We start from the raw sequence: 213,196 nt of genomic DNA, 5'->3' as shown, positions 1-213,196 counted from the left end.
ATTATGCGTCTGGCAATTGCTATCGCAGCTTTCGGTCTGGTGCTTGGGGCGCCGGTCGTTGTACCAACCAGTTTTATGAATCAGGCGGAAGCTCAGTCGACTGCTACGCTGCCTGCGGCAGAGCAGGCAAGCGTTGACGCAGCCATTGATGCAGTGTTGGCAAACACCGCGCTGACCGCAGATCAAATTACGCAGCAGATCGCAACCATTGTGCAGAATTCGTCCAATCCTGCCGCCGCAGCCAAGCGCGTCGCCGCCAAAGTGAGCAGTACGCCTGGGTTGTCAACAGCGACCATACAGGCAACTGGTGCCGGTTTGATGCAGGTTGTTACCAACCTTCAAAGCACGGACCCATCTGCGGCGTCCAATATTCAGGTGACTGTAGCCTTGAGCTCGTCAGCAGACTTCCAGATGGGCTATGTCAACGGGCCAACGACAGTGACGCAACTTGGCGGCAATAATCAACAGACTGGTGGCCAGCAGGCTGGCGGGCAGCAGACTGGCTCCACGCAGACCCCTGTCGTGCGCCGCACCACAACGCGTCGGACAATTGTTCCGCCACGGCCTCGCATCCCGACGACTCCGATCGTGCCGGTCATTGTTGAGCCGAACCCATCGCAGGCGGGCAGCCCAACCTAAGACGGGTTTAACAAACAGAATTCCAGAAGGCCGGGCATGTCCCGGCCTTTTTCGTTGCAAACAGGGTCCATTCTTGAGGCCACTCGTCCTATTTCAGGCTTCGCGCAACTTGAACCTCTGCACCTTGCCGGTTTGGGTTTTGGGAAGTTCATCTATGAACTCAACTGCCCGGGGGTACTTATAAGGGGCGATGGTGTTCTTGACATGCACTTGCAGATCGCCAACCAGGCCGTCTGATGCGGTCATTCCGTCCGCCAGCACCACGAAGGCCTTCACAATCTGGCCACGGTCTGCGTCCGGCACGCCGATCACCGCGCATTCGGCCACCGCGTCGTGTGTCAGCAGCGCGGCTTCCACTTCCGGCCCGCCGATATTGTAGCCCGACGAGATGATCATATCGTCAGACCGGGCAATGAAGGTGAAATAGCCGTCCTCGGATTGCGCATAAGTGTCGCCCGTGACGTTCCAGCCATTCACCACATAGCTTGATTGCCGGTCATCGGCCATATAGCGGCACCCGGTTGGGCCCTTCACGGCCAGCCGCCCTTCGGCGGGCGGGGGCAGGATGTTGCCGCTCTCGTCCAGCAGGCAGGCCTGATAGCCGGGTACTGCCTTGCCGGTTGATCCGGGGCAGATGTCTTCTTGACGGGCGGAAATGAAAATATGGATCATTTCGGTGGCGCCGATGCCGTCCATCAGCTTCAGCCCGGTTCGGGTGAACCATTCGTCCCATGTGGCCTTCGGCAGCGTTTCACCGGCGGAAACGCAAGCCCGCAGGCTCGAGGTGTCAAAATTCTCAAGCTCGCCCAACATGGCGCGGTAAGCCGTAGGGGCGGTGAACATCATGGTCACCTTGTGTTTCTCGACGCACGCCAGCATGGCCTGCGGTGTGGGCGCACCCGGCAGCGCGACCGCCGCGCCAAAGCGCGCGGGGAACACCACCAGGCCGCCTAGCCCAAACGTGAAGGCGATCGGCGGAGAGCCACAGAAGACATCATCCGCGGTGGGCTCCAGAATATGGCGCGCATAGGCGTCGGCCATCGCCAGCACGTCGCGGTGAAAATGCATGCAGGCCTTGGGCTGGCCGGTGGTGCCGGACGTGAAAGCCAACAGTGCCACATCATCCTGTGCAGTCTCGACCGCCTCGAACTGGGCGCTGGCGTGGGCCATCAGGGCTTCCAGTTCAGCGCCTTCGTCGCCGAAACCAACCGTCCGCAGCCGGTTTTGGGTGCTTTTTTGGGCGGCTTTCAACTCGTCCATCAAACCATTTTCGCTGAGCGCCAGGCCGATTTCGGCCTTGTCACAGATGGTCACCAGCTCAGGCGTGCGCAGCATCGGCATGGTGGTTACCGCCACGCCGCCAGCCAGCAGCACGCCGTACCAGGCGGCAATCATCATGGGCGTGTTCCGCCCGCGCAGCAGCACGCGGTTCCCGGGCACCAGGCCCAGGTCGTGGGTCAGCGCGTTGGCGATACGGTTTGCCTTGGCGGTCAGGTCTGCATATGTCCAGGTGCCGCCCGACCAAAGAATGGCGGGGGCGTTCGCGTCGCCGGTCGCCAGCAGCGCCTTTGCGGCATTTAGCCGTTCTGGGTACTGCAGTTCCTTCAGCTCGAACACCAGCTCGGGCCAAAGGGCTTCATCGGGCAGATTGTCCCGGGTAAAATGGTCACTATGGGCACTATCAAACATCATTTTGAGGCCTCCCCAGCCCTCAACAGGTTGCTTCCTATTCTGACAACAGCTGCCGTGCGATCACCAGTTTCTGAACCTCAGACGCGCCCTCATAGATGCGCAAGGCCCTGATTTCCCTGTATAATTCCTCAATCTTGACGCCTTTGGTCACGCCCATGCCGCCGAACATCTGCAGCGCCTTGTCGATCACAAGCTGGGCCTGGTCTGTGGCATGCAGCTTGGCCATTGCGGCTTCCCGGGTCACTCTTGGAGCGCCGCTGTCCTTGGTCCAGGCAGCCCTATATATAAGGAGGGCGCTGGCATCGATATCGAGCGCCATCTCGGCCAGCCGTTCCTGCGTGATCGGAAGGTCAGCGAGCGGGGCGCCAAACAGCTGGCGTTCGCCGGTGCGTGTCAGCGCTTCATGAAGTGCGCGTCGGGCAAATCCAAGCGCGGCTGCCCCAACGGTAGAGCGGAAGATATCCAGCGTTGCCATCGCCAGCTTGAAGCCAGCGCCGCGGGCACCCAGCAGGTTTTCCTGCGGCACATGGCAACCCTGGAAAAAGAGCTTCGCCAGCGGGTGCGGGGCGATCACCTCAATCCGCTCAGCAATCTCAAGGCCAGGCGTATCCGCGTCCACCACCACGGCGGAGAGGCCGCGAGCGCCCGGTGCCTCGCCGGTGCGGGCGAAAACGCAGTAGAAATCGGCGATGCCGCCGTTCGAGATATAGGTCTTTTCCCCGGACAGGCTGAACTCGCCGCCCGCGTCCTTGAGGGTGGAGCCGAGCGCCGCCACATCCGACCCTGCTTCGGGTTCGGTGAGCGCGAAGGCCGCGATCTTTTCACCGGCTGCCACGGCCGGCAGGTAAGCCGATTTGATGGCGTCGGAGCCCGCCAGCGTGATGGCGCCCGAGCCGAGCCCTTGCATGGCGAAGGCGAAATCGGCAAGGCCGGAATGCCGCGCCAGTGTTTCGCGGATGATACACAGCGAGCGCACGTCGAGGGTTTCGAACATGCCGCCAAAGGCCTTCGGCACCGCATACCGGAGCCAACCGCCGTCTCCCAGCGCTTTCACCAGTGTGCGGCAGGTGCCATCCACATTCAGGTGGGCTTCTTCCGTATCTACAATTGCGGGCAGGGTGCTCGCCGCCCAGGCGTCCAGTTCGTCCGCGAGCGTGCGGTGATGGTCGTCAAAGAACGGCCACGCCAGGAAGCTGCGGTCTGTTTTCATGGGTTTCATCAGTCGCCCTCGAATACCGGTTTTTTCTTGGCCACGAACGCATGGTAGGCACGTTCGAAGTCCTTGGTTTGCATGCAGATGGCCTGGGCCTGGGCTTCGGCCTCAATGGCGGTATCCAGGCTCATGTCCCATTCCATGTTCAGCTGATTTTTGGTCATGCCGTTGGCGAAGGTTGGGCCGGAAGCCAGCCTTGCGGCCATGTCCTGGGCGTCCTTCATCAGGTCGGCTTTTGTGCTCAGCTTGTTGAAAAAGCCCCAGCGCTCGCCTTCTTCGGCACCCATGGTGCGCCCGGTGAACAACAGTTCCGACGCGCGGCCCTGGCCGATGATGCGGGGGAGGATGGCGCATGCCCCCATGTCGCAGCCAGCCAGGCCAACCCGGTTAAAGAGGAAGGCTGTCTTGGCTTCAGGTGTGGCGATGCGCAGGTCAGACGCCATGGACATAATTGCCCCCGCGCCGACGCAGATGCCGTCGACAGCTGCAATGATCGGCTGCGGGCAGTTCCGCATGGCCTTGACCAGATCGCCAGTCATCCGCGTGAACTTCAAAAGCCCCGGCATATCCATTTCAACCAGGGGCCCGATGATTTCATGTACGTCGCCGCCGGACGAGAAGTTTCCTGCAGCGCCTGTGACAACAATGGCTTTCACCTCAGGCACATAGACGAGTTCACGGAACATATCGCGCATCTCGGCGTAGCTCTCGAACGTCAATGGGTTCATGCGGTCCGGACGATTCAGCGTCACGGTGCCTACTCCACCATCGAAGTGCCAAAGGAAATGTTGGGGCTTAAAGCTTTCAGGGTTCATGGTCTATCCTCTCAGTCCTGGTTCAGCTTGGTCTGAACAAGCTTGTCCAGCAGATTTGCGACTTGCTTGTGGTCGTCAGGTGACAGATTGGCGAAGATTTCGCCGACCCACGATGCGTGGTCTGTGGCCATTTTTTCAAACAGCGTCCTGCCCTCTTTGGTGAGGCGGGCAGTGGCTGCGCGTGCATCTTGGGCACAGGGCGTACGCTCCACATAGCCTTCCTTGATGAGAGGGGTCATGACCTGGGTGACGTTGCCGTTTGAGACCATCAGCTGTTTCGACAGATCTGACAGCCGCACACCTGTTTCGGGCGCGCGGTAGAGGTTTGCCAGCACGTCGAAGCGCGACAGGGACACGCCGTATCCGGCGCTCAGGCGCGACTGCAGTGTCTTGCGAACCAGGTTGCTGGTGCCCAGAAGTTTCAGCCACGTGCGCAGTGCATCTTGTTCAACAGTAGAAATGGATGGATGATTTGCCATATTACATGATCTCCCCGCAGGCAACGGCGACGGCTTGGCCGTTGATGGCGCTGGCGCGCTCACCCGCGAGCCACAGGACGGTGTCTGCCACTTCTTCTGGCGCAATGAGTCGTTTTTCCGGATTGTGTTTGGTCAGGGCTTCAAGGGCTTCTTTTTCGCTACGGCCTGTTTTTTCGACAATATTCTGGATTGATGATTGTACAATGTCGGTGTCGGTAAACCCTGGGCAAACTGTGTTGGCGGTAACGCCTGTGCCAGCCAGCTCAAGGGCAAGTGACCGGGTCATGCCAATAACTCCGTGCTTGGCCGCCGCGTATGCCGCCGTGTAGGCGTAACCTTTGAGGCCTGCAGTGCTAGCAATGGTGACGACTCGGCCGAAGCCGCGCTTTTTCATGGTCGGCAGGGCTGCGCGGGCACACAGGAATGCACCTGTCAAATTCACGTCCAACATGGCTTGCCATGTCGCGATGTCGGTGCGTTCAAAGGATGCAGTGGCCGCCGCACCGGCGTTGTTGACAAGGATATCCGGCTCATACCCTGCGGTTGTCAGGTGACTGAAGGCATGCTGAACGCTCTCTTCGCAGGTGACATCAAGAGGAACGAAGGCAGCGCCCTCAATATTGGCGGCTGCTGCTTCGAGTCTGGCTTTGGAGCGCCCGGCAAGCACCGGCGTGACACCTGCCAAAGCAAACGCTCGTGCAATGGTGAGGCCAATGCCGCTGCCGCCGCCCGTGATCAGTGCCGTTCGCTTTTCCACGCTAGACTCCCGAATTTGATTGTGAGTGAATTTATTTTAGCACTAAATTAAATAAGCATCAAGATTGCTTCTGATTGTCTTCCCAGCGACATATTTCGCCTTCAAATTGGTTCCGTATCGTAAAGCAGGATGATGGTGACTTTAAGAATGTTGCTTTATGGCAACATGTCGGCCTATTAATTGGGGTAAAGGCTCAATTAACACTTTGTGCCGACAAACCAAACGGTTAGATGTGTATATTAAATCGCGTCTTTAGTGGATTATTCAAGCTGAGTGTATTTGCGCCAGCAATCTACCAACTGGGGTAAGTTAGATGAAAAAAGAGATTTCCTATTTTGTAGCCACGAGCCTCCTGGCGACTACGGCCTTGGCGCCGGCAGCTTTTGGTCAGGACGAAAGCGCTGAGGGCGACCAAGTGATGTCCGTATACGAGCGCTACCGTCCGGATTACGATGCCCCGGGGATTCGTTCCGGTAGCTTCCTGTTCTACCCTTCAATTGAGGCAGGTGGAAAATTTGATTCGAATATCTTCGCCCAAGAAAGCAATGTGACCGATGATTTCATCGCGGTCATCAAGCCGACCTTCGCGCTGGTTTCTGACTGGAACACAGATTACCTGACAGTCTTTGCTGATGCGAACATCGCGCGGTATGCGGACAATGGTTCAGAAGATTACGAAGACTTCAACGTGGGTGTTTCGGGCCGTAAAGATATTTCCCACGGTACGGATATCCATGCCGATATCCTTTACATGGATGGTCATGAAGATCGTGGTTCCCCGGATGCAATCGGCAACCAGGTTGAACCAGCAAGCACTTCGACTTTCAAAGCTTCGGTCGGCTTCAAGCGTGACGTATCCATCCTGTCGGTTGCTGTCGATGCCACGTATGAGAAAAAGAATTTCGACGACGTAGCACTTAACGGTGGTGGCACTCTCAATAATGACGACCGTGACCGTGACCGCAAGACTGCCAAGGCTCGCGTTGGTTATGAACTTGCAGATGGGCGCGAAGCTTTCCTGCAAGGCACCATAGACCGTGTCGAATATGATAATTCCAAGGAAGACGGTGGCCCGCAGCGAAATTCCGATGGTGTGGAAATCGTTGGTGGTGCGGCGTTTGATCTGACCGGGTCAGCGCGCGGTGAAATCTACGGCGGTTACATGAAGCGGTCCTTTGATTCCGACACCCTCGGCGAGATCGACGGTATCAAGTTCGGCGCCGAGCTGCTCTGGAACGTCAGTGGCCTCACTTCTTTCACGGGATCGATTAAGCGGTCTATCGATGAAACCACTGTTGGTGGCGAAGATGCAAACGGTGTCTTTACGAATTCGTCGGGTATCGTCAGCACCCTGTTCTTTGGCCGGGTGGAGCATGAACTGCGCCGGAACGTGCTGTTGAACGCGCAAGCCAGCTATACGAAACAGAATTTCGAGCTGACAACGCGTGAGGATGACCTGATCAACTTCGGCGTGGGTGCGAAATACCTTCTGAACCGGAATGTGAACGTTAACGTTGGCTACGATTATAGCTACCGTGATACCACAGCGCAGGGTCAGGATTACTCCCGTCACGCCTTCATGGTAAATGTGAAGGCGCAGTGGTAGCGCTTGCTATGCTGATTTGCTAGTATTAAGACTTGTTTTTACTGTTAGCAGATCAGGCCTTTAAGTATGCGTAATGTCATGAAAATCATCTTTCTATTAGCGAGCCTCATGGGGCTCGCTTTTTCTGCATCGGCCCAAGAGGCTTCCACCACCTCGGATACAGATGCTACTATTCGCTATGAACTCGGTTCAGGCGATCAGATACGCGTCATCGTTTACGGTGAAGAGGACCTCTCCGGCGAGTTCGAGCTGGATGGCACTGGCATTATTTCCATGCCGCTCATTGGCGCGACAAGGGTCGGTGGCCTTGATCTTGACCGGGCAGAGCAACTGATCGCCGAAAAACTGGCAGACGGCTATCTTATCAATCCGCGCGTAAGTGTTGAGGTGATGAATTATCGCCCCTTCTATATCTTGGGCGAAGTGAAAAAGCCGGGCAGCTATCCTTTCGTCAATGGCATGACGATCCTGAATGCGGTTGCTTTGGCCTCGGGCTTCACTTACCGGGCGGCCAAGAAAAAGATAACGATTACGCGGAAAGTCGACGGGGTTGATACCGACATCGAAGTGACTGATGCGACCTTGGTTTTGCCAGGTGATATAATCACGGTTCCTGAGCGCTTCTTTTAAAAACGCTCTAACGGGTTTCAGACAATGTATGACAATCAGTATGTGAAGCAGCAAGAGCTTAACACTCCCGGCCATCCACCGTTGGGTGCTCAAGAAGATGAAATCGACATCAGGGCACTGGCGCTGGTATTGTGGCGCCGTAAATGGGTGATTGTAAACACAGCCATTTTCCTGATTGTGCTGTCGGCTATTGTCGTGTTTCAGTTGACTCCGCGTTATAAGGCAAGCGCGATGCTGGCCATCGAAAGCCGACAAAACAGCGTTGTTGACCTTGAAGCTGTTATGTCCGGGCTTGGCACTGACCAGGCGGCAATTAAGACCGAGATTGACGTCCTGAAGTCCAGGCGTCTGGTTGGCAAGTTGGTCGATAGCTTGGATTTGACCAATGACCGTGAATTCAATGGCGAGCTGAATACCAATCGGTCCCTGCTATCGTACTTGAATCCACTCAGCTACGTGTCCGACAGCTGGAAAGATGCAATCCTGGGGACCAAGCCGGACGCGCGGTCAGAGGAAGAAATTGCAGAAACCACACGGGCACGCGTGATTGATGCTGTATCCCAGCGCCTCGTCGTTTCCAATCCGCCTCGGTCCTATACTCTCAATCTGTCCTTCGAATCCGTTGATCCGAAAAAGGCTGCCCGGATTGTAAACCGGCTTTCCGATCTTTATCTCACTGACCAGTTGGAAGTGAAGTTCGAAGCAACACAACGGGCTAACGAATGGCTGAACGAACGGGTGGCTCAGCTACGGGATAAAGTGCGCCAGTCTGAACAGGCTGCCCAACAGTTCCGCGAGCGTCACCAGTTGGTTCAGACACAGTCTGCCGGCCTGGTGAACGAGCAGCAACTGGCACAGATCAATACTCAACTTGTTACAGCAAGAACTGAATTGGCCCGCATTGAAGCCCGGCAGCGCCAGATTGAGCAAAATGTGGCGGACGGCAGGATCGAAGAGTCCGGGCTGATCGAGGTGTTACAGTCACCGCTCATTCAGCGCCTCAAGGAACAGGAATCAGGCGTTCAGCGAGAGCGAGCTGAACTCGCGACGCGGTATGGTCCCAAGCACCCGAAGATGCTCAACGTACAGGCGGAGCTCGCTGACATTCAGTCCAAGATTTCCTATGAAATTGATAAGATCGTCGCAGGCATTCGCGGCGAAGCCGAAGTCGCGGCTATTCGCGTCCAGACCTTGCAGCAGAATCTGGACAGCTTGAAAGCTGAAAGTTTTGAGGTCAGCCGTGCACAGGTACAGATGCGCGAACTTGACCGCGAAGCGGAAGCAAACCGATTGCTGTTGCAGACGTTCCTGACGCGTTTCAAGGAAACATCCAGTCAGGACGGGATGCAGCAAGCCGACGCGCGGATCATTGCCAAGGCAGATACGCCGCTGATGGCATCTTTCCCTAAAAAGAAAATGACCTTGGCTCTGGTCGGATTTGTTGGTGTTGCTTTAGGGGTCGGCTTGGCATTTCTGCTTGAGGCACTCGATAATGGCTACCGCAGCTTCGACCATTTGCGGCAGGACCTTCAGTTGCGGTCTTTGGGTATGATTCCACTGGTTGACAAGTCCGCGCTTAAAAACATGAAGCCTGAGGAATATATCGCAGAGAAACCTAATTCCTCCTTCGCAGAGGCCCATCGCAATGTCCACGCGTCGCTTATGTTCAGCGGAAAGGACGGTAGCACACCGAAAGTTCTGGCGGTGACATCGTCTGTACCAGGCGAAGGTAAATCTACAGCGACGCTTTGCCTCGCTCAGATATTGGGCCGGACGGGCCTTAAAGTTCTTGTTGTTGAAGGTGACCTGCGCCGGCCGGTATTCCGGGAGCGGATGGGCGTCTCGAAAGAGAAACACCTGAGCGTGAACGATATCCTGACCGGCTCGGCTCAGGAATCTGGCAAGGATATTTTCAAGGACGAGGTTACTGGCATTCATCTCCTGTGGGCTGAACGCGTGGATGATCCACAGGAGCGCTTCACCTCTGCAGAATTCCGCCATTTCCTTGCGGAAGCGCGCAAGCGCTATGACCTGGTGCTTCTGGACACGCCGCCGATCATGGCCGTGGCCGACGCCATGATTATCGCTCGTCATGCTGAAAGTGTGATGTTTGTGATCCAATGGGAAAATACGCCGAAAGGTATTGTGAAAACTGCTGTCAAGCAGCTGGCGCAAACCCAGATACCGATTGCGGGGGCCGTATTGACCCAAGTGAACATCAAACGTCACCGTGGCTATGGATATGGCGATCAGGGATATTACTACGGCGGCAAGAGCGCCTACTATACCAACTGATGATCTGGGCGCCGCTGGCGCCCTTTTTCATGGCGGTAGGCGAGGTGTCCCGGTTCCCGGTTTTGGCGTGCGCAATACCCATATCGCGACCAAAGCTTGCGCAATCATCTGATGCTGTGTGGGCTGAGGTTTCGGGAAATAAGGGAATGGCGGAGTCGGAGGGATTCGAACCCTCGAGGGCGTTGCCACCCAACACGCTTTCCAGGCGTGCGCCTTAAACCGCTCGGCCACGACTCCGTTTTCCAGTCCAGCAGGAAGGAAAAGCACCCCACATGGGTGGGGTATGCGGGGCGCACTATAGCTATATGAAACATAAAGGCAAGTGGAAATACGACGCTTTACGTCAGCCAGTTTGACATTTTTCTATGGCGCTGAAAACAAAGTGGAGGGGACATTGCTGGAACGCCTGAATCCAGCAGAAATACGCTGAGATTGCAGTCTTTACCTTAACGCGCTATTAACCATAAATCTTATCTTTGTTTTTACCTGCTTTCGCTTATGGTAAGGAGAAAGCAACAGAGTTGAAGGAGGATCGGGATGGTATTTGGGGTGCTCGCCGGGGGGCTTGAGAAGCACATGAAGACGATGCTGGCGCTTTTGTGCGCGGGGCTCTTCATGGCAACAGCGGCGCCAGCCTATGCGGATGATATCAAGGGTTGGCAAAAAGAGATCGTCAAAAAGATTGTGAAGTCCCACATTTATCCACGTTCTGCCATCGCGCGGGAAATTGAAGGACGCGCGAAAGTGAGCGTGACCATCGACCGCACGGGTAAGATCACAGGGTTTGAAATTCTGGAGCCAACGGGTGAAAGCCAGCTTGATAACGTGATCCCGAAGATGATGGAAAAGATGGATCCTCTGCCAGCGCCGCCAGACAGCCTGCCGGACGGAAACCTGACCTTCACGATCCCGATTGCCTGGCGTCTGCAGTAGCCAGCAGACGGAACAGTTTCGTCAGAGGGGCCTTTCAGGGCCCCTTTTTTGTGCCTGCTGCAGGCGAGCCTTACGTAGCAGCAAACTCACTTTTGCAATCTGATATCCTCTTGGTGTCCTTGGTGATCCCGCTTTGTGATGCCTGTCGTACGCACCGGAAGCATCTTCTTTGCCCAGAGCATCGACGCTGGCTAGGAGTGGCTATCTCTCCTTAACCCATTACTCCAATCACCTTTCATGGTGCTGAATCAACGCTGGAGTAGCCAGTCCTATAGATGCGTTACGGCGCACAAAAAAAAGAGCCCCGGCAAGGGGCTCTTTGTCTTTATCTGCTGGGCAGCCGGCCTGCCGGGCTGCCTCCCCGTCTTATTCGGAGCGGATGGTTGCCAGGAAGGATTCCACCTGACCCCGCAGCTCGTCCGACTGTTGGGTCAGTAGCTGTGCGGCCGAAAGAACCTCGGTTGCAGCACTGCCAGTGGATGTTGCACCCTGGTTCACCGCATGGATGTTTGAAGTCACTTCTTCCGTACCGGTAGACACTTCGCCGACATTGCGGGCAATTTCCTGCGTGGAAGCGTCCTGTTCCTCTACGGCGCTTGCGATAGAGACAGAGGTGGATTCGATCTCGCCAATGATGCCTTTGATCTCGTCCATGGCCCGTACAGCGAGGTTGGTGGCCTGCTGCATGCCTTCCACCTGCTCGCTGATTTCCTGAGTCGCCTTGGCGGTCTGGTTGGCAAGCGATTTCACTTCGCTGGCCACAACCGCAAAGCCTTTGCCCGCGTCGCCGGCCCGAGCCGCCTCGATCGTGGCGTTGAGGGCCAGCAGGTTGGTTTGTTCGGCAATATCGTTGATCAGTTTCACAACGTCGCCAATCTTCTGGGCTGCGTCCACCAGTTCGGCCACGTCCTTGCCAGCGTTTTCCGTGCGGGACACGGCATCGCGGGCTGCTGCGGAAGACTGGTTCGTCTGGCCGGTGATTTCGCGTACGGACGCAGAGAGCTCTTCGGCGGCACTTGCCACCATCTGGGCATTGGAGCTGGCCTGTTGCGCTGCATTGGCCACCACTTCGGATTTTTTCGACGTGTCGTCGGCGGTTTCTGCCATGCCGCGGGCCGCATTCTCCATTTCGGTTGCCGAATTGGATACGCCCTGCACAACGGCCATGACCGACGCTTCGAACTTGTCGGCCAGATCCAGCATCGCCTGACGACGTTCCTGACGGGCCGTTTCTTCGCGCTCCAGCTCGCGTTCGCGCTGGGCTTCTTCTTGTTCGCGCTTGCGGCGCTCTTCTTCTTCGGCGCGGGCACGCTCTTGTTCTTCGCGCTCGCGTTGCTCTGCTTCAAGCCGCTGCCGTTCGATAGCATTCTCTTTAAAGATCTGCACCGACCGGGCCATGTCACCCACTTCATCCTGTGCGTCAGCGCTGGGCACTTCCACTTCAAGCTTGCCTTGCGCCAGAACCATCATGGTTTGCGACAGGGCATTTACTGGGCTGACCACCCGATACCGAACAACCCAGAAGGCCAGGGCGCCAATACCTGCGACCAATACAAAGGTGAGGACAGACATCCATTTATTGAGCGTAGCTTGGGAAACCGCATCTTCATTCAGGCTTTTGGAGAGATTGCCTGCATAGATACTCATGCCGTTAACAGGGTTTGTTGCCCCGCGTGCCAGTTCAACCCATTCCGTCGGCGTCATGCCATAGTCGGCATTGATATTGCCTTCCAGGTCCATTTCTGCTGCGTCTGACGCGTCATAAATTGCAAAACGGGTTTCTTCGAATTCAAGGAAAAACTTCTGATCGATTGCGTCGAGAAGCGCCTGAATTTCGCCAGGCTTGGTATCTTCTTCGGCGATGGAAAGCGAATGCGCGATCCCAAGGACCTGGCTCCATGCTTCTTTGCCCTGACCAACATATTGGGCATTAAGGGTCTGCATCGCTGCTCGGATCTGGGACCCGGAAACAATGCTGCCGCCAAGGGCCGCAGATTCGCGGGTAGCATATTCAATCATTGCCCAAAGCTGGTGCTTCAGAAGGATAACCTTGCTGATCCGGTCGTCCCCGAAATCATAGTTATTTTCCAGCATGGTGCGAACGTTTGCAGCTGCTTCGATCACTGCAGTGGTGGTTTTCATCGAATCCCGACCGCGCAATTGGCGATCTGCAGAGATGGTTCTCAGGTCGGCGTCAACTTGTGGGGCTTGTTCTTCATATTCTTTATAGGCAGCAAACAGGGCATCTTTGGCTTTTTTGAAGCGAGCCTCAGTTTGCTTCATCATCGCCTCATTGTCGGCGACATCGTTGAATTCGGGCATGTCCTGCAAACCGTCGCGCACGTTGCCGAAGGCGTCCCTGATGGTGCTGCGCTGTAATTCGATCTGCGTCAGGAAAAAACTGTCAGCTTCGGTCCTGAAACCATATGCGGTGTTTGCAAGGCTTCGCTCTTCTGCCAGCGCCAACTTCATGCTCGAGATATGGTCGATCAATTCATTGACGGACATGGCATTTTCGGCCCGCTCGCTGTTGTCCAGAGCTGAACTGAACCTAAGCCCGGTAAGGATGATGATCATCACCATCAGAATGATAGTCACGAAAGCCAGCAGGTTTCGAATGCTGAACAAGTTGGTTTTCGTTGCGTTGGTATTATCAAGCGCGGCCATTTTTAAACTGCCCCTCTATAAATCAGAGATCCCGACTATGAAAAATTTAAGCTAAACCATTCCGATTCATTGCATATCACGGTTAATGAACCTTAAAGGCCTCACTTGTTTCGGATGAAAAATGATTCCATCCCTCCCCTATGGCGGAGTGTAACGCCAATATTCTTGTGATCAATAGCCGCGTTCTATAAAAGAACGGGGATTTTAAGGATTTAGGCGCTCATGACGCCATTGCGAAGGTTTGAATGACCAAGTTCGATGCGATTATCGTTGGCGGTGGTGCTGCGGGCCTGATGTGTGCCCGTGAAGCGGCCACCCGTGGGCGTCGTGTCCTTTTGATCGAACACAATAAGGGTCTGGGTGCGAAAATCCTGATTTCCGGCGGCGGTCGGTGCAATTTCACCAATGAAGATGCAGGGCCTAATGCCTACATCAGCCATAACCCCCATTTCGCGAAATCGGCGCTTAGCCGTTACACGCAGTGGGATTTTATCAGCCTGATCGCCAGCCACGGCGTGACCTGGCACGAAAAAACGCTGGGGCAGCTGTTTTGCGATCAGGGCGCCGGTCGTATCCTGAAAGTGCTGACAGACGAATGCCAGGAAAATGGTGCCAAAATCCTGACCGGTACAAAGGTGGATAAGGTCTCTTTCGGTGCCGGGGGCTATCGGCTTGAAACCAGCGCCGGTGTCTTTGAGGCGGAAAGCCTGGTGATTGCCACCGGGGGATTGTCGATCCCCAAAATGGGTGCCACAGGCTTTGCCTATGACATTGCCCGTCAGTTCGGGATGAAGATTGAGACGACTGAAGCGGCGCTGGTGCCTTTCACCTTTTCGGATGCAGACCTTGCTTTCATGAAACTGCTGGCCGGCGTTGCGGCAGACGCTGTTGTTTCCTGTGGCCGTACCAGCTTCGCGGAAGCGCTGCTGTTCACCCACCGTGGCCTGTCCGGCCCTGCAATTTTGCAGATTTCCAGCTATTGGCATCCGGGGGAGACGGTAACGGTCAATCTACTGCCCAAGGTGCAGGACAGTTTCGACTGGCTGCGCAAGGCGCGCGATGACCGCCCCAAAGCCGCGCTGAAGACCCTGTTGGGTGACCATTTGCCCTCTCGGCTTGCGGAAGCGATTGCCTCTGAGTGGCCCGGGCCGCTCGGTAGCTTGTCGAACAAGCAGCTTCAAGCCATCAGCGATCGCTGCAGTCGCTGGCAGTTGGTGCCCAGTGGCACTGAGGGTTTCAAGAAAGCTGAAGTGACACGTGGCGGCATCAGCACAGATGGGCTGAGCTCCAAGACCATGGAGTCGAAGAAGCAGCCCGGCCTGTATTTTATCGGGGAATGCGTGGACGTGACCGGCTGGCTGGGGGGCTACAATTTTCAGTGGGCTTGGTCGAGTGGCTGGGCGGCTGCGCAATATATCTGACATTTAAACATCCGAAATTCGACCGTCGAAATTGTCCGAAATCGAACATGCTGTATGTTCGAAAATGGACAGTTTTTATCCTATGCCACCCCTGAAAAACTGTTAAGTATTTATAATATAATGATTTAATTAGTTGGCACGGCCGTTGCTACTATTGAAGCAACAAACAACACAACAACACGACGACAGCAAAATACAGGTTTCTGACAGGATCCGAAAAGGACAACCGACCTAAAGAACTTCAGGCCAAAAGGTTTCAGAAACGACAGCGAGGAGAAAATGATGACTATCTTGAACCATGTGGCAAAGCCCGAGCCAAAAGACAGCAAGAAAGCAGGCGTGGCGGTATTCACCGGTTTTAGCCGTCGGCGCCAACGCCGCTACAAATAATAACGATAACAAAGGAGGTCAGAGAATCCTCCAAAGACACTCAGCGAGGAAGTTTGAGCGGCCCGTATCCAAGCCACGGGACCGCTCATTTTTTTATGTCGTGAAGGCTGGGTACCCGGCTGGCAGCAGGGCTAGCCGCTTTTGAGTGGGTCATCACCCAGTTCAACAGGCCGTTTTGAAATGTTTGCGCCAGAGCCCTCGGCAAATTTCTTCAGGACCAGGTCAGGGCCAGCCAGGATCATCAGCCCCAGTTGCTGTGAGCCTTGCCATTTCACCACTCCGGCAAATTCACCCAAGTCTTCAATATGCAGCATCAGCTCCGTGCCCATGGGAAATTCTTCTTCGCAGGTTACCAGCGTCCCGGCATGTGACACATCACGGATCTCGCAGGGGTAGCTCAACTCCGCCTCGTCAATCAACGTGCCATGCCACAGGACCGGGAGCCTGTCGTCGCGGCGCTTGTCATCATCTGTCATTGCTGTTCCTCTGGCTCTCGGCAGGTCATGGCCTGGAATCAGGCTTTTTGACCAACTTTATCAGCAGGTTACCCGATTTTTTTGCCAAGCGAAAGCCGGTTGGGCTGGCGTTCGGGCGGAGAGGCGGCTAAAAGACTCTGACACCATGCGGCCTGTCGGCTGCTAGCGCACAATGCAGTCAAGCGAATGGAGTGAAAGCGTGAAAGCTCTGATGAACGGGATACGGTCTATTCTTTTCAATCTGACCTTTTATCCATTCACTCTAATTTTCTGCGGCTTGATCCTCGCGCCCATCAGCATGTTCGTATCGGAAGCCAAAACCCGTAAGGGTGTGGATTTCTATTGCCGCGGTTCCCTGTGGATTGCGCGTGTCTTTGGCGGGATCAGGCATGAGTACCGGGGTTTGGAGAAACTGCCCAAAGACGGCGCCCTGATCCTGGCGGCCGCCCACCAGAGCAACATGGACCCGATCATGACGTTCCCTTTGAGGAACGACGTGACGGCGCTTGCGAAAAGGCAGCTTTTTTCAGTGCCCTTCATTGGCAGGATTCTCAAAAAAATGCGGATCGTGCGGATTGACCGAGAATCTCGGAATGCGCACAAGGGCATGGATCAGGTGGCAAAGCATGTGGTGAACCTTGGTCGGCCGTTGATCGTTTATCCTCAGGCTACCCGTGTGCCGCCAGGGCAGACGCGCCGGTTGAAGTCAGGAGCATTCCATCTGCAGGAATCAACCGGCCTGTCGGTCTACACTGTTTCCACCAACACAGGGCTGTTCTGGACCAAGGGTTTTTGGCACAGGGCGGGGACCGCAGTGTTCGAAATTGACGGTCCCTTTGCGCCGGGTCGGACGAAGGAAGAGTTCATGGCGCTTCTGGAAGACAAGGTGGTTGACCGCTCCCATCAGCTGATGGTGGAAGCCGGTTATGAGCATTTAATTCCAAAAAAGGCCAAATAGCCCCGGCTTTTCCCCGGCTGCACAAAAGCTTTCCTCTCGGCTTTGTGAAGAATTTCTAGCGCGCTTTGGTCTTGTAGATGGCTGCCGCCCTCCTAAACTGTTATAAAGAGAAAAACGCGAGGGCATCCAATGACGGTGACGCCAAAGAACCAGCCGAGTGCGACGAGCAGTTTCGACGATATTGCCGCGCGGCTGAAAAGCCATCATGAGAAGTACGGCGACCTGTCAGGCATGTCGCTTGGCAAGATCGGGAACTTGTTAAAGAAAACGGCGGCGGTCATGTTCCCGCATTATGCCGTTGCGGAAGATGACGATCTCTCGCTCGAGGAACGCCTGCGTGTTCTCGAGGATTCATTTTACGACCTGGTTGACCCACTGTGCCGTGATGAGGACGTTGGGTGCGCGCGTCTTCTGGTGCATGGGTTCCTGTCGGACCTGCCGGAAATTGCCGATCTTTGCTACCAGGACGCCCAGGCGCTGGTGGCCGGTGATCCAGCGGCCCAGTCCATCGAGGAAGTTATCCTTTGTTACCCAGGCTTTTTTGCCGTTGTGGCTTATCGGCTGGCCCACGCGCTTCACAAGCGCAGCGTGCCGCTGTTGCCGCGAATGATCACGGAATATGCCCACCAGAAAACCGGTGCGGACATTCACCCGGGCGCTCATATCGGCCATTCGCTGGCCATCGACCACGCGACGGGCGTGGTGATTGGCGAGACGGCTATCATTGGCAATAACGTGAAGATTTACCAGGGCGTGACGCTGGGTGGCCTTCGGGTTGACCCGGACCAACGGTCGAAAAAGCGGCATCCCACCATTGGTGACAATGTGGTGATCTATGCCGGTGCCACCATTCTTGGCGGCGAGACCGTGGTGGGGCATAATTCGGTGATCGGGGGCAATGTATGGATTACCCGGTCGGTACCCGCTTGGTCGCGCGTCATGTTCCGCCCGGCAGATACCGACGAGATCGTGCCCATGCGCAGCCGCAAGGCGGCGGAACGCTAGGCCTCGCACCATATTCGGAATTTAAACAGACCCAAAGAGGGGGACCACGATGAAAGCTGCATCCATTCTTGATGCAATTGGCGGTACGCCGCATGTGCGCGTTTCGCGCCTTTTCCCGGACCATGAAGTCTGGATCAAGCAGGAACGATCCAACCCGGGCGGATCAATCAAGGACCGCATCGCCCTGTCGATGGTTGAGGAAGCCGAAAAAGACGGGTCGCTGAAGCCTGGTGGTGTGATTATTGAGCCCACGTCCGGCAATACGGGCATTGGCCTTGCCATGGTGGCAGCTGTGAAAGGCTACCGCTTGATTTTGGTGATGCCCGAGAGCATGTCCATCGAGCGCCGCCGCCTGATGCTGGCCTACGGTGCCGAATTTGTCCTGACGCCAAAAGAACTGGGTATGAAAGGCGCGCTTGCGAAGGCGACTGAGCTGGTTGAAGAAACCGATGGTGCCTGGATGCCGCAACAATTCCAGAACCCGGCCAACGTGAAAGTGCACCGCGAGACCACAGGCCCTGAAATCCTCGCGGATTTCCCGGAAGGCCTTGATTATATGATCACCGGTGTTGGCACGGGCGGCCATATCACGGGCTGTGCTGAAGTCCTCAAAGACAAGTGGGCAGACCTCAAGGTGTTGGCCGTTGAGCCGACGCTGTCGCCTGTCATGTCCGGCGGCGAGCCAGGGCCACACCCAATTCAGGGCATCGGCGCGGGCTTTATCCCGGAAGTCATGAACATGGACCTGATGGACGGCGTGGTGAAGGTGGACCCAGCCGACGCCAAGGAAATGGCCCGTCAGGCTGCGCGCAAGGAAGCCATGCTGGTGGGGATTTCCTCGGGCGCGACGCTCGCAGCTATCGCCCAGACCATTAAGGAAAAGGACCTGCCCAAGGGCACGCGTATCCTCGGCTTCTGCTACGACACCGGCGAACGCTATCTGTCCGTGCCGGACTTCCTTCCTGAAGAGTAGGCAAAAGACCAAATTCTGTTTGGTATCAAAAAGAAGGGCTGCCAGTCGGCAGCCCTTCTTTTGTCGCAACGTAGATGTCTGCCTTATTCTTCGTCTTCGTCGATGCCGGAACTGATCTTGCCGCTTTCAAGCCTTACAATCAGGGCCACGTGATCTCCCCGGATAGCGAGCTCCTTGTATGACCCCCGCGGCAGCGGCACGCCTTGGTCAATACAGTGATTGAGGACAGCGGCGCCGACTTCACGGCTGTTGAACATGATGGTGTCCGATCCATCAGACAGAACCATCTGCACTGAAACCTCACCCTCTTCATCCAGTTCAGAAATGATGTTCTTAAGCGGTGGGTTGGTGGATTGCCCCCGTCCTTCAAGAACAGGACGAAGTGCGAGAACGAGCTCTTCGTCTGAGAAGATGATACTGCGAGACTCCAGAATCATAAAATCTACATGCCTGTGTTTGGTTGCGCTGCTCTAATTTAGGCAGAATTGCACCCACTTGAAAAGTTTTTTTAAAATCAGGCCTTAGCCGGACTGTTGTTGCCACTTGAGCGTTCGCGCCATGCCCGGATTATGGCATTCGCCACAGTCGCAAGCGGAATGGCAAAGAAAACGCCCCAGAAGCCCCAGATGCCGCCAAACACCAGGATGCCGATGATGATGGCATTGGGGTGCAGTTTCACGGCTTCAGAGAACAGAAGGGGCACCAGAAGGTTGCCGTCCAGCGCCTGCAAAACCAGATAGGCAATGACCGCGGTGGCCATCTCGCCGCCCAGGCCCCACTGGAAATATGCGACCAGGGCCACCGGGAAGGTAACAACGGCCGCGCCGAAATAGGGGATGATGACGCTCAGGCCAGTCGCAACCGCGAGCAGCGTGGCGTAAGGCAAGCCCAGCACACTGTAGGTGATGAAGGCCGCGATGCCGACGATCAGGATTTCATATACCTTGCCGCGGGCATAGTCGCCCGCGCGCTCCAGCACTTCGCCCCAAACCTGTTCCAGTACCGGCTTGTCACTTGGCAGGAAGCTACCGAACCAACTCAGGATCTGGGTCTTGTCCTTGAGGAAGAAGAAGACCATCACCGGCACCAGCACCACGTAAACCACGAAGGCCACAGCGCCCGTCAGGCCAGACAGGGAATATTGCAGCAGCTTGGGCCCAAGATTGGCGATCTCATTGCCAAGACCGGTGAGCCAAGTGTTGACCTGCGTTTCCGAAATCAGGTCAGGGAAGCGTTGCTGCAGCGACAGAAGCGCGTTGCGCATGCTGCCTACCATGGCTGGGCTGTCGTTGATAAACTGGCTGACCTGTTGGATCAGAAGCGGTACCACCGTGAGCATGGCGATGACCGATAAAAGGATGAAGCCCAGATAAACCGACAGGAAAGCAACCCAGCGCCGCGCGCCACGCCGGATCAGCCATTCGGTTGGCCCGTCCAACAGGAAAGCGATAACGACCGCAGCGATGGCGGGGGCCAGCATATGGCCAAACAGCGAAATGGCGAGGACAGCCGCCAGCGCAAACAGCACAAGAAGCACCATCTGTGGGTCGGAAAAAGTCCGGCGATACCATTCGCTTAGCATATTCATTTGCATGTGCTCCCGGGCTGAGCCTTAACAGTATTTTTGGTGTTCGGCTATCAGTTTCAAGCCAAACTGTGGCATTTTCATGCGTGCTGGCCCGACGAGGTACCACCGTCCACAATGACATTGGCGCCGTTCATGTATCCGGCTTCTTCGCTTGCCAGATAAAGCACTGTTTTGGCCACGTCGTTCGGGTTCGCCGGGCCGCCTTTCGGCAGGCCACCTGCGAACTTGCTCATGTCGCCGCCAATATCGGCCAGCGCGCGTTCGAACATAGGCGTCAGCATGGGGCCGGGCGAGACTGCATTGATGCGGATGCCGTGGTCGGCATAATCAAGCGCAGCGCTTTTCGTGAGGCCGACAACCGCATGCTTGCTGGTACCGTAGGCGGCCATCCATTCAGCGCCCGAGCGCGACAGGATTGAGGCCGTGTTGACAATGGCGCCCGTGCCAGATTTCAGCATGACCGGAATTTCATGGCGCATGGCAAACCAGATGCCCATCACGTTGGTGCGGAACACATCTTCCACCATGGCCATATCCTGGTCGGCGAAGCGCGCCGCCGTGTGGCTGATACCGGCGTTATTGACGGCAATATCCAGTCGCGTGCCATCATCTGTCGCCTTGTGGATAAAGGCTGCGACGGAAGATTCCTCACGCACGTCGGCATGATGATACTGGACTGTGCCTGAAAGCCCTTCGGCGTCCGCCATCACACGCTTGCCTTCGGTGTCGATCAGGCCGCAGAAATGCACATCGGCGCCTTCAGCGGCAAACGCTTTCACGATCGCCTCGCCAAAGCCGGACGTACCGCCGGTCACTATCACTCGTTTCGCCTCGAAGCGCATGGACTGTTCCTGTTTTTTGCGTGCGCCATGGCTACCGCCAAAAAGGCAGCGGTGCAAGCAAAACTAAGGTCGGGGGATGCCTTCTAGTGGCTATGGCCGTGACTGTGCCGGTGTGGCTTGCCGCCTGGCAGCAACTGGGAGAAAAAGATCCGCGCACCGGTGTGAACCAGCACGACACAGATAATACCGAGCCAAAGGCCGAACATGATATAGCCGTCGTTCGGCGCGGGAATTTCATAGGGCGAAAGCTCTGCGGCAACCGTTAGCGTGAACCACAGCACCAGCGTCCAGGGCGCGACGCGCTGAAGGCTGGTGTATGCGGCCTGCAGCGAACCACCATAGATTTTGGTGTAAGTGGCAGCGGCCAATAGTGCGAGCAGCATAAGCGGCGCTGCAAGGCGCCCGATTGTCCCCATCAGGTCAACCACATGGTGGGCCTCGTGGGCCGACATCATGGTTACGTCGCTTGGTGCATGGTGCAGATAATGGGCGCCGATCAGGGCTACAAGAAACACGATCCCGGCAACTGTTCCCAGACGATGCGCCCAGATGTTTCCAGCATTCGGTGCGGTGTTATGGTCATCAAGCGGGTGCAGTACCACATGCAAGAGCGACCCGGCGGCAAAGGCCTGCCAGTAGCCTACAAGCGGGATATGGTACCAGTCGCCCGCATAAACCACCATGACATAGCCGATGATGGTCATGACGCCGAGGGCTGCCAGCACAGCAACGCCTGCCCAGGTGGTCAGCACGGGCCTGAGCAGCCACCAGACCGCAACTGCCACACCGATACGGTGCAACAGCACGCCTGTCGCCACAAAGGAGCCATGGTCGCTTTGGCCTGCAAACGCCAGAATGGCGCCGTCAGACGCCGCGTGCACCACAAGCGCGAGAGCAGCCACCAGCATGACAACGCGGTGGGTCATTTCCTCGGCGCGGTGGAACAGGAATTCAGCAATCCAGGGCAGGCAGAATCCGAAGGCGGCGACCAGAATTGCCAGCACACCGCTGTGCGCCAGGGCTTCAGGCAGCAGGGTCAGCGTCACCAGCCCCAGGACGGTGACAAGCACAAATCCATCCAGCCCGCCCTTCAGGGCAGGCAGGCGCGCAACAAGCTGTGCCAACAGCGGCGCAGCCAGCAGCAACAAGACAGATAGGATCAGTGCCAGTTCCAAACTCAAACCTCATACATACCGGTTATGTACAGTTATAATATCACAATATGGAAAGCCAGCCAAAAACATCAAGAGATGGCAGTTATTTTGTTTGACCAGAAGAGAGGGCCCGCAGCATCGCATCCGCGGCGGGCCCTTTTATGGGCCGAGAAGCTGAATTAAGGCTGGACGGGCCGCGGTGGGCGTCCGTCCAGAACCGCAGCGATACCGTCAGCAATGAAAAATGGCTCAACTGATCGGTCATGCGTGGCAATGAAAATCCCTATCCCGGAATCCGGGAAGCGCCAGAATTCGGCCCGGCTGAAATAGCTTCCCCCATTGTGCCACACCAGCTTGTGGCCGTGAAAATTGGGTACAATCGACCAGCCATAACCGTAATGATAGATATTGCTGTCATCCTCCGGTACATGGGGCTTCATCAGGAAGTCTTTGGAACCGGCCGACAGGATGCGGCCACTTATAAGCGCACGGTGCCATTTCAGCATGTCGTTGGCGCTGCTCAGGATTCCGCCGTTGCCGAACAGGTGCCACGTCTTGCCCGCTGTCTGGTCCAGCAGGTCTTTTGCAGAAGTGAGGCCGTTATGGGGCTCGCTGAGTGCAGGAAAGCTGCGGCCGTGCCAGTCGGGCCGATAGTAGCCGGTGGTGAACATGGCTGCGGGTTGCCAGAGGTTGTCGAACAGATAGGTCTCATAAGGCTGACCACTGGCCACCTCGATCACTGCCGCCAGAAGGGAATATCCTGTGTTGGAGTATGCATGCCGTGTACCGGGTTCGGTGATTAAGGGGGTGCCGAAAACACGCGCGAGGTAGGTATCGCGGTCAATGGCTTCTTCGTCCGGTCCGACCGTGTCGGGCAGGTCGGCTGTGTGGGTTAACAGGTGATGCAGGGTGATGGCCTTTTTGTCCTCAGGCAGTATCTTGAAGAAACGATCCAGCCGGTCATGAAGGTTTAGCTTGCCCTGTTCCATCAGCTTCAGGATTGCTGCCCCGGTAAATTGTTTGGTGATGGACGCAATGTCATTGACCGTTTCAAGACTATAGACTTGGGCACCGTTACCGGTTGTGCCAAAACCGCGACCATAAATCGTGCCGTCAGGCCCTGAGATGCCAACTATGCCGACGAAGCCTTTGGCTTCAGCATCATTCAGGAAGGCATCCAGGGCTTGTTTGCTTATGAGCGTGTCGGGACCATCGGCGCGCAGACCGGTGGTGGCTAGATGCAGGCCATAGCACAGCAGCAGAATGTATTTGATTAAACGCATGGGTATCCTCGCATATTGCAGATTTGACATCGCGGCGATGTTCGCCGTAACTGTTTGAACGCTGCAGCCAAGGGGCCGCATTTGTCCTGACGAAAAGGTTGAGAAACATTGACGAAAGCTGACGAAACCCTTGGCGCCAGTGGCCTTGCTCGGAAAATTCGTATTGGCGATGTGGTGCTGGACCGGATGCATCATCAGCTGTGTGTCGGCATTGAGGTGCGAACCATTGAACCGCGCCTGGTACGTTTACTGGATGAACTCTGTGCCGTGCCCAGGGACCCGGTTTCCCGCGACACTTTACTCTCGGCGGTGTCCAATCTTCCTTATGCCGGGGACGAGGCGCTAACCCAGGCCATATCGAAGCTCAGGCAGGCCCTGGGGGATGACCCGAAGGCGCCACGCTACATCAAGACCATTCCACGCCGGGGCTATGCGCTGATCGCGCCGGTCACGCCTTTCGAGGAAGCTCAGCTGGAAATGGCGCCCCAACGAAACAAAGGGCTGTTTTGGATGGTGGGTGGGGCACTGTTGGTCGGACTTCTGACCTGGGCCTATTTTGAATTTGTCGCGCTCCGGGAGATTGAGATCGAATTTACCGAACAGGGCGACCAGGAGTTTATCGAGAAGAAGGATATGGAGCCGACGCCCTAAAGCCAGGTGCCCGCAAGCGTCACCGGGTCAGTGCCAAGCCCCAGCTTGAAGCGGGCGATGCCTGCGCCGTCAGCTGTGTTCAGCCCACCCAGATCCAGAAAGCGGATGCCGCGTTCCTTGAGCGCCACAATGCCGTCCCACAAGACCTTGTTCTGGGCATTCAGATTCCGGCCCTCGTCGCCAGACCAGCCGACATGATAGGTGGCACTGTTGCCGTGCAGCATGAAAATGGCGCCAGCCACTTTCTTGCGGCCCGCCAGCGCCGTCACGCTCATCACACCCACACTGTCGTCACCCTTTGCGAACCTCTCTGCAATGCCGGCATAGATGGGGACAAGCCCGATGGGCACGGCCTGATAGCCCCGCTGGGTTTGCTGGTCGGCCTCGCGGTCCGTCAGCCAGGCATATTGGTGCTGCTTGCGGCCGCCAATGACGGTTTCCAGTTTGCCGGAACTCTCAGCCTTGGTCAGTTGGTTGCGCCATTTGCCGTTCAGGCTGGCGCGCAGGGTGTCTACGCTTGGGCCCAGGTCCGTCCAGATGGTGCTGTAGCCCGTCATGACGCGGCGATAGCCACCAGCTTTCAGCACCGCCCTGTCTTCTGGCGTGTCGGCCAGTTCCGGCTGAAACAGCATGAAGTTCCAGCGCCAGGGGCTATGGTGCTTCCGCAGCGCCTTCAGGCCTGCCGCCTGCTCATCCTTCGTGACGCCCGGCAGCCACAGTGGGCCACGCATCAGGCTGTTCATGCGGATGATGCGGTAAAACCGCCGCTTTCCCACCAGCGCGATGGCGATGGGGGTGCCGCTTTGGGACAGGGTGAGTTGCTGGATGTCAGCGCCGATGGCCTTGAGCGTCTGGCCATAAGCCCAATGCTGCTGCAGCGGCAATGGCTGGTCGTCACTGAGGGATTCCCACAGGTCGGGGTCGATATCGCCAAAGGCCAGTTGGATGTCAGCGGCGCTAGGCAAGGGCATGATCCCCTGTTATGGTCCAGCCATGTTCAGAAAACGGCCAGACGTTCAGGATGTAATGGGGTGGCGCATTGCCCCACCCCGGGTCACTTTGGGGGCCGCCTTTGCGGTGCTCAAATATATCGCCTTGCCGCTCTTTGGGGCGTTGGCGTTGCTGGACGTGATCTTTTATCTCTACTTCCAGCATGTCCTTGGGCGTTGCTATGGCGTCCTTTGTCTTTTGTCCTAGCTGTTCACCGACTTCAGCTCAATGGTGAAGATCAGCGTGGAGTATGGCGGGATAGAGCGGGAACCGCGCTCGCCATAAGCCAGGTCGTAGGGGATGAAGAATTCATACTTGGCGCCTTCTTTCATCAGCTGCACGCCTTCTGTCCAGCCCCTGATCACGCCGTCCAGCGGGAAGGTGGCGGGTTCGCCGCGGTCATAGCTGCTGTCAAACTGGGTGCCGTCAATCATGGTGCCTTTATAGTCTACCGTCACCATGGACGTTTCAGTCGGGCTCTTGCCAGTGCCTTCGGTAATAACGCGGTACTGAAGGCCGCTTTCAAGCGTTACCACGCCCTCTTTCTTGGCGTTTTCTTCAAGCCAGGCCAGTTGCTCATTCTTGTGGGCTGCGGCCATCTCCTCGGCTTTTTGCTGCGCTTCTTCAAGTGTCATCACATCCAGAAGTTCAACATCGAACACCAGTGTGGCATTGCCCGGGATCAGGCCGCCGCCTGCGCCGTGCTCACCGTAACCGATATCTGACGGGATCGTCAGTTCCCACTTGTCGCCCACGCTCATCAGCTGCAGGGCTTCGGTCCAGCCTGGGATCAGGCGACCAGCCGGGAAGGTGGCAGGTTCGCCGCGCTTGTAGCTGCTGTCGAACTCGCTGCCGTCAATCAGTTTGCCAGCATAATGTACGGTGACATAGTCAGCGGCGGTCGGGCTCTTGCCGTCACCACTCTCAACCACGCGGTATTGAAGGCCGCTTTCGGTAACCTGAACACCGTCCTTCTTCATGTTTTCTTCAAGGTATGCCAGGTTCTCTGTGCGGAACGCTTCTCTTTCACTCATTGTATCTGATACTTTCTGTTCATCGGTTTGCGGTGCAGCCGCCGCGTCGGTAGAAGCCTCTGATGAAACCTCTGTTGAAGCTTCAGGGGCTTTTTCGGATTGTGTTTCCGTTAGCTCGGCGCTACTTGTGCCGGTGTCGGATTTTTGCTCTTCGTCGCTTTCGCTGCTGCAGGCTGCTAAGCTTAGTGCGGCAACGGTGGCCGCAACCTTTAAGCCAAGTTTCATGGGAACTCCTCGCCAAGATTTCTGCGGGGACACTAGCCCTTGAGCGCGTGCGGGAAAAGGAAAAATCGGGCTACGGTGCCAGAAACAAGGGGAATTGATATGGCGAAGGCCGATACAGACATCCGGCAGGCGATTTTGGACCATCTGGAGGACACCAGGTCGGTCGCTCCACGGGAAATTGCACAAGTTCTGGCTGAAGAAGAGGAAGACTGGCGCAAGTATTTACCCAGAATTCGCATCGAAGCCGTGAAACTTCATGCAGATGGCTTGCTGGTGTTTATCCGAAAAAAGAAGGTTGTTTCTCCGGAAGGACTGAAGGGGGTCTACCGTTTTTCTAAACCAGCAGCGGATGAGTAGCGTAAGACTACTTGGCAATTGTGTCCTAAAGCCTTAAACTGTTGGCGCACGAGAGGAGTACTCTATGGGGGGTCAGATACCTTTGCTTGACAAGCCTGTCCTTGACCGGCTTGCAGCAGAAGTTGGGGAAGAATCGGCAGCTTTCCTGCTGGATTCGCTGAAAAAAGAAATCCGAGATTCCGGCTGTGAACTGATGCAACATGCGTCCGTTGGCAACCTTGAACAGCTTGAAATCCAGGCTCACGCGCTCAAAAGTGCGGCGCGCAGCTTTGGCGCCATGCGTCTTGGAGAAGCTTGCCAGGCAATCGAATTTGCCGCCAAGGCAGATGGTCGCCCGGAAATCGATGGTCTACTGAGCCAGTTCAAGGTGATTTCAGAAGAAACGCTGGAGGCTTTCAATAAAGCCAACTAGGACGCGCCGCACTATTGTGGGGATGCCGACCGCCTAAAAGGCGGTCAGTTGGCCAATCTCAGCCCGCAGGTCTTCAAGCCCCCAGCCTTTTTCACTGGATGTCGCCATGATAATCGGGTGACAGGCGATGAATTTCTTGGCGTCTTCCTGGGTCTTTTTCAGAATCTTGTCGCGGTCCGCCACTTTCAGCTTGTCCAGCTTTGTCAGCACGATCTGATAATTGACCGCTGCTTCGTCCAGCATATGCATGATCTCGCGGTCATTTTCCTTGAGGCCATGGCGGCTGTCGATCAGCAGCATCACGCGCCTGAGGTTCGGACGGCCACGCAGATAGTCTTTTACCAGACGCGTCCAGGCATTGACTTTCTTGCGCTCGATCTTGGCATAGCCATAGCCGGGCAGGTCAACAAGATAGGCGGGGGTGTTCATCTCCGCGCCCATTTCGAAATAGTTGAGTTCCTGTGTGCGGCCCGGAGTGTTCGACGTGCGGGCCAGCGTCTTGCGGCCAGTCAGCGCGTTCACAAGGCTCGATTTGCCCACGTTCGAGCGTCCGGCGAAGGCTACTTCAGGGCGGTCCGCACCCGGCAGAGTCCCCAGGGACACCGCGCCCATGATGAAGTCGACACGGCCAGCAAACAAAAGCCGGCCGCGTTCCATGTCATGCTGTGTGTAGCGCTCTTCTTCCATTCTACGCTTTGCCCAGGGCTTCACGCCGCGCGTGCTCGCGCTTCATGATGAAGGATTGCTGCGCGATCGAGAGCAGGTTGTTCCAGGTCCAGTACAGTACCAGGCCTGAGCTGAAGCCCGCCATGATAAAGGTGAAGATGATCGGCAGGAAGCTCATGACTTTCTGCTGCGTCGGGTCCATCGAGGTTTGCGGGTTCAGCTTCTGCTGCAGCCACATGGTGATGCCCATCAGGATCGGCAGCACGCCGATGGCGATCATGGCCGGCGGGTCCCACGGGATCAGGCCGAACAGGTTCACTGGTGTCAGCGTATCGCGGGCAGAAAGGTCAGTGATCCAGCCAAAGAAGGGCTGATGGCGCATCTCGATGGTGACATAAAGCGTCTTATAGAGCGCGAAGAAGATAAAGATCTGCGGGATCATCGGCAAACAGCCGGCCATCGGGTTGATCTTTTCCTTCTTGTAGAGCGCCATCATTTCCTGTTGCAGGCGCTGCTTGTCGTCCTTGTAGCGCTCCTGCAGGGCTTTGATCTTGGGCTGGGCGTCCTTCATGTGGCTCATGGAGCGGTAGGATTTGTTCGCCAGCGGGAACAGGATCAGTTTCAGGATCACTGTCATGGCCAGGATTGCGACGCCATAGTTGCCGGTCACGTTAAAGAGCCAATGCAGGCCGGTGAAGATCGGCCGGGTCAGGAAGTCGAACCAGCCCCAGTCGATGGCGCGATCAAACAGGGTGATATTGTAGGTGTCGGCATAATCATCGATGGTGCTGACAATTTTGGCGCCAGCATAGAAGCGGCTTGTGCTTTCAAGGGTGTCACCTGCAGCAAGTGGCTGCCAGTTTTCCACATAGTCAACACGGTAGCCGCCATTGTTTTTCATCATGCGCGCACGGGACAGTTCTGCCTGCTGATCCGGGATCAGGGTGGCCATCCAGTATTTGTCTGTAATGCCCATCCATCCGCCGGTCGACCCTGTGGCCTCAAACTTCCCGTCGTCCTCAAGGTTCGAGTAGGTCTTTTCTGTCAGGGTGCCGTTGAAGACACCAATGGCACCTTCATGGAGGATATAGAGACCATCTGTTTTAGGCTCTCCGCGGCGGCTGATCATGCCATACGGTGCAACCTGCAGCGTCTCGTCAGTGGAATTGATCACCGTTTGGGAAACAGTGAACATGAATTTTTCGTCTACTTCCACCTTCATCAGGAACCGCACACCGTCGCCATTGTCCCATGCCAGTGTCACCGGCTGGTCGGGCGTCAGTATGTCGCTGTCAGCAGTCCAGGCGCTACGGGGTCCTGGTACAAAACCGTTTTCCTGACGGCTGGCTGCCCAGCCGAAGCGCGCATAATAAGCGTCTGCAGAACCAGCTTTGCGAAGGAGGCGTACATCCGCTGCGTCGTCTTCCATGCTGACTTTATGATTGACCAGCAAAAGATCATCAAACCGTGCTCCTCTGAGGGAGAGGCTACCGGATAGCTCAGGCGTGACAATTTTGACGTGGCCGATGTCGCTGTTGTCCTCACTGGACTGGGCCACGGCATTGCTGTCGGGACCATCCATATCGGCGGGCGCTGCTTCTTTGGGCGCAAGGCCGTCTTCCAACTGCGCTGCGGCCTGTTGCTGTACGGCCTCGCGCTGCAGGGCTTCCTGCTGCGGCGAAATGAAAAGCGCGTTATAGCCGAAGAAGACAGCAATCGAGATTGCTGCAAACAGCACAATATTCTTAGTGTCACCCATGAGACGTCATACCCTGATCATCTGGCCGGTCTGGGCCGGCCTCCAAATTCTTGTCACATCCGCAGCCTGAGCCATGCTTGTGTGCATCTGCCGAGGGCGTTTCGCCCGGGCGCACGCTTTGTGGCACAGGATCGTATCCGAATCCACCCCAAGGGTGGCAGCGGGCGATGCGCTTTATTGCCAGCCATCCGCCCTTAAGTCCACCATGAAGACGCAAAGCGTCCACGGCATAGCTGCTGCAGGTGGGCTGGTATCGGCACCGGGGGCCGATCATTGGCGAGATCACAAGCTGGTAGAAGCGCACCGGAATGAGGAACAGGAAGGCCAGCGGGCTCATGCGCTGCCCTGTCTTATGCTCCTTGCTCGCCATCAGGCATTTCCTCGGTTCTTGTAGGATTTCTGCGGTGTTTTCTGCGGTTTACCCGAGTTTAGATCGGCACCCGCATGCAGTTTTGCAAGGGCCCACTTCATATCGGCCTGCATTTTCACGAAATCATATTCGACAGACGAGGGCCTGCCAACCAGCACATAGGTCCAACCAGCCTGGCCATATTGCGGCAAAATGGCACGGCAGGCTTCCTTGAGCCGCCGCCGCGCACGCGAGCGGATAACGGCCTTGCCCACCTTCTTTGAAACAGTAAAACCGGCTCGTGGCGGCGAATCACCCTCACCCGGCATGGCCTGCAGGATAAAGCTGGGCGTCACCCACTTGCGGCGGGTGCCCGCAACCGCCAGATAGTCCGGCCGTTTGGTAATGCGCGCGAGTTTTAAAGCCTGTTCGGTCATGGTGCCGATGTCTGCCCGCCAAATGCCAATAACAACTGGCTCAAAAACAACAAAAGCCGACCGGATATCTCTCGGTCAGCTCTCATCGTGTGTGATAGGGGTGCCCAAAAGGCGCCCAGACCTTTACGCCGAAAGGCGCTTCCGGCCTTTAGCACGGCGTGCCCGAAGCACAGCGCGGCCACCTACAGTAGCTTTGCGCGCACGGAAACCGTGACGGCGTTTACGCACCAGCACACTCGGTTGAAAGGTCCGTTTCACTTGACTTACTCCAGTTAATCGCCTTGCTCTGCGGTGAACCGCGGCCCGGCGTCCAATTTCGAGCGCGCTGTATAACCGTCAGAATTGTCGAAGTCAACAATACATGTCGCGCTTTTTGGTATCCGGTATGCCTTCTACCATATTTTGGTCGGATTTACCCATAAATTAAGGACTTCCGCCGTTCTGGCGCTAGAAGGCGGCGGCCCGATTGTGCCCTTACTGGCGAATCGGCGCTGGACGGATCGGGAAAAGTGCTATTATACGCCAATTAGTTTACTTGCATTTCCATGCCGGATGAGATTCATAACAGGTTATGCCCGAGCATTATAAACCGCTGACGTCCAGCCTCAGGTCGCGCCTGCTGATCCTCACCTTCCTCTTTGTGATGGTGATATCGGCCCTTATTTATCCGACGTCCATCGCGTCGTTCCGGCAGGACTATCTTGAGACCCGGCTGGAGAACGCCCAGATCGCGGCGCTGGCGCTTGAGGCGGCTCCCGGTAATATGGTCAGCCCCGAGCTTGAGCAGCGGCTTCTCAACCAGTCTGGTGTGATTGCCATCATCATGCGGCGCGAGGACAAGAGCCTGCTGCTCGGCTATGACGTGATGCCCGAAGAGGTGGAAGCCACGTTTGACCTCAGGAACCCGTCGCTCGGGACGCTGATCATGGATGCGTTCAACACGCTGGAGCAGGGCGGCAACCGTGCTATCCGGGTGGTCGGCGACCCGATGGTGCCCGGCACCCGCATGCTTGAGATCACAATGGACGAATCGGGCCTGTTTGCTGCGCTCAAGAATTATTCCAACAATGTGCTGGTGCTGTCGCTCATTACGTCTCTGTTCACGGGCATTCTTGTTTATCTGGCGCTGCACTGGCTGCTGGTGCGGCCCATGCGCCGCCTCAAGGACCGCATCGTTTCCTTCCGGCGCAAGCCAGAGGCCGTGCCGGCAAAGATGCGGCAGAACAGGCGCCCCGACGAGATCGGCCTTGTGGAACGCGAACTTGTGCGCATGCAGGAAGAGCTCCGGCTGAACCTGAAGCAGAAGTCGAACCTAGCCGCGCTTGGTGAGGCGGTGGCCAAGATCAATCATGACCTTCGGAATATCCTGGCGACAGCGCAGCTGGCATCCGATTCGCTCCAGCGGGTCGACCATCCAGGGGTCCAGAAGGTCTCGCGCAGGCTGGTAAACAGTGTCAGCCGGGCAGTGGCCTTGTGCGAAAGCACCATCCGGCACGGCAAGGCCGATGACCCAGTGCCGGAAAAGGAGTGGACGCCACTGGGTGAGCTGGTGGCTGATGTGGCGGCGTCGCTTGGCCTTGAAGAAGACAGCAAGTTTGAATTCAACTGTGATGTGGATGACGACATAACGGTCTATGCCGATCCAGAACAGCTGCACCGGGTGCTCCTGAACCTGTGCCGCAATGCCCGCGACGTGCAAGGCGACGAAGGCTCCATTCTGGTCGGCGCCAAGAAGGACAAGGATGGCACAGTCCATATCAAGGTGACAGACAAGGGCCCCGGTATCCCGGAAGCCATCCGGCCGACGCTTTTCAAGGCGTTCCAGTCGTCACGCGCGGGCGGTACTGGCCTAGGCCTTGCGACAGCCCGGGATATTGTCCTGTCCCATGGCGGGCAAATTGGGCTGGCAGAAACCGGCGCTGAGGGCACTACTTTCATGATCTGCCTGCCGGGCGAAGAAAACTGACACAGCCATACCTGTTGAGGTGAGGGGAGAGACCATGCGCATCACAGCCAAAGCGGGCAAATGCGATTCGATCACGGATATCGGCGGCCTGCGGGTCGGCCAGGTGGCATGCGAGAAGGCCCAGACCGGCGTGACGGCAATCATCCCCGACGAGCCCGTGGCCATGGGCGTGGACGTGCGCGGTGGCGGGCCGGGCACGCGCGATACAGACGCGCTTGACCCCACATGCCTTGTCGAACGGGTGCACGGCGTGGTGCTGTCTGGTGGGTCGGTGTTCGGTCTCGCGGCCGCCGACGGCGTGATCGCGGCCCTGTCGGAAAAAGGCATCGGTCTGCCGCTTGGGCCGCGGGCCGTGCCTGTGGTGCCTTCCGCGATCCTGTTCGATCTGATGAACGGTGGCGACAAGGATTGGGGCACCGAAGCGCCTTACCGGACGCTTGGCATGCAGGCTGTCGAGGCCTTGTCCCATGATGTTACCGAAGGGCGGGCAGGCGCAGGCTTTGGCGCCCGGGCAGGGGCAAAAGCGGGCGGTATTGGTACTGCCAGCTTTGAAACGGAAGACGGTTTGAAAGTAGGTGCTATCGTTGCGGTAAACAGTTTCGGTTCCGTAACTGATGGTTCTGATATTGATCTTGGTGATGTCGCCCTACCGAAGCTTGGCTTTGTTGGTGCCAACACCACGATCGCAGTGATTGCCACAAACCTGGCGCTGGACAAGGCAGGCTGCAAACGCCTGGCGATGATGGCGCAGGACGGGTTGGCCCGTTCAATCAGGCCCATCCACACCCCGTTTGACGGCGACACGGTCTTTGCCCTGTCGACAGGCGCAAAGCCGCTGGAGGCGGACCTGGCGCCGACAATGGCGGTCCTGGGTACTTTGGCGGCGGATGCCCTGGTTCGCGCAGTGCAGAAAGCAGTAGCTTAAGGCTTTGATTCGAACAGCTTCTGGCGTTCGCCCACGACGAATCGTTCCATGATCTCGGCTTCGGTGCTGGCTTCTGCCACGATGCGCGGTATTTCAAGCGCCATCAGGGTATCCAGCCGACTGGCCGTACGGCTAAGGCGCGTGAGCGCTAACTGCGCAGAAAACCAGGCGTCCTGCAGGGCGTCGCCCTCTTCCGCCTCAGCAATTTTGGCCTTGGCCTTGCGGTACGCCAGCGTCTCATCCCTCAGGGCTTCCTTGATCGTCAGTAGAAGGTCGGACGCTTCCTCTTCAGACGAAGGCAGCGAATCGGCCACTGGTGCGGGCGAGGCTGCCCCGGTCAGGGCCGGGCGTGTCGGCGGTGTGGGCTTGTTGGTGGGTACAGCGGCGGGGATTTCAGACCGCACGATTTCACGCTCCCTTTCCGACGGATTTGGCACCGGATCAGAAAGATTCGGCCAGCCGCCTTTACTGCTTGAACAAGCAGAAAGAATCACGGCGGCTGTAAAAATAGAGACAATTTTTGCGCTTATTTTCACCATAAAAGCCTTATATTATGGGCGTTTGAGGGCTAAAGCCTATCCCTGAAATGTGGCGGAAACAAGAAAAAGCGATTTCCCTCTTGCAATATAAAAGCAATCTGATTAGGTTCCGCCGCACACCTTGAGGGTAACCCCTTTCAGGTGACAATTTGATGGCATGCACCGGTAGCTCAGCTGGATAGAGCACCAGACTACGAATCTGGGGGCCGGGGGTTCGAATCCTCCCCGGTGCGCCACTCAAAACAACCCGCCTTCTGGCGGGTTTTTTTATGGCGCACCAACTTCTGGCCCATCTGGGCGCCACTCAAAACAACCCGCCTTCTGGCGGGTTTTTTATGGCCTAGCGAGCATCCCGCCACATCAACCACATGGGCGGGCAGCCGGGTGCGGGCACGATTTCTTCTATCACGCGAAAGCCGTGGCGTTCATAAAAGGGCGTGTTACGGGGTTTGGAATTTTCCAGAAACGCGGGCATGTGCGCAGCATCAATGGTGGCAAGCGCTTCTTCCATCAATTGGCTGCCAACACCCCGGCCCTGCAGGCTGGGGTCAACCGCAATGGCGAACAGATAATAGTGTGGCGTCCCGGGGTGCTTACCAAATAGCGCCTTATCCAGCGCCATCCCGCGCCGGAGCGCTGTGATGCCACTGTGGGTCAGGATCGCAGATGCAAGAGCCAGCTTGCCCATCAAGCCATAGTCTTTGCAGTCACCCGGCGATAGCCAGAGCGTGCCGGCAAGTCCGTCCGTGGTGACATGGCCAAAGCCACGCTTCAGATAGCAGTGCCTGGCCATGGCGGTGAAAGCAGGCCGCATCGCAGCGGTACCGTTGAAGGCCCACTGATTTACGGGGTCATCGGCAAAGGAATTCGCAACGATGGATCCGACCAGGCCATGTTCCTGGCGGCCTAGGCGTCGGCAGGCGCTGAGCAAAGCATCTTTCTCCCAAAATGTGAAACAATTTCACTTTATTTGGGTCGGATAGCTGGTTTGGCAAGGACAAAGGCTGCGCTTCAGGGGTGACGCTGCATGTCTTCCATCATTTTGCGGGTATTGCGGTCGCGCACCACCATGATGGCCCAAACCGCCAGGATGACCCACATAATAAAGCCCAGACCCGCAACAATGCTCAAAACCCAGGCCAGAATCCAGATAATGGCGCTAAGGATAGCCTGGAACGGTTTACCTGCAAGCAGAAGCGCGAGGGGTGGAATGAGCAAGGCAACAAGATACAGCATGACGTCTCCCTTAATACTGATGCTGACAAAATAGGTCGGGCGGCTTGGCGATGGCAAGCGCCAAAAGACGCCGCATACAGAAAAGCCGGCCTTTAAGGGGCCGGCTTGGTCAGGCATTTATGGGAGATGCGCCGCCTAGAGCTTTGGCAGGTCTTCTTCAAGAACGCAGACATTCATCGAATAGGATACTTCCCCTTCGTCGTCGTCTTTGTAGATCACACCGATAAATTCTTCGCCCAACATCATCTCGACCGAATCCCCAGCCTTCGGGCGGCGAACCAGCTTGATCATATTGTTGTTGAATTTGCCCTGCAGGTACGCCTGCAGCCGCGCGATCTCGTTCGGTGTCACCCTGATGCTCCTCGGTCCGGAATGGTTGTTGCCTTGGTTTATCGAAGGGCACCCCCCAATTGCAAGGAAAACCATCAATAAAAGCAGTCTCTCGCCCTGCGGGCGTTTTATCGCTTGTTAATGTTTGGGAGTTAGATAGCTTAAAGGGGGTAGAGGACAAGTTAAGGGCGAATACGAGTGACAGACGATCAGTTTTCATATGCCGACGACGAAGAGCTGGTGGGCCAATTTCTGGAATGGACCGGAAATGCCGTGGTGGAAATGCGCGGGATTGTAGACGCAATGCCTGAGCGCGACGCCGCAGAAGGCGAAACCGCCAGCCGCCTTTATGACCTGTCCCACAACATCAAAGGCATGGGCAGCAGCTTCGATTTCAACCTGATGACGACCGTTGGCACCTCCCTGTGCGTGTATATTAAAAAGCTTGAAGGCGAGATGAGCCGCCGTGTGGTGGATGCCCATGTGCGTGCCTTTGAAGTGATTCTCGCCAACAAGATCAAAGGTGATGGCGGTGAAAAAGGCGCGGCACTTGAAAGCCGGTTGACCACCATCATCGCTGAGGAATCCCAGGGCTAAACTGCACCATTGTTCCTCTTTTGTTCTTTTTTCTTGCGCGCAACTGCGCCATTCGCCATGCTGTTCCCCACCTTGACGCGCAAGAGGAACGCCATGGCCAACCAAGCCCCCAACACCTGTTCGAATGACAACGGCCGGCCTGAAGTGACCGAATCGGTCACCCGTGGTGTGGTCCGTTTCCTGATGGATCTCGGCTTCGCCCCCTTGACGGAACTGCCGCTCACCAACGGGCGGCGCGTGGATGTGCTCGGGCTGGACCGGCGGGGCAAGGCGGTGATCGTGGAAGTGAAATCGTCTGTGGCCGATTATCGGGCTGACACCAAATGGCGTGAGTATCTCGATTATTGCGAGGAGTTTTATTTCGCTGTCGATGCAGCCTTCCCGCGCGACATCCTGGACGCCCCCGACAGCCTGCCGGATGTGGCAGGGCTGATTATTGCGGATGCATATGGTGCCGACATCGTTCGACCGGCCGCGGTACGGCCGGTGAATGCGGCCCGGCGCAAGACCCTGACGCTCAAGATGGCGCGGGCCGGGGCCCAGCGCCTTTCTGCCCGGATGATCGGACGCCTTGGGTGATTCGCTCGCTTCAGGCGTCGCTGCCGTCTGCTTCCACCACGGTAGTATAGTTTTCCCAGCGCGCCCGCCCGCCTTTGTTTTCCAGCACATTCTGAAGGGCCGCCACCGTGCGGCGCTCATAGCGCGTACCAGCATCGCTGTTCAGGATATCAAGGGCCTTGTCGAAGCCCAGACCTTCGCGGTGCGCCCGGGCCGACACCATACCAACAAAGGCGTTTGCGACGCTGAGGATGCGCGCGCCGGGTTCAATGGCCTCCCCGGCTATTCCGTCCGGTTCGCCGCTGCCGTCCCAGTGTTCGCGCATCTGGCCGAGAATCGCCGCGACAGGACCCTTGAAATCAAGGCCTGCCACCAGCGTGGCACCCTTCTGCATGCTTTCGCGTACCAGGGCGAGTTCCTCGTCGGTCAGCGGGGTCTGTTTGGTCAGGATCGCCGTAGGCACAAAAATCTTGCCAAGGTTCACCAGCTGTCCGGCAATCCGCACGCTTTCGAGGGCCTCGTCGTCCCAGCCGATCTCCTTGGCCACCGTGTGCGCAACATCTGCCACCCGGTCCGAATGGTGTTTGCTCCATGGGTCGCGGGCATCAATGATTTGCGTCAGTGTGCTGACCAGCTGTTTGAACAGTGTTTCTGATTGTTCCTTCGCGGCAACAAGGTCCGAGATATCCTGCATCACCAAAAGGGCGACGGCTTCGTTATCGCCCTCGGCCTTCAGTGGCAGCAGCTGGGTTTGGAAAATCTGTTCCGCGCCGTCCTTCTCAAGCCGCAAATGCTGACTTGTGGCCTCGCCCGCGACGGCCTTGCCGACAGCAGTGCGCAGTTTGTCTGCGATCTCGCTGGCAAAGGCTGTGTCGAGGCGCCGGTCATTAAGGTCTGCGACCGGCAGGCCGGTGACATTCCCCAGATGCATGTTGGCGAAATGTACTGTCATGTCCGCGCCAAGGGCGGCAATGGCGGTGGGCTGGTTGTCGCTGACAGACTGCAGGAACCGACTGAGTGCTTCGTTTTTGGCAGACAATTCCGCCTGTTCCCGCCAGGCGGTCTCAAGGCGGCGGGACACGCCGTGGCGCCACACCATCACTAGCGCCGCCAGCACAAAGAGGGCTGCCAGCGACAGGGTGATCATAAGGCTGTTGCGGCGTTCGTCGATCTCGGCCATGGCTTCGTCGGCATTGATGGTGCGCACCAGAATCCAAGGAACGGGGGCTGAAAGCTCGCGCCCGGTCACCAGCACTTCGGTATTGGCATAATTGGTCAGTGACGCAAAGCCCCGCGGCTCACGCGCGGCAAAGGCGGCTGCCATATCCACGCGGGCATCACCGATGCGGCCGCCTTTCGCCAGGGGCGTCAGCGGTACGACGATGTCGCCTTCTTGCGGTTGAACCAGATAGGTTTCGCCGGTTTTGCTGGCAGCACCCGGCTGCTCAAGTGTCTTGAGGAAATCATCATTGAGCGGGCGTGCACCGACGACCCAGATGTCCTGTTCCGTCGCTGCTGTCATGCCTTCGCCTGTGATGCGGGCGCCGAACAACACAAGGGGCGTCTTGTCTTCAAGGCGGGGACCCAGTGCGATGAAAGACCCGCGCGCGTCGGCAGGCCATTCGCCGGGTCGCAGGATCGGCATGCCGGTTGAGGCGACAAGCGGTGTGCCGTCTCCCTTGATAATGGCAAGCCCGGCGCGCTGCGGGCGTTTCACATTGGCAGCCACCTGGTCGATTGCGCGCTGTTCGTGGAATCCTTCCCTTTCGGCTGCAGCTGAAAGAAGCGCGAACACATAACCGCGCTGGCCTTCAGCAAATTCACTGTCGCCGCCGATGGCCTGGTTGGCATACAGCTGTACGGTGGCATCTGCGGCCAGCTCTTCAACACTGGCAATGTGCCGGTTCAGCCATGCGGAAACTTCAAGCGCCCGGCTGTCAGCTACCAGGTTCAACCGGTCGTGCCAGCGGGTCAGATTCTGTTCTGCCTGCGACTGGGCAAACTGGAAGATCAAAAAGAAGCCGACAGCCGCGACTGCAAGAATGCCCGCTCCAGCCGCGAGAATGGATTTTCCTGACTCGGATTTGCCTGATTCTTTGGCGCGCGCCATAAGTTTCCCCTGCAGTTTCGGCTGCTTTAAGCGGCCATTGGCTCCCATCCTGGAAAGACGGGTTCGTTAAATTTATGGTGAGACAATGCCATTAGGCTTGGCGTCCCTTACCCCGGACACTATGTTGGAGCAGAATGCGTCTGAGCTCAAATGGTTTTGCGGCAAATGCCCCCAGGCTGGAAGCGTCCGTAACGAAGGCATGAACAAGGTTATATGACTGTAATAATGAGGATATTGGTAATTTGTGCACTTTTGGTGGGGCTTAGCGTCCCAACATTTGGTGCTTCCAAAATCGTCATGAACGGTTTGTTCGGCAGCCGGGAAATTCCGTCCAGCAACATGAAGTCTTTTGACAAATGGACTGAGATGTGGCGCAGGCACAACCTGCCACGCTCTGAAAAAGAGCCAACCGTTGAACCAGTGGATGGGCCGCCATGCCGGGGCCTCGCCCGCATCCAGTGTGGTCGCGACGCCTGGAACCAATTTATTACTGATCACACAGAATCCAGCGGATTTGATCTTTTAGAAGCTGTTAACGAATATATGAATAAATCCCCTTACATCGTGGACCCGGTGAATTGGGGGATACCGGACTATTGGGCTACGCCTGACGAGTTTTTCCTCAAGGATGGTGACTGCGAAGATTACGCGATCAGCAAATATATCACGCTGAAGCGACTGGGAGTGCCAATCGACAGAATGCGGTTGGTGATCTTGCAGGACGAAAATTTACGGACGGCCCATGCTGTGCTAGCGGTGGAAAGCGAGGGGGAGACATATATTCTGGATAATCAGGTGGACGCAGTCTTGCCGCACGGCCAGATTCTGCACTACCGGCCTGTTTATTCGATCAACGAAACCACCTGGTGGTTGCATCAAGTAAAGCGGTTTTCACGCTAAATTAATGTTTTTTCTGTTCAATTGCGTCTTAACTCGACGCACTTTCTGGATTATTGCAAGGTGAGCAAAAGCAACACAATCGAACGGATGGTGGATTATGCCCGTGGCCTTCGGCGGCATGCTGAAGGGCGCCGAGCTGTGCACGTCAAGATGTCGGCGCTCGAGCGAGAGTTCCGGCAGGAACACTACCGTTTGTTCGCGGCCTCGGCCCTCAGAGGTTTGGTTACCAAGTTTGGCGCGACCATTTTCTCGCTGCCAAACGCCGATATCGTTCTGGTTGTGAAAGATGCTTCCGTTGATGATATTGACCCGCCACTGAACAATATTCGGCGTAAGCTGAAGAAATCTGCCGTAGTGGCCAGGCTGGACCCTGTCCAGGGCGTCAGCGACGATTTCGTCACCTGGTTTGATTTGGAAGAGGATTACGACGGCTTCAACACCTATGTAGAACGGCTCTCTACCGCGCTCGAAGCTGGCGCGGCATTTCGGGACGATCTGGAAGCGGCAATCAAGGCGCCACCCGTTAAAAAGCTGGAGATCAAGAAGCCTGCGTCGTCTGAAACGCCGCCTTTGAAGCCACCGGCCCGCCATGTGCGGATGATGCCGATTGACGCGCCAGCCCACACCTTTGAAGACCGGGAACTGGACCCTGAACTTCTGCTGGCGATTACCAAGGCGCTGCACGGCGCTGATATCGCCGGACAGCTTCGGAAACAGCCGGTTATGGCGATCATCGGCGAAGGCGAAATGATGCCTGTGCTGGTGCATAAATGGATTCCGCGGCATCTCTTGTATGAAGTGCTGCTGAAGGGGCGTGTGCTCGGTGCCAATCGGTGGCTGGACGGCTACCTTGAAGACTATATCGCCAAGCGCGTGCTGGCTTCGACACCTTCGATGGCCAATATTGACTCGCTCGCATCCAGCATCCGTGTGACCTCAGCTGCCGTGATGTCTGATTCGTTTGACCTGTTTGACGGGTCCATCGGGGCCGCGCCGCGGTCCAAGATAGTGCTGGAGTTTGGCGCGGTAGATATCATTGCGAATCCGGTTGTCTATAGCGCCGCAAGCGAGAAAGTGCTGAGCCTGGGGTACAGGATTTCCATCGCCGATCTGCATCCGCTGTCGTTCCTGGCCATTGAATATGACAAGCTGAACGGGACGTTTGTGAAGCTGGTGAAGCCGGAAGGCCCGGTGGGCAATTGGCTGACGGAAGAAACCGAAACCGCCATCCACCGCAAAGTCGACCGGGTGGGGCAGGCGCGGGTGATCCTGGATGCCTGCCACGAACCGGCTGACATTGACCTTGGCCACTTGATGGGTATCACGCTTTTCCAGGGCCAGGCCGTTGCGCCGCTTGCGGAACTTTCACCGGAAGAATTCTAGGGCTGCTGCCGCCTATTGGGGGGACCGTTTGGCCAGGATGCGCTGTAGCGTCCGCCTGTGCATATTCAGGCGCCGCGCGGTCTCCGACACATTGCGGTCGCACAGTTCATAAACCCGTTGGATATGTTCCCACTTCACCCGGTCCGCCGACATGGGATTTTCAGGCGGTGGTGGGGTTTGCCCTTCCGGGGTCAGCAGCGTGCCGGCGATCTGGTCTGGATCGGCCGGTTTTGACAGATAATCAACCGCACCGGCTTTCACAGCCGCCACCGCACTCGCGATATTGCCGTAGCCTGTCAGGATCACAACGCGCATATCAGGGTTGATCTGCCGCAGCGTGGGTACAAGATCAAGGCCGTTTCCGTCTTCAAGGCGCATGTCGATCACGGCATATTCAGGTTTGTGTTCGGCGGCCAGTCGGGCACCTTCCTCAATGCCTTCTGCGGCGAAAACATTGAAACCGCGTCGTTCCATCGACAGGGTCAAACGACCACGAAACGCCTTGTCGTCTTCCACTACAAGCAGGCGCATTTCGCCTTCATCGGTTGGTTGCTCCGCCATCGTTTCTATTCCTGTTCTGGGCTGCTCTGTTGCCCCGCTTGTACCCCAAGGGGCGCCGGTTCTTCAAGGGCGCTCCGAGGCCATTCGATAAGAATTTGCGCCCCGCCCATGGCTGCGTTCTCGAAACTGACTTTGGCGCCGGTGCGTTCCAGCAGCGTTTTCGCTATGAAAAGCCCCAGTCCAAGCCCGCCATCCTTGCCGGGCGTGGGTTGGCGCGTGGTGACATAGGGCTCGCCCAACCGTTTCAGGATCTGTGGGTCGAAGCCTGGCCCATCGTCTGAAACGGAAACGGAAACCACCTTTTCATCCCATCCAGCGCTGATCTGCACAGCTGTGCGGGCAAAGCCGGAGGCATTTTCGATGATGTTCCGAAGGGCATGAATAAGTTCCGGCGTGCGCATAACCTTCAGTGCACTGTCGCCGCCTGTCGCATAGCGAATGGCAACGCCGCGGCTTTCATGGGGCGCAGCCGCTTCGCGCAACATGGCTTCCAGATCAACGGTTACAAAATGATTGTCGTCTCCGGCTTGCCGGTGTTTGCGAAGTTCCGACAGGATATCGCGGCAGCGCTTGGTCTCGTCCACAATCAGTTCAAGATCCACACGGGTTTGTTCGTCACCTTCCCAGTGATCCAACAGGTCCTTTGAGGCCAGCATGATGGTGCCAAGCGGTGTTCCCAGTTCGTGTGCAGCAGCGGCGGCCAGTGTACCCAGGGCTGCGAGGCGCTGTTCCCGCTCGAGCGCAATCTGGGTGACGGCAAGTGCCCGGGCGCGGCTACGGCCTTCGCGCCCGACCCGTGCCATATAGAGCGCCAGGAACACGAGCGTGAAACACAGGCTTGCCCAAACGCCGGCCTCCAGCATGATCGGCAGTTTCGGTGGCGGTCCGGACCAGGGCAGAGGAAACGGTGTGACGGCAAGCGCAGAAACAAGAATAAGCGACAGGGCGATCAGGAATTTGGTGCTGTGCTGCCCAAGGATGGAGGCAGAAACGCTGGTCGGTGCCAGCAGCAGGACAGCGAACGGGTTGTTCAGTCCGCCTGTTGTGAACACCAGGGCAAACAGGTGGATCAGGTCAAAGGCCAGGTGGGCGGCCGCCTGCCGGTCACCCAGCCGGATGTTCGGGTCACCCTTCAGGGTGAACCAGAGGTTCATGGCCGCGGATGTTAGCACAATCGGGACGGTTATTTCGGGACGGACGTCATACTTCAGCCCCCAGCCGACGACGGCAAGCGCCAGCAGCTGTCCGGCCACGGCCATCCAGCGGATCAGCACCAGCGTGCCCAGGCGCACGCCGCCATCCAGCGCCAGGTCGGGGTTTACCTGCAGCAGGTCGCTGTTGTTAGTGTAAAGCTGATTGGGCATCGGGCAGGAGTCCTTTGGGGCTTTGGTAAAACGTCGACAACAACCCTATGGGCCGGCAAGCGCAAAGGCCAGTAGCATCAGTGTTGCCAGCAGACCAATCAGTGTTGCCACCAGAAAGACCAATCCGGCTTTTCTGAGGTCAGCGCTGGTCTGCTTGGCGCGCCCTTCCTTTGGCCCAACCCAGGGGTGGCGCTTGCCAGGAGCGAAGCGGAAAGACAGGTTGAGGCCGTGCGCCAGCGCGGACAGTGGCATCAGGCGCGAGGGCAATGCCCCTTTGCGGCCCCTCAGGGGTGCCAGGAAGGCCACAAGGCGGGTGCCGGGAATAAAGATGTGCGCGGCTGCGATCATCAGCGTGGCAAGAATGCTTCCCGGCAGTGCCGCAAGTTCCGCGATCAGCCAGAAGGGACGCAGGAACGGGCTTTCCGGGCGGGCTACATTCAACTCTACTGCCCGGTCAATTGCAGTTCGCAGAAACCGGTAAGGCAGCAGCAGGGAAAAGCCGCCAATGGCAAAAATCACCAGATTGCTGACAACAGTATCCGTAAAGCCGAAGGTTGCCCGTTTGATGTTTTCGCGCGTCAGGTCATGCTGCTCGAATGCCGCGCTTTTGCTGTCCCGGATGATGCCCGCCCACAGCCTGTGCTGCCGCAGCAGTAGGGAAAGTGCAAAAGCAGCAGCCACAAAGCTGAAGGGGCTCAGAAACAGCAGTGGGTCAAGCGCACGGCCGATCCAGAAAAATACCGGCAGAAAAAGCGCCAGTACGATGATCCCTCGCACCAGCCTTTCGCCGTTTGATCTTGTCGTGCGGTCCAGTCGCTCGGTCAGGAAGGCGGCCAATTTGGTCAGATAATCTTCAGGGCCGGGTAACCAGCCCAAGAGGCGTCGGGAGCCAAAGGCCAGGTCCAGAACAAGGGCCAGGCCGAACAGGAATACAAAGTTCGGCCAGGCAGTCCCTGTTATGGCGATCAGGCTGCTAATATGTCGCCCCCGCTTCTTCCAAGATGCGCACCATGTTGCGGTTGCGGCTCAGCTTGGCATATTCAAGGGCTGTCTTGCCGGTAAAATCCTGGACATTGGGGTCTGCGCCAGCGTCAAGAAGAACCCGGGCCACGCGTTGCTTGCGGGCCCGCACAGCCTTGATCAGCGCAGTTTCCTGCCCGATGTCGGCCCGGTTTGGGTCTGCCTTGTAGCTCAGCAACAGTTTTACGCCTGTCACATCGCCTGCAATGGCGCGCCGCATCAAGGCCGTTTCGCCCCGCTCCGGGTCCCCGATATCCGGGTTAGCTTCATAGTCCAGCAGAAGTTTCATAAGAGCCAGATTGGATTTATCCACGGCGATCAGCAGCGCGGGTACCTTGTCTGACCGGCGGCGAGTGTCGGGCGATACGCCCTGGGCCAGCAGGGTGGTCACTTCCTTGATGTCCTGTTCGTCGACGGCTTTCAGCAAATCATATTGTGGTGAAGCTGCTACTTGCCCAGCGGTGCCGGCAACAAGCAGAAGAACAGATGCAATCAGGGATAACTTGCGTTTAAGCGCGAACATGGAAACTCCGTATCAAAATTGTGTCATGATGCCCCAGGCATGCCGTTGGGCCGTGACATGTGCGGCACATATTTCTATAAGACTTGCGCGATCACAACCCCCAAGCCGCTTATTTGAGTACACGGGGCGATCAATTTATGGAGATGTGGCATGAAAGTGATACGGATTGTTGCCTGGTTGGCCGTTGCCATCGTGGGTATTTTCATCCTTGTGAACCGGTACCAGAGCATGCAGGACGCCAATTCTGGTCCTGGTGGCCCGTTCGTACTGACATCCCATACAGGTGAAACCGTCTCCAACAATGATTTCAAGGGCCGCTATATGCTGATTTACTTCGGCTATAGCTTTTGCCCGGATGTCTGCCCGATCGAACTTGGCAAGATGTCTGCGGCCATGACCATGCTTGAAGGCGAAGGGTATGACATCAGCCCGCTGCAACCGATCTTCATTTCGGTAGACCCTGAGCGCGATACAGTTGAGGCACTGGCGGACTATGTCACAGATTTCCATCCCAGCCTGGTAGCTCTGACGGGTAGCCCTGAGGAAATTGCTGCAGTCGCAAAGGAATACCGGGTATATTACAAGAAGCGCGAGCAGGAAGGCCTGGACAGCTATCTGATGGACCACCAGTCGGTGATTTTCGTGATGGACCCGGATGGCAAATATGTCCGCCTGTTCTCAAGCCGCAACACACCAGCTGATATCGCGGACGCGCTGAAGCCGGTGCTTTTGAAAGCCAACTGATGCCTTTCTGGAAAGAAAAATCGCTTGAGGCTATGACTCGCGAAGAGTGGGAAAGCCTGTGTGACGGTTGCGGCAAGTGCTGCCTGCACAAGCTGGAAGACGAAGATACAGGGGAAATCCATTTCACCGACGTGGCCTGCCGGTTTCTCGATCCGGAGACCACCCAATGCGGTAAATATCTGGTGCGCCAGCGCTATGTGGGCAACTGTGTGGTTATGAGCCCGGATCTCCTTGAGACCTTGCCCTGGATGCCTTCCACCTGTGCCTATCGGCTGCTTTATGAAGGCAAGGACCTTTATGATTGGCACCCGCTTGTCTCCGGTGACCGAGACAGCGTGCACAAGGCCGGCCAGTCAGTGAAGGGCCGCACAGTGGATGAGCGCGAGGCAGGCGACTACGAAGACCATCTGGTGGACTGGCCCGCCTGATGATCCTATGATTGTTGCCACAGGGAACATGGGGGCGCATTGAGCAATGGGCAGCGTATTTGGGGCATTATTTTCAGTTGGCATACCTGTCGCGGTAACAGCCTATCTATTGATTGGGTGGCTCATCCATAGTGGCCGACTGCAGAGCTTTTCCAACCGGAAAGAGCTCAATGAGCATATTCGCGGTATCAAGAAAGAAAAGAAAGAGCAGAAGAAAGAGCTCAAAAAGAAGAAAGAAAAGCACGCTAAAGAATCTGACCTGGCCTTCCGGAAATGGCTACAGTTCGGCGGTGGCTTTTATGGCACTGCGGCCCTCTATACTTTTGTGGTCAATGAGATTGCAGATATTTTCCGGTTCCTCGTAAAAATTCTGAACTTTGCTGCCTGGGAGATCGATTGGGCACTTGGAAGCATCATCAATTTCCTCGTGCGCACTTTCATAGATCTCCTGATCAACAGCCTGCAAAATTTCCTCGCCGCCATTCTTTGGTTCATGGAGTGGGGTGCTGACGATGACGGTTTGCGTGTCGGCATGAACTTTGTGATGGCTTATGTGGGATACGGCATTGGCTCCAGGCTTGCCAATGACCATGCAGCCCGTGATGTCGGGCACCCGCGTCTGTGGCGGTGGACACAAAGAATGCGGGCCAAACGGAAGGGCGAAGAAACTGCCGAGGAGAAACAGTGACCGAACCGCTGCAGATCATGCTTGGCGACGAGACGGTGCCCGTGAAGGTGCGGCGCAACGCCCAGGCCAAGCGGATGGTTTTGCGGGTTTGCCCGACGACCGGGGAGGTCAAACTGACCCTGCCGAAGCGGTCAAGCCTCAGGCAGGCGCAAAAATTCCTGGCAGGGCATCTGGACTGGATCGACGGTCAGCGCGACAAGGCAGACAGCGTGGCGCCGCTTGGGCACGGGGACAGCGTCCTCTATCTGGGGCAGCCCCATCAAATTGAGTTTACTGACCAGTCGCCGCGGAAAGTGCTGGCCGTTGGCGGCGTCATCCGCGTCGGCGGGCCAATAGACCTGGCCCCGGGCCGACTGCTGAAGTGGTTCAAGGCGTCGGCGAAAGCGGCCCTGACTGACGCGTCAGAGGCTTATGCAGGCCTTCTGGATGTGCGCTTTAACCGGGTCAGTATCGGTGACATGAAAAGCCGCTGGGGTAGCTGTTCTTCGCGCGGCACGCTGCGCTACAACTGGCGTCTTGTTCTGGCGCCGCATGATGTGCTCAGGTATGTGGCCGCGCATGAGGTGGCGCATCTTCTGGAGATGAATCATTCAGACAGGTTCTGGGCCCACGTGGCGCGGTGCGAACCTGACTATCAGACCCACCGCCGTTGGCTGAAACGCCATGGTAGCGATTTGTTTGCCGTGAAGCTCTGATTGGCTATTCCGCCGCGCTCAGCCGAAAGAACAGGCCCTGGCGCAGGCTGTCGGCGATGCGGCGGGCTTTTTCGCGTGCGATCGCGGCCAACTCTGCGGGCAGCGTGGCAGCCGTTGAGGCGTCAAAATAGGTCAGCCAGATATCGAAATGGTCGGCCTTCATCCGGTGCTGGCCTTCCTTGACCACCTGATGATGGGCGCCGAAGGGGTTGCCTTTATAAGCCGGAATGCCGCCCAGCACGGTCATCCAGAAGTCGGTCAGCTTGTCGAAATGCTCTTCCCAGTGGCCCTCAAGGCGCTCATTGAAGATTGGCCCCAGCGTGTCGTCCAGCCGCACCCGACCATAAAAATCCACAACAAAGGCGTGGATCATGGCGCGATCAATCTTTGGGTCCAATGGCAGTGGCACGGCAGCTTTCCTCGTCGGTGTCTCTTTCACCTAAGGGGCATAGGCGGTATTCACAAGGTGTAAATTGGTCGCACCGAGGGTGCCGGATGCTGGCAGCGTCAGGAACCACCGAACAGACGTTTGAAAAAGCTCTTTTTCTTTTTCGGCTCTTCTGGCTGGTTTTCATCCATCAGCCGGGGGTCTGGCTCGGTGGCGGAATTGGCATAGAGCCCGGCATCAGCCAACAGCGGCCTCACGGGGGAGCCCGCATGGGCCTCAAGCATGAAATCTGACCAGATGCGCGCGGGCAAACCACCACCCGTAACCCCCTTCATCGGGGCACCGTCATCGTTACCGACCCAAACGGTGGCGGTCATGTCGCTGGTGAAGCCGGCAAAGACGGCGTCGCGACTATCCTGGCTGGTGCCCGATTTTCCGGCGGCGGCCCGGTCGATCTTGGCATTCCTGCCAGACCCCCACTCCACAACCGACGTCAGCATGCCAGCCATATCTTCGACAACCGGATAGGCAAGTACCGGACGTGGGCGGTCCGGCAATTTGCGGTAAATCACCTGACCCTCGAGCGTGGTCATCTCAAGAATGCTGTAGGGCTCTACCGAAAACCCGCCATTTGCGATGGACGCATAGGCACCCGTGAGGTCAATCAGCTTCACTTCTTCGGTGCCCAGGGGCAGGCTGGGAAGCGGCGTGACGTTGGTGGAGATCCCCAGCCGTTTGGCCATGGCCGCCACCCTGTCGCGCCCAACCTGTTCCGCCACCTGAACGGCAACAGTGTTGATCGAGCGGGCGAAGGCCTCGCGCACGGTCATTTCACCGTCAAAGGTGCCGCTGTAGTTTTTGGGTGTCCAGCCGTCGATGCTGATCGGGGCATCGACAAACTTGTCTTCGGGCTTGATGCCCGCTTCGAATGCCGCAAGATAGGAGAAGAGCTTGAAGGCAGACCCCGGCTGCCTGAGCGCCTGCACCGCGCGGTTATATTGGCTTTCACCATAGTCGGCCCCACCCACCATGGCCCGTACGGCACCGTCATGCTCAATCGCCACAATGGCGCCCTGGCTGGCGCCGCGGTTTGTCCCTTCCCCTGCCAGGCCGCGGTCAAGCGCCATGGCTGCTGCCCGCTGCACGCCGGGATCAAGCGTGGTGTATATCACCAGTGACCGGCCTCTGACTTCCGGAAGGACACGGGTGGCCTCGGTGGTGACCCAGTCGGTGAAATAGCGCACATCATTGCCAGCGGCCGCGCCTCGAATGGTCGGGGGCTGGGCTTTGATCTTGTCGGCGGCTGCCTCGGTCAGGGCGCCGGCCTCAACCATGGCGCCGAGCACTACTTTGGCCCTGTCCCAGGCACCCTTCGGGTTGATATGTGGCGCCAGGCGGGAGGGGGCTTTGACGAGCCCGGCCAGCATTGCCGATTCGGCGATGGACAGGTTCCTGGCCGTATGGCCGAAAAACTTGCGGGAGGCTGCGTCAACACCGTAGGCACCGCCGCCAAAATACACGCGGTTCAGGTATAGTGTCAGAATCTGTTCCTTGGTGAACTTCTGCTCCAGCCAGAAAGCAAGCAACAGCTCCCGCGCCTTCCTTGTCATGGTGCGGTCGCTCGAGAGGAACAGGTTTTTCGCCAACTGTTGGGTGATGGTGCTGCCGCCCGCGCGGATGCGGCCGCGTTGAACGTTGGTTACCACCGCCCGCGCCAGCCCGCGCCCGTCAACGCCGCTGTGCTCAAAGAAATGTCTGTCTTCAACTGACGTAAAGGCCCGTACCAGCGCGTCGGGTACTTCTGAAAAGTGGATCCAGTCGCCATAGATGGGGCCGTTTCGCACCAGTGTCGCGCCATTCGCAGCCTTGATGATAATGGCCTGGTCCCCCGCGCCGGGGGCTGGCAGGTTATCAAGATCCGGCAAGTCGTGTGCCAGATAGCCAAGGGTGATGATGCCAAGAATGGTGGCCCAGACGCCAGCAACCGCAGTGCTGTAAAGAATACGCCGGGCGAGCGGACGCTTGGGCCCGGTGGTTTCAACCCCAATGGATTGTGCGCGCTGTCGGCCCTTGGTCTTTTTGGGCTTTTTCGGTTTCTGGTTACTCACGGACATGTCCTGCTTGTTTGGCAGTTTTGTACCATGCCAGCCAATTGAGGCAAAGTTGCGAAGTATTCCTCGTTGAAATTTGCATGGCTTCCGGGCATCATATAATTTACCGAACGATTGGTTGGTAACCGCCGCAGGATCGCCCATATGACGCGCCCACCCAAATACAGCAAGGCTGCCATGGCCCAACGGCTTGAGCAGGTGTTCAAGGAAAATGGCTATGAAGGCGCCAGCCTGCAGCTGTTGGCCGCAACCACGGGGCTGTCAAAAGCCAGTCTGTATCACCATTTCCCGTCTGGTAAGTCAGAGATGGCCGCGCACGTATTGGCCTATTCCGGGGCAAGGCTTCAGAAGCTTGTGCTGGGGCCACTCGGGGCCAAAAAACAGGCGGGATTGCTGAAATCGCTCGCAGGCACGGCCAACTATTATGATGGTGACATCCCCATTTGCCTGATGAACAGCCTGCTGCTTGGCGAGGGGCGTGATTTGTTCGGCGACCGAATTCAAGCCGCAGTGGAAGCATGGCAGAGTGGGCTGTCGGGCTGCCTTGTCGGCGAAGGGGCTGCCAAGGCGGAGGCCCAAGCCTGGGCGGCCGACGCCATTGGTCGCATCCAGGGAGCTCTGGTGTTATGTCGTGTGCAGGGAAGCCGGGCCCCACTTGATGACTGTCTGGAAGGGCTTACAGACGACGTGGAAAGCTGGTTGGCTGGTTGAAGCTGTCCTTTTGTCTCCCTATCTGAGTTTATAGAACAACGATGGGGGCGAGAATGATTGAAATTGAGACAACGGCAGACCCGAATCGCCGTAATTTTTTACCGCACCGGATGCTTCACTCAGGTGATGTAGTCAAATTTCCAACAAAGCAATCGGCAGTGGGTTCGCCTTTGCCGGAAGGTCTGTTCGCCGTCAATGGTGTGACAGCAGTGCATATTGGGCGCGACTATGTTGGGGTTTACAAGGATGGTGCCGCAGACTGGGGCGATATCCAGGGGCCGATCAAGGTCTTTCTGGAGGAAGTTTTCCCCGAAGAGCGCAACGAAGAAGGCGGCAACTTCATGGAAGGCCTGCTGGCCGCAGACATATTGGCAAGCATTGGCGTCATTTTCTTTTCCTGACAGCTATGGGGTTTGTGACTTTCCCAATTTAGGTGAGACAAATTCTCTCTTTGGGCTTGACCTTTTGGCGGTGAAGCGCCACATCAGGGTCAAATCAAGAAGGATTTAGTCATGTTTATCGAAACCGAAGTTACACCAAACCCGGAAACCCTCAAGTTCCTGCCGGGCAGGACAATCCTGGAAACCGGGACTGCAAGCTTCAGTGATCCAGAAGGCGCCGATGCGTCGCCCCTGGCTGAAGCCATGTTCGGGCTCGACGGCGTGACCGGTGTGTTTCTGGGGCATGATTTTGTCACCATCACCAAATCCGAATCTGCCGATTGGGGTGATGTGAAGCCGCAAGTGCTTGCGGGGCTGATGCAGTTCTTCGCAAGCGGGGCGCCAATCCTCAATCATGAGGGCGCTGTGGATACGTCAACAGCTGTCGATGAGGACGAGGCTGATGCCGAGATCATCGAGCAGATCAAGACACTTTTGGATGAGAAAATTCGCCCAGCTGTAGCGGGCGATGGCGGCGATATCATTTATCGTGGTTTCAAGGAAGGCGTTGTCTACCTGACCATGCAGGGGGCCTGTGCGGGTTGCCCAAGCTCAACCATCACGCTGAAGCACGGTATCGAGAATCTCCTGAAATACTATGTGCCGGAAGTGGTGGACGTTCGCGCGGTCGATTAATCCAGCGGCCCGCCGGGCACCAGGAAAAATTTCCCATGCCAGTACCAGCGCCCGCCACCGGCGGGCAGCGTGCAATTGATACGGTTCCGCCCTTTGGGGAATGCCTTGTCAAAGCGCACCTCCACGCGGCGACCCAGATGGATCAATTCAGCTGGTTGGCCCAAGTGGCTGGGGTAACATGCAAGCGCAGAAAGTCCCCTGACTGTATCATCGACCGTAAAGCCGTAGACCGGCGGATTGCGGTCGTCCGTCAGCAGGGTTGAGGCCGGCACCACATCAGACACCGGCAGTGCCATCGACTGGCTGATCAGCTTGAAACGCGGCATCTCGCCGTAGCGTTCATTCACCGGAAAACGTGGCAACGCGAATGGATCGCTCCACAACGCCGCGGGGCTGGAAAACTGCGCGAAGGCAGCCGTGAAACCTTCCGCCTTCACGGCATTCTTGATGGCCTCATCATACTCACCGTAAGGGTAGGCAAACAGTGCGGGTATTTCGCCAAGTTCAGCCTCAAACCGTTCGCTGGCGCGTCGGACATCTGCCATCGCGGCCTCAAGACCGGCGTGTGGCATATGCAGGTGGCTGGCCGTGTGGTGGCCAATTTCAACACCTTCGACCTTAAGCTGTCGAACGTCATCCCAGGTCATATAATTGCTGCTGGCCTGGTTGCTGGCGCTATCGACCGGGTCGGTGGAGACGAACAGGGTCATGGGAATGCCGGCGGCCTTCAGTTTTGGCCAGCCATGGGTGACGACAGACTTGTAGGCATCGTCGACTGCAATGGTGACGGTCTTTTCTGGCAGCTGTTCCTTGGCTTTCAGTTTCGCGGCTATGTCGCCAAGTGTCATGAAATGATAGCCGCCTTCCTTCAGCAACGTGATCTGTGCGTCCAGCTGCTCCATCCGGATATTTGTGGTGGGATAGCTGTCCTCACCGAAGCGGTGGTACAGCAAAACAACAGCAGACTGATCCGCGACAGCAGCGCCGAACCCGACAGCCGCCATAACGAGCGAAAAAAGAATGCGCGCCGCTCTTGTCATTCATGACCCCCTTAATTTAGCGTTCCAGGACCGATTCTGGTGTCGATCCTGGAACGCAGTCTTGCCTTGTTTGATGCAAACTGGCAAGAGAGGCAATAAAGTTTCATATGAAACCGAATTGACGCCTATCTCACCTATTATAGAGGAAAGGGAACCAAAATGGCCATTACCCCGACCACCAAACTGGATGATGCAGCGCTTGACCAGCTGTTCCGTGAGGCTCGCACCATCAATGTCTGGACTGACCGCGCCGTCAGCGACGATCAGGTGCGGGAGCTTTTTGATCTTCTCAAGATGGCCCCAACCAGCGCCAACTGTTGCCCGGCCCGCTTCACTTTTGTGAAAAGCAAGGAAGCCAAGGAGCGCCTGGTGCCGCACCTGATGGAAGGCAATCAGGCCAAGGTCATGCAGGCCCCGGTTACAGCCATTATCGCCACCGATACGGCCTTTGCAGAAAAGCTTCCGAAATTGTTCCCGCACGAACCGGACGCGAAAAACTGGTTTGCTGACCCGGCGGTGAGCGAGGAAACCGCGTTCAGGAACGGTACGCTTCAGGGTGCCTACCTGATCATGGCAGCGCGCAGCCTGGGGCTTGACTGCGGGCCGATGTCCGGCTTCGACAAAGAAGGTGTGGACAAGGAATTTTTCTCTGGTACCACCTTTAAGTCCAACTTCCTGTGCTCGTTGGGGTATGGTTCCGATGAGCGTATTTTTCCGCGCAGCCCACGCTTCGACTTTGATGAGGCCGCGCAGATTCTGTAAGGACCTCACCACGTGACCGACATGACCCTGCTGGCAATCGATACCTGCGAAGGCACTTGTTCCGCCGCACTTGTGCGCGAGTCTGAAACACTTACCAGCCGCATGGAGCGGATCGGGCGGGGACACGCGGAACGTTTGCTGCCCATGATCGCAGAGCTGATGGCGGAGGCGGGCATAGGATATGGTGATCTTGACCGCATTGCTGTGTGCACGGGGCCTGGTACTTTCACGGGGCTGCGGATCGGGCTTTCCGTCGCGCGTGGTCTGGCGCTTACCAAGGGCCTGTCGTGCGTTGGTTTGATGAGCCTACCGGTTCTGGCGGCACAAGCAGGTGCGGGTTCAGGCGCCATCGTGCATGCCATTGTGATGGGGCGCGGTGGCCAGGGCTTTTATCAGGCCTATCAGGGCACTAGGCCGGACGGTCTACCTCAGCCGATCTCTGACGCGGAATGCCTGGACGGTGACGTGATTGTCGCAAAGGTCGCTGCACAGCCCGGTGTGGTGGTGGGCAGCGGGGCGTCACTTGTTGGTGCCGAAAGCAGCCATGATGCTGTTGATCCCGTGGTGCTGGCGCGGCTGGCGTGCGGTCTTGACCCCTCAAATTACACACCCGAGCCAGCGTATTTGAGGGATGCCGACGCCAAGAAAGCCAAAGCGCTCCTGACGGTTGAGACATGAGCCCCGTCAGCATAACGCCCTTCCCGAAGGGGTGGGATGCCGGATATGGCCTGCTCGCCGACCTGCATGACGCGGCTTTTTCTCCGCAAGGCGACCGGCCCTGGTCGGCAGGTGAGTTTCGCCAATTGGTAGAGTCATCAACCGTTGAAGTTTTTCTGGCCCACCAGGGTGATCAACCTCTTGGTTTCACGATGGTTCGCACAATCTGTGACGAGGCCGAGCTGATCTCGATTGGGGTCGATCCAGTGTATCACGGTAGGGGTGTGGCTGGCTGCCTGCTTGATGAGGTGACCAAAAACCTGGCCGGCGCTGGGGTGCAAAGCTTCTTCCTGGAGGTTCGCGAAGACAATGTTGCCGCCCTCAAGTTATATGAAAGCAAAGGCTTCAAGCCAAACGGGCGTCGGCCAGAATATTATCAAACTCAAAGTGGTAGTAGGGTGGATGCCCTATGCTTGACTTTGATTTTAGGTGCCTGCCCAAATCAAACCAAATAAAGTGAATGGACTGTTTAAGTCTTTACTTCGATTTCCAGGATGGTTAATTGTACTTCATCGCTTGGGGGAGGGATGTCGGTGACAGTGTCATCATCGGTCAGGAAAGACGCCGCAACAGTCTTTTCAGACAGGATGATGTGCCCCAAGGAGCAGATGGAGCGGACCAGCGGTTCGTTACCTTGAGATTGCTCGAAAACAACGGTTGTTGTTTCTCCAGGCGGGATTTGGTCCAGGTGGAGTTTTGTTTTGACAAAAGCCATGGGGCATGTGGCGCCGCGTAAATCTAGAAACTCTGACAGGTTTAGGCGTTGCATATGGGTGGCCCTTTGATTGCACGAGATGGTTATCTCATCTGCGATCAGCTTTTGTAAAGCCAAACGGAGAATTGGCTCTGTTCAATCCTGGCGAGCTGGAATGAGGGTTATGGAACAAAAAGAAGTAATGAAGGAAGAGCTGTTGGGGCTTACGGCCGAGATTGTCTCGTCGCATGTTGCCAACAACTCCGTGGCAGTAGCTGAGCTGCCGCAATTGATTGAACAAGTATTCAATACGCTCCAAACTTTGGGCAGCGCGAATGGCGGCCAGGAATCCAGGCCGGAACCGGCGGTGCCGATCAAGAAATCTATTACGCCTAACTATATGATTTGTCTTGAGGACGGAAAGAAACTCAAGATGCTCAAGCGGCACCTCAAGACCCAATATGACATGTCTCCCGAAGATTATCGGGAACGCTGGGGCCTGCCTGCCGATTATCCGATGGTCGCGCCAAATTATGCTAAACAGCGGCGTGAGCTGGCAAAAAAAATCGGCCTCGGCCGTAGCCGGAAAAAATAGCCGGTTTCAGGACTTTCGTCCCTGTCCGGCGGTTCTTGCTTACAGAACCATACAAAAGGCGGCATGCATGGCTTGCGTGCGCGCCGTTGCTGTGCCATCTTCCGGACATATTCCAGCAATAATCAGAAGCCATTAGGAGTGTCTCGAGGTCATGACTACGGATCATCCAAATATCGAAGACCTGTGCCTGCAGAAGGGCATGCGGATGACGGATCAGCGGCGTGTGATCGCTCAGGTTCTTACCGAAGCAGATGACCATCCTGACGTCGAAGAGGTTTATCGTCGGTCCACAGCGATTGACGAAGGCATCAGCATCGCAACCGTATACCGGACGGTGCGCCTTTTCGAGGAAGCAGGCATTCTTGAGCGGCATGATTTCCGAGACGGCCGGTCGCGCTATGAGCCGGTCTCCGACGAGCATCATGACCATTTGATCAATGTGGAGTCGGGCGAAGTGCTCGAGTTTCACAATGATGAAATAGAAAAGTTGCAGGAAGAGATTGCGCGCAAGATGGGTTTCCGGTTGGTTGACCACAGGATGGAGCTCTACGGCGTGCCTCTCAAGGACAAGTAAGAGCCGCCCGCTGGGGCGGGCACGGAGCACGACATGGCGGAGGAATACGGCGGGCTGAAAGCCAATCTGGATAGCGAAGGTTGGACCTTCCTTGGATTCATGAGGCTTCTGGCCGTAATTTCCGCATCCGTTTTCCTGTTGCCCCTTCAATATGTCATGGTGAAGTTCTTTCCCCGCGTCTGGTGGCCGGTCGCGGGCATGTGGCACCGCACTATGTGCCGCATCCTTGGCATCACCGTGCGCATCACCAGCCGCAATTTGGACGCGCACCTGACCCACAAGGGGTCCATCCTTTATGCCGCCAACCATATCTCCTGGCTCGACATCATTGTCCTTGGCGGCCATCTGGAAAACGCCAGCTTTATCGCCAAATCCGAAGTGGCGGGCTGGGGGTTTGTGGGGACCATGTGCAACCTTCATAAAACCATCTTCGTCAACCGCGCGCGCCGAAGTGAAAGCCTCAAGCAGCGGGATGCACTGGTGGAGCGGGTGCAGGAAGGCCATAGCCTGATCCTGTTCCCCGAAGGCACCAGCACGGACGGTATGCGCGTGGCGCCCTTCAAGTCCGCGCTGTTCTCGGTGGCCGAGCAGGCCGATGAAGCCTGCGATCATGAGCTTCTGATCCAGCCCGTGACGCTGGCCTACACGGAAGTCAACGGCATGCCGCTGGTGCGCTCGCAGAAGCCGTGGGTGGCGTGGCTTGGTGACGTGGAACTGTTCCAACACCTGAGGCAGGCGCTGGGGCGTGCGCGCATTGAAGCGCTGGTGGAATTCCATGCGCCAGTGACTGTAGCCGAGGCCGGTTCCAGGAAGGCGCTGGCCGCTTACTGCGAACAGGAAGTGCGCCAGGGGCTTGAGCGTGCACACCGCGCAGAGATGCGCCTGGGCCCACGTGAATTCAATGGCGTTTTGCCGCCCTCCGGCGCGCCAGATGAAAGCCTTATTGATAATGGGGCTGAACCCGCTTGATGCGTATCCTTTGAATAGGGGCGCAATCCGTTGGCAAATCTTGACTCTGACAGGGTGTCTGGACTAGGTTCCGGCACCTTTTCACGCTGGGGCCTACGGCCTGGCAGGACAGCAGCTGCGGCAGGAGCAGAGACCTTGAGTAAAAAAGTTTTCATCAAGACCTATGGTTGCCAGATGAATGTCTATGACAGCAAGCGTATGGCTGACGTGCTGAAACCTCACGGCTATGAAGTGGCGGATGAGGCTGACGGCGCCGATCTTGTGATCCTGAACACTTGCCATATCCGCGAAAAAGCGGCGGAAAAGGTTTATTCCGAAATCGGCCGCCTGCGCGCCGAAAAGGAAGCCAAAGCCCTTGAGGGCAAGAATATGTATATCGCGGTTGCGGGCTGTGTGGCGCAGGCCGAAGGGCCTGAGATGATGAAGCGCGCGCCTGCGATTGACATGGTTCTGGGCCCGCAGACTTACCACCGCCTGCCCGATATGCTGAAGTCCGCCGAAGAGCAGCGCTCCGGCGGTCGCCGGTCTGCCCGCGTGCTGGATACAGAATTCCCGATTGACACCAAGTTCGATCATTTGCCGACCGACAGTGATTTTGACGGGCCGGCCGCTTTCCTGACCATTCAGGAAGGGTGCGACAAATTCTGCGCCTTCTGCGTGGTGCCTTATACCCGGGGCGCGGAATACAGCCGCCCGGTGGCGGATGTGCTCAAGGAAGCCCAGTCACTGGTGGACAAGGGCGTGGTGGAAATCACTCTCCTTGGCCAGAATGTGAATGCCTACCACGGCGATGACGGCAAGGGCGACACCATGACGCTGGGTGGCCTGATCAAGGCGCTCGACAAGATCGAAGGCCTGGGCCGCATCCGCTATACCACGTCACACCCGCGCGACATGGATCAGGAACTGATTGATGCACACCGCGATCTGAAGTCCTGCATGCCGTACCTGCACCTGCCGGTGCAAAGTGGCTCTGACGCCATTCTCGACGCCATGAACCGCAAGCACACGCGGGATGAATATTTCGCGGTGATTGATCGGCTGCGTGAAGCACGGCCTGATCTTGCGCTCTCGAGCGACTTTATCGTCGGTTTCCCGGGCGAAACGGATCAGGATTTCGAGGACACGCTCGATCTGGTGCGCCGGGTGAAATACGCCCAGGCCTACAGTTTCAAATACAGTCCGCGCCCCGGTACGCCGGCAAGCGTGAACGAGGACCAGGTGCCGGAAGAGGTAAAGTCTGAACGTTTGGCTCGGCTGCAGGCGCTGATCAACGAGCATCAGCTTGAATTCAACGAAGCCAGTATCGGCAAGGAAATGGACGTCCTGCTGGAGCGCGAAGGCAAGCTTCCGGGCCAACTTCTGGGCCGTAGCCCTTATCTTCAGTCGGTTCATGTTGATCTGACAAAGGGCGACAATGCGCTGGACGTGGCAGGCGATAAGCCATACACTGATTTCATGGGGCAGTTGGTTCGGGTGAAAATCGTTGAAGCCGGCCCTAACAGCCTTAAAGGGGAACTTGTCAGCGCCCTGCACTAAAGGCATGGACGCGGGCACTTAAGGAGCCGCAAACAGCACAATATGTACGCCAAGGCAAGCTCAGCGTCCGCCCGTCCGGGCACCTCATCATCCAACCACAAGAAAGTGGTTGAATTCGAAGACAACCGATTAGCGGCCGTCGTTTTTGGCCAGCATGACAGAAACCTGACCCGCATCGAACAGCGGCTCGGGGTGGTGCTGATCAACCGCGGCAACAGGATCGCTATTGAAGGCACGCCCGAACGCGCTGAAGTCGCGCGTACAGTGCTCGCAGATCTCTACGACATGGCCCGCCGCGGGCAGCCCGTGGATGTGGGCGAAGTGGACGGCGCGATCCGCATGGCGGAAGCCGTGCCGTTGGAGCCCATAGAGCAGTCTATCTCCGCCCGCCCTGACGTGACCAAGCCGAAGGATGCGGACCTCAAGATTACCACCCGGAACCGGGTGATCATGCCACGCTCACCGGGCCAGGCAGACTATATCAAGAATCTCGTCAAGCATGACATGGTCTTCGGGGTTGGCCCTGCTGGTACCGGCAAGACCTATCTGGCCGTTGCCATGGCTGTTGCGCGCATGCTCGCCGGTGAGATCGACCGTATTATCCTCAGTCGCCCGGCGGTGGAAGCAGGTGAAAACCTCGGTTTTCTGCCCGGAGACCTGAAAGACAAGGTAGACCCGTATCTGCGCCCGCTTTATGACGCGCTCTATGACATGATGCCTGCCGAACAGGTGGAAAAACGCATCGCGTCCGGCCAGATCGAAATCGCGCCGCTGGCTTATATGCGCGGCCGTACGCTGGCAAATGCCTTTGTTATTCTGGATGAAGCCCAGAACACATCACCCATGCAGATGAAAATGTTCCTCACCCGCTTTGGCGAGAACAGCCGTATGGCGATCTGCGGTGACGTCACCCAGGTGGACCTGCCGCGCGGCACGCGCTCGGGCCTTCGTGACGCGCTTGATATCCTCAAGGGCGTGGAGGGCATCGCTGTGACCCGCTTCACCAAGAAAGATGTGGTCCGCCATCCGCTCGTGGGCCGCATCGTCGACGCTTACGGCGACGAAGATGGTCGCTAGGAGCAGGTAAGGTAGAGACATGAGCGACGACCCTTCACCTAGTATCCCCGGCCGGGCAGGCCTTGATGCGCTGCCTGGCCTCACCTTCGATCTTGATCTTCTTGATGGAAGCCTTGGTGAGGCAGCCTTCGTGCGCCCCATAGTCGAGGCTGCGGTCAGTGCTGCTTTGCTGGAAACCATCGCACGGGTTCATGTGCCGATGGAACTGTCTGTGCGCATTGTCGGTAACGCAGAAAGCCAGGACCTGAACCGTGATTACCGCGGCAAGGACAAGCCGACAAATGTACTTTCTTTCCCCGGCACTGACCCTGACGACCTGATGGATGCATTCGACATGGCGGAAGCCGGTGGCCCGCCCGTGATGCTTGGTGATCTGGTGATCGCCGGCCCTGTTGTCGTGACTGAGGCAGGCGAGCAAAACAAACAAGTGCATCACCATTTGGCACATTTATCGCTGCATGGGGTTTTACATTTGATGGGTTTCGACCATATCGAAGAAGAAGATGCAGAAGAGATGGAAGCGCTGGAGCGCGAAATACTCGCGGGCCTTGGGATCAGTGACCCTTACGCCCTGCCTGAATAATATGATGGACGACAAAGAGTGACAGACCAATCGGCAAATACACCTTCGGGTGACAGTAGTAGCGCCTCCTCAAAGGGGCAGGGCGGTTTCTGGCGTTCCCTCAAGGACCTTCTTGGGTTCCGGAACGGCGAGGTCAGCCTGCGTGAAAGCCTTGAGGAGGCGATCGAGGAACATGAAGAAGAAACCCGTGGTCAGTCCTTGGGGGACGAAGAGCGCGAGATGCTCTTTAATGTGCTTCGTTATGGGGCCTTGCGTGTCGATGACGTGATGGTGCCGCGCGCTGATATTGTGGGTGTGCCCAGTGATATCGGCTACAGCGGCCTGATCAAGGTGTTTGCGGACGCCAACCATTCACGTATGCCGGTGTACCGCGAAACACTCGATACCGTTTTGGGCATGGTCCATGTGAAAGACGCCCTGCGCGTCGCCGCTGAGGGTGCCGAGCTTGAAGAGTTCAAGCTGTCTACAATCCAGCGCCCTGTGCTTTTCGTGCCGCCGTCGATGAAGGTGATCGACCTTCTGGCCAAGATGCGTCTGTCGCGGACCCACATGGCCATTGTGGTGGATGAATATGGCGGTACTGACGGCCTGTTGACTGTCGAGGATATCGTTGAAGAAATCTTCGGCGAAATCGAAGACGAGCACGATGAAATCGAAGACCCTTACATTACCCCGCTTGAAAATGGTGGCTATGATGTGGATGCCAGGCTTGAGGTTGACGAGCTTGAGGAAATCATAGGGGTGGACCTGCTTCCTGAAGAGCTGGATGAAGGTGTCGACACCGTCGGCGGCCTTGTCTTTTCACTGGCGGGTTGCGTGCCCGAGATCGGTGAGGTTATGGTTCATGAAAGCGGTTACCGGTTTGAAGTGGTTGACGCAGACCCGCGCAGGATACACAAAGTGCGCATTCATGTGGGTGCTGAAGACAGCACCCTGACAGCTGAGGACTAAAGGCGCACCTTAGACGCCCGGCCAAATGATTGGCAAGAACAAGCAGAGCAGCAAATGAGCGATCAAGGTCGGGATCAGTCCATGTTGGGCGCGCAACTTACGCGCCTTTTTGATTGGCTGGATAAGCGCAGCAGTTTTGCTGTGCATGCTTTCGCATTCCTTGTTGGGGTGCTGCTGTCGCGCACGTTCGCGCCCGCCAACTTCTTTCCCCTACTGTTTGTTGCCATCCCACTGATGATCGCGCTCATTGACCGGTCGAAAAACAGCGTACAGGCTTTTGCCCACGGCTGGTGGGTTGGCTTTGGGCTGTTTGCAGTCGGGCTTAGCTGGATCGGGCATTCTTTCACCCAGCAGCAGGCTGTGCCTGTGATTTTGGCGCCTGTGGCCATCCTGGCCTTGTCGGCGATCCTGTCGCTTTACGTCGGCATCGTCTTTGTGGTTTGCCGCATGCTCTGGTGCAGGGGCTGGCTCAGGGTACTTTTGTTCGCAGCAGTCTGGACCCTTTTCGAGGTCGCACGCGGCATGTGGTTTACGGGCTTTCCGTGGCACCTGGTTGGGGCGGCGTGGGCCGAATGGCTGCCCATGGCACAAAGCACCTATTATATCAGCGTCTATGGCCTGTCGTTCCTGACCGTATTTGCGGCAGGCATGTTTGTGTTGCTGCTGGATACGGGGCGCTGGCAGGCAACAATCCTGCCGCCAGTATTGGCTGTGCTGGTTCTGGCAGCCACAGCGACGGCAGGCTATGCGCGGCTGGACGGCAACCAGACGCACTATCACCTGGGCGTTTCCATGCGCCTGGTGCAGGCCAATGTGAAACAACGCGAAAAGTGGCTTTCCTACCTGATTGAGGACCATTTCGACAAACATATGACCTTGTCGCGCGCGGCAGACCCGGACGGCAAGGCCAAGGGCGTGCGGCTTCTGATCTGGCCGGAAACCGCGGTGCAGACCGAAAGCTTCGACCGCGACGGGTCTATCCACCGCTGGCGTATGTCCAAGCTGTTGGATTATGGGTCATTCGCCATTACCGGCGCGCCGCGCTATCAGCGCACGGAAGATGGCTATAATTATTATAACAGCCTGTTTGCCTTGAACTCGAGCGCTGACCTGTACGCGCGCTATGACAAGGTGCATCTGGTGCCGTTTGGCGAATATCTGCCCTATGAAAACCTGTTGAAAAAGCTTGGCCTGGCGCAGTTGACAGGCGGCAGCGCCTGGACAGCGGGGCGGACACGCCAGACCATCGCACTGCCCGGAACGCCCGGATTTTCACCGCTTGTGTGCTATGAGGCCGTTTTCCCAGGGCAGGTGATCGACACTCGTGACCGACCTGAATGGATTTTGAACATTACCAACGATGCGTGGTTTGGGTTCACAGAAGGGCCCTACCAGCATCTGGCACTGGCGCGCCTGAGGGCGATCGAGGAAGGCCTGCCGCTGGTGCGCGCGGCGTCTACGGGGGTGAGTGCGGTGATCGACGGATACGGCCGCACGCTTTCGAGCATGCCGGTGGGGCGCGAAGGCATTCTGGACAGCCCGCTTCCCCAAGCCATCGACACCCCGCCGATCACCACCGGCGCGCGGATTCTGCTGGTGACGCTCTTGTGTGCGCTGATTGCCCTGGCCCGTGTAATCTACTGCTGGCGGCGCGACAGGGCAGCCTGAAAAAGGGCACACCGCGCGTAAAAGGGCACAAAAGGGGCTTTGTCATAGGGCCCGTTTGCGCTATAGGGGCGGCCATGAGCGATACAGACAAAAACACCAAGGACTTCAGGCTGCCGGAGCAGCGCTTTTTCGGGCGCCGCAAGGGACAGAGTTTCTCAAACCGCCAGCAAAGCCTGATGGATGATTTTCTGCCGACCATTTCCGTCGAGATCCCTGAGGGTGAAAACGCGACACTGGATGCGGCAACGGTCTTTGGCAAGCCGGTGGAGGCGCTGTGGCTGGAGATCGGTTTCGGCAAGGGTGAGCATCTGGCCTGGCAGGCGCAGGCGCATCCTGATGTGTCGCTGATCGGCTGCGAGCCCTACCTGAACGGTGTGGTTGGCCTGTTGACCCATATCGAGGAAAACGACATCCAGAATATCCGGGTTTACGGCGACGATGCCCGGCACGTGATCTGGAAGCTGCCGGACGCCAGTGTTGACCGCCTGTTCCTTCTGCACCCGGACCCCTGGCCCAAGACCCGCCATGCCCGCCGCCGGTTTGTCAACCAGATGAACCTGAATGACCTGGCGCGAATCATGAAAGATGGCGCTGAGTTCCGTGTTGGCACGGACCACCCGATCTACCGCGAATGGACCATGCTGCAGATGGCTGAGCGGAATGATTTCGAATGGCTGGCTGAAGGTCCCGAGGACTGGCTGACCCGCCCGGACGACTGGCCGGAAACGCGCTATGAGGTCAAGGCACTCGAGGGTCGCGCCACCTATTTCCGCTTCCGCCGCGTCCCGCGCGCTGACGTGAAGGCCTGAGGCCTGCCAACCCACCTGCAATTGCGCAGTTGAGTAGCTGCACCTTTGGTTATAGCATCTCCTTCTTGGAAACTCTTTCGGGAAGGGGAGTCTTATGTCCATCAAAAACAAATTGTTAATCGCCGGCCTGACGCTGGCGCTGGCCGGTTGCTCTGATCAGGCGGAAGAAGCCGCGCCTGAGCGCAATATGGAGGAAGGCCACGGGGTGGTCTTGTTGAGCGGCCTGCCGACACTTGGCACCAAAGACAGTATCGCCATCATTGATCTGGATCCTGAATCAGAGACATTCGGCGATCTTCTGTATGACTATGACCTGCCAGAGTTCGATGGCCCATTGCACCATCTGTATTACAGCCCCAACGGACGGCTGTACGCCACCGGGCTGAACACCGATTGCAGCCTCGCGGAAATCGGCCTTGCGCGGAACGCGCAGGGTGACCCGGTTATCAACGGCGTCACCTGCATTGATACCCAGGGCCAGGTGATTGCCGAAGACATCATGTGGCACACGGCGAACGGCACGGAATATATGTTCGTGACCTTCATGGGCGGCACGGGGCTGGATCAGGCGGATGGCGGGTCGGTCGGCGTGTTTGATGCCCAGACCAATGCCGTGGTGAAGGTGATCGAACGCCGTAAAAGCAGCGTTGAAGAAGGCGAGCCCTTCATCATGTATCCGCACGGTATTTCGGCCTACGGTGACCGGATGGTCGTTGCTTCCACCGTGCACCCGGACCTCAAGACCGGGGTTGGCAACTCTATCCATGTGATTGACCTCAATAGCATGGAGCCGATCGAGAATATCGTGGTCGAGGACGCCAAGCCTGTCGGCTTCCCGTCTTCTCCGGTGGAGCTGCTGTTTGTGCGCCCAAGCATTGTACCGGACGTGGAGCCGGCTGTGCTGGTCAACACCATGTTCGGGTTTGAAACCTGGAAGGTACCCTATGACGCTGAAAGCAAATCCTTCGGCGCGCCCGAGAAGCTTTACGACGGCGCTTCAAACGGCACCGGGGTTCCGCTCGAGTTTTACGGCAACGAGACAGAGCTGTTTGTCAGCCACGCGATCCCGGGCATTGTGAAGCGCTATGATCTGGCCAAGTTGCCTGACCTGGTATCCACCGGGCCAGACATCAAGGCGGAGCTTGGCGCCCACCATATGATCTTCTACACCACTGCTTCGGGGCGCAAGGTGATGGCGGTACAGAACAACCTTCTGAACCTTGGGAACGCGGCTGACAATGACCCGACCGATGTCGATTTCATCGCCAAGCTCAATGACCATTCCCTGACGGTCCATGACCTGGCGACAGGGGAGCGCCTGGGCACGATCAACATCAAGGAAAGATACAACAAGGGCATCGACAATGTGGAAGCCCTGTTTGGATCGGGATTTGTACACCACCACTAGAAGCCAGTTGGCATGAGTAAGAAGTTTGTCATAGCAGCCTTGTTGCTGGCTGGGGGCGCGGTCTATTTTCTGGCGGGTATGCCACGGAAGGCCACCACACCCCTTGCGGACTTCACAGTGCCATTTGTCTATGGGCACTTTCAGGTGCCGAAAGAAAACCCGCTGACCAAGGAGGGCGTCGCCCTTGGTCGGCGGCTCTTTTATGATCCGCGCCTGTCGGGCAACAATGAGATTTCCTGTGCCACCTGCCACCAGCAGGCGCTTGGGTTTACGGACGGCCTGAAGGCAAGCGTTGGGGCGTCGGGTGTGCCGCTCAGCTTCAACAGCATGGCGCTGACCAACCTCTTGTGGGGGCCGCAGCGCTTTTTCTGGGACGGCAGGAGTGTGTCGCTCGAGGATCAGGCGCTCAACCCCATCCAGCACCCTGACGAAATGGCGCAGGACCTGGACGCGCTTATGGATGAGCTGGCGGAAGATGAAACCTACAAAGCGCTGTTCGATACGGCCTATGGCGGCATCAGCCCAGAGGCAGTTGCCATGGCGCTGGCCAGTTTCCAGCGCACCCTGGTGTCGGCCAACAGCCGCTATGACCAGTATCTGCGGGGCGAGATTTCCCTGACGCCGGAGGAGGAAAAAGGCCGCAAACTTTTTATGGCGCATCCGGATGCCAAGGTGGCGCAGAAGGGCGGTAACTGTATCGACTGTCACAGCCAGTTCCTGACAAGCGGCTTTTCAACAGCCCTGGATGGCTTCTCCAATAATGGCCTGGACGGTGAGGACGGCCTGCTGCCCGGCCTGTCAGCGGTGACCGGCAAGGCAGCACACAGGGGCTTCTTCAAGACGCCGTCCCTGCGAAACATTGCGGTGACGGCGCCCTATATGCACGACGGCCGGTTTGACACACTGGAAGAGGTGCTGGACCATTATGATAGCGGCATCAAGGACAGCAGTACGCTGAGCCCGCTTATCGTCGAGGCCGATAACCAGCCGCTCGACCGGCGCCAGCGTGGGCAAATCAGCCTGAATCTCACAGCAGATGAGAAGAAGGCCATCATCGCGTTCCTGCATACGCTGACGGATGAGGATTTCCTGACAGACCCGCGTTTTTCGAATCCATTTGAAGAGGAGGCCGGAGATGACGCGCGCTAAAACACTTCTTGCCGTTACGATTCTTTCTGCTGCGCTGCTGTGGGTCTTTCTGGAGATGAAGCCGGCCGTGAAGCCCATATCGCTTCGCTTCCACGCCCTTGTGGACGGCGAACCTCTCGTGCTTGATGACATGCGCTATCAAAATCCGGGCGGTGACGGGCAGTTCAAGGTCCGCGACTTCCAGTTCTATCTGAGCAACATCAGACTGACGGGGCCGGGCGGGGATTATGTTTTGCCTGACAGCTATCATCTGCTGCGCTTTGATGGCGACCAGCCGTATACCGAGATCAGGTTGCCAGCGATGGATGCCAGCGCGTTCGATGCCATCCACTGGGGCATCGGGGTGGACCCGGAAGCCAATGGCACCATCAAGATCACAGGCGACCTCGACCCCAACAACCGTATGGCCTGGAACTGGCAGGTTGGATACAAATTCATCCTGTTTGAGGGCGGGCTGGAGGACAGTGAAGGCTTCCTGCCGCTTGTCTATCATGTGGGCTTTGACGAAAACTATACGCCGCAGTCCCTGCCTTTTGCCGCAGCGGCAGAGAGTGGTGAGGAAACCATTGTGCGCTTTACGGTCGATATTGCTGCCCTGTTCAGGGCGGATGGGCCACTTGATATGGTCACTACACCGTCTGTGAAGTTTGACCGGGACGATGCCGCCAGAATAGCCGCAGGCTTCCCGAATATGATTTCCGCCAGCCAATAGCGGCGTGATGGCGTTTGCTGGTTTCTAGAAGCTGACTTCCATGCCAACACTTATCCTGTCCTTGTTGCGAAACTGGCCGAACAGGCCATCGCGCTTGCCGTAGAAAATGTCAGCACCGGCTTTCAGCCTTATGTTGCTGCGCCATTCATAAACCAGCGAGGCCTGCAGCAGGCCGTCGCCGTCATTCAGGCTCTGGATAAGGAGGGCTTCCGCCAGCAGGGCTTCGTTCATGAAACTGCGGCGCGCCAGAAAGGTGGCCCGTGTTTCGGTCCCGGACCGCACAAGGCCAAGGGGTGCCTTGCTCAGATGAGACTGGAAGATCTGGGTGCTCAGGAACCAGTCGGTAAAGCCGGCATAGTCTGCCCCCAGCACGTAGGAAAAATCATTGGCCCGCACCACGCCGTCCTGATCTGTCATGTCATCGGTGCGGAAGTATTTGTTGGTGGCGTATCCGATTTCGCCCCGCACCGTGATGTCACCAAAGACATTGGAAAATGTGCCGCCCAGCAGATGGCTGCGTTCATAGTTTTGGCGGATGGTTATGCCTTGCGCAGATGCAATCCGGCGCACCACAGGCCTGTCGGCATAGTGATAGGCGTAATTCAGGCTGAGGTCCCAGCCGCCTGTGAAGGCCGAAAGCTTAGCGGCAACGTCGCTGTCCGTGAAGGCGTTGCCCGGCTTGTCGGCATCGGCAAAAGTGACGGGCACACCGGGCGGCGCGCTGGGAACAATCAGCGGTGAGGTAAAGGCGAAGGCCGAGCCGGGCTCAGGAATTTCGTCGTATGTGGTGTCGGGAATCCAGATCAGCTGCAGCGTCAGGTCGCCGACAGGAATTTCAGCGTTGGCCGCCCACAGGGGAATGCGGCTGTCTTCAAAATCCGGCAGGATGAATTCGGCAAAGGATTGCGGGTTCAGGACATCAAGCACCTTCAGGCCATCCGCCTGCCCCCAGACAATCTGTTGCTTGCCAAGCCTGAGGAAGGTGGCACCGATTTCCGTGTCCAGGTAGGCCTCTCTCAGTTCCGCCTCAAGATGGCTGCCGATATGCCACCGGTCGCTCAAGGTTGCGCGGGCCTGACCATCTGGCCTGCCGGGCTCCAGCGTGTCTTTCAAGTCGCTGCGCAGGCGACCGATCAGGGTAACGCGTGTCCGGCTGGACAGGTCGAAGTGGACCTCGGGTGTCAGTGTGACAGTGCTTTTCTGCAAGCTGCCGTCGCTGAGGCCCAGGGCCAGGCTGGTTTCAGCGATGCCGGACACCTCCAGGTTTTCAAACATGTCGGCGCTTACAGGGGCAGTGGCAAGAATGAGGGCGCCAATGGTTGTTCTGATACTCGGTACAAGCCGCATGCTCGTCTCCTATCGGCCGCGCTTCAAGCTGCGCTGTTCAAACATGGCTTCATCCACTTCGGTGCCGTAATCCACTTCTGCGAAGGTGAAGATTGTCCGGTGGCCGGTCTTGAGGTTTTCCACGTCAATCCGGTGGGTGGTCCAGATGCCGGACACTTTGCGAATGTCGGAATTATGGACGACCTTGAGCGGGTTGCCGCCCACGTCCCACATCTCGGCCTTGCGCGACATCCATATGGTGGGGTCGATCCGCCACAGCACGCGGCCATAGCCAAGTTCCTTTGCCGTCTCTTCATCTTTTGGAATGCCTTCTATGACGATGGTTTCAAACCCATCCACCGTTTCCAAGCCCATGGTTTTGAAGGCATAATCTTCAGCGGCAACCTTGCCTTCCTTCTTGATGTCCTCATAGCTGAGGTCGGTTCCCAGGAAATAGTCGCCACGGTCTGACGCTGAGATGCGGCGAATTTTCCTGAGCGCAGGCAGGTAAAGCCACTGATCGTCGTCCGTGTCGGCGTCGGGATAGTCGTAGGTCAGGAAGCCTGTGCCCTTCACGCTTGAAGGCGCGGTGTAGAACAACACAGTGCGTTTCTCATCGCCGAAATAGCGCCGATACCCCTCCGTATCCCGGGTTCGTGTTTTGCCGCGCCGATCAATCAGTTCCATTTTGAGCGTGCGGCTGACCCATTCGCCTTCTTCACGGGCGTTGACCTTGGCGATTACCTCGTCTGCGCTGGGCAATGTGTCTGCGTCTGCAGGGGACGTGTGCAGCAACAGCGCCGCGCCAGTTGCGGCGATCAGCAGGGAAGCCGTTACGGATGCCGGCTTTGACAGCCCCGCCTCGTCTGCGTTGCGGAACAGGAAGGCCGGGCGCACCAGCTTGCCCAGGACCGGCAACAGCGTGATACCCGCAAGGAAGGCGGTGGACACAGCGGTGACAACAAGCAGACCGAAGCGCAGCAGCGGCGGCACTTCGCTGGTGGTCAACACCGCAAAACCAAGGGCCAGGGCAGCAAAATTGAAGAACAGGGCCCGACCCGTTGACGGGAACAGGTCCTGCAGGCGTTCGTCATAGCTGCCGCTTCTAGTGGCCAGCAGGTCCTTCATGCGGTCTAGCGTGTGGATGGCAAAGTCAATCCCCAGGCCGATTGCGATGGCGGCAAACATGCTGGTGCCAACGCCCAGCCAGATGCCGCCAAAGCCCATGACGGCATAAACAAGCAACAGGGCCATAACCACCGGCACAAGGGCAAAGAGCCCGGCAATGCTGGACCGGAAAACAAGCACAGTGGCGATGAAAACAAACAGCAGGGAAAGGCCCAGGCTTTTCACATGGTTTTCTTCGATGGTCTGTATCCATTTGTGCGTTACCGCCACGCGGCCGGAAAGGGTGGCTTTTATACTGGCCGTATTGAAGCGAGTGTCCACGTAGGTCTGGATTTCCGGGATCAGCTGTGTCAGCAGCTGATAGTCGGCCACAGGCAGGTTGAAACGGATATTGGCCTTCTGATAGTCATAGTCCACTTCTTCCTCAAAGTCGGTCGGGTCACCTGACGCGGCATAGAGGAAGAAGAGCTGTGCGACGAGGTCCGGGTCATCCGGGATGGTGTAGAATTCCTGGCGGTTCTCGTTCACGGCCTTGTGCATCTGCTTGATATAGTCAACCACCGACGTTGACCCATGAACCGCCGGAAGGCCCTCGACATAGGCCTGCAGGCTTTCCATACGGCGCAGGTTGGCCGGTTGGAACAGGGCTTCTTTTTCATCTGCCTCCACAATGACGTCCAGGAAATAGGTGCCGTCCATGCGGGCGTTGATTTCAGTGTCTGCGATATAGAGCGGCTCGTCGGTTTGGAAGTTTTCAATCTGGGCTTCCTGGATCAGCACACGGCTGGTGCCGGCCACCCCCAGAACAGCCACAAGGATGCCGATTGCCAGGGTGACCTTCGAATGCTTGAGCGCGCGCGCACCAAGGGCCGCCAGCAGGTGACCATAGCGGTCACCAACGTTCGCCCCGGCAAAAAGCCGGCTGGGCTTGATGTTGAAAAGCGTCAGCGCTGCGGGCAGGAAGGTCATGGAATAGAACCAGGCGCCAGCTACGCCAATGGCGGCAAACAGGCCGAAGTATTTCATCGGCGGCATTTCGGCGCCCAGCCATAGCCCCATGAAGCCAGCGATGGTGGTGATGGTTGTCAGGGTTACCGGTTGCCACATCTTGGCCATGGCCCGAACGGTAATCTCGCGCTGCGACGCGTCCGGGGTGCGGACTTTCTCCTCATACACCTGGCTCAGGATATGGATGCTGTCGGCAACCGCGATCCCGATCAGGATGGTCGCAAGCCCGTTGGTGATCACATAGAAGGACACCCCAAAGGCAGCCATCAGTCCAAGCGACGCTGCGACAGTCCCCAGAACGATGACGTTGGGCAGCAGGGCACCCGCGACAGTGCGAAAGGCGACAAACAGCACAATGGTGATAACAACGCCCGCCAGGGGGTTCAGGGTTTTGGCATCATTATCGATATAGGTGGCAAGATAGCCCGAGATTGCGCCCTCACCCGCGACATGAACGGCGTTGCCGTCCGGGATATCCTCGGCAGCCACAACGGCCATGACGTCCTGATAGGTTTGTTCGGCGATTTCCTGGTCAAGCAATTCGGCGATGATAAGGGTAGACTGACCGTTTCTGGCAACCAGGCTGCCCTGGTACAGGGGAAAGTCCTGGACGGCATCGCGGATGGCGTCTGCGTGCGCCTGCGTGGTTGGCAGGGGATCGTAAAAGTCTGTGACCTCCATGCCATCGAATGTGCCGACAATGTTGCTTTCGGTAGCCAGCGACATGATCTTGTCGGGGTCGACGTTTGGCAGGGCGGCAACCTTTTCCGTCAGGGCGCCAACCAGCGCCAGGCTTTCGGAGTTGAACACGCCGTTTTCACCGTCGTTCACCACAGCCACCACAATCGGGTCTTCAAGCCCGAAGGTGCGCCGGACATGTTCCCGGTACAGCAGCACCGGATCATCTTTTTCGATGAAGGCGTCGGAGCTGGTGTCCTTGTGAATTTTTGGCATGAAGCTGGCGGTTGCCGCAATCATCAGGACGCTCAGGATCAGGATGGTCTTTGGCCAGTTCGTCAGCAGGGTGAAAAGACGGGTGGCTTTGGGGGAAGGCGTGTTCATGGCATGTCTCACGTTATGGTGTAATTACACGTTTTTGGGTAAATGACCGGGATGGCAAGGGGGGAGGCACTTGCGGTCACCGGCGCATGGTTTCATATACGTGTATATACACATTATGGTCGGTGGTACGGTGATGCGGGTATTCATTCCGGTATTCCTTGATATCTAGCTGATGGCGTCCAGCCCCTGGTGCACAACCTGCCAGGTCTTGTCCCCCAGGTCGGCTTTCAGTGACGCTTGTGTCTTGCGCCACACGGGAAGGGTCTCTGCAAGTGTGTTCAGCCCCTGGCTGGATATGGTGGCGTGCTTGGCCCGGCGGGACTCTTCGGTGGCGATGGTCACAAGCCCCGCGCGCTCGAGCGGTTTCAGGTTGCGGATCAGGGTTGTGCGTTCCATGCCGATGATTTCCGCAAGCCTGGAAAGGGTTACCTTATCGGCCAGCGAAATGATCGTCAGCATGGTGAACTGGTTGCCTGTCAGGCCGAAAGGCTTGAGCGCGTCATCGTAACGGCGCGTGATGGTTCGGCTTGCCTTGCGTATCTTCTGGCATGCGCACTGGCCGGCGACGTCCTGCCGAAGCTGTTCTATGATGTCTTGATCATTCATAATATGTGTATATGCACTAATATTGATAAATGTCAAGGTGACGATCTGCGCCTGATGCGGTATACCATGACGGAAGAAGACCGAATCGGCACCGCTGTTTCGACAGGCCAGACCAATAAGAGGAAGGCTTCAGATTCGGGGTTGCCCCAAAAGCGTGTTCGCTGTATACAGAGCCCGCTTCTCCTAGAGTATTGGTTGATTATTCCAGGAGTGGGCTTCGGCCCACTGCCCGCGATAACCCATACCTAGAACGTAGTGGGCCAGTGTGTTCGGCCCGGCGTGAAGTGTGAAAGGACAGGACTAGTGAGCGACGCTGCGACTAACATTGCTGCTTTGATCGAACCGACCGTAGAGGCCCTCGGCTTTGAACTTGTTCGCGTAACCTATGGCGGTGGGCGCAAGCCTACGCTGCAGGTGATGGCGGAAAAGCCGGATGGCACCATGGGTGTTGATGATTGCGCGACCTTGTCTCGCGAGCTTTCGCTTATCCTGGATGTTGAAGATCCATTGCCAGGTGAATACCTCCTTGAGGTAAGTTCGCCGGGTGTTGACCGTCCGCTGACCAGGCGCAAGGATTTCGAGCGCTGGGTGGGCTTTGAAGTGAAGGTCGAAATGGAAGAGCAGATGGACGGCCGCCGGCGTTTCCGGGGTCCCATGACGTCCTTCAAGGACAATATGGTGACCATTGAAACTGACGAGGGCGTTGTCGAGCTCGATTTTGACGGCATCTCGAAAGCGAAACTGATCCTGACTGATGAACTTCTTGAGGCTGTGCAGAACGCTGCAAAGGCTCAGGCGAACCCTGACGATGCGCCAGACGGCACAGATGGGGCGGACACTTAAGGTTTTTTGCTGGCTTGGCGCTTCCGGGTGCCACGCTCTGAAAGCGACGGAGTAAAGATGATGGCTGCTGCTGTCAGTGCAAACAGGTTGGAATTGCTGCAGATCGCGGATCTTGTGGCGCGTGAAAAATCGATCGACAAGGACATCGTTCTTGAAGCCATGGAAGAGGCGATCCAGAAAGCGGCTCGTTCCCGCTATGGCGCTGAAAACGAAATCCGGGCCCAGATCGACAAGAACACCGGCGACATTCGCCTGTTCCGCGTTCTCGAGGTTGTCGAGGAAGTAGAAAACCCGGCTGTAGAGATCAGCCTGGAAGACGCCAAGGAAGACAAGCCGGACGCCGAAATCGGTGATTATCTGGCGTCCAGCCTGCCGCCGATGGACTTCGGCCGTATCGCTGCCCAAACCGCCAAGCAGGTGATTGTGCAGAAGGTGCGTGATGCAGAGCGTCAGCGTCAGTACGAAGAATATAAAGACCGCGTGGGTGAAACCATCACCGGCGTCGTCAAGCGCGTTGAATATGGTAACGTGATTGTGGATCTGGGTCGTGCGGAAGCTATCATGCGCCGAGACCAGGTGATCCCGCGTGAACATATCCGCCAGAACGAACGTATCCGTGGGTATATCTATGAAGTGCGCCGTGAAAACCGTGGCCCGCAAATCTTCATGTCCCGCACCAAGCCAGACTTTATGGCCGCCCTGTTTGCACAGGAAGTGCCAGAGATCTATGATGGCATTATCGAGATTCGTTCCGTAGCCCGCGATCCGGGCAGCCGTGCGAAAATCGCCGTGATCTCCAACGATGGCGGTATCGACCCGGTTGGTGCCTGCGTTGGTATGCGCGGTAGCCGCGTGCAGGCCGTTGTGAACGAGCTGCAGGGCGAGAAGATCGACATTATTCCTTGGTCCCCTGATGTGGCGTCCTTCATTGTGAACGCGCTGCAGCCTGCGGAAGTTTCCAAGGTGGTTCTGGACGAAGAGCGTTCCCGTGTTGAAGTGGTTGTGCCTGACGATCAGCTGTCGCTGGCCATTGGCCGCCGCGGCCAGAACGTGCGTCTGGCATCGCAGCTCACGGGCTGGACCATCGATATCATGACCGAGGCGGAAGAAAGCGAACGCCGCCAGGAAGAGTTCATGACCCAATCCAAGCGCTTCGTGGAAGCCCTGGATGTGGACGATACGCTGGCACACCTTCTGGTGGCTGAAGGCTTCACCGAGGTGGAAGAAATTGCTTACGTTGAGCCTGAAGAGCTTCTGGCTGTTGAAGGCTTCGACGACGATCTGGTGGCTGAGCTTCAGCGCCGTGCTGCTGACTTCCTTGAAGCTGAAGCGCGTGCTGCTGACGAAAAGCGCCGTGAGATGGGCGTTTCCGACGACCTCGCGGACGTTGAAGGCCTGACGCCACAGATGCTTGTGAAGCTGGGTGAAGACGAAGTGAAAACGCTTGAAGACTTCGCCGGCTGTGCAGCAGACGAGCTTACGAGCAAGGAAGATGGTATCCTGCGTGACTTCAGCCTGACTGAAGATGAAGCCAGCGATATGATCATGTCGGCGCGTGTGGTTCTGGGCTGGATTTCGGCTGAGGAAGCATTCGGTAATTCCGAGGAAGCTGAAGAAGCATCCGAAGAAGTGGCTGAAGAAGCTGCCGAAGAAGGCGCCGAAGAAGATGCAGCCGAGGCCGCTGAAGGCGACGCGGACGCCGCAGAAAAAGGCGAAGAGGCGTAAGGCCTCTTCCTCACCGCAAGTTGGAGCAGCCAATGCGAGAACGGCGGTGTATACTAACGATGCAGTCTGCGTCGGAGGATGCTCTGATCAGGCTGGTCATGAGCCCCGACGGCACTTTGGTGCCGGACGTGGCAGCCCGGTTGCCCGGGCGCGGCATGTGGGTTACTGCTGACCGGGCAATGATCGACCAGGCGGTTGAAAGCGGCCAGCTTGCAAAAGCGGCCAGCCGGTCCCTCAAGGCGCAGGTGCAGAAAAGCGCGGTGCCCGGGGATCTCGGCGAGACGATCGACCGCTTGCTTGAGCGCCGCTGTCTGGACCGTATGGGTCTGGAGCAACGCGCAGGACACCTGGTAACAGGCTTTGACAAGATCAAGGCCGCGCTTACCAAGAAGGGCACCGGCAAGCCGGCGCTTCTGGTGACTGCGACAGACGGCGCCGAAGACGGTCGGCGGAAGATCAAGGCTGCGGTTGGCGCGAAAGTGCCGGAAGTGGCTGTGTTTGACCGTGAAGCGCTCTCGAATGCGCTCGGTCGGGATAATGTTGTACATGTGCTGCTGATGCAAAGCGGCGGCACTGACAGGCTTAAGGTCGATTTTGGTCGACTTTATGGAATGCGCGGGCTAGGCCCGCTGATCAGTGAAGCGCCCTCTCATGAAGAAGGGCAGAGGAACGAAGATTAGTATGACTGACGAAAAGAAACTGACACTGTCTGGACGCGGCACCCTTGGAGTAGGCAAGGGGGTTGAGACCGGCCAAGTTCGTCAAAGCTTCAGCCATGGGCGCAGCAAGGCAGTCGTTGTAGAGCGCAAGAAGAAGCGCATCCTCAAGAAGGGCGCGACCGATACCGCAGCCCCTGAGGCCGCGCCAACAGCGCCGAAGCCACAAAAGACCTACGTTCCGAAGAAACCGGTTGGTGAAGGCGGAGGCAAGCTCTCAAACACTGAGCATGAAACTCGGCTGAAGGCCCTTGAGGAAGCGCAAAAGCGCGCCGAAGAGGAAGCCAAAGAGAAGGCAGAGCGCGAAGCACGCGAAGCTGCGGAAGCTGCAGAGCGCAAGAAGCGTGAAGCTGCTGAGGCTGCTGCTGCGGAAGCCGCGCACGACGATGAGGCGGAAGCCCGTGCCCGTGCCGAAGACGACGTCAAGAAAAAGAAAGCTGCAGACGCTGCCAAGAAGGCTGAAGTTGAAGCCGTCAAGAAGGCAGAAGAAGAGCTGAAGACCAAAGAAAAAGCGGAAGCGGAAGCGCGCAAGAAAGCTGAGCTTGAAGCGCGCGCTGTGCAGCTCAAGAAAGCCAGCGAAGCCCGCCAGGCGGCTGGCCCTGCTGGTGATGATGAGCGCAAAGGCAAGCCGAAGCGCGGCAAGGAACGCAAGGCAGGCCCGGGCGGCGATGACCGTAACCAGCGTGGCCGCGGCCGCGGCGACGACCGCCGCAAGGGTGGCCGCCTGACGATCTCCAGCGCCATGGGCGACGGTGAGCGTCAGCGTTCGCTCGCAGCCTACAAGCGCGCGCAAGCGAAGAAGCGTCAGGCCGAGATGGGCGGTAGCCAGCAGCAAACGCGCCAGGCCCGCGAAGTAACCATCCCTGAAGCCATTACGGTTCAGGAACTGGCGAACCGGATGGCTGAAAAAGCCGTTGCCGTGATCAAGGTTCTGATGGGTCTTGGCGTGATGGCAACCATCAACCAGGTTCTGGACCAGGATACGGCAGAGCTGGTGGTTCAGGAAATGGGCCACACGCCGAAGCGTGTATCGGACGCAGACGTTGAGATCGGCCTCACCGGCGGCGAGGACCAGGAAGGCGAACTGCTGCCACGTGCGCCAATCGTGACCGTTATGGGCCACGTTGACCACGGCAAGACCTCGCTTCTCGATGCGCTCCGTAAAGCCAACGTTGTGTCGGGCGAAGCCGGTGGCATCACCCAGCATATCGGCGCCTATCAGGTTAGCGTGAACGACAGCAAGATCACCTTCCTCGATACGCCAGGCCACGCCGCCTTTACCCAGATGCGGGCCCGCGGCGCCAGCGCGACGGACATCGTGATCCTGGTTGTGGCTGCTGACGACGGCGTGATGCCGCAAACCATTGAAGCCATCAACCACGCGAAAGCGGCTGAGGTTCCGATCATCGTGGCCATCAACAAGATGGACCGCGAAGGCGCCAACCCGGACCGTGTCAGGAACGAACTGCTGCAGCATGAAGTGGTGACCGAGAGCTTCTCGGGTGACGTTCAGGAAGTTGAAGTCTCCGCCAAAACCGGCGACGGCCTCGACAAACTGAAAGAAGCCATTGCGCTGCAGGCTGAAATTCTTGAGCTGAAGGCCAACCCTGACCGCTCCGCTGAAGGCGTGGTTGTGGAAGCCAAGCTTGATAAAGGCCGCGGTCCTGTTGCCACGGTTCTGGTACAGCGCGGCACCCTGAAAGTTGGTGATATCTTCGTGGCTGGCGCCGAATGGGGCCGGGTACGGGCATTGATCAACGACAAGGGTGATCAGGTACAGGAAGCTGGCCCAAGTGTGCCGGTGGAAGTGCTGGGCCTGAACGGGACGCCAGACGCGGGTGATGAGTTCGCTGTTGTGGACAACGAAAGCCGTGCACGTGAAGTGACGTCTTATCGCCAGGACCAGAACCGCAAGAAACGCCAGGCTGCTGCCGCTGCACCGAAGACGCTGGAGAGCATCTTCACGCAGATGAAGGAAAACGAAGGCCTGCAGACGTTCGAAGTTGTCATCAAGGGCGACGTTCAGGGTTCTGTGGAAGCCATCACCCAGGCGCTTGAAAAAGCGGGTAACGACGACATCCAGTGTCGCGTGATCCACGGCGCTGTGGGCGGTATCACCGAATCCGATATCACGCTTGCCCAGGCCAGCCATGCGCTGGTGATCGGCTTCAACGTACGCCCGAACAAGCAGGCGCGCGAAGCAGCCGAAGCCGAAGGCATCACGATCAAATATTACTCCGTGATCTATGACCTGATCGACGACGTGAAAGCCGCGATGGCTGGTCAACTGGGTCCGGAATACAAAGAGAATGTTATCGGCCAGGCGGAAATCCGCGAAGCCTTCCAGGCTGGCAAGGCCGGCAAGGCAGCAGGCTGTATGGTTGTCGACGGTTCGATCCGTAATGACCTCAAGGCTCGTATTCTGCGCGATGACGTGATCATCTACGAAGGCCAGATCGAGAACCTGCGCCGCTTCAAGGATGACGTGAAGGAAGTGCGCGCGGGCCAGGAATGTGGTCTGACGTTTGAAAACTATCACGACTTCAAGGCCGGCGACGTTCTCGAGGTTTATGAGCTGGAGGAAATGGAGCGCAAGCTTTAAGCCTGCGACGACCAGCCGATCAAGAGTGTTAGGAGGGGTGGTCCATCGGGGCCGCCCTCCGCTGTTTTAAGGATAAAGTCATGTCCAAATCTTCTCAAACTGGCGAACCCAGCCTGCGCCTGTTGCGCGTGGGCGAGAATGTGCGCCACGCCATTTCCGCGATTCTGACGCGCGGCGATGTGCAGGACCCTGACCTGGCCCGCGCGTCGGTAACCGTGTCTGAAGTGCGCATAAGCCCGGACTTGAGGAACGCCACGGTCTTCATCATGCCGCTGGGCGGTGATCCGAAGCTGACGGTGACCAAGGCGCTCAACCGCAACAGCGCCTTCATCCGCGGTGAGATGAGCAAGGTGGTGCATATGAAATATATGCCGCGCCTCAAGTTCAAGCTGGACGAAAGCTTCGACGAGGCCAGTCATATTGATGCCATCCTGCGCGACCCACGCGTGACCCGCGACCTTGAGCACAAGGACGAGGAAGAGTAGGCGTGGCACGGCGCAAGAAGGGCATCAAGGTTGACGGCTGGCTGGTGATCGACAAGCCGCTTGGCATCACCAGTTCCGGCGTGGTCGGCAAGGTGAAGTTCCTCACCAAGGCCCAGAAGGTGGGCCACGGCGGCACGCTTGACCCGCTGGCTTCCGGCATTCTGCCCATCGGGCTTGGCGAAGCCACCAAGACCATGCCTTTCATTGTTGATGCCTCGAAAGAGTATGCTTTTACCGTCAAATTCGGCACTGCGACCGATTCGGACGACCTTGAAGGCGAAATTATCGAATCCGGTGGCCGTATCCCTGAAGAAGCGGAAATTCTTGAGGTCCTGCCGCGCTTTACCGGCTCCATCGAGCAAATCCCGCCTGCCTACAGCGCCATCAAGGTGGACGGCCAGCGTGCCTACAAGCTGGCACGTGACGGCGAGCTGGTGGAACTCAAGGCAAGACGTGTTGAAATTCAAGAACTTAGCCTGACATCCTTCGACGCGGACCAGGGCGAGGCAGCGTTTCACGTGACCTGCGGCAAGGGCACCTATGTGCGCTCGCTGGCGCGCGACATCGCCCGTGCGGTGGATAGCTGCGGCCATGTGGTTCAGCTCAGGCGCCTTCGGGTTGGGCCCTTCAGCCTTAAGGACGCGATTTCACTGGAAAAACTGGAGGAGTTGGGCCATAGTGCGCCCGCTCAGGACTATGTAAGTCCGATTACGACAGCGCTGGACGACATCCCGGCGGTTGCCGTAACGGATGAGGAAGCGAAACGCATCAGATGCGGCATGACCCTCCTCAGGCCTGAGATCAAGCAAGGAACGCTTGTGTTGATGGACGGCGACGTGCCGCTGGCAGTCGCTGAAAACACCCATGGCACCATTCGCTCCTTGCGGGTCTTCAATATGTAACTTTTTTGTAGGAGAAGACGATGTCGATTACTGCTGAACGGAAACAAGAACTGATCAAAGAATACGCCACCAAAGAAGGCGACACCGGCTCCCCTGAGGTGCAGGTAGCAATTCTTTCCTCGCGTATTGCGACTTTGACCGAACACTTCAAAGACCACAAAGGGGATCACCATTCCCGTCGCGGTCTGATCAAGATGGTAAACCAGCGCCGCAAGCTGCTGGACTATCTTAAAGGCCAGGACGTAGAGCGTTACACGACGCTCATCGGTCGTCTGGGTCTGCGGAAGTAATTCAGTTCAGGGAGGCCGGTTCAAGGGAACCGGCCTTCTTCGCTTTTGGGACTTCCGTTTCAAACTTCCCCTGAAAGCGACAAGAAGACACGCCTTGGCTTCTAATCCGGGAGGCCTGGGATTTTTATTTAAGCGGGGCGTCTTCATAGGGAAGGCGCCGAAGTTGTCCGGCAGTGTAGTGCGATACCCGGGCAGCTGCTGAAAGGTTAGAAAATGTTCAATATTCATCGCAAAGAAATCGAATGGGGTGGCCGTACCCTCTCTCTGGAAACCGGTCATGTAGCTAGACAAGCTGATGGGGCCGTAATGGCCAAATATGGCGACACTGAAGTGCTGTGTACCGTTGTTGGTGCCAAGTCTCAGAAGCCAGGTCAGGACTTTTTCCCACTGACCGTAAACTATATCGAGAAATTCTACGCTGCCGGTAAGATCCCTGGCGGCTTCTTCAAGCGGGAAGGCCGCCCAAACGAAAAAGAAACGCTTGTGAGCCGCCTGATCGACCGTCCGATCCGTCCACTGTTCCCATCGGGCTTCAAAAACGAAGTTCAGGTGATCTGTACGGTTCTGAGCCACGACCTGGAAAACGATAGCGATATCGTTGCCATGATCGGCGCTTCTGCGGCCCTCACGCTTTCCGGTCTGCCATTCTTTGGCCCGATCGCCGGCGCGAAAGTTGGTTACAAGGACGGCGAATACATCCTGAACCCGACCCTTGATGAAGTGAAAGAGTCCGAGCTTGAGCTCGTTGTTGCAGGCACCAAAGACGCTGTTCTGATGGTTGAGTCTGAAGCAAAAGAACTTTCCGAAGACATCATGCTGGGCGCTGTGACCTTCGGTCATGACGAGCAGCAAAAAGTAATCGACGCAATCATCGAGCTTGCTGAAGTTGCTGCGAAAGATCCTTGGGAGCTTGAAGAAGGCCCGAACAAGGATGACTTGATCAAGGCGATCGCAGACGCTGGTGAAGCTGACCTGCGTGCCGCTTACGAGATCACTGCCAAGCAAGACCGCGTTCTGAAGATCAACGAAGCGAAAGCGAAGATCAAGGAAGCCGTTGCGCCTGTTCTGGAAGCCAACGAAGAGCTGACTGAACAGATGGTTGGTGACCTGACGAAGAAGCTTGAGAGCAAGATCGTCCGCGGTAACATCCTGGAGACAGGCAAGCGTATCGACGGCCGTAAGCTTGACGAAGTTCGTGACATCATGTCTGAAGTTGGTGTTCTGCCACGCAGCCACGGTTCCGCGCTTTTCACCCGTGGTGAAACGCAGGCCCTTGTTGTTGCAACGCTGGGCACCGGCGAAGATGAGCAGATCATCGACGCGCTCGAAGGCAGCTGGCGCTCCAACTTCATGCTGCACTATAACTTCCCACCCTTCTCTGTGGGCGAGTGTGGCCGCGTTGGCTTCACAGGCCGCCGCGAAGTGGGTCACGGCAAGCTGGCTTACCGCGCTGTTCGCGCTGTTCTGCCAAACGCTGAAGAGTTCCCATACACCATCCGTCTGGTGTCCGAGATCACTGAATCCAACGGCTCATCTTCGATGGCAACCGTGTGTGGTTCGGCTCTCGCCATGATGGACGCAGGTGTTCCAATCAGCCGTCCGGTTTCCGGTATCGCCATGGGCCTGATCAAAGAGGGCGACGATTTCGCAGTTCTCTCTGACATCCTGGGTGACGAAGACCACCTCGGCGACATGGACTTCAAGGTAGCTGGTACCGACAAAGGTGTGACTGCGCTGCAGATGGACATCAAGATCACCGGCATTACCCGCGAGATCATGGAAAAAGCACTGGCACAAGCTGCCGGCGGTCGTGGTTACATCCTTGATGAGATGAACAAAGCTCTGACTGGCGCGCGTACGGAACTTTCCGAGCATGCACCACGCATCGAGACCATGAAGATCCCATCAGACAAGATCCGCGAAGTGATCGGCACGGGCGGTAAAGTGATCCGTGAGATCGTTGAAGTGACCGGCGCCAAAGTGAACATCGAAGACGATGGCACGATCAAGATTGCGTCTTCCGTGGCTTCTGAAATTGAAGCAGCGAAAGCATGGATCAATGGCATCGTGGCTGAGCCAGAAGTAGGCACGATCTACAAAGGCAAGGTTGTCCGCATCATGGACTTCGGTGCGTTCGTGAACTTCATGGGCAGCCGTGACGGCCTCGTACACATCTCCGAGCTCGTTGAAGAGCGCGTGGAAAAAGTGACCGACGTTGTGAACGAAGGTGACGAAGTGTACGTGAAGTGCCTTGAAATCGACGGCCGCGGCAAGGTCCGCCTGTCGATGCGCGTGGTGAACCAGGAAACGGGTGAAGAAAACCCGGATGCTCGTCCACCAAAAGAGTCCCCCAAGAAGGGTGGCGGTCGACGCGACTAAGCAATTTTCCCTGACCGGGGAAGAACTGCTTAATTGATTTGAAACCGGCGTGTGTTACCATCACGCCGGTTTCACCCCTTTTAGGAGGGTCCGTTTTACGCTACGGTTGACTGAAAGACGGGCTAGGGTTTCGGGAGAGTTTGATGAGTTTTAGTTTGAATAGTATCCGCCTTGGCGGCAAAGAGGTCCTTCCCCTGATCGAGGGCGGCAAGGGCGTTGCGATTTCCACCGGTGCCAGTTCCGGCCCGTGGGCCGCAGCCGGCGGTATCGGCACGATTTCCGCTGTGATCGCAGATCAGTATGACGCGCACGGCAATGTGGAGCCCCATGAATATCTGGGCCGCACCCGGAAAGACCGCCATGAGGAAATGGTCGAGTACTCCATCAAGGGTACGATCGACCAGGTTCGCAAGGCGTGGGAGCTTTCCAAGGGCGAAGGCCTGATCAACATCAACATGCTTTGGGAAGTCGGCAGCGCGCAGCGAATCCTGCACGAAGTGCTCGAGAAAACCAAGGGCATGATCCACGGTGTAACCAGTGGTGCAGGCATGCCCTTCAAGCTGGGCGAGCTGACCAGCAAATATGGCGCGCACTATTACCCTATTGTGTCTTCCGGCCGGGCCTTTGGCCTTCTGTGGAAGCGCGCGTACAAGAATTTTGCAGAACGCCTTGGCGGCGTTGTGTATGAGGATCCATGGCTCGCGGGCGGTCACAATGGCCTGTCGAACGCCGAGGACCCCAACAAACCGGGCGATCCATACCCACGGGTTGTCGAGCTGCGCGCCATCATGCGCAAGCTTGGCCTTGACCATGTGCCGATCATCATGGCCGGCGGTGTGTGGAACCTCAAGGAATGGAAAGACTGGATCGACAACAAGGAAGTCGGCCCGATCATGTTCCAGTTCGGCACGCGCCCGCTGGTAACGAAAGAGAGCCCGATTTCCGACAAATGGAAGAAGAAGCTGCTGGGCCTGAAGCCTGGTGATGTGCTTCTCCAGAATTTCAGCCCGACCGGTTTCTTCTCCTCCGCGCTCAAGAACAGCTTCATTGGTGAGCTGGTGCAGCGGAATGATCGTCAGATCGAGTTCCGCACTGAAAAGGACGAAGAGTTCGACACTGAACTGCAGGTCGAGCGCAAGACCTACATCGTGCGCCGCGCCGACGAAGGCAAGGCACGCAAATGGCTGGCTGCCGGCTATGAGCGGGCGATGAAAACGCCTGACGGGTCCTTGATTTTCGTCACGCCTGAGAAATGCGCCGAAATCCGCAAGGACCAGGCCGACTGTGTTGGCTGCCTAAGTCAGTGCCGTTTCTCCTCGTGGGCGACGAACGAGAAGAACTCAACGGGCCGACTGGCGGACCCCAGGAGCTTCTGCATCCAGAAGACGCTCGAAGACGTGGCCCATGACGGCAGCGTTGACGATAACCTCGTGTTCGCAGGGCATAATGCGTTTCGTTTCGGATCCGATCCGTTCTACTCGAACGGCTTTATCCCAAGCGTCAAGCAACTGATGGACCGCATCGTCTCCGGCGACTAAAGCCTGAACAATCAGAATGCAGAAAGCCCGGCCATGTGCCGGGCTTTTTTGTTGTTCGCAGCATTATGTCGGCTGGGGGCGCAGGGCCGCCGGGGGCTTCAATCAAGCCCCTGCATTACCGGGTGCAGTCTTGGCTTTGCCAGACTTGTTTGGCTTCTTCTGCCCAGGCACAAAGGTGCCGTTCCTGATCCGGCGCGCCAGGTCCCGGCAGTATTCCTCGCGCAGTTCGTCGTTACGCTTGTTGGGAAGCCGCTTGATGGTGCGCTCGGCTGGCATTTTCTCCAGCTTTATCCCTGCGACATTGGCAATGGCTTGCAGGTAAGTGTGATGGTCCTCGACACAGTCTTCATACGTGAGCCTGACCGGCTCGATACCCTGTGTGGTGAAGAAATGCTCCCACAGCACCTGTTCCCGGGCGATGTTCTGGACACCCTTGTTTATCGGGAGGAATTTGTAGTCCAGATCGTCGCTGTAGCTTTCGCCCTTCGCCTTCAGGACCGTCTTGCTTTTGCTGTGCCGCCCATCATCAAAATTGTGATAAACGCCGGTCTTGTTCGAGATATAGCGTGAGATGGCCTGGCCCAGGATATCGTTCCGCTTCAGGTAAACCCAGGTGGCATCTTTGAAGACGTCATGAAAATAGGGAAACAGACCTTCCTCTGGTCGGTCTTCCCGAGTGCCCTGAAGGGCTGCCTCCGTGTGGGGCAGATACCGTGACATGACCTTGACGGAGAACACGCCGTTCTCTGTCACTTCCTCTTCAAAGAGCTTTTCCAGCTCCTTGTATTTATCGGCCTTGCCGGGACGCCAGTTCATGAACAATTCTCGGGCGGTGCCCAGCGAACGGGTATTCCGCATGTCCTCGCATATCATCGTCGAGCCAGACCGCATGGTCGAACAAATGACAATGGAAGGCGGTGTCTTGACGGACTTCTTTTTGCCGGACAGGAATTTCAGCATGCAGGACAATCTCTCGTTGGAGTGAAGGGTGCCACTATACTCATCATGGGAAAGGCCGCAAGTACAGGAATGGGCGGGCGTCACATCCCGGTTTCCTGGCCATGCCCAGGGGGCCGTTTATGCGCTGGTATTCAAGAAAGCGTGGGCGGGGGCCTACAGGCGCCGGCGCATGTAAACAACATCGTCTTCCGGGTTGTAGTTGTATGGCGTGGTTTCTTCAAACCCCAGCTTGCCATAAAGCGCGACGGCAGCTTCAAGCCGCCTCAGGCTGTCGAGCAGCATGGTTTTGTATCCAAGCGCCTTGGCGTGCTTCAGCAGGGCTTCACACAGCATGCGTCCGGCGCCTGTGCCCTGGCCTTGCGGCAGCACATACAGCCGTTTCATCTCACACACGTCACTATCGTGCGCCTTCAGGGCGACGGCCCCTATGGGGGTGTCACCCTGTTTGGCGATCAAGAGCAGCACATAGCCGTCCGGAAAGCGGGCCATCTCATCCTCGATGCCCTGGAAATCCAGGTCGATGGGCAGGAATTCGACAAATGCCCGGAAGATCGCCTTCACCGCGGCGATATCCTCCGGGCTTTCTGCTGTCGTCACAAGGGTCTCTGGTTCGTTGTTGGCCATTTTTATAGTGCCGGTCATCATCTGCCTTGCCATTCCATGTAACAGTCGGTCCCCTGATAGTGCGCATCGATGGGCTTTTCCATCAGGGCGAAATTCAGTTTCTCATACAGCCGCATGGCGGGCATGAGCTTGGTGTGGGTTTCAAGATACAGGCGCTTGCCGCCTTTGGCCTGGAAATAATCGATGACCGCCTCGCACAGCAGGCGCCCCAGGCCCAGGCCCTGCGCCGACGGGTCGACCCCAAGTTTGGTCAGCTCATAAATGCCGTTTCCGTCTGCTCGGATGGCGACGGTACCGAGAACATCATCGCCGCGTACGGCGAAGAAGATCTCCCCGCCACCGTCGAGAATTTCGCTTTCCGGGTTTTCAAGCGCGTGTCGGTGCACAGGCTCGACCGTGAAATATTTTTCCAGCCACGCCATATTCAGGTCATGGAATGCCTGCTTGTAGGCGCGCCGGTAGGGCACCACAGCAATGGCGTCCTGTTTATTCTGCGGCTGCGCGCTCATCACGGCCTCCCATCCATTCCATATAGTGGTTGGCACGCTCATAAGGGCTGGGCTCTGATGGTGTCAGCTTCTTGAAATTCAGTTTTTCATACAGGCGAATGGCGGGCGCGAGCTTGGTATTGGTCTCGAGATACAGCGTCTTGCCGCCGCGCGCGCAGAAGCGTTCGATCACCTTTTCACACAGGGCGCGGCCCATGCCGCCTTGCTGTACGGTTGGGTCGACCCCCAGTTTGGTCAGTTCATAGACACCCGGGGACTGCAGCTTCATGGCTACGGTGCCCACCGGTTTGCCGTCGATCAGGGTGAAATAAATCTCGCCACCCTTGGCAAGAATATGGCCCTCAGGGTCCGACAGGACAGTTTCGTCGATGGGTTCCATCTTGAAGTATTTCTCCACCCACCAGGCATTCAGGTCATAGAAGGCTTGCTTGAAGCGGATGTCATAGGGCACCAGCTCAAAATCGGGCGCCGCTTTCTGGCGCGCGGCCTGGCGTTCCTTCACCCGGTCGTACAGGCTCTTTTCGGCATAGGTGGCTTCCATGGCGTCAATGCCGGCGAGCAGTTTCGAGGCCCCGGCTTCGGTGTTTATGGCTTCAAGGTCCCGCCACAGCGGGCGCACCTCATCCACCATGGCCCGCCCGGCGGCCGTCAGTTGCACACATTTCTGGCGGCCGTCATCCATGGCGGTAGTTTCCACCAGGCCTTCCTTGATCATGCGCTTGACAGTCTGGCTGACGGCGGAATGCGAGAAACCGGCAAGACGGGCAATCTCGCCAATCGGCATGCTGCCATGTTCCGACAGGGCATAGACAGCGTAGAAATAACTCACCCGAAACTTGAGGCCAGCTTCCTCATAGATGCGGTCTGCATCGGCCGTCAGTTGTTCCTGCAGGCGGCGCATGCGGGTGCCGACACCTAGCTCAAAAAAGATTTCGTTGGGGATGCTCATGATTCTGTCCTCGCTATACTATAAGAAATTATATAAGTACTTATGTAATTTCGTCAAGAGGGTGAATTTCAGGTGTCTGAGCATAAAAAAGGCCGACCCGAAGGTCGGCCCTCTAACGCTAGGGTGCCGCTTGGATGGCAATGGTTAGAAGTCGAACCAGCTACTGTCGACCGTGTCATTAACACCTGCGAGCAACACACTGCCGCCATCCCAGCTGAGAAGCAGGCCGGCATCTGTCGCTGTGGCCGTGATGTCTTCAAACACGACGCCAGCGCCTGTTAGGTCAAGCACATCGTCATCGCCGTCGAAGCCGTAAATGACATCGTCACCGGCGTTTTCTTCAAAGACAAAGCGTTCGCTGCCGCCCGCCTTGCCGCCATAGAGCGTATCGTTGCCTTCACCGCCGTTTAGGGTGTCGCTGTCTTTGCCGCCAAACAACTGGTCATCACCGGCACCGCCTTCGATATAGTCGTTCTGGTTGCCACCGAACAGCATGTCGTTGCCGTCGCCACCGAAGATGGTGTCTTCGCCCTGGTTGGCAAAGACAGTGTCGTCGCCAACACCGCCGACAACCTTGTCGTTGCCGGTCTGGCCGCTGAACAGCACATCGTCGCCGCCAAGACCATAGAGCGTGTCGTCACCGACGCCGGCGCCCATTATGTCGTTACCATCGCCGCCGAACAGCTTGTCGTCGCCGATGCCCGACCAGAGGCTGTCGCCGCCGGTGTCGCCGTCAACGGTGTCGTCACCACCATCGTCATTGGCACCACCATCGTCATTGGCACCACCATCGTCGTTGGCACCGCCGTCATCGTTGGCACCACCGTCATCGTTGGCACCGCCGTCATCGTTGGCACCACCGTCATCGTTGGCACCGCCGTCGTCGTTGGCACCGCCGTCATCGTTGGCACCGCCGTCATCATTCGCGCCGCTGCCATCAGACGTGAAGTCTTCAATGTCCACAATGCCGTTCTGGTTCAGGTCAACCCATGACCCACCAACCAGCGTGTCGTCGCCAGCGCCGCCGAAGAGGGTGTCATCGCCTTCCAGGTCTTCAAGGTCGTCTCCGTCACCGATCAACAGATCGGCACCGCCGCCACCGCCCAGGAGGTCGTTCCCCTGGCCGCCATAGGCCTTGTCATTGCCGTTGGCGTCAGATCCGGCCCAGATGAAGTCGTCGCCGTCGCCGCCATCAAGGGTGTCATTGCCATTAAAGCCTGCGAGCGTATCGTCACCGTCGCCGCCGGTGAGCGTGTCGTCGTCCTGGCTTCCTTTGACGCGGTCATCGCCCGCATCGCCAACAATTTCTTCCCATTCGGCATCCTGTGCAGCCTCAAGGGCTTCGCGCTCCGCCTCATGGGCTTCTTCCAGGGCCTCATATTCGGCCTCTTTTGCGTCTTCCAGGGTCTCCCACTCAGCGTCCTGTTCTGCCTCGAGTGCGTCGATCAGAGCATGCAGTTCATCTTCGAGTGCATCCCATTCGGTGTCATGCTGCTCTTCAAGGCCCTGCCATTCTTCTGCTTGTGCAGACGCAAGGTCGGCGACCATGGCGTCATAATCCGCTTCAAACTCAGCCAGCTGTGCGGCATGGTCATCTTCAAGAGCCTGGCGTTGGGCATCATGGTTTGCGGCCAATGTGTCGTCCGCAGTGCCTGCGTCTTCTGCTGCGGCCCATTCGTCCGCCAGCTGTGCCTCAAGGGTCTCCCATTCAGCCAGAAGAGCCGCTTCCAAAGTGGCATAAGCCGCATCCAGTTCTTCCTTCAGGGCCAGCATGGCGGTCTCATGTTCTGCCTGAAGTGCTGACGCTTCAGTCTCATGTTCTGCTGAAAGGGCGTCCAGCGCGGCCTGCTTTTCTTCGTAAAGCGCATCCCATTCTGCCTCATGCTCGGCGGTCATGGCTTCAATGGCCGTGGTCCACTGGGCCTCAAGCTCGTCATATTCTGCTTGCTGCTGAGCTTCCAGCTCTTCCCACTGTGCTTCATGTTCGGCCTTCAATGCGTCAATGACCTCGTCACTGACATCTGTTTCGTCGTCATGAGCCTTGGGTGGATTGCCAGCAGCGCTGGCCGCCAACGGTGACGTTGGGGTAATTGATGTGATCACTCTTGCCTCCTACTGTGTGCCTGATTAGGCGGCTATATTAGTTGCCTGAATAGGGCATTTTGTAGGCGGAGAATTAAGAAAACGTCAAATAATACAATGACTTGACGCAAAATTGTCTTAAAATTTTTATAGAATTTTTATGGATTTGGGGATTGGCTTTATCAATCAATGATTTCCCGCTCGTACACACCCCACAGATAGCGCCGTTCAATCCAGCCTTCGGTGCCATCAATGTCAAGCTGGCACCAGATGCCTTCGCAGGATTTGACCTCACCAATCACGCCGGCGTCGGCAAGCAGCCGGGTGGCTGATGCCGGGGATGGGTCGTCATAAAGCTTGCGGGTTGTGCCGATGATCATGGCGGTGCGGCGCGAGGACAGAAGCGATACATGCATCCATCCGGTGGTGCCTTCATGATCGCGTACCTGACGCCAGGCCCGGTGCTCGTCAATCACTTCAAGAGGTAGTTGGGTGCGCTCGTACACCCACAGAATGGGGTACTGCCTGCCGGGTCCCGAGCGCATGAACGCCTTGCTGGCGGCAAGGGAAATCAGTCGGGGCAGTGGCTGACCACTTTCTCCGACACGCGGCTCCTGTGCCCCCGATTGGGCGTGAGTCGGCAGGGATTGCCCCAAAAGCCCACTGAAAAGCATCAAAATCGACAAAAAGCGCAGCATAACACCCCTTTCCCAGTCGCTTGACGTTTGAACTGGCCTCCACCTTCTGGTACTAGAAGCGCATGGTCTGAGGCAAGCACTGTCTCGCGGTTCTGAAAAAGGTATTTGTGGCCCATGGCTCAAAAAGGAAATCGGCAGCGTACCAAGGTTGTTGTCACCCGTAAGCTGCCTGACAATATTGAAACCCGCATGGCGGAGCTTTTTGACGTGCAACTGAACCTGGCGGACAAGCCGCTAGGCAAGGAAGGGCTGATCAAAGCCGTCCAGACAGCTGACGTTCTGGTGCCAACGGTGACCGACCAGGTGGACGCCGAAGTGATCGCGGCCGCTGGCAAGAATCTGAAGATGATCGCCAACTTTGGCGCCGGTGTGAACCATATCGACACCAAGGCCGCGCAGGAAAAGGGCATTGTCATTACCAATACGCCCGGCGTGCTGACGGAAGACACGGCAGACCTCGCCATGGCGCTGCTACTTTCTGTGCCGCGCCGCCTGTTTGAAGGCGAAAAAATCCTGCGTGCCGGGGACTGGACGGGTTGGACACCCACTTTCCTGATGGGGCACCGCATCCAGGGCAAGCGCCTGGGCATTATCGGCATGGGCCGAATCGGCACCGCGATTGCGCGCCGGGCCAAGGCCTTCAACATGGCCGTGCACTATCACAAGCGCTCCCGCCTGCCGGAAGACGTGGAAGCCGAACTTGAGGCAACCTATTGGGATGATCTGGACGAGATGCTCAGCCGGATGGATTTCGTGTCCGTCAACTGCCCGCTCACCGACGAGACGCATCATCTGCTGGACCGGGCGCGCATGAAAAGGCTGCAGCCTCACGCGGTGATCATCAACACCGCGCGCGGTGAGATTATTGACGAGGAAGCGCTGGCTGACCTGATTGAAGTGGGCCGCATCGCCGGCGCCGGCCTTGACGTGTTCGAGCAGGAGCCGGAGATCAATCCGAAGCTGATGGAGCTCGACAATGTGGTGCTGTTGCCGCATATGGGCTCCGCCACCGTTGAAGCGCGCATGGCCATGGGCGAGAAAGTCCTGATCAATATCCGCGCCTATGCCGACGGCCACCGGCCGCCGGACCGCGTAGTGCCCTATTGATCAAACCCAGTAACAGACCTATATCGGCCGCACCTAATGTGCGGTCGTCGCCCATCGAGGCCAACAACTGTCACAGTATGAGTTAGAAACGGTTATGACCGACCAAAAGAACATCCGCAATTTTTCGATCATTGCGCACATTGACCACGGCAAGTCCACGCTGGCTGACCGCCTGATCCAGAATACCGGCGCATTGACCGACCGGGAAATGAAGGCGCAGATCCTCGATTCGATGGATATCGAGCGCGAACGCGGCATTACCATCAAGGCCCAGACCGTGCGTCTGGAATATAAAGCCAAGGATGGCCAGAATTATACGCTGAACCTGATGGACACGCCGGGCCATGTTGACTTTGCCTATGAAGTCAGCCGCTGTCTGGCTGCGTGCGAAGGCTCGATCCTGGTGGTGGATGCCAGCCAGGGCGTGGAAGCCCAGACACTGGCAAACGTCTATCAGGCCATTGAGAACGATCATGAAATCGTGCCGGTGCTGAACAAGATTGACCTGCCGGCTGCGGAACCAGACCGCGTGCGCCAGCAGATCGAAGATGTGATCGGCATCGACGCCACCGAAGCGGTGGAATGTTCTGCGAAATCAGGCATCGGCATCGATGACGTGCTTGAAGCCATTGTCGAGCGCCTGCCGGCACCTGAAGGTGATCCGGACGCGCCACTGAAGGCCATGCTGGTGGATAGCTGGTACGATGCTTATTTGGGCGTGATGGTTCTGGTGCGGGTGATCGACGGCAAGATCAAGAAAGGCCAGACCATCAAGATGATGGCGGCTGACGCCGAGCACCAGATCGAACGTGTGGGCGTGTTCACGCCGAAGGGCGTGATCGTGCCTGAACTCGGGCCCGGCGAAGTGGGCTTTATTACGGCATCGATCAAGGAAGTGGCCGACACCCACGTGGGTGACACCATCACCGAGGTGAAGCGGCCGTGTGCCAAGGCGCTGCCGGGCTTCCAGCCCAGCCGGTCCGTGGTTTTCTGTGGCCTGTTCCCGGCGGACACGAGCGAGTTCGAGCGCCTGCGCGACGCCTTGCAGAAGCTGCGCCTGAATGACGCCAGCTTCGAGTATGAGATGGAATCGTCCGCGGCTCTGGGCTTTGGTTTCCGCTGTGGCTTCCTCGGCATGCTGCACCTGGAGATCATCCAGGAGCGCCTGCTGCGCGAATTTGACCTCGAGCTGATCACCACCAGCCCAAGCGTGATCTACAAGATCCACATGACGGATGGGTCGATGATTGAGCTTCACAACCCGGCGGACATGCCGGACGCGGTGAAGATCGACCACATCGAAGAGCCATGGATCAACGCCACGATCCTGGTGCCGGATGAGCATCTGGGTGCAGTGCTGAAGCTGTGCGAAGACAAGCGCGGCATTCAGGAAGACCTGACGTACGCAGGCACGCGCGCCATGTTGAAGTACCGCCTGCCGCTCAACGAAGTGGTATATGACTTCTATGACCGCTTGAAATCTGTCAGCCGCGGCTACGCAAGCTTCGACTATGACCTATACGGCTACGAAGAATCAGACCTGGTGAAAATGTCGATCCTGGTGAACGCCGAGCCTGTGGACGCGCTCTCCATGCTGGTGCACCGCAGCCAGGCGGAAGGCCGGGGCCGGGCGCTGTGTGAGCGCCTCAAGGACCTGATCCCACGCCAGCTGTTCAAGATTCCGATCCAGGCAGCCATCGGTGGCCGGGTCATCGCCCGCGAAACCATTTCGGCCATGCGCAAGGACGTGACGGCAAAATGTTACGGCGGCGACGTGACGCGGAAGAAGAAGCTTCTGGAAAAGCAGAAGAAGGGTAAGGCCAAGATGCGCATGTACGGGAAAGTGGAAATCCCGCACAACGCCTTTATCGCTGCGCTCAAGATGCGGGAAAACTAAGTGGCTGAAAGCGTCGACATCAACCAACTGGCAGTGGCGGCAAAGGCCGGGGACGCCGACGCCCAATATAAGATGGCAGCTTACCTGTCTGGTGAAGGCCAGAAGGATGCGGCCATTAAAATGCTCAAGGCCGCGGCCACCGCAGGCCACCTTGATGCGCGTTTCACGCTCGCAAACTTCATGCTGTCCGGCCATATGGTCGACCGCGATGTCAGCCACGCCGTGCAGGTTCTTGCACAGGCTGCTGCCAAGGGGCATGAAGCCGCGACGCGGCTACTGGCTGTCCTCAAGGCCATGGGGCATGGCTGTGAGGCGGATTGGCCCGCGGCTGTGGCGCTTCTGGTTACCGGCGCCCGCCAGGGCCACATTCTGGCGCTGGCTGAACTGGCGCTCCTGCGGGAGCTTTACGGCTTTAATGATGACCTGAATACCGCGCTTCTCTTGGCGGCAGCCACCCGCGGCAACATTATTGCCGCCATGCAGCTTGTCAGTCGCCACCTGAAGGGCGACCGGACGATCGAAGCGGGCCTGGCCAAGCAATGGACTCAGCAGGGCCGTCAACTGGGGCATCCGTTGGCGGGTAACCTGCTGCCAGCTTTTGAAGCTGTTGAAGCGGCACCACTGCCTGACCCAACGGCAATACCCGATATTCCGGAAGACCTGCTCTCGGATTTGGCGACAGCGCCCGAATCGCTTGCCCGCCCGCAAGCGCGGGTGGAGCTGGATCGCCCGCATGTAGAAACAATTGAAGGGCTGATCAGCCACGCCTTGTGCGAACATATCATCGCAGCCTCCGCACCGAGCCTCGCGCCTGCGCGGGTGGTGGACCCCAAGAGCGGTGAGTTGCGTGCGGACCCCTACCGCCATTCCTATAACATGGCCTTCTGGCCTGCCGACCTTGACCTGGTTCTCTATGCCATTGGCGCGCGCATGTGTGCAGCGGCTGGCGTTACGCCGGATCACGGCGAAATGCTGAGCGTGCTCTATTATCAGCCCGGTATGTATTATGGGCCGCACTATGATTGCCTGGTACCGGGCGCGGACGGCCAGAATGCCGAACTTGAGCGCAGCGGCCAGCGGCCCAAAACCGTGCTGATTTATCTGAATGACGGCTATGAGGGCGGCAGCACCAGCTTTGTCCGTGCTGGATTCGCGCATAAAGGCGGCATAGGGGACGCCATCGTGTTTCAGAATGTGCTAGCAGATGGTGAAATCGATGAACAATCGCTGCATGAAAGCACGCCTGTGACAGGCGGCGTGAAGTGGATTGCGTCCAAATGGATCCGGGAAAAAAGCTATCAATTTTAATGGCTTTGCCCTTTTCCTCGATAGGGCTGATGTGGGACCAACGAAAAATTTTTTCGCCAGATTCCTGATTTGTGATTTTTCGAGACTCTGTTTACCGGTTGTTAACAGGCTTCATTCTATAAAGAGGATGCTGATACAGCCTAATAGCTCCCTTGATCTGACTGTGTCGCGCGGAACCGCATGTCCTCCCCCGATTGCGGTTCCGCTTTTTTATGTGCTCCTCTTTTTCGATGCTCTTTTGCCCCTTCCTCTTGCATGCTGTGCCAAGATGACTTTGAATGTAGCTTCAATTGAAACGGCAAGGTCTGGTATGCAGTTGATCCGGTTGATCATTTTGACACTCTCAATGGTAAGCACCCTTGTGCTGGCTCAGCCCGCCCTTGCCCAGTTGCAGGGTGACGGTGAAGACCCGCGCCAGCTGGCACATGACATATATGTCGGCGTCAACCGGGGATCGCCTCCGGCTGCAGTGGCATTGAAGCTGGCTGACGTGATCAGGGTGTACCGCTTCCGTTGCACCCGGGTGACGGATTATCAGGTTTACGTATCGCGTCCCAATCTTCTGGACATCAAGGTCAAATGCAGCGGCGACCCGCTTTACGGTGTCACTGTGGCCTCGAACGGCTATGTGGCCGTCTATGGCGGTAACGGCATTCTGGGCGCGCTCGACCGCCGGGACGGGCTGATCTACAGCTTCTCGGCATCAGGCGATGTGGAATCCGATTCGCGCCTTACCGCGGATCAGGCGCTGGACGAAACCGTTGATCGGCTGCAGCTGGATGACGGCATGAACCTCTGGTACGTGATGGCGATGTTTGCCGTGCTGCTGGCCCTGATGATCCTGATTGCCGGTGTGTGGATGAAGATGTGGCGCCGCCGGGACGCAAAGAAGCGCGAACGGCGCAAGATCAAGCCCATGGCACGCCATACGGTACAGGCCACAACTGACGTCAAGGATATGCTTTTGAAGGAAAGCACCCGGGTGGCAGCCAATATCTACAAGCACCCATCGGGTATCTTCATTGCGCGCGGCAAACGCGGCAAGCGGCGCTTCTTTCGCTCACGCTTCTGGGCGGCCATGTATCGGTCTATCGGCCTCAGAATGTTTGAGACAGGCGCCCCTCAAGTGATGCATGTGGACATGCCGGGCGAGGCCGAAACCCCGCAAGGCTAGCGCTGGAAGGGCGGTGTCCAGTCGATGCCGGTGGTGATCGAGAACAGGTGTGCGGCGAAAACGAAGAAGCCGACAATCCCCAGAAACTGGATATAGAAGGGCGGTATCAGCGATACCGTCCCCATCTCATGCTTTTTTTCGCGCCAGTAGCCAAACAGCCACACCAGCACGCAGGCCACCAGGCCGATAATCGTTCCCTTGAGTGACACTGTTTTATTCCGTGCGCGGCGAATAATCGGGCTTGCCGAAGTGGAAGCCCTGGGCGAAATCCACGCCCAGCGAGCGCAGGAAATCTGCCTGAAAGCGGTTTTCCACATGTTCGCCGATGGTTTTGACCCCAAGGTCATTACACAGCCGCACGATCGACAGCAGGAAAGTCGGGCGGTAACCCGGCGTGTTCATGTCTTCCACATAAGATCCGTCAATCTTGACATAATCCACATTGAAGGCACGCAGATACTGGTAGCCCGCAGCCCCGGCGCCGAAGTCATCAAGGCAGATCTGATAGTCCATGGCCTTCAGGTCATTCAGGATGGCCTCGACCTTTTCGAGATTCTCGATGGTGGCGGTTTCCGTCAGTTCCACCAGGATGTTGCGGGCGGCGTCCTTGCCGGCGATGAATTCCTTCATCAACTGGTCGGTATAGCGGCTGTTATCCAGCGTCCGGCCTGAAATATTCACGGCCAGTGTCAGCGGGTTGCCCAGCTTCTTCATCTTTTTCACATAGTCGATCGCCTTGTGGCACAGGGCGATGTCGAATTCTTCAATAATGCCCACTTCTTCGGCGAAACGGATAATATCCAACGTGCTTTTGTCACCCATGCGGTCGTCAAAGCGGCTCAGCACCTCATTGTGGTGCACTTCGTTGGTCGACAGGGAAAAGACTGGCTGGAACGCCATCTTGAAGGTGCCGGTTTCGATCATCTGGCGCATGCCAACGACCCGGCGCTGAGCTTCGGAGGCCATGTCTTCATAGGCTGTCGACAGCGAATCGAAATCAACCGCGCCCGGGTCTTTGACAAATTGGTTCAGCACATATGTCAGCGTCCGCAGCACCTGGTCTTCCGTGCCTTCCTTGGGTATGTCAGACGCAAGGGTCGAATAGGCCGTCTTCAGTTTGACGTTTTCATCCACATGCTCTAGCGAGCTGCCGAGCTGCGAGCCGTCTGATTTTGCGCGGTGCAGGAAAGCGAAATGCTTGTCGCCGATCTGGCCGGCGATTTCGCCGTCTACCGACAAGGTCTTGAGGTGTGCGGCCACCTGCTTCAGGAGCACGCGCATATATTTCGGGCCGAATTTCTTCTTGGCGTCTTCGATGCCTTCAACTTCGACCGCAGTCATATAGAGGTTGTTGCCTGCCGGGTTGTCCTTCATGGTACGTGACGCCAATTCCATGAAGCTTTCGCGCTGCAGCAGGCCTGTTTCCGGGTCAGTAGCTTCATTGTCCGCGCTACTGCCCCCCAGGGGTGCTGCGCGCAGGGCCAGGAATGTGTGGCTGTCTTCGCCCGGCATCTTGAGCGCAAACAGCCGAAGTGCCACGCTGCGGCCACCCTGCGAGATGAAGCGTAGCGGGATCGGACCAATCCGGCCCTTGTGCATCAGATGCTGCTGAAGGGCGGCATAGACATCGCGGTCATCTTCGTCGATCTGGTCAGCGATCAGCTCACCCACCAAGCTGCCGCTATCGGTGCCGACACGTTCTGTCGCGCCCCCTTCGAAGACAATCTTGCCTTTTTCATTCACCTCGAAAAAGATTTCCGCGGCGGCGAAGGCAAAGGCAACAAAGCGTTCACGTTCTTTTTTGATTTCTTCAATTGGGCCGGACATAGCGTTCCTGTTTGGCGTCGCATGTTGATGCGGAAACTTTTCCCTGAACCAGTACTAAGGGGGAAAGGTAAAAGAATTATCGTTAAATCATTAAAAACTTATCGCGCTTGTGATGGAAGGACAAGCTCTGCTAGGTTTTCGACCAACGAATTTATCAGACTGACAAGGGGATACAAGGAATGCGCATCACGGGGACACTCACGGCGGGCTTTTTGTGCGCCGCGGTCATCGGGTCTGCGGCAACTGCTGCTGGCGAAGACGCCAAGAAATTTGAGCTGACGGACATCTTCAACCTGGAATATGCCACTGGCCCACGGCTTACGCCGTCAGGGGATGCTGTTGTCTATGAGCGCCGGTCGCTCGACATCATGACAGACAGCACCCGGTCCAATATCTGGCAGGTGAACCTTGACGGCAGCGGCCACCGGCCCGTGCTTTCGGGCAAGGCCAGCTACCGCATGCCGCGTTTCTCTTCGGACGGCAGCCGCATGGCTTATGTGTCCTCCGTTGAAGGCAAGAATCAGATTTATGTGCGCTGGCTGGATACAAATGAGACCGCGCGCGTCACCGACCTGCAATATGGTCCGGGGTCGCTTTCCTGGTCGCCGGACGGCAGCATGATTGCCTTCACCATGTTTGTGCCATCGGACGCCAAACCGCTCTATAGCCTGCCCGCGGCCCCCAAGGGCGCCGAATGGGCGGGGCCGGCCAAAGTGGTGGACCGGGTGACCTACCGGGCAGACGGTGCGGGCTATCTGCCGCGTGGTTTCACCCATGTGTTTGTGGTGCCTGCGGACGGCGGCACGCCGCGCCAGGTGACAAGCGGTGATTATAACCACGGTGGCGCGCTGGCCTGGACGGCCGATTCCCAGAACATCATCTTTTCCGCCAACCGCGTGGAAGGCTGGGAGCTGAATGGGCGTGAGTCTGAAATCCATAGCGTCAATGTGGCATCGGGCGAGATCACGACACTCACGAACCGCAAGGGCCCCGACTTTGGCCCGCAGATGTCGCCGGACGGCAAGCTGGTGGCATACCTGGGCTTTGATGAAGACGGCATGTCCAGCAAGAATGCTGAACTCTATGTCATGAACACGGACGGCAGCGGCAGCCGCGCCTTGTTGCCGACGCTGGGTCGCGGCATTGGCGAAATCCAGTGGGCGCCGGATGGCCGCGGCATTTTCTATAGCTACGACAATAACGGCAAGACGCTGGTGGCATACGTGAACCTTGTGGGCGGTGGCCGTGTGATGACAGACGCCGTGGGCGGCACCACGCTGGGACGGCCCTACACCAGCGGCACGTTCCGCGCGACCGCTGATGGCCGCGTGGTCTTCACCCAGTCCCGCACGGACCGGCCAGCTGACCTGGCGGTGGTGGACCGCATCTCGAATGTGACTACGCTCACGGACCTCAACGGCGATGTGCTGGGCCACCGCGCCATGGCGAGCGTGGAGGAAATCTCCTTCCCTGCAAGTGTTGGCGGGCATGAAATCCATGCCTGGGTGGTCAAGCCGGCGGACTTTGATGCCTCCAAGAAATATCCGCTGATCCTCGAGATCCACGGCGGCCCGCACACAGCCTATGGCCCGCAGTTCTCGGCTGAAATCCAGGCCTATGCCGCTGCCGGTTATGTTGTGGTGTACGGCAACCCGCGGGGCAGCACGTCTTACGGTGAGGATTTCGCCAATGAAATCCACCATAACTATCCGTCGAATGATTATGACGACCTGATGGATTCGGTGAACCAGGTGATTGCCCAAGGTTATATCGATGAAAACCAGATGTATGTCACCGGCGGCTCAGGCGGCGGCGTGCTGACAGCCTGGATCGTTGGCAAGACAGATCGCTTCCGTGCGGCCGTTGTGGCCAAGCCGGTGATCAACTGGACCAGCTTTGTGCTGACCGCCGACTTCAGCCCCTTCTTCACCAAATATTGGTTCGATGGCTTCCCTTGGGAAAATCAGGAAAACTATTGGAAGCGGTCACCGCTCAGCCTTGTGGGCAACGTGAAGACGCCAACCATGCTCTTGACCGGCGAAGTGGATTACCGCACGCCTATGTCGGAAACGGAGCAATATTATCAGGCGCTGAAACTTCAGAAGGTGGACAGCGTGATGGTGCGCATTCCAGGCGCAGGCCACGGCATCGCGGCCAAGCCTTCGAACCTGGTGCAGAAAATTGGCAACATCCTGGCCTGGTTTGAGAAATACAAACCGGAGGCCGAGAGCGAATAAATGTCAGATGGGGCATCGTGGGGGACCACGGTGCCCCAGACTTTTAGGGGAGGTGTTAATGACGCGTTTTTTTCAAATAGTGACGCTGGCGCTGGGCGGCATTCTCTTGAGTGGGCAGGCGTCCAGCCAACAGGCGCCATCCGATGAAGCCGCCCTCCTTGCCATGCACCAGGAAATTCTGGATGCCCACAAGAACATCGGGTTGGAAGCCTGGCTCGCCAAGGGCGTGGACCCATTCGTTTCTGCCAACCGCGGCGTAATCAGCTACCCCACGAAGGAAGCCCGGACTGACATGTTCCGGGGCTATATCGGTTCCACGGATTTTGAGTATTACCGCGACATGGTGCCGCCTGTTGTTAAAGTATCGGCAGATGGTACCCTTGGCTGGGTGATCGTTCAGGTGGAAGCGAAAGGTGTTCGAGCCGGCCAGGTTTTTGAGTTCCAGTCTGCCTGGATTGAACTGTATGAAAAGCAGCAGGGTGGCTGGGCCAATGTCGGCAATGTTTCCAATTTCAAGGAATGACTCAGCCAAATTGAGGTAACGGCCAAGGCGAGGGATTGAGGCAGACGATGACGACGGAAGGGCAACAGGCGCACACGCCGCTGGAGATGCTGCACCCGCGGTCGCTCAAGTATCTGAGCCGCTACCTGCGCATCTGGGTGCGGGGGCGGCTGTGGCTGCAGGTGGTGATCGGCATGGTCGCAGGCTTGTTGCTTGGCTATGCGCTTGGCCCCACGGCCGGGCTGGTGCCTGCGGATGCATCGGCCACCATTGTCAGTTGGGTGGCGCTGCCGGGGCATTTGTTTCTGGCGCTGATCCAGATGATTGTGATCCCGCTGGTTTTCGCCTCTGTCATTCGGGGCTTGGCCGCCAGCGAAAACATGGATCAACTCAGAAGCCTGGGCATGCGTATTGTGCCCTATTTCATCTGCACCACGGCCATCGCCATTTCGATTGGCCTTGTGGCCGCCATGGTGATCAAGCCGGGCCTGTATGTGGATGCGGAAACCGTGCGCGCCACCCTGGGCGGCCTGCCGCAGGCTGTGACAACCATGGCGCCCGATATGCTGAGCCTGGGCGACATTCCTGAGAAAATCCTGGGTATATTGCCCACCAACCCGCTGGTCGCCATGACAGATATGGACATGCTGAAGGTGGTGCTGTTTGCCGTCATTGTAGGCGTGGCGCTGGTGATGATGGAGCCCGTGCAGGCCAAGCCACTTCTGGACCTCCTTGGCTCGTTGCAGGCGGTGTGCATGACGGTGGTGCGCTGGGCTATGCTGATCGCCCCCTTCGCGGTGTTTGGCCTGATGACACAGCTCACCTCCAAGATCGGGTTTGAAGCGCTTCTGGGCATGGCCGTGTATGTGCTGACGGTGCTGGCGGGCCTTGCTGTGCTGTTTCTTTTTTACATGCTGGTGGTCACCCTTGTCGCCCGGCGGAACCCGATCGCGTTTGTCGGCAAGATCCGCGAGCTGCTTCTGCTGGCCTTTTCCACTTCGAGCTCCGCGGCGGTGATGCCCATCTCCATTCGCACGGCGGAAGACAAGCTGGGGGTCAGGCCGTCTGTCAGCCAGTTTATCGTGCCCATCGGCGCCACCATCAATATGGACGGCACAGCGCTTTACCAGGGTGTGGCGGCGGTGTTCTTGGCGCAGGTGTTCGGCATCGATATCGGCTTGTCGGGCTATCTCTTGATCGTGCTGACATCCGTGGGCGCCTCCATCGGTACCCCGGCCACGCCGGGCGTGGGGATTGTGATCCTGTCGATGGTGGTGACCGCGGTGGGTATCCCGGTTGAAGGCATTGTGCTGATCATGGGGGTGGACCGGATTCTGGATATGTGCCGCACCATGCTCAATGTCACGGGCGACATGGTGGCCTCCACCGTGATGGACCGCTGGGTGGGCGGTGCACGGCCGCTGCAAATGGAGCTGGCGGCAGAAGCCCGGCGCGAGACCATCCGCCGCGAGACCGGCGAGGATATCATCATCACAAAACACTAGATCCCGCGGGTTGCATGATGAGTCTTTAAAGGTGCAATAGATATACCTTTAAGTGTATTTTCTGCTATACTCCACATTCTTCGCAAGCAAGATGGGGAGAAGACTTATGGAGATGAAAGCGCAACAGCGCCTCGGCGGGGAGCGCGCGAGCAAGGCGCTCTCAGCCAAAGAGCGCCTCGGACAAGAGCTCAACCTACCGCATGACTTTGAGCTGGAAGTGAGGCCTGTGGAAAGCAAGAGCGGTCTTGCCTTTGAGCTTAAAATCAAACGAGGTGGATTGCCCACAGGGCTGGACCTGGTGTTCGACCCGCTGGAGCCGGAAGGTGGCAGCTTCACGCTGGACCTGTCTGCCAAGAACGGCAAGGAAGAAAGCGGCAGCCGCTACTGTTCCTGCAATGGGGTCAGCATGAGCTGCCCGGAAGGCAAGTCGCCACACTGCGACTGCACGACCGATCCGCCAAGCCTGAGCTGCGGCTAAGCATAAAAAAAGGCGCCTTGAGGCGCCCTTTTTCTGTTTAGAGGTTATCCGCTCTATTCCGCCATATAGGCGACATTGCCTTTCACCACGGTCAGGATGGCCCTGGTTTTCGGGATATCAGCTGGCACCGCCGTCATGATATCGCGGTCGAAGGCCGTCAGGTCGGCTTCCTTGCCCACCGTGATGCTGCCCAGCCGGTCTTCAGCGAAGGCGGCATAGGCTGGCCACAGGGTGAACATCTTCAGGGCTTCGGTGCGGGTCACGGCTTCTTCTGCGTGCCAGTTCTCGCCCTGGAAACCCTTCAGGTCATGGCGGTGGACAGCGGCATAAAACTCGATCATCGGGTCACCGCGCTCGACCGGCGCGTCAGACCCGCCCGCAACCAAAGCGCCGCTGGCGATCAGGCTGGACCAGGCATAGGCGCCCACCAGGCGGTCATCGCCCAGGCGGTCCGGCGCGAAATGCAGGTCACCGATTGCATGGCTTGGCTGCATGGACGCGATGACGCCCAGCTGGGCATAGCGCGGCAGGTCATCCGGATGCACGATCTGGGTGTGCTCGTCGCGCCAGCGCGGGTCGGCAATCGCCCGCTCAATCGTGGGCACGTCACCGAAGGCTTCCTCGAACCAGTCCAGCACCAGGCGGTTGCCGCGGTCGCCGATGGCATGCATGGCGATCTGGATGCCAGACCCCAGCGCCTGCTTCAGGATTGGCATGGTTTCTTCCTTGGTGGTGATCAAGAGGCCCGTTGAGGCCGCATCGGAATAGGGTTCCAGAAGCGCCGCCCCGCGGGAGCCCAGCGCGCCGTCCATATAAAGCTTGATGGCGCGGGTGATGATGCGTCCGTCCGCGTTCTGGCGCATGCCGGAGGCAAACAGGCTTGGGGCGTCTTCGGGCTCGATGGCGTTATAGACACGGATGTCCACATCACCGGCGTCTGCCAGGCGCTCCAGTGCATCCACGCGGCTGATGGGCACGGACATATTGTGCAGCCCGGTCCAGCCATATTCGGCATAGACGCGTGCGCCTGTCACCAGCGCCCGGTCAACGTCAGCGTCCGTCGGCGCAGGCACAAGGCCGGACACCAGACTCATGGCTGTGTCCACCAGCATGCCAGTGGGCTCGCCCAGGGCATTCTTGATGATCTCACCACCATAGGGCGCCTCGGTTGCGCCCGTGACACCGGCCATCTCCAGTGCTTTGGAGTTGGCGACAACGGCATGGCCGTCAGCGCGGGTCAGGATCACCGGGATATCTTCAACGACCGCATCGATGTCCCAGCGGGTCGGGAAGCGTTTTTCCGGCCAGTGGGTTTCGATCCAACCGCGACCTACCAGCAGGCTGGGTTGTTCCTTGGTGCGCCAGTCAGCAACAGCTTTCTTCACACCTGAGAGAGAATCGATGCCCTCAAGGTTCAGGGTCAGCTCTCTCTCGCCAATGCCGTGAAGGTGCGCGTGGGCATCCACAAAGCCAGGGTAAAGTGCTGCACCGTCCAGCGACAGGACGGTTGTCGCATCACCCACAAGGGCTTCGGCGTCCGCCCGGGTGCCGACATGGATGAACACACCGTCCTTGATGGCAACGGCTTCAGCGCTGGGGTTGGCGTCATCTGCTGTATAGATGGGTCCGCCCCAGATCACCATGTCGGCGACAGGGCTGGACGGTACCGGTGCGGCAGTATCCTGTGCGACAACTGCGGTCGCGGTGGTGCCTGCAAAGGCAAGTAGGGTGAGTAGAAACTTGATGGGGCGCATGGTGCATCTCCTGATCTGAGGCCTTCATGCTATGTCGGCAAAAAGGTGTGTCAAGGGAAAGGGTTAGTCCGGCCTTGCACCTTGCATGCGGAGAGGCCACAATGTGGCCAGGTCCAAAAGGGACAGGGGAAGGTTCAAGCCGTGCGTGACATAGTTGTTGCATTGATTGTTTTGGGGTGGCTGCCCTTCGCCTTTTTCCGTCCGGTGGTCGGTATTCTGCTGTGGTTCTGGTTGTCGCATATGAACCCGCACGCCTATACCTACGGATTCGCCCAATATTTTGGGTTTCTCGATTATGTCGCGCTTGCCACCATGGCTGGATTGGTGATGGACGGCAGAAAAAAGTCTCTGCCGACGCATCCTGTTGTTGTCCTTTTGATCCTTTATTTCATCTGGATTGTCGTCACCACCATTGCGGCCTTCGACCCAGGCAGAGCCATTGAGAAATTTATCCATCTGTTCAAGATTCTGCTGTTCACATTTGTAGCTGTGATGACGATGCAGACACCCAATCGCCTTAAGGGGATGCTGTATGTCCTGATGATGTCGATGGCTTTCATCGGCCTCAAGGGCGGGTTTTATACGATTGCCACCGGTGGCGGTGGTCGTGTGGAGGGCGCCGGCGGCATGATGGGGGACAACAACCAGTTGGCCGTTGCAATGGCTATGTCATTGCCGCTTGCGCTCTATTTCTTCCAGCATCCGCCCAAACCTTTCCTGAAATGGCCTGCTCTTGGACTGGCCTTGTGTTTCGCCATTTCAGTGGTTGGTACCCAGTCACGCGGTGGCTTTGCCGCGCTTGCTGCTGTGTCATTCATGCTGTTGATGAAAACCAAGCGGAAGTTTACAGCGATTGTTGTCATGGCGGTGCTGGCCAGCGGCGGCTATTATTTTGCGCCCGATAGCTGGAAAAATCGGATTGAAAGCTCGGAAAAAACCACGGAGGACAGTAGCTTCCGTGGGCGGGTGGTGATGTGGAAGTTTTCCTCCAACCTGGCGGATGACAACCCGATTGAAGGTGGCGGGTTTGATGTGTTCTATGTGCCGCGGGCGCGGGAGCTCTATATGAGCCCGGGCGAAAGGGCGCGGGCACCACATTCGATTTATTTCGAGGTTTTGGGCGAGCATGGTTATACAGGCCTGGTGCTTTGGCTGACCATCCTGTTCACCGGCTGGTATGCCGGCGGTACGGCGGCAAAACGATACCGATCCTATGAACATACACGATGGTTGGGAGACTTGTGTGCCGCCTGCCAGTTGTCGCTGGTTGCATATGCTGCTGGTGGCCTGACGGTTAATATTGCGACCTTCGACTATTTTCATGATCTATTGGCGATCATTGTGCTCAGCTTTGTCATTGGTGACAAACTGATTGCGCGGGGTGACCGTGCGGAAAGCTCGGCTGAAGCAGGAGAGGATGTGGCACCCCGGCCTCCTTCGTCCAAGAAGTGGTCGCCGTATCAAAATGGCGGTGGCCGGAATGGACAAGGCAGGGCGGCACGAGGCTTGCCCTGATCGCTTTAGTCGGTCAGCCCTGGGTGTCCGACTTGGGCGTCTCTTCAGGGGCGGGTGTTTGCCCGGCATCATACTTCGCCGCAAAATCCAGGGTTTGTGCACCTGATCGGCGACGGATGAAGGCAACCAGTAACCCGATCGCGGCTCCTGCCAGAATGACAGTTCCCAGCATGATGGCGAAGCCCAGCACCCAACCCATCAGGCTGTACATGCTTTCGCAATTGTCGCCGCACAGGCTTTCCATTGGGTTGCCCACCCAGAAACGGAAGGCGCCGTAAGCCACAAGGCTCAGGAGTATCAGCCCAAAAAGATGCTTCATCCGGAGGTTCAGGGCCCCGGCCTTGCGCCGCTTCTGGCGCTTTTTGATCATGAGATGCTCTGACATGGGCCGCACTATGGGCTTGGGGCAGGGTGTGGTCAAGCCGCGATCTCACCGATCACGGCAATTTTCACGGGGTTTTCAGAGTAGGTCATGCTTCTTCAGGCCATGGCGGAACTGGTCATAGGTCAGGCCAACATGCTTGGCTGCTGCGCGCTGGTTGAAGCGGTTTTCCGCCAGCGCATGTTCATAAAGTTTGCGCTCAAAGCTCGCCGCTTCCTCACGCAGGTCAAAGGGGCCGTCTGGCAGGCAGGGTGTGGCGGGGTCCGGGGGCGATGCAGTGGGCGCGGGTGCAGCAGTCGCTGGCAGTCGCCGGTTGGTTTTGGCAGGTGGCCGGAAGGGGCTTTCGAACGGATCAAAGGTAATGTCGCATACCGGCTGTTCGCCGTCCCACGCGCGGTAGATAGCGCGTTCCACAACATTCTTCAGTTCGCGGATGTTGCCGGGCCAGTGGTGGTCCATCATGGTTTCGGTCGCTTGTTTGGAAAAGCCAGGGAACACCAGCCATTCCAGCTCGCGCGCCATGGCCATGCCGAAATGTTCGGCCAGTAGCATGATATCTTCCCGTCGTTCCCTGAGCGGCGGCACCGTGATCACGTCAAACGCCAGGCGGTCCAGGAGGTCATGGCGAAACTCGCCCGCGTCGGCGGCGGCTGGCAGGTCAATGTTGGTGGCGCCGATCACGCGGACGTCCACGGTGATGGTGTCCGTGCCGCCGACACGCTCGAACTCACCATATTCGATCACGCGCAGCAGCTTCTCCTGCGCGGCCATGCTCATGGTGCCGATTTCATCCAGGAACAGGCTACCCTCATCCGCCGCCTCGAACCGGCCTGCGCGGCGGTTCCGCGCGCCGGTGAAGGCGCCGGGTTCATAGCCGAACAGTTCGCTTTCCAGCAGCGTTTCCGCGAGCGCCGCGCAGTTCATCTTCTGGAAGGCCTTGTTCCAGCGGTTTGACAGATAGTGCAGGCGCCAGGCGATCAGTTCCTTGCCTGTGCCGCGTTCACCAATCACCAGCATCGGCCGGTCCAGCGGTGCTGCGCGGCTGATCTGGTCCATCATGTCCAGAAAGGCGGGGCTGTCGCCAATGATTTGATCTTGTTTTTTAATCATGTGCCAATAGTAAGTGAAAAACACCAAATATTGGTAATTATTTCTGTATCCCTTATCGGTTATTCAAGGGGTAAAATTTTTTACCATTACAAAACAATGGCTTAACAATTTTTGAAAAACTGGCACACCCCCTGCAAACAAGGGAGATGTCAGCACAAAAAAGACTGACACCAAAAAAACAAACACAAGACAGCGAAACAAGAACTAGAGGACGACAACAATGACCAAGATGCTCCACATGATGCCGGTAACGCCCGGGACACGACGCGAGGGGATGGAAGCAGTTGGTGTGATTGCAGGCTTTGGTCTGGTGCGCCATTCAGATGGCCGCCTGCCACAGATAAGCCGCCGCAGCCGCCGCATGGAACGTCAGCGTCGTCTCAACTAGTTCAACCTGGCCCCGGTTTAACCCCAAAAAGAGGGATGCCGGGGCCGCGACTAACACAGCAACCCGATAATAATAAAAGCGAGGATCGGGGAGCACGTCCCAAAAAATGGCAAAAGCCCGGGACACGTAGCGAGGACATACGAAAGGAAGTATAAAATGGGTATTTTTTCACGCCTGACCGACATCATCAATTCCAACATCAATGCCATCCTGGACAAGGCGGAAGATCCTGAAAAAATCATCCGTATGGTCATCCAGGAAATGGAAGACACGCTGGTTGAGGTTCGGTCCTCCGCCGCCAAGACGATTGCCGACCAGAAAGATCTGGAACGCCGCATCAAGAAGGTGAAGCAGGCAACGACCGACTGGGAAAAGAAAGCCGAACTGGCGATTTCCAAAGGTCGTGACGACCTTGCCAAAGGCGCGCTGATCGAGAAAGCCAAAGTGGCTGACATGGCAGCGCACCTTGAAGAAGAGATGAAGCATCTCTCTGAAGCGCTGGGCCGGAATGAGGAAGATGTCATCAAGCTTGAAGCCAAGCTTCGTGAAGCTCGCGCCAAGAAAGCCAGCATGACCGCGCGTCATAAGTCAGCTTCCAACCAGGTGCGTGTACGCAAGAACCTGTATGACAACCGCATCCAGGACGCGTTCGACCGGTTCGACAAAGTTGACGCCCGTCTTGACCGCCTGGAAGGTGAGGCAGAAGCCATGGCCATTGGTCGCGGCGAGAATCTCGAAGACGCCTTCAAGGAACTTGAAAGCAATGATGAGATTGAACAGGAACTGGCTGCCCTGAAGGCGAAAGCCGCAGGCACGACGAGCGCGAAAGCTCCAGCAAAAAAATCGGCGTCGAAATAATCGGCGCCCAACAAAAACAAGAATGACTAGGGGAACTTAAAATGGACGTTGTACCGATCTTATTGCTCGTGATCGTGGCCCCTCTCTGGATCATCTTTCACTATATCACCAAGTGGAAGCAGATGAAGGGGATCACCGCGGAAGACGAAGCATCGCTGGGTGACCTGCGCACCGCCGCAGACCGCCTGGAAGACCGCCTTCGCACCATGGAACGGATCATGGATGACGAAGTGCCAGACTGGAGGAGCCGCCACCATGACAAATTCTAAAGGACGCCCGACTAAACTCTATAAAGACCCTGTAAAAGGGCGAGTGATGGGTGTATGCGCGGGTATTGCCGACTATTTCGATATCAAGGTTGGCGTCGTACGGTTCCTGGCTTTCTTTGGCATCCTCTTCACCATGCCGTGGCTGTTGATCGGTTACTTCATCCTGGGGATGTCGCTGGACCCAAAGCCTGAAGGTCTCTATGAGGACGAGAACGAGGAAGAGTTCTGGAAGCAGACGCGCAAGAGCCCGGACTATACAGCTGCTGAGCTGCGTCGCCGGTTCCGCGATATCGAGCGCCGCACGTCCGAGATGGAGGCCTATATGACCAGCAAGCGCTTCCGTCTGGAGCGGGAACTGAAGGCCCTCGAGGACTAGACTATTCAAGGGACTATTTGTCGAAGCCTTCCCTTCCTAGAGAACTTTCCCTTTCTCCCGAGAGAAGTGCAGAGACAACGGGCAGGTGCTGATCGGGCCTGCCCCTTTTTTTATCAAGCCGGATGGTTTAACCTGATGGTAACGAAGAGTGCCTAAAAGGCACCGAGATAAGCCGATGAGCCCGGTAAAGGGCCCCCGTTAAAGGGTAAGGCAGACAGCAAGGACAGTGAGTGACATGAGTGCAATTATCTTTGGTTTGGCCCTTGGGCTGAACGCCACATCGCCCGCGATTGCGAGTGAGATGAACCCCCATATGCTTGCAGCAGACCGCCACTATCAGGAGCTGGTGTATCAGCACCGGCCGCTCATTCGCGCGGCGGTAATCGACACGCAGGGTTTGGCCTTGCGCCAACGTCCCCACGCCGCCAAGCGGGCCGAAACCGATCCGGTCAGGGAAGTGCGTTGAGGCGCGGCGCCTAGCCCTAGTCGGCGTTCAGGCGCGCCTCTTCTTCCGTCAGCGCTTTTGCAAAAGCCTTGCGACCCCACAACAACAGCCCGATGGACAGCGGCGTCGTGATCGCAGCCACAAGTGCCAGCGAGTAATTTAGCAGCATTTCATCGCCGAACAGATGGTCTGTGAAGGCGCCGATCAGCAGAGGGCCGGCACCGTATCCGATGATATTGGTGGCCAGCACATAGAGCGCGATCACCTGACCGCGCATCTGGTTTGGCGTGATGATCTGAAGGGCTGCAAAGGCAATGCCCGACGGCAGGTTGATAAAGATATTAGAGAAGCCCAGCACCCACCAGACAACAGTAGTGTCGGCAATGAATGGTAGCGCGAGAGACGGCACCAGATACATCACAGGGGCCACCAGGAGCGCCCGGATATGGGCATCCTTCTTGCCTTGCGCCAGCCAGCGGTCCGCCAGGAAGCCACCCAGCAACAGCCCTGCAGGGCCGGTAAACAGCGAAATGGTGCCAAAGGTTTTGCCCACATCAGCCGGGTTCATGCCGTGATAGCGGTAAAAGAAAAAGGCCAGGAAGCTGAGCGTACCAAACCCCAGCGCTGCCACACAGGAAACGCCAAGGCAGACACCCGCGTAGGCCCGGCCACGATCCTTCACATGCTTGATCACGTCACGCACCGGAATGCTTTTGCCGCCCTGTGTTGCGCCTTTGCGAATGGGTTCTTTCACCGTCAGCATCATCAGGGTCAACAAAAGGCCGGGAATGCCCACCATCAGGAAGGCCTTCTGCCAGCTGCCCATCATGCCAAAGCCGGGGACTTCCACATCAGGCAGGCTTTCGGCCAGGTCGATCACGGCGCCGCCGACGATAAAGGCGATGGCCGAACCCATCGGGATGCCCATGGAATAGACGCTGAGCGCTGTCGCCAGGCGTTTCTTCGGGAAGCTGTCTGCCAGCAGGCTGTTGGCGGCGGGCGCCAGTGCGGCTTCGCCCACGCCCACGCCCATGCGCATCAGGAACAGCGAACTGTAGCTGCGCGCCAGTGAGGAGGCCGCTGTCATCAGGCTCCAGAGAAACAGGCCAGCGGCAATCAACAGCCGCCGGCTCTTGCTATCGGCGATGCGGGCACAAAACAGGCCGAAGAAGGTGTAAAAAAGCGCGAAGGCAAAGCCTGTAAGCAGGCCAAATTCAGTATCCGAGATGCCGAAATCCGCCTTGATGGCGGGCCCAAGAAGGCCAAGGATTTGCCGGTCGATGAACGAGAAGGTGTAGATAATCAGCAGCAGGATCACCATATACCAGGCATAGGCCGGGCGTGGATAACCGTCTTGGTTCGGTGACATATGCGCTCCCCTCGCTTTGTGTCGTGTGTTCTTTTTCGGCTTTTGGCCTTTAACTCCCCCGGCCAATCCGATAGACACACTGTCTGTACGCAAGGCATTAGGTCGGTCATTCGGCCTCCCTGTCAAGGCACCGGTGTTTGGATATAGACTATGTCACTTGAAAATACAACGATCGTTGAAATTTTGGATACATTCGAGTTTCTCGATGATTGGGAAGACCGCTATCGCTATGTGATCGACCTGGGGCGCAAGCTGGAGCCACTCGATGAAAGCGAAATGACGGACGAGTATAAAGTGCGTGGTTGCCAGAGCCAGGTGTGGCTGGTGCCTGAAGTGGACGCAGAAGGCCGCATCCAGCTGCGCGGTGACAGCGACGCCCATATCGTGAAGGGCCTCGTGGCGCTGATGCTGCTGATTTATTCAGGCAAGACGGCAGAAGAAATCCTGGCCACCGACGTCAAGGGTATTCTGGACAAGCTCGGTCTTGCGGCGCACCTGTCACCCATGCGGGCCAACGGCCTGTTTTCGATGGTGGAGCGCATTCGGGGCATTGCCGAAGCGGCCTGACCCGGTAGCAGTTTTGTCGCTACAATAGAAAAAGGCCCCGGAATGCCCGGGGCCTTTCTTGTTTGTGCCGGTCGCCTGGGCTTAGCCCACGACCGTATCGTAGATGATCTTGATAAAGATAATGCCGATCGCAGTTGGGCTGACGAAGCGTGCCAGGAAGTACCAGATGCGGAAGGTCTTATCTTCCATCGCCAATTCTTCCATCATTGCTTTGCGGCTGACGAACCAGCCCACGAACAGGGCAGTAAACAAGCCGCCCAGTGGCATGATGATGTTGTTGGTCAGGAAGTCTTTGGCATCCATGATGCTCAGGCCGAAGATGCTGATGCTGGACAGCATGTTGTCACCCTGGCTGTAGGCTGACAGCACGCCAAGCACGCCTGCCGCAACACCCATGGTGATCGCAACCTTGCGGCGGTTCCAGCCGGTCTTTTCTTCAACGTAGGATACCGGAGGTTCCAGAAGCGAAATGGAGCTGGTGATCGCTGCCACGGCCAGCAGACCGAAGAACAACGTGCCGACGACGATACCAAATGGCATCTGACCAAAGGCAATTGGCAGGCTCATGAACACCAGGCCGCCGCCTTCAGCAACATCCAGGCCGTAGGCGAAAACGATCGGGAAGATCGCAAGGCCCGCCATCAGGGCCACGGAGCTGTCTGCTGCGGCAATTGTCAGCGCAGACCTGCCAACATTCACATCGCGCGTCAGGTACGAGCCGTAGGTCATGATAGAGCCAAGCGCCAGCGACAGCGAGAAGAAGCTCTGCCCCAAGGCCTGAAGGACCATATCAAGGCTGAATACTTTAGCGGCACCGCCTGCAGCGATGGCTTCTGGCGAGTTGGCTTTATAGAGCAGTTCGTCAAAATCCGGATTGAACAGGAAATCCACTGTCTTGGCGAAATCGCCGGTGAACCCGGAATAGACGACCAGTACCAGAAGAATGGCGAACAGAGCCGGCATCAGGTAGGTCACCGCTTTTTCAAGGCCGCCCTGCACACCCTTGGCCACGATGAAGATAGTGATGCCCATGAAGGCGAAGTGTGACACCAGCGTCATGACAGGATTTGAAATGTAGCTTACAAACGTGTCTTGGGCTGTCTGGGCATCAATGTTGCTGAAAGCACCCATTGCTGACTTGACCATATAGGCCAATGTCCAGCCACCGACGACCGAGTAGAAGCTGATCACGATAAAGGCGCCGACAACGCCAGACCAGCCAATCAGCCCCCAAAGCGGGCTGCGCTTCTCTTCTTGTGCGATCTTTTTCATCGATCCAATCGGAGACAGTTGCCCACGCCGCCCAAGCGAAAGCTCTGCCACCAGCATTGGTGTACCGATAAAGAAAACAAAAAGCAGATAGACCATCACGAAGGCGCCGCCGCCCCCCTGGCCTGCTTCATATGGAAATTTCCAGATATTGCCCAACCCGACGGCGCTACCGACGGCGGCCATGATAAAGGCCCAGCGTGATGACCAATGAGCGTGTTGCGCTGCTCCAGCCATAAGTCCCTCTCCCCAGATTACTGTGTTTTATTACGCAGGATCACGACCCATGCGTAAATTGGGCGCCATCATAGAAAGAAGGCGCCCCAGAGGCTAGCGGAATCTTTGGTGGCCGGAGAAGTCCGTAAACCAAGGCTTATGGCGCCGTATCGAGCACCGCGCAATAGTCGCCATTGCTTTTGACCTGCTGGCATAGGCGCCGCGCGTCTTCCCGCTCGTCCAGGCGCACGCCAAGGCGCACAACACCCCCGGAAACATTCACTTCCCATTGGTCGATATAGCCTTTCAGGGAGGTGAACTTGGCTTCAAGCGTTGGCTTGTTTGCCTGGGCGGACTGATAGGTCTTGTAGGATTCCAAGTGGGCGAACCAGCGTCCCAGGGGGGACGTGGAAGCTGGCCGGTATACTGTCATGGGCGTGCTGGAAAAGCCGCTGGACGGCCTGACGGCACTGATGCTGCTGCCATCAAGGGTGGGCAGGCCTTCGTGCAGGGTCTGTGGCCGTGTTGCCGCAACGTCGAGGGACCGGAGGTCCTGCGCGATCACGGCCAGGCGGCGGGCTGCTTCGCCAGACACAGTGCCGTTCGCGAACACTTCGCTGCCGCAATCCAGATAGACAGGATCGGTCGCGCCTGAGGTCATCAGGGACGCATAGATTTTCCGGGCCGAAACGGGATGGCCGCTTTTCTCCATCGCCAGCGCAGTGAAGAAGCGGTCCACGGGCCCCGACAGGGGCTCGGCGGTCAGCATGGTAACGGCATCTGCGGCGCGGCCTTCACACAGCGCGTTGGCTACCTGGTTTGGTGCGCGCTTGGCGCCGGCTGTTGGCTTGGGCCCTGACGGCCCGCTGGAGCAAGCCGCGACAAGCAGAAGGGACAGCGCGAAGCCTGCGCCTTTTGCCGTGATGGACATGCCGGATTTACTGAGTTTGCGCATCGAGGATAATCCGGTTGTCGCGCGGCTGGACCGGGCGGTTGTTGGTGCCCACAATGCCTTGGATCAGCTTGATCTGGTCGGCGGAAAACTCAATCGGCGTTTTCAGCACATACCAGTTTACGCCGGGCGTGCAGGGTGGGTGGCTCAGGGACCCCATATAGCGGTAATAGTCTTTTTCCTGGGGCATGAAGTCCCGCGCGTTGATCTTCACATTCGGCAGGTTGATGCCCTGGCCTGGCTCAATCGGCAGGTTGGGTAGCAGTTCTTCTGCGGCCTGATTGGCCCTGCCTTCCCTCACCAGAACCGACACAATGGCCATTTCCCCATTCAGCGCCTGGTGGGTGAACTGGATTTCCATCGGGAAGGTCTGCTCCAGAACCCGGTGTTCTGCAGGGGTATGAAAATGAAATTCCTTCAGGATGAAAACCTTGGGTCCAACCCGCAGGAGGCTGCCTTGCTCATAGTTCTGCTGTACGGTGTTGGCGGCATTCTGGGTGGCAACCGGTGTCACATTATAGAGCGTCTCCAGCCGGTGCATGACGGCCGGCTCGGTGCCGGAAATAACGATGGGTGACTGCATGCCCGCGCCGCATGCCGGCGCGACTGTGGACCAGGCGTCAGGCCCATCGCTGCCACCATAGCTCCAGTTTTCGCCAAAGCTCATGCTCTGCTGAAGCGCGGACGCAGCTGTCGCGGTGCCGATGATGGCCATTGTGGCAGCCAACGCGTGTTTTCGGATCATCTACCCCTCCTGGTGCGGCATTGGGCGGCGAACAATCAACAGGCCACCCTTTGTGTGCCGATCTTGGCCCTAGGCTACTATGGGGAGCGCGCTATTAAAAGCCTGTAATTTCATCTAGTTCCCGGACAAATTGGTCCAGCCTTTCAGGCATGGCGGCTTCAGGAATGTTGGCGAAGCCGAACAGCAGGCCCTTTTGTGCCGTGGCATGATTATAGGTGCCTGAAAGCGGCACGGCCCCCAGACCGCTGCGGTGCGCCGCTTTTGCCAGGCTCGTGTCATCAAGCTGTGCAAGCCTGTCGCCGGCGAGCCCAACTATATGCAGCCCGGCGTCGGTGGGCACCAGGGTGAAGTAGCGGCAAAGGCCCGCGCTTGCCGCATCAAAGAAGCACTGCAGCCGCGACTTGTGGATGGCGCGCAGCCGTCTGAGGTGGCGGGCAAAATGACCGTCAGCAATGAAGCGCTCCAGGATCATCTGGTCGCTGAGCGGCGGGAAGCTCTCTGTTTTCTCCCGGTGGCGGATCACTTTGGCGGCAATGTCGCGCGGCAGGATCAGATAACCGATCCTCAGCGACAGGAACAGCGACTTGGAAAAGCTGCCGCCATAGACCACCCGGCTGCCGCCATCCAGTCCCTGCAGGGACTGAACAGGCCGCCCGCCATAGCGGAACTCGCTGTCGTAATCGTCCTCGATGATGAGGGCGTCATGCTCGCGTGCCCACTCCAGCAGCTCAAGCCGACGGCTGATCGGCATGGTGGACCCCAGCGGATAATGTCGGCTGGGTGTCACCAGCAGCATACCGGGCGCGCCGTGGGTGTCTGATGGCACCATAGCGCCGCTGTCGTCAACGCCAGTGAAGGCAACCGAGTGGGGCAGATGTTCCGCCGTCCTGAGGATACCGGGATAGCCAGGATCTTCCAGGATCAGGGTGTGGTCGTGCGGTACAACGCTTTCGGCGACAAACTTCAGGCCCTGCTGTAGGCCCGACGTGATCATGATCTGGTCTGCATCCGCCACCACGCCGCGCGCGGCCTGCAGATAGTCTGCAATGGCCTGCCGAAGCGGTCGGTATCCCGCCGGGTCATTGTGCTGAAGCTGCTGTTCGCTTGCGTGGCGCCATACGCGGCCAGCGATGCGGGCCCACAGCGCGAATGGGAACTGGTCCAGGGCAGGCATGCCGGAAAGGGGCCGGATTGTTCGTTCCGGTGGCGCTGCTGCCTTCTGGTTGGCGCCGTTCCCTACAGTCAAATAATGGTCGGGCAGGTCACTGCTGACAAAGGTGCCTGCACCCACGCGGCTTTCCAGGTAGCCTTCCGCCATCAGTTGGTCATAGGCTGCCAGCACCGTGTTGCGCGACAGCGCCAGGCGGCTGGCCATGGCGCGGCTTGCGGGCAGGCGGTCCCCCGCATGCAGGTGGCCGTTCAGGATGGCGTCCTGCAGAAGGAGCATCAGCTGCTCGTTCAGTGGTTTGTCGCTCTCCGGGTTTAGGCCGGGTGTCAGCAGGGTTTCCACCATTCGGTCGGTACGGCGGCGGGCGTTGGCGCCAGTCATAATTGGACCCTTTAAAAAATACGAATTGGACCTTCTGGTGGGATCAATAGTATCGCAAGCTGCGGCCATGTCCAGTGCTGAGGCTGGCAGAGTTCAGAGAAAAAGACATGACCGAGTTCACGATTAACGAGCGAAACCGGGTAAAGCGTGGCCACAAGCGCGCCTGCTATGATGAGGAAACCGTATACGGCATCCTCGACAGTCACTTCCTGTGCCATGTGGCGTATGAAGTGGACGGCCAACCACAGATTATTCCCACCAGCTATTGGCGTGAAGGCAACCGGCTCTATTGGCACGGTGCCTCGAAAAGCCGCATGATCCGGGAGGTGACAAGCGGCAAGGAAGCGTGTGTGAGCGTGGCCCATCTGGATGGCCTGGTGCTGGCGCGGTCGGCTTTCAACACAAGTGCCAATTACCGGTCCGTCATCTGTTATGGCCGCCCGGAGCTGGTGACCGACACCGCAGAGTTTGACCGCCAGATGGAACTGTTTTTCGAGCAGCTTGCCCCCGGCCGCTGGTCGCAGCTGAGGCCGATCACGGGCCAGGAACGCAAGGCAACGGCGCTGGTGGTGATGGAAATCACGGACGCCGCTGCCAAGGTACGCGACGGCGGCCCGGGTGACGGCGATACGGAGGATGTGGATTGGCCTGTCTGGTCCGGGCACATTCCGCTGACGACACAGCAGCGTGGGCCCGTGGGCGCGCCTGAAGGTGTGCGCGCGGCGCTCAATCACCGGCTGATGCCGGGTCATGACTGGAACAATAGGTAGGACAATTTGATGCTGGATATCAGGCCAAACTGCGAACAGTGCGACAAGGACCTGGCGCCAGACGCCACCGACGCCATGATCTGTTCCTATGAGTGCACTTTCTGCGCGGACTGCGTGGAAAGTGTGCTGGAAAACGTTTGCCCCAACTGTGGTGGCGGCTTTGTGTCGCGCCCCGTTCGCCCGGCGACCGAATGGCGGGCCGGGGTGTCGCGCAGCCGGCAGAAGCCTAGCGACAAGCGGGTTCTGAAACCGGTGGACGGTCACGCCCACAAGGCCTACGCACAGACCATCAAAACCATTCCCCCAGAAAAGAGATAAGCCCATGGACGGTATGACCAAACCAAGCCTCAAGGATTGGACCGGGTGTAAGGAGCCAGGTGACGCGGTGCTTTCCGGCACCTATGCAAGGCTGGAACCGCTGGAATGGGCCCAGCACCGGGATGGGCTGTATGCGGCCGTCGCGGGTGAGGCGAACCGGAACTTGTGGGACTATATGCCCGTCGGCCCGTTTGAAGACGGCGCAGAGGCTTTTGAAAACTCGCTTGAGGCCATTCGTCAGCTTGGCGGCTGGCGCACCATGGTGATCCGCGATAAAGCCACTTTGGAAATCCTTGGCATGGCCAGCTATATGCGTATCCGCCAAGCCTTCGGCAGCGCCGAGGTGGGCTGTGTGGCCTTTGGTGAAAAGCTCAAGCGCACGCGCATTGCCAGCGAGGCCATTTACCTGATGGCGGCCTATGTGTTTGATGACCTGGGCTACCGGAGGTTCGAATGGAAGTGCGATGACGCCAACGCCGCCAGCATGCGCGCCGCCATCCGCTTTGGATTTTCTTACGAAGGCACGTTTCGACAGGACATGGTGGTCAAGGGCCGCAACCGCGACAGCGCCTGGTATTCCATGCTGGACAGTGAATGGCCGGGCCTGAAGGCGGCCTTCCGCGCCTGGCTGGCACAGGAAAATTTTACTGCGGCCGGCACACAGAAAGCGTCGCTCGAAAGCTACCGTGAGGGGCTTTAGGCCCCCTTGCCTGGAACGGCCAATTCCCTTGATGTCTCTTCTGCTGTGGCCTACCATTGATGGTCTCGGGGGAGAGGAGGCATGAGGTCTGTCCTTGCGCATTATCATAGGTTCGGCCTGTTTGGGCCTGTTCATATCCGGCGCTTGCGCGGCTGATCCGCTCCGGATATTCGGCACCGAACTGCGCGGCGTATTTGAGCCAAACGGCACGGGCCCCTACCATGAAGCCTTCGAATTGCTGACCGACGGCTATGACCAACCGGTAGAGCTGAAAATGGCGCCGCTGAAGCGGGCGGAAAACCAGTTCGTACAGCGGGGCAGTGATTGTCTGTTCGCGGGCTCTGCCGTGGCTGGCTACTATGAGCCCTTCGGACTTTCCGGAAAGCAGCTTCTGGTGTCGGACCCGATCTTTACCTTCAAAATGAAGCTCTATGGGCCCAAAGGGGCGGACCCGATTGAGGAATTCGAAAGCCTCAAGGGTAAGATGATTGCTATCGACACCGGCGTTGGCAACGTGCCTTTCATTGCTGAACAGATGGGGCATCCTGCCGATCTGGTGCTGCCCAGCCGAACCCTGCAGCAAGGATTTCAGCTTCTCGATATCGGGCGTGTTGCCGCGTTGGTGGCGGTTGATCTGGACGTGCGGTTCCTGCAGGCGCGTGAGCCCGGTTACCTTGGGTATCCCGTGTCGCGAGATATGAGCGTGTTGGAGAGCAAGGATGTGGTTGTGTGCCATAAGGGACCGCAAACAGAAGCTTTTATCGCCCACATCAACCGGTCTGCCCGCGCGCTGAATTGTGGGCGCACACTTGAAGCGCTGCTGGACCGCTATCTGGTTGGCCTGACACCCCAATGATGCTCTGAAAAAAAGAAACCCGAGCGGGGCCAGTGGGCCGCACTCGGGATACAGGGGCTGAGGTAAGCCTGAATGGGAGGTTCAGCTTTCTCAGGAGGGGTTCTGTTATAGTTATGTCTGCGGTGTTTCGTTGGTGGCGCTTTTGAAGTGCCAGTGTATGGTTTCATCCTTTGACAAAAGTTGTTGGGTGGTCGCTCAAGGCTTTCTTATCCTGCGAAGGCGCACGCCCATGGCCACGCCAATACCGCCGATGATGGCCACGAGGCCCAGAAGCTCAACCGGCGAGGGCACTTCGCCCAGCACCAGGAACGACAGCACCACGGCGACAACCGGGATCAAGGCATTCAGTGTCGCTGCCCGGCTGGTCCCCAGATAGCCAACGGCCTTGTTGAAAAGCACCAGTGCCAGGATGGCGGAGACAACACCCTGCCACAGGCCCTGTGTAAGGATCGTCTCGCGCGCCACGCCCGTGATGCCGTCGGCCAGGCCGAACACACTGCCGATCGCCACCAAGAGAAGAGACAGCACAGAGACCCGCGCCGCAATCACAAGCCCGTTGGTGGGCCACTGGCGTACAAAGAAGGTATAGCCCGCCCACATCAGGCCGCCCGCCATAAACAGGAGGTCACCCTTGAGGGACGGAACCATGCCGCCGCCTGCCAGGCAGACAAGCCCGGTGATGATGGCCGCGGCGCCAAGGGCCCGGGTGCGGGTGATTTTCTCCCCGAACCAGATGTGCGCCAGCACAAGGCTGGTCACCAGCATGGTGCCGGGAATGATCACCCCGCCGTGGCCCGCGGGCGCATGTTCAAACGCGCTTGAGACCACAAGGCTATAGGGGAAGCCTGCGCCCAGCATCATCACCAGCGCCTGGCCCCATTCCTTCAGGCCCGGGTTGCCACGAAAAGCAAAAGGCAGCAGCAAGGGGCCAGCCACGGCGAACCTGAGCAGAACAAGCTGAAAGGGGGTGAGCGCATCGGCATTGACGCCAATGGACGTCACGACCGGCCAGGTGCCCCAGATGAAAGCTGCCGACAGGCCGCAAACAATACCAACAAGGGGGGCTGGCGGTACAGGGAGGGCGCCAAGCGCAGGGGCACGCTGAATATGATCGGTCATCTTTCTATCCTGCTGTCGGTTTCTTGTTTTGAATAATATGGGGCCAGTGGCACGTTTATTCTTCGCAAATTTTACAGTTTGATGATAAAGTTCTTCGTAATTTTGAAAAAAATCGCGGAAAAAATACGCAAATGTCTGAAATTGATAACTTTGACATCAAAATCCTCAATGAGCTTCAGGATAACAGCCGCCAGACATCAGAAGTGATTGCCGAAAAGGTCGGCCTGTCACCTGCGGCAACCCAGCGGCGCATCAAGAAGCTGCGGGAGGACGGTACTATCAAGAAAGAGGTCGCCATTCTGTGTCCTAAATCACTCGGTGGCCGGACCACATTGATCGTGCAGGTGGTCTTCTCCTGTGGGGGTGAGGCAACCATCGAGACTTTCAAGCAGCAGATGGCAAGCGTGCCTGAGGTGCAGCAGTGTTACTACGTGACCGGGCAGACGGATTTTGTACTGATCATGACAGTGAAGGACATGAAGGATTTCGACCGCATCACGCGCGAATATCTGTTCTCCAACCCGTCCATTGGCCGATTTGAGACCATTGTCGCCATTGATACTTTCAAGGAAGGCTTCAAGATTCCCCTTGAGGTGGCCTGAGGACAAGTTAACCTATCGGCTTAATAGTGTTCACGATGGGGGTATCATGGCAGGCGGATTTCTATGTCAGAATGAAGAATGTCGTCAGTGGCTAAAGCCCAACTTTGATTTCAGGGAAAATAGGCATCAGGCGGTGACCTGTTCCGCTTGCGGTCGGGAATATGACCAGGAAGCTGCGGCCCTTGAAGTGGAAAAAGAAACCAGCGGCAGGGCGCTGCGGTTGGGTGGTGCCGAACATGAAATTAAAGCTGACAGCCAGTTTGGGTGGGCTGTCATATGGATTTGGGGTTCTTTTCTGGGCACCCTTGCAGTGATCATCGCGCTGGCGTTGCTGGTCCTCTAGGGGCCTTAAGCGCTCACTTTCGCGCCAGCAGGTCTGTCAGCATCTCGAACTGGGTATTGCGCTCCTCTTTCGTGGGGCGTTCGCGAGAAAGCTGGTCTCCAAGCTGGAAGTAGTAGAGTAGATGGGCGCGGAAATGGGCGTCGGCCTTAGGTAGGCCCGTCTCGGCAAACGAGGCTTCAACAAGCCGCAGCCGGGCTGCGTCAACTATCGCAACCGCGTCGGCTGCGGGTTTGTGGTCATAAGCCCATACCCGCATGGCCACGTCATGTTCGATATCCTTATCCCTGATCCGTTCGATGATGGCTCGGATGCGCGCCAGCCCGGTTGGCGCGCCCGCATCTGATTCCAGCGCTTTGGCGTGCCCCAGCTGGTCTTCCGTCCAATGACTGATCATGGACTGCAGCAGGTCGGCCTGATCCTTGAAATGCCAATAGAAGCTGCCGCGGGTGATCTTCAGCCGCTTGGCCAGCCGGTCAACTTTGACCGCACGAATGCCTTCCTCGAACAAGGCGGTCATCCCGGCCTTGATCCAGTCCTCGCGCCCCAGATCTTTGCGTTCTGTTTCCATACAGTACTGTATTGACAAGCTAGGTTAATAATGTCAACACAATACAGTGCTGTATGGAGTCATATTTTGGCAGGGAGGGACATTATGGATTTTGCAGCTGTAAACTGGGCCTATGTGGGCTTTCCGGTGATGATCATCTCATTTGGTGTGTTTGTCTTTTACGCCCTGAAGCGGCAGTGGGACTGGCGTGCGTTACTGGTTGGGCTGGTGCACCTGCCGGTGGCCTTCATTCACGCTGCCGCGCCGTTTCGCGGGTCACTCGACCCTAATTACGTGGGCTATAACGGTGGTCTCGTGCATGCCGACAAGGGGTTCGAGGTGTTGGTGTTTGCCAGTTTCGTGCTGGTTGGTGCAACGGCATGTGCAGCCATTGCGGTGCAGAACCGGAATGACCTGAGGAACGCTTTTATCGCCATGTTCGACAGCGTCATCTTGCTGATTTTTGCAACGCCGATTATCGCCGACCTGCTCGCGGGCAGGTTCACCGACAGCCGTATCGAGTTTGGCGAATATCTGCAGTTTGGCGGCTTCAGCGCCTTCCTGTTCGAATTCATGCTGGTGGCAGCGCCCTATGCGTTCGGGCTTTGGTGGTCGCTTGGCAAGCTGAAACAAATGCAGAGGCAGGCCTAGGCGTTTTTGTCCTTGAGGCGGTCGTAGGCGCTTTGAATCTGGTGGAAGCGCTCTGCGGCTGCCGGGTCGCCGGGGTTGGCATCGGGGTGATAGATTTTGGCAAGCTTGCGATACTGTTTCTTCAGCTCGTCCTGCCCCGCACCGGGGTCAAGCTCGAGCGCGTCATAGGCGGCATTTTCCGTGCTGGTGAAGCCGTCATCATCCATGGCGCCGCCCCACTCGAAGGTGCGGGCGCTAGAGAAGGCATCGGATGATTCGCTGCCGTCATTCATATGGCGCTGGGCTTCTTCGTCGCTCATGCCCTGGAAGAAGTCCCAGTTGCGGTTATATTCAGCCGCATGCGGGCGGCAGAAGTACCAGCGTTCAGGTGAACCGGGTGACTTGGGCGCCGGATGAGCGCCCTTTTCCGCGCAGCCGGAATAGTCGCACATGCGCACGGGTTCCGCGTCCTTGTCGCGGCCATATTCGCCCCAGCGGGGGAACCCAAAACTTTTGATATAGTCGTTCGCCATGCGCTCAGTGTAACTCAACTTGGACCATTTTTCTGCAACGAACCGCCTCGAACCGGGTTGGCGGCAAGGGGCGGTGATTGGCTGATATACTGCATGATGCAGCGATCGTCCAGCCAGAGGCCAAACTTCCTCAATTGTTGATGCGCCAGGGCGGGTAGCGTCGGCTGGGGCCTGCGTGATAGAGGCACAGGCGGTTACCTGCAGGGTCGGTCAGGTAGGCTTCGCGCCACAGCCAGCGCTGATCCTTCGGTTGGGTGTCAAAGGCAATGCCTTGAGCCTCAAGCCGCGCCACTTCGGCGTCCACATCTGGCACCTCGAAATAGACCAGCCCGCTGCCGGTGTTGGTCCGGTCGGCGTCCACCTTGTGCAGCGAAAAGGTGGCATTGCCGCTGGGTAATTCGAACCGGGCATAGTGATCGGCAGAATGAACAATCAGCCGGAGCCCCAGGGTTTTGTAGAATTCGATACTGGCGTTCAGGTCAGTGGCGCCGAGCGTAACTTGATTGAGATCCATCGCGCTGTCCTTTTTATAAATTAATTTATTTAGAAAATAAGGATAGTTTCAAAATCTGCAAGGCTGTACCGGCTTTTTTTCGTGCTTCACTAAAGCGTTAGCCTATGGACCCGTCCTCCGGTGCGCGCTAGCATGCGCGAAAATGTCAGCGAGGATAAGAACATGCGCACATTTGCAGAAATTCTTGAAATAGCGGCGGACCGTAAAGGCAGCGTCGAGATCGTGGAAGGCATGCTGCCGGAAATCAAAACACCGGAGGAGCTGTACGGCATCCCGGAAGACCGCATCCTGGCGGGCATGACCAAAGCCGTATTCCAGGCGGGTTTCAGCTGGAAGGTGATCGATAACAAATGGTCGGGGTTCGAGGAAGCCTTCGAGGGCTTTGTGCCAGTGCGCTGGAAATTCATGTCCGATGACGACCTGGACAGCCTGATCAAGGACACACGGATTGTCAGGAACGGCCCCAAGATTTTGACTGTGCGCGACAATGCCATCCTGGTGTGTGACCTTGAGGACGAATATGGCTCTGCCGCCAAATGTATCGCCGACTGGCCGGCTGAGGATTTTGTCGGGCTTCTGGAGATGCTCAAGAAACGCGGCGGTCGTTTGGGCGGTATGACAGGGCAGATTTTCCTGCGCTATCTGGGCCGTGACGGCTGGGCGCTGTCGCAGGATGTGGTGGCTGCGCTGATCCGGGAAGGCGTTGTGGACAAGGCCCCGACCGGCAAGGGCGCGATGCGGGCGGTGCAGGCGGCCTTCAACGACTGGGCGGAGGAAAGCGGCCGCCCATTCGCGCATATATCCCGCATCCTTTCCTACACTGTCGGCTGACACGGCCAGGTTGGGCGCTGACTCAATTTCTTGCCACGCCGAGCCATGCTGGTGCAAACTGGCGCCTGTGGGGGGATGGATGACCCGGGTGCAACCGGGGGCTGCTTGTATTCAGGTCAGCTGTCGGTTTGCGCCAAATGGTGTGTGAATGCATTTGTGCGACCCTGAAATCAAATGGCAGCATCGTTGTCATAGCCTGATTTGGCTGCTTGCATCACTGGTGATGCTGTTGGGTTCGTCTGTCGGCTGGGCACAAGGTGACCCCGCGCCCCATCCTGTTCCTGAGCGCGATGGCCCGATGAAGCTTGATGATGGCTGGTTCGTTTATCGTGACCAGATCGTGACGCCGGGCAGCCTGATGGCAACCGCCTGTGGCAAAGGCAGAGCCGAAGCCGTCACAGCGCCTGATGTATGGGGGCCAGCCTTCACGGCCAGCCTGACAAGCGGCCACGGCAAAGCCACTTACTGCCGGGAAATCATCCTGCCTGAGGACGACAATTCCTATGCCTTCTGGATGGGAACGCTCCGGTCGGTCTCCCATATTTATGCGGTGGCTGAAAACGCCGATGGCTCGCCACAGACCTGGCTGTTGTTCAAGAACGGGGAGCTGGAACCCGAGGGCGAGCAGGTGGTTGCCAACCCGGCCACACCGATGATTTCCCTGCCCTATGGCACCCAGAAATTCACGCTGGTGGTCCAGCTGTCGAACTATATCCACAAGCAGGGTGGCATGATTGAGGTACCGCTCTTGGACCTTCGGTGGCGCATGGCCGCGATGGAAAATCGTGCCACGGGACTGCCGAGCGCCCTCGTGATCGTGCTGTTGTTCGTGGGTATTGCCGCCCTGGTTATGGGATACCGGCGGCGGACCTCCCGCTCGCACATGTTTTTTGCGCTGCTGGCCATTGCGGCGGCCGTTCGGGCGGCCTTTGTGAGCGACCTGATCTGGGATTATATCCCGTCCTTCAGCCTGGCGCGAAAATATGACCTCGAGTATCTGTCGCTCTATTTCATTGCGCTGGCTTACTATCTGTTTGTCATCGACCTTCTGCGACCGGGGAAGCGGCTTTTGGTCGACAAGGCGATCATTGGCATCTCCTGCGTAATGATTTTCTTTGCTACCATTCTGGCGCCGTTTTTCCCGCCGGGGACCATTACCCTGACGCGCGAGCCGGTGCAGATCCTGTGGATGTCGATCATCTGCATGGTGATCTATTCGGTGTTCCACGCCAGCATCAAAACCCCGGAAGTCCGGCGCGAGGCCATTTCCGTCAGCCTGGGCGGCCTGATTTACGGCGCCTATGAAATCCTGTCTGTATCGGGCGTGGTACCCTCGTCGCTGGAATGGTCGCAGTTCATCATCTTCGCAGTGATCATGATGCATGCCCACGCTTTTGTGGTGCAGGCACGCCGTGTCGAGCACGAGCGCGACATGCTGATGGCCAGCCTGGAGGACACCAACCGCGACCTGCAGAACCGGGCGCTGGCGCTTGATGTGGCGCTCAGGGAGGCGGAGCAGGCCTCGAACGCGAAAAGCCACTTCCTGGCCACTTTCAGCCATGAACTTCGGACACCGCTGAATGCCATCATCGGCTTTTCGGAACTGATGTCGCGCGAGCTTCTCGGCAAGCTGGGGAACGCGCTTTATAAGGATTACGCCCGCGACATCCATAATTCAGGCACCCACCTTCTGGAATTGGTGGACGCCCTCCTTGACCTGGCGCGGATCGAAGCAGGGGTGGATGATGTGAAGGCCGACCCGATCGATGTGGAAGCCCTGGCGGTGGAGGTCATGAACATCCTCAGCCTGCTGGCCGAACAACATGACGTGACCATGAAGCTTGAATGCCAGAAGAAGCTGCCGCAGCTTCTGGGTGATGAGCGCAAGATCAGGCAGGTGCTGATCAATCTCATCAACAATGCCATCAAATTCAATGTGGAAAAGGGCAAGATCAACATCGCGCTCAGCGCCAATGAGGCGGGCCTCCACATTGAAGTGGCCGACACCGGGATTGGTATCGCAGAGGCAGACCTGCCGCTGGTGCTGTCGCGCTTCGGTCAGGCAGACAGCGAACGCCGTCGCCGTAATGCGGGTGTGGGCATTGGCCTGCCGCTCAGCGGGGTGCTGGTGCGCCAGCATGGCGGCGATATGGGGGTCAAAAGCAAGCTCGGTGAAGGCACCCGCATCACCGTAACCTTCCCGCCAGAACGCTTGGCGCAGAAATCCGCGATGGTTGCGTCAGTCTAGCGTCCGGATTGGTCCAAAACGGCTGCAGGCTGAGGGTTACGGCGAGCCCAGTGAGGTAGATGGCATTCCTGTCCAACGTTCAAAATCCGCATGGATTTTTTGCTGCAAGGGGGCGTCAGCCTTTATCTTTTCGATTTCGGCGGCCAACGGTTCAATGAGGTATTTGCAAGGCGATGCCGGTGCCATGGCGAAATAGGAAGGTTCCTTGCCAATGGTTGCCACCTTCCTGAGCGTGGTCTGGCTGTGCTGTTTGTGGAGGGCTGCCAGAACTGGGTATTCTCCGTGGATAATGAAATCAACCCGAGCGAGTTCAACCAAGCGCAACAATGCGCTGATGTCATCTGCGCGACGTAGGCGTGGTAATGTTTGTATATTCTTGTCCAGCGCGGCGCCGAAAACTTCACCGTGGACGATTGCGCCACGCTTGCCGGCCAGTATTGACCAGTCACTTCCCATGGATGGGGAGGAGCCAGAGACAAAAAGGCCTACAGGATCAGTAACAATGGCTGGACCGTAAGCAAGTTTTTGGCCTCGGAGGTCGTCTTTGTAGAGTGCGACAACCAAATCCAGTTCATTCTTCTGCAGCCGCGTGATCACTCGCTTCCAATGGCCGCTATACTTAATCGTAATTGGTATCCCAAGGCGGTCTGCCGCGTCTCTGATCAGGTCAGCAGAAGTACCTACAATCTCTTCGCCGTTCCGCCAGCTGAAGGGCGGATAGTCCGGGTGGCCACTGGCGGTGATATGGCTGCATTGGGGCGGTTCTGGCATTGCTGCAGCCTGCTGGCCGGGAAACAACCAACAAAGGGACAAGGCGATCCAGACTTGGATGCGCATGGCTGATATACCTTAAAAAAGCCCCATGCTTACTACAGAATGAGAATAGCAGAAGCTCAGGAAAATTTCATGTAAAACACTGATTTTGTGGCATTTTTCAACCCATGGTGGGGGCTGAAAATCCCGTGGCGTGCATTGCAGATAGGGTCTGACAGGTTTGGAAGATGAAGGTCGGGCACGGGGGTAGGTGTAACGCGCATTGGCACGCGGCATCATGAAATCGTTTGCGTTTGTGATTTCCCGCTCTAGTGTTTTGCAACTTGTCTCGTGGGGGAAATATGATCAGACCAGCTTTGCTTGCCCTTCTTGCCGCAACCACTACCAGCGCCATTGGCGCAGAACCGCTTTTCAGTGACGGTTCAGCCTATCCAATCAACGATGAAACGCTGCTGACAGCAGGCCTCGCCACCGGCGATGTGGACGGCGATGGTGACCTGGATATCGTTGCGGCGTCTGATCTTTTGGCAAACCAGATTTACTGGAATGACGGCAAGGGCCAGTTTTCTGCCCCCACATGGTTTGGCAGCAACCGGTCCAACACCCGCAGCGTAACGGTGGCTGACATCAACGCTGATGGCCTCAATGACATTCTGGAGATATGCCGGGGCACGGCCAACCTGATTCACCTCAACAAGGGTGGCGGGCAGTTTGCTGACCCCACGCCCTTCGGCCAGCCGCGCGACAGTACGCTGGCGGTCGCGGTTGCGGATATGAACGGCGACGGCCAGCAGGACCTGGTGCTGGCCAATAGGGACGGGCAGCAGAACCAGATTTTGCTGGGGGACGGCACGCTGGCATTCGGCACCGCACTCCCCTACGGTTTCGGGAATGATGATACGCGCGGTGTGGCGGTGGCCGATATGAACGGCGACGGCATGCCGGATATCGTGACCGCCAATATCGGCGACCGCAATCAGGTGATCCTCAACCGCGGCGGCGGCGTGTTTGAGGTGGTGGCCAGCTTTGGTGGTGCTACAGCGGAAACCTACGCGCTGGCAGTGGCTGACCTGAACGGTGACGGTCATATGGATGTGGTGGCCGGGAACGACAGCAGCCCGACAGGGGTCTATCTGGGGGACGGTACCGGCCAGTTGGCACTGAATGCGGAAATCGCAACCCATGGGCCACGCACCTATGTGGTGGCCGTGGGCGATTTCAATGGTGACGGCAAACCGGATATCATTGTCGGCAGTTCGGGCGATGCCATGGTGGTTTATTACCAGCACCGGGACTGATGCCACCTGTCGCGGCTATGGTGCGGCTTGCCGCACGGATCGTTGGCATTCTGCGGAACCGGCCTTATGTATGGATGTGAAGGAGTAGCCATGTTTGAGAAAATCAGCAAAATCCTGGGCCTGAAGGGCGAAGACGAGACCGGCGCATCTGGGCTTGAGCTGGCGACCGCCGCGCTTTTGGTGCAGGTCTCGAAAGCGGACGGTGAGTTCACAAGCGACGAGCGCGACCAGCTGGAAGAATGCGTGAAAGAGCATTTCGACCTGACAAACCGGGAGGCTGCTGAGCTGTTGACGCGCGCGGAACGTGACCAGTCAGACGCCACTTGCCTTTATGCCTTCACCCGGACCATCGCCAAGGAACTGGATAACGATGAACGCCAGGAAATCGTGCGCCTTCTGTGGCGCGTGGCCTTCGCCGACAAGCATATCGATAATTTCGAAGAAAACGTGCTGGCCAAAGTCTCCGGCCTTCTGGGTGTCTCCCCGCAGGACCGTGTGCGCATCAAGCATGAGGTCGAGGCTGGTTAGGAGCTGAACAGGATGGATGGCGACTGGCTGGGCCAAGCCAGAAGCCTGCAATGCCATTTCAAATGTGCAATTATAACCTATTACGTGTATATTAATCGCCCTGCAGGTGTTTTTTGAAAACCTAAAGCTGGAGGGGGACGAAATGCGCACGCTTTTTATCTCGTTATTCATGATGGTGCTGTGTGGTCAACCAGACGCCTTTGCTCAAGCAATGTTTGTTGGATATGACGATTTCTGTGGTGTCCCTGTCTCGGTAGGTAATACAGGGCGAGGTGCAATCGCTGATCGAGATGCGGCAGGCAACCCATTTATCGTTATAGACCCCGATATGTTTTCGAATTGGACGAATTCCAGGCTGTTCGTCTTGGCGCATGAGTGTGCTCATCATAGGCTGGGTCATACGACGAATCTTGGGAAAATGAATAGGAGTTCTCCTTGGGGGACACGTAGCCAAGAACTTGCAGCAGATTGCTGGGCGGCAAAGGCATTACTTGACCGCAAAGCCTATTTTGATGTCGATCGGGTGGTTCGAAACCACGTATCAAAAGGGCATTACTCATCGGATGGATATCCCTCAGGTTTCGAGCGGGCCCAAAATATTTCAATGTGCGTATTTGAAGCAGATCTGAACGTCAGAGACAGTTTCTACAGTGGATGCAGCATGCAAAATAGCAGCTGTAACCACGCGCTACATGCTAGAGGGGATGTCATGCACTGTAGGCATATGAGGCAGGCCCACCTAAATGGGGATGTGATCCCTTGTCAGCATGCCTGCCGTAATATCTATGGCGGTGCCCAAGCATGCCATCCTCGTGGAGATATTGTCCCATGTCAGCATGCCGCGCCCGTACATCCATCAGGCGATTTAGTGCCGTGTCAACATGCAGCTCATCCAGGGGGGCATCGCGACCTGGTTTGTCGATAAGATAAAGCCGTACCTTTCCAACAAAAAAGCGCGGGGCCGGGGCTCCGCGCTTTCTTGTTTCGGTTTCGAAACTTTCTTTATTCGGCGGCTTTTGGCGTCTGGCGTGGGCTGGCGGCCAGCACGCTGTCGTCCACATGGTCGGCGAAGGTCTCGAAGTTCTTGATAAAGAGGCCCACAAGGTGCGCCGCCTTGGCGTCGTAGGCGTCTTTGTCTGCCCACGTGTCGCGCGGGTTCAGGATCTTGGCGTCAACACCCGGCACTTCCACAGGAACCTCGAAGCCGAAGTTCTCATCGATGCGCATCGGGGCATTGTTCAGGCTACCGTCAAGCGCCGCGTGCAACAGGGCACGGGTTTCCTTGATCGGCATGCGGTGGCCAACACCGTAAACGCCGCCGGTCCAGCCGGTGTTCACAAGCCAGCAGTTCACGCCGCCTTCGGCGATTTTCTTCCGAAGAAGGTCGCCATACACGCTTGGGTGACGCGGCATGAAAGGCGCGCCGAAACAGGTTGAGAAAGTCGCCTGTGGCTCTTTCACGCCGATTTCAGTGCCGGCAACCTTCGCGGTGTAACCGCTGAGGAAGTGATACATGGCCTGCTCTGGCGTCAACCGGGCGATAGGAGGCAGCACACCGAACGCATCCGCTGTCAGCATGATGATGTTCTTTGGCTTGCCGCCCCGGTTTTCTTCCGATGTGTTCGGGATGAAATGGATCGGGTAGGCCGCGCGGGTGTTTTCCGCCAGCGTGTTGTCATCGAGGTCCAGCACGCGGGTCGTCTCGTCCATCACTACGTTTTCGAGGATGGTGCCGAAACGCTTGGTGGTGGCGTAAATTTCTGGCTCAGCTTCAGCGGACAGATTGATCATCTTGGCGTAACAGCCGCCTTCAAAGTTGAAGACGCTGTCGTCGGACCAGCCGTGCTCGTCATCGCCGATCAGCGTGCGGCTGCTGTCAGCCGAAAGCGTGGTCTTGCCGGTGCCGCTGAGGCCAAAGAAGATAGCCACGTCGCCCTCAGGGCCGATGTTGGCGGAGCAGTGCATCGGCATGATGCCCTTCTCAGGCAGCAGATAGTTGAGGATGGAGAACACGGATTTCTTGTTCTCGCCCGCATATTCGGTGCCACCGATCAGCACCAGACCCTTGGAGAAGTTGACAGCAATCACCGTCTCGCTGCGGCAACCCATTGTTTCAGGGTCAGCGCGGAAGCTTGGCAGGTTGATCACGGTGAACTGCGGCGCCATGCCCTTCAGTTCGTCCTCGCGCGGGCGTACCAGCATGGTGCGGCAGAACAGGCTGTGCCAGGCGTATTCGCCAACGGTCCGAACGGCGACGCGGTTTTCCGGGTCGGAGCCGCCCCACAGGTCCTGAACGAAAAGATCCTTGCCTTTCATGTGGGCAAGGAACGCTGCATGCAGGGTGTCGAACTGGTCCGGCGTCATCGGGCGGTTGGTATCACCCCACCAGATGGTGTCTTCGGTCATCGCGTCGCGAACGGTGAATTTGTCGCTTGCTGACCGGCCGGTGTGTTTGCCGGTTTTCACCACAAGCGGGCCATCTTTTGCAATCTGGCCTTCGCCGCGGCGAATCGATTCTTCATAAAGGGCTTCTGTGCCCAGGTTCCAGTATTGATTTCCGGTGTCAAGGATGCCCTGGGCATCAAGACCGACGGTGCTTAGACAGGCGCCAAAGACTTGCAACGTCTTGTCCTCCAAGTGATTTATTGGGGCGCTCCGGGGCTAGCGTACCGGAGCAATTCATGCCGGGCTCATTCGATTTTCACGCGCGCGTGTCGGCCCTGGTCAATTCTTGTCCCGACCCATCTCGGGAAGGCCGATAAACTTGCGGATATACCCCCTAAAATCAACCAGAATCTGAATGATTTCAAAATGATAGCGCTGTCAAAATGCTAAGTGCCGAAAAGCATTTGGACTCTTGGGATTGGATATTTTCCGTTACCCCGGTGAATTTGCCCCGGCAGTGTCTATTCTGCGCCTTTTTTTGGACTTAAAGTCAGCCTAACGCTTAATCTTGACAGGGCTTTAGGTGGGGGCCCACACTCCCGCCCAAGCCTAAATGGAAAAAGCGGCCACCAGGCGCCCCGGCGCGGTGGACTTGAGGGGACACTATGACAGCACAAATCGCATTGGTTGACGATGACCGGAACATCCTGACGTCGGTGACAATCGCGCTGGAGGCCGAAGGCTTCCGCGTGCGCACTTACCCGGACGGGCAGAAGGCTTGGGAAGCCTTGTCCAAGAATCCGGCCGACCTAGCGGTACTCGATATCAAGATGCCGCGCATGGACGGCATGGAGCTTCTCAGGAAGCTTCGGGAAGTGACCGACATGCCGGTGATTTTCCTGACCTCCAAGGATGAGGAAATCGACCAGCTCTTGGGCCTTCGGATGGGCGCCGACGACTATATAGGCAAACCCTTTTCCCAGCGCCTGCTGATCGAACGCATCCGCGCGCTGCTGCGCCGCATGGAAATGAACAAGCGCGAGCCTGATGAAGGCCCGGTTGAGCCGGGTGACGAGGTGATGGAACGCGGCCGCCTGGTGCTGGATCCAATGCGCCACCGCGTAACCTGGGCAGGCAAGGATGTGACCCTGACCGTGACCGAATTCCTGATCCTGAAAACGCTGGCACAGCACCCTGGCCACGTGAAAAGCCGCGACCAGTTGATGGACGCTGCCTATTCCGACGACGTTTATGTGGATGACCGCACCATCGACAGCCATATCAAGCGGTTGCGGAAAAAGTTCCGGGCCGTGGCGGACGATTTTGATGCGATCGAGACACTTTATGGTGTTGGCTACCGCTACAGCGACGACTAAGCTTTGTGCATGACATGATCAGCACAAATGTATGACCGAAACCGAGCGTAAAAGAAAATCAGCACAGGGTCGCCGGCGCCGCGCAAAGCAATCTGCGCGGCCGCGGCACTATTCGCGCGGCCTGTCGCCCCTGATGGTGCGCATCATGGCGGTTAACGCCATTGCGCTGATTATCCTTGTGGGCGGCGTGCTGTACCTGAACCAGTTTCGCGCCAATCTGATCGGCGAACGCATCCGCACCCTGACCGTACAGGCCCAGATTATTGCGGGCGCGCTTGGGGAATCGGCGGCCGGCGGGCCGGAGGCTGTGGATATTGACCTGGCGCCCGCGCGCCAGATTCTGACCCGCCTTGTGGGGCCAACCGACAACCGGGCCCGTCTGTTTGCAACCGACGGCCGGATGATTGCCGACAGCCGCTTCCTGGCGGGCGACAAACGCTTGGTTGAAGAAGAACTGCCGGCGCTGGACGCCCAGATCAGTTTTGATGAACAACTGGAAGATGCCGTTCACCGGCTGCTGGACAGCATCACCGAGCGTATAGAGGCGCCGCCAAGCGTAGACCGCCCCGGCATGCGCGGTGAAGATTTTCTAGAGGTGATGGCCGCGCTTGAAGGCGAAACCATGACCCAGCTACGGGTGCGCGAGGATGGCCGCTATATTATCAATATCGCCGTGCCGGTGCAGCGCTTCCGCCGCATTCTGGGGGTGATGTTGCTGACATCCCAAACTGACGATATCGACGCCATCGTGCGCCAGGAACAGATGCTGACGGTGAAGGTTTTCGTGGGCGCGCTGGTGCTCACATTGCTTCTCAGTTTCTTTCTGGGGCGTACGCTGGTACGGCCGATCCGGGTGTTGGCGCGCGCGGCAGAGCGGGTCCGCCAGGCCATCGGGCGCGAAGAGAATATCCCCGAGTTTGCCGAGCGGATGGACGAGATCGGCGACCTGTCGCGGTCCCTGTCGGACATGACGCAGGCGCTTTATAATCAGATCGACCGGGTGGAGCAGTTTGCCGCCGATGTGGCACATGAGATCAAGAATCCGCTGTCTTCCATGCGCAGCGCGCTTGAGACATTGGCAATGACGGACAAGCCTGACGTTCAGGCCAAACTTTTTGCCATCCTGCGCGACGACGTGAAACGGATCGACCGGTTGATCACCGATATCTCGAACGCCTCCCGGCTGGAGGCCGAGCTGACCCGCGCCCAGACCGAGCCTGTCGACTTGGCTGTGATGCTCGGTGTGCTGGTGGAATCCTACGAGACCACGCAGAACAGCGGCGAGGTTGAAGTGGTGCTGGATGAATATGAACCCAATGTGTTCATGATTGCCGGCGTCGAGGCGCGGCTGGGACAGGTTTGGTGCAACCTGATTGATAATGCCATCAGCTTCAGTCCCAGGGGTGCGAAGGTCACCGTGACACTGGAGCGTCAGGATCGCTGGGTGATCGTGATGGTGGACGATGAGGGCCCCGGCCTGCCCGAAGGTGCCGAAGAAAAAATCTTCAGTCGCTTTTATTCGGAACGTCCTGACACCGAAGATTTTGGCAAGCACTCTGGCCTTGGCTTGGCCATCTCCCGCCAGGTCGTTGAGGCTCACTCCGGCATGATCCGCGCTGAAAACCGGATTGGCGAGAATGCGACTGTATTGGGCGCCCGCTTTATCGTAGAGTTGCCCATGTCCGCATGATGCGGGCGCTTGTGACGGGTAACTTTGAGGGGCAGACCCCAGTGAATAACATCCACGGTACATTGGTTGATCTGGTCGGCGGCGGTGTCCTGCTGCGCGGGCCCTCAGGCATGGGCAAGTCAGACCTCGCGCTCAGGCTGATGGACCGAGGTGCGGTTCTGGTCGCGGATGACCAGGTGATCCTGGATGCCCGACGCCGCGGCCTTGTGGGGGCGGCACCCGACAGCCTTTATGGCCTGATCGAGGTGCGCGGCATTGGCATTATGTCGCTGCCCGCGATCAAGACGGCCTTGGTCAAGCTGGTGGTTGACCTGACGGACGCAGATAGCGTTGAGCGGTTGCCGGAAAAGGCATTTGTTGAGCTAGAAGGCGTCTCGCTGCCCTGCCTGAGGCTGCATGCCTTTGATGTCAGCACGCCACAGAAAATTGAACTCGCCATCCGTTATCCGGATCAGCTAGGGTTGGGTGTCGAGGATTATAAAAAGGGATAACCTTATGGCTGAAGCCGCGGACGGCAAACGACAGCTGGTAATAGTGACCGGGCTTTCCGGCGCAGGTAAATCTTCTGCGCTGCATTCGTTTGAGGACATCGGCTATCAGGCCATCGATAACCTGCCGCTGACCATGTTGGAGCGGCTTGTGGACGAGGCGCGCAGCGCGGGCGATATGACACCCCTTGCGGTGGGTATCGACAGCCGTACCTTGCACTTTTCCCCGGAACAGTTCGCTGAGACCATCACGGACCTGCGCAAGTTCACGGACGTGGCACTGCATGTTCTTTTCATGGACGCATCAGACGATGAGCTGATGAAGCGTTTTTCAGAGACACGGCGGCTGCATCCATTGGGCAAGGGTCTCTTGCTCCGGGAAGCCATCCGACGCGAGCGGGATATGATGTCTCATATCCGACCTCATGTTGACGGCATGATCGATACCACGGGGCGTACGGGGGCGGAAACACGCCGCACGGTGCTCGGGCGTTTCGCTAGCGAGGCGCTGCCGAAACTGATCGTGACCTTCATGTCTTTCGGGTTCGCGCACGGGGTGCCGCGCGACGCTGATATGGTACTGGATGTCCGGTTCCTGAGGAACCCGCACTATGTGCCGGAACTGAAACCCCACACCGGGCGAGAAGAGGCCGTGGCCAATTTCGTCAAGGCGGATGAAGGCTTTGATCCCTTTATCGACAAGGTCGAAGACCTGCTGGAGTTCCTGCTGCCGCGATATGGCCAGGAAGGAAAATCGTATCTGACGCTTGCATTTGGCTGTACAGGTGGCAAACATCGTTCTGTCGCCGTTGCGGAAACCATTGCGGCGCGAATGAAACTGGACGGCATGGCCGTCAATCTCTATCACCGGGAAATTACCGGGGACGACCCGCAGTAGTCAGGCATTAGGCTTAGGGGCCAGGAAGAAAAAAGAGGGTTTGTGTATGATTGGCATGGTGTTGGTGACCCACGGGCGATTGGCGGACGAATTTGTTGCCGCGACCGAACACGTGGTTGGTGCACAGGAGCAGATTCGTGCCATTTGCATCGGGCCGGACGACGACATGGAGCTGCGTCGTCAGCAGATCATGGATGCGGTCAAGGAAGTGGATAGTGGCAGCGGTGTTGTGTTGCTGACCGACATGTTCGGTGGCACGCCGTCGAACTTGGCGATTTCCCTTCTCGAAAAGGGCAAGACCGAAGTCATCGCAGGGATCAACTTGCCAATGCTGATCAAGCTGGCTAGCGTTCGGCACGGGTCGACATTGGAAGAATCAGTTGAGGCTGCCAAAGAAGCAGGCGTGAAATATATCAATGTTGCCAGTCAGGTCTTGGGCGGCTGACGGTATAAGAAAGAAGATGCGGCGGTCTGCAGGGGTCCAGAGCGCAGTGCTGGGGAGTGAAACAGAAGTGAGTATGGCTGTAGCTGGTGAAAAGAAACGCGTGTCCATTGTGAATGCGCGCGGGCTTCATGCGAGAGCATCCGCCCGGTTTGCAACGGAAGCCGGGCGCTATAATGCCATCGTCTCCGTGTCCAAAGACGGTGTCAGTGTGGTTGGTACCTCAATCATGGGGCTGATGATGCTGGGCGCCGCCAAGGGCGACAACATCGAGATTTCAGCAGAAGGGGACGATGCATTTGCCGCGGTCGAAGCCTTGTCTGCCATGGTGTCGAGCCGGTTCGGTGAAGATGAATAAGTATCTAATCTTCATTATATAAAGAAATCTTTATCTTTTCGATCCTGCCTGCTATAAGGGGCCGAATTTAGTTTGGCCGTAATGCCTTTGTGCTGGCCCTTGAGTGAAGCAGGATCAAATCCATGACCGATTATAAAGTTGCCGATATTTCGCTTGCCGACTGGGGGCGGAAAGAAATCAGAATTGCAGAAACCGAGATGCCAGGCCTGATGGCGCTTCGGGAAGAATTCGGCGAAAGCCAGCCCCTGAAGGGCGCGCGCATTGCCGGCTGTCTGCACATGACCATCCAGACCGCAGTTCTGATTGAAACGCTGACGGCGCTTGGCGCTGAGGTGCGCTGGTCCAGCTGCAACATCTTCTCAACCCAGGATCACGCGGCGGCGGCCATGGCGGCCTCCGGCATTCCTGTATTTGCCTGGAAAGGTGAAACCGAGGAAGAGGCCGTTTGGTGTATTCACCAGACCATCAAAGGTCCTGACGGCTGGGTGCCGAACATGATCCTGGATGACGGCGGTGACCTGACTGTGATCATGCACGAAGATTATCCAGAGCTGATGGACGGCGTGAAGGGCATTTCCGAAGAGACCACCACCGGTGTGATGCGCCTTTATGAAATGGCCAAGGAAGACCGCCTCGCGGTTCCGGCGATCAACGTCAACGACAGTGTGACCAAGTCCAAGTTCGACAACCTCTATGGTTGCCGCGAAAGCCTGGTCGACGGCGTCAAGCGCGCGACTGACGTGATGATCGCGGGCAAGGTTGCAGTTGTTTGCGGTTACGGCGACGTGGGCAAAGGCTCCGCCGAATCGCTCCGCAGCCAGGGCGCACGCGTGATGGTTACTGAAATCGACCCGATCTGTGCACTGCAGGCCGCCATGGAAGGCTATGAAGTCGTGACCATGGATGATGCCGCCAAGGTGGGCGATATTTTCGTTACCGCCACAGGCAACAAGGACGTGATCACGCTTGACCATATGCGCGACATGAAAGATCGCGCGATTGTGTGCAACATCGGCCACTTCGACAGTGAAATCCAGATCGCGGCCCTTTCCAATATGAAGTGGGAAGAAGTGAAGCCACAGGTGGACGAAGTTGTGTTCCCGGACGGCAAGCGCCTGATCGTGCTCGCCAAAGGCCGCCTCGTGAACCTGGGCTGTGCCACCGGTCACCCAAGCTTTGTGATGTCCGCATCCTTCACCAACCAGGTGTTGGCGCAGATCGAGCTGTGGGAAAACCACACCAAGTACGACCGCAATGTTTATGTGCTGCCGAAGCACTTGGACGAGAAAGTGGCCGCGCTGCACCTGGGCAAGCTGGGCGCCAAGCTCACAAAGCTCAGTGATGAGCAGGCCAAGTATCTGGGTCTGCAGGTTGCAGGGCCGTTCAAGCCGGAACATTACCGCTACTAGGGGCTGATCAGGCATCCTCCCTTTGTCTCGAGGAGAGAAGAATGAGTGAATATGTTTTCACCAGTGAGTCGGTATCTGAAGGCCACCCGGATAAGGTAGCCGACCGTATTTCCGACAGCGTTGTTGACCTCTATCTGGGCGCTGACCCGGAAGCCCGCGTTGCGTGCGAAACCATGGTTACGACCAACCGGATCATCCTGGCGGGTGAGGTTCGTGGTCCTGAAAGTGTGCAGGGCGATATCGAAGAAGTTGCGCGTAATGCTGTCCGTGAAATCGGGTACGAGCAGGACGGCTTCCACTGGAAGAACGCCGTGTTCGAAAATCACCTGCACGAACAGTCGGCCGATATTGCCATGGGCGTTGACGCCGCTGGCAACAAGGACGAAGGCGCGGGCGACCAGGGCATCATGTTCGGTTATGCCTGCGACGAAACCGAAAGCCTGATGCCAGCGCCGATCGATTTCTCGCACCGCATCCTGAAATCCCTTGCCGCGGCGCGCCATTCCGGTGAAGCGCCAGAGCTTGAGCCTGACAGCAAAAGCCAGGTGACGCTCCGCTATGTGGACGGCAAGCCAGTTGGTGCCACGTCTGTTGTGGTGTCCACCCAGCATAAGGACGGCGTGACCCAGGAAGACCTGCGCGCGCTCGTGCGCAAGCATGTGGAAAGCGTGCTGCCGGAAGGCTGGATGTGCCCGGAAGGCGAGTTCTATGTGAACCCGACTGGCAAGTTCGTCATTGGCGGGCCTGACGGCGACGCGGGTCTCACCGGCCGCAAAATCATTGTGGATACTTATGGCGGCGCAGCCCCCCACGGTGGCGGTGCTTTCTCGGGCAAAGATCCGACCAAGGTGGACCGCTCGGCCGCCTATGCTGCGCGCTATCTTGCCAAGAATGTGGTGGCAGCAGGCCTCGCGAACAACTGCACGATCCAGCTTGCTTACGCCATTGGCATCTCCAAGCCGCTCGCGGTGTATGTGGATCTCTGGGGCGACCAGCCACGGGTGGACCCACAGCATCTGTCGAACGTTCTGCAGCAGATGGTGAACCTGAGCCCACGCGGCATTCGCGAACATCTGGGCCTCAACAAGCCGATCTATACCCGCACGTCGTCTTACGGTCACTTTGGCCGCAAGCCAACCGATGACGGTGGCTTCTCCTGGGAGAAGACCGATCTGGTTGACGCGCTGAAATCGGAATTCGGCATCTAAGAGCGCGAAAGAAGACTCTAAAAGGCCGGGTGCGGAAACGTAGCCCGGCTTTTTTGTTTGTTGCAGAACAGCCTCGCGGTTTAGCTTAGCTGCAGGTCTGAAATTGAGGGGGTCGGTAGTGTTAAAATCCATACTTTTGATCTGTATGGCTTCGTTTCTTTCGTTTGCCGCTGTTGCAGAACCAACGCAACAAGAAGTACTTGCAGATATCTATTTGAAGGCCTTGTCGGAAGCCGACTATGAGGCGTTGGACCGGTTGCTGGATGACGACGCTACCGTATTCGACATGCTAGGAGCCGAAGTCGCCGCGTCGATGGACAGCATTGCAACCCCAGCAAAGTGGAAAGGGAAGGCATTTATACTCGAACAAATACGACAGGGTGAAGAAGCGAAGACGTCTGAAACCACAGAATCCTATGAGTCCATCAATGGGTTTTCATATGGGAACGTGGTGGTTCGGGAAAATTTTGTGACATACACAACTGACCACCCTGAATATGTGATCACGGGTAGCAGTAAAGTTATTCATGTGATCACCCTCAAAGGCGAAAAAATTCTGGAACATTTGATTGTTGCAGACTTCAAAGGACTAGATGAAACGATCCAGCTTATTGAGAAGGAAGGGCATTAGGCTTCGGCTCAATAGTTGACATTTCTTGTTCTTGTTTCTCTGCCCCCTAACGCGCTACTCTGATTAATGATTTTCGAGGGGAGATTTTGGCTGTGCCGTTTGGTGACCTGCCATCATATGCAATCTGGATCGTGATCGGTGTTGCCGCAACCGCGTGGGTTGCGCTGGCGCTCTATGCCTTGTGGCGCACGGGCCGCGCGACAGACCGCGCCCGGTCCCTGCAGGATCTCGCCAATTTTCTCGACAGCATGATCCAGACAGACCGCCGGCACCCCATCTGGCTATGGACGGACGGTCGTATGCAGGCGGACGCCGATACGCTGGATCTGGTCGGCCTGGATGAAGGGGCACGGACCCTTGATGAGCTGGTCACGGCCGATAACGGTATCCCCGACCGTACAGTCGCGGACCTCAAGCGCAGCCTCAATTCAGGGGGCGACATCTCAACTCCGCTGGTTATCGACCGGGGCAAGAACCAGCCTCGCCTGATCCTGGATTTCCAATGGCTTCCGGCGCGCGATGACCGCTGGCCCGCCAGTATCCTGTGGATCGAGGAAAGCATGGACCGCACGGCGCGCACCAACCGCCAAGGTGTGCGGGCGCTTGAACTGAAGCTGAAGGACCTGTCTCGGGTGTTCAACAACCTGCCGTTCCCGGTTTGGGTGCGTGGGCCCGACTATGGCCTCGTGGACGTTAATGACGCCTATGTGAAGGCGGTGGACGGTAACAGCGTCTATGACGTTACCGAACGCAACATGGAGCTGTTCGACCGCGGCAGTCTGGCAGCCGCGCGCAAGGCAAGGGACACGGGCGAGCGGGTGCGCGAACGCCGCTTTGGCGTTACGGACGGCCAGCGCCGGGCCTTTGCGGTCACCAACATGCCGCTCGATGAAGAGGGTCATGTGATGGGCATTGCGGTCGATGTGACCGGCGAAGAAGAAGCCCTCTCGGAGCTTGCCCGGGTGCTCGAGGCCCAGTCGGAAACGCTGAACCGCCTCCGGAGCCCGGTGGCAATCTTTGGCCCGGCCCAGACGCTCAGGTTCTACAACAGTGCCTTCGCGCGGCTGTCGCATCTGTCCGAGGACGTGCTTTCAAGCCAACTTCGCCACAGCGAAATCCTGGATGCCATGCGCGAAAAGCGCCGCCTGCCCGAGCAGGTGGATTTCCAGCAGTGGAAGAAAAACATCCTGAAGCATTACACCACGCTCCTCGAGCCGTTCGAGGAGATGTGGCACCTGCCTGACGGCACCGCGCACCGCGTGGTGACCCAGCCACACCCGTTCGGTGGGCTGTTGATCCTGTTCGAGGATGTCACGGACCGCCTGGCGCTCGAGCGGTCCTATAACACGCTGATGGCGGTTCAGCAGGAAACGCTGGATAATATGGTTGAGGCCATTGCCGTGTTTGGTACGGACGGCCGCCTGCAGCTGTCGAACCCGGCGTTCCGGTCGCTCTGGCAGCTGACGGAGGACGATATCGACGGCAACCCGCACCTGACAGAACTGACGTCCAGGGTGCCTGCGATTTCAGACGAAAAAGACCCCCGCTTCAGCGACTTCAAAAGCCATCTGGTCAGCTGGGTCAGCGAACACAAGCACAGGAGCGGCCGCTGGTACCGCACCGACGACGCGGTGATTGATTTTGCCATCGTGCCCTTGCCCGACGGCGGCGTGATGCTGACGCAATCGGACGTGACCGACAGCTTCAAGGTGGAACAGGCCCTGCGCGAACGCTCCAGCGCGCTGGAAGCCGCCGACCGGCTCAAGAGCGAATTTATCACCAACATGTCCTATGAACTGCGGACGCCGCTGAACAGCATCATCGGTTTTGCCGAAATGCTGGACCAGAAGATGTTCGGCGAACTGAATGATCATCAGGCCGACTATGTCAAAAACATCCTGACTGCGTCGGGTGAGCTGAAGGATCTGATCGCGGACGTGCTTGACCTGGCGGTGCTGGACGCGGGCGAGGCGCACCTCACCCTGAAACCGATGAATGTTACCGAAGCAATCAAAGATACCGGCCATCTGGTGGTTGAACTGGCGCGCAAGTCGGAAATCCAGGTCAAACTCGACAAGCTTGAGGACGTTGGGATCATCGAGGCGGACGAGCGCCGGGTGCGGCAGGCCTTCTATAATATGGTGTCCTCGATGCTCAATTTTGCCCGTCTGGGCGGCAGGCTGTTCATCAAGCTGTCGGGCACCGATGATGAAGTTATAATTAACATCAAAAACCCGGACTCCGGCCTGACGGAACGCGAACGTGACAGGCTGGTCAACACGGTGCGTATGGGGGCGTCGCCAGGCGGCAAGCTGGCGACCGGGCTTGACCTGGCACTGGTGCGCTCGATTGTGAACCTGCATCATGGCCGCATTCGCCTTGACCCGCTTGGCGAAGAGGGGCTATCGCTCAGTTGTGAGCTGCCGCGTACCCAACCCGTTGCCGCTGAACCCGTCAAATAGACCGGAAGACCATGAGCGATACGATTTCCCGGACCATCAACTGCCGTACCGAGGAGGACACGCTGACGTTGGCGCAGGCACTGGCCAGCAGCGTTCCTGCCGGGCGTCTGATCGCGCTTGAGGGTGACTTGGGGGCAGGCAAAAGCACGTTGGCCCGCGCCTTCATCCGGGCGCGCCTGGGCGACGAGGAAGCGGAGGTCCCGAGCCCCACCTTCACGCTGGTACAGACCTATGACTGCGATGACGGCGTTCAGGTGTGGCACGCAGACCTCTACCGCCTGACCGACCCCGAGGAAGCCTATGAGCTTGGCCTTGATGAAGCCCGCGACGACGGCATCTGCCTGATCGAATGGCCTGACCGTATGCCTCAAGATTGGTGGGACGGCGCGCTGAAAGTCCATTTGACCATCGGTGACCGCGGCGAACGCAAGGTAGTGCTGTCGGGCGACGCCAGCTGGCGGTCTCTTGTGGAAGAGCTGTCGGCATGAGTGCCGCCCTGAATGCCATGGTTCTGGCGGCGGGCAAGGGCACCCGAATGGGGGCGCTTTCCGACACCACGCCCAAGCCGCTGGTGCCGGTTGCGGGCGTGCCGCTTCTGGACCGCATTTTGGCACATCTGGACAAGGCCGGATGCGCAAAGGCGGTGGTGAATGTGCATCATCTGGCCGACCAGATTGAGGCCCACCTTGCCCCCCATGTAGAGGCGGGTCATGTGATGATTTCAGACGAGCGCGATGCGCTATTGGAGACCGGTGGCGGCGTAAAAAAAGCCCTGCCGATGCTGGGCCGCGACCCCATCTATGTGATCAACAGTGATGCCCTGTGGGTGGATGGTGATAAGGGCACGCTCAAGCGACTCGCGACCGCCTTTGACCCCGCGCGCATGGATGTGTTGCTTTTGCTGGTGCCGACCGCTGATGCGCTGGGGTATGACGGTGCGGGAGACTTTATCCCGGCTGGCGACGCGACAGAGCCCACGCCTATCACCTTCCGCGCCGACGCGCCTTCCGCGCCCGTGATGTTCGGCGGCATTCAGGTGGTCAAGCCCACGCTCTATGACGATATGCCTGAGGGCAAATGGTCGAATGTTGAGATTTTCCGCAAGGCTTCGAGCGCCGGTCGGCTATACGGCTTGCTTCACACCTGCCACTGGATGCATGTGGGCACGCCCGAGGCCATCAAGGCGGCTGAGGATAAGCTGGCTGAATTGGGGGCGGACTAGGCTATGGCTGACTATGGTCCCACCATCTATACGGTCGATCCCGCCCATCCTTTTGTGGACGCATTGGCGGCGGGCCTGATTGACCGCGCGGGCAGGGACCCAGCCAAACTGGCCGACATGACAGTGCTGGTGCCCAACCGGCGCGCCGGACGGTCGCTCCGCGAAGCCTTCCTCAGGCAGCTGGGGCAAAAGCCTACACTCCTGCCCGCCATGCGCCCGATTGGCGATGTGGACGAGGACGAAATCACTTTCCTGGGCGCCGGGCTCGGGCTTGACCCTTCCGCGCTCAAGCCTGCCATCGGCGGTACGCGGCGGCAGGTCCTTTTGATGCAGCAGGTGATGCGCTGGATTGCGCTCAAGGGCGACCGGCTTGCACCCGCGCAGGGCTGGCGGCTGGCGGGGGAACTCGCCAAGCTGATGGACAGCATCGATACCGAAGGCCTGTCGTTTGATGGCCTCAAGGACCTGGTGCCGGAAAATCTGGCGCACCACTGGGAAGATACGCTCGCCTTCCTCAAGATCGTGTCTGAGCACTGGCCCGCAATTCTTGAGGCAGAAGGCGCAATGAACCCCGCCGCCCGGCGCGATGCCATGCTGGATATGGTGGCTGAGGCCTGGTCCCAGCGCCCACCCGTGGGGCAGGTGTTCGCGGCGGGTTCAACGGGCTCTATCCCCGCGACTGCAAAGCTCCTCTCGGTTGTGGCGCGCATGCCCAACGGGGCTGTGATCCTGCCAGGGCTGGACCGCGATATGCCCGACAGCGCCTGGGACGCCATCGATGCCACCCATCCGCAAGGCGTGCTGAAGGGGCTTCTTGTCACCATGGGGGCGAACCGGCATGAAGTGGCGCATTGGCCAACCTCAACCCTGCCCACGGGGCCGAACCGTGCGCTGCTTTTACGTCATGCTTTGTTGCCTGCTCAGGAAACTGACTGTTGGCGCGGCTTGGGCCTTGCCGAAACAGCCGACCCCTTCGCAGGGCTGACCAAACTGGTGGCGCCCACGCGGCGGGAGGAAGCTGACGCCATCGCCGTGATGATGCGCGAGGTGCTTGAGGAACCATCAAAGACCGCTGCGCTGGTGACGCCCGACCGGGCACTGGCCAGAATGGTGCGCGCCAGCCTGTCGCGCTGGGGCATTGAGGTGGATGATTCGGGCGGTGACCGGGTTCTGAATACCTTGCCGGGGCGTTTCATGGGCCTTTTGGCCGCCGCCGCCGCAGAACAGTTTTCGCCCATCGCCCTTCTGGCACTGTTGCAGCATCCGTTCGTCTCAGTAGGGCTTGACCGTCCGGCCTTCCTCGCCAGCCTTCGGCGGCTGGATACTTTTGTTTTGCGGGGTGTGCGCCCAGCCGGGGGGCTTAAGGGCCTGATGGCCCGCGCGCGCGTTGTGGCGCGTGACGCCAAGGCCGGGTTCAATGATGATGATGTGGCGACACTCGACCGGGTGATCAAGGCGCTTGAACCGCTGGAGCAGGGCCTTGTGGAGGAACTACCGCTCGATCAGTTGCTGCGCCGTCATGTTGGCGTGGCCGAAGCACTGGCCTCGACTGATGCTGAGCCCGGCGAAGCCATTCTATGGAAGGGCGAAGAAGGCCAGGCGCTCGCGGATGCGCTCGCGGACCTTATTCAGGAAACCGCGCCCGTGACCGGTGTCGCGACTGATGGCTATGCGGCTTTATTTGATGAACTGCTGGCGGGCGTCAGCGTGCGACCCGTTTGGCGCCAGCACCCGCGCCTCAGTATCTGGGGGACGCTCGAAGCCCGGCTGCAGCGGGCCGACCTGATGATCCTCGGGGGCCTGAATGAAGGCACCTGGCCGGGCGAGGTGAAACCCGAGCCCTGGATGAACCGACCGATGCGTGCCGAATTCGGGCTGCCGCCCCTGGAGCGCCGCACCGGGCAGGCCGCGCATGACTTTGTGCAGGCCGCTTCGGGCGGGGAAGTGGTGCTGACACGTGCTGAAAAGGTCAGTGGTGCGCCCACGGTACCGTCTCGCTGGCTGTTTCGGATTGAGGCCCTGGCGGGCCGCGAGGTGCCAAGCGCAGGGCCGTATCTGGATTGGGCGGCCCAGCTTGACCGCAGCGCCGTGGTGACACCCTGCCTGCCGCCCCGCCCGACACCGCCGCTTGAGGCGCGCCCCACCAAGCTTTCGGTCACACAGGTGGAAACCTGGATGCGCGACCCTTATGGCCTTTATGCCTATAAGGTGCTTGGCTTCCGCCCGCTGGACCCTGTGGATGACCGCCCCAACGCCGCCACCAAGGGCACGCTGCTCCATGAAGCGCTGGAGCGCTTCCTGCTGGAAGACGGCCCAACGCGCGGCGAAGCGGGACTCGCGCGCCTGATGGACGTTGGGCGCAAGGTGTTTGAGGACGTGCTGACCCAGCCAACAGTGTATGCCTTCTGGTGGCCGCGGTTCGAGCGCATCGCCGACTGGTTCGTGAAAAACGAGGCCGAGCGCGCGGAACTGTTTGACGTGGCGGCCGTGGAAAGCTGGGCCGAGGCGAAGCTGCCGGGCGCGGACTTCACCCTGATTGCCAAGGCTGACCGGATCGACCGGCAGCGTGAGACTGGCGCGCTGACCATCATCGACTATAAAACCGGTAACATCCCCACCAGGCGCCGCATGGAAGCGGGCTTCGCCCCCCAACTGCCACTTGAAGGCTGGCTGGCGGAACGCGGTGCCTTCGATGGTGTGGACGCGGCAGCGGTTGATGACCTCGTCTTCTGGGAACTCAAGGGCGGGGAGCCGGTGCAGAAGCAGCACCGCCCTGTCAAAGATGTGCCGCAGATTATTTCGGATGCGGAACAAGGACTGTCGGGGCTGGTGAAGGAGTTCTCTAAGCCCACAACGCCGTATCTTTCAAACCCGCGACCGAAGGAAGCGGGATACGGTGACTATGACCATCTGGCGCGGGTGAAAGAATGGCGCAACGCCGATGATCCGTTCGGGGGAGGCGATAATGGCTAAACCCCGCATGACGGTCGAGCAGGCCCGTGCAACCCATCCTGAGCTTACGGCCTGGGTGGGCGCCTCTGCCGGAACCGGCAAGACCCACGTTCTGACCGCTCGCGTGCTCCGTCTGATGCTGACGGGTACAGACCCTGAAAATATCGTCTGCCTGACCTTCACCAAGGCAGCGGCGGCGGAAATGAAAAACCGTATCTTCGAGGAGCTCGGTCGCTGGACGCTGATGGCGGATGACGTGTTGGCCGCGGAGATCACCCGCCGCACGGAAGAATTCCCGGATGCAGACATGTTGACCCGGGCGCGGCAGTTGTTCGCCAAGGTGCTGGACCTCTCTGGTGGTCTGCAGATTCAGACCTTCCACAGTTTCTGCCAGGCACTTCTAGGCCGCTTCCCGCTCGAGGCCGGTATGGCACCGGGGTTCGAGGGCATGGACGAAGCTGACGCGCGCGAGACCATGGCCTCGGCCAAGGACCAGATGCTGGCCTATACCCAGACACCGGCGGGTGCGGCGGTGAGGAAAGCGCTCGACAAGGTCGCGGGGCTGGTGACGGAAAACACCTTCGATGAGGTGATCGAGCGGCTGTCGTTTGAGGCCTCCACCCTCCGCCGCGCCGAGCAGGCCTATGGCACCATGGGCCTTGTGCCTGCGCTCTATCGCGCGCTGGACCTGACACCGGGTGAGACGAAAGCCATGGTGCTGGAGGCCGCGATCCAGGACGATGCCTTCGACCTTGCAGGCATGCGCACCATGGGGCCTGTGTTGCTTGCTGGCAGCAAGACAGAACAGAAGGCGGGTGAGGCCATCACCGCCTTCACCGCAGCCGAAGGGGCCGCCAGAAAGGTGCTGTTTGATGATTATGCGCTGGCCTTCCTGACCGCTGCGGGCACCCCGCGGGCCCGGATCGCGGTCAAGAAAACGCTGACGGACTATCCCGAGTTCGAGGCGATTATCGACAAAGAGCAGACGCGCCTGATGCGTGTCACCGACCGGCTGGCTCGCATCGAGGCGGCTGAGGCCACAACGGCCTTGTTGCAGCTCGGCCTCGCGCAGCTGGGGCGCTATCACGCCATCAAGTCCGAGCGTGGGCTGGTGGACTTTGACGACATGATCGACCGCACAGTGGGCCTTCTGAGCCGCGGCGATGTGGCGCCGTGGGTTCTCTTCAAGCTCGACGCCCAAGTGGATCATATCCTGGTCGATGAAGCACAGGATACGAACCGCGACCAGTGGCGCGTGGTGGAGGCGCTGGCGGCTGAGTTTTTCTCGGGCGAGGGCGCACGCGACCGGGATGTGGTGCGTACCATCTTCGCGGTGGGCGACGCCAAACAATCGATCTTCTCCTTCCAGCGGGCCGACCCGCGCGAGTTTGTGGCCGCGCGCGACCGGGTGTTCCACCGGGCCTGGGAGGCGGAGTGCGAAGCCGAACCTGTACCGCTCAATCTGTCGTTCCGGTCAGGCGGCGCAGTGCTGTCGCTCGTTGATGCTGTATTCCACAGGGAGGCTGACGCCTGGCACGGCCTGTCGGCGGACCTGGAGCAGGTGGAACACCAGTTTATCCGGTCAGGCCATGGTGGCCTTGTGGAGCTGTGGCCACTCGAAGCGCCAGCGGCAGACAATGAGGGTGACGAGGAAGCCACCTGGGTGCCGCCAATCGTGCAGGAACAGGCCGATGATGCAGAAGGCCGGACAGCCTGGCGCATCGCCCGCCGCATCCATGACATGATTAGAGACCGGGAGGAGCTGGAAGCACAGGGCCGCCCCATTGAGGCAGGCGACGTGCTGGTGCTTGTGCGCCGCCGCACCGCGTTTGTCGACCATCTGGTGCGCGCGCTCAAATATCTGGGTGTGCCGGTGGCGGGCCGTGACCGCATGGTGCTGACGGACGAGCTGCCTGTGATGGACCTCCTGGCGCTCGCGCACGCGGCGCTGCTGCCGACCGATGACTTGACGCTCGCGACAGTGCTCAAAAGCCCGTTCGTGGGCTTCGACGACGACCTGCTGTTTGATCTGGCTTATGGCCGGAAAGGCGCGCTGTGGCACGCGCTGCAGAAGAAAGCCACAGAACCATCAGCGCGGCCAGAGTTCGCCTACGCGCTCAAGTTCATGCAGGATGTGATCGGCGGCGCTGACATCCTGACGCCGTTCGAATTTTTCTGCCATGTGCTGACGGACCTCGGTGGTCGTAAGAAGCTGACATCCCGTCTGGGGGAAGAAGTGCACGACCCGATTGATGAGCTTCTCGAGGAAGCGCTTCGCTTCGAGCACACCCAGGCTGCCAGCCTGCAGGCCTTCATCCACCGGGTGGAACATGGCGGCACCCAGATCAAGCGGGACATGGAGGCCGCGGGCGGGGCTGTGCGCATCATGACCGCCCACAGTGCCAAGGGCCTGCAGGCGCCAATCGTGTTCCTGTCTGACCTTGTGAGCATGCCGGATGTCAGTCGCGATGGCCGCGTGCTGCCCCTGGAGGCCAAAGACCCTGACATGCCGCCGCTTCTGTTGTGGACATCGCCCGCCAAGAATTTGGCGATTGTTGAGGAAATGAAAGCGGCGCTCAAGGAAAGCCAGGTTCATGAATATAGGCGCCTTCTCTATGTGGCGCTGACGCGGGCCGAGGACCGGCTCTATATCGCTGGCTGGCAGGACCGGCGCGAGCCGAACGAGCACTGCTGGTTCAAGGCGATTGAGGCCGGTTTCGAGCGCATTGGCGCCGAGGATATAGAGCTGACGGACGGGCGCGAGGTGAAGCGCCTGACGGTTGAGCAAACCGCCGACGTGCCGCCGGTGAAGGCGAAAGCTGAAGCTTCAGCGACTGCCGCGCTACCGGACTGGATCACCCGCGCGATGCCCGACGAGCCGGACCCACCACGCCCGCTTGCGCCCAGCCGCCCGGACGAGGATGAGCCTGCCGCCACCAGCCCGACAGCACGCGGGGACGGCAAGCGGTTTGAGCGCGGGCGGCTGATCCATACGCTTCTCGAATGGCTGCCGGACATGCCGGTGGACACGCGCGCGGATGCCGCCAGGGCCTACCTGCGTCGTTCTGGGGGGGTGCCGGACAGCGACGTGGAGGCTTTCTGGCGTGAGGTGGAAAACATCCTCAATGATCCGGTCTTCAGTCCCTTGTTCGCCCCGGGCAGCCGGGCCGAGGTGCAGGTGGCGGGCAGTGTGGGCAGCCGGGTCATCTCGGGTCAGGTGGACAGGCTGGTGGTGACCGAATCGGACGTGCTGATTGTCGACTATAAGACCAACCGCCCGCCGCCCAGGGATGCTGCCGGTGTGGCCCCGATTTACCTCAAGCAGATGGGGCTTTATGCGCGGGCACTCGAGGGCATCTACCCGGACAAGCAGGTCCGTACGGCCCTTTTGTGGACAGATATCGCCAGGCTGATGGAACTAAGCAAAAGCCAGATGGATGAAGCACTTAAGGCCATGGGCCTTTAGGGCATATCTGGTTTGTTTTCACGACCGTGTTACTAAACCTTGACCGGGCGAGGGCCTGTTCTTACGTTAGCTCTCAAGCCGCCAGTGAGGCGGGCAAAAGAGGCAACATTTCGCGCGGGCCCTGTAGCGTTCCGGCCCGACGAGCAAAAGAAAGAAGAGTGTGTTATGGCGACCATCACCATTACCGACGACAATTTTGAAGCTGAAGTGCTGAAATCCGACAAGCCCGTGCTCGTCGACTTCTGGGCACCATGGTGTGGCCCCTGTAAAATGATCGGCCCGGTTCTGGAGCAGATCTCCGGCGAGCGTGACGACATCGTCATCGCCAAAATGGACATCGACGAAAACCCAGAGACGCCAACGTCCTTCGGTGTGCGTTCGATCCCGACCATGCTGATCTTCAAAGGCGGCGAAGCCGTGGCGACCACCATGGGCGCCAAGCCGAAAGCCCAGCTTGAGCAGTGGATCAACAGCGCGGTTTAATCGCTCGATACATTGAGACTTGAAGAAGGCGCCCATTGCGGCGCCTTTTTTATTGTTCTCCCAACGGCTTTGAACGTAGGCTTTGCCAAAGATTGGGGGACATATGGAAGGTTTGATAACTCTTGCTGCGTTGGTGACATTGCTTTGGCTGCCAAGATTGGCAACCCAGAGGTACAGTTCTGGTATGGCTATCGTAGTTGCTGCGCCCATCATTGCCCAAGCGCTATGGCAAGGCTTGGGTTACCTAGCCCAAGGGTATCTGGATCCATTTTTCTTGATTGCTTTAGCTGTGTCACTTTTGGCTTCCGGCGTCCTTGTTGGGATTTTGGAAGGGAGCGTTTATAGCATACACAAGAAGTGGTGGCGGATAGGGCTGCACCAGCGGCGGAAGATGGTGGTCATCTCAGCTGCAGCCATCTTATTGCCTGTTACGGTTTTCGTAGTGCCTGAGATAATCGAAAAAGTCGAATTTAGACGTAGTGTCGAGACACATATACGTGAAAATGCGATACAGCTTGCAGAACGTTACTTACGTGACAACGGGATCATGAGGGAGGGTGCTAAAGTCCAGTATTGGAGAGATGATGGGCCAAAGGCGCTGGAGTACTGGGTATCGTTTCAAAATGAAACTGGAGTTTTTGCGAAGGTCAAAGTCGATTTGGCTGCCGACGCTGTGTTGGCCGTCGAAATTTCTGGGCCTTCTTAGGTCGGCAGGATGCCCGCTTCACGCAGGACCTGCCCTGCGAGATAGAGCGAGCCGCCGATCAGGACAAAAGGCGGGCGTTCGTCCTGGGCTTTTTCGCCGGTCATTTTGAGGGCACTCGCTACATCCTTGGCTACGAGGCCGTTGATGCCTGCGTCTGTCGCGGCGCCCGCGAGGAACGAGGGTTCCGCCGCACCTGGCTCACCCGGGATCGGCACGGCGATCACCCGGTTGACGATACCGGAGAGCGGCTTCAGATAGCCTTTCGCATCCTTGTTGCCGAGCATGCCGAGGATCAGGATGATCTCCCGCTCAACCGGGTCCACTTCTGACAGGAAAGTCCGGATCACCTGCCCAGCCGCCGGGTTATGGCCGCCATCCAGCCACAGGTCATGGCCATCGGGCAGCATGGCGTTCAAGGGGCTGTTCTTGATTTCCTGCAGGCGTGCAGGCCAGCGCACCCAGCCAAGCCCGGCGCGTATGGCGGCGTCCGGGATTTTGACGGCGGTTTGTGCGTGCACCAGCGCGATGGCCATGCCGGCGTTCGTTACCTGGTGTTCGCCCACAAGCGTCGGCATCGGCAGCTCAAGTTCGCTTTGCCAGTCGCTGTAGCTGAAGCCGTCTCCGCGCGGTTTGATGGCCGATTGCCAATCGCGTTCGAACAGCTTTGGCTGCACGCCTTTTTCTTCGCACACGCCCTGGATGGCCTTCATGGCTTCGCCCATCTGTGGGCCGACCACAGTGGGCACGCCTTCCTTGATGATGCCAGCTTTCTCGAACGCGATGTCGGCGAGCGTGTCGCCCAGGAACTGTTCGTGGTCCATGCTCACGGGCGTGATGCCAACTGCGGCGGGCTTATCGACCACATTGGTGGCGTCCAGCCGGCCACCGAGGCCCACCTCGAGGATGCAGAGGTCCGCGGGTGTGCGCGCAAACGCCAGGATCGCGGCGGCGGTGGTGACTTCAAAGAAGGTGATCGGCTCTTCGCCGTTGGCTTCTTCGCATTCTTCAAGGAGTTCCGTGAGCGCGTCTTCGGAAATCAGCTTGCCTGCCACGCGGATGCGTTCGGCGAAACGGACCAGATGTGGGCTGGTGTAAACATGTACCCGGTGCCCGGCGGCTTCTGCGATGGCGCGCAGCGTTGCGGTGGTTGAGCCCTTGCCGTTGGTGCCGGCGATATGGATCACCGGCGGCAGCTTGTCCTGTGGGCGGCCAAGGTGCTCCAAAAGCCGTTCCATACGGCCCAATGATAGGTCGATTTTCTTGGGGTGCAGGCGCATCAGGCGCGCAAGAACGGCATCGCTGGCCGAAGTATCCACGGGTGGGACTCCCTTGAACAGAAAGAAAGGCCGCCTGGCGAGATGCCGGCGGCCCGTAATGACTTACTCTGCAGCCTTTTTCTTGTGCCGTCCGCCCATCAGAAGACGGATCATGGTGCCCAGCTTCTCGCCCAGCTCGTGCCGGTGCACAACCGCGTCCACCATGCCGTGTTCCTGCAGATATTCTGCGGTCTGGAACTTCTCCGGCAGTTTTTCGCGGATGGTCTGCTCGATCACGCGCTTGCCAGCGAAACCGATCATGCAGCCCGGCTCGGCGATGTGGACGTCACCCAGCATGGCGTAGGATGCGGAAACGCCGCCTGTGGTCGGGTCTGTCAGCACAACGATGTACGGCAGGCCCGCATCGCGCAGCATCTGGATTGCGACCGTCGTGCGCGGCATTTGCATCAGGCTGAGGATGCCTTCCTGCATGCGCGCGCCGCCAGAGGCGGTCATCATCACATAGGGTGCGCCGATCTTGAGCGCGTGGCGGGCGCCGGCAATGATGCCTTCGCCCACAGCCATGCCCATGGAACCACCCATGAAGAAGAAATTCTGAACGGCCACGACAACGTCTTCGCCGCCGATCTTGCCCACAGCCACCTTGATGGCGTCTTCGTCACCAGTTTTCTTGCGCGCATTCTTCAGGCGTTCAGTATAGCGCTGGGTGTCGCGGAACTTGAGTGGGTCCTGCTTCACCGCAGGCAGGTCGATCAGGTCGTAGGTGCCGTGATCGAAAAGATTGTCGAACCGATCCTTTGGCGGCACGCGGTCGTGATGGTCACAGTGCGCACACACATATTGGTTGGCGACAAATTCTTTCTGGAAAATCATCTGGCCGCAGCTTTTGCACTTATGCCAAAGGTTGTCTGGTGTTTCCTTTGGGTTCAGTACTTTTTGCAGCTTCGGTTTTACATAGTTGGTGAGCCAGCTCATGCGTCTCAACCCCTTCTCTCAATTGGCTTTTTGGCGCCTGGCGCCTTGTTAGCCCTTTGTCCCGGCCCGCACACCTTCGGCGAGTTTACCGGTAAAGTCCAGCACGTCCTTGACCATGCCGCTCTTTGGCATGTGGCTATCATCAAGGCCACTTTCAATCAGGGATACGATTGCGGACCCGACCACAGCCCCATCTGCCACGCGGGCAATGGCTTCGGCTTGTTCAGGCGTGCGGATACCGAATCCGACGGCAACTGGCAAGTCTGTATGTGACTTGATACGCATTACCGCCGATTCGATATCGTCTGCTGTCGCAGACTTGCCGCCCGTCACGCCGGCTACGGCTACATAATAGACGAATCCGCTCGCGCCATCCAGTACTGTAGGCAAACGGGCGTCGTCGGACGTCGGTGTGGCCAGCCGGATCACGTCGATCCCGGCGGCATTTGCGGGCAGGCGAAGCTCTTCATCTTCCTCGGGCGGCAGGTCGACAATGATAAGCCCGTCAACGCCAGCCGCCGCGGCATCAGCGCAGAATTTTTCAGTGCCGTAAGCATAGATGGGGTTGAAATAGCCCATCAGAACCATCGGGGTGCTGTCGTCCGTTTTGCGGAACTCACGCACGATCTCGAGCGTACGCTGCATATTGCCGCCGGCTTTCAGCGCGCGCTGGGCGGCCTTGTCAATCGCCGGGCCGTCAGCGGACGGGTCGGTGAAGGGCATGCCCAGTTCAATGATATCTGCGCCCGCGCGCGGCAGGCCACGCACGATTTCCATCGAGGCGTCGAAGGTTGGGTCACAGGCGGTGACGAAGGTGACGAAAGCGGCGCGTTTTTCACCGGCCAGACGCTCGAAACAGGAAGTCAAACGGCTCATAACTCTGATCCCAACTCTAGATTTCAGCGCCGAGCGCATCGGCCACTGTGAAAATGTCTTTGTCGCCGCGCCCCGAGAGGTTCATGACGATGATATGATCTTTCGGCAGGTCAGGCGCCATGCGCATAACCTGCGCCAGCGCGTGGCTGCTCTCCAGCGCCGGGATGATGCCTTCGGTGCGGCACAGCAGCTGGAAGGCCTCAAGCGCTTCATCGTCGGTGGCGGAAACATAATTCACCCGGCCGGCTTCATGCAGCCAGACGTGCTCCGGCCCGATGCCGGGATAGTCCAGCCCTGCGGAGATTGAGTGCGCTTCGGTGATCTGGCCATCAGCATTCTGCAGCAGATAGGTGCGGTTGCCGTGTAGCACACCGGGCGTGCCGCCCGCGATAGAGGCGGCGTGTTTATCGGTATCCAGGCCATGGCCGGAGGCTTCAACCGCATACATCTTGACGTCCGGGTCATCAAGGAACGGATGGAACAGGCCCATGGCGTTGGAGCCGCCGCCCACACAGGCCACAAGGCTGTCCGGCAGGCGGCCTTCCTGGGCCTGAAGCTGTTCGCGCGTTTCCCGGCCGATGATGCTTTGGAAATCGCGCACCAGCATCGGGTAGGGGTGCGGGCCCGCAACCGTGCCGATGATATAGAAAGTGTCATGGACGTTGGTGACCCAGTCCCGGAGCGCATCATTCATGGCGTCCTTGAGCGTGGCGGAACCGGATGTCACCGGTTTTACCTCAGCGCCCAGAAGCTTCATCCGGAACACGTTCGGCTTCTGGCGCTCGATATCCACGGCACCCATGAAGACGGTGCATTCAAGGCCGAAGCGGGCGGCCACGGTGGCGGTTGCCACACCGTGCTGGCCCGCGCCGGTTTCGGCGATCACACGGGTCTTGCCCATGCGTTTTGCCAGCAGCACCTGGCCGATGGCGTGGTTGATCTTGTGCGCGCCGGTGTGGTTGAGGTCCTCGCGCTTCATGTAAATCTTGGCTCCGCCCAGATGTTCGGTCAGGCGCTCGGCATAATAAAGCGGATTGGGCCGTCCGATATATTGGCGGTTCAGCTCGTCCAGTTCGGCCAGATAGTCTGGGTCCTTGATGGCGTCGCGGTAGGCCTTTTCAACCTGATGCACCAGTGGCATCAGGGTTTCCGAGACATAGCGTCCACCAAATTTTCCGAAATGACCCTTTTCATCGGGGCCGGTACGATAACTGTTAAGCGACATCTGTACGTCCTAACTCACATAAAACCACCGGAGGCCTTACCTAACGGCTTTTGCCGCACGAAGGAAGGCTTCAATTTTATCGCCGGACTTGCGGCCCGGCCCATCTTCAACGCCCGAAGAGACGTCCACGGCATGAGCGCCGCTTTCCTGCACCGCCTGCCTGACATTCTCTGGCGTCAGACCACCCGCCAGCAACCACGGATATGGCAGGTCCCTGCCCGACAGCAGGTTCCAGGGGAAACTGTGCGCATTGCCGCCGGGGCGGTCAGACCCTTTGGGCGGCTTGGCATCAAACAGTATAGCGTCCACGTGCGGCGCGAACATGTCTGCCTGGTCGATATCTTCGGCTGTCGATACCCCGATTGCCTTGATGATTGATACGCCAAGTCGGTTCTTCAGGATCAGTGCTTCGTTGGGATATTCATCGCCGTGCAGCTGCACCCAGTCCAGATCGAGCGCGTCGCAGGCATCTTCAATAAAATCGTGGGATGCGTTCACGAACAGGCCGACCCGTTCCGTTGAGGACGGCAACTGCCGGCGCATGGCGGCAGCATCCTGGAGCGTCAGGTTCCGGGGCGATTTGTCGAAGAAAACAAAGCCTAGCCAGCGGGCGCCATAATAGGCCGCCAGATTGGCGTGTTCAGGCTTTGTAATGCCGCAGATCTTTACCGAAACAGACATGCCCCAATGGTTCCTCAAGACCGGTGTTGGGGTGAGTGCGTCCCCTAATCCGGATCGTCGCTTTTCAAGAGATCATCAAACTCCACGCTTTGGCGCGTTAGCGCAGCAGTCGCAGCCTTCATCAAATCCTCGCCCAGGAGCATACCGCTGTTCCATGTGGCGACATAGTCCAGGCCGTCCGCAACCGAATGATCCCGTGCATGATTGAGTACCGCTTTTGTGCCTGCAACCGCAAGAGGACTTTTGGATGCAATTTCTTGCGCGATCCGTAAGGCCAGCTCGTGCAACGCCTTACTGTCACTCGCTGTGTGGTTGACAAAACCTAACCTGAGGGCTTCATCCGTCAGCATCTTGCGGCCTGTGTAAGCCATTTCCTTCACAATACCGAACGGCAGCACGTGCGGCGCGCGCTGAAGCGTACCGACGTCGGCGACGATTCCTACATTGATTTCCTGGATGGTGAAAAAGGCGTCTTCAACAGCTAACCGGATATCGCAGGCGGTGATCACATCGACGCCCGCGCCAATGCAGGCGCCGTGGACGGCGGCAATCACCGGCACGCGGCAATTATCGATGGCGGTGAAACAGTCCTGCAGCCATAGGATATGACGGCGGAGCTTTTCACGGATGCGCGCCGGGTCGCCTTCTGTGGCGCCCAAAACTGCGCCGCTTTCCTTGAGGTCCAGCCCGGCGGTGAAATGCTTGCCGTTGCCACTGAGGATCACGGCCCGCACGCTTGGGTTTTCGTCCAGCTCGCGGAAGGCCCTGCCGATCTCGCCAAACATGGTGCCGTTCATGGCGTTCAGCTTTTCCGGCCGGTTGAAGGCCACATGGGCGATATGGCCGTCGATGGTGACGTCGAGTGTTTCAAAATTCATGCGTGGCTCCTCCCGGCTGTTCTGACCCGTTATATTGGGCGAAACAGCCGGGGGGCCACCTCGCAAGCGTGATTTTTTACCGGTAGAGCGCGACCAGCTCTTCGAAGCTTTCCGCCTTGGCCATGTCTTTGCCGATCCGGCCCTTCTGGAACCAATTTTTGGCGAACTTGCGGGCTTTCTTGTTTTCGATGTTTTGGTCCAGATAGTCGGCCACCGATTGCATGTCTGCGTACCCGACACTCAATTCCGCCCGAAGCCCACGCACAAGGGCGAAGAAGTCATCGCTACCAAGGAGCTCATGGAGCGCTAAAAATGCCAAGATGCTGGCTCGGCTCATCATGAAGTCCTCTTGCATGCTCGGAAATTCCACCAACGCTGATTCTGCAACTTCGGGGTTTCCTGAGAAGTATGCTTGCCAGTTGGGAAATTCTTTGTTCACCATAGCAGAGAGTGAAGAAGGCTCGACCCAGAGCAAGGCGAATAGGGCTCCGTCCAAACCAGACGCCCAATGTTCAAATTCGTTTGTTGGGTTAATCTGCCACAGGCCAAAGGCTGTACCCATAACAACCGCGGCCCTTGACCGGTCGCCCAAGTGAGGGATTCTGGGGAATGGGTCTTCCCTGTTGGGTTGGACAAAGAGCAGTCCCCGCTCGTACGGAGCCGCGAAACCATCTGGTAGTTCAACAACCTTGAGTGCCTTGCGTACTGTCCGACCGCCGATGGTACTTTGCAGTTGTGTGGCCCTTTTCTCTATGTCGCCCGCAATTCCAGCAATCAGATCGATTGGCTGTCCAAGCGTGGCCGTGGTTACAAATCTTTGTTGCTGAATCTGGTACGGGCCAATGGCCAGCGTCATCAGCCCTGTAGGCCGCTCGCTTTTCATCTCAAATGTGGTGATTTCGCCATTTGTGGTTTTTCGGGCGACATCAAGATTACCGACGATAGTGTTTGTGCCGGGAATATCGAGGAATGCGACTTGATAGAACGGCTTATGGTCCCATGCTTTGATGATGGCGTTTTGTTCAGGCGCTGAAAACACCGGATACCCAAAGCTTCCTGATCTTATCATCGTGAAATCAGGGCTCAGCGTCTCTTTTATGTCCTCTAGGCCCGGGAAAGTAACGGAAAGGTCCTCAAGGTAGCCGCGGTAATGCACTACGATCTCCAAGCGGCTTTCCCCCTTGCGCAGTGATTTTGGCAAGGTTAGCTCGGCTACGTTCAGCTCTAATGGACGCATACCCGTTACGGGCGTAACTCGGCTGGTCAATTTGAGTGTTTTGCCGCCTGGCCCCACAACTTTGTCGAATTGCAGGCCGGGGTTCAGGAGCAGGGAAATGGTGCGCACGGGCGTATCGCCATTATTGCGGAAGCTGACCTGATAGGCGCCCACCATCTGGCCGTCGCGGGCAACCTCCGCGAAATGGAACTTGGCCACAAGCGTGGCGTTCAGAAGCTCAATATCGCTCTCTGCCCTTACCGAAGCCGCACATAGAAAAACAAGAAGTGCCCCAACCCACAATCGCATGATGTCCCCCAACTCAATTTATGTAATAAAATAACATAATAACATTCACGGAGTGGGATCAAGCCAAAAATAGATTGGGTTTATGTGGCGTTACCCTGCCTCTTGGTCAGGGGCGCAGAAACGGGTGATCAGCGTGTCGCCGATCTCGGCGGCCGCTTCCACATGGGCGATATCGATGTTGAGGCCAAACAGCACGATCACGATGTTGGTGGTGTCTTCCGTCACTGCCGTGCGTGCGCTGTCGGAAAAAGGTGTGCCAAAGGGGCCCTTGTCGTCCTTCAGCACCGGCAGGCCTTCCAGGTTGATGGACCCGCGGCCGATGCCGTTATAGCTGTCGCCCTTGACGCCGATGGTCAGTTGCATGTCGCCGTCAATTTTTGCGGTATCATAGATGCCGATGGGAATCCCGGTCATCAGCGACACCAGGTTGCCACTGTCGACCACATTATTGACCTGATAGAGCGGCTTGCCCGCGATCACTCGGCGGGTCAGGGCTTCTGATGACGGGCGGTAGCGGCTTGGGTCCTTGCCACAGGCCTTGAAAGCCGCGCGCACGTTCGCGATCACAGGATCGCTCGCGGCTGCTTCGCCCAGAAGTTCCTGCAACCGCATCTCCGCGCCATCCTCAATGGAATGCGTGAGCGCAGGCGGGGCGGGACGCACAGAAACGTCATAATCAAGCGCGCCCACATGGACGGCAAATCCCAGTTCTTTAAAGCGCGGATCAATGGACAAAGACGGCATAATTTACTCCCTGACAGCGCCATCTTAACGGGCGGATTTCAGAAAGGCCATGACCTCGTCGGCACAAATTTCTGGCCGTGCCTGCAGCAGGAAATGGGGCCCTTCAATAGCGACGGTCTTCAGGTTTGTGTTGTAGGCATCAATACTGTCTGCGGCTTTATGCCCCACGAGCCGGTCGCGGGTGGGGCGGAGGTGCAGGCTGGGTAGGTCGGAAGCTCCGGTAGGTGGTTTTGTATCGGATAATGCCTTGAGGCGGTCAGAAATCAGGCCGGTTTGTACACGCGCGACTGTATCCTTTATGACAGGCCACATGGCCGATGCATGACGGCCCAGCATCATGTGCCGGGCAGCACCTGAGGCGGGTGGGTGTTTAATCATCCGCGTCAGCGGCAGGGTGGCAGCGAGCGGCAAAAGTCGCGGATTGGGAGGCACCAGGAAAGACGCCGCATAGATCACGCCCTTAAGCCCCGGTGGTTGCGCGCGGGCGAGCTCAAAAGCAATGCGGCCAGAAAAGGATTCGCCCAAGAGAAAGAAATCTTCGTCGCTCGGCAGTTCTGATGCAAGCCGGCGCGCCAAATCTACTTGGTTTTGCAGCCCAACGGAAGGAAGGCCGAGGACTACAGGTTCTACACCGTTCGGCAGGGCATGTATAAACGGGGCAAACAATTTACCCGTGCCGTCCATACCCGGCAACAATACCAGCTTCATCTCGTCCCCTCAAACTTGTAGTCACGGTACCGTAAAAAGAAACTGGCTGATAATTGCAAGTATCGTCAAGGCGGGTCTAGATTTTGGCCCATACCCGCCGATAGAAATAGAACCAGACCGTCCAGAGCGTACCGGATAGCGTGAGGGCGGTATAGACAGCGGGCATGGGGTTGTCCACCGTGCTGACAGATCCTGCGTAGGCCGCGATCAGGCAATAGGGGACAGAGCCCAGCCACCATGCCGCCAGGAAACGGCTGAACCGCATTCGTGTGATGCCGGACAGGCAGGCTGACACTTCGGGGATGATGGGCATGGCGCGTGCGATCAGGATCATCAGGAAGCCGTGGGTTTGGAACATGGATTTTGCCTCCGATATCTGCTGTTCGCTTCTGGCGATGCGCCTGAGCAGGCGGTCGCCATAATGCCGGCTCAGCCCATGGCCACATATGCCGGCAAGCGTAAGCCCGGTGATGGTGGCCAGGCTGCCCATGCCAAAACCCAGAAAATAACCCGCCAGCAGGCACAGGGTCAGGGTCGGCATGGCAATGAACAGGTCTGCGAACAACAAAGCCGCGATGATCAGCGCTACCAGCCCAGGCGACAGGCTTGAAGCGGTTGTGAGCCAAGCTTCGATCTGGGTGGTGGTCAGAACGCCCGCGGCGTTCAGGACAATGAAAGTTGACGCAAACCCAAGCGCCAGTATCAGGAATATTTTCACAAGGGCAGCCATGTCATGCTCCCTTCAGGATGCGGGCGGCAAGGGCCGGGCTGATGCGGTGGAGGATCATCAACAGCTTCACTTTACCGACCCGGTTGTCGGGCACATCCTTTTCAAGGCCACGAATAATGGCCTGCGCGGCGTCCTGCGCCGAGATTTTGCCGCTGCCCCGGCCCGTGGTCATGGCCGTGTCTACAAGGGGCAATATGGCCTGCTGGACTTGAATGCCTGCGCCCTCAAGCTGGTACCTGAGCGATTGGGTCAGGATATTGAGCGCGCCTTTGGTGGCGCAGTACACGGCGGAGCTGGTCTTGGGCACCAACCCAAGGGCCGAGTTGATATTGATGATGCGGGCATTCCCGGCAGCTTCAAGGCACGGCAGCAGACCGTGGATAAGGTGACAGATGCTGGTGAAATTCACCGAGATTTCTTCGGTTATGCTATTGGGGTCGAAAACGGGGTCAGTGAATAAGGGGGTATGCTGGATGGCGGCATTGTTGATCAGCACATCCAGCGCACCCATATCCCGGATATTGTGGATGGCCGACCGGACGGCATTCAGGTTCGCCAGATCAGCTTCAATTGTCTCAACGTTAGGGCAGGTGCTGGCGAGTGCCTGAAGTTTCTCAGGGTTTCGCCCAAGCACGATCACCCGGTTTTCGTGCCGGAGCCTCTCTGTCAGTGCCCGTCCCACGCCCGAAGTGCCGCCGGTGACCAGAATGGTTTTATCTTTCAATTGAAATTGCATTTTCGCCTCGCATGTTCCTTATTGTGAAGGGACGATAAGGCTGCGCATGAGGCGGCGGCATTAACCTGGGTTAAGAGGCGATGGATTTTTCCGACTATCTGAAAGACCACGGGGAAAGGCGCGAGTTTGCGCGCGGCAGCCATGTATTCAGGCAGGGAGATACGGACCCAAGCCTTTATTTCGTCCATGCGGGTTTCCTGAAAGCCTATTATGTCACCGAAAGCGGCGGCGAGCAGATCAAGTCATTCCTGGAGGCCGGGAAGGTGATTGGTAGCCTGACGGCTGCTTGTGCGGCAGAGCCCGCGACCTTCAGTCTCGTCTGCATGGAAGACTGTGTCCTGGAGCGTTTCTCGTATGACCATCTGCGCGATGTGGCAGCCCGGCATCCGCTGTTGTCCGAGATGGTCACCGGCCTGCTACTTGACCTTGCGATGAAGAAAGAGCGTCGGGAGTATGAATTGCTGTGCCTGTCCGCTGAACAGCGCTACCAGCGGCTGCTGGCGCGCATGCCTGAACTGGCCGCGCGCGTGACCCAACAGGATATCGCGGCTTATCTGGGTATTACCCCGGTTGCGCTCAGCCGTATCAAGAAGCGGCTGGCTGAGCGAGGTGCATGACGCTCAGTTGTGGCCCCAATTGTCGGGGTCGTCATTGTCGCCGGGGCTGAGGCCCAGCGCGTCGCCGTCTGTGGTGACACCAAGGCCGAGAACTGTGCGGTTGGCATAGGCGAAATAGGCAGTGACCTGATTGATCTCGAGTATCTCGCCGTCGTCGAACCCGGCGGCGCGGAGCGCTTCGATATGATTTTCGCTGACGGCTGACGGCGTGCGGGTCAGGAGAGCGGCATAATCCAGCGCGGCCACATCGCGGGGCGAAAGATGGCCGTCTGAGATGGTCGGGGCCAGGTCACCCTGTTCCATGGCGCGCCTGATGGCGAAGGATTTGGTGTCGTCCGCCAGAAGGCGCCTCAGGCCGGCAAAGTGATGCTCTACGCAGTAGGCGCAGTCGTTGAGGAGGCTGACGTAGGTGCCGATGGTCTCCAGAAGCCATTTGGGCAGTTTGTTGGCACTGTGGTGCAGCACATATTTATAGAGCGTCATATGGCCTTCAAGCGTATGTGGCCTGAGGCTGTGCGCCATCAGGATATTGTCCACATTGTCGTCCGGGCCTTTGACGCGATTATAAATCGCGCGCAACTTCCCCGCCGCTTCCCCAAACGGCACCGTCCTGATCCAGCTCATATGTTACCTCCCCGAGCATCCCCATGCTTACCGGCGGGATGATAGTTGCAAATGCAATAAAATGAAAGAGGAGGATCTGTGTTGAGGTTGGGCGCCTAGAAACACCTACTGTTCCTTTGGTGTTACCCCAGGAGCAGAAAAGGACATCGCATTGATGAAGTCCTCAAAATGGCGATGGTTCCATTGATAGGTACCATCAAGACCAGAATACATAACCCCAAACATCCTTCTGCCAGTTCGCCAGCTTGTGAACTCCCGGTGTAATGTTTTGTCTTTGTTGGGACCAAAGCTGTAATCGGCAACATGTCTGCTTGCTAGGTCTGCCCGCGTTGCCAGTTTGGCTGAAGAAATTCCTTCAAGTCCAAACAGCTTGTTCCAATAACTTTCAAAAGCAGCTGGTTCAGCATCGGGCGACACAATCAGCATAATTGTTGCCTGCGATTTCCCGGTTTGGTCAGTATGCCAAGCTGTGCCGGTTGAGAGCGTGATGATGGCCGCGGTATGCCCTTCGGTCGTCCTAATGGCGCGAATATCGTGAAGCATAAAGAAATAGGGGTAGTAAACCTTCCAGCCCTGTTGAGCCGTGGAAAGGTGAAACAAATCACCCTCCAATTTCAGTTGAAAATCTCCCGGAAGGGGTAGGGATACAGGCAAAACCTCAATGCCTTTCGGTCTGACCCGATTGTAAACTTGTGCTCCCCCATATACCCCCAACCTTTCAGCCCACATAAAAAGGGACATTAGTATAAGGTCATCATCCTTTGGCATGACCAAACCTGTCTGATCGTAGTTTTGGATTATTTGGGAGTTGATCAGCTCGTAAAGGTGTTCCCGATATGGAGGCCATTTTTGTGGTGGGATTTTTTCTATATTTTCGGTCAACCAGTTGGAAAAACGTGCGGTGTTAACGGCTGTATGCGCCGCATCGAAGATCGGATTTCTCAATGTTTCAGTTGTATATCCCTGTATGGGAGCAGGTTCGGTTTGGTCAGCTGCGGCATGTGTGCCAAGCGCTATCATCAAAGATAAAATCAAAAAACGCATCATTTTCCCCATCGTTTGCGGCACCCTAACAAAAAGGGGCCGCCGAAGCAGCCCCTTTGTTACTCAGTACAGCGCCAGAACTGGCGAAATTTTTAAGCAGCTTTGGCCGGGATACGCCCGCGGCTGTCGCCTTTGGTGTAGAAGGTCTCGCCTTTGCCCGCCATGTCGCGCAGCAGCTGTGGCGGTGTGAAGCGGGCACCGTAGGCCTGTGCCAGACGGTCTGCTTCTGCCACGAATTCATCAACACCCATGGTGTCGATAAAGCTGAACGGGCCGCCGGTGAAGGGTGCGAAGCCCCAGCCGAAGATGGCGCCAATGTCGCCCGAGGCCGTATCGCGAAGCACGCCTTCTTCGAAGCAGCGGGCGCATTCAACGGCCATGCGAACCATCAGGCGGGATTTCACTTCATTCACGCTTGGCTGGTCATCAGCGAGCGGGAAATGCTCGGCAAGGCCAGGCCACAGGTGCTTGGGGCTGCCGTCTTCAGGATACACATAGGAACCCTTGCCGTTCTTGCGGCCGAAGCGCTCCAGCTCCACAACCATTTTCTCGACAAAGTCGTCGGCTGGTGACGGCACATAGGCGTCGCCCAGTGCTTTCCGTGTCGCCATGCCTACTTTGTAGCTGAGGTCGATCGCCACTTCGTCGCCAACCGCCAGCGGGCCAACCGGCATGCCGGCCATCTTGCCTGCGTTCTCGATAAGGGCAGGGTTCACGCCTTCCTTGACCATCGCATAGCCTTCCTGCACGTACGTGCCGAAGCAGCGACTGGTGTAGAAGCCGCGGCTGTCGTTCACGACAATCGGGGTCTTCTTGATCTGGCTTACATAATCGAGCGCAAGCGCAAGCGTTGCGTCGTCGGTCTTTTCACCCATGATGATCTCCACCAGCGGCATCTTGTCGACCGGCGAGAAGAAGTGAATGCCGATAAACTGGTGCGGGCGGGTAAAGTTTTTCGCCAGACCCGTGATCGGCAGCGTGGAGGTGTTACTTGCGAACACAACATCCTTGCCGATAACCGCTTCGGTCTTCTCGGTCACGTCCTTCTTGATGTCTTCGGCTTCGAACACAGCCTCGATGATCAGGTCGCAGTCCTTCAGGTCGTCATAGCTGTCGGTCGGGATGATGCGCTCGAGAAGGGCGTCGCCTTTCTCTTTCGTCACCTTGCCGCGGCTGATGCCTTTTTCCACGAGCTTGCGGCTATAGTCTTTGCCTTTTTCGGCAGCGGCCATCTCGCGGTCCAGTAGCACCACTTCCATGCCCACTTTGGCGGAAACATAAGCCACGCCCGCGCCCATCAGGCCGGCGCCCAGCATGCCCAGGCGCTTGACTTTCTTGCGCTCGAACCCGTCAGGGCGCAGCGAACCTTTCTCAACCGCCTGCTTGTTGATGAACAGGCTGCGGATCATGTTCGGTGCCACAGGGCCCGAGAGCAGCTTCATGAAATATTTGCTTTCGATCCGGATCGCGGTGTCAAAGTCAACGATGCCGCCTTCATAGAGGCACGACAGGATCGCTTCCACAGCAGGGTAGTTATGCTGTGTTTGCTTCTGTGCCATGGCGTTTGCGCCCACGAAGGTCTGGACGGACGCCGGGTTCATTGCGCCCGCGCCGCCCGGATATTTGAAGCCTTTCTTGTCCCAAGGCGCAAGCGCTGATGGGGACTTCTTGACCCACTCTTTGGCTTTGGCGACAACCTGGTCACCTGGTACCATTTCCTGCACGATGCCAAGGCCAAGGGCGATCTGGCCATTATATGGCTTGCCGGTGGTGATGGCTTGTGCGGCAGCCTGAATGCCTGTCAGGCGGGGCAGGCGCTGTGTGCCGCCGGCACCCGGCAGCAGGCCAACCATCACTTCAGGGAAGCCAAGCTGCATAGCAGGTGTGTCGGAAATCACGCGGTAGTGGCATGCCAGCACCAACTCGAACCCGCCACCAAGGGCGAGGCCGTTCACGGCTGCGGCGAAAGGCTTGGTGCCTTCCTTCATCAGAACCTTGCGGTCCTTGTCGCCGGTTTCCATTTTCCTGAGAATCTTGTTGAGGCGGAAGGCATTTTCAAACGCCTGCTCAGGCGTCTGGTCAGCTTCCTGGGACCCCAGCATGTTGAGGTCAGCGCCCGCAAGGAAGGCGTCCTTGCCGGAGGTGATTACAGCGCCCTTAACGTTTTCGTCAGCCAGCACCTTGTCGACAGTGGCGTCCAGGTCTTCGATCAGCTGGGCGTTAAACACGTTCATGCTGGCGTTTGGCAGGTCGATCGTCAGAAGCGCGATGCCGTCGCCGTCTACTTCGTAGCGAATGGTCTCAGTCATTTTCAATACTCCCCTTGCGCTTCTTAAACACGTTCGATGATGGTTGCGGTGCCCATGCCGGCGCCGATACACAGCGTGGCAAGCGCGGTGGATTTGCCGGAACGCTCCAGCTCATCCAGGACCGTGCCCAGGATCATTGCGCCGGTAGCACCAAGCGGGTGGCCCATGGCAATGGCGCCGCCGTTCACGTTGATGTCGCCGTGGTCGATGTTCAGGGCTTCCATGAAGCGCAGCACCACTGATGCGAAGGCTTCATTGAGTTCCCACACATCAATGTCGGACGTGCTCATGCCGGCCTTCTTCAGCGCTTTCTGGGCCGCGAACTCAGGGCCGGTCAGCATGATGGTCGGCTCAGAGCCGATGGACGCCATGGAGCGGATGCGGGCGCGGGCCTTGAGGCCGAGCTTTTCACCCATTTCCTTGGAACCAACGAGGATGGCAGAGGCGCCGTCCACGATGCCGGACGAGTTGCCCGCGTGGTGCACGTGGTTGATGCGCTCAAACTCAGGGTATTTCTGCAGCGCCACGTTATCAAAGCCGAACTCGCCCATCTGAACGAAGCTTGGTTTCAGCGCGCCAAGGCTTTGCATGGTGGTCTCGGGGCGCATGAACTCGTCGTGGTCCAGCACATTCATGCCAACAACGTCCCGGACCGGCACGATGGATTTCGAGAAGCGCTTGTCGTCCCAGGCGGCTTTCGCACGCTTCTGGCTTTCAACCGCGTAGGCGTCCACGTCGTCGCGGCTGTGGCCGTATTTGGTGGCGATCAGGTCTGCGGAAATGCCTTGCGGCACGAAATAGCTGTGGAAGGCCACGGCCGGGTCTGCCGGCCAGGCGCCGCCGTCGCTGCCCATGGGCACACGGCTCATGCTTTCAACGCCGCCGCCGATGGCCATGTCGGCCTCGCCGGACATGACCTTGGCTGCGGCCACGTTCACGGCCTCAAGGCCGGAAGCACAGAAGCGGTTCAGCTGGAAACCGGCAGTGGTTTCGGCGTAGCCCGCGTTGATGGCGGCAACACGGGCGATATCTGCGCCCTGCTCGCCAACCGGGGCCACACAGCCCAGGATCACGTCATCGACGTTTTCCGTGTCCAGTTCGTTGCGGTCGCGCACGGCCTCAAGAACCTGGGTCGCCAGTTGCATTGGCGTGATTTCGTGAAGGCTGCCATCCTTGCGGCCACGGCCTCGTGGCGTACGGACAGCGTCATAAATATAGGCTTCGGTCATCTTGGATTAACTCCCCTTGAATCCGTGTGCTTAGAAGTTTGCTGCGTCGAGCGCCATGACGTCTTCGGCGCCGGTCTCGAGCTCAGCAAGCAAGGCTTTGATCTCTGGCATGCGACGCTTCATATAGTAGCGACCGGTGGCCAGCTTGTTCTCATAGAAGGTAGGATCAGATGTGCCCGCGTCCAGCGCGTCAGTAGAAACTTTTGCCATCTGGGTCCACATCAGGCCCAACAGGACGTGGCCAAACAGGTGCATGTAAGGCGTGGATGCGGCACCTGCATTGTCCGGGTTGGCCATGCCGTTCTGCATCAGCCACATGGTGGCCTGCTGCAGGTCCTTGAGGCCTTGGCCCAGCGCGTCGGTGAACGGACGCAGGCGGTCGTCGCCTTTGGCGCTTTCGCGAACTTCAGCCGCATATTTGAAGAAAGCCTGCACGCCGCGGCCGCCATTGGCGCCCAACTTGCGGCCCACCAGGTCAAGCGCCTGGATACCGTTGGCGCCTTCATAGATCTGACAGATGCGCGCGTCGCGGACAAACTGTTCCATGCCGGTTTCGGCGATATAGCCGTGGCCACCGAAAATCTGCTGGCTGGATACGCAATATTCGAACCCGCGGTCGGTGAAGACACCCTTGATGATCGGCGTCAGCAGGCTGACCATATCGTCCGCCCACTGGCGCTCTTCTTCGGTTTCTGCCTTGTGCGCCAGATCAACCAGGAGGCCACACCACAGGCTTGCGGCACGGGATGCTTCGTTGAAGGCCTTGGCGTTCATCAGCATGCGGCGTACGTCCGGATGCACGATGATCGGGTCGGCGGCGCCGTCCGGGTTCTTCGGCCCGGTCAGCGAGCGGCCCTGGATGCGGTCACGGGCATATTCAACAGCGTTCTGGTAAGCAACTTCAGAGTTGCCAAGGCCTTGCATGCCCACGCCGATGCGGGCTGCGTTCATCATGATGAACATGGACTTGAGGCCCTTGTGTGGCTCGCCAATCAGATAGCCTTCAGAGCCCTCATAGTTCAGGACACAAGTGGAGTTGCCGTGGATGCCCATCTTTTCTTCGATGGAGGCTACATTCACATTGTTGAACTCGCCCGGGTTTCCGTCAGCGTCCAGCTTGTATTTCGGCACGATAAAGAGGGAGATACCCTTCACGCCCTTCGGTGCATCCGGCAGGCGCGCGAGCACCAGGTGGATGATGTTTTCCGCCAGGTCATGATCGCCCGCGGAGATGAAAATCTTGGTGCCGGAAATGGCGTAGGAGCCATCCTCATTCGGCTCAGCTTTGGTGCGCAGCATGCCAAGGTCGGTACCACAGTGTGGCTCCGTCAGGTTCATGGTGCCTGTCCATTCGCCCGCAACCATTTTCGGCAGGTAGGTTTGTTTCTGCTCGTCCGTGCCGTCGATTGTGATCGCCGCCATGGCGCCAGCACTGAGGCCCGGGTACATGGCGAAAGCGTGGTTCGAGGAAATCATCATTTCTTCAAAACAGAAGCCCAGCACGTGCGGCAGGCCCTGGCCGCCATACTCGGGGTCGGACGTCAGGCTGGACCAGCCGTTCTCGACAAACTTCTGGTAGGCTTCCTTATAGCCCTTGGGCGTGGTTACCGTGCCGTCTTCATGACGCGTACAGCCTTCGCGGTCGCCAGAGTAGTTGATGGGCTGAAGCTCGTTCTCACAGAACTTGGCGCCTTCCTCAAGGATGGCGCTGACAAGATCCGGGGTCGCTTCCGCATAGCCTGGCAGGTTGGAATATTTGCCGATATTCAGCACTTCATTCAGGATAAAGAGCTGGTCTTTCACTGGGGCGCGATAGATTGGCATTTTTGGTCCTCAACTATGTTGGTTGTTCTAGGAATTTATCGAATGGTCGTTACGGCTGATATTTGCCAAGCGGCTGGCCGGTATCCCGGCGCACCCACAAGCCCCGATCCTTGTCGCGGATCAGGTTGGCGATCAGCTCGCAGAATTCTTGCAGTTCTTCGATAGTGGCATTGATGTCGTCCCGCTGGGCTTCAAGGGCCCTGATCCGTTCCCGGCAGCGGTCAACAGTGACGGCGCGCTGGGTCTCACGACCGTCGCCGACATTATAGAGATCGAGCATCTCGCCGATCTCGGACAGTGAAAAGCCCACGCGTTTGCCGCGCAGGATCCAGGCCAGACGCACGCGGTCTTCCTGGCTATAGATTCGGTTCTGGCCCTGGCGCTCGGGCGAAATCAGGCCCTGGTCCTCATAGTGACGAAGCGTTCTTGGCGTCACGCCGAAGTCGCAGGCCAGCTCTTTGATAGAGTAGGATATTGGCTTGTCTGCAGGCATGAAAGGTTCCCTCTAATGTGGTTCATTAGATAGTTGACGTTTACGTTAACGTCAACCGCGATCCAATCACAATTGCTAGACTCTTGGAAATCCTTTATATTTTCTGGACGCATGAGTTTGATTTTGGCCAAAATGGCTTAGCTAATTGGTGGAATCCACTGCGACTCGGCGTCTAAAGGGGGGCGGTGTAAGGCAATTGCCAGCAAAGGGGAGTGATCATGGCACCAAAATTTGAGAGTTTCCGGGAGTTTTTCCCTTATTATCTGGCGGAGCATGCTGACCCGGTCTGTCGGGCGCTGCACTATATGGGCACGACGCTGGCGACACTGGTCATGGTTTATGCCATCTACAGCCAGAACTGGTGGCTGCTTCTGGTGGTGCCGCTGTGTGGTTACAGCTTCGCCTGGGTTGGCCATTTCGTGTTCGAGAAAAACAAGCCTGCGACGTTTGACTATTGGAAGTGGTCGCTGATTGGCGACTATAAGATGTACAGCCTCTGGATCACCGGACGGCTGGGGCCTGCCCTTGAAGATGCGCTTGCTCAATATGGCCGCCGCAACAGTAAAGGCGTAAAAGGCGCATAATGGTTCGCCGCCATTAGGCCTTTGTTTGCATTTTACAATTAGTTTCGGTAGGTCTTTGAGTTAACTCGTCCGCTGTCCATTTTGGAAACCGAAGCAGCATGCCTCTGTATCTACCCATAGCAGAATTGTCGATGAACATCTTTTTGGTCATGGGCATGGGTGCGCTTGTGGGTTTGCTGTCTGGCATTTTCGGCGTCGGTGGCGGCTTCCTGATGACTCCGCTTCTTATATTCGCCGGTGTGCCGCCCGCGGTTGCTGTGGCAACCCAGTCGAACCAGATTACCGCCGCCAGTGTGTCGGGCGTGATTGCGCACTGGAGGCGACAGGGCGTCGATTTCAAAATGGGGGGCGTGCTGATCGCAGGTGGTGGGGTTGGTGCCTTTATCGGCGCTGAAATCTTTACGATTCTGCGCGCGCAGGGGCAGGTGGATCTGATGATCTCCCTGGCTTATGTGGTGTTCCTGGGGCTCATTGGTGGCCTGATGTTCTGGGAGAGCATGCGCGCTATTATTCGCCAGCGGCGGGGTATCGTGCCGCCAAGAAAACCGCGCGAAGAGCGCCACAAGGCGTGGATCCATGCCCTGCCGTTCAAGATGCGTTTCCGCAAATCGCGGCTTTATATCTCCGTGCTGTTGCCGCTGGTGATCGGCTTTTTCGTTGGTGTCTTGTCCGCCATCATGGGTGTCGGCGGCGGCTTCGTGATGGTGCCGGCGATGATCTATCTCCTCAACATGCCCACCAACGTGGTGATTGGCACTTCGCTGCTGCAAATTATCTTTGTCACGGCGCTGACCACTGTTTTCCATTCGGTGAATACGCAGACGGTTGATATTTTCCTGGCCATCCTGCTGCTGCCCGGCGCGGTGATTGGCGCCCAGTTTGGCGTCCGGATCGGCATGAAGCTCAAGGCGGAACAATTGAGGGCCCTGCTTGCCCTGATGGTACTGCTGGTGTGCGCGAAGATGGCTGTGGCGCTGATGGTCGAACCGCCTGAGCTGTATTCCGTGACCGACATGGACGTGATGGGGGAGCATAATTGATGATTGCTCGCCTTGCCATTTTCTGCGGCCTGTTACTGGGTCTCGCCGTGCCGGTGAACGGGCTGGTGACTGACCTTTCAAACAAGCGGATCGAAATTCGCTATAGCTTTTCCGGCGCAGAATTGATCCTTTTTGGCGCTGTTGGTTCCACCAACATCGATGTGCGCCAGGATGACTATGATGTGGTGATTGTGGTGCGCGGGCCTGAATCTGCAGCCGTTGTGCGCAAGAAGGCCAAGGTCGGGGCCATCTGGGTCAATCAGGACAATCTACGCTTTCCGTCCGCACCTGGTTATTATGCGGTTGCAGCCACGCGCCCCCTGAAGGAAATTGCCAACCCGGTCGCTTTCGCATCCTATGGGATCGGCTTCCATAACCTGCCGCTGGTGGCGGAAACAGGTGCGGGCCTCGCCATGCCCGACCCTGAGTTCCGCGATGCGCTTTTCCGTCTCAGAAGCAACGAGGGCCTGTACCGGCAGGAACGCGATGAAGTGGCCATCATTGGCCAGGGCCTGTTCCGCACCAACGTGCATTTGCCCGCGAATGTGCCGGTTGGGGAATTTATCGTGGAGACCTTCATCTTCCAGCACGGCAGCATGCGCTCGCGAAACCGCATTGCGCTGACTGTGGACAAAGAAGGCTTTGAACGTGCAGCCTACAACTTCGCTCATGGCTACCCGTTCTGGTATGGCATTGTGGCTGTGTTTGTGGCTTTGGGGGCCGGCTGGCTCGCGGGTGTCTTGGGCCGCAAATAGAAAGGTATAGGCCGATGGGGGAGGCTGCCACCACTGGCACTCAGGTGTTCAGGGGATACCGCAAAAGAGAAATCCGGATAATCGTCATCACGGCCCTCTGGACGCTCTTTCTTTTCAGCGTGGCCATCCACCCCTATGTGTTCGATATTGACTATGAATATCCCATATTTGCGGGGTTTTTCACCTTAACCCTTACTTTGGGGGTGGGGCCGCTTTTCGTTGTGGTGCAGGACTATTTTATTGCAGACCCGGTGGTGGAAATCACTCCTGATGCTTTACGGCTGGAAGGTCATTCCATACCCTGGGTTAATATCGATGCGGTGCGCCGCAACCCTGAAGGCATCCGGATCGACTATCTGCAGGTGGATTGGGACACATTTCGATTTAAGGAGCCGGAAAACGCAGATATTTATCAGTTGCCGGTGCTGCTGCCCTATGGTGCCGTGAAGGCAAATCCGGATGTTCTCTTTGACGCCATTTATGATGCGTGGGATGCCACGGCGGAACTTCGGCAGATGCTCAAGAAAAATCCGGAATTGCTCTTTCCAGACGAGCAGGCGGAAGAACGGCCGCAAGAGCCAAAGCCGCGCTTCAGGCGTCGTCGGCGTCGCCCTTCCTGATCTCAAATAGATATTTGTCGCCCTCCACGCGGGCCATGACCAGCGTGTGACCAGCCATTGAGCAAAAGGCTGGCATGTCCTGCACCACGGCCGGATCGCTGGCCTCAACCAGCAGCATGTCGCCGGGCGACAGATCATCCAGTTTGCGTCGGGTCCTGAGGACCGGCATGGGACACAGCATGCCCGTAACATCCAGATGGGCTGCGAACCGTTCGTCGGTATCATCCATTTTTCATAACCCTAACCCAATGGGTGACTGTACCGTCGCGGCGGGACCGCGCGTTGCCTTAAGTGCCAAGTTTACGCGCTATTTCTATATAGCGCGTTAACAGCGGCGCTATATAGAAGGCATGCAAGTGCTTGGCAAGGCGGGGGTTAGTCCTCGAGGATGCCCAGGCGGAGGGCGCTTGGCAGGATTTCACGGGTGCTTGTCACTTCAAGCGCGTCTTTCAGTTCCTTGATATGGAACGATACCGTCGGCGCGCTGACGCCTAGGCGGTCAGCAATCTGGCCGTTCGTGAGCCCCGCATTCAGCTGCTGCAGCACCTCAAGCGGTCGGCCCTTGATGCCCACGCTGGCGGCACGTTCGGTACGCTCAAGCGGCTGATAGAATGTGTGCATATAGAGACTGGCCAGGTGCACTTCGTCGCCATGCATTTTCATGATGTTCTTCAGTTTATCGAACGGATGCTCGCAGTGCAGCGTTACTTCACCGTGACCGCGCCCGAACGGATGCCTGAGCGGGAAGCCTACGGCGGAAAAGATGCCATAGTGCTCGGCTCTTTGGAGCAGGAAATCGAAGCCTTCGAAGTTGGGGTCGCGCGGGTCCAGAAGCTCCCGTGCCATATACAGCGGCTGCATGGACCGCTTCTCGATCTGGTGGATCATCGGGTCCACCTTCTCATACTTCCGACTCAGATATTCTTCTACGCCTTCTTTAGGCATGCTGGTGATCCAGGTGCGACCAGCAAGGGAAACCCGCACGTGCGTGTCCTTGCCATTGTCGGTCTCCACCCGCGAATTGATTGGCGCATAGCTATAGCCATAGGTGGCGCACTTGAAACCGCGGTCGCTGACAAAATCCAGGAACAGTTGCCACACATCGTGGCTGGTATCGACCGCCTCCAGCTGGCCGATTAGAGTGCTGACACTTTCCACAAAAGAGTCTCCGTTTGGTGATCGGTATGATTATCTTTTTTTGTAAGAATGAGCAGAACAGCCGCTATTTCAAGGAAATATAGACATTTGAAATGTTTTTGTCGCCCTCCGATTGCGTATTTTTCGGGGGGTCCGGGCGCACACATAAATAAAGCCCGCCCTGGGTGAGGGCGGGCTTTTACCGGGTTGGGTGTTCCCGGTAAAACGGACGGAACGGTTGGGTGCCGGGTGCTGAGAGTTGTTCCGTCCGCAAACTCGAAACTGAAACTGTACTTAGTGGACGATGGTCCGGCGTGTTTTAAACGAGTCTGCTGCGATGGTGGTCAGATGCTCATGGATCGATAGCCAAAGATCGAACCCCTCTTCGTCGCCAATCGCCTTCATCTTCGATAGAGCCTCATCTGCATAGTCCAGCGCCTTGGGGCCCAAGTTCTTCAGAAGGTTCTCGGCAACGAGACCAAAATAATAGTTTGGATCGAATGGCAGGGACTGTTGCATCTGAAGACCTCCTAGAAGCGGCGTTTTAAACTTGCCCTCTTTATCAGCAACAGGCGTGCCAACTTTTGGCCTTTAGGGTTTTCAAGGGGTTGGGCGAAAAGCACCCTTATTGTGTCACCCGTTTTGCGTGTGAGCGGACAAAGCTGCCGGGTGAAAGCTGCCGCCCCTTGGCAAGGCTTGCCGTGCCAAATTGGAGCAGTGATCTTGAGGAATTCAGGCGTCTAGCAGGTGCAGGAGCGGCGGCACATGGCGCCAGGGGTGTGCTGCCTGGATGCGCGGGATGGTGGCCACCGGCAGGCCGGTCAGGCGCTCTATTTCATTCGCTGTTTCAGCCAGGTCCGGGTTGGCGTAAAGCGTGCCGGGCGCGCTTTCACTGACCACAATCGCCCGTACCTTCAGGCCGCGCGCCTGCATGGCCTCCAGCGTACTGATGGTATGGGAGATGGTGCCCAGATAGCTGCCTGCAACCAGGATGCTCTCCAGTCCCAGGTCGGTAATCCAGTCAACTACAAGCCGGCCATCAGCAAGGGGTACGAAAGACCCACCAACCCCTTCGATCAGGGTAAAGTTATCACTTTCAAGTGCCCCCCGGCAGACCTGTATGACAGCATCATAATCCAGCGTTCGGCCCTCGGCCTTGGCCGCCATGGTGGGGGCCAGCGGCGCCTTGAAGCGGAAAGGGGAGATCTGGTCAAAAGTCGTGTCATTGATGGGCAAGCCAAGGGCCTGTGCGATCACGGCGGTGTCGCTGTCGGCCATGGTGTCAACGTCCAGGCCGCTGATGATGGGCTTGAGTGCTTGAAGCGGTCTGTCTGCCTCACGCGCTTGATGGCACAGCGCGGCGGTCACCAGCGTTTTGCCGATTTCCGTACCGGTTGCAGTGATGAAAAGCCCTGCCATATCAGCCCCCCAAACCCAGCTTTTGGCATACCTCAATCAGCCGCGCGACATCTGCATCCCGGTGGCTTGCGGAAAAGCTGAAGCGCAGGCGGGAGGTGCCTTCAGGCACGGTGGGCGGGCGGAAAGCGATGACTTTGAAGCCTTCCCTGGTCAGCTGTTCTGACGCGTCCAGGGCGTCGGTTTCCGTGCCGATCACAAGTGGTACGATGGGTGTCTCGGGTCTGGGTAGGCCCAGCACTTCGGCAAATACCTGCGCGAGCTTGACCGGGCGCGCCACCATGGCAGCGTCGGTTTCGATCAGCTCAAGCGCCTTCAGGCTCGCGCCAACAGCGGCGGGTGGCAGGCCGGTGGTATAGATGAAAGACCGCGCGCGGGTCTTGATCAGGTCGATCACCGGCTTTGATGCTGCCAGATAGCCGCCATAGGACCCGACAGCCTTCGAGAGTGTGCCCATCTGCAGTGGGACAAGGCCTTCCGCCCCCGTGGCGTACATGGACCCGCGTCCCCCACCAATGGTCCCCAGCGCATGGGCGTCGTCGTTCATCAGCCAGGCATCATGGTCTCTGGCCAGCAGGCCGAGATCCTTGAGGGGGGCGATATCACCGTCCATGGAATAGACCCCGTCCACCACCATCAGGCAGCGGCTATGGGCGGCGCGGTGCTTGGCCAGAAGCTCCGCAGCGTGGGCGACATCATTATGGCGGAAGAATTTCACCGTGGCGCGTGACAGTTGCATGCCCGCATGGATGCAGGTGTGCACCAGCTCATCCGCGATGATCAGGTCGTCCTTGCCCACAAGCGTCGGGATAATGCCAACATTCGCCAGATAGCCTGAGCCGAACACCGCCGCATCTTCCGTGCCTTTGATGGAAGCAATCTTCTCTTCGAGCGTCCGGTACAAGGGGTGGTTGCCGGTTACCAGCCGGCTGGCGCCTGATCCTGCGCCATATTCGTCTGCCGCCGCCTTGGCAGCCAGCACCACGTCCGGGTGGGTCGACAGGCCCAGATAGTCATTGTCTGTGAAGCTGATGAGTGGGGCGCCGCCGTTCACCGACAGCGCCATGGCGGCAGACCGGGCCGTGTCCACCAGCGTGCGGCGCTGGTTCCTGGCCTCGAGGGCTGCCAGCTTGCCGAAGGCGAAATCTGACAGGCTGTCGGAAGGGTTGACTGATTGACTGTCTGGGCTGGACATGGCGGCTTTCACATTCTGTTGCATGGGGGTGACTTAAGCACTGTCCGGCGTCCAGTCAATGGGCCTTTTTCCTTGACTTCGCGGCCTATCCCCGCACATTAGCGGCCAAATAAAACCGACCGCACCAAGCCCGTGCGGCAATGGAGAGAAACATGAACGCCCCAGCTACTTTCGACGCAGCCAACACTTCCGACGCCCCGATCCGCCACGACTGGACGCGGGAAGAAGTTATGGCCTTGTTTGAAAAGCCTTTTATGGACCTGGTGTTTGAGGCCGGGCGCGTTCACCGCATTTATCACGATCCCAACAAAGTGCAGTTGAGCCAGCTGATTTCCATCAAGACCGGTGGCTGCGCCGAAGACTGCGGTTACTGTTCCCAGTCGGCCAAGCATAAAAAGACGACTGGCCTTGAAGCCACCAAGCTGATGGAAGTAGAGCGCGTGATCGACGCTGCCAAGAAGGCCAAGGCCGGCGGCGCATCGCGCTACTGCATGGGCGCTGCCTGGACCAGCCCGAAGGACCGCGACATGGACACGATTGTGGCTATGGTTGAAGGCGTGAAGGACCTGGGCATGGAAACCTGCATGACACTGGGCATGCTGTCTGATTGTCAGACCAAAAAGCTGAAGGATGCGGGCCTCGATTATTACAATCATAATGTCGACACGTCCGAAGAATTCTACGGCGAGATTATCACCACCCGTACCTATCAGGAGCGGATCGACACGCTGAACCGTGTGCGCGAGGCGGGCATCAATGTCTGCTCCGGCGGCATTGTGGGTATGGGCGAGCGCGTGGAAGACCGCGCGGGCATGCTGCAGACACTGGCGAACCTTGACCAGCACCCGGACAGTGTGCCGATCAATATGCTGGTGGCGGTGCCGGGCACGCCGCTTGAGCATGTTGAGCGCCTCGACCCGCTGGAGTTCGTGCGCACCATTGCAGTCGCCCGCATCATGATGCCGAAAGCGGAAGTGCGCCTTTCGGCTGGTCGTCAGGAAATGACCGAAGAAGCACAAGCGCTGTGTTTCCTCGCGGGCGCCAGCAGCATCTTCTATGGCGAGCAGCTTTTGACCACGCCGAACCCTGAAAACAACAAGGACATGGCCCTGTTCTCGAAGCTCGGCCTCAGCCCGGCTTAAATATGACGGGTACCCCCACATGGTATGATGAGGGCATCCAGCATATCTGGCTGCCCTATACCCAGATGAAAACGGCCACACCGCCCTTGCCCGTGAAGGCAACAAGTGGCGTGCGCATCACGCTGGATGACGGGCGCGAGCTGATCGACGGCATTTCCAGCTGGTGGGCGGCGGCGCACGGCTACAATCACCCCCACATTCTGGACGCTATGAAGGCGCAGCTTGATGCGATGCCGCATGTCATGTTCGGCGGGCTGGTGCATGAGCAGGCCTTGAAACTGAGTTCACGCCTCGCGGCCATGCTGCCGGGGGACCTGAACCGCTGTTTCATTGCGGAATCCGGCTCGGTTTCCGTTGAGGTGGCCATGAAGATGGCGGCGCAATATTTCATGAACCGGGGTGAAAGGCGCACCAAGTTCGTGCATTTCCGCGGCACTTATCACGGCGACACGCTCGGCACCATGGCGGTGTGTGACCCGGAAGAGGGCATGCACGGCATGTTCAAGGGCATGCTGGCGGAAAACCTGCTGACCGACCTGCCGAGGGATGCTGAAGGCGCGGAGCGCTTTGCCGCGTTCCTGAAGGTCAACGCGCCGGATGTTGCGGCGGTGATCACGGAACCGCTAGTGCAGGGCGCGGGCGGCATGGTGTTCCACACGCCCGAGACCCTTCAGTGGATCAGGCAGGCGTGTGATGCGGCGGGTGTGCTGATGATCGTCGATGAGATTTTCACCGGCTTCTACCGCACGGGCACCTGTTTTGCCATTGATCAGGCCGGCATCGTGCCCGATATGGTGACACTGTCGAAAGCCCTGTCAGGCGGGGTGGCGCCGCTTTCCGTTTGTGTAGCGCGCGATACCATCTTTGATGCCTTTTATGACGACGATCCGATGAAAGCACTGATGCACGGCCCCACCTATATGGCGCATGCGCTTGGGTGTGCGGCGGCCAATGCCTCGCTCGATCTGTTCGAGCGTGAAGATTATGAAGCCAAGGCCGAGGCCATCCAGCATCAGATGATGGCGGAGCTGGCGCCCTGCGGGTTCCTGGACAATGTGAAAAGCGTGCGGGTGAAAGGCGCTATTGGTGTGGTGCAGCTTGAAGACGCATCTATGATTGAAGCGCTGAAGCCGAAGTTTGTGGCCGAAGGCGTGTGGATCCGGCCATTCCGCGACATTGTCTATCTGACGCCGCCGCTTATCATTGAGCCGGCGGACTTAACAAAGCTCACCGGCTCAATCTACAAGGTTCTGTCTGAAGCCTGAGGCCTCTAGCGGCCCCCTTCATCCGTGTCGTCTTTCCTGGTTGGTGCGACTTCAATCTCGTCGTCCATTTCCTCTTCAGATGTGTCTTTCGCCTCAAGCTTTACCTGCTGGATGCTGACATTGCCGGCGCGGTTCATGTTGCGCTTGACAACATCTGTCAGCAGCCGCTGAACATGGGGCGGATACATGCTGACATCCAGGTTCCGGCCATTGCGGCCAACAGACTGGAAGTTGGCGCCACCGTTGGCTGCGCTGACATAGCCGTTATAAAGGTCGGCAATATGCCAGTCTTCCAGCTTCACTTCGATGCTGGTCACTGGCCCCAGCAGGAAGCCGAAATCGCGGCGGGCATATTTGTTGATGTGGGCGAGGAGGTCGCGGTCAAAATTCGGAAACTTCTGCGCCACGTCTTTATAATAGGTGGAAACACGGAGGATATGGTCATCCTTGATCCAGGTGCCGCGGATGCTGTTGACGAAATCACGTGCGTTGTCTTCAAGGTCGGCATAGACGGTTTCGCCGGTATAGGCTTTGGTGCGCAGGTTTGGTGACCCAACAGACCCGAGGAAGAAACCATAGATCACGACCGGATCAGACCAATTGTCCAGCACATGCTGGCGGATATCATTGGGTGAAATCATCATGCCCATAAAGTCCGTCTGACGGTCGCAATAGAAGCGGTCCTGATCGTCTGGATCACTGCAGTCGCCGTATATGCGGTCCACCAGTGTGACCGGGTAGCGGTCTGCAATCTTGGCATACATAATCGCGTTATGCAGGTTCAGCCAGTATGCCAGCTGTTCGTTTTTATTCAGCTTCGTAAGGTCGATCTTGTCTGGCAGATCCAAAAGCACATCCCGAACCTCGCGTACTACGAATTCCTGCTCGCTGGTCTTGATGTCGTGGAACATCACACGGTTGCCCTCAAGCCTAGACGGCTTGGGGTTGTCGCGCACCAGTCGCGTGCCTGTGCCGGAGCCCGGCCAAACCCGGCGGGCGGGCTTGTGGTCTGACCGCCCAAGCGGCATGACTGTCTTCTCCAGAAGATAGTCCATGTCCTCATATTTGAGGGCGGTCACTGAATTCGGGTTATAGGCTGTCGGCAGCTTTGGCTCAGCTGCGTCAGCTGAGAAGCTGACAGTCAGGAGTGCGCCGGTAATGGCCGCGCACGCGCCTTTAATGATTTGCATTGAGAACCCCACTATCTCGCGTCATTGATATTTTTTATTGTTGTACGAAAAAATATAGGGACAATATTCTAAGACTACAAGGGTAGCTAAACCTGAAACTATACTTTCAGGATGATTTTTCGTCTTTGCATTATTGCCACAGGCAGCCAGGTCACGAGTATCACACCAAAGGCGGGTAAGAGCGTTGCCGCGGGCACGCCGATGGTGCCGCCAAGGCCGTCAACCAGGTGGTCCGCGAATCTGTTCAGCAGCATCGGCCCCATCAGATAGGTGTGCAGCACATAAGCGGTGATGGCATTGATGCCGAAGGCCTGCATGAAGGTAACGGACCAGCCGCGATAACCCTTGATATCAATCACCCAGATCAGGAAAGCGAAGGTCAGCAGCCCGAGGCCGGTTGTGGCCAGCACGAAGGTTGAGGACCATACGGCCTTGACGATGGGGTGGAAGGGCGCGAGGCCATAACCCAGCACGGTGAGCACTGTGCCCGCGAGAGCGAGCCGCCCGACAGTATCGATCGTCCCGCCTTTGGTTTTGATATAAAGCCCGGTCAGCACCCCCAGCAGCGCCTGCGCAATGCTCGGAAGCGTGCCCAGAATGCCTTCGGGCTCAAACGGAATTGGCGCGGTGGGGTGATAGATATTATCGCCCAGCATGGCGCGGTCAAACCAGCTTGAGAAATTCTGGCCCGGCGCCCAGAGGTCACGCGTTGCATCTGGCACCTCCACAAGCAGCAGGCCATGATAGCCAACAAGGACCGCCAGCGCGATGATCGCCAGCGTGCGCCAGCTGAAGGTCAGGAACAGGATAGCGGCTCCGAAGAAGGTCAGGCCGATGCGCTGCAGCACACCCAGAAGGCGGATCGGGCCGTCCCAGTCTGCAAAAGAAAGCGTCAGCCCGAGCCCGATCAGGAACAGGAGCGCCGCCCGTTTGAAGAGCCGTATCAGCACCGGGCCTGTCAACCCGGCTTCTTCCTTCTGTCCGCCCAGCGCGAAAGGCAGCGATACGCCGACCATGAAGATGAAGAAGGGGAATACAAGGTCTGCCACCGTTAGCCCCGCCCAGGGGGCATGCAGCAGCGGGCCATAGACCGGCTTGCCGGTGCCATAATGGTAAACCGCAATCGAATTCACCAGTACCATACCGATAACGCTGAGCCCCCGAAGGGCATCCAGCGACAACAGCCGGTCTTTCTTTTCTACCATGGTTCCGCTTCCCAACCGAAAATGACTACGTTGTCATTAACATGAGTGAAAGGATTTGGGAAGCAGGAAAGCTATTGGTCCTGGGTTTGTCCGGGGTCGAGTTCTTCTATCTGGACCTCGGCCTCACGCAGGTGGCGCTTGCGCTCAACCAATTCAGTCAGGAACTCCTGAACATGCCTGGGGTATTTTCCGGAGGATGCAGTTTTCCGGATTATTGCAGCAATGTCTTGCGGTGACGCGTTTGGGTTTGATGCCGTGGCTAAAACAATCCTTGCTGGGTTGGTGTTGGCTGAAGTGGTTAGGCCCAGATGGCCGTTATAGAGATCAGCGATGTACCAGTCCTCGATCTCAGGTTCGAACTGGTCCAGATTGGCGATCAGGCTTGTCATGCGAACATCTGTGAAACGCATCAGGTGGGCTTTCAGTTGCCGGTCAAAATCCGGGAACAGGATGGCATAGTCCGCGTACAGCGTTGATACACGGGCACCACCGTCCCACAGCTGGATGCCGCGCAGGCTGTTTATAAATTCGCGCGCGTTGTCTTCCAGATTGGCCCAAACATTCTGTGCAGTATAAGCTTCGCGCCTCAGGTTCGGCCCGCCAATGGTGCCCTGATAAAAACCATAAAGAACCCGGGGGTCCTGCCATCTGTTGACGATATAGACCTCTATATCGGCGAGCGACCAACGCTTGCCCGCAACCGTCAACACCTTGCGGTGCCAGTTGTCCTTATGAAAGCCCTTAAGGTTTGATTCTGGGTATTCATCGGCAATCAGGGAATACGCAGTCGCATTATGCAGGTTCAGCCAATAGGCCAGCTGTTCATTTGGCGAAAATTCTCGGAGCGGAACACTGTCAGGTACCCGGGACAGGCTATCAACAATGGCCGCGATATAGGCTTTGTTGTCTTCCCCCAATGCGTGAAAGAAAACACGGTTTGCTTCGAGCCGAGTGGGGTTTGGGTTGGTTTTGGTCAGCCGCGATGCCGGGGCGGTTTTTACGCGCGAAGCCGGTTTGCGGTCAGACCGACCAGTATCCATCACCGTTTGCTTCAATACAGCATCCCAATCGGCATAACTGATCGAAAGCGCGTCCCTCGCTTGCACAGGATGACAATAGGTGAGTATGCCTACGCACAAAATCGCAAGTAAAAGCCGCATGAAACTCTCCCCCATCTTTGCTTCAGATATCAGGGTAAACCAAAAGTGTCATCCATACAACTTTAGCAAGGTTGGTCTTATTGCGTGTCTTCAAAGAAAAAGCCCGGCGGTTGGGCCGGGCTTTCGGTGTTTGGTATGCGGGCTTCCTCTAGCGGCGGTCGCCCAGGAACTGCAGCAGGAACATGAACAGGTTCACGAAATCCAGGTACAGGTTCACCGCACCCATGATCGCGCCTTTGGCAACGGCTTCGCCTGTGGCCATCATGTAGTAGCTTTGCTTGATGCGCTGCGTATCGTAGGCGGTCAGGCCCGCGAAGATCAGTACGCCGGCAACCGAGATGATAAACTGCATCATCGATGACTGCATGAAGATGTTCACCACACTTGCGATGATCAAGCCGATCAAGCCCATGAACAGGAAGGTGCCCATGCCCGACAGGTTCTTCTTCGTTGTGTAGCCATAAAGGCTGAGCGCGCCGAAGGAAGCTGCGGTAATGAAGAAAGTCCGTGCGACACTGGTTCCTGTGTAGGCCAGGAAAATCCAGCTGATCGACAGCCCCATCACTGCGGCGAAGGCCCAGAAGATCATCTGCAGTGTGCCAGAGCTCATCTTATGAACGCCGAAGCTCATCACCATGATGAAGCCAAGCGGCGCAAGCGCCAGAACCCAGCGCAGCGGTGAGCCATAGATGGTTTGCTGCAGCTCAATGTTGCCCATCAGCATATTGCTGAACATCAGCGCAACAATGCCGGTCAGCAGAACGCCGGACGCCATATAGTTATAGACCTTGAGCATGTAGGCGCGCAGGCCTTCATCATACTCAGCAGTTTGGGTGGCAGAGCCAGCCCGGTAATTAGTGTTGTATCGTTCCACGATAGTTGCTCCCCACAGGGTTACAGTCAGTTGACGCTAATATGGGCATTCGCCCTTTTGCTTGCAACCGTATTCGCAAGAATTTGATCGCAGAATTTCCGGTGCGATAGGTTTTTCCTATCACCGGAAATTCTGTTTCTGATCACTCGGTCCGCAGCACCGCGTTCGGTTTGATGCCAAGCGCCCGGTAGCTGGAGCCCAGACCAAACAGGATGGTCACCAACAGGCTTGTCACCACGGTGAAGATCATCGGTGCAGGCAGGAAGCTGAATTCCATCTCCATAACGAAGTCCACCACGATCCAGCCTGTCAGGCTTCCAAGGCCCAAGGCGATGGCGGCGGTGATCAGGCCGATCAGGGCATACTCCAACAGGTAAGCCCGCAGGATCTGGCTTCTCACGGCACCAACCACCTTCAGGATCACGCTTTCATACACCCGCTGGCGGAAGCCGGCAGCAATCGCGCCCGCAAGCACCAGAATGCCGGCAATTATGGCCACAGCCGCGGTTGCCCGCACGGCGGTGCCGATCTGGTCCATCATGGTGTTGACGGAAGACAGTACTTCTTTCATGCGAATAGCAGTCACGTTCGGGTAGGCGTTCGTCAGCACCTTGTGGGCTTCCACTTCTGCAGCATCTGATGCCTTCAGTGTTGCCATATAGGTATGCGGCGCGACCTTCAGGGTATTGGGATCAAACAGGATCACGAAATTGAAGCCGAATGTGCCCCAGTCGATTTCCCTCAGCGACCGCACGGTTGCCGTGATCTCGCGCCCCAGCACCGATACGCTGATGGTATCGCCGATCTTGAGGCCGAGGCCATCAGCGGCTTCCTTGCCCAGGCTGACTTCCGGCTCACCGCTATAGTCAGCAGGCCACCAGTCGCCGTCCACAAGGTGGCTGCCGCTGTTCAGCTCATTCATATAGGAAAGGCCGCGGTCACCGCGCAAAATCCAGCGCACATTCTGCGCCACTTCCACGTCGGCGGCATTGACGCCATTGAGTTTGGTTACCCTGCCCCGAAGGTTCGGCACGGTCACCAGTTCATCGACGCCCTCGATACCTTTGGCCGTTTGTTCGAACTCTTCAAGCTGGTAGCGCTGGATATCCAGCAGGAAGAAGGCGGGGGCTTCTTCAGGCACCTGTTCGGTCAGGCGCTCTGACAAGTTGCCTTCAATCAGCGCCAGCGTTGAAAACAGCGTCAGGCCAAGCCCTAATGATATCACCACTGCGCCAGTGGCCGCCCCGGGCCGGTGCAGGTTCGCCACCGCCATGCGGATCAGCGGATTGCGTGACCGTGGCGCTTTGGAGGCCAGCCGTTCAATCATCCAGCTGGTGAAACGCAGAAGGCCAAGGGTGGCGCCAGCGCCGCCCATGAAACCCGCGGCCAGGATACGGTTGTCTGACATACCGACAGCCAGCAGCACCACAACGGTAGCGGCGCCAAAGATGGTGGCCATATAGATGAAGCGCGGCCAGCGTCGCTCGGGCGCCACAAGCGCCCGGAACAGACGCACAGGCGGCAGGTCCCGCGCTTTGCCAAGCGGCCACACGGCGAAGGCGATGGTGATCATCAGGCCATAAAGCGCTGACAGCACAAGGGCCACAGGGTACACACCGCCATCCGGCTTGACCGGCAGCGTGTCTGGCAGGAACAGGGTCAGGATGCTGGGCAGCAGCGAGCCCACAACCATGCCAATCACGATGGCGACAAGGCCGATCAGCAGGATCTGGAAGAAATAGGTTTTGAACACCGTGCTGCCGTCCGCCCCCAGAATCTTGAAGGTCGCGATGGTTTTGGTCTTGCGGTCCATATAGCCGCGCACAGCGTTGCCGACACCCACGCCGCCAACCACAAGGGCGGAAATGCCAACAAGCGTCAGGAAAATGCCCATCTGGTCAATGAAACGCCTTAGGCCCGGTGCACTGGTGGAACGGTCACGAACGCGCCAGTTGGCATCCGGGAAGGCTTCATCCAGGTCCTTGCGTACGGCCTTGATGTCGGTGCCCGCAGGCATCTTCAGTTTGTAATAGAAATTCACCAGGCTGCCGGTGGTGATCAGGCCGGTTTCTTCTAGCGCCGCACGCTGGATCATCACGCTTGGTCCAAGCTGGAAGCCCATGTTGGCCTTGTCTGGTTCTCTTTCAATGAAGGCGCGGATGTCGGCTTTCACATTGCCGAAAATCAGTGTGTCACCGGGCTCAACGCCCAGGCGATCCGCCAGCAGTGGGTCGATCGCAACGCCCCATTTGCCGGCGCGCCTTTCGAACAGCGCGTCATTATCCAGCATCGGTTTGGTGATAAAATCGCCATAGAGCGGGTAAAGGTTATCGACCGCCCGAAGCTCCACAAGGGTGGACCGCGGAGCGCCGTCAACCCGCGCCATGGTGCGCAGTCGCGCACTGTCGGACAGCGTGCCGCGTTCGGTCAGCCATTCGCGGGCGTCGCTCTCAAGCTGCGCCTGGAAGATGTTGATCTCAAGGTCACCACCCAGGATCGACTGTCCTTCGCGTTCCATGCCTTCCTGGATCGCACGTGTGAGCGAGCCAACAGCGGCAATGGCGGTTACGCCCAAAATCAGGCAGGCCATGAAGATGCGGAAGCCCGACAGGCCGCCACGAAGTTCTCTGAGCGCCAGCCTTAACGCCACTGGCAGGGCGGGGCTACGGCTGATCATTTGTTTGATACCTTGCCCATAACGTCAGCATCGCCGGTGACGGATTTGGTGTTGCCCGTGTCGTCCACCACTTTGCCGTCGGCCATGGAAATCACCCGGTCACAGCGGTCTGCAAGCTCGGGGTCGTGGGTCACCAGCACAAGGGTAGACCCGCGCGCTTCAGCCAGATCAAAGATCAGTTTGATGATGGCATGGCCGGTCTTGCCGTCGAGGTTGCCGGTGGGCTCATCACCAAACAGGATGGCAGGCTCAGGCGCCAGGGCGCGCGCCAGCGCCACACGCTGCTGTTCGCCACCCGAAAGCTGTGCCGGGTAATGGTCCATCCGGTGCGCAAGGCCCACGGCTTCCAGTTCCCGCGCCGCGCGGTCAAAGGCGTCATTAACGCCTGCAAGCTCCAGCGGTACGGCGACATTTTCAAGCGCCGTCATGGTGGGGATCAGGTGGAAAGCCTGCATCACAATGCCTACGCCCTTGAGGCGGTGGCGGGCCAGCGTGTCTTCGTCCGCGCCTTCAAACTTCAGGCCACCGACGCTCACGGAGCCAGTTGTGGCCTGCTCCAGGCCGGTCATCAGGCTCATCAGCGATGACTTGCCGCTGCCCGACGGGCCAACGATGCCCACAGTTTCGCCTTTTTCTATGCCGAAACTGATGCCCTTGAGGATGTTCACCGGGCCCGCGCCGCTTTCAAGCGTCAGTGTGACATCGGTTAATTTGATGATGCTGGAGGTATCAGCCATTGTAATTGTCTCTCTTCGCTGCCAGATAGTTTGTTTATGGTTCTAAATTATGTCTCTTAAAGCTGGGAGCTTGCCCTGTGAAGGTCAATCAATCGCTCAAACTTTTTTTCTATACGCTATTCGCCCTCGTTTGGACGAGTTTTGCGCCAGCCAGTACCGTAAGTGCGATGGATGGCGACAATGCGGCGGATACGGTTGAGATCCTGGCCTTTGGTGACAGCTTGACCGCAGGCTATGGCCTTGAGGCTGGTGACGGCTTTACCGACCAGCTTGAAGCCTGGCTGAATACCAATATGGATGTGCCGGTGAAAGTGACCAACGCCGGCGTTTCGGGCGATACTACATCGGGCGGCCGGTCGCGCCTTGAATGGGGCCTTGCGCCCTTTGAAGGCGGCAAGCCGGACCTGGTGATCCTGACACTGGGCGGCAATGACGGCCTTCGCGGCATCGACCCCACCATCACGCGCGATAACATAGACGCCATGGTGAAGCTGTTGAGCGAGCGCGATATTCCAGTGCTGATCGGTGGTATGCTGGCGCCGCCGAACCTTGGCCCGGATTATGCCGAAATTTTCAATCCAGCCTACAAAGCCACGGCGGAAAAATACGACCAGCCGCTTTATCCCTTCTTCCTTGAAGGCGTTGCTGCAGACCCATCGCTGAACCAGCCGGACGGTATTCACCCCAATGCGGAAGGCGTAAAAATTATCGTTTCCAAGCTCGGACCAGTAGTCAAAGACCTGATTTTGCGCTAGGGTTAGTGTATCGCGGGTATGTGACCCACGAAATCTTGTCGTTACGACTCTTTTTAGGGAGGTCGGCCATGGTTCGTTTATTCGTCGGCCTGGAAATTCCCGAAAATGTGCGATCTGCGCTTGATGAGGCGCGCGGCGGTGTCGAATGCGCACACTGGCAGCGGGATGACCAGCTCCATCTCACCCTTGCTTTTATTGGCGATGTTCCCAAGCGGACCATGCATGAAATTGAAAGCGAACTTTCCCGGATCATCGTGTCGCCGTTTGAGCTTGCGCTCACCGGTGTCGGGCTGTTCGGAAAGCCCAAGCAGCCCAAAAATCTTTGGGCCGGGGTGTCAGACAGGCAAAGGCTTTCGCATCTGCATGAGAAAATCTGCCATGCGCTTGAAAGCGTCGGGGTGGAGGTTGAACGCAGGAAATACAAGCCGCACGTGACACTGGCGCGGTTCCGGCGCGGTGCGCAGGCTCGGATCGGCGATTGGCTGACCGAACATGAAATCCTGCACACGCCAAGCTGGACGGTGGATCATTTCACCCTGTTTTCCAGCCAGCTGACTTGCGAGGGGTCCTATTATACCGTCGAAAGCCGCTTTGGTCGCGCCTTTGAGGGCGAGCCCGAAGAAGAGGATATCTCCGCCTTCAGCGACTTTGAACTGGAACCAGCCTGGTAGCAGGCAGCTTGGATGCCATCTCGGTGATGGCGTCCAGAAGCGGCCCGCGCGCGTTCCAGGGCAGGAAATGGTTGCCGCCTTCAAGCGTCACCAGCTTGGGCGCTGTGCCTGAAAATTCCCGCATCATATAATCTGTGTTGGCATAGGGCACCAGCTCGTCTGCTGTCCCGTGCACAATGGTAACAGGTATATGGATATCCCTTAAGCGGGGCGCCAGCGCGCGCAACTCATCCTCAAGCGCAATCAGTTCAAAGTTCGCGTTCCGGAACTCCCACTGCAAAAGCCATGAAACTGGCGGTGTCGCGCCCAGATGCTGTACCCACATCACTTCTTCAAGGTCTGGGTCCAGTGCGCCGGCCGCGATGATCACCCCGCCCAGCTTGTCGCCGTATAGCATTGCGGCAGCAGCCACCACCGGGCCACCCAGCGAATGGCCCACCAAGATGGGCTTGCCGCGTTCGGGCACGGTAATCAGCGGCCCTAGCGCACGGGCCTGCTCCATGATGGAAGGCTGGGCGTTCTCCGGTCGGGTCTGGCCGAAACCGGGACGATCAACTGCGATGAACTGATATCCTGTGGGAGCGTGCTTCAGCATGTCATACCAGTTGGACGCGTCACCGGGCGTGCCGTGCACGAATATGACACGCTGGCCAGTCGGGTCACCGCCCTCAAGGTAGCTTAGTTGATACATCTGTCCAGCCATGGTGGCGACAGACCGGCGCCAGGCGAATTCGTCATGGTCGAACCTTGGCTGCATCGAGATATAAGCCGAGGCACAGCCGATCAGCAGGAAGGGCAGCAGCACCAAACAGCACCAGAATTTCTTAGACCCCAGCAGGCGGCGAACACGCATTGATTTTCCTCGCAGTATTTCCTGGAAGTCTAGGGGGCGTGTCTGCAGGCGTCAGCGCACAAGATGTCACAAGGGCGTGACAGCTCTATACGCCGAAGCGGTCGAGAACCGATCCAACCTGATGCACGTAGCCGCCACCGAACAGGCGCACATGAACCAGAAGAGGCCAAAGCTGGTATAGCGCGCAGCGGTCCTCATGGAAGCCAGCATCAATGGCGAAGTGGGCGTGATAGGCATCGAAGAAGGCTGGGTCCAGCCCACCCATCAGCTGGATGAAGGCCAGGTCCATCTCGCGGTGGCCATAGGATATGGCGGGGTCGATGAAGCCTGCGGCATGGTCGCCGTCGATCAGCATGTTGCCCGCCCACAGGTCACCGTGCAGCAGGCTGGCGCCGGGGTCGCGCGGGATCAGGTCCGGCAGCTTGGCCGCGAGCGCTTCAACACGCGTCATGAAGCCGGCGTCGATGCGGCTGGTGTTCAGGCAGGATCGCGCCATGGCCAGCAGGCGTTGATCACGGAAGAAGCTGATCCAGTCCGCGCTCGGGACGTTCTTTTGTGGCAGGGGGCCAATCACGGTATCCGCCTTGAAGCCGTATGGCTTCTTGTCGCCGCTTGTCACGCGGTGCAGCGCCGCCACATGTTTTGCCACATCTTCAGCCGCCGCGCGGGCGTTAGTAATACCCTGGTGTTCAATATGGCTGATTACCAATATACCGGCTTCCTGAAACAGGACTTCGGGCACCGGCAGATCACTTGCGGCCCGAAGATGCTTCAGCATCATGGCTTCGATCTTGGTGGTGTCGCCCTGGTCCGCGCGGGGGCGCTTGGCCACCACCTTGCGGCCGTCCCCCAGCGTCAGGCAGGAGACATCGGCAATGTCGCCGCCCCGCATGGGCTTCGATCCCGTCACCGGGCTGCCAAGTGCTTTCGCGAGTTTCTGTGCCAGCGGGGATGCCATGGCGGGGGCTACATATGCCGCGCTTTGATGGCAGCCAGTAGGCCCTCGGCGGCTTCCCTTGCTGCCTCGAAGCACAGGTCGAACTGATTCACTTCGCCATAGTAAGGGTCTGGCATCTCTTCATAGGGGTGGTCGGGCGCGTAGCTCATGAACAGCTCAATCCGGTCCTGGTGTTCGGGTGCTGCGCGGGCCATCAGGTCGCGGTAATTGTCATGGTCCATCACCAGGATATGATCGAACGTGTGGAAATCGTCGTCGCGCACCTGGCGTGCGCGCTGGCGGGAGATATCAATGCCGTTCTTTTTCGCTGTGGCCTGGGCGCGGCGGTCGGGCGGGTTGCCTGCGTGATAGCTGATGGTGCCGGCGCTGTCGATCTCGATGCGGTCCGTGAGGCCGGTGGCATCCACAGCTGCCCGGAAGGCACCTTCCGCCATGGGTGACCGGCAGATGTTCCCCATGCAAACAAACAAAACTTTCACCATCTGGATTTGCTCCCACGCCGCTTTTGCCTATAAGTATGCCTGATCAACAAGTAGCGTATCTTGGCGGGGAGAGAAAGAGCGCATGGGGCCATACAGGGATATCGTCATTCTGACAGGTGCGGGGGTGTCCGCCGAATCAGGCGTGCGCACGTTCCGCGACAATGACGGCCTGTGGGAAGAGCACCGGGTGGAGGATGTGGCCACCCCCGAAGCCTTCGCGCGCGACCCCAAGCTGGTGCAGCGCTTCTATAACCTGAGGCGCGCGCAACTGCCGACCGTTCAGCCCAACGATGCCCATAAGGCCATCGCCCGATTGCAGAGGGAACTGGATGGCCGCGTGACCGTTGTTACCCAGAATGTGGTTATATGAACTGAAAAAATTTGTTCATCAATCGCAGTATCCCAATGTTTTCTCTTGAATGAATATGTTATTTAGCGACCAGTATTTATGTGCACTAATTTCTATAAGATATTGAAAAATATTGACTAAATAGAAAATGGTGTGATTGAGTTATGGCGATCTAATCGGAGGTTGCTGTGACAAGTTCAAGAAATTCGGCCAACATTCAGAACTACTTTGTCCACTATCACCTTCCCAAGGTTGGAGATACTGTGATGAAGGTGGATGGACTGCGGGAGCATCTTCCTTCAATCTGGGAGTATCCTGGTATGACAATCATGTCGGAAGCATCCCTTTTTCTATCAGGCCTAGCTGAGTCCGGCCGTTCTGCTTCACCGCATACTTGGAAAGCAGCAGCAACAGATGTTGAGGGCTGGCTCAATTATTTGCTGGCGCGAGGAATAGTATGGGGTGCAGCGATTGTTGATGATTTGATCAGCTACCGCGACGCATTGCTAACGGTACCGAGCCAAAAAACCGGGGAACCCTGCTCGTCAGCAACCGTTCGGCGGAGAATGGTCTATATTCTAGAGTTTTATAGGTATTTGGCTGCCAAAGGTCTTTATGTTGGCGACATTGTTGACGGTTTGTCTGAGGTCAAAAGCTACAAGCCTTTTGTTCCCTCTGATCTTGATGCAATGACACATACCCGGCCCAAAACGCTTGCCAAGGCTGCAGTTAGCAGTCGCTCGAAACTGTTGCCTAAAGGATGCCATGTTCGACACCCTCGACCTCTGTCGGTAAAAGACTATCGTGCCCTTGCAGCCGCAGCTGGACCAAGGCCATCTGAACGTGAAGATGGCTCAGGAAGAGACAGGTTGATCTTGGACCTGACGACAACTGGCTCACTAAGAATTAATGAAATTGAGCGGCTCAGAGTGGATCAAGTAGCTGCATTGGATCCACAAACAACGGGAAGAATAATTATCAGGGGGATCGAAGGTAAAGGCCGCGGCGGGAAGAAGATACGCGATATTGAGATCAACAGCGAAGTTGCTAAGGACATTTTAGCATATATTGAGGGTGAACGCCGACAGGCAGTAAATCAGTTTAAGAAAAAGTACAATACTCTCCGCGCGCCTACAGCTTTGTTTTATTCCCGCCCAGACTACGGTCGTCCAGGTCCGCTCTCTGCTGACGGAATTCGGGCCGCATTTAACAAGCTGCAGATTGAAGCAAAGCTGGTTGATATTGATCGACATGGTAATCCACGGCACCGTTATGCCTTTCATGACCTCCGTCACACCTATGCCAGTTGGACGGCGGCAATATCAGTAGAGAAGGGAATTCCTACCAACTGGAGGGCGATCGCCGACCAAATGGGGCACAGTGACCCATCTTTGACGAAGAAAATTTACACCCATTTTGTGGAAATTCTTGAACCCGGCACCCGCACTTTTATTGATCTTAGTGCATTGACCTCCACAGATGGAGTGTCTCCATGAAACGTGAAAATTCCCAGGCCGATCTTGCAAAGGTAATGCAGATAAAGGCGATTAAGCGCGGCAAGATTGTAGATGTTAGCCAGCCTGAAGGGGTGCGCTATGTCACTCAGTGGGAAGCGGAGGCTGGAGTATTTCGAGTGTGGTATGAAGGGGAGTGGATAGATGTGGCATGTCCGGAACTTCGAATTTACCCAGGCCTAGTCCAGCACTTTGTTGACGCTTTTGAGGCCGTTTATCGGGCTTCAACCTTGTACTCTCTCCAATGCCTTATTCGCAATGTCAGGGCTGGATTCATACGGTTTCTGGCGTTCAAGGGTGTGCCAAGTAGCGTAAGTTTCGAAGACATCAATCCTCAAATGATTGGTCAGTTTAAGAACTACTTAGACTCTGCGAATGCGCGAACGATCTTAGCTGCAAAGAAAAACCATCCTGAATCTAACACGCTATCAGTACAGACCCGGGCATCATATGCGAACTCGCTGGTTCGATGCCTCCAATACATATCCCAAGACAGTTTTACAGGTCTTCAAAAGCACCTGCCTACCTTTGAGAATATATTGCATTACAGGAATGCCCACAAAAAGAAGGTAGGAATCCAACGTATGGATTTTCCGCAGTATTTGGAGTTGGTGAATGCGATACAAGTAGAAATCCGCAATCAAGTGGATAGCTATTTCGAAGGGCAGGAAATGTTGGCTGTCGGTCGAGACCAATTATCTCGATTGAAGCCTCGGCAGGGGAATGACCGGAATCCATATAGATGGGACAAGGCAACTTTTCTGGCAAAGGTAGAGCAGATCATTAATGATGAAGGGTTTGTAGATGTTTTTCGCTTGCGGCAGCTTACATACGATAAGGCCAGTTCGTTCGATGCGTATAGATATTTTGCACCTTATCATTCAGATCTGGCAGCTCATCTACTCAACTTCGGGGTCATGACTGCGGCAAATCTTACACCTCTGCTGAATCTAAAATTTCACGATATAACAACACACTCCCGGTTGGGGACAATCGGCTACAAGATATGGCTTTACAAGGCACGCGCAGCCTCTGGTGGTGGCGATGGGAACCAGGCCATAGGTGTTAGTGCGGGACCATCACTTGAAGAGTATCGAGCCGATCCAAGCCTTAAAGCTGGCCTTAGGGTATCATTGGAGTTCCTCGAGCTTTGGACGCGCCCGTTAAGGAAAATACACGCCAATATGAACCAAAATGTTTTTATGGGTCTTAAGCGAAACGGAGGATGCAGTGTATTGGGTGGTAGTAATAGTTCAGCAATAATGCTCCTTGTTAACAAATTTTGCGACAGAAACAGCTTAGAGCGTATTAATTTTCAGAGTATCCGCCCAACTATTCTGGATGAAATAGAAGGACGATTTTCCGACTATCGGGTGACTCAAGAAATCGCCCATCATGCTACGCCGGATACAACGGAAAAGCATTATTTGAAGGGCTATTCGAGGCAATCCTATAGGGGGAGAATTGCCCATAGAATGGAGCAACGGTCTCGCTTCCACGCCAATGACGGGAAATCTGACCCAAGGCTCTTGCAAGGCCAAGATCATGTCGCAGCCACTCCGGGATTTGGTTGTATAGATCCTTATTCAAGTCCCGTTGTGGGCGAAAGTTCCGGACGACTTTGCGCAGCATATGGGCATTGCCCAGCTTGCCCCCTAGCTACCGCGGACATTGAAGACCCTGTTAGCGTAGCGCTGTATAAAGCTTTGAATGACGCACTTTATCGGGGATCCGAGCGCATGCAGGCACGCTCATACTTCGACAAGTTTGGTGAGGCTCATCAGGTATTGCAGGCATATCTGGGCCAGGTCCGGCCCGAAGTCGCGGCAGTGGCAGATACGTTCAGTTTTCACTTGCCAGCTGCGGAGTGAAAGAAATGCGGGAAGCGCTAGTCCATGCTTGGGGTGAGGATTTTTTTGGTGCCTCGGATATTGATTTTTTTGAGGATGTCTGGGTGTTTGAGGGGGAACATCAGACGCATAAGATCATCTGGAGTAACCTCTACTATGGTGACTCCAATACGCCTCAAAGCTGCCTCACAAATCGAAAAAACGTAGATATTCTTGCCTGGGCAAAACCACTATTTTGGGCCATGTTGTACCATCCGGCCCCGAGGGCACGCCCTAAGAAGCCTGCTGCTTTGGGCCATGATTTGACCGGGTTGCGCACCCTTCTGTCCTGGATGGCCTGCCGCAAAATTCGGTACCCAAATGAGCTAACCAGCCTGGAAATTGAGGCTTATGTTGAAGCTTTGCCCAACTTGTTGTTGGCAGATTCAGCCGCGGTTGATGAGTTTGATATAGTTGGGCAAGGTGACCAAGATGAAGAGACTGAAGTGGGGTTTGGTTGGTCTTCATTTTACAAGCGCTTGAATCTTCTGGATATAATTTACAGCCATTCCGAAGGGTTTGCGCAAGCTGGCATCAAGCCTATGCCGGAAACTCCGTTCCCCAATATTGGCGTGAAAACTTTGGCATCACGTTTGGCAGACAAATTGCCGGGCGCAATCCCGCCGCTACAGGACGAAATTGCGATTCCACTGTTTAACAACACAGCCAATCTCGTTGTTGAAGCTATCCCTTGCGTCGAACGATTGGTCCAAAATGAAAGAAACAATGCTCCCTATGAAGCACTTCTTTCAGAGAGGGCAAGCTGGAAGGAGTTCAATTGTAGCCAGATTCTTGATGCGATGCTGAAGTTTGAAGCCGAACGTATTCGCGTACCCAATATGCCTGAGGGTTTGTCGTTTTTGGAAACATTAAAACACCCTAAAGTACGCATGCATGTAACGCGGGCATTGGTGCGTCATTATATTAGTGCATGTGCGATTTTAGTGCAGGGATTGTTAGGGCTACGTGCGAGCGAACTCTTATCCATTCGACGTGGCATCGACTCTAAGAGCAATCTACCCATATGTGTCCGGACAGAGGTCAGCAATGATGGGCTATTTAAGGTTTTCCTGCTTGATGCGACGTTAACCAAAATGGCAGAAGGGTCGGAAGTGGCCACATGGACCATAGGCGCAGTTCCCGTTGATAGTACAGAACTGCCGATCGCTATTGATGCAATTATCTGCCTGAATCGCGTTGCCTCTCAAATGGATTTTTATCCTGATGATCCAGAGCGGATCTTTTTCAATTTTCGTAACAGTGGCAACAACGAGGGTACCCGGTGGAGTGTCACTTCTAGAAATACCGCCTCGGGACTTGCGAGGTATGTCAAGAGAAGCATTAGGTTTTTCGTTGATTTTGACTCCCTTCCGGATCAGTCGCTTTCAGCCCTTCATAAGAACGACCTAGTGACGTGGAAAGAAAGCTGTGGCGAGATATTCCGCCCCCACATGCTGCGAAAGACATTTGCACAGTTCATGTATCATACAGACCCCTCTCTAATTCGCGGCATTCAGCTCCAGCTTCAGCATCAATCCCTCGCAATGACATATGGGTACATAGGTTCCGGGCAACAGCGTTCAATGAGGACTGTTAGTGATCAACTGTTGGCGACCACGGTCATGGGTATAATGTATGGACAGAAACCAGCCGGTCGGCAGGGTCGCAGATTGTACGAAGATATCGATGGATATCGTGAATTGGTGGGACGCAGTAAGTCAGTTCAAGCCTGGGTGAAGGTACAGAAGCACCATATAGAAAACAACATTCGGCTGTTTTCGAATGGCCGACATGGTTACTGTTTGCCTGTCGAGCCGGACGAAATGCGTTGTCATAAAATTGCGGGTACGACTAACCCTGCAGTGCTTGGACCAAATCTAGCACACAGGTCGCCGGATGTCTGTTCTGGGTGCAGTTGTTTTGTGTTGATGGCTAATAAGAGTGATTTCTGGATACGACGGTACCAGGAGAATACACAGGCTGCTTTACAGCTGGCGACACAGCCTCTCGGTTCAAATCAGGCCAAGGTTGCTGTGGCGCGCAACATTTTCGAACAGAGAGCGAAGGCGAGCGCGCTGTTGCTTGATCAATTGGGCATTGATGTAAGAAATTTGCCGGAGGAGGAGGTGCGCAATGATGAAAAGTCGTGACAAGAATTGTGTCAGGCAGGATTTCGAGGATGCTATTGCACGTATTCTCGCGAACAAGCCACGTAACCCAACTCTCCGGACCAAGGCCGAACGGGGTTCCTTGAAGATGAATATTTCCAACGTGGCCCTTGAAGCGGGGCGTTCGCGAACGCTGGTTGGTAAGCCCGATACCGAATATGCCGATGTGCGGAGGAAAATCATTGATTTGATGGAGGCGGACATCGGTGCTAGTGCCACAGAAAGGATAATCAAAGAGTTGCGTGAGCAGCGTGACTTGTGCCGAGTTGAGCGAGACCGGGCCATGTCAGAGGCACACAAGTATCTTATTGAGTTGGAGAAAGCACAACGCCGCATTCTGCAGCTAAAGACAATGCTAGAGCGCTATCAGAAAGCAGAAGGAATGAAGCTATCTTCGGTTTCTAATCTAGCTGACAGGCCACCAACACAAAACAGGTAGCTATCAGATCAGGTCCAAACTATTACATATTTGCAATTGCATCCCGCAACTACCGTGCATAGTGGGGAACTCTAGATTTTTGAGCCATCTGCCATTCTAATAACAGCTTCAGTAAGCACTTTTACGCTATGTACAGCAGGGCCTTCCAGTAAAATTCCGCACTCTAAATTTGTGGTCTTTGATCGCCGAAGAAGGTTTGCGGATCCGACATATGCCATAACACCATCCGCCAAAACGATTTTGGCATGAAAAGTTTCTTGTTCGGCATCTGTCCCACCATAATCGATAACTCGCGATACAGCGTTCTGAAGCCTCGCGCCGGCCTTTCCACAAGAAGTGAGCTGACCCGCATCCCTAAGGATCAAAATCCGTTCCAAAGCGGGTGTCTGTTCGAATAAATCAAGTGCCCAATCCGCGCCTACTCGATCAATGAATGGAATCATTATTATAAGGCGTTGTGCTGCAGAAGCTGCGATATGTGTAAATGCATCCGTAGTCCGCGTGAACGTAACATAGTTGCTCGCTATATCCTGCTCTAGAGCAGAGGATAGCTTACTTGGAGTTGGGGGCATTGTTACCACCAACCTCGCTTTTGCAGTCGAAGATGAAATTAGATCGTCAGTCATTTATGCAACGAGGGTCAAAAAATCCAATAATATCAGGGGCATCAGAAGGCTCCCACTCTGGGTTTGTGCCACCTTTCAAGCTTGCCCTAGAAAGTAACAAGTTAGAGGCGACGCAATTGATTTCAGATACCATAATGCATGCTGGGCAGGCCCCCCCTCGAACATCGCAAAGGCTTCCCGAACCGCACCGGAGCATACGTGGATCAAGCGCACGCTGCAGAAATTCTCGTGCATGATTGCGCCACATTGCCGAGATGTTTCCAAGGTCCGGGGTCATTCCTTTTCTGTATATAACGAACGCCAAATCGGCGGGGAAAATGTATTCACCTATCCCATCGCGATCTACTCCTGAAGTGTCAGCCAATGAATGTATCATTTGATGTGAAAGGCTGTGTAACAAGAGATAGACATAAGCTGGCAGTGTTCTGGGATAGACCCCACCCCTCTCGCGATCTTTGAACATTTCTAGGAAATGGCCAAAATCAGCATATTGCTCAAGGTAGGCGCGGCCCAAACCATAATCGGGTATATCGCTGACCTGGTTAATCTGAAGCCAGCGACGTACTCGAGCTTCATCGACACGGAAATACAGGGCTTCATTCTTCTGTTGGGTCACGTAAACAGGGTATTTGGGGCCCGCAACAGGAAGCTGGTCGAAAGCCTTCAATCGTACAGGCATCTTTACTGATCTACCCTTAAATTCTCGATGATAAATCGGTGAGGAAGAAACCCGGGTAAAGCCAAAGCTGAACTCACAAATTGGTAGTCCGCGGACCAATACCAATTGGTCGAGTCCCATGCGGTCTAGCAGGTTACCAACTGTATTCTGGTACTGATGCAGTGCTGCCGGATCATTTACGACGTTGCTAAGCGTAATATCTGGCTCCATAACATCCACTGCGCCGTGATTGGCGATTGCTTCATGAACGTGTTCACGTAGAAATGCGTCATGCTGGATTGTGAGTCTTATCGGATCAAACCGTTGGGTCCAGTCTTGGCGAGCAACTACACCTTGCGTTATCTCTTCGCTGCCCAATTTACCTCGAGCTACGAGCCCATTGGCAAACCAACTCTCGCGTATCTCAGATGCTGACTGTCGATATGAACGCGCTCTATCTTGTCTGTTGTCTTGGTCAGCACGAGTGGCCATGTTTTGGAAAGCTTCATAGTCTTCCCAATCACCCTGATGCTTCGTGCTAGCAGTGACCGCTTCTCGGATATCTTCTTCACTGGGCTCAACAAATGGGATTTGGTGAATTTCGGCCAGCTTTTTCGTCAATTCATTGACGTGATCTTGAGCCATTAACGCAACAACACCGTCGTCTTGGAACTCAATAAAGCCTGTGCGTTGAGGGTAAAACGCTGAGTTAGCCCGATAAGATACAGGAAGCATATTGACGGCGATCCACTCAAATTCAGTCCCCGTTGAGTCTTTCTCGGATTGCAGTTTTGCAAGAACTTCTGGATCAGCTTTCTTTAGGGGTCGAGTATCACCACAACCCTCACATATGTATCGCCATTCGGAAAAAATGGGCGCTTCATTCCGTAGGCGAAAATTTTGGGATCCACATGTACACATGCGAATTTGTCTAGCTTCACCTGTTGAGGAGTCAAAATTGTAGTTAAATGGACCAAGAGGAAGCAAGTTCCCGGACCAATGCACGTATACTACATCCACTTGCGTCCAACGTGCCGTGTGTCCATTACATTTCTTTGGAAGAGGCCTTCTTGCAAGGTCATCTATGCTGTGAAATTCGCGAATAGACCCGCATACGCCACAACGGAAAAGAAGCGGATAGGGCACATATCCTACCTTTCCTGGATCCGTTAGCTCGAAGGAGCGGCGTTCGATATTAACCACACCCGAGCGAGAATCGCGAAAGGGAGCATCTAAAATGAACTCGATTGGGGCCTCCGGAAGAGCTTTTCTCGCTCGCTGTCGCCAGTTTGAGACAAAGTCCCGCATGTTCTCGAAAATGAGATCAATTGTTGTGCTGCCGAGCTTATTGGAAATGTCATTGGATAATGGAACCGAACGACAAATTCCTTTACCACCTTCCCACGTCAAAAGAACTCCTGGTGCATAGGATGTTGCTATTTGAACTCTTGAACGCGACATAGTGGGAGGCTGCAAAATATCGTCTGTCAGACGAGTGCTGCCGAAGGCGGCCGGGCGCCTATTTGGAGAAGTACGCCAATTTGATTTCCCAGGAACTTCCTTAGCCATTTGCCCCCCCTTCTGCGTCTAAATCAGAAGCAAAGCCTCGTTGGGTTCGAATGGTGCGCATCACTTCCGCCAGGTCAGACCGGTTGATATCTGTTTTTCGGCTAGCCGCTTGAGGGTCGCGCCCGGCAGCCACGATATATCCTGCTTCGTCTACATCTCGTAGGGATGTCATAGGTTTTTGAAGGGCCGGTAAATCTTCCCAGTAGTCTACGAGAGTTCCACTAACATTTCTTTTCGACAAATCTTGGACGAAATTATCCACCTGCTTTTCGATCATCCCGCTATAAAAATCAGCATAATGAGGGGCGCCGATTTTGTTCGGGCCATGTCCCTGAAAACCTATAGACCGTAAGATAAAGTCTCCCAGATTATCACGAAAGGCCAGGCTGCCGTTCTTCGCCATTGACGAAAGGCGGCTGACTTGGTCCATCAATATTGATGCGGACTTTTGGGAATCAGTTCTTGCGAAAAAGTCTTTGATTTCTTCAAGCATGACCCATGCTTGAATATGCGACGCCAATGTTCGCTTAATTGCGTTCTCAGCCCAACGTTCAACGGCTGGTGAAGAGATCATTCTCTCCAGAAATCGGTGAAAAATATCGTGGGTTTCTACTACGTATCTGTCTCGCCTGTTCTGAGGTGTCGGTAGAAGCATCACAAAACCCACGTGTGTCCTGCCAACACGACTAGATGCTTGTATGTATTCGGCAACATCAGTTGGAAGGCCGGCAAAAAACATACTGTTGAATCGATCGACATCCACACCATGGCTAATGGCAGATGTGGCGACAATATTACGCAGCGTAGAAGTAATGTCAGGCAATTCCTTGTCTTCCAACGATGCCTCTGCATCCTCCATGATTGCTTGAATTTCCTTCATGTCCACGCCGCCAGAAATTAGACGACTATCGAAAGCGACGTGAGATCTGCCCAGCACGCGGTGTTGTTGCTCAACTGCCGCTCCCAGGGCATCCATAATTTGGTCGCCGCCTTTTTTATTAGTTACATAAGCCAAAGCAATACGATGAAGATCTATAAGCGCTAGAATGTCTTGATAACGGTTTTCATCTATTGCCCGCTCAATTGCTGCGCGGCGCCAGGAGCCAGAAAGGTCGGAAGCACATGAATCTCGCAATTCCTCCATGGCCTTCTGCCTAGTTTCCTTACTTAAGAGCTTGTCCCAGATCTCAGTAATAATTGAGTGAAATATCGCTAGGACATTCACAGTCGTCACTGTGTGGGTCGCGCCATTCGTAATTAGCGATACGTAGAGGCGCATCCATGGTGCCGTTGTTTCAGGAGTTAAGTGGGAAGGAAGACTACTCTCTAAATCAACTCGGGACTTATTGTGTCCTGGCGCATGTGCGGGCTCCGAAAAAAACGAGTGATAAATGTCTGGGCCAGGATACGGAAAACGAAGTGGTTGGCGTTGATACAGTGTTTCGAGTTGTTTCTCAGGTGCAGAAATGGTTGCCGTTGCTGCAATAATTTTAGGCATCCGTGGTCCACGGGCATGGTTCTCGTCCCAGACTCGGGAAACCTGAAGCTGTTCGCCCGCAAGGTCGTTAATTTCGTGAAAGATGTTTTCTAGCAGTGTGTCAAACAGTCCGCTAAATGTACCAAGGCTTTCTTCTAATAGATGTGCCTCGTCTTGAATTACCAGCGAAGGAAAGGGATCTAGAAAGACTTTTTCCCCACTCTGGTATGCGGGAAACACAGGCCTTAATCCGCTCGCTTCCGGACCAGCTCTAAGGGCTTCTTCGTTTCTGGGTGAACTCAGATTTCCATGAGCATCCATCCATCTTGCCATGCCAAACATTCCTAGAACATTTGCAATGGTTCCGACGGACTGACCTAGCATCGCCAGCTTGTCGACGGTGCCAAGAACAATCGATGGTGCTCTTGCATATATGGTGTCATCTGTCAGCAAAAATGGCAGCGGATGGCGTGTCCCATGAGCCCTGTTCCAATCGCATCTATCATTGAAACAAACAATGGCGGCACGTTTGCCCATCGGCCCGTCACGTTCATCACGACGTATTCCGGTCTTTTCTCCGCAGACCGGGCAATCCGGTACTTTATTGTATGCCTCCAACGACTCGCCATAAGGTGTTTGCGGAGAATCGGCTTGGTCCTCGGTGCTTGGTGCCAATAGCTTGTGATCATCCGGATGCGCAGGATCGTCAATTCGCGGGATTTCTGATCGGAACGCGGAATACCGGTTTGGAGTATTCTGGCCCCCCACCCAAAATCCGATTTCAAACGGCCAATGGCCCACCTTATTATTTCGGCGAACTAGCTCAACATGCACTAAAAGCTTTAAGAGCCTCTGAGCTTGTTGGAGAGTTAGCAAACGCAATGGGTACCTAATTAGGGCTGTAATTCCCCGATCTTTCCCGCGCAAGCGATCGATGAAGAGCGCAAAAATCAATGAGCCGTAAAAGGCTTCCGATTTTCCGCCACCAGTTGGAAAATATAGTAGACTTGCGCAGTCTTCGCTTAAAGCCTTGTCAAAATACTCGCGCCACTCTTTCATGCGAGAAGCGAAGACGGGCACGTGCGCAAGAATAAAGGCCATCTGAAATAGCCGCCATCCCCTTTCAGGATACTGCTTGTCCCGGCTGGCAAACGACTGATTCATCATTAACCAAGCACGCCAGGGCGAGGCAAGAGCCTCTAAAGAGGCCTTCTCCGCCTGATCAACCCCACCATCTAATCTCTGAGCATATTTTCTTGAAGCAATGAGCAGTTCAATTCCACGCTCGATGTATCGAACTTCTGCCCTTTGCGCTTGAAGGTCTTGCGCTAATCTATCCGCTTCTCGTGCCGAATCTAAATGATCAAGGCCTGCACCGACGATCGGTGAGAGTCTTTTCTCCTGTTGGTCTATCCAAGCACTATACTCCTCAGGTAACCTTCGAAGCGTTTCGACTTCAAAGGCTGGATCGGACAATATGGAGAATTGAGTTGGCACACTAACGTGTCGAGGAATAATCCTTGGCTGCACGAAACGTGGGGAAATATTCGTGCGCAATTCAATACAATCTTCTAGAGAGACCTTCGATACACCGCAATTTAGGCCAATAGCAGGGTAGCCCATATAGTCGCGGAAACGATAAGAAGGCTCCACCCTGTCAAGCTGCAACGGTCGGTGGGCATCTATTGGGAGGGTTACACATAGCTCAGTGCCAAAAATTGTGTTGCAACGCCTTTGTGCCTCCTGAACGGCCATCTCGGTTGACTGATTATCCAATGATATTCGAAGCGATATCCGGCTCGGATCAATAAACTCTTGCTGCCTCTCGACTTTTACGCAGACCTCAGAAAGGTCAGGAAGTACGTCTCCGCGAACAGCTGGAATTTCTTCCAGCGTTTTTAGTGTATGAAGCCATGCCTTTTCAGTTTGTGTTTGTGCTGGAGTAATCTGAACATTGCGCCAAGCAATCGAAGCGCCTTCGCTATTCAACCACGCATCCAGTTGTTCACCAACCACTTGTGAGAGTTCTTTATTGTATGCTTGAAGAATGCCTTCCAATGCGTCCAGCTCGTCGTCAGAACAAAATTGCAGGATCGGTAACGTCAGGTCTATTCTCTTCCACTTACCTGGAATTGGAGCAGGATCAATCAGCGTGAGCGGTATTCCTCGCCCATCCCTTATCAAACGATCTATCGGCACTGGCTGCATTGTTACATCGTCAGCCTCTCCTTCATCAGATGTATCTTGACTCTCAAAAGCCTCAGGTAACACTTCGCTCGAAGCTTCAACTTGCTCCAACTCAATGTTGTGCTCAGCAAAGGCAGATCGCCTCACTTCCTCCAGAATAGAGTTACGTTTTGCTCTAATTTCGGCTCTCTCTGTTTCGCTCAAAGAGTTCCAAGCCGGTCGATCAAGGCCAGCCGCCTTGAGCGCAGTTTGCCTATTTTCTCTAATTCTCTGTTCTATTTGTTTTTGAATGCTTGAATTAAGCTTGAAGTCGAATTCTAGGCCCCCTCCACTGGCAGCTAGCTCTGACCAATTTGGCAACACACGAACATAGACTGAAAATTTGGGGGAGATAGAGATGTTGGCCTTGCTATCGGAGCCTACAGCGAAATCAAGGCCAATCGTGGCAATACGAATATCTGATGTCTCGTCATCGCCGGCAGCTCCAAAACGAGGCATCAATTGTCCCGCGAATATAGCCCTATGTGGTGATCGTCCGTAGACTATTTTGCCCCGCTCGTCGGTGCCTCCAACTCGGGCTGTAAGTGTATTCACTAGAGAGTCGCAAATCGCTTCTTTGAGTTCGACATCAATACGACCCAGCTGTTCTCTTGAATACCCTTTCATGCCGCCTCCATACGTTGAATTTTTTCCACCGTAGCTACATATTCTTCCGCCATCAATCGTAGTTGGTGAATCTCATCAGCTCGCGAAGCGTTTTCCGATATGGCTGAATGGGGATCAGTTAGGATTCCTCTGAACGCGTCATGAAACACGTTTCCCGCGCGCAGTTTATATGACCTTTGCGCTACTACCGCCCAGCGCCAAAAAGCTTGTGCAAGACTGTCTTTAAATCCAAGAGCCGCAGTAAAGCGGAGAAAAGTAAATTGATCTTGCGGCGCGTGGGGAACCACCTCACTTAAGTCTTTTTCCAATTCGGCCTCAAGGTTGATCCAGTATCGAGCAGTATCAATTGATACCGAAGGCGCTCCCATATTCGATACCAATACCCTCAATCGCTCTGTCGTGGTTTGACCCGGTAACCGGGCAAACCTGGTCAATACTTGATTGTGGTATTCCCTAATCTCACAGGCAGCAGCAAACTGTATGTCCAAAAGTGAGCGGGCACGTTCAATAAATGCGGGACCAATAACACAAACTTCATCTCCAGGTTTCAGCGCGCCAGCTTGTCTTTCAACAAACGCCGAGGAGGCTATACCATCGTGTCGGACCACTATGCCTGTGGACTGACAGGCAAGAATGCGCTGTCCATTTTTCATTGAGATCTCGAGTAATTTCCGATCACCTCGAGCATCGCCACTAAGATCAACCAGGTTATTGGAGGGGTATTCGATGTCCTCCACCTGTTCTGGAATGTCTATCTGAACAGAGTGTCGGCCAATCTCTTTGACGCGACTATATGCTGGTGCAGCAAAATCCGAAAGTCGGACCTTGATTGTTGTATCGTCTAGCTCATCTGCCAATCGCTTCGCATCTTGAGAAGAAAGCAACAATGTATCTGCATCAGCTAAGACGATTAGTTGTTCTGGAAGCCAAGGCTCAGCAAAAGTCGCCAAAATAGAAGAGCGGGTTGGGGCAACGAGAATCGCTCGTTTGAACTGATTTCGATACGCGGGTGAAGACCTAGAAACCGTTCCGAATAACTCCGATCCGCCAAAGCGAAGCATGTCAGTTTCTACCCGATCATTCAGTTTTGGTTCCGCGGTTTGCAGTTGATCAATTGCAAATTCCGCTATCATATCGGATCGAAAAATCACTAGTGTTCTGGAACTCGATCTTAGGGAAGGCTTTATGACCTTTTTTAGCAATAAAGACATAGGCGTCTCTTGCTCAAGAATTCGCATGATCTCCCTTGCCTTGTTAGAAAGCTCCGAGCTTTCCTCAAGTTGGCTGACAAGGCTTTGAACATTTTCTAGTGAGGCCAGTTTTGCTCCAATACGGTAGGACGCAAAAAGATCGGCAGCCATCTCAACAGTCGTTTCCTCTATGAGAAATTTTGAAAGCGCTGCCAAAGACCCAGGCAGACTTGTCGAACGGCGAATGATAGCGATAACTTCCCTAACCAATTCGGCTTCGTGCTGAGATCCACGCTTGGTTAGCTGCTGAGCTAAACTCCTCAGCCTTTCAATTGTGCGCCCTGTTTCTCCATAAAAGCCATCGACTTGGATCTTGTTAGGGCCCTCAAGTTCATTTTGTTTGGATAAGCTGGGAGAAAGAATTGACTTATCGCGCGCAATAACAACCTGTCCGATCGCCGGGATTTTTTTGGCTTTAGCCCTTTTGCGCCTCCCCCATGGTGGAACAGACCCGAGCAGACCAAAGCGCGCAAACTGATAAACCCATGGATCATCGACGACCGCGAGTATCGGGACATTAGGTTGGTATTTCTTTATTGCTTCTATTGCCTTTTCAGCAACGGATCGCCAATCCCAACCCATCCGGCCACGCGCGGTATGGGAAAGATCAAGAATAAATATGTCAGGCTCTTTCTTGATAGACGTTAGTTGATCACCAAAGTCGTCTTTTGCTCGTATTGTGTAGATATAATATGCAGCTGTAGAAGGCTTGTTTACGTCATCAGAAATTGTGAACTTTCCGAAGTCCGTTTTGCTCCTCGTCCGCCAAAGAAGCTCACTATTTGCGGGCCTGTCGCCCTTTGGTGGTCCGTGCGGTACAATCTCATCTAAAATAGGATGTGCGAGTTCAGCGTAAGACTTACCATCGCGAGCCATCCCTTTTATCGTCAGTACACGAGACAAGGCTTTGTGGTAATCAGTCACAGCTGGAACGCCTTGACCATCAAGCGCGCGCTTAACATGGTCTAAGTGAATTGAGCCAAACCTTTTACTATCTAGCTGTACTTGCCTCGATGCAGCATGTGTACTTCTAGCGTACGGAAACAAAACTGCTCGAACACCATCGGCTTCTTCAAATGCATCCTCAGAAATTCCCTGCACCAGTACTTTTTTCCGAGAAGCACTTGCAACTGCTCCTAGGGTCAAAAGAGACACTATTCCCGACGGACATGCCTGTGATTGTGGCCACGTCATAACCACCCGAGGGCTTCCATCGTTCATTGCCTCTAGTGCCGCTTTTACCAGCGCGCTGTACCAAGGCGCTATTCTCGTTTCGGTCTTCGAGCCTAGGGCGTAGAAGGGAAACTCGGAGAGGGCCTTCAAGTATGCATCTACGTCCCTTCTGGGCCTAGTTTCTGACTCAATATCAGCACTCGCTTGAACATCTTTACGAGGTTTCGAGGCGTTTGCTTTCATCTTTTCAAGCAATGAGTCTCGACGTTCTTTTAAGGCTGCCTGTTGCTGTGTTCGGTCCTCTACCTTGTTCCCAAGTAGCCCTTGTTGTCTAAATCGCTTCATGGCTGTGCTCCTGGTTCGGAAGCATCGCCATACGCGATAGCTGCAGCAATCTCAGCATTTCCATTGTGGGCCTTGAGAGCCCTCGCAAACATTTTAGGACGAGGCAGATCCAGTTCTCGAAGTAACGAAACAGACACCGAAGCCGTGCCGGAAACTTGCCGATAACGCTTATCAACCGCCGATGTGTTCAATAATGCAATCGCTAAATCCAGCTTTTTTGGGTCATCGGCCGTTAAAACAATTGTATGATTTTCGGTAACAAACCCGCCCCATTTCGCTACAACCTTAGGGTCTACGACAGCTGCAATAAGGCGCCGAGGTTGACCATCATTTGTAGTGCGCTGCATTACCGCTGACGGACCGCTAACAATGGCCGAACTTGGTTGCTGGAACTTGACGAAATCGATCGAAGGCTTTGTTCTTCCAGCAGGATAGCATAGCCTTCCTGACCGTACGTTCTTCGCCCATATTAACGGATAAGTCAGCTTGCTGCTAACCCGCTTTCGCATTCGCGACGTTTCTCGATTCCAGACAAAATAGCCCACTTTTGCCTGCACACCGTAATCCGCGAGTTTAGCGCCACCTACCAATTCAGGATCGGTAGCTGGTAGGGGCCATGCAGCAGCTTTATCTTTTGGGAGCTTTACCTTTACGGGCGGCAAGCCATTTACGTCCTGGCCTATGATAGGAAAGTCTACCAATCGAGATGCTTGGTGGGGGGATCCCCTTCGTGCGACAAGGACGCTGACATCCTGTTGTACGTCTAGGAAAACACCATTACGCCCGTAGATGGACGCGATGGAGAGTATTTGCCCCTGTTTTCTGACAAACTCCCGCATACGGTCATAAAGAGGGCCAGCGCGGAAGCTGGAGGGGATCACGAGTGCAATCAGTCCTCCAGGCTTCGCAAGTCGAAAAGACAACTCTGAAAATAGCGCGTATTTATTGATGTGGCCGGGATGAGCAACTCGCATCCAGTCATCACCGCGAACATCTTCTGCAGTGACCCGACCATATGGCGGATTTGCGATTACTAGATCAAATTGACGCTGGACGGGTAATTGGAGTGAATCTGCCCTGAATATATTCTTGGGGTCTAGTTTGGTACCAAGTTGTTCTTCAATTAGCCGCCGCGAAAGGTGCGCCAATCCTATGTCAATCTCAATGCCAAACAGCCGACGAGCTACACTGTCGACGTCAATTTTGGCCCTTTTCATGCGTCCCGCTAGCGTGGAAAGAAATGCCGCACCACCCGCCGCAGGATCCATGACATTATGCCGCGCGATATCAAACCCTGCATCGACCACGAAATCGATCACGGCACCGGCAACAACTGGGGGCGTAAAATAAGTAGCTTGAGAACGACGAATATTTGGTGACAGCATAAGAGTATAGAGTGTGCCGACCCAATAGTGCTGTTCTTCCACCGGGAGTTTTGTCAGATATTCCCAGAACTGGTGCAACCTATAATCACTCGGCTTGCCGTTTAAAAAGCGTAAACATGCCTCTGCACGCGCAACTGGATCTGTATCGTCTTCTGACAAGACTCTAGCCGTGCAGCGAGCACTAGAGAGTAGATTCGACTTGCTTACAGCTCCCCCCCCCATAACGCCTCTTATTTATTATCTGCTGTTGGCCCTTCGGCGCTAATGCCCAGAGACCCACCCGCACCCCAATACTATTTGGGGTAGATTTACACAATCAAAGGATCGCCTCAACTAGGAAATGAGTACAGTTGAAGTGCCGGACTTTGGATACCGCTATGCGACCATAAGCAAAAAAAATATATGAATCAGTCTCCTCCATTAAAATGGAGCCTCAGTTCATCCTGCACATCTAGAGTGAATTCAATAAGTCTTATGCCTTCAGCGATCAAAGTCTCATTTCTGGGCTTGTTGGTCGGATCTCCCGACTTACCTCCATGAAACAAATTGTTTCTAATATTGCGAAGGCATTCAAATAGCATCTGCGTGTTCTGCGGGCGCTGAACATCTTGCCAGATGAGCTTTCTATTTTGGTCCACAACTTGTCGTTTGGGAGGCTCAGACAAAATTGTCGGACATACACCCATTTCAGCAACCTGCCCAAAAAATTGCTCCGGCAAATTTCTTGAAAACTCTACCCAATCAATTTCTGCCCTGCGCAAAGCACGGTCTGGATCAATTAACAATACCCCAGATTTCTTTATCGCAAATTCAAAGCGGCAGAATAACCTGAAGAAGTATTCTGAGTTTTCAAGCTCTTCAATATGAGGGACCGTGTCCATCAATGTACATCTCTGCCATGTACGGTTTGAACTGTAAGGCCTTCTAGCTTGATGGATCTATTCTCTGTCGAATAGAGTTCGCCTACGGTATATTTAGGGTTGTCAAGTTCGGGAGAAATAGTAGCTGTTGTGATAATGATTTGGTGATCAACATCAGAATTTTCACTTATTTCTGCAACGATGTTCTGGAAATTTTGCGACCTTACTTCCCTAACCCCCTTGTCTTCAATATTGTCCAAAATCATGAAACGAGGGAAATACATTTCGTTGTCTTCGAGTGACGCTTTAAATATCGCCAGAAGGAATGATACCTTCGCTATTGCCATACTACTGGCACTGTTGGTGACCTTCTCCATATTATTGAGATAGAAGCTGTCATCCCTAAAACTAAAGCTGAAACTCCTCAGGCCTTCAAAATCATTGTGATCTTTCAGGTCTTTGCCAATTATATCAATCGTGTTTGCGGAAATATCTGTATAGATTTTTGAACGGCGCTTCGTGAGACTGACTTCTATATTCTCAACATCACGCGTTAACTTACGAAAACGTCTCTCGGCTTCTTCCAGATCGTTCTCGATAGTTGCCAATTCCCCGAATTGAAGCTTGATGTTTTCTAGCTCATCTAGATGAGCTTCTAGTGCGCCAACTTCCTTCGCTTTTGAGGCTACAAAAGTTGCCTGGGGTGAAGTCAGGCTATTTCGGAATTTAGCCAAGTCCCTTTCAACCTTCTTGCATTCCTTTTGCTCCTTGCGAAGCTTTTCCTTTGCCTTTGCTATGTCACTTTTTGCCTTTTCCTCCATTTTCTGGCTCTCTCGGATTTGCATTTCAAGATCCAGGCGAGCTGCGAGCGCTAACGGGTTCTGATCCCCTGCTTCCAGGGGGGCGCCGCAGACGCTACATGCTTCTGGTTGCTGAGGAGGTAGGTCTTTGAAGCAAGATGGGCAGTGCGTGTACCGGATGTGGCCTAGTGCATCGAACACTTCGTTGGCATCATCGAAATCCTCAAGCAGCCCCTCAAGGTGAACAATAAACCTTGAGCGTTCTTCATTTTCATAAGAAAGAATTTTTAGATCTTCCTCTGCCTTCACCAGTCGCTTCTGATGTGTAATCAGCGCCGACTGAAGCCGACTTTTATCCTTACGGACTTCTTGATCATGCGCTAAATCATATGAACTTTGCGCCTCATCTAATTCAGATTCTGAAGACCTAAGCTTCTGACGAACCGTTGAAATTACTGCTTCGATGTCGATTTTGGCATTGTCGCTGAAAGACGCTAGCAACTTCGAAAGAGATCGATATGAGGATTTTAAGTCGCCTACCTTAGCTTGAACTTCCTTTAATTCAGTTTTTTTTGCAAATAGCTCAAAGTCCCCTACGCCGCACAAAAGTTCGCCAATAGCTTGTTGGGTATCCTTGGAACTCCAGTCATCGCTCCGATAAATATGAAGAGAATCCGCAAACTGGTCCGAATACAGCAATCGAAGTAGCTGATACATTGTCATCTTCGTGTTTAGCGATGATGGGGCCTCAGGGATCCCTAGTGCTTTAAAGAGTACTTCACTAAAGCTGAGTGCCCTCTGCTGTCTGGAATATGCATGGGAAGTCCAACCATTGGCGTGTTTTATAGCCTCTTCGTACGGGCCGTAATATATGTCGATGGGAAGCTGGTCTTCTGTGGAAACTGTCCGCCTGAGCGTGAGAGGAGTGCCGTTAGCCTGAATTTCGAGAATAACCCGACTACACTCAAGTGCGATCGACTTCCAATTTGTATGTTCCCCGCCCAGTGCAAAATATATGAAATCTACTACTGTAGTTTTCCCGGAACTATTCCCTTTGCTTCGAATGATATTGAGCCCATCATGAAACTGCTCATCGAAGACCTTGATACTTCTTGAGTCAACGTCCCTCAGCACTACCAGTCTGTTGACCTTAAGATGTGACATTTGTGCCCCCATATATGCCTGCCCGATCCAAAAGGCCCTCAGGGCCGTTAAATTCATAAACGGCCAAATCAGAATGCAGAAATTCAAATACCTCTGGACTTCGGGCTACTCGAGCGATCGCTCGCTCCAGAATCTCGGAAGGTAGCTTCTCTAAGTTAAGTTTGATTTTGTCGTCGCGAAACTCATTAACATCAATTACTTGTGTGGCGATCATTTGCGATATGGCAGGTCGTTGATTGCTGCGCAGACGACGGTATAAAATTTTGATGTCCGGTAACGTAGCAAAATAGGTCGCTGCTGGAGCCACGCCAATTTTCTTAAGGGTCCTTTTTTGCTCGTGAGTAAGGGAAAGTTTGTACAAAAGCCCTGGAAATAAAACAAATAGATCTAGAAACCGGGCCCTATCCATCGGCATTACCTGACCCTCGATTACACTCAGAGAACTAATCAGGCGAAAGCAACAATGATATGGATCCATGAATGGATGCCACAATCTATGTTTCATCTTTCTTCCCCCAATCCAGATGGCAATTGCCAGTTAGATAATAGACGCCGTCCATCACCTTGCCGTGGCTATAGGCCTCCTTCTTGTCGGTCTCGAGAATAGGTGAAATGACACTGCTTTCGAGTTTGGTATCTATCTCAGTATTGCTGGCGCCATCGTGAATAACGGTTTCAACATTCTTAAATCTGCTATAAATGTCGCCCAGCAGCTTAATCTGGACTTCTGTTACAGTCTCAAACAGACCATATTTCTGCAGCTTCATGGCTGCTCGCTCCTTAGACCGCTCAGCCTTCGTAACCTCATACGAGCGTCCGGCATCACACAGTTTTTGTTCTAACGTGCGTCGGTCTCCAGGGGCCTTCGCTGTAAAATAATCATAGTCATCTAACAGCTCACTCTGGTTCAGCCCATCCTGTGCGAATTCAGTGCTTTTTTTTTGAATCTGCTTGCAGATATATCGGTAGACAGGATCTTTGATTGACGTAGGCTTCGCGATCTCGATGTGATCTTTGTCCGTCGGTCTGACCATAACGCCCGGAATGCCAGGATTTGAAGAAACAGTAGATACCACTTGGGTTACACCGGCCGTCTTTTCGGTTTCGGCGAAAACTATGGTTTTGATGTTTTTCGAACAGTTATCTCTGTACCAATTGTCAAGTTCGTAGGTCGGCTCGTGTCCAGATTTAAGCTCGGTAACAATTTTCTTAGGCTTTATCAGACCACCAGTTAAAATTTTTGCCAAAGCCGAGCCAAAGTTGGCAAGAAATGATCCATTGTGGGGCGTGGCAAGGAAGATCACAGAGTCTGTATTTTCAAAGATTCGATGGACATCTTCATCGACTGAATCGAAAGCAATCCTCAATAGCTTTTTGGTGATCAACCCACCCAAACTATGAGTAATAAATATAATTGGTCGAGAACCAATGTCTTCCGTTTCAAATGATGTTATTGCTGCCTGAGCTCTCTGCAAAATTGACATTCCGTCATCGGAAAGAATTGACCCTGCTGCCCCTGCAGGGTGATTAAAGACCCAGACGTTTGCTGCAGGAAATTCTTCTGATAGCCACCTCGGCCAAAACCCCTCTGGTTTACCGTTGTGGCTCCAGGAAGAATGGGCATCCCCCATAAGCCCATGAATAAATACAATATCGAAAGCAGCGTGCTCTTTCCAACTGCCCACAACATATAAGTTCATATCACTCATATAGGATGTACCCCTTACCTCACTGGTTGTACTTTATAGCGAGGTCAATAAAATGCAACAGATGCATGATTTTTGCGATAGGTTTGCTATTCACCCCTTATCTCACAATACTAGCTCCGCAAAAATTCAGCCTTAAACTTTAGCGCGGCTGCGCCAGGAATGGTCAATACATAAAGACACTTCGAAATTCGCCATTAGCGCGGTAAAATAACTTCAGTTGTCTTTGTCCCCAATAATAGTAGAGCAAGGAATCGCAACTTGATTGAAGTTCCTGATATGACCCCAGCTTCTAATACACGAGCAGCAACTCTCATTCTCAGGCTATTTTCTCTTTGGAATTTATCCAACGAAATTGCCTATAAGCTGCTGGGCCACTCAAGTAAGAGTACCCTTCAGTCTTGGGAGAAGAATAGTGGAGAATTGTCCATCAGCCAGAGTGACCTAATACGAATTGGAGCACTTCTGGATATTCATGCTCAACTGCGCACACTATTCGGTAGTCCGGAAAACGTGTACCATTGGATACACAGAGACAATTCGGAGTTCTCTGGGCACTCGCCCCTCTCAGTTATGATGTCTGGAGAAGATGGTATCGGCCAAGTGCGCCAGTATCTGAGCTGGTCCCCAAAGCTTGGACAGTTTCAGGGCTAAATTAAGCTACAGTTTCGGTCTCTGATCATTGTTTTCCATTGTTGGTTCAGGCTGCCTTGTCTGCCGCTTGGAGGACCGGGCCGAGGCCCGGGCCGGAGAGCGGCAGACAGCCGTGATAGATTTCCTTCGGCGTACAGCCCGAATGGGCGCTATGAGGCCTGAGGCGGTTATAGAAGTCAACCCAGGCCCGGATGCCTGCCCGGACCTCCCGGCCACCCTCGAAGGCGTGCAGATAGACGCACTCATACTTGAGGCTGCGCCACAGCCGCTCGATGAAGATATTGTCCATGCACCGGCCCTTGCCATCCATCGAGATGCGAACCCCGGCCCCGCGAAGCCGCTGTGTCCAGGCCCATGAGGTGAACTGGCTGCCCTGGTCGGTGTTGAAGATCTCGGGGCTGCCATACCGATCGAGCGCTTCATCGAGGGCATCGAGGCAGAACTGGACATCCATGGTATTCGACAGCCGCCAGGCCAGCACCTTGCGGCTATGCCAATCCATGACCGCCACCAGATACAGGAAGCCCCGCGCCACAGGAATGTACGTGATATCGGCACACCAGACCTGATTGGGTCGGTCGATCCGCAAGCCCTTCAATAGATAAGGATAGCGCTTGTGCCGGGGATGCGGTGCGCTGGTGTTGGGCTTCTGATAGATCGGCATCAGGCCCATGAGCCGCATCAGCCGACGCACCCGCTTGACATTGATCTGATGGCCCTTGCGTCTCAGATGCCAGGTCATCTGGCGGACACCGTAAAAGGGCGTATCCAGGAACTGCTGGTCGATCTCGCGCATCAGGTCCAGGTTCTCGGGGCTCTCGCCCTTTGGCTGATGATAGAAGCTCGATCGGCTCAGCGACAGCAGTTGACACTGGCGGGTGACGGACAGCTTGGGTCGGCGCTCAATCATGGTCCGCCTCACTTCTCGGTCCATGGCTTGAGCGCGTTCACTAAAAAATCATTCTCGATCGTCAACTGCCCGATCTTGGCGTGAAGGTCTTTGATCTTGCCCGGATCGACCTCCGCTTCCTTCTTGGCGGCCCCACGCTCGAAGATGCCGGCGGCATTCTCCAACAAGGCCTTCTTCCACTGGTGGATCATCGTCGGGTGAACCCCGAACCGGCTCGACAGTTCCGCAACCGTCTGTTCGCCTTTCAGCGCCTCAAGCGCCACCCTGGCCTTGAAGTCGGGCTTATACTGTTTCCTCTTGGACATATTTGGTCTCCGTAACTGAGACCAGAAAACACGTTTCCATAGCTTACGTCACTGTCCGATTTCCGGGGACCAGCTCA

Annotated in this window: 203 protein-coding genes, 2 tRNA genes and 2 pseudogenes; 108 read left to right on the top strand and 99 right to left on the bottom strand. The window is 56.8% G+C overall.

The features are described from left to right. Positions 1-639: pseudogene (locus KORLAC_RS18845) on the top strand (hypothetical protein); the annotation flags it as partial. Positions 640-732: 93 nt separating this feature from the next. Here the strand turns inward: KORLAC_RS18845 and KORLAC_RS01020 are convergent. From KORLAC_RS01020 to KORLAC_RS01000, 5 genes are read right to left on the bottom strand one after another with little or no spacing between them, the layout of a single operon-like run. Next, the gene (locus tag KORLAC_RS01020; protein ID WP_241493351.1) at positions 733-2,331 is read right to left on the bottom strand and encodes an AMP-binding protein; all 1,599 of its coding nucleotides are present in this window, start codon (positions 2,329-2,331) and stop codon (positions 733-735) included. Between the two features lie 34 nt (positions 2,332-2,365). Then, a complete protein-coding gene (locus tag KORLAC_RS01015) occupies positions 2,366-3,550 on the bottom strand; it encodes an acyl-CoA dehydrogenase family protein (protein ID WP_068301465.1) in 1,185 nt (394 codons plus the stop codon). Continuing rightward, positions 3,550-4,359, bottom strand: a complete 810-nt coding sequence (locus KORLAC_RS01010) for an enoyl-CoA hydratase family protein (RefSeq protein WP_068301462.1) — start codon at positions 4,357-4,359, stop codon at positions 3,550-3,552. The genes KORLAC_RS01015 and KORLAC_RS01010 overlap by 1 nt, the downstream gene beginning before the upstream one ends. An 11-nt stretch (positions 4,360-4,370) precedes the next feature. Beyond that, positions 4,371-4,838, bottom strand: a complete 468-nt coding sequence (locus tag KORLAC_RS01005) for a MarR family winged helix-turn-helix transcriptional regulator (RefSeq protein WP_068301458.1) — start codon at positions 4,836-4,838, stop codon at positions 4,371-4,373. 1 nt (position 4,839) lies between these two features. Further along, positions 4,840-5,595 carry an SDR family NAD(P)-dependent oxidoreductase gene (locus KORLAC_RS01000; protein WP_206594826.1) on the bottom strand — a complete coding sequence of 252 codons (756 nt, stop codon included), beginning with the start codon at positions 5,593-5,595 and terminating at the stop codon, positions 4,840-4,842. 313 nt (positions 5,596-5,908) lie between these two features. Between KORLAC_RS01000 and KORLAC_RS00995 the strand changes: the two genes are divergently transcribed. From KORLAC_RS00995 to KORLAC_RS00985, 3 genes are all read left to right on the top strand, one after another. Continuing rightward, the gene (locus KORLAC_RS00995; RefSeq protein WP_068301451.1) at positions 5,909-7,201 is read left to right on the top strand and encodes an outer membrane beta-barrel protein; all 1,293 of its coding nucleotides are present in this window, start codon (positions 5,909-5,911) and stop codon (positions 7,199-7,201) included. 78 nt (positions 7,202-7,279) lie between these two features. Next, positions 7,280-7,831: a polysaccharide biosynthesis/export family protein gene (locus KORLAC_RS00990; protein ID WP_241493350.1), complete on the top strand. Its 552-nt coding sequence runs from the start codon at positions 7,280-7,282 to the stop codon at positions 7,829-7,831. Positions 7,832-7,855: 24 nt separating this feature from the next. Next, complete coding sequence (locus tag KORLAC_RS00985) at positions 7,856-10,126, top strand: GumC family protein (protein WP_068301445.1); 2,271 nt, start codon at positions 7,856-7,858, stop codon at positions 10,124-10,126. Between the two features lie 147 nt (positions 10,127-10,273). On the opposite strand, the gene KORLAC_RS00980 is transcribed toward KORLAC_RS00985, so the two are convergent. Beyond that, a tRNA-Ser gene (locus KORLAC_RS00980) sits at positions 10,274-10,363 on the bottom strand. 300 nt (positions 10,364-10,663) lie between these two features. Between KORLAC_RS00980 and KORLAC_RS00975 the strand changes: the two genes are divergently transcribed. Next, a complete protein-coding gene (locus tag KORLAC_RS00975) occupies positions 10,664-11,059 on the top strand; it encodes an energy transducer TonB family protein (RefSeq protein ID WP_068301443.1) in 396 nt (131 codons plus the stop codon). Positions 11,060-11,425: 366 nt separating this feature from the next. Here the strand turns inward: KORLAC_RS00975 and KORLAC_RS00970 are convergent, their stop codons facing one another. Continuing rightward, positions 11,426-13,726 (bottom strand): methyl-accepting chemotaxis protein, encoded by a 2,301-nt coding sequence (locus tag KORLAC_RS00970; protein WP_068301440.1) that lies wholly within the window; start codon positions 13,724-13,726, stop codon positions 11,426-11,428. Between the two features lie 245 nt (positions 13,727-13,971). Between KORLAC_RS00970 and KORLAC_RS00965 the strand changes: the two genes are divergently transcribed. After that, the gene (locus tag KORLAC_RS00965) at positions 13,972-15,147 is read left to right on the top strand and encodes a BaiN/RdsA family NAD(P)/FAD-dependent oxidoreductase (protein WP_068301437.1); all 1,176 of its coding nucleotides are present in this window, start codon (positions 13,972-13,974) and stop codon (positions 15,145-15,147) included. A gap of 521 nt (positions 15,148-15,668) precedes the next feature. On the opposite strand, the gene KORLAC_RS00960 is transcribed toward KORLAC_RS00965, so the two are convergent. Further along, positions 15,669-16,013, bottom strand: a complete 345-nt coding sequence (locus tag KORLAC_RS00960) for a PilZ domain-containing protein (RefSeq protein ID WP_068301433.1) — start codon at positions 16,011-16,013, stop codon at positions 15,669-15,671. Between the two features lie 199 nt (positions 16,014-16,212). Here KORLAC_RS00960 and KORLAC_RS00955 point away from each other — a divergent pair, with 199 nt between their 5' ends. The 3 genes from KORLAC_RS00955 (at position 16,213) to cysK (ending at position 18,949) form a co-directional block, all read left to right on the top strand. Beyond that, complete coding sequence (locus KORLAC_RS00955) at positions 16,213-16,971, top strand: lysophospholipid acyltransferase family protein (RefSeq protein WP_160328567.1); 759 nt, start codon at positions 16,213-16,215, stop codon at positions 16,969-16,971. 129 nt (positions 16,972-17,100) lie between these two features. Continuing rightward, positions 17,101-17,976, top strand: coding sequence for a serine O-acetyltransferase EpsC (gene epsC / locus KORLAC_RS00950; protein ID WP_068301427.1), 876 nt, complete (start codon positions 17,101-17,103; stop codon positions 17,974-17,976). A gap of 49 nt (positions 17,977-18,025) precedes the next feature. Next, positions 18,026-18,949 carry a cysteine synthase A gene (gene cysK, locus KORLAC_RS00945; protein WP_068301424.1) on the top strand — a complete coding sequence of 308 codons (924 nt, stop codon included), beginning with the start codon at positions 18,026-18,028 and terminating at the stop codon, positions 18,947-18,949. An 83-nt stretch (positions 18,950-19,032) separates the two neighbouring features. Here cysK and KORLAC_RS00940 read toward each other — a convergent pair whose 3' ends face one another. The 5 genes from KORLAC_RS00940 to KORLAC_RS00920 form a co-directional block, all read right to left on the bottom strand. Beyond that, complete coding sequence (locus tag KORLAC_RS00940) at positions 19,033-19,386, bottom strand: hypothetical protein (RefSeq protein WP_068301421.1); 354 nt, start codon at positions 19,384-19,386, stop codon at positions 19,033-19,035. A gap of 77 nt (positions 19,387-19,463) precedes the next feature. After that, a complete protein-coding gene (locus tag KORLAC_RS00935; RefSeq protein WP_068301512.1) occupies positions 19,464-20,537 on the bottom strand; it encodes an AI-2E family transporter in 1,074 nt (357 codons plus the stop codon). Between the two features lie 77 nt (positions 20,538-20,614). Continuing rightward, positions 20,615-21,379, bottom strand: a complete 765-nt coding sequence (locus tag KORLAC_RS00930; RefSeq protein ID WP_068301418.1) for an SDR family NAD(P)-dependent oxidoreductase — start codon at positions 21,377-21,379, stop codon at positions 20,615-20,617. Positions 21,380-21,462: 83 nt separating this feature from the next. Then, a complete protein-coding gene (locus KORLAC_RS00925) occupies positions 21,463-22,554 on the bottom strand; it encodes a ZIP family metal transporter (RefSeq protein ID WP_068301416.1) in 1,092 nt (363 codons plus the stop codon). A gap of 158 nt (positions 22,555-22,712) precedes the next feature. Continuing rightward, a complete protein-coding gene (locus KORLAC_RS00920; protein ID WP_068301412.1) occupies positions 22,713-23,816 on the bottom strand; it encodes a serine hydrolase domain-containing protein in 1,104 nt (367 codons plus the stop codon). A gap of 108 nt (positions 23,817-23,924) precedes the next feature. On the opposite strand from KORLAC_RS00920, the gene KORLAC_RS00915 reads away from it, so the two are divergent. Continuing rightward, a complete protein-coding gene (locus KORLAC_RS00915) occupies positions 23,925-24,467 on the top strand; it encodes a winged helix-turn-helix domain-containing protein (protein WP_068301408.1) in 543 nt (180 codons plus the stop codon). On the opposite strand, the gene KORLAC_RS00910 is transcribed toward KORLAC_RS00915, so the two are convergent. Together KORLAC_RS00910 and KORLAC_RS19230 are read right to left on the bottom strand one after the other, a co-directional pair. Next, positions 24,464-25,432: a GNAT family N-acetyltransferase gene (locus KORLAC_RS00910; RefSeq protein ID WP_160328566.1), complete on the bottom strand. Its 969-nt coding sequence runs from the start codon at positions 25,430-25,432 to the stop codon at positions 24,464-24,466. The two genes, KORLAC_RS00915 and KORLAC_RS00910, sit on opposite strands and share 4 nt — an antisense overlap. A gap of 228 nt (positions 25,433-25,660) precedes the next feature. Continuing rightward, positions 25,661-26,716, bottom strand: a complete 1,056-nt coding sequence (locus KORLAC_RS19230; RefSeq protein WP_068301399.1) for a BamJ family beta-barrel-assembly machinery protein — start codon at positions 26,714-26,716, stop codon at positions 25,661-25,663. Positions 26,717-26,815: 99 nt separating this feature from the next. Between KORLAC_RS19230 and KORLAC_RS00895 the strand changes: the two genes are divergently transcribed. Both KORLAC_RS00895 and KORLAC_RS00890 read left to right on the top strand, forming a co-directional pair. Then, a complete protein-coding gene (locus KORLAC_RS00895) occupies positions 26,816-27,073 on the top strand; it encodes a DUF3253 domain-containing protein (RefSeq protein ID WP_068301396.1) in 258 nt (85 codons plus the stop codon). A gap of 64 nt (positions 27,074-27,137) precedes the next feature. Further along, positions 27,138-27,485 carry an Hpt domain-containing protein gene (locus KORLAC_RS00890; protein WP_068301393.1) on the top strand — a complete coding sequence of 116 codons (348 nt, stop codon included), beginning with the start codon at positions 27,138-27,140 and terminating at the stop codon, positions 27,483-27,485. 33 nt (positions 27,486-27,518) lie between these two features. On the opposite strand, the gene yihA is transcribed toward KORLAC_RS00890, so the two are convergent. The 5 genes from yihA to rpmH form a co-directional block, all read right to left on the bottom strand. After that, entirely contained in the window at positions 27,519-28,172 is a 654-nt protein-coding gene (gene yihA, locus KORLAC_RS00885) for a ribosome biogenesis GTP-binding protein YihA/YsxC (RefSeq protein WP_068301390.1), read from the bottom strand. A gap of 1 nt (position 28,173) precedes the next feature. Continuing rightward, positions 28,174-29,910, bottom strand: coding sequence for a membrane protein insertase YidC (gene yidC / locus KORLAC_RS00880; RefSeq protein ID WP_068301387.1), 1,737 nt, complete (start codon positions 29,908-29,910; stop codon positions 28,174-28,176). Beyond that, positions 29,903-30,247 (bottom strand): membrane protein insertion efficiency factor YidD, encoded by a 345-nt coding sequence (yidD, locus tag KORLAC_RS19225; RefSeq protein WP_068301509.1) that lies wholly within the window; start codon positions 30,245-30,247, stop codon positions 29,903-29,905. Before yidD ends, yidC begins: the two co-directional genes overlap by 8 nt. Positions 30,248-30,279: 32 nt before the next feature. Beyond that, complete coding sequence (rnpA, locus tag KORLAC_RS00870; protein WP_068301384.1) at positions 30,280-30,696, bottom strand: ribonuclease P protein component; 417 nt, start codon at positions 30,694-30,696, stop codon at positions 30,280-30,282. A 123-nt stretch (positions 30,697-30,819) separates the two neighbouring features. Beyond that, entirely contained in the window at positions 30,820-30,954 is a 135-nt protein-coding gene (gene rpmH / locus KORLAC_RS18610) for a 50S ribosomal protein L34 (protein ID WP_074519531.1), read from the bottom strand. Between the two features lie 313 nt (positions 30,955-31,267). Here rpmH and KORLAC_RS00865 point away from each other — a divergent pair, with 313 nt between their 5' ends. Next, positions 31,268-32,662 carry an ATP-binding protein gene (locus tag KORLAC_RS00865; protein ID WP_068301381.1) on the top strand — a complete coding sequence of 465 codons (1,395 nt, stop codon included), beginning with the start codon at positions 31,268-31,270 and terminating at the stop codon, positions 32,660-32,662. Positions 32,663-32,696: 34 nt separating this feature from the next. Next, entirely contained in the window at positions 32,697-33,587 is an 891-nt protein-coding gene (locus KORLAC_RS00860) for a P1 family peptidase (protein ID WP_068301378.1), read from the top strand. Here KORLAC_RS00860 and KORLAC_RS00855 read toward each other — a convergent pair. Beyond that, positions 33,584-33,991, bottom strand: a complete 408-nt coding sequence (locus KORLAC_RS00855) for a hypothetical protein (protein ID WP_139167678.1) — start codon at positions 33,989-33,991, stop codon at positions 33,584-33,586. The genes KORLAC_RS00860 and KORLAC_RS00855 overlap by 4 nt on opposite strands. Before the next feature lie 294 nt (positions 33,992-34,285). On the opposite strand from KORLAC_RS00855, the gene KORLAC_RS00850 reads away from it, so the two are divergent. Further along, positions 34,286-34,362 (top strand) — tRNA-Arg (locus KORLAC_RS00850). Positions 34,363-34,466: 104 nt separating this feature from the next. Here KORLAC_RS00850 and KORLAC_RS00845 read toward each other — a convergent pair. The 3 genes from KORLAC_RS00845 to KORLAC_RS00835 all read right to left on the bottom strand — a co-directional run bounded on the left by KORLAC_RS00845 (position 34,467) and on the right by KORLAC_RS00835 (position 35,713). Further along, positions 34,467-35,057, bottom strand: a complete 591-nt coding sequence (locus KORLAC_RS00845) for a GNAT family N-acetyltransferase (protein ID WP_068301372.1) — start codon at positions 35,055-35,057, stop codon at positions 34,467-34,469. Positions 35,058-35,137: 80 nt separating this feature from the next. Next, positions 35,138-35,362: a hypothetical protein gene (locus KORLAC_RS00840; RefSeq protein ID WP_074519543.1), complete on the bottom strand. Its 225-nt coding sequence runs from the start codon at positions 35,360-35,362 to the stop codon at positions 35,138-35,140. Positions 35,363-35,497: 135 nt separating this feature from the next. Then, positions 35,498-35,713, bottom strand: a complete 216-nt coding sequence (locus tag KORLAC_RS00835) for a DUF3126 family protein (RefSeq protein ID WP_068301366.1) — start codon at positions 35,711-35,713, stop codon at positions 35,498-35,500. A gap of 177 nt (positions 35,714-35,890) precedes the next feature. Between KORLAC_RS00835 and KORLAC_RS00830 the strand changes: the two genes are divergently transcribed. Further along, positions 35,891-36,289 carry a hypothetical protein gene (locus KORLAC_RS00830; protein WP_068301363.1) on the top strand — a complete coding sequence of 133 codons (399 nt, stop codon included), beginning with the start codon at positions 35,891-35,893 and terminating at the stop codon, positions 36,287-36,289. Between the two features lie 93 nt (positions 36,290-36,382). Then, positions 36,383-36,868 (top strand): MmcB family DNA repair protein, encoded by a 486-nt coding sequence (locus KORLAC_RS00825; RefSeq protein WP_068301360.1) that lies wholly within the window; start codon positions 36,383-36,385, stop codon positions 36,866-36,868. Positions 36,869-36,878: 10 nt separating this feature from the next. On the opposite strand, the gene KORLAC_RS00820 is transcribed toward KORLAC_RS00825, so the two are convergent. After that, positions 36,879-38,957 (bottom strand): HD domain-containing phosphohydrolase, encoded by a 2,079-nt coding sequence (locus KORLAC_RS00820; protein ID WP_068301355.1) that lies wholly within the window; start codon positions 38,955-38,957, stop codon positions 36,879-36,881. A 213-nt stretch (positions 38,958-39,170) separates the two neighbouring features. On the opposite strand from KORLAC_RS00820, the gene KORLAC_RS00815 reads away from it, so the two are divergent. Further along, positions 39,171-39,857, top strand: a complete 687-nt coding sequence (locus tag KORLAC_RS00815; RefSeq protein WP_082714419.1) for a transglutaminase-like cysteine peptidase — start codon at positions 39,171-39,173, stop codon at positions 39,855-39,857. A gap of 60 nt (positions 39,858-39,917) precedes the next feature. Continuing rightward, positions 39,918-41,240: a hypothetical protein gene (locus KORLAC_RS00810; protein WP_068301349.1), complete on the top strand. Its 1,323-nt coding sequence runs from the start codon at positions 39,918-39,920 to the stop codon at positions 41,238-41,240. Between the two features lie 12 nt (positions 41,241-41,252). On the opposite strand, the gene KORLAC_RS00805 is transcribed toward KORLAC_RS00810, so the two are convergent. From KORLAC_RS00805 to KORLAC_RS00790, 4 genes are all read right to left on the bottom strand, one after another. Next, positions 41,253-41,801: an ActR/PrrA/RegA family redox response regulator transcription factor gene (locus KORLAC_RS00805; RefSeq protein WP_068301345.1), complete on the bottom strand. Its 549-nt coding sequence runs from the start codon at positions 41,799-41,801 to the stop codon at positions 41,253-41,255. Positions 41,802-41,806: 5 nt separating this feature from the next. Next, positions 41,807-43,165 (bottom strand): ActS/PrrB/RegB family redox-sensitive histidine kinase, encoded by a 1,359-nt coding sequence (locus tag KORLAC_RS00800; protein ID WP_068301342.1) that lies wholly within the window; start codon positions 43,163-43,165, stop codon positions 41,807-41,809. Positions 43,166-43,210: 45 nt separating this feature from the next. Beyond that, positions 43,211-43,942 carry a hypothetical protein gene (locus KORLAC_RS00795; protein WP_139167677.1) on the bottom strand — a complete coding sequence of 244 codons (732 nt, stop codon included), beginning with the start codon at positions 43,940-43,942 and terminating at the stop codon, positions 43,211-43,213. 196 nt (positions 43,943-44,138) lie between these two features. Beyond that, complete coding sequence (locus KORLAC_RS00790) at positions 44,139-44,708, bottom strand: ankyrin repeat domain-containing protein (RefSeq protein WP_068301337.1); 570 nt, start codon at positions 44,706-44,708, stop codon at positions 44,139-44,141. Positions 44,709-44,858: 150 nt separating this feature from the next. Here KORLAC_RS00790 and KORLAC_RS00785 point away from each other — a divergent pair, with 150 nt between their 5' ends. Genes KORLAC_RS00785 through KORLAC_RS00770 form a run of 4 tightly spaced genes read left to right on the top strand, consistent with a single transcriptional unit; the run spans position 44,859 to position 47,263 of the window. Further along, positions 44,859-45,452, top strand: a complete 594-nt coding sequence (locus tag KORLAC_RS00785; protein ID WP_068301334.1) for an SCO family protein — start codon at positions 44,859-44,861, stop codon at positions 45,450-45,452. Then, complete coding sequence (locus tag KORLAC_RS00780; RefSeq protein ID WP_068301331.1) at positions 45,452-45,880, top strand: YcgN family cysteine cluster protein; 429 nt, start codon at positions 45,452-45,454, stop codon at positions 45,878-45,880. Before KORLAC_RS00785 ends, KORLAC_RS00780 begins: the two co-directional genes overlap by 1 nt. 46 nt (positions 45,881-45,926) lie before the next feature. After that, on the top strand, positions 45,927-46,568 hold the full coding sequence (locus KORLAC_RS00775; protein ID WP_068301328.1) for a hypothetical protein: 642 nt from the start codon (positions 45,927-45,929) through the stop codon (positions 46,566-46,568). Continuing rightward, positions 46,565-47,263, top strand: a complete 699-nt coding sequence (locus KORLAC_RS00770) for a M48 family metallopeptidase (RefSeq protein WP_068301324.1) — start codon at positions 46,565-46,567, stop codon at positions 47,261-47,263. Before KORLAC_RS00775 ends, KORLAC_RS00770 begins: the two co-directional genes overlap by 4 nt. A 4-nt stretch (positions 47,264-47,267) precedes the next feature. Here KORLAC_RS00770 and KORLAC_RS00765 read toward each other — a convergent pair whose 3' ends face one another. Continuing rightward, positions 47,268-47,672 carry a group III truncated hemoglobin gene (locus tag KORLAC_RS00765; RefSeq protein ID WP_082714418.1) on the bottom strand — a complete coding sequence of 135 codons (405 nt, stop codon included), beginning with the start codon at positions 47,670-47,672 and terminating at the stop codon, positions 47,268-47,270. Positions 47,673-47,770: 98 nt separating this feature from the next. After that, positions 47,771-49,759, bottom strand: coding sequence for a transglycosylase domain-containing protein (locus KORLAC_RS00760; protein ID WP_068301318.1), 1,989 nt, complete (start codon positions 49,757-49,759; stop codon positions 47,771-47,773). Positions 49,760-49,906: 147 nt separating this feature from the next. Here KORLAC_RS00760 and KORLAC_RS00755 point away from each other — a divergent pair, with 147 nt between their 5' ends. From KORLAC_RS00755 to KORLAC_RS00745, 3 genes are all read left to right on the top strand, one after another. After that, on the top strand, positions 49,907-50,473 hold the full coding sequence (locus tag KORLAC_RS00755) for a TetR/AcrR family transcriptional regulator (protein ID WP_068301315.1): 567 nt from the start codon (positions 49,907-49,909) through the stop codon (positions 50,471-50,473). A gap of 53 nt (positions 50,474-50,526) precedes the next feature. After that, on the top strand, positions 50,527-50,874 hold the full coding sequence (locus KORLAC_RS00750; RefSeq protein ID WP_068301312.1) for a NifU N-terminal domain-containing protein: 348 nt from the start codon (positions 50,527-50,529) through the stop codon (positions 50,872-50,874). Between the two features lie 111 nt (positions 50,875-50,985). Beyond that, positions 50,986-51,549 carry a NifU family protein gene (locus KORLAC_RS00745; protein ID WP_068301309.1) on the top strand — a complete coding sequence of 188 codons (564 nt, stop codon included), beginning with the start codon at positions 50,986-50,988 and terminating at the stop codon, positions 51,547-51,549. Here the strand turns inward: KORLAC_RS00745 and KORLAC_RS00740 are convergent. Then, positions 51,546-52,589 (bottom strand): polysaccharide deacetylase family protein, encoded by a 1,044-nt coding sequence (locus KORLAC_RS00740; protein WP_068301305.1) that lies wholly within the window; start codon positions 52,587-52,589, stop codon positions 51,546-51,548. The genes KORLAC_RS00745 and KORLAC_RS00740 overlap by 4 nt on opposite strands. Positions 52,590-52,748: 159 nt before the next feature. On the opposite strand from KORLAC_RS00740, the gene KORLAC_RS00735 reads away from it, so the two are divergent. The 3 genes from KORLAC_RS00735 to rimI are packed head-to-tail and all read left to right on the top strand — an operon-like array spanning position 52,749 to position 54,523. Then, positions 52,749-53,351, top strand: coding sequence for a malonic semialdehyde reductase (locus KORLAC_RS00735; RefSeq protein WP_068301301.1), 603 nt, complete (start codon positions 52,749-52,751; stop codon positions 53,349-53,351). A gap of 21 nt (positions 53,352-53,372) precedes the next feature. Continuing rightward, the gene (gene tsaB, locus KORLAC_RS00730) at positions 53,373-54,029 is read left to right on the top strand and encodes a tRNA (adenosine(37)-N6)-threonylcarbamoyltransferase complex dimerization subunit type 1 TsaB (RefSeq protein ID WP_074519539.1); all 657 of its coding nucleotides are present in this window, start codon (positions 53,373-53,375) and stop codon (positions 54,027-54,029) included. After that, positions 54,026-54,523, top strand: coding sequence for a ribosomal protein S18-alanine N-acetyltransferase (gene rimI, locus KORLAC_RS00725; protein ID WP_068301295.1), 498 nt, complete (start codon positions 54,026-54,028; stop codon positions 54,521-54,523). The genes tsaB and rimI overlap by 4 nt, the downstream gene beginning before the upstream one ends. 14 nt (positions 54,524-54,537) lie before the next feature. Here rimI and KORLAC_RS00720 read toward each other — a convergent pair whose 3' ends face one another. Further along, positions 54,538-54,837 (bottom strand): sulfurtransferase TusA family protein, encoded by a 300-nt coding sequence (locus KORLAC_RS00720; RefSeq protein WP_068301292.1) that lies wholly within the window; start codon positions 54,835-54,837, stop codon positions 54,538-54,540. A 109-nt stretch (positions 54,838-54,946) separates the two neighbouring features. Here KORLAC_RS00720 and KORLAC_RS00715 point away from each other — a divergent pair, with 109 nt between their 5' ends. The 12 genes from KORLAC_RS00715 (at position 54,947) to KORLAC_RS00660 (ending at position 66,796) form a co-directional block, all read left to right on the top strand. Then, a complete protein-coding gene (locus KORLAC_RS00715; protein WP_139167676.1) occupies positions 54,947-55,357 on the top strand; it encodes a Ros/MucR family transcriptional regulator in 411 nt (136 codons plus the stop codon). A 151-nt stretch (positions 55,358-55,508) separates the two neighbouring features. Then, positions 55,509-55,931 (top strand): Fur family transcriptional regulator, encoded by a 423-nt coding sequence (locus KORLAC_RS00710; protein WP_068301284.1) that lies wholly within the window; start codon positions 55,509-55,511, stop codon positions 55,929-55,931. A 33-nt stretch (positions 55,932-55,964) separates the two neighbouring features. Beyond that, a complete protein-coding gene (locus KORLAC_RS00705) occupies positions 55,965-56,900 on the top strand; it encodes a lysophospholipid acyltransferase family protein (protein ID WP_068301281.1) in 936 nt (311 codons plus the stop codon). Positions 56,901-57,035: 135 nt separating this feature from the next. Next, positions 57,036-58,439 carry a tRNA (N6-isopentenyl adenosine(37)-C2)-methylthiotransferase MiaB gene (miaB, locus tag KORLAC_RS00700; RefSeq protein ID WP_068301278.1) on the top strand — a complete coding sequence of 468 codons (1,404 nt, stop codon included), beginning with the start codon at positions 57,036-57,038 and terminating at the stop codon, positions 58,437-58,439. Positions 58,440-58,481: 42 nt separating this feature from the next. Then, on the top strand, positions 58,482-59,516 hold the full coding sequence (locus tag KORLAC_RS00695) for a PhoH family protein (protein WP_082714415.1): 1,035 nt from the start codon (positions 58,482-58,484) through the stop codon (positions 59,514-59,516). A gap of 19 nt (positions 59,517-59,535) precedes the next feature. Beyond that, the gene (gene ybeY / locus KORLAC_RS00690) at positions 59,536-60,099 is read left to right on the top strand and encodes an rRNA maturation RNase YbeY (protein WP_082714414.1); all 564 of its coding nucleotides are present in this window, start codon (positions 59,536-59,538) and stop codon (positions 60,097-60,099) included. An 18-nt stretch (positions 60,100-60,117) separates the two neighbouring features. Further along, the gene (locus tag KORLAC_RS00685) at positions 60,118-61,050 is read left to right on the top strand and encodes a hemolysin family protein (protein WP_068301275.1); all 933 of its coding nucleotides are present in this window, start codon (positions 60,118-60,120) and stop codon (positions 61,048-61,050) included. Positions 61,051-61,104: 54 nt separating this feature from the next. Further along, the gene (lnt, locus tag KORLAC_RS00680) at positions 61,105-62,718 is read left to right on the top strand and encodes an apolipoprotein N-acyltransferase (RefSeq protein WP_074519529.1); all 1,614 of its coding nucleotides are present in this window, start codon (positions 61,105-61,107) and stop codon (positions 62,716-62,718) included. Positions 62,719-62,792: 74 nt separating this feature from the next. Beyond that, positions 62,793-63,527, top strand: a complete 735-nt coding sequence (trmB, locus tag KORLAC_RS00675; protein WP_068301269.1) for a tRNA (guanine(46)-N(7))-methyltransferase TrmB — start codon at positions 62,793-62,795, stop codon at positions 63,525-63,527. A gap of 94 nt (positions 63,528-63,621) precedes the next feature. Next, entirely contained in the window at positions 63,622-64,935 is a 1,314-nt protein-coding gene (locus tag KORLAC_RS00670; protein WP_068301267.1) for a hypothetical protein, read from the top strand. Between the two features lie 12 nt (positions 64,936-64,947). Then, positions 64,948-66,084 (top strand): cytochrome-c peroxidase, encoded by a 1,137-nt coding sequence (locus tag KORLAC_RS00665; RefSeq protein ID WP_068301265.1) that lies wholly within the window; start codon positions 64,948-64,950, stop codon positions 66,082-66,084. Continuing rightward, entirely contained in the window at positions 66,071-66,796 is a 726-nt protein-coding gene (locus KORLAC_RS00660; protein ID WP_068301263.1) for an MbnP family protein, read from the top strand. Before KORLAC_RS00665 ends, KORLAC_RS00660 begins: the two co-directional genes overlap by 14 nt. 24 nt (positions 66,797-66,820) lie before the next feature. On the opposite strand, the gene KORLAC_RS00655 is transcribed toward KORLAC_RS00660, so the two are convergent. The 3 genes from KORLAC_RS00655 to KORLAC_RS00645 all read right to left on the bottom strand — a co-directional run bounded on the left by KORLAC_RS00655 (position 66,821) and on the right by KORLAC_RS00645 (position 71,926). Beyond that, positions 66,821-68,143: a DUF1302 family protein gene (locus KORLAC_RS00655; protein WP_068301260.1), complete on the bottom strand. Its 1,323-nt coding sequence runs from the start codon at positions 68,141-68,143 to the stop codon at positions 66,821-66,823. 9 nt (positions 68,144-68,152) lie between these two features. Next, positions 68,153-71,320, bottom strand: a complete 3,168-nt coding sequence (locus KORLAC_RS00650) for an outer membrane lipoprotein-sorting protein (protein WP_068301258.1) — start codon at positions 71,318-71,320, stop codon at positions 68,153-68,155. A 165-nt stretch (positions 71,321-71,485) separates the two neighbouring features. After that, complete coding sequence (locus KORLAC_RS00645; RefSeq protein ID WP_068301499.1) at positions 71,486-71,926, bottom strand: MarR family winged helix-turn-helix transcriptional regulator; 441 nt, start codon at positions 71,924-71,926, stop codon at positions 71,486-71,488. A gap of 303 nt (positions 71,927-72,229) precedes the next feature. Here KORLAC_RS00645 and rimP point away from each other — a divergent pair, with 303 nt between their 5' ends. The 9 genes from rimP to KORLAC_RS00600 all read left to right on the top strand — a co-directional run bounded on the left by rimP (position 72,230) and on the right by KORLAC_RS00600 (position 83,406). Next, positions 72,230-72,769 carry a ribosome maturation factor RimP gene (gene rimP / locus KORLAC_RS00640; protein WP_068301255.1) on the top strand — a complete coding sequence of 180 codons (540 nt, stop codon included), beginning with the start codon at positions 72,230-72,232 and terminating at the stop codon, positions 72,767-72,769. Between the two features lie 57 nt (positions 72,770-72,826). Continuing rightward, complete coding sequence (nusA, locus tag KORLAC_RS00635) at positions 72,827-74,494, top strand: transcription termination factor NusA (RefSeq protein WP_068301248.1); 1,668 nt, start codon at positions 72,827-72,829, stop codon at positions 74,492-74,494. Positions 74,495-74,514: 20 nt separating this feature from the next. After that, positions 74,515-75,174, top strand: coding sequence for an RNA-binding protein (locus tag KORLAC_RS00630; protein ID WP_277620366.1), 660 nt, complete (start codon positions 74,515-74,517; stop codon positions 75,172-75,174). Between the two features lies 1 nt (position 75,175). Further along, complete coding sequence (infB, locus tag KORLAC_RS00625; protein WP_068301243.1) at positions 75,176-77,812, top strand: translation initiation factor IF-2; 2,637 nt, start codon at positions 75,176-75,178, stop codon at positions 77,810-77,812. A gap of 80 nt (positions 77,813-77,892) precedes the next feature. After that, complete coding sequence (gene rbfA / locus KORLAC_RS00620) at positions 77,893-78,297, top strand: 30S ribosome-binding factor RbfA (protein ID WP_068301240.1); 405 nt, start codon at positions 77,893-77,895, stop codon at positions 78,295-78,297. 2 nt (positions 78,298-78,299) lie between these two features. After that, entirely contained in the window at positions 78,300-79,199 is a 900-nt protein-coding gene (gene truB, locus KORLAC_RS00615) for a tRNA pseudouridine(55) synthase TruB (protein ID WP_068301238.1), read from the top strand. A gap of 20 nt (positions 79,200-79,219) precedes the next feature. Next, complete coding sequence (gene rpsO / locus KORLAC_RS00610) at positions 79,220-79,489, top strand: 30S ribosomal protein S15 (protein ID WP_068301236.1); 270 nt, start codon at positions 79,220-79,222, stop codon at positions 79,487-79,489. Positions 79,490-79,702: 213 nt separating this feature from the next. Continuing rightward, entirely contained in the window at positions 79,703-81,868 is a 2,166-nt protein-coding gene (gene pnp / locus KORLAC_RS00605; protein ID WP_068301231.1) for a polyribonucleotide nucleotidyltransferase, read from the top strand. A 143-nt stretch (positions 81,869-82,011) separates the two neighbouring features. Next, positions 82,012-83,406: an NAD(P)H-dependent flavin oxidoreductase gene (locus KORLAC_RS00600; protein ID WP_068301228.1), complete on the top strand. Its 1,395-nt coding sequence runs from the start codon at positions 82,012-82,014 to the stop codon at positions 83,404-83,406. A gap of 102 nt (positions 83,407-83,508) precedes the next feature. Here the strand turns inward: KORLAC_RS00600 and KORLAC_RS00595 are convergent, their stop codons facing one another. After that, complete coding sequence (locus KORLAC_RS00595; RefSeq protein ID WP_241493349.1) at positions 83,509-84,264, bottom strand: Stf0 family sulfotransferase; 756 nt, start codon at positions 84,262-84,264, stop codon at positions 83,509-83,511. Here KORLAC_RS00595 and KORLAC_RS19005 point away from each other — a divergent pair. Next, a complete protein-coding gene (locus tag KORLAC_RS19005; RefSeq protein WP_241493355.1) occupies positions 84,221-84,391 on the top strand; it encodes a hypothetical protein in 171 nt (56 codons plus the stop codon). The genes KORLAC_RS00595 and KORLAC_RS19005 overlap by 44 nt on opposite strands. A gap of 128 nt (positions 84,392-84,519) precedes the next feature. Here KORLAC_RS19005 and KORLAC_RS00590 read toward each other — a convergent pair whose 3' ends face one another. The 5 genes from KORLAC_RS00590 to KORLAC_RS00570 all read right to left on the bottom strand — a co-directional run bounded on the left by KORLAC_RS00590 (position 84,520) and on the right by KORLAC_RS00570 (position 89,075). Beyond that, positions 84,520-84,963: a GNAT family N-acetyltransferase gene (locus KORLAC_RS00590; protein WP_160328565.1), complete on the bottom strand. Its 444-nt coding sequence runs from the start codon at positions 84,961-84,963 to the stop codon at positions 84,520-84,522. A 44-nt stretch (positions 84,964-85,007) separates the two neighbouring features. Next, positions 85,008-85,499: a GNAT family N-acetyltransferase gene (locus KORLAC_RS00585; protein ID WP_068301218.1), complete on the bottom strand. Its 492-nt coding sequence runs from the start codon at positions 85,497-85,499 to the stop codon at positions 85,008-85,010. Next, on the bottom strand, positions 85,477-86,448 hold the full coding sequence (locus KORLAC_RS00580; protein ID WP_068301216.1) for a bifunctional helix-turn-helix transcriptional regulator/GNAT family N-acetyltransferase: 972 nt from the start codon (positions 86,446-86,448) through the stop codon (positions 85,477-85,479). The genes KORLAC_RS00585 and KORLAC_RS00580 overlap by 23 nt, the downstream gene beginning before the upstream one ends. Before the next feature lie 144 nt (positions 86,449-86,592). Then, the gene (locus KORLAC_RS00575) at positions 86,593-88,551 is read right to left on the bottom strand and encodes a calcium-binding protein (RefSeq protein ID WP_139167675.1); all 1,959 of its coding nucleotides are present in this window, start codon (positions 88,549-88,551) and stop codon (positions 86,593-86,595) included. A 161-nt stretch (positions 88,552-88,712) separates the two neighbouring features. After that, complete coding sequence (locus KORLAC_RS00570) at positions 88,713-89,075, bottom strand: SH3 domain-containing protein (RefSeq protein WP_160328564.1); 363 nt, start codon at positions 89,073-89,075, stop codon at positions 88,713-88,715. 267 nt (positions 89,076-89,342) lie between these two features. Between KORLAC_RS00570 and KORLAC_RS00565 the strand changes: the two genes are divergently transcribed. From KORLAC_RS00565 to KORLAC_RS00550, 4 genes are all read left to right on the top strand, one after another. Continuing rightward, entirely contained in the window at positions 89,343-90,335 is a 993-nt protein-coding gene (locus tag KORLAC_RS00565) for a 2-hydroxyacid dehydrogenase (RefSeq protein ID WP_068301206.1), read from the top strand. A 94-nt stretch (positions 90,336-90,429) separates the two neighbouring features. Then, on the top strand, positions 90,430-92,232 hold the full coding sequence (lepA, locus tag KORLAC_RS00560; RefSeq protein WP_068301204.1) for a translation elongation factor 4: 1,803 nt from the start codon (positions 90,430-90,432) through the stop codon (positions 92,230-92,232). Then, positions 92,233-93,540, top strand: coding sequence for a 2OG-Fe(II) oxygenase (locus tag KORLAC_RS00555; RefSeq protein ID WP_068301201.1), 1,308 nt, complete (start codon positions 92,233-92,235; stop codon positions 93,538-93,540). A 346-nt stretch (positions 93,541-93,886) separates the two neighbouring features. After that, positions 93,887-94,714, top strand: a complete 828-nt coding sequence (locus tag KORLAC_RS00550) for a hypothetical protein (RefSeq protein ID WP_139167674.1) — start codon at positions 93,887-93,889, stop codon at positions 94,712-94,714. On the opposite strand, the gene KORLAC_RS00545 is transcribed toward KORLAC_RS00550, so the two are convergent. After that, positions 94,711-94,923, bottom strand: coding sequence for a hypothetical protein (locus tag KORLAC_RS00545; RefSeq protein WP_068301195.1), 213 nt, complete (start codon positions 94,921-94,923; stop codon positions 94,711-94,713). The two genes, KORLAC_RS00550 and KORLAC_RS00545, sit on opposite strands and share 4 nt — an antisense overlap. Positions 94,924-94,927: 4 nt before the next feature. Continuing rightward, positions 94,928-96,541, bottom strand: coding sequence for an EAL domain-containing protein (locus tag KORLAC_RS00540; RefSeq protein ID WP_068301192.1), 1,614 nt, complete (start codon positions 96,539-96,541; stop codon positions 94,928-94,930). 179 nt (positions 96,542-96,720) lie between these two features. On the opposite strand from KORLAC_RS00540, the gene KORLAC_RS00535 reads away from it, so the two are divergent. The 4 genes from KORLAC_RS00535 to KORLAC_RS00520 all read left to right on the top strand — a co-directional run bounded on the left by KORLAC_RS00535 (position 96,721) and on the right by KORLAC_RS00520 (position 101,263). Then, positions 96,721-98,778: a S9 family peptidase gene (locus KORLAC_RS00535; protein WP_068301187.1), complete on the top strand. Its 2,058-nt coding sequence runs from the start codon at positions 96,721-96,723 to the stop codon at positions 98,776-98,778. Positions 98,779-98,836: 58 nt separating this feature from the next. Continuing rightward, positions 98,837-99,301: a hypothetical protein gene (locus KORLAC_RS00530; RefSeq protein ID WP_068301183.1), complete on the top strand. Its 465-nt coding sequence runs from the start codon at positions 98,837-98,839 to the stop codon at positions 99,299-99,301. Between the two features lie 47 nt (positions 99,302-99,348). Continuing rightward, positions 99,349-100,785, top strand: a complete 1,437-nt coding sequence (locus KORLAC_RS00525; protein WP_068301177.1) for a dicarboxylate/amino acid:cation symporter — start codon at positions 99,349-99,351, stop codon at positions 100,783-100,785. A gap of 106 nt (positions 100,786-100,891) precedes the next feature. After that, positions 100,892-101,263 carry a hypothetical protein gene (locus KORLAC_RS00520; protein WP_068301174.1) on the top strand — a complete coding sequence of 124 codons (372 nt, stop codon included), beginning with the start codon at positions 100,892-100,894 and terminating at the stop codon, positions 101,261-101,263. 53 nt (positions 101,264-101,316) lie between these two features. Here KORLAC_RS00520 and KORLAC_RS00515 read toward each other — a convergent pair whose 3' ends face one another. Then, positions 101,317-103,017, bottom strand: a complete 1,701-nt coding sequence (locus KORLAC_RS00515; protein ID WP_068301169.1) for an amidohydrolase — start codon at positions 103,015-103,017, stop codon at positions 101,317-101,319. Positions 103,018-103,158: 141 nt separating this feature from the next. On the opposite strand from KORLAC_RS00515, the gene KORLAC_RS00510 reads away from it, so the two are divergent. After that, on the top strand, positions 103,159-104,532 hold the full coding sequence (locus tag KORLAC_RS00510) for a putative O-glycosylation ligase, exosortase A system-associated (RefSeq protein ID WP_074519527.1): 1,374 nt from the start codon (positions 103,159-103,161) through the stop codon (positions 104,530-104,532). A 13-nt stretch (positions 104,533-104,545) separates the two neighbouring features. Here KORLAC_RS00510 and KORLAC_RS00505 read toward each other — a convergent pair whose 3' ends face one another. Both KORLAC_RS00505 and pspF read right to left on the bottom strand, forming a co-directional pair. Further along, positions 104,546-104,902 (bottom strand): hypothetical protein, encoded by a 357-nt coding sequence (locus KORLAC_RS00505; RefSeq protein ID WP_068301163.1) that lies wholly within the window; start codon positions 104,900-104,902, stop codon positions 104,546-104,548. A 90-nt stretch (positions 104,903-104,992) separates the two neighbouring features. Then, the gene (gene pspF, locus KORLAC_RS00500) at positions 104,993-106,024 is read right to left on the bottom strand and encodes a phage shock protein operon transcriptional activator (RefSeq protein ID WP_068301496.1); all 1,032 of its coding nucleotides are present in this window, start codon (positions 106,022-106,024) and stop codon (positions 104,993-104,995) included. Positions 106,025-106,244: 220 nt separating this feature from the next. Between pspF and KORLAC_RS18840 the strand changes: the two genes are divergently transcribed. The 5 genes from KORLAC_RS18840 to KORLAC_RS00480 all read left to right on the top strand — a co-directional run bounded on the left by KORLAC_RS18840 (position 106,245) and on the right by KORLAC_RS00480 (position 108,381). After that, positions 106,245-106,412, top strand: coding sequence for a hypothetical protein (locus KORLAC_RS18840; RefSeq protein ID WP_160328563.1), 168 nt, complete (start codon positions 106,245-106,247; stop codon positions 106,410-106,412). Positions 106,413-106,568: 156 nt separating this feature from the next. Further along, positions 106,569-107,270, top strand: a complete 702-nt coding sequence (gene pspA, locus KORLAC_RS00495; RefSeq protein ID WP_068301160.1) for a phage shock protein PspA — start codon at positions 106,569-106,571, stop codon at positions 107,268-107,270. A gap of 41 nt (positions 107,271-107,311) precedes the next feature. Then, on the top strand, positions 107,312-107,539 hold the full coding sequence (gene pspB / locus KORLAC_RS00490; protein ID WP_074519526.1) for an envelope stress response membrane protein PspB: 228 nt from the start codon (positions 107,312-107,314) through the stop codon (positions 107,537-107,539). Continuing rightward, positions 107,526-107,915: an envelope stress response membrane protein PspC gene (pspC, locus tag KORLAC_RS00485; protein WP_074519525.1), complete on the top strand. Its 390-nt coding sequence runs from the start codon at positions 107,526-107,528 to the stop codon at positions 107,913-107,915. Before pspB ends, pspC begins: the two co-directional genes overlap by 14 nt. Before the next feature lie 235 nt (positions 107,916-108,150). After that, the gene (locus KORLAC_RS00480) at positions 108,151-108,381 is read left to right on the top strand and encodes a hypothetical protein (protein WP_068301154.1); all 231 of its coding nucleotides are present in this window, start codon (positions 108,151-108,153) and stop codon (positions 108,379-108,381) included. 16 nt (positions 108,382-108,397) lie between these two features. Here KORLAC_RS00480 and KORLAC_RS00475 read toward each other — a convergent pair whose 3' ends face one another. Further along, entirely contained in the window at positions 108,398-109,729 is a 1,332-nt protein-coding gene (locus tag KORLAC_RS00475; RefSeq protein WP_068301152.1) for a spinster family MFS transporter, read from the bottom strand. A gap of 150 nt (positions 109,730-109,879) precedes the next feature. On the opposite strand from KORLAC_RS00475, the gene KORLAC_RS00470 reads away from it, so the two are divergent. Beyond that, on the top strand, positions 109,880-110,296 hold the full coding sequence (locus KORLAC_RS00470) for a SufE family protein (protein WP_068301147.1): 417 nt from the start codon (positions 109,880-109,882) through the stop codon (positions 110,294-110,296). 81 nt (positions 110,297-110,377) lie between these two features. Here KORLAC_RS00470 and KORLAC_RS00465 read toward each other — a convergent pair whose 3' ends face one another. From KORLAC_RS00465 to pdxR, 4 genes are all read right to left on the bottom strand, one after another. Next, positions 110,378-111,802 carry a sodium-dependent transporter gene (locus KORLAC_RS00465; protein ID WP_074519524.1) on the bottom strand — a complete coding sequence of 475 codons (1,425 nt, stop codon included), beginning with the start codon at positions 111,800-111,802 and terminating at the stop codon, positions 110,378-110,380. Positions 111,803-111,938: 136 nt separating this feature from the next. Further along, on the bottom strand, positions 111,939-112,736 hold the full coding sequence (locus KORLAC_RS00460) for a hypothetical protein (protein WP_068301145.1): 798 nt from the start codon (positions 112,734-112,736) through the stop codon (positions 111,939-111,941). Next, positions 112,720-113,478, bottom strand: coding sequence for a carbonic anhydrase (locus KORLAC_RS00455; protein ID WP_068301143.1), 759 nt, complete (start codon positions 113,476-113,478; stop codon positions 112,720-112,722). Before KORLAC_RS00455 ends, KORLAC_RS00460 begins: the two co-directional genes overlap by 17 nt. A gap of 94 nt (positions 113,479-113,572) precedes the next feature. After that, complete coding sequence (gene pdxR / locus KORLAC_RS00450; protein ID WP_068301140.1) at positions 113,573-115,027, bottom strand: MocR-like pyridoxine biosynthesis transcription factor PdxR; 1,455 nt, start codon at positions 115,025-115,027, stop codon at positions 113,573-113,575. Between the two features lie 107 nt (positions 115,028-115,134). On the opposite strand from pdxR, the gene KORLAC_RS00445 reads away from it, so the two are divergent. From KORLAC_RS00445 to KORLAC_RS00430, 4 genes are all read left to right on the top strand, one after another. Further along, complete coding sequence (locus KORLAC_RS00445; RefSeq protein WP_074519523.1) at positions 115,135-115,797, top strand: pyridoxamine 5'-phosphate oxidase family protein; 663 nt, start codon at positions 115,135-115,137, stop codon at positions 115,795-115,797. 6 nt (positions 115,798-115,803) lie between these two features. Further along, complete coding sequence (locus KORLAC_RS00440) at positions 115,804-116,115, top strand: DUF1272 domain-containing protein (protein ID WP_068301137.1); 312 nt, start codon at positions 115,804-115,806, stop codon at positions 116,113-116,115. 4 nt (positions 116,116-116,119) lie between these two features. Beyond that, on the top strand, positions 116,120-116,815 hold the full coding sequence (locus KORLAC_RS00435) for a GNAT family N-acetyltransferase (protein WP_241493348.1): 696 nt from the start codon (positions 116,120-116,122) through the stop codon (positions 116,813-116,815). A 94-nt stretch (positions 116,816-116,909) separates the two neighbouring features. After that, complete coding sequence (locus KORLAC_RS00430; RefSeq protein ID WP_068301134.1) at positions 116,910-117,671, top strand: type 2 periplasmic-binding domain-containing protein; 762 nt, start codon at positions 116,910-116,912, stop codon at positions 117,669-117,671. A 195-nt stretch (positions 117,672-117,866) separates the two neighbouring features. Here KORLAC_RS00430 and KORLAC_RS00425 read toward each other — a convergent pair whose 3' ends face one another. Next, positions 117,867-118,790 (bottom strand): DMT family transporter, encoded by a 924-nt coding sequence (locus KORLAC_RS00425; protein ID WP_068301130.1) that lies wholly within the window; start codon positions 118,788-118,790, stop codon positions 117,867-117,869. A gap of 131 nt (positions 118,791-118,921) precedes the next feature. On the opposite strand from KORLAC_RS00425, the gene KORLAC_RS00420 reads away from it, so the two are divergent. Both KORLAC_RS00420 and KORLAC_RS00415 read left to right on the top strand, forming a co-directional pair. Further along, positions 118,922-119,392, top strand: coding sequence for an Lrp/AsnC family transcriptional regulator (locus KORLAC_RS00420; protein ID WP_068301127.1), 471 nt, complete (start codon positions 118,922-118,924; stop codon positions 119,390-119,392). A 133-nt stretch (positions 119,393-119,525) separates the two neighbouring features. Next, positions 119,526-119,735: a hypothetical protein gene (locus tag KORLAC_RS00415; protein WP_139167673.1), complete on the top strand. Its 210-nt coding sequence runs from the start codon at positions 119,526-119,528 to the stop codon at positions 119,733-119,735. A gap of 13 nt (positions 119,736-119,748) precedes the next feature. Here KORLAC_RS00415 and KORLAC_RS00410 read toward each other — a convergent pair whose 3' ends face one another. Beyond that, the gene (locus KORLAC_RS00410; RefSeq protein WP_068301122.1) at positions 119,749-120,303 is read right to left on the bottom strand and encodes a TetR/AcrR family transcriptional regulator; all 555 of its coding nucleotides are present in this window, start codon (positions 120,301-120,303) and stop codon (positions 119,749-119,751) included. An 84-nt stretch (positions 120,304-120,387) separates the two neighbouring features. Between KORLAC_RS00410 and KORLAC_RS00405 the strand changes: the two genes are divergently transcribed. After that, a complete protein-coding gene (locus tag KORLAC_RS00405; RefSeq protein ID WP_068301120.1) occupies positions 120,388-120,933 on the top strand; it encodes a hypothetical protein in 546 nt (181 codons plus the stop codon). Here the strand turns inward: KORLAC_RS00405 and KORLAC_RS19130 are convergent. After that, on the bottom strand, positions 120,930-121,463 hold the full coding sequence (locus KORLAC_RS19130; protein WP_277620364.1) for a J domain-containing protein: 534 nt from the start codon (positions 121,461-121,463) through the stop codon (positions 120,930-120,932). The two genes, KORLAC_RS00405 and KORLAC_RS19130, sit on opposite strands and share 4 nt — an antisense overlap. A 112-nt stretch (positions 121,464-121,575) precedes the next feature. Next, positions 121,576-121,959 carry a VOC family protein gene (locus KORLAC_RS00395; protein WP_068301112.1) on the bottom strand — a complete coding sequence of 128 codons (384 nt, stop codon included), beginning with the start codon at positions 121,957-121,959 and terminating at the stop codon, positions 121,576-121,578. Positions 121,960-122,121: 162 nt separating this feature from the next. On the opposite strand from KORLAC_RS00395, the gene KORLAC_RS00390 reads away from it, so the two are divergent. Together KORLAC_RS00390 and KORLAC_RS00385 are read left to right on the top strand one after the other, a co-directional pair. Then, positions 122,122-122,790, top strand: coding sequence for a DNA-3-methyladenine glycosylase I (locus KORLAC_RS00390; protein WP_068301484.1), 669 nt, complete (start codon positions 122,122-122,124; stop codon positions 122,788-122,790). A gap of 229 nt (positions 122,791-123,019) precedes the next feature. Beyond that, positions 123,020-125,038, top strand: coding sequence for a sensor histidine kinase (locus tag KORLAC_RS00385; protein WP_160328562.1), 2,019 nt, complete (start codon positions 123,020-123,022; stop codon positions 125,036-125,038). A 36-nt stretch (positions 125,039-125,074) separates the two neighbouring features. Here the strand turns inward: KORLAC_RS00385 and KORLAC_RS00380 are convergent, their stop codons facing one another. Then, a complete protein-coding gene (locus KORLAC_RS00380; protein ID WP_068301106.1) occupies positions 125,075-125,875 on the bottom strand; it encodes a substrate-binding periplasmic protein in 801 nt (266 codons plus the stop codon). A 278-nt stretch (positions 125,876-126,153) separates the two neighbouring features. On the opposite strand from KORLAC_RS00380, the gene KORLAC_RS00375 reads away from it, so the two are divergent. Continuing rightward, positions 126,154-127,110, top strand: coding sequence for an FG-GAP repeat domain-containing protein (locus tag KORLAC_RS00375; protein WP_068301103.1), 957 nt, complete (start codon positions 126,154-126,156; stop codon positions 127,108-127,110). Between the two features lie 90 nt (positions 127,111-127,200). Next, positions 127,201-127,638, top strand: a complete 438-nt coding sequence (locus KORLAC_RS00370; protein WP_068301101.1) for a tellurite resistance TerB family protein — start codon at positions 127,201-127,203, stop codon at positions 127,636-127,638. 1,002 nt (positions 127,639-128,640) lie between these two features. Here the strand turns inward: KORLAC_RS00370 and KORLAC_RS00365 are convergent. Continuing rightward, a complete protein-coding gene (locus KORLAC_RS00365; protein ID WP_068301098.1) occupies positions 128,641-130,260 on the bottom strand; it encodes a phosphoenolpyruvate carboxykinase in 1,620 nt (539 codons plus the stop codon). Positions 130,261-130,688: 428 nt separating this feature from the next. On the opposite strand from KORLAC_RS00365, the gene KORLAC_RS00360 reads away from it, so the two are divergent. The 16 genes from KORLAC_RS00360 (at position 130,689) to KORLAC_RS00285 (ending at position 149,814) form a co-directional block, all read left to right on the top strand. Continuing rightward, positions 130,689-131,399 carry a response regulator transcription factor gene (locus tag KORLAC_RS00360; protein ID WP_068301095.1) on the top strand — a complete coding sequence of 237 codons (711 nt, stop codon included), beginning with the start codon at positions 130,689-130,691 and terminating at the stop codon, positions 131,397-131,399. A 31-nt stretch (positions 131,400-131,430) separates the two neighbouring features. Next, complete coding sequence (locus KORLAC_RS00355; protein ID WP_068301092.1) at positions 131,431-133,089, top strand: sensor histidine kinase; 1,659 nt, start codon at positions 131,431-131,433, stop codon at positions 133,087-133,089. Positions 133,090-133,130: 41 nt separating this feature from the next. Beyond that, on the top strand, positions 133,131-133,580 hold the full coding sequence (locus KORLAC_RS00350) for an HPr kinase/phosphorylase (RefSeq protein ID WP_206594822.1): 450 nt from the start codon (positions 133,131-133,133) through the stop codon (positions 133,578-133,580). A 4-nt stretch (positions 133,581-133,584) separates the two neighbouring features. Next, a complete protein-coding gene (rapZ, locus tag KORLAC_RS00345) occupies positions 133,585-134,475 on the top strand; it encodes an RNase adapter RapZ (protein ID WP_068301090.1) in 891 nt (296 codons plus the stop codon). 46 nt (positions 134,476-134,521) lie between these two features. Beyond that, positions 134,522-134,920 (top strand): PTS sugar transporter subunit IIA, encoded by a 399-nt coding sequence (locus tag KORLAC_RS00340; protein WP_068143312.1) that lies wholly within the window; start codon positions 134,522-134,524, stop codon positions 134,918-134,920. A gap of 73 nt (positions 134,921-134,993) precedes the next feature. Continuing rightward, positions 134,994-135,275 (top strand): HPr family phosphocarrier protein, encoded by a 282-nt coding sequence (locus KORLAC_RS00335; protein WP_068301087.1) that lies wholly within the window; start codon positions 134,994-134,996, stop codon positions 135,273-135,275. Positions 135,276-135,397: 122 nt separating this feature from the next. Beyond that, a complete protein-coding gene (gene ahcY, locus KORLAC_RS00330) occupies positions 135,398-136,684 on the top strand; it encodes an adenosylhomocysteinase (protein WP_175445663.1) in 1,287 nt (428 codons plus the stop codon). Between the two features lie 41 nt (positions 136,685-136,725). Continuing rightward, positions 136,726-137,892, top strand: coding sequence for a methionine adenosyltransferase (gene metK, locus KORLAC_RS00325; RefSeq protein WP_068301081.1), 1,167 nt, complete (start codon positions 136,726-136,728; stop codon positions 137,890-137,892). Between the two features lie 118 nt (positions 137,893-138,010). Beyond that, positions 138,011-138,523 carry a nuclear transport factor 2 family protein gene (locus KORLAC_RS00320; RefSeq protein WP_139167672.1) on the top strand — a complete coding sequence of 171 codons (513 nt, stop codon included), beginning with the start codon at positions 138,011-138,013 and terminating at the stop codon, positions 138,521-138,523. 92 nt (positions 138,524-138,615) lie between these two features. Next, positions 138,616-140,985, top strand: coding sequence for a PAS domain-containing sensor histidine kinase (locus KORLAC_RS00315; RefSeq protein ID WP_241493352.1), 2,370 nt, complete (start codon positions 138,616-138,618; stop codon positions 140,983-140,985). 11 nt (positions 140,986-140,996) lie between these two features. Then, positions 140,997-141,473 carry a tRNA (adenosine(37)-N6)-threonylcarbamoyltransferase complex ATPase subunit type 1 TsaE gene (gene tsaE, locus KORLAC_RS00310; protein ID WP_068301073.1) on the top strand — a complete coding sequence of 159 codons (477 nt, stop codon included), beginning with the start codon at positions 140,997-140,999 and terminating at the stop codon, positions 141,471-141,473. Next, positions 141,470-142,207: a nucleotidyltransferase family protein gene (locus KORLAC_RS00305; protein ID WP_068301070.1), complete on the top strand. Its 738-nt coding sequence runs from the start codon at positions 141,470-141,472 to the stop codon at positions 142,205-142,207. The genes tsaE and KORLAC_RS00305 overlap by 4 nt, the downstream gene beginning before the upstream one ends. Before the next feature lie 3 nt (positions 142,208-142,210). Then, positions 142,211-145,180 (top strand): double-strand break repair protein AddB, encoded by a 2,970-nt coding sequence (addB, locus tag KORLAC_RS00300; protein ID WP_068301066.1) that lies wholly within the window; start codon positions 142,211-142,213, stop codon positions 145,178-145,180. Further along, positions 145,173-148,625, top strand: a complete 3,453-nt coding sequence (addA, locus tag KORLAC_RS00295) for a double-strand break repair helicase AddA (protein WP_074519521.1) — start codon at positions 145,173-145,175, stop codon at positions 148,623-148,625. The genes addB and addA overlap by 8 nt, the downstream gene beginning before the upstream one ends. A gap of 84 nt (positions 148,626-148,709) precedes the next feature. Beyond that, positions 148,710-149,108, top strand: coding sequence for a thioredoxin (gene trxA, locus KORLAC_RS00290; RefSeq protein WP_277620363.1), 399 nt, complete (start codon positions 148,710-148,712; stop codon positions 149,106-149,108). Positions 149,109-149,211: 103 nt separating this feature from the next. Then, on the top strand, positions 149,212-149,814 hold the full coding sequence (locus KORLAC_RS00285) for a hypothetical protein (RefSeq protein ID WP_068301057.1): 603 nt from the start codon (positions 149,212-149,214) through the stop codon (positions 149,812-149,814). On the opposite strand, the gene KORLAC_RS00280 is transcribed toward KORLAC_RS00285, so the two are convergent. The 11 genes from KORLAC_RS00280 to KORLAC_RS00230 form a co-directional block, all read right to left on the bottom strand. Then, positions 149,811-151,130 carry a bifunctional folylpolyglutamate synthase/dihydrofolate synthase gene (locus KORLAC_RS00280; RefSeq protein WP_139167671.1) on the bottom strand — a complete coding sequence of 440 codons (1,320 nt, stop codon included), beginning with the start codon at positions 151,128-151,130 and terminating at the stop codon, positions 149,811-149,813. The genes KORLAC_RS00285 and KORLAC_RS00280 overlap by 4 nt on opposite strands. 63 nt (positions 151,131-151,193) lie before the next feature. Beyond that, positions 151,194-152,066 (bottom strand): acetyl-CoA carboxylase, carboxyltransferase subunit beta, encoded by an 873-nt coding sequence (gene accD, locus KORLAC_RS00275; RefSeq protein ID WP_068301050.1) that lies wholly within the window; start codon positions 152,064-152,066, stop codon positions 151,194-151,196. 48 nt (positions 152,067-152,114) lie between these two features. Then, complete coding sequence (gene trpA / locus KORLAC_RS00270) at positions 152,115-152,942, bottom strand: tryptophan synthase subunit alpha (RefSeq protein ID WP_068301047.1); 828 nt, start codon at positions 152,940-152,942, stop codon at positions 152,115-152,117. Between the two features lie 16 nt (positions 152,943-152,958). Then, entirely contained in the window at positions 152,959-154,167 is a 1,209-nt protein-coding gene (trpB, locus tag KORLAC_RS00265) for a tryptophan synthase subunit beta (RefSeq protein WP_068301043.1), read from the bottom strand. A gap of 36 nt (positions 154,168-154,203) precedes the next feature. Next, on the bottom strand, positions 154,204-154,848 hold the full coding sequence (locus KORLAC_RS00260) for a phosphoribosylanthranilate isomerase (protein ID WP_068301037.1): 645 nt from the start codon (positions 154,846-154,848) through the stop codon (positions 154,204-154,206). A gap of 44 nt (positions 154,849-154,892) precedes the next feature. Further along, entirely contained in the window at positions 154,893-155,726 is an 834-nt protein-coding gene (locus tag KORLAC_RS00255; RefSeq protein ID WP_068301035.1) for a crotonase/enoyl-CoA hydratase family protein, read from the bottom strand. A gap of 76 nt (positions 155,727-155,802) precedes the next feature. Next, on the bottom strand, positions 155,803-157,245 hold the full coding sequence (locus tag KORLAC_RS00250) for a hypothetical protein (protein WP_139167670.1): 1,443 nt from the start codon (positions 157,243-157,245) through the stop codon (positions 155,803-155,805). Positions 157,246-157,341: 96 nt separating this feature from the next. After that, complete coding sequence (locus KORLAC_RS00245; protein WP_068301030.1) at positions 157,342-157,995, bottom strand: B3/B4 domain-containing protein; 654 nt, start codon at positions 157,993-157,995, stop codon at positions 157,342-157,344. A 24-nt stretch (positions 157,996-158,019) separates the two neighbouring features. Further along, entirely contained in the window at positions 158,020-158,703 is a 684-nt protein-coding gene (locus KORLAC_RS00240) for an alpha/beta fold hydrolase (protein ID WP_068301026.1), read from the bottom strand. 76 nt (positions 158,704-158,779) lie between these two features. Next, positions 158,780-159,433 (bottom strand): TVP38/TMEM64 family protein, encoded by a 654-nt coding sequence (locus KORLAC_RS18605; protein WP_074519520.1) that lies wholly within the window; start codon positions 159,431-159,433, stop codon positions 158,780-158,782. Position 159,434: 1 nt separating this feature from the next. Then, positions 159,435-160,169 (bottom strand): SDR family oxidoreductase, encoded by a 735-nt coding sequence (locus KORLAC_RS00230; protein ID WP_068301023.1) that lies wholly within the window; start codon positions 160,167-160,169, stop codon positions 159,435-159,437. Between the two features lie 80 nt (positions 160,170-160,249). Here KORLAC_RS00230 and KORLAC_RS00225 point away from each other — a divergent pair, with 80 nt between their 5' ends. Then, positions 160,250-160,786: a Crp/Fnr family transcriptional regulator gene (locus KORLAC_RS00225; protein ID WP_068301020.1), complete on the top strand. Its 537-nt coding sequence runs from the start codon at positions 160,250-160,252 to the stop codon at positions 160,784-160,786. A 3-nt stretch (positions 160,787-160,789) separates the two neighbouring features. Here the strand turns inward: KORLAC_RS00225 and KORLAC_RS00220 are convergent, their stop codons facing one another. The 6 genes from KORLAC_RS00220 to KORLAC_RS00195 form a co-directional block, all read right to left on the bottom strand. Further along, positions 160,790-161,410, bottom strand: a complete 621-nt coding sequence (locus KORLAC_RS00220) for a carboxymuconolactone decarboxylase family protein (RefSeq protein WP_068301017.1) — start codon at positions 161,408-161,410, stop codon at positions 160,790-160,792. A 105-nt stretch (positions 161,411-161,515) separates the two neighbouring features. Then, a complete protein-coding gene (locus KORLAC_RS00215) occupies positions 161,516-162,454 on the bottom strand; it encodes a hypothetical protein (RefSeq protein WP_068301012.1) in 939 nt (312 codons plus the stop codon). Positions 162,455-162,546: 92 nt separating this feature from the next. Continuing rightward, on the bottom strand, positions 162,547-164,763 hold the full coding sequence (locus KORLAC_RS00210) for a 3-hydroxyacyl-CoA dehydrogenase NAD-binding domain-containing protein (RefSeq protein ID WP_068301009.1): 2,217 nt from the start codon (positions 164,761-164,763) through the stop codon (positions 162,547-162,549). Positions 164,764-164,786: 23 nt separating this feature from the next. Then, complete coding sequence (locus tag KORLAC_RS00205; RefSeq protein ID WP_068301006.1) at positions 164,787-165,992, bottom strand: acetyl-CoA C-acetyltransferase; 1,206 nt, start codon at positions 165,990-165,992, stop codon at positions 164,787-164,789. Between the two features lie 30 nt (positions 165,993-166,022). Then, entirely contained in the window at positions 166,023-167,816 is a 1,794-nt protein-coding gene (locus KORLAC_RS00200) for an acyl-CoA dehydrogenase C-terminal domain-containing protein (protein WP_068301001.1), read from the bottom strand. 49 nt (positions 167,817-167,865) lie between these two features. Continuing rightward, complete coding sequence (locus KORLAC_RS00195; protein WP_068300995.1) at positions 167,866-168,309, bottom strand: MerR family transcriptional regulator; 444 nt, start codon at positions 168,307-168,309, stop codon at positions 167,866-167,868. A gap of 218 nt (positions 168,310-168,527) precedes the next feature. Between KORLAC_RS00195 and KORLAC_RS00190 the strand changes: the two genes are divergently transcribed. The 4 genes from KORLAC_RS00190 (at position 168,528) to KORLAC_RS00175 (ending at position 171,308) form a co-directional block, all read left to right on the top strand. Further along, the gene (locus KORLAC_RS00190; protein ID WP_068300991.1) at positions 168,528-168,893 is read left to right on the top strand and encodes an Mpo1-like protein; all 366 of its coding nucleotides are present in this window, start codon (positions 168,528-168,530) and stop codon (positions 168,891-168,893) included. Between the two features lie 98 nt (positions 168,894-168,991). Then, positions 168,992-169,933 (top strand): sulfite exporter TauE/SafE family protein, encoded by a 942-nt coding sequence (locus tag KORLAC_RS00185; protein WP_068300988.1) that lies wholly within the window; start codon positions 168,992-168,994, stop codon positions 169,931-169,933. After that, a complete protein-coding gene (locus tag KORLAC_RS00180; RefSeq protein WP_068300985.1) occupies positions 169,933-170,688 on the top strand; it encodes a TIGR02186 family protein in 756 nt (251 codons plus the stop codon). Before KORLAC_RS00185 ends, KORLAC_RS00180 begins: the two co-directional genes overlap by 1 nt. Positions 170,689-170,702: 14 nt before the next feature. Then, on the top strand, positions 170,703-171,308 hold the full coding sequence (locus tag KORLAC_RS00175) for a hypothetical protein (RefSeq protein ID WP_068300982.1): 606 nt from the start codon (positions 170,703-170,705) through the stop codon (positions 171,306-171,308). On the opposite strand, the gene KORLAC_RS00170 is transcribed toward KORLAC_RS00175, so the two are convergent. From KORLAC_RS00170 to KORLAC_RS00150, 5 genes are all read right to left on the bottom strand, one after another. Further along, positions 171,280-171,537, bottom strand: coding sequence for a sulfurtransferase TusA family protein (locus KORLAC_RS00170; protein ID WP_068300979.1), 258 nt, complete (start codon positions 171,535-171,537; stop codon positions 171,280-171,282). The genes KORLAC_RS00175 and KORLAC_RS00170 overlap by 29 nt on opposite strands. Positions 171,538-171,683: 146 nt before the next feature. Then, positions 171,684-172,466 (bottom strand): helix-turn-helix transcriptional regulator, encoded by a 783-nt coding sequence (locus tag KORLAC_RS00165; protein WP_068300976.1) that lies wholly within the window; start codon positions 172,464-172,466, stop codon positions 171,684-171,686. A gap of 273 nt (positions 172,467-172,739) precedes the next feature. Next, positions 172,740-172,964 carry a hypothetical protein gene (locus tag KORLAC_RS00160; protein WP_068300965.1) on the bottom strand — a complete coding sequence of 75 codons (225 nt, stop codon included), beginning with the start codon at positions 172,962-172,964 and terminating at the stop codon, positions 172,740-172,742. Between the two features lie 213 nt (positions 172,965-173,177). Continuing rightward, complete coding sequence (gene bioD, locus KORLAC_RS00155; RefSeq protein WP_068300963.1) at positions 173,178-173,864, bottom strand: dethiobiotin synthase; 687 nt, start codon at positions 173,862-173,864, stop codon at positions 173,178-173,180. A 1-nt stretch (position 173,865) separates the two neighbouring features. Further along, positions 173,866-175,056, bottom strand: a complete 1,191-nt coding sequence (locus KORLAC_RS00150) for an aminotransferase class I/II-fold pyridoxal phosphate-dependent enzyme (protein WP_068301474.1) — start codon at positions 175,054-175,056, stop codon at positions 173,866-173,868. 152 nt (positions 175,057-175,208) lie between these two features. Between KORLAC_RS00150 and bioB the strand changes: the two genes are divergently transcribed. Both bioB and KORLAC_RS00140 read left to right on the top strand, forming a co-directional pair. Continuing rightward, the gene (gene bioB, locus KORLAC_RS00145; protein WP_068300960.1) at positions 175,209-176,198 is read left to right on the top strand and encodes a biotin synthase BioB; all 990 of its coding nucleotides are present in this window, start codon (positions 175,209-175,211) and stop codon (positions 176,196-176,198) included. A 2-nt stretch (positions 176,199-176,200) separates the two neighbouring features. Continuing rightward, a complete protein-coding gene (locus KORLAC_RS00140) occupies positions 176,201-177,463 on the top strand; it encodes an adenosylmethionine--8-amino-7-oxononanoate transaminase (RefSeq protein WP_068300957.1) in 1,263 nt (420 codons plus the stop codon). A gap of 5 nt (positions 177,464-177,468) precedes the next feature. On the opposite strand, the gene KORLAC_RS00135 is transcribed toward KORLAC_RS00140, so the two are convergent. The 6 genes from KORLAC_RS00135 to KORLAC_RS00110 form a co-directional block, all read right to left on the bottom strand. After that, on the bottom strand, positions 177,469-178,653 hold the full coding sequence (locus tag KORLAC_RS00135) for a DUF547 domain-containing protein (RefSeq protein WP_068300955.1): 1,185 nt from the start codon (positions 178,651-178,653) through the stop codon (positions 177,469-177,471). A gap of 98 nt (positions 178,654-178,751) precedes the next feature. After that, positions 178,752-179,858, bottom strand: coding sequence for an acyltransferase family protein (locus KORLAC_RS00130; RefSeq protein WP_068300952.1), 1,107 nt, complete (start codon positions 179,856-179,858; stop codon positions 178,752-178,754). A gap of 71 nt (positions 179,859-179,929) precedes the next feature. Continuing rightward, entirely contained in the window at positions 179,930-181,018 is a 1,089-nt protein-coding gene (locus tag KORLAC_RS00125; RefSeq protein WP_160328561.1) for a DUF547 domain-containing protein, read from the bottom strand. 148 nt (positions 181,019-181,166) lie between these two features. Continuing rightward, on the bottom strand, positions 181,167-181,895 hold the full coding sequence (locus KORLAC_RS00120) for a Bax inhibitor-1/YccA family protein (protein ID WP_068300946.1): 729 nt from the start codon (positions 181,893-181,895) through the stop codon (positions 181,167-181,169). Positions 181,896-182,034: 139 nt separating this feature from the next. Then, positions 182,035-184,569, bottom strand: a complete 2,535-nt coding sequence (locus KORLAC_RS00115) for an ABC transporter permease (protein WP_068300944.1) — start codon at positions 184,567-184,569, stop codon at positions 182,035-182,037. Then, complete coding sequence (locus KORLAC_RS00110) at positions 184,566-185,306, bottom strand: ABC transporter ATP-binding protein (protein ID WP_068300940.1); 741 nt, start codon at positions 185,304-185,306, stop codon at positions 184,566-184,568. The genes KORLAC_RS00115 and KORLAC_RS00110 overlap by 4 nt, the downstream gene beginning before the upstream one ends. Positions 185,307-185,383: 77 nt before the next feature. Here KORLAC_RS00110 and KORLAC_RS00105 point away from each other — a divergent pair, with 77 nt between their 5' ends. Further along, entirely contained in the window at positions 185,384-186,061 is a 678-nt protein-coding gene (locus tag KORLAC_RS00105; RefSeq protein WP_241493345.1) for an arylesterase, read from the top strand. Positions 186,062-186,129: 68 nt separating this feature from the next. Continuing rightward, the gene (gene thpR, locus KORLAC_RS00100; RefSeq protein ID WP_068300937.1) at positions 186,130-186,732 is read left to right on the top strand and encodes an RNA 2',3'-cyclic phosphodiesterase; all 603 of its coding nucleotides are present in this window, start codon (positions 186,130-186,132) and stop codon (positions 186,730-186,732) included. Here the strand turns inward: thpR and KORLAC_RS00095 are convergent. The 3 genes from KORLAC_RS00095 to KORLAC_RS00085 form a co-directional block, all read right to left on the bottom strand. After that, positions 186,701-187,585 carry an alpha/beta fold hydrolase gene (locus KORLAC_RS00095; RefSeq protein ID WP_068300936.1) on the bottom strand — a complete coding sequence of 295 codons (885 nt, stop codon included), beginning with the start codon at positions 187,583-187,585 and terminating at the stop codon, positions 186,701-186,703. The two genes, thpR and KORLAC_RS00095, sit on opposite strands and share 32 nt — an antisense overlap. Before the next feature lie 85 nt (positions 187,586-187,670). After that, complete coding sequence (locus KORLAC_RS00090) at positions 187,671-188,543, bottom strand: fructosamine kinase family protein (protein ID WP_074519519.1); 873 nt, start codon at positions 188,541-188,543, stop codon at positions 187,671-187,673. A gap of 8 nt (positions 188,544-188,551) precedes the next feature. After that, a complete protein-coding gene (locus tag KORLAC_RS00085) occupies positions 188,552-189,025 on the bottom strand; it encodes a low molecular weight protein-tyrosine-phosphatase (protein WP_068300932.1) in 474 nt (157 codons plus the stop codon). An 82-nt stretch (positions 189,026-189,107) separates the two neighbouring features. Between KORLAC_RS00085 and KORLAC_RS00080 the strand changes: the two are divergent. The 5 genes and pseudogenes from KORLAC_RS00080 to KORLAC_RS00060 form a co-directional block, all read left to right on the top strand. Further along, positions 189,108-189,386: pseudogene (locus KORLAC_RS00080) on the top strand (Sir2 family NAD-dependent protein deacetylase); the annotation flags it as partial. A gap of 176 nt (positions 189,387-189,562) precedes the next feature. Next, a complete protein-coding gene (locus KORLAC_RS18600; RefSeq protein ID WP_139167668.1) occupies positions 189,563-190,870 on the top strand; it encodes a tyrosine-type recombinase/integrase in 1,308 nt (435 codons plus the stop codon). After that, positions 190,867-192,759 carry a phage integrase SAM-like domain-containing protein gene (locus KORLAC_RS00070; RefSeq protein WP_068300923.1) on the top strand — a complete coding sequence of 631 codons (1,893 nt, stop codon included), beginning with the start codon at positions 190,867-190,869 and terminating at the stop codon, positions 192,757-192,759. The genes KORLAC_RS18600 and KORLAC_RS00070 overlap by 4 nt, the downstream gene beginning before the upstream one ends. A 5-nt stretch (positions 192,760-192,764) precedes the next feature. Continuing rightward, on the top strand, positions 192,765-194,927 hold the full coding sequence (locus KORLAC_RS00065) for a site-specific integrase (RefSeq protein WP_068300921.1): 2,163 nt from the start codon (positions 192,765-192,767) through the stop codon (positions 194,925-194,927). Beyond that, on the top strand, positions 194,911-195,384 hold the full coding sequence (locus KORLAC_RS00060; RefSeq protein WP_068300918.1) for a hypothetical protein: 474 nt from the start codon (positions 194,911-194,913) through the stop codon (positions 195,382-195,384). Before KORLAC_RS00065 ends, KORLAC_RS00060 begins: the two co-directional genes overlap by 17 nt. Before the next feature lie 71 nt (positions 195,385-195,455). On the opposite strand, the gene KORLAC_RS00055 is transcribed toward KORLAC_RS00060, so the two are convergent. The 9 genes from KORLAC_RS00055 to KORLAC_RS00015 form a co-directional block, all read right to left on the bottom strand. After that, positions 195,456-196,010, bottom strand: coding sequence for a phospholipase D-like domain-containing protein (locus tag KORLAC_RS00055; protein WP_068300914.1), 555 nt, complete (start codon positions 196,008-196,010; stop codon positions 195,456-195,458). After that, the gene (locus KORLAC_RS00050; RefSeq protein WP_082714403.1) at positions 196,003-198,237 is read right to left on the bottom strand and encodes a hypothetical protein; all 2,235 of its coding nucleotides are present in this window, start codon (positions 198,235-198,237) and stop codon (positions 196,003-196,005) included. Before KORLAC_RS00050 ends, KORLAC_RS00055 begins: the two co-directional genes overlap by 8 nt. Next, complete coding sequence (locus KORLAC_RS00045) at positions 198,230-202,567, bottom strand: DEAD/DEAH box helicase family protein (protein WP_068300904.1); 4,338 nt, start codon at positions 202,565-202,567, stop codon at positions 198,230-198,232. The genes KORLAC_RS00050 and KORLAC_RS00045 overlap by 8 nt, the downstream gene beginning before the upstream one ends. After that, a complete protein-coding gene (locus KORLAC_RS00040) occupies positions 202,564-205,335 on the bottom strand; it encodes a hypothetical protein (protein ID WP_068300902.1) in 2,772 nt (923 codons plus the stop codon). The genes KORLAC_RS00045 and KORLAC_RS00040 overlap by 4 nt, the downstream gene beginning before the upstream one ends. After that, positions 205,332-206,879 carry an HsdM family class I SAM-dependent methyltransferase gene (locus KORLAC_RS00035; RefSeq protein WP_206594818.1) on the bottom strand — a complete coding sequence of 516 codons (1,548 nt, stop codon included), beginning with the start codon at positions 206,877-206,879 and terminating at the stop codon, positions 205,332-205,334. The genes KORLAC_RS00040 and KORLAC_RS00035 overlap by 4 nt, the downstream gene beginning before the upstream one ends. Positions 206,880-207,127: 248 nt before the next feature. Then, positions 207,128-207,604: a hypothetical protein gene (locus KORLAC_RS00030; protein WP_139167667.1), complete on the bottom strand. Its 477-nt coding sequence runs from the start codon at positions 207,602-207,604 to the stop codon at positions 207,128-207,130. Then, positions 207,601-209,544 carry a coiled-coil domain-containing protein gene (locus KORLAC_RS00025; protein WP_068300887.1) on the bottom strand — a complete coding sequence of 648 codons (1,944 nt, stop codon included), beginning with the start codon at positions 209,542-209,544 and terminating at the stop codon, positions 207,601-207,603. Before KORLAC_RS00025 ends, KORLAC_RS00030 begins: the two co-directional genes overlap by 4 nt. Further along, positions 209,531-210,049, bottom strand: a complete 519-nt coding sequence (locus tag KORLAC_RS00020; RefSeq protein ID WP_068300884.1) for an ABC-three component system middle component 5 — start codon at positions 210,047-210,049, stop codon at positions 209,531-209,533. Before KORLAC_RS00020 ends, KORLAC_RS00025 begins: the two co-directional genes overlap by 14 nt. Next, entirely contained in the window at positions 210,039-211,253 is a 1,215-nt protein-coding gene (locus KORLAC_RS00015) for an ABC-three component system protein (protein ID WP_068300881.1), read from the bottom strand. The genes KORLAC_RS00020 and KORLAC_RS00015 overlap by 11 nt, the downstream gene beginning before the upstream one ends. Before the next feature lie 276 nt (positions 211,254-211,529). Here KORLAC_RS00015 and KORLAC_RS19220 point away from each other — a divergent pair, with 276 nt between their 5' ends. After that, a complete protein-coding gene (locus KORLAC_RS19220; RefSeq protein ID WP_074519518.1) occupies positions 211,530-211,904 on the top strand; it encodes an antitoxin Xre/MbcA/ParS toxin-binding domain-containing protein in 375 nt (124 codons plus the stop codon). 46 nt (positions 211,905-211,950) lie between these two features. Here KORLAC_RS19220 and KORLAC_RS00010 read toward each other — a convergent pair. Beyond that, positions 211,951-213,119 (bottom strand): IS3 family transposase gene (locus KORLAC_RS00010; RefSeq protein WP_420913266.1). Its coding sequence is split into 2 segments (ribosomal slippage): positions 211,951-212,849 and positions 212,849-213,119, totalling 1,170 coding nucleotides; the frame shifts between segments, so codons are not numbered across the junction. Between the last annotated feature and the right edge of the window lie 77 nt (positions 213,120-213,196).

Source organism: Kordiimonas lacus (genome assembly GCF_001550055.1).
Classification (GTDB): domain Bacteria; phylum Pseudomonadota; class Alphaproteobacteria; order Sphingomonadales; family Kordiimonadaceae; genus Kordiimonas; species Kordiimonas lacus.
Note: the sequence above shows the minus strand (reverse complement) of the source record. Positions and strands in the feature narration are given on the sequence as shown.

Bases quoted from the DNA above. Each gene is read 5' to 3' on its own strand.
- KORLAC_RS01020 (WP_241493351.1), bottom strand. From the start codon at position 2,331: ATGATGTTTGATAGTGCCCATAGTGACCATTTTACCCGGGACAATCTG.
- KORLAC_RS01015 (WP_068301465.1), bottom strand. From the start codon at position 3,550: ATGAAACCCATGAAAACAGACCGCAGCTTCCTGGCGTGGCCGTTCTTT.
- KORLAC_RS01010 (WP_068301462.1), bottom strand. From the start codon at position 4,359: ATGAACCCTGAAAGCTTTAAGCCCCAACATTTCCTTTGGCACTTCGAT.
- KORLAC_RS01005 (WP_068301458.1), bottom strand. From the start codon at position 4,838: ATGGCAAATCATCCATCCATTTCTACTGTTGAACAAGATGCACTGCGC.
- KORLAC_RS00995 (WP_068301451.1), top strand. From the start codon at position 5,909: ATGAAAAAAGAGATTTCCTATTTTGTAGCCACGAGCCTCCTGGCGACT.
- KORLAC_RS00990 (WP_241493350.1), top strand. From the start codon at position 7,280: ATGAAAATCATCTTTCTATTAGCGAGCCTCATGGGGCTCGCTTTTTCT.
- KORLAC_RS00985 (WP_068301445.1), top strand. From the start codon at position 7,856: ATGTATGACAATCAGTATGTGAAGCAGCAAGAGCTTAACACTCCCGGC.
- KORLAC_RS00975 (WP_068301443.1), top strand. From the start codon at position 10,664: ATGGTATTTGGGGTGCTCGCCGGGGGGCTTGAGAAGCACATGAAGACG.
- KORLAC_RS00970 (WP_068301440.1), bottom strand. From the start codon at position 13,726: ATGGCCGCGCTTGATAATACCAACGCAACGAAAACCAACTTGTTCAGC.
- KORLAC_RS00965 (WP_068301437.1), top strand. From the start codon at position 13,972: ATGACCAAGTTCGATGCGATTATCGTTGGCGGTGGTGCTGCGGGCCTG.
- KORLAC_RS00960 (WP_068301433.1), bottom strand. From the start codon at position 16,013: ATGACAGATGATGACAAGCGCCGCGACGACAGGCTCCCGGTCCTGTGG.
- epsC (WP_068301427.1), top strand. From the start codon at position 17,101: ATGACGGTGACGCCAAAGAACCAGCCGAGTGCGACGAGCAGTTTCGAC.
- cysK (WP_068301424.1), top strand. From the start codon at position 18,026: ATGAAAGCTGCATCCATTCTTGATGCAATTGGCGGTACGCCGCATGTG.
- KORLAC_RS00940 (WP_068301421.1), bottom strand. From the start codon at position 19,386: ATGATTCTGGAGTCTCGCAGTATCATCTTCTCAGACGAAGAGCTCGTT.
- KORLAC_RS00935 (WP_068301512.1), bottom strand. From the start codon at position 20,537: ATGAATATGCTAAGCGAATGGTATCGCCGGACTTTTTCCGACCCACAG.
- KORLAC_RS00930 (WP_068301418.1), bottom strand. From the start codon at position 21,379: ATGCGCTTCGAGGCGAAACGAGTGATAGTGACCGGCGGTACGTCCGGC.
- KORLAC_RS00920 (WP_068301412.1), bottom strand. From the start codon at position 23,816: ATGCGTTTAATCAAATACATTCTGCTGCTGTGCTATGGCCTGCATCTA.
- KORLAC_RS19230 (WP_068301399.1), bottom strand. From the start codon at position 26,716: ATGAAACTTGGCTTAAAGGTTGCGGCCACCGTTGCCGCACTAAGCTTA.
- KORLAC_RS00895 (WP_068301396.1), top strand. From the start codon at position 26,816: ATGGCGAAGGCCGATACAGACATCCGGCAGGCGATTTTGGACCATCTG.
- KORLAC_RS00890 (WP_068301393.1), top strand. From the start codon at position 27,138: ATGGGGGGTCAGATACCTTTGCTTGACAAGCCTGTCCTTGACCGGCTT.
- yihA (WP_068301390.1), bottom strand. From the start codon at position 28,172: ATGGAAGAAGAGCGCTACACACAGCATGACATGGAACGCGGCCGGCTT.
- yidC (WP_068301387.1), bottom strand. From the start codon at position 29,910: ATGGGTGACACTAAGAATATTGTGCTGTTTGCAGCAATCTCGATTGCT.
- yidD (WP_068301509.1), bottom strand. From the start codon at position 30,247: ATGAGCCCGCTGGCCTTCCTGTTCCTCATTCCGGTGCGCTTCTACCAG.
- rnpA (WP_068301384.1), bottom strand. From the start codon at position 30,696: ATGACCGAACAGGCTTTAAAACTCGCGCGCATTACCAAACGGCCGGAC.
- KORLAC_RS00865 (WP_068301381.1), top strand. From the start codon at position 31,268: ATGCCCGAGCATTATAAACCGCTGACGTCCAGCCTCAGGTCGCGCCTG.
- KORLAC_RS00860 (WP_068301378.1), top strand. From the start codon at position 32,697: ATGCGCATCACAGCCAAAGCGGGCAAATGCGATTCGATCACGGATATC.
- KORLAC_RS00840 (WP_074519543.1), bottom strand. From the start codon at position 35,362: ATGCTGTATCTTGTTGCCTTGCTCATTCCACCCCTCGCGCTTCTGCTT.
- KORLAC_RS00825 (WP_068301360.1), top strand. From the start codon at position 36,383: ATGGCCAACCAAGCCCCCAACACCTGTTCGAATGACAACGGCCGGCCT.
- KORLAC_RS00820 (WP_068301355.1), bottom strand. From the start codon at position 38,957: ATGGCGCGCGCCAAAGAATCAGGCAAATCCGAGTCAGGAAAATCCATT.
- KORLAC_RS00815 (WP_082714419.1), top strand. From the start codon at position 39,171: ATGACTGTAATAATGAGGATATTGGTAATTTGTGCACTTTTGGTGGGG.
- KORLAC_RS00805 (WP_068301345.1), bottom strand. From the start codon at position 41,801: ATGGCGGAGCAACCAACCGATGAAGGCGAAATGCGCCTGCTTGTAGTG.
- KORLAC_RS00800 (WP_068301342.1), bottom strand. From the start codon at position 43,165: ATGCCCAATCAGCTTTACACTAACAACAGCGACCTGCTGCAGGTAAAC.
- KORLAC_RS00790 (WP_068301337.1), bottom strand. From the start codon at position 44,708: ATGTTCGCGCTTAAACGCAAGTTATCCCTGATTGCATCTGTTCTTCTG.
- KORLAC_RS00785 (WP_068301334.1), top strand. From the start codon at position 44,859: ATGAAAGTGATACGGATTGTTGCCTGGTTGGCCGTTGCCATCGTGGGT.
- KORLAC_RS00780 (WP_068301331.1), top strand. From the start codon at position 45,452: ATGCCTTTCTGGAAAGAAAAATCGCTTGAGGCTATGACTCGCGAAGAG.
- KORLAC_RS00775 (WP_068301328.1), top strand. From the start codon at position 45,927: ATGGGCAGCGTATTTGGGGCATTATTTTCAGTTGGCATACCTGTCGCG.
- KORLAC_RS00755 (WP_068301315.1), top strand. From the start codon at position 49,907: ATGACGCGCCCACCCAAATACAGCAAGGCTGCCATGGCCCAACGGCTT.
- KORLAC_RS00750 (WP_068301312.1), top strand. From the start codon at position 50,527: ATGATTGAAATTGAGACAACGGCAGACCCGAATCGCCGTAATTTTTTA.
- KORLAC_RS00745 (WP_068301309.1), top strand. From the start codon at position 50,986: ATGTTTATCGAAACCGAAGTTACACCAAACCCGGAAACCCTCAAGTTC.
- KORLAC_RS00740 (WP_068301305.1), bottom strand. From the start codon at position 52,589: ATGACAAGAGCGGCGCGCATTCTTTTTTCGCTCGTTATGGCGGCTGTC.
- KORLAC_RS00735 (WP_068301301.1), top strand. From the start codon at position 52,749: ATGGCCATTACCCCGACCACCAAACTGGATGATGCAGCGCTTGACCAG.
- tsaB (WP_074519539.1), top strand. From the start codon at position 53,373: ATGACCCTGCTGGCAATCGATACCTGCGAAGGCACTTGTTCCGCCGCA.
- rimI (WP_068301295.1), top strand. From the start codon at position 54,026: ATGAGCCCCGTCAGCATAACGCCCTTCCCGAAGGGGTGGGATGCCGGA.
- KORLAC_RS00720 (WP_068301292.1), bottom strand. From the start codon at position 54,837: ATGCAACGCCTAAACCTGTCAGAGTTTCTAGATTTACGCGGCGCCACA.
- KORLAC_RS00715 (WP_139167676.1), top strand. From the start codon at position 54,947: ATGGAACAAAAAGAAGTAATGAAGGAAGAGCTGTTGGGGCTTACGGCC.
- KORLAC_RS00710 (WP_068301284.1), top strand. From the start codon at position 55,509: ATGACTACGGATCATCCAAATATCGAAGACCTGTGCCTGCAGAAGGGC.
- KORLAC_RS00705 (WP_068301281.1), top strand. From the start codon at position 55,965: ATGGCGGAGGAATACGGCGGGCTGAAAGCCAATCTGGATAGCGAAGGT.
- KORLAC_RS00695 (WP_082714415.1), top strand. From the start codon at position 58,482: ATGTACGCCAAGGCAAGCTCAGCGTCCGCCCGTCCGGGCACCTCATCA.
- ybeY (WP_082714414.1), top strand. From the start codon at position 59,536: ATGAGCGACGACCCTTCACCTAGTATCCCCGGCCGGGCAGGCCTTGAT.
- lnt (WP_074519529.1), top strand. From the start codon at position 61,105: ATGAGCGATCAAGGTCGGGATCAGTCCATGTTGGGCGCGCAACTTACG.
- trmB (WP_068301269.1), top strand. From the start codon at position 62,793: ATGAGCGATACAGACAAAAACACCAAGGACTTCAGGCTGCCGGAGCAG.
- KORLAC_RS00670 (WP_068301267.1), top strand. From the start codon at position 63,622: ATGTCCATCAAAAACAAATTGTTAATCGCCGGCCTGACGCTGGCGCTG.
- KORLAC_RS00665 (WP_068301265.1), top strand. From the start codon at position 64,948: ATGAGTAAGAAGTTTGTCATAGCAGCCTTGTTGCTGGCTGGGGGCGCG.
- KORLAC_RS00660 (WP_068301263.1), top strand. From the start codon at position 66,071: ATGACGCGCGCTAAAACACTTCTTGCCGTTACGATTCTTTCTGCTGCG.
- KORLAC_RS00655 (WP_068301260.1), bottom strand. From the start codon at position 68,143: ATGCGGCTTGTACCGAGTATCAGAACAACCATTGGCGCCCTCATTCTT.
- KORLAC_RS00650 (WP_068301258.1), bottom strand. From the start codon at position 71,320: ATGAACACGCCTTCCCCCAAAGCCACCCGTCTTTTCACCCTGCTGACG.
- KORLAC_RS00645 (WP_068301499.1), bottom strand. From the start codon at position 71,926: ATGAATGATCAAGACATCATAGAACAGCTTCGGCAGGACGTCGCCGGC.
- nusA (WP_068301248.1), top strand. From the start codon at position 72,827: ATGATGGCTGCTGCTGTCAGTGCAAACAGGTTGGAATTGCTGCAGATC.
- infB (WP_068301243.1), top strand. From the start codon at position 75,176: ATGACTGACGAAAAGAAACTGACACTGTCTGGACGCGGCACCCTTGGA.
- rbfA (WP_068301240.1), top strand. From the start codon at position 77,893: ATGTCCAAATCTTCTCAAACTGGCGAACCCAGCCTGCGCCTGTTGCGC.
- rpsO (WP_068301236.1), top strand. From the start codon at position 79,220: ATGTCGATTACTGCTGAACGGAAACAAGAACTGATCAAAGAATACGCC.
- pnp (WP_068301231.1), top strand. From the start codon at position 79,703: ATGTTCAATATTCATCGCAAAGAAATCGAATGGGGTGGCCGTACCCTC.
- KORLAC_RS00600 (WP_068301228.1), top strand. From the start codon at position 82,012: ATGAGTTTTAGTTTGAATAGTATCCGCCTTGGCGGCAAAGAGGTCCTT.
- KORLAC_RS19005 (WP_241493355.1), top strand. From the start codon at position 84,221: ATGAACAATTCTCGGGCGGTGCCCAGCGAACGGGTATTCCGCATGTCC.
- KORLAC_RS00595 (WP_241493349.1), bottom strand. From the start codon at position 84,264: ATGCGGAATACCCGTTCGCTGGGCACCGCCCGAGAATTGTTCATGAAC.
- KORLAC_RS00585 (WP_068301218.1), bottom strand. From the start codon at position 85,499: ATGAGCGCGCAGCCGCAGAATAAACAGGACGCCATTGCTGTGGTGCCC.
- KORLAC_RS00580 (WP_068301216.1), bottom strand. From the start codon at position 86,448: ATGAGCATCCCCAACGAAATCTTTTTTGAGCTAGGTGTCGGCACCCGC.
- KORLAC_RS00570 (WP_160328564.1), bottom strand. From the start codon at position 89,075: ATGCGCTCGGGACCCGGCAGGCAGTACCCCATTCTGTGGGTGTACGAG.
- KORLAC_RS00565 (WP_068301206.1), top strand. From the start codon at position 89,343: ATGGCTCAAAAAGGAAATCGGCAGCGTACCAAGGTTGTTGTCACCCGT.
- lepA (WP_068301204.1), top strand. From the start codon at position 90,430: ATGACCGACCAAAAGAACATCCGCAATTTTTCGATCATTGCGCACATT.
- KORLAC_RS00550 (WP_139167674.1), top strand. From the start codon at position 93,887: ATGGTAAGCACCCTTGTGCTGGCTCAGCCCGCCCTTGCCCAGTTGCAG.
- KORLAC_RS00540 (WP_068301192.1), bottom strand. From the start codon at position 96,541: ATGTCCGGCCCAATTGAAGAAATCAAAAAAGAACGTGAACGCTTTGTT.
- KORLAC_RS00535 (WP_068301187.1), top strand. From the start codon at position 96,721: ATGCGCATCACGGGGACACTCACGGCGGGCTTTTTGTGCGCCGCGGTC.
- KORLAC_RS00530 (WP_068301183.1), top strand. From the start codon at position 98,837: ATGACGCGTTTTTTTCAAATAGTGACGCTGGCGCTGGGCGGCATTCTC.
- KORLAC_RS00525 (WP_068301177.1), top strand. From the start codon at position 99,349: ATGACGACGGAAGGGCAACAGGCGCACACGCCGCTGGAGATGCTGCAC.
- KORLAC_RS00520 (WP_068301174.1), top strand. From the start codon at position 100,892: ATGGAGATGAAAGCGCAACAGCGCCTCGGCGGGGAGCGCGCGAGCAAG.
- KORLAC_RS00515 (WP_068301169.1), bottom strand. From the start codon at position 103,017: ATGCGCCCCATCAAGTTTCTACTCACCCTACTTGCCTTTGCAGGCACC.
- KORLAC_RS00505 (WP_068301163.1), bottom strand. From the start codon at position 104,902: ATGATCAAAAAGCGCCAGAAGCGGCGCAAGGCCGGGGCCCTGAACCTC.
- pspF (WP_068301496.1), bottom strand. From the start codon at position 106,024: ATGATTAAAAAACAAGATCAAATCATTGGCGACAGCCCCGCCTTTCTG.
- KORLAC_RS18840 (WP_160328563.1), top strand. From the start codon at position 106,245: ATGACCAAGATGCTCCACATGATGCCGGTAACGCCCGGGACACGACGC.
- pspA (WP_068301160.1), top strand. From the start codon at position 106,569: ATGGGTATTTTTTCACGCCTGACCGACATCATCAATTCCAACATCAAT.
- pspB (WP_074519526.1), top strand. From the start codon at position 107,312: ATGGACGTTGTACCGATCTTATTGCTCGTGATCGTGGCCCCTCTCTGG.
- pspC (WP_074519525.1), top strand. From the start codon at position 107,526: ATGACAAATTCTAAAGGACGCCCGACTAAACTCTATAAAGACCCTGTA.
- KORLAC_RS00480 (WP_068301154.1), top strand. From the start codon at position 108,151: ATGAGTGCAATTATCTTTGGTTTGGCCCTTGGGCTGAACGCCACATCG.
- KORLAC_RS00475 (WP_068301152.1), bottom strand. From the start codon at position 109,729: ATGTCACCGAACCAAGACGGTTATCCACGCCCGGCCTATGCCTGGTAT.
- KORLAC_RS00470 (WP_068301147.1), top strand. From the start codon at position 109,880: ATGTCACTTGAAAATACAACGATCGTTGAAATTTTGGATACATTCGAG.
- KORLAC_RS00465 (WP_074519524.1), bottom strand. From the start codon at position 111,802: ATGGCTGGAGCAGCGCAACACGCTCATTGGTCATCACGCTGGGCCTTT.
- KORLAC_RS00460 (WP_068301145.1), bottom strand. From the start codon at position 112,736: ATGCGCAAACTCAGTAAATCCGGCATGTCCATCACGGCAAAAGGCGCA.
- KORLAC_RS00455 (WP_068301143.1), bottom strand. From the start codon at position 113,478: ATGATCCGAAAACACGCGTTGGCTGCCACAATGGCCATCATCGGCACC.
- pdxR (WP_068301140.1), bottom strand. From the start codon at position 115,027: ATGACTGGCGCCAACGCCCGCCGCCGTACCGACCGAATGGTGGAAACC.
- KORLAC_RS00445 (WP_074519523.1), top strand. From the start codon at position 115,135: ATGACCGAGTTCACGATTAACGAGCGAAACCGGGTAAAGCGTGGCCAC.
- KORLAC_RS00435 (WP_241493348.1), top strand. From the start codon at position 116,120: ATGGACGGTATGACCAAACCAAGCCTCAAGGATTGGACCGGGTGTAAG.
- KORLAC_RS00425 (WP_068301130.1), bottom strand. From the start codon at position 118,790: ATGACCGATCATATTCAGCGTGCCCCTGCGCTTGGCGCCCTCCCTGTA.
- KORLAC_RS00420 (WP_068301127.1), top strand. From the start codon at position 118,922: ATGTCTGAAATTGATAACTTTGACATCAAAATCCTCAATGAGCTTCAG.
- KORLAC_RS00410 (WP_068301122.1), bottom strand. From the start codon at position 120,303: ATGGAAACAGAACGCAAAGATCTGGGGCGCGAGGACTGGATCAAGGCC.
- KORLAC_RS00405 (WP_068301120.1), top strand. From the start codon at position 120,388: ATGGATTTTGCAGCTGTAAACTGGGCCTATGTGGGCTTTCCGGTGATG.
- KORLAC_RS00395 (WP_068301112.1), bottom strand. From the start codon at position 121,959: ATGGATCTCAATCAAGTTACGCTCGGCGCCACTGACCTGAACGCCAGT.
- KORLAC_RS00390 (WP_068301484.1), top strand. From the start codon at position 122,122: ATGCGCACATTTGCAGAAATTCTTGAAATAGCGGCGGACCGTAAAGGC.
- KORLAC_RS00380 (WP_068301106.1), bottom strand. From the start codon at position 125,875: ATGCGCATCCAAGTCTGGATCGCCTTGTCCCTTTGTTGGTTGTTTCCC.
- KORLAC_RS00375 (WP_068301103.1), top strand. From the start codon at position 126,154: ATGATCAGACCAGCTTTGCTTGCCCTTCTTGCCGCAACCACTACCAGC.
- KORLAC_RS00370 (WP_068301101.1), top strand. From the start codon at position 127,201: ATGTTTGAGAAAATCAGCAAAATCCTGGGCCTGAAGGGCGAAGACGAG.
- KORLAC_RS00360 (WP_068301095.1), top strand. From the start codon at position 130,689: ATGACAGCACAAATCGCATTGGTTGACGATGACCGGAACATCCTGACG.
- KORLAC_RS00355 (WP_068301092.1), top strand. From the start codon at position 131,431: ATGACCGAAACCGAGCGTAAAAGAAAATCAGCACAGGGTCGCCGGCGC.
- rapZ (WP_068301090.1), top strand. From the start codon at position 133,585: ATGGCTGAAGCCGCGGACGGCAAACGACAGCTGGTAATAGTGACCGGG.
- KORLAC_RS00340 (WP_068143312.1), top strand. From the start codon at position 134,522: ATGATTGGCATGGTGTTGGTGACCCACGGGCGATTGGCGGACGAATTT.
- KORLAC_RS00335 (WP_068301087.1), top strand. From the start codon at position 134,994: ATGGCTGTAGCTGGTGAAAAGAAACGCGTGTCCATTGTGAATGCGCGC.
- ahcY (WP_175445663.1), top strand. From the start codon at position 135,398: ATGACCGATTATAAAGTTGCCGATATTTCGCTTGCCGACTGGGGGCGG.
- metK (WP_068301081.1), top strand. From the start codon at position 136,726: ATGAGTGAATATGTTTTCACCAGTGAGTCGGTATCTGAAGGCCACCCG.
- tsaE (WP_068301073.1), top strand. From the start codon at position 140,997: ATGAGCGATACGATTTCCCGGACCATCAACTGCCGTACCGAGGAGGAC.
- KORLAC_RS00305 (WP_068301070.1), top strand. From the start codon at position 141,470: ATGAGTGCCGCCCTGAATGCCATGGTTCTGGCGGCGGGCAAGGGCACC.
- addB (WP_068301066.1), top strand. From the start codon at position 142,211: ATGGCTGACTATGGTCCCACCATCTATACGGTCGATCCCGCCCATCCT.
- addA (WP_074519521.1), top strand. From the start codon at position 145,173: ATGGCTAAACCCCGCATGACGGTCGAGCAGGCCCGTGCAACCCATCCT.
- KORLAC_RS00285 (WP_068301057.1), top strand. From the start codon at position 149,212: ATGGAAGGTTTGATAACTCTTGCTGCGTTGGTGACATTGCTTTGGCTG.
- accD (WP_068301050.1), bottom strand. From the start codon at position 152,066: ATGAGCTGGCTCACCAACTATGTAAAACCGAAGCTGCAAAAAGTACTG.
- trpA (WP_068301047.1), bottom strand. From the start codon at position 152,942: ATGAGCCGTTTGACTTCCTGTTTCGAGCGTCTGGCCGGTGAAAAACGC.
- trpB (WP_068301043.1), bottom strand. From the start codon at position 154,167: ATGTCGCTTAACAGTTATCGTACCGGCCCCGATGAAAAGGGTCATTTC.
- KORLAC_RS00260 (WP_068301037.1), bottom strand. From the start codon at position 154,848: ATGTCTGTTTCGGTAAAGATCTGCGGCATTACAAAGCCTGAACACGCC.
- KORLAC_RS00255 (WP_068301035.1), bottom strand. From the start codon at position 155,726: ATGAATTTTGAAACACTCGACGTCACCATCGACGGCCATATCGCCCAT.
- KORLAC_RS00245 (WP_068301030.1), bottom strand. From the start codon at position 157,995: ATGCCGTCTTTGTCCATTGATCCGCGCTTTAAAGAACTGGGATTTGCC.
- KORLAC_RS00240 (WP_068301026.1), bottom strand. From the start codon at position 158,703: ATGAAGCTGGTATTGTTGCCGGGTATGGACGGCACGGGTAAATTGTTT.
- KORLAC_RS18605 (WP_074519520.1), bottom strand. From the start codon at position 159,433: ATGGCTGCCCTTGTGAAAATATTCCTGATACTGGCGCTTGGGTTTGCG.
- KORLAC_RS00230 (WP_068301023.1), bottom strand. From the start codon at position 160,169: ATGCAATTTCAATTGAAAGATAAAACCATTCTGGTCACCGGCGGCACT.
- KORLAC_RS00225 (WP_068301020.1), top strand. From the start codon at position 160,250: ATGGATTTTTCCGACTATCTGAAAGACCACGGGGAAAGGCGCGAGTTT.
- KORLAC_RS00220 (WP_068301017.1), bottom strand. From the start codon at position 161,410: ATGAGCTGGATCAGGACGGTGCCGTTTGGGGAAGCGGCGGGGAAGTTG.
- KORLAC_RS00215 (WP_068301012.1), bottom strand. From the start codon at position 162,454: ATGCGTTTTTTGATTTTATCTTTGATGATAGCGCTTGGCACACATGCC.
- KORLAC_RS00210 (WP_068301009.1), bottom strand. From the start codon at position 164,763: ATGACTGAGACCATTCGCTACGAAGTAGACGGCGACGGCATCGCGCTT.
- KORLAC_RS00205 (WP_068301006.1), bottom strand. From the start codon at position 165,992: ATGACCGAAGCCTATATTTATGACGCTGTCCGTACGCCACGAGGCCGT.
- KORLAC_RS00200 (WP_068301001.1), bottom strand. From the start codon at position 167,816: ATGCCAATCTATCGCGCCCCAGTGAAAGACCAGCTCTTTATCCTGAAT.
- KORLAC_RS00195 (WP_068300995.1), bottom strand. From the start codon at position 168,309: ATGCCTGCAGACAAGCCAATATCCTACTCTATCAAAGAGCTGGCCTGC.
- KORLAC_RS00190 (WP_068300991.1), top strand. From the start codon at position 168,528: ATGGCACCAAAATTTGAGAGTTTCCGGGAGTTTTTCCCTTATTATCTG.
- KORLAC_RS00185 (WP_068300988.1), top strand. From the start codon at position 168,992: ATGCCTCTGTATCTACCCATAGCAGAATTGTCGATGAACATCTTTTTG.
- KORLAC_RS00180 (WP_068300985.1), top strand. From the start codon at position 169,933: ATGATTGCTCGCCTTGCCATTTTCTGCGGCCTGTTACTGGGTCTCGCC.
- KORLAC_RS00175 (WP_068300982.1), top strand. From the start codon at position 170,703: ATGGGGGAGGCTGCCACCACTGGCACTCAGGTGTTCAGGGGATACCGC.
- KORLAC_RS00170 (WP_068300979.1), bottom strand. From the start codon at position 171,537: ATGGATGATACCGACGAACGGTTCGCAGCCCATCTGGATGTTACGGGC.
- KORLAC_RS00160 (WP_068300965.1), bottom strand. From the start codon at position 172,964: ATGCAACAGTCCCTGCCATTCGATCCAAACTATTATTTTGGTCTCGTT.
- bioD (WP_068300963.1), bottom strand. From the start codon at position 173,864: ATGGCAGGGCTTTTCATCACTGCAACCGGTACGGAAATCGGCAAAACG.
- KORLAC_RS00150 (WP_068301474.1), bottom strand. From the start codon at position 175,056: ATGTCCAGCCCAGACAGTCAATCAGTCAACCCTTCCGACAGCCTGTCA.
- bioB (WP_068300960.1), top strand. From the start codon at position 175,209: ATGAACGCCCCAGCTACTTTCGACGCAGCCAACACTTCCGACGCCCCG.
- KORLAC_RS00140 (WP_068300957.1), top strand. From the start codon at position 176,201: ATGACGGGTACCCCCACATGGTATGATGAGGGCATCCAGCATATCTGG.
- KORLAC_RS00135 (WP_068300955.1), bottom strand. From the start codon at position 178,653: ATGCAAATCATTAAAGGCGCGTGCGCGGCCATTACCGGCGCACTCCTG.
- KORLAC_RS00130 (WP_068300952.1), bottom strand. From the start codon at position 179,858: ATGGTAGAAAAGAAAGACCGGCTGTTGTCGCTGGATGCCCTTCGGGGG.
- KORLAC_RS00125 (WP_160328561.1), bottom strand. From the start codon at position 181,018: ATGCGGCTTTTACTTGCGATTTTGTGCGTAGGCATACTCACCTATTGT.
- KORLAC_RS00115 (WP_068300944.1), bottom strand. From the start codon at position 184,569: ATGATCAGCCGTAGCCCCGCCCTGCCAGTGGCGTTAAGGCTGGCGCTC.
- KORLAC_RS00110 (WP_068300940.1), bottom strand. From the start codon at position 185,306: ATGGCTGATACCTCCAGCATCATCAAATTAACCGATGTCACACTGACG.
- thpR (WP_068300937.1), top strand. From the start codon at position 186,130: ATGGTTCGTTTATTCGTCGGCCTGGAAATTCCCGAAAATGTGCGATCT.
- KORLAC_RS00095 (WP_068300936.1), bottom strand. From the start codon at position 187,585: ATGCGTGTTCGCCGCCTGCTGGGGTCTAAGAAATTCTGGTGCTGTTTG.
- KORLAC_RS00090 (WP_074519519.1), bottom strand. From the start codon at position 188,543: ATGGCATCCCCGCTGGCACAGAAACTCGCGAAAGCACTTGGCAGCCCG.
- KORLAC_RS00085 (WP_068300932.1), bottom strand. From the start codon at position 189,025: ATGGTGAAAGTTTTGTTTGTTTGCATGGGGAACATCTGCCGGTCACCC.
- KORLAC_RS00070 (WP_068300923.1), top strand. From the start codon at position 190,867: ATGAAACGTGAAAATTCCCAGGCCGATCTTGCAAAGGTAATGCAGATA.
- KORLAC_RS00065 (WP_068300921.1), top strand. From the start codon at position 192,765: ATGCGGGAAGCGCTAGTCCATGCTTGGGGTGAGGATTTTTTTGGTGCC.
- KORLAC_RS00060 (WP_068300918.1), top strand. From the start codon at position 194,911: ATGATGAAAAGTCGTGACAAGAATTGTGTCAGGCAGGATTTCGAGGAT.
- KORLAC_RS00055 (WP_068300914.1), bottom strand. From the start codon at position 196,010: ATGACTGACGATCTAATTTCATCTTCGACTGCAAAAGCGAGGTTGGTG.
- KORLAC_RS00050 (WP_082714403.1), bottom strand. From the start codon at position 198,237: ATGGCTAAGGAAGTTCCTGGGAAATCAAATTGGCGTACTTCTCCAAAT.
- KORLAC_RS00045 (WP_068300904.1), bottom strand. From the start codon at position 202,567: ATGAAAGGGTATTCAAGAGAACAGCTGGGTCGTATTGATGTCGAACTC.
- KORLAC_RS00040 (WP_068300902.1), bottom strand. From the start codon at position 205,335: ATGAAGCGATTTAGACAACAAGGGCTACTTGGGAACAAGGTAGAGGAC.
- KORLAC_RS00025 (WP_068300887.1), bottom strand. From the start codon at position 209,544: ATGTCACATCTTAAGGTCAACAGACTGGTAGTGCTGAGGGACGTTGAC.
- KORLAC_RS00020 (WP_068300884.1), bottom strand. From the start codon at position 210,049: ATGAAACATAGATTGTGGCATCCATTCATGGATCCATATCATTGTTGC.
- KORLAC_RS00015 (WP_068300881.1), bottom strand. From the start codon at position 211,253: ATGAGTGATATGAACTTATATGTTGTGGGCAGTTGGAAAGAGCACGCT.
- KORLAC_RS19220 (WP_074519518.1), top strand. From the start codon at position 211,530: ATGACCCCAGCTTCTAATACACGAGCAGCAACTCTCATTCTCAGGCTA.